The organism is Allobosea sp. GW822-FHT05A11 (assembly GCF_058800455.1).
Map to the genome: position 1 here is coordinate 113014 of NZ_JBXAMI010000005.1, position 225825 is coordinate 338838.

205 protein-coding genes, 2 tRNA genes and 5 pseudogenes (2 of these 212 cut by a window edge) are annotated in these 225825 nt (G+C 66.4%); 105 read left to right on the top strand and 107 right to left on the bottom strand.

Annotation, left to right across the window (positions count from 1 at the left end):
• Positions 1-280, top strand: the 3' portion of a protein-coding gene (locus AC1RLU_RS17555; RefSeq protein WP_061965765.1) for a hypothetical protein. It extends 77 nt beyond the left edge of the window; the window shows 280 of its 357 coding nt (coding positions 78-357); the start codon falls outside the window, past its left edge; the stop codon is at positions 278-280.
• Positions 281-286: 6 nt separating this feature from the next.
• Here AC1RLU_RS17555 and AC1RLU_RS17560 read toward each other — a convergent pair whose 3' ends face one another.
• The 10 genes from AC1RLU_RS17560 to AC1RLU_RS17605 form a co-directional block, all read right to left on the bottom strand.
• Positions 287-808 carry a hypothetical protein gene (locus AC1RLU_RS17560; RefSeq protein ID WP_492797109.1) on the bottom strand — a complete coding sequence of 174 codons (522 nt, stop codon included), beginning with the start codon at positions 806-808 and terminating at the stop codon, positions 287-289.
• Positions 809-819: 11 nt separating this feature from the next.
• A complete protein-coding gene (locus tag AC1RLU_RS17565; protein WP_492797111.1) occupies positions 820-1749 on the bottom strand; it encodes a nucleoside hydrolase in 930 nt (309 codons plus the stop codon).
• Position 1750: 1 nt separating this feature from the next.
• Entirely contained in the window at positions 1751-2515 is a 765-nt protein-coding gene (locus tag AC1RLU_RS17570) for an ATP-binding cassette domain-containing protein (RefSeq protein ID WP_492797113.1), read from the bottom strand.
• Positions 2516-2649: 134 nt separating this feature from the next.
• Complete coding sequence (locus AC1RLU_RS17575; RefSeq protein ID WP_454035574.1) at positions 2650-3594, bottom strand: sugar ABC transporter substrate-binding protein; 945 nt, start codon at positions 3592-3594, stop codon at positions 2650-2652.
• Between the two features lie 38 nt (positions 3595-3632).
• A complete protein-coding gene (locus AC1RLU_RS17580; RefSeq protein WP_492797115.1) occupies positions 3633-4589 on the bottom strand; it encodes an ABC transporter permease in 957 nt (318 codons plus the stop codon).
• Positions 4590-4658: 69 nt separating this feature from the next.
• The gene (locus AC1RLU_RS17585; RefSeq protein WP_492797117.1) at positions 4659-6185 is read right to left on the bottom strand and encodes a xylulokinase; all 1527 of its coding nucleotides are present in this window, start codon (positions 6183-6185) and stop codon (positions 4659-4661) included.
• Between the two features lie 178 nt (positions 6186-6363).
• Positions 6364-7374, bottom strand: a complete 1011-nt coding sequence (locus AC1RLU_RS17590) for a Gfo/Idh/MocA family protein (RefSeq protein ID WP_492797119.1) — start codon at positions 7372-7374, stop codon at positions 6364-6366.
• A 13-nt stretch (positions 7375-7387) separates the two neighbouring features.
• A complete protein-coding gene (locus tag AC1RLU_RS17595; RefSeq protein WP_492797121.1) occupies positions 7388-8404 on the bottom strand; it encodes a Gfo/Idh/MocA family protein in 1017 nt (338 codons plus the stop codon).
• Between the two features lie 2 nt (positions 8405-8406).
• Positions 8407-9582, bottom strand: coding sequence for an extracellular solute-binding protein (locus tag AC1RLU_RS17600; RefSeq protein ID WP_492797123.1), 1176 nt, complete (start codon positions 9580-9582; stop codon positions 8407-8409).
• A gap of 148 nt (positions 9583-9730) precedes the next feature.
• Entirely contained in the window at positions 9731-10915 is a 1185-nt protein-coding gene (locus AC1RLU_RS17605; protein WP_492797125.1) for an ROK family protein, read from the bottom strand.
• A gap of 116 nt (positions 10916-11031) precedes the next feature.
• Between AC1RLU_RS17605 and AC1RLU_RS17610 the strand changes: the two genes are divergently transcribed.
• The 3 genes from AC1RLU_RS17610 to AC1RLU_RS17620 are packed head-to-tail and all read left to right on the top strand — an operon-like array spanning position 11032 to position 14031.
• A complete protein-coding gene (locus tag AC1RLU_RS17610) occupies positions 11032-11778 on the top strand; it encodes a 6-phosphogluconolactonase (RefSeq protein WP_091861812.1) in 747 nt (248 codons plus the stop codon).
• A 2-nt stretch (positions 11779-11780) separates the two neighbouring features.
• Positions 11781-12803, top strand: a complete 1023-nt coding sequence (locus AC1RLU_RS17615; protein WP_492797127.1) for an N-acetylglucosamine-6-phosphate deacetylase — start codon at positions 11781-11783, stop codon at positions 12801-12803.
• A gap of 34 nt (positions 12804-12837) precedes the next feature.
• Positions 12838-14031, top strand: coding sequence for an extracellular solute-binding protein (locus tag AC1RLU_RS17620; protein WP_492797129.1), 1194 nt, complete (start codon positions 12838-12840; stop codon positions 14029-14031).
• A 210-nt stretch (positions 14032-14241) separates the two neighbouring features.
• Here the strand turns inward: AC1RLU_RS17620 and AC1RLU_RS17625 are convergent, their stop codons facing one another.
• Both AC1RLU_RS17625 and AC1RLU_RS17630 read right to left on the bottom strand, forming a co-directional pair.
• Positions 14242-15786, bottom strand: a complete 1545-nt coding sequence (locus AC1RLU_RS17625) for an ABC transporter substrate-binding protein (protein ID WP_492797131.1) — start codon at positions 15784-15786, stop codon at positions 14242-14244.
• Between the two features lie 144 nt (positions 15787-15930).
• Positions 15931-17070: a C45 family autoproteolytic acyltransferase/hydrolase gene (locus AC1RLU_RS17630; protein ID WP_492797133.1), complete on the bottom strand. Its 1140-nt coding sequence runs from the start codon at positions 17068-17070 to the stop codon at positions 15931-15933.
• A 57-nt stretch (positions 17071-17127) separates the two neighbouring features.
• On the opposite strand from AC1RLU_RS17630, the gene AC1RLU_RS17635 reads away from it, so the two are divergent.
• The gene (locus AC1RLU_RS17635; RefSeq protein WP_492797135.1) at positions 17128-18060 is read left to right on the top strand and encodes a GntR family transcriptional regulator; all 933 of its coding nucleotides are present in this window, start codon (positions 17128-17130) and stop codon (positions 18058-18060) included.
• Between the two features lie 105 nt (positions 18061-18165).
• Entirely contained in the window at positions 18166-18804 is a 639-nt protein-coding gene (locus AC1RLU_RS17640; RefSeq protein ID WP_492797137.1) for an SGNH/GDSL hydrolase family protein, read from the top strand.
• Positions 18805-18882: 78 nt separating this feature from the next.
• Here the strand turns inward: AC1RLU_RS17640 and acnA are convergent, their stop codons facing one another.
• The 5 genes from acnA to AC1RLU_RS17665 all read right to left on the bottom strand — a co-directional run bounded on the left by acnA (position 18883) and on the right by AC1RLU_RS17665 (position 25389).
• Entirely contained in the window at positions 18883-21513 is a 2631-nt protein-coding gene (acnA, locus tag AC1RLU_RS17645) for an aconitate hydratase AcnA (RefSeq protein ID WP_492797655.1), read from the bottom strand.
• 168 nt (positions 21514-21681) lie between these two features.
• Complete coding sequence (locus AC1RLU_RS17650) at positions 21682-22596, bottom strand: GntR family transcriptional regulator (RefSeq protein WP_492797139.1); 915 nt, start codon at positions 22594-22596, stop codon at positions 21682-21684.
• 143 nt (positions 22597-22739) lie between these two features.
• Positions 22740-23162 carry a cupin domain-containing protein gene (locus AC1RLU_RS17655; RefSeq protein WP_492797141.1) on the bottom strand — a complete coding sequence of 141 codons (423 nt, stop codon included), beginning with the start codon at positions 23160-23162 and terminating at the stop codon, positions 22740-22742.
• A 23-nt stretch (positions 23163-23185) separates the two neighbouring features.
• A complete protein-coding gene (locus tag AC1RLU_RS17660; protein WP_492797143.1) occupies positions 23186-24271 on the bottom strand; it encodes an isocitrate/isopropylmalate dehydrogenase family protein in 1086 nt (361 codons plus the stop codon).
• A gap of 299 nt (positions 24272-24570) precedes the next feature.
• Positions 24571-25389: an IclR family transcriptional regulator gene (locus tag AC1RLU_RS17665; RefSeq protein WP_492797145.1), complete on the bottom strand. Its 819-nt coding sequence runs from the start codon at positions 25387-25389 to the stop codon at positions 24571-24573.
• A 95-nt stretch (positions 25390-25484) separates the two neighbouring features.
• Here AC1RLU_RS17665 and AC1RLU_RS17670 point away from each other — a divergent pair, with 95 nt between their 5' ends.
• From AC1RLU_RS17670 to AC1RLU_RS17720, 11 genes are read left to right on the top strand one after another with little or no spacing between them, the layout of a single operon-like run.
• Positions 25485-26246, top strand: coding sequence for an SDR family NAD(P)-dependent oxidoreductase (locus AC1RLU_RS17670; protein ID WP_492797147.1), 762 nt, complete (start codon positions 25485-25487; stop codon positions 26244-26246).
• Between the two features lie 9 nt (positions 26247-26255).
• Positions 26256-27200 (top strand): polysaccharide deacetylase family protein, encoded by a 945-nt coding sequence (locus tag AC1RLU_RS17675; RefSeq protein WP_492797148.1) that lies wholly within the window; start codon positions 26256-26258, stop codon positions 27198-27200.
• 3 nt (positions 27201-27203) lie between these two features.
• Positions 27204-29249 (top strand): hydantoinase/oxoprolinase family protein, encoded by a 2046-nt coding sequence (locus AC1RLU_RS17680; RefSeq protein WP_492797150.1) that lies wholly within the window; start codon positions 27204-27206, stop codon positions 29247-29249.
• Positions 29249-31237, top strand: coding sequence for a hydantoinase B/oxoprolinase family protein (locus AC1RLU_RS17685; RefSeq protein WP_492797151.1), 1989 nt, complete (start codon positions 29249-29251; stop codon positions 31235-31237). Before AC1RLU_RS17680 ends, AC1RLU_RS17685 begins: the two co-directional genes overlap by 1 nt.
• On the top strand, positions 31234-31977 hold the full coding sequence (locus AC1RLU_RS17690) for an SDR family NAD(P)-dependent oxidoreductase (RefSeq protein WP_061965810.1): 744 nt from the start codon (positions 31234-31236) through the stop codon (positions 31975-31977). Before AC1RLU_RS17685 ends, AC1RLU_RS17690 begins: the two co-directional genes overlap by 4 nt.
• Before the next feature lie 25 nt (positions 31978-32002).
• A complete protein-coding gene (locus tag AC1RLU_RS17695; protein WP_492797154.1) occupies positions 32003-33571 on the top strand; it encodes an ABC transporter substrate-binding protein in 1569 nt (522 codons plus the stop codon).
• A gap of 49 nt (positions 33572-33620) precedes the next feature.
• A complete protein-coding gene (locus tag AC1RLU_RS17700; RefSeq protein WP_492797656.1) occupies positions 33621-34610 on the top strand; it encodes an ABC transporter permease in 990 nt (329 codons plus the stop codon).
• Entirely contained in the window at positions 34607-35449 is an 843-nt protein-coding gene (locus AC1RLU_RS17705) for an ABC transporter permease (RefSeq protein ID WP_061965816.1), read from the top strand. The genes AC1RLU_RS17700 and AC1RLU_RS17705 overlap by 4 nt, the downstream gene beginning before the upstream one ends.
• A complete protein-coding gene (locus tag AC1RLU_RS17710; RefSeq protein ID WP_492797155.1) occupies positions 35338-36456 on the top strand; it encodes an ABC transporter ATP-binding protein in 1119 nt (372 codons plus the stop codon). The genes AC1RLU_RS17705 and AC1RLU_RS17710 overlap by 112 nt, the downstream gene beginning before the upstream one ends.
• Positions 36449-37435 (top strand): ABC transporter ATP-binding protein, encoded by a 987-nt coding sequence (locus tag AC1RLU_RS17715; protein ID WP_061965817.1) that lies wholly within the window; start codon positions 36449-36451, stop codon positions 37433-37435. Before AC1RLU_RS17710 ends, AC1RLU_RS17715 begins: the two co-directional genes overlap by 8 nt.
• Before the next feature lie 11 nt (positions 37436-37446).
• Positions 37447-38661: an MFS transporter gene (locus tag AC1RLU_RS17720; RefSeq protein ID WP_492797157.1), complete on the top strand. Its 1215-nt coding sequence runs from the start codon at positions 37447-37449 to the stop codon at positions 38659-38661.
• Positions 38662-38778: 117 nt separating this feature from the next.
• Here the strand turns inward: AC1RLU_RS17720 and AC1RLU_RS17725 are convergent, their stop codons facing one another.
• The 5 genes from AC1RLU_RS17725 to AC1RLU_RS17745 all read right to left on the bottom strand — a co-directional run bounded on the left by AC1RLU_RS17725 (position 38779) and on the right by AC1RLU_RS17745 (position 44822).
• Complete coding sequence (locus tag AC1RLU_RS17725) at positions 38779-40440, bottom strand: ABC transporter ATP-binding protein (RefSeq protein WP_492797159.1); 1662 nt, start codon at positions 40438-40440, stop codon at positions 38779-38781.
• On the bottom strand, positions 40437-41255 hold the full coding sequence (locus AC1RLU_RS17730; protein ID WP_061966059.1) for an ABC transporter permease: 819 nt from the start codon (positions 41253-41255) through the stop codon (positions 40437-40439). The genes AC1RLU_RS17725 and AC1RLU_RS17730 overlap by 4 nt, the downstream gene beginning before the upstream one ends.
• Before the next feature lie 50 nt (positions 41256-41305).
• Positions 41306-42250: an ABC transporter permease gene (locus AC1RLU_RS17735; RefSeq protein WP_061965823.1), complete on the bottom strand. Its 945-nt coding sequence runs from the start codon at positions 42248-42250 to the stop codon at positions 41306-41308.
• Positions 42251-42366: 116 nt separating this feature from the next.
• A complete protein-coding gene (locus tag AC1RLU_RS17740) occupies positions 42367-43908 on the bottom strand; it encodes an ABC transporter substrate-binding protein (protein WP_492797161.1) in 1542 nt (513 codons plus the stop codon).
• Between the two features lie 29 nt (positions 43909-43937).
• Positions 43938-44822, bottom strand: a complete 885-nt coding sequence (locus AC1RLU_RS17745; RefSeq protein ID WP_492797163.1) for an alpha/beta hydrolase family protein — start codon at positions 44820-44822, stop codon at positions 43938-43940.
• A gap of 191 nt (positions 44823-45013) precedes the next feature.
• Between AC1RLU_RS17745 and AC1RLU_RS17750 the strand changes: the two genes are divergently transcribed.
• Positions 45014-45679 (top strand): GntR family transcriptional regulator, encoded by a 666-nt coding sequence (locus tag AC1RLU_RS17750; protein ID WP_492797165.1) that lies wholly within the window; start codon positions 45014-45016, stop codon positions 45677-45679.
• A 13-nt stretch (positions 45680-45692) separates the two neighbouring features.
• Here the strand turns inward: AC1RLU_RS17750 and AC1RLU_RS17755 are convergent, their stop codons facing one another.
• The 3 genes from AC1RLU_RS17755 to AC1RLU_RS17765 all read right to left on the bottom strand — a co-directional run bounded on the left by AC1RLU_RS17755 (position 45693) and on the right by AC1RLU_RS17765 (position 50061).
• Complete coding sequence (locus tag AC1RLU_RS17755) at positions 45693-47234, bottom strand: ABC transporter substrate-binding protein (protein ID WP_492797167.1); 1542 nt, start codon at positions 47232-47234, stop codon at positions 45693-45695.
• An 86-nt stretch (positions 47235-47320) separates the two neighbouring features.
• Positions 47321-48874 (bottom strand): ABC transporter substrate-binding protein, encoded by a 1554-nt coding sequence (locus AC1RLU_RS17760; RefSeq protein WP_492797169.1) that lies wholly within the window; start codon positions 48872-48874, stop codon positions 47321-47323.
• A gap of 44 nt (positions 48875-48918) precedes the next feature.
• Complete coding sequence (locus AC1RLU_RS17765; RefSeq protein ID WP_492797171.1) at positions 48919-50061, bottom strand: C45 family autoproteolytic acyltransferase/hydrolase; 1143 nt, start codon at positions 50059-50061, stop codon at positions 48919-48921.
• An 83-nt stretch (positions 50062-50144) separates the two neighbouring features.
• Between AC1RLU_RS17765 and AC1RLU_RS17770 the strand changes: the two genes are divergently transcribed.
• Together AC1RLU_RS17770 and AC1RLU_RS17775 are read left to right on the top strand one after the other, a co-directional pair.
• Positions 50145-51035: a GntR family transcriptional regulator gene (locus AC1RLU_RS17770; RefSeq protein ID WP_492797172.1), complete on the top strand. Its 891-nt coding sequence runs from the start codon at positions 50145-50147 to the stop codon at positions 51033-51035.
• Between the two features lie 108 nt (positions 51036-51143).
• Complete coding sequence (locus AC1RLU_RS17775; protein ID WP_492797174.1) at positions 51144-52409, top strand: aminopeptidase; 1266 nt, start codon at positions 51144-51146, stop codon at positions 52407-52409.
• Between the two features lie 15 nt (positions 52410-52424).
• On the opposite strand, the gene AC1RLU_RS17780 is transcribed toward AC1RLU_RS17775, so the two are convergent.
• Positions 52425-53462, bottom strand: a complete 1038-nt coding sequence (locus AC1RLU_RS17780; protein WP_492797175.1) for a DmpA family aminopeptidase — start codon at positions 53460-53462, stop codon at positions 52425-52427.
• Positions 53463-53489: 27 nt separating this feature from the next.
• Positions 53490-54458, bottom strand: a complete 969-nt coding sequence (locus AC1RLU_RS17785) for a hypothetical protein (RefSeq protein ID WP_492797177.1) — start codon at positions 54456-54458, stop codon at positions 53490-53492.
• Positions 54459-54661: 203 nt separating this feature from the next.
• On the opposite strand from AC1RLU_RS17785, the gene AC1RLU_RS17790 reads away from it, so the two are divergent.
• From AC1RLU_RS17790 to AC1RLU_RS17805, 4 genes are all read left to right on the top strand, one after another.
• Complete coding sequence (locus AC1RLU_RS17790) at positions 54662-55447, top strand: IclR family transcriptional regulator (RefSeq protein WP_061965842.1); 786 nt, start codon at positions 54662-54664, stop codon at positions 55445-55447.
• Positions 55444-59292, top strand: coding sequence for a hydantoinase B/oxoprolinase family protein (locus AC1RLU_RS17795; RefSeq protein ID WP_492797178.1), 3849 nt, complete (start codon positions 55444-55446; stop codon positions 59290-59292). The genes AC1RLU_RS17790 and AC1RLU_RS17795 overlap by 4 nt, the downstream gene beginning before the upstream one ends.
• A gap of 55 nt (positions 59293-59347) precedes the next feature.
• The gene (locus tag AC1RLU_RS17800; protein WP_492797180.1) at positions 59348-61018 is read left to right on the top strand and encodes an OPT/YSL family transporter; all 1671 of its coding nucleotides are present in this window, start codon (positions 59348-59350) and stop codon (positions 61016-61018) included.
• Positions 61019-61079: 61 nt separating this feature from the next.
• A complete protein-coding gene (locus AC1RLU_RS17805) occupies positions 61080-61751 on the top strand; it encodes an AroM family protein (RefSeq protein ID WP_492797182.1) in 672 nt (223 codons plus the stop codon).
• A 154-nt stretch (positions 61752-61905) separates the two neighbouring features.
• Here the strand turns inward: AC1RLU_RS17805 and AC1RLU_RS17810 are convergent, their stop codons facing one another.
• The 3 genes from AC1RLU_RS17810 to AC1RLU_RS17820 form a co-directional block, all read right to left on the bottom strand.
• Complete coding sequence (locus AC1RLU_RS17810; RefSeq protein ID WP_492797183.1) at positions 61906-63327, bottom strand: L,D-transpeptidase family protein; 1422 nt, start codon at positions 63325-63327, stop codon at positions 61906-61908.
• Positions 63328-63525: 198 nt separating this feature from the next.
• Positions 63526-64479 (bottom strand): acetyl-CoA carboxylase carboxyltransferase subunit alpha, encoded by a 954-nt coding sequence (locus AC1RLU_RS17815; RefSeq protein ID WP_113584152.1) that lies wholly within the window; start codon positions 64477-64479, stop codon positions 63526-63528.
• A gap of 103 nt (positions 64480-64582) precedes the next feature.
• Entirely contained in the window at positions 64583-65350 is a 768-nt protein-coding gene (locus tag AC1RLU_RS17820; protein WP_061966063.1) for a class I SAM-dependent methyltransferase, read from the bottom strand.
• 140 nt (positions 65351-65490) lie between these two features.
• Between AC1RLU_RS17820 and gloB the strand changes: the two genes are divergently transcribed.
• The 3 genes from gloB to AC1RLU_RS17835 are packed head-to-tail and all read left to right on the top strand — an operon-like array spanning position 65491 to position 67479.
• A complete protein-coding gene (gene gloB / locus AC1RLU_RS17825; protein WP_492797658.1) occupies positions 65491-66255 on the top strand; it encodes a hydroxyacylglutathione hydrolase in 765 nt (254 codons plus the stop codon).
• A gap of 8 nt (positions 66256-66263) precedes the next feature.
• Positions 66264-66719, top strand: coding sequence for a cupin domain-containing protein (locus AC1RLU_RS17830; protein ID WP_061966066.1), 456 nt, complete (start codon positions 66264-66266; stop codon positions 66717-66719).
• A 1-nt stretch (position 66720) separates the two neighbouring features.
• On the top strand, positions 66721-67479 hold the full coding sequence (locus AC1RLU_RS17835; RefSeq protein WP_492797185.1) for a GNAT family N-acetyltransferase: 759 nt from the start codon (positions 66721-66723) through the stop codon (positions 67477-67479).
• Between the two features lie 6 nt (positions 67480-67485).
• Here the strand turns inward: AC1RLU_RS17835 and AC1RLU_RS17840 are convergent, their stop codons facing one another.
• Positions 67486-67983, bottom strand: coding sequence for a DUF2938 domain-containing protein (locus AC1RLU_RS17840; RefSeq protein ID WP_492797187.1), 498 nt, complete (start codon positions 67981-67983; stop codon positions 67486-67488).
• 168 nt (positions 67984-68151) lie between these two features.
• Here AC1RLU_RS17840 and AC1RLU_RS17845 point away from each other — a divergent pair, with 168 nt between their 5' ends.
• The 5 genes from AC1RLU_RS17845 (at position 68152) to AC1RLU_RS17865 (ending at position 74765) form a co-directional block, all read left to right on the top strand.
• The gene (locus AC1RLU_RS17845; protein ID WP_492797188.1) at positions 68152-69246 is read left to right on the top strand and encodes an ROK family protein; all 1095 of its coding nucleotides are present in this window, start codon (positions 68152-68154) and stop codon (positions 69244-69246) included.
• Positions 69247-69545: 299 nt separating this feature from the next.
• Positions 69546-72059 carry a DUF3772 domain-containing protein gene (locus AC1RLU_RS17850; RefSeq protein ID WP_492797190.1) on the top strand — a complete coding sequence of 838 codons (2514 nt, stop codon included), beginning with the start codon at positions 69546-69548 and terminating at the stop codon, positions 72057-72059.
• A gap of 4 nt (positions 72060-72063) precedes the next feature.
• The gene (locus AC1RLU_RS17855; protein ID WP_244512125.1) at positions 72064-72588 is read left to right on the top strand and encodes a CAP domain-containing protein; all 525 of its coding nucleotides are present in this window, start codon (positions 72064-72066) and stop codon (positions 72586-72588) included.
• 164 nt (positions 72589-72752) lie between these two features.
• The gene (locus AC1RLU_RS17860; RefSeq protein ID WP_492797192.1) at positions 72753-73955 is read left to right on the top strand and encodes a winged helix-turn-helix domain-containing protein; all 1203 of its coding nucleotides are present in this window, start codon (positions 72753-72755) and stop codon (positions 73953-73955) included.
• Positions 73956-74054: 99 nt separating this feature from the next.
• Entirely contained in the window at positions 74055-74765 is a 711-nt protein-coding gene (locus AC1RLU_RS17865) for a DUF930 domain-containing protein (protein WP_492797194.1), read from the top strand.
• Positions 74766-74768: 3 nt separating this feature from the next.
• Here AC1RLU_RS17865 and mutT read toward each other — a convergent pair whose 3' ends face one another.
• The 4 genes from mutT to argJ are packed head-to-tail and all read right to left on the bottom strand — an operon-like array spanning position 74769 to position 77857.
• Positions 74769-75185 carry an 8-oxo-dGTP diphosphatase MutT gene (gene mutT, locus AC1RLU_RS17870; RefSeq protein ID WP_492797660.1) on the bottom strand — a complete coding sequence of 139 codons (417 nt, stop codon included), beginning with the start codon at positions 75183-75185 and terminating at the stop codon, positions 74769-74771.
• On the bottom strand, positions 75182-75700 hold the full coding sequence (locus AC1RLU_RS17875) for a peptidase associated/transthyretin-like domain-containing protein (RefSeq protein ID WP_492797196.1): 519 nt from the start codon (positions 75698-75700) through the stop codon (positions 75182-75184). The genes mutT and AC1RLU_RS17875 overlap by 4 nt, the downstream gene beginning before the upstream one ends.
• A complete protein-coding gene (locus tag AC1RLU_RS17880) occupies positions 75697-76626 on the bottom strand; it encodes a DMT family transporter (protein ID WP_162766121.1) in 930 nt (309 codons plus the stop codon). The genes AC1RLU_RS17875 and AC1RLU_RS17880 overlap by 4 nt, the downstream gene beginning before the upstream one ends.
• Positions 76607-77857 (bottom strand): bifunctional glutamate N-acetyltransferase/amino-acid acetyltransferase ArgJ, encoded by a 1251-nt coding sequence (argJ, locus tag AC1RLU_RS17885; protein WP_492797198.1) that lies wholly within the window; start codon positions 77855-77857, stop codon positions 76607-76609. The genes AC1RLU_RS17880 and argJ overlap by 20 nt, the downstream gene beginning before the upstream one ends.
• Positions 77858-77999: 142 nt before the next feature.
• Between argJ and AC1RLU_RS17890 the strand changes: the two genes are divergently transcribed.
• The gene (locus tag AC1RLU_RS17890; RefSeq protein ID WP_061965871.1) at positions 78000-78191 is read left to right on the top strand and encodes a hypothetical protein; all 192 of its coding nucleotides are present in this window, start codon (positions 78000-78002) and stop codon (positions 78189-78191) included.
• 45 nt (positions 78192-78236) lie between these two features.
• On the opposite strand, the gene AC1RLU_RS17895 is transcribed toward AC1RLU_RS17890, so the two are convergent.
• Positions 78237-79094, bottom strand: coding sequence for a peptidylprolyl isomerase (locus AC1RLU_RS17895; RefSeq protein WP_492797201.1), 858 nt, complete (start codon positions 79092-79094; stop codon positions 78237-78239).
• 361 nt (positions 79095-79455) lie between these two features.
• Here AC1RLU_RS17895 and secA point away from each other — a divergent pair.
• The 6 genes and pseudogenes from secA to serA form a co-directional block, all read left to right on the top strand.
• A pseudogene (gene secA / locus AC1RLU_RS17900) lies at positions 79456-82000 on the top strand (preprotein translocase subunit SecA); the annotation flags it as partial.
• 62 nt (positions 82001-82062) lie between these two features.
• Positions 82063-82230 (top strand): annotated as a pseudogene (locus AC1RLU_RS17905) (SEC-C metal-binding domain-containing protein); the annotation flags it as partial.
• A 235-nt stretch (positions 82231-82465) separates the two neighbouring features.
• Positions 82466-82981 carry an invasion associated locus B family protein gene (locus AC1RLU_RS17910; protein ID WP_492797203.1) on the top strand — a complete coding sequence of 172 codons (516 nt, stop codon included), beginning with the start codon at positions 82466-82468 and terminating at the stop codon, positions 82979-82981.
• A 127-nt stretch (positions 82982-83108) separates the two neighbouring features.
• Positions 83109-84092 carry an SPFH domain-containing protein gene (locus tag AC1RLU_RS17915; protein ID WP_492797205.1) on the top strand — a complete coding sequence of 328 codons (984 nt, stop codon included), beginning with the start codon at positions 83109-83111 and terminating at the stop codon, positions 84090-84092.
• A gap of 12 nt (positions 84093-84104) precedes the next feature.
• Positions 84105-84551 (top strand): NfeD family protein, encoded by a 447-nt coding sequence (locus tag AC1RLU_RS17920; RefSeq protein WP_061965881.1) that lies wholly within the window; start codon positions 84105-84107, stop codon positions 84549-84551.
• 118 nt (positions 84552-84669) lie between these two features.
• A complete protein-coding gene (gene serA, locus AC1RLU_RS17925) occupies positions 84670-85929 on the top strand; it encodes a phosphoglycerate dehydrogenase (protein WP_061965883.1) in 1260 nt (419 codons plus the stop codon).
• A 3-nt stretch (positions 85930-85932) separates the two neighbouring features.
• On the opposite strand, the gene AC1RLU_RS17930 is transcribed toward serA, so the two are convergent.
• The gene (locus tag AC1RLU_RS17930; RefSeq protein WP_091861670.1) at positions 85933-86139 is read right to left on the bottom strand and encodes a hypothetical protein; all 207 of its coding nucleotides are present in this window, start codon (positions 86137-86139) and stop codon (positions 85933-85935) included.
• A gap of 174 nt (positions 86140-86313) precedes the next feature.
• On the opposite strand from AC1RLU_RS17930, the gene AC1RLU_RS17935 reads away from it, so the two are divergent.
• Positions 86314-87306: an LLM class flavin-dependent oxidoreductase gene (locus AC1RLU_RS17935; RefSeq protein ID WP_492797208.1), complete on the top strand. Its 993-nt coding sequence runs from the start codon at positions 86314-86316 to the stop codon at positions 87304-87306.
• Between the two features lie 155 nt (positions 87307-87461).
• The gene (locus AC1RLU_RS17940; protein WP_142114032.1) at positions 87462-87917 is read left to right on the top strand and encodes a Fur family transcriptional regulator; all 456 of its coding nucleotides are present in this window, start codon (positions 87462-87464) and stop codon (positions 87915-87917) included.
• 9 nt (positions 87918-87926) lie between these two features.
• Here the strand turns inward: AC1RLU_RS17940 and AC1RLU_RS17945 are convergent, their stop codons facing one another.
• Together AC1RLU_RS17945 and AC1RLU_RS17950 are read right to left on the bottom strand one after the other, a co-directional pair.
• A complete protein-coding gene (locus tag AC1RLU_RS17945) occupies positions 87927-88199 on the bottom strand; it encodes a GNAT family N-acetyltransferase (RefSeq protein ID WP_091861659.1) in 273 nt (90 codons plus the stop codon).
• Positions 88200-88230: 31 nt separating this feature from the next.
• Positions 88231-89844, bottom strand: a complete 1614-nt coding sequence (locus AC1RLU_RS17950) for an OpgD/OpgG family glucan biosynthesis protein (RefSeq protein WP_492797209.1) — start codon at positions 89842-89844, stop codon at positions 88231-88233.
• A 274-nt stretch (positions 89845-90118) separates the two neighbouring features.
• On the opposite strand from AC1RLU_RS17950, the gene AC1RLU_RS17955 reads away from it, so the two are divergent.
• The 4 genes from AC1RLU_RS17955 (at position 90119) to AC1RLU_RS17970 (ending at position 94753) form a co-directional block, all read left to right on the top strand.
• The gene (locus tag AC1RLU_RS17955; protein WP_492797210.1) at positions 90119-90679 is read left to right on the top strand and encodes a glyoxalase superfamily protein; all 561 of its coding nucleotides are present in this window, start codon (positions 90119-90121) and stop codon (positions 90677-90679) included.
• 572 nt (positions 90680-91251) lie between these two features.
• A complete protein-coding gene (locus AC1RLU_RS17960; protein WP_492797212.1) occupies positions 91252-92397 on the top strand; it encodes a type III PLP-dependent enzyme in 1146 nt (381 codons plus the stop codon).
• Between the two features lie 229 nt (positions 92398-92626).
• On the top strand, positions 92627-93163 hold the full coding sequence (locus AC1RLU_RS17965; RefSeq protein WP_492797214.1) for a GNAT family N-acetyltransferase: 537 nt from the start codon (positions 92627-92629) through the stop codon (positions 93161-93163).
• Between the two features lie 153 nt (positions 93164-93316).
• Entirely contained in the window at positions 93317-94753 is a 1437-nt protein-coding gene (locus tag AC1RLU_RS17970; RefSeq protein ID WP_454654635.1) for a homospermidine synthase, read from the top strand.
• A 208-nt stretch (positions 94754-94961) separates the two neighbouring features.
• Here the strand turns inward: AC1RLU_RS17970 and AC1RLU_RS17975 are convergent, their stop codons facing one another.
• The 4 genes from AC1RLU_RS17975 to AC1RLU_RS17990 all read right to left on the bottom strand — a co-directional run bounded on the left by AC1RLU_RS17975 (position 94962) and on the right by AC1RLU_RS17990 (position 98619).
• Positions 94962-96356: an MFS transporter gene (locus AC1RLU_RS17975; RefSeq protein WP_492797216.1), complete on the bottom strand. Its 1395-nt coding sequence runs from the start codon at positions 96354-96356 to the stop codon at positions 94962-94964.
• On the bottom strand, positions 96353-97024 hold the full coding sequence (locus AC1RLU_RS17980) for an LON peptidase substrate-binding domain-containing protein (protein ID WP_492797218.1): 672 nt from the start codon (positions 97022-97024) through the stop codon (positions 96353-96355). Before AC1RLU_RS17980 ends, AC1RLU_RS17975 begins: the two co-directional genes overlap by 4 nt.
• A 23-nt stretch (positions 97025-97047) precedes the next feature.
• Complete coding sequence (gene trxA, locus AC1RLU_RS17985; RefSeq protein WP_492797219.1) at positions 97048-97947, bottom strand: thioredoxin; 900 nt, start codon at positions 97945-97947, stop codon at positions 97048-97050.
• 81 nt (positions 97948-98028) lie between these two features.
• Positions 98029-98619: a prolyl-tRNA synthetase associated domain-containing protein gene (locus tag AC1RLU_RS17990; RefSeq protein WP_492797220.1), complete on the bottom strand. Its 591-nt coding sequence runs from the start codon at positions 98617-98619 to the stop codon at positions 98029-98031.
• Positions 98620-98777: 158 nt separating this feature from the next.
• On the opposite strand from AC1RLU_RS17990, the gene AC1RLU_RS17995 reads away from it, so the two are divergent.
• A tRNA-Gly gene (locus AC1RLU_RS17995) sits at positions 98778-98852 on the top strand.
• A 141-nt stretch (positions 98853-98993) separates the two neighbouring features.
• On the opposite strand, the pseudogene AC1RLU_RS18000 reads toward AC1RLU_RS17995, so the two are convergent.
• From AC1RLU_RS18000 to AC1RLU_RS18030, 7 genes and pseudogenes are all read right to left on the bottom strand, one after another.
• A pseudogene (locus AC1RLU_RS18000) lies at positions 98994-99232 on the bottom strand (HNH endonuclease); the annotation flags it as partial.
• A gap of 213 nt (positions 99233-99445) precedes the next feature.
• Complete coding sequence (locus tag AC1RLU_RS18005) at positions 99446-101326, bottom strand: TRAP transporter large permease (protein WP_492797222.1); 1881 nt, start codon at positions 101324-101326, stop codon at positions 99446-99448.
• Between the two features lie 4 nt (positions 101327-101330).
• Complete coding sequence (locus tag AC1RLU_RS18010) at positions 101331-102332, bottom strand: TRAP transporter substrate-binding protein (protein WP_492797224.1); 1002 nt, start codon at positions 102330-102332, stop codon at positions 101331-101333.
• Positions 102333-102383: 51 nt separating this feature from the next.
• Complete coding sequence (locus AC1RLU_RS18015; protein ID WP_492797225.1) at positions 102384-103187, bottom strand: SDR family NAD(P)-dependent oxidoreductase; 804 nt, start codon at positions 103185-103187, stop codon at positions 102384-102386.
• Positions 103184-103615 (bottom strand): cupin domain-containing protein, encoded by a 432-nt coding sequence (locus tag AC1RLU_RS18020; protein WP_492797227.1) that lies wholly within the window; start codon positions 103613-103615, stop codon positions 103184-103186. The genes AC1RLU_RS18015 and AC1RLU_RS18020 overlap by 4 nt, the downstream gene beginning before the upstream one ends.
• 43 nt (positions 103616-103658) lie before the next feature.
• A complete protein-coding gene (locus AC1RLU_RS18025; RefSeq protein ID WP_492797228.1) occupies positions 103659-104711 on the bottom strand; it encodes an SDR family oxidoreductase in 1053 nt (350 codons plus the stop codon).
• Positions 104711-105430 (bottom strand): EthD family reductase, encoded by a 720-nt coding sequence (locus AC1RLU_RS18030; protein WP_492797229.1) that lies wholly within the window; start codon positions 105428-105430, stop codon positions 104711-104713. The genes AC1RLU_RS18025 and AC1RLU_RS18030 overlap by 1 nt, the downstream gene beginning before the upstream one ends.
• 210 nt (positions 105431-105640) lie before the next feature.
• On the opposite strand from AC1RLU_RS18030, the gene AC1RLU_RS18035 reads away from it, so the two are divergent.
• From AC1RLU_RS18035 to AC1RLU_RS18045, 3 genes are all read left to right on the top strand, one after another.
• Entirely contained in the window at positions 105641-106507 is an 867-nt protein-coding gene (locus tag AC1RLU_RS18035) for a LysR family transcriptional regulator (RefSeq protein ID WP_492797230.1), read from the top strand.
• A gap of 164 nt (positions 106508-106671) precedes the next feature.
• A complete protein-coding gene (locus AC1RLU_RS18040; protein WP_492797232.1) occupies positions 106672-107520 on the top strand; it encodes a transporter substrate-binding domain-containing protein in 849 nt (282 codons plus the stop codon).
• A gap of 121 nt (positions 107521-107641) precedes the next feature.
• Positions 107642-108475, top strand: coding sequence for an IclR family transcriptional regulator (locus AC1RLU_RS18045; RefSeq protein ID WP_492797234.1), 834 nt, complete (start codon positions 107642-107644; stop codon positions 108473-108475).
• A 12-nt stretch (positions 108476-108487) separates the two neighbouring features.
• Here AC1RLU_RS18045 and AC1RLU_RS18050 read toward each other — a convergent pair whose 3' ends face one another.
• From AC1RLU_RS18050 to AC1RLU_RS18090, 9 genes are read right to left on the bottom strand one after another with little or no spacing between them, the layout of a single operon-like run.
• A complete protein-coding gene (locus AC1RLU_RS18050; protein ID WP_492797235.1) occupies positions 108488-109273 on the bottom strand; it encodes an SDR family NAD(P)-dependent oxidoreductase in 786 nt (261 codons plus the stop codon).
• 22 nt (positions 109274-109295) lie between these two features.
• Positions 109296-110672, bottom strand: a complete 1377-nt coding sequence (locus AC1RLU_RS18055; protein ID WP_492797236.1) for an aspartate aminotransferase family protein — start codon at positions 110670-110672, stop codon at positions 109296-109298.
• A 23-nt stretch (positions 110673-110695) separates the two neighbouring features.
• Complete coding sequence (locus AC1RLU_RS18060) at positions 110696-111613, bottom strand: dihydrodipicolinate synthase family protein (protein ID WP_492797237.1); 918 nt, start codon at positions 111611-111613, stop codon at positions 110696-110698.
• A 30-nt stretch (positions 111614-111643) separates the two neighbouring features.
• Entirely contained in the window at positions 111644-112441 is a 798-nt protein-coding gene (locus AC1RLU_RS18065) for an amino acid ABC transporter ATP-binding protein (RefSeq protein WP_492797239.1), read from the bottom strand.
• Between the two features lie 9 nt (positions 112442-112450).
• Entirely contained in the window at positions 112451-113107 is a 657-nt protein-coding gene (locus AC1RLU_RS18070; protein ID WP_492797241.1) for an amino acid ABC transporter permease, read from the bottom strand.
• A gap of 15 nt (positions 113108-113122) precedes the next feature.
• A complete protein-coding gene (locus tag AC1RLU_RS18075; RefSeq protein WP_492797242.1) occupies positions 113123-114250 on the bottom strand; it encodes an NAD(P)/FAD-dependent oxidoreductase in 1128 nt (375 codons plus the stop codon).
• Positions 114247-115638: an FAD/NAD(P)-dependent oxidoreductase gene (locus AC1RLU_RS18080; RefSeq protein WP_492797244.1), complete on the bottom strand. Its 1392-nt coding sequence runs from the start codon at positions 115636-115638 to the stop codon at positions 114247-114249. The genes AC1RLU_RS18075 and AC1RLU_RS18080 overlap by 4 nt, the downstream gene beginning before the upstream one ends.
• A complete protein-coding gene (locus AC1RLU_RS18085) occupies positions 115635-115916 on the bottom strand; it encodes a 2Fe-2S iron-sulfur cluster-binding protein (protein WP_492797246.1) in 282 nt (93 codons plus the stop codon). The genes AC1RLU_RS18080 and AC1RLU_RS18085 overlap by 4 nt, the downstream gene beginning before the upstream one ends.
• A gap of 20 nt (positions 115917-115936) precedes the next feature.
• Complete coding sequence (locus AC1RLU_RS18090) at positions 115937-116845, bottom strand: dihydrodipicolinate synthase family protein (RefSeq protein WP_492797248.1); 909 nt, start codon at positions 116843-116845, stop codon at positions 115937-115939.
• A gap of 115 nt (positions 116846-116960) precedes the next feature.
• On the opposite strand from AC1RLU_RS18090, the gene AC1RLU_RS18095 reads away from it, so the two are divergent.
• Positions 116961-118295 carry an aspartate aminotransferase family protein gene (locus tag AC1RLU_RS18095; RefSeq protein ID WP_492797662.1) on the top strand — a complete coding sequence of 445 codons (1335 nt, stop codon included), beginning with the start codon at positions 116961-116963 and terminating at the stop codon, positions 118293-118295.
• Positions 118296-118313: 18 nt separating this feature from the next.
• A complete protein-coding gene (locus tag AC1RLU_RS18100) occupies positions 118314-119213 on the top strand; it encodes a beta-keto acid cleavage family enzyme (RefSeq protein WP_492797249.1) in 900 nt (299 codons plus the stop codon).
• Between the two features lie 270 nt (positions 119214-119483).
• On the opposite strand, the gene AC1RLU_RS18105 is transcribed toward AC1RLU_RS18100, so the two are convergent.
• Positions 119484-120716 (bottom strand): MFS transporter, encoded by a 1233-nt coding sequence (locus tag AC1RLU_RS18105; RefSeq protein ID WP_492797250.1) that lies wholly within the window; start codon positions 120714-120716, stop codon positions 119484-119486.
• A 373-nt stretch (positions 120717-121089) separates the two neighbouring features.
• On the opposite strand from AC1RLU_RS18105, the gene AC1RLU_RS18110 reads away from it, so the two are divergent.
• Both AC1RLU_RS18110 and AC1RLU_RS18115 read left to right on the top strand, forming a co-directional pair.
• A complete protein-coding gene (locus tag AC1RLU_RS18110) occupies positions 121090-121803 on the top strand; it encodes an orotate phosphoribosyltransferase (RefSeq protein WP_492797252.1) in 714 nt (237 codons plus the stop codon).
• 3 nt (positions 121804-121806) lie between these two features.
• Positions 121807-122445, top strand: coding sequence for a TIGR00725 family protein (locus AC1RLU_RS18115; protein WP_492797254.1), 639 nt, complete (start codon positions 121807-121809; stop codon positions 122443-122445).
• 12 nt (positions 122446-122457) lie between these two features.
• On the opposite strand, the gene AC1RLU_RS18120 is transcribed toward AC1RLU_RS18115, so the two are convergent.
• Positions 122458-122970: a MarR family winged helix-turn-helix transcriptional regulator gene (locus AC1RLU_RS18120; protein ID WP_492797256.1), complete on the bottom strand. Its 513-nt coding sequence runs from the start codon at positions 122968-122970 to the stop codon at positions 122458-122460.
• A 246-nt stretch (positions 122971-123216) separates the two neighbouring features.
• Between AC1RLU_RS18120 and AC1RLU_RS18125 the strand changes: the two genes are divergently transcribed.
• Positions 123217-123897, top strand: a complete 681-nt coding sequence (locus tag AC1RLU_RS18125; RefSeq protein ID WP_492797258.1) for an alpha/beta fold hydrolase — start codon at positions 123217-123219, stop codon at positions 123895-123897.
• A gap of 1 nt (position 123898) precedes the next feature.
• Here AC1RLU_RS18125 and hemH read toward each other — a convergent pair whose 3' ends face one another.
• Complete coding sequence (hemH, locus tag AC1RLU_RS18130) at positions 123899-124963, bottom strand: ferrochelatase (RefSeq protein WP_492797259.1); 1065 nt, start codon at positions 124961-124963, stop codon at positions 123899-123901.
• Positions 124964-125146: 183 nt separating this feature from the next.
• On the opposite strand from hemH, the gene AC1RLU_RS18135 reads away from it, so the two are divergent.
• Together AC1RLU_RS18135 and ung are read left to right on the top strand one after the other, a co-directional pair.
• Complete coding sequence (locus AC1RLU_RS18135; RefSeq protein WP_492797261.1) at positions 125147-126667, top strand: bifunctional metallophosphatase/5'-nucleotidase; 1521 nt, start codon at positions 125147-125149, stop codon at positions 126665-126667.
• Positions 126664-127362, top strand: a complete 699-nt coding sequence (gene ung, locus AC1RLU_RS18140; RefSeq protein ID WP_492797262.1) for a uracil-DNA glycosylase — start codon at positions 126664-126666, stop codon at positions 127360-127362. Before AC1RLU_RS18135 ends, ung begins: the two co-directional genes overlap by 4 nt.
• Before the next feature lie 9 nt (positions 127363-127371).
• Here the strand turns inward: ung and AC1RLU_RS18145 are convergent, their stop codons facing one another.
• The 7 genes from AC1RLU_RS18145 to AC1RLU_RS18175 all read right to left on the bottom strand — a co-directional run bounded on the left by AC1RLU_RS18145 (position 127372) and on the right by AC1RLU_RS18175 (position 135969).
• Positions 127372-128604 (bottom strand): phenylacetate--CoA ligase family protein, encoded by a 1233-nt coding sequence (locus tag AC1RLU_RS18145; protein ID WP_492797263.1) that lies wholly within the window; start codon positions 128602-128604, stop codon positions 127372-127374.
• 41 nt (positions 128605-128645) lie between these two features.
• Positions 128646-129491 carry an ABC transporter ATP-binding protein gene (locus AC1RLU_RS18150; RefSeq protein WP_061965924.1) on the bottom strand — a complete coding sequence of 282 codons (846 nt, stop codon included), beginning with the start codon at positions 129489-129491 and terminating at the stop codon, positions 128646-128648.
• Between the two features lie 69 nt (positions 129492-129560).
• Positions 129561-130889 carry an ABC transporter substrate-binding protein gene (locus AC1RLU_RS18155; protein ID WP_492797265.1) on the bottom strand — a complete coding sequence of 443 codons (1329 nt, stop codon included), beginning with the start codon at positions 130887-130889 and terminating at the stop codon, positions 129561-129563.
• 102 nt (positions 130890-130991) lie between these two features.
• Positions 130992-132071: a branched-chain amino acid ABC transporter permease gene (locus AC1RLU_RS18160; protein WP_492797267.1), complete on the bottom strand. Its 1080-nt coding sequence runs from the start codon at positions 132069-132071 to the stop codon at positions 130992-130994.
• A gap of 13 nt (positions 132072-132084) precedes the next feature.
• Positions 132085-132999, bottom strand: a complete 915-nt coding sequence (locus AC1RLU_RS18165; protein ID WP_061966074.1) for a branched-chain amino acid ABC transporter permease — start codon at positions 132997-132999, stop codon at positions 132085-132087.
• Positions 133000-133171: 172 nt separating this feature from the next.
• On the bottom strand, positions 133172-133987 hold the full coding sequence (locus AC1RLU_RS18170) for an ABC transporter ATP-binding protein (protein ID WP_061965930.1): 816 nt from the start codon (positions 133985-133987) through the stop codon (positions 133172-133174).
• Complete coding sequence (locus AC1RLU_RS18175) at positions 133984-135969, bottom strand: AMP-dependent synthetase/ligase (protein WP_061965932.1); 1986 nt, start codon at positions 135967-135969, stop codon at positions 133984-133986. Before AC1RLU_RS18175 ends, AC1RLU_RS18170 begins: the two co-directional genes overlap by 4 nt.
• A gap of 270 nt (positions 135970-136239) precedes the next feature.
• Here AC1RLU_RS18175 and AC1RLU_RS18180 point away from each other — a divergent pair, with 270 nt between their 5' ends.
• Positions 136240-136638 carry a VOC family protein gene (locus AC1RLU_RS18180; protein WP_492797269.1) on the top strand — a complete coding sequence of 133 codons (399 nt, stop codon included), beginning with the start codon at positions 136240-136242 and terminating at the stop codon, positions 136636-136638.
• Positions 136639-136726: 88 nt separating this feature from the next.
• On the opposite strand, the gene AC1RLU_RS18185 is transcribed toward AC1RLU_RS18180, so the two are convergent.
• The 3 genes from AC1RLU_RS18185 to AC1RLU_RS18195 form a co-directional block, all read right to left on the bottom strand.
• Positions 136727-136912 carry a hypothetical protein gene (locus AC1RLU_RS18185; protein ID WP_113586842.1) on the bottom strand — a complete coding sequence of 62 codons (186 nt, stop codon included), beginning with the start codon at positions 136910-136912 and terminating at the stop codon, positions 136727-136729.
• A gap of 78 nt (positions 136913-136990) precedes the next feature.
• Positions 136991-137665 carry a Crp/Fnr family transcriptional regulator gene (locus tag AC1RLU_RS18190; protein ID WP_061965938.1) on the bottom strand — a complete coding sequence of 225 codons (675 nt, stop codon included), beginning with the start codon at positions 137663-137665 and terminating at the stop codon, positions 136991-136993.
• A 92-nt stretch (positions 137666-137757) separates the two neighbouring features.
• Positions 137758-141315 (bottom strand): indolepyruvate ferredoxin oxidoreductase family protein, encoded by a 3558-nt coding sequence (locus tag AC1RLU_RS18195; RefSeq protein ID WP_492797271.1) that lies wholly within the window; start codon positions 141313-141315, stop codon positions 137758-137760.
• A 315-nt stretch (positions 141316-141630) separates the two neighbouring features.
• Between AC1RLU_RS18195 and AC1RLU_RS18200 the strand changes: the two genes are divergently transcribed.
• Together AC1RLU_RS18200 and AC1RLU_RS18205 are read left to right on the top strand one after the other, a co-directional pair.
• A complete protein-coding gene (locus tag AC1RLU_RS18200; protein WP_492797273.1) occupies positions 141631-142275 on the top strand; it encodes a DUF1007 family protein in 645 nt (214 codons plus the stop codon).
• Positions 142266-143288: a nickel/cobalt transporter gene (locus AC1RLU_RS18205; RefSeq protein WP_492797274.1), complete on the top strand. Its 1023-nt coding sequence runs from the start codon at positions 142266-142268 to the stop codon at positions 143286-143288. Before AC1RLU_RS18200 ends, AC1RLU_RS18205 begins: the two co-directional genes overlap by 10 nt.
• Positions 143289-143407: 119 nt before the next feature.
• Here the strand turns inward: AC1RLU_RS18205 and AC1RLU_RS18210 are convergent, their stop codons facing one another.
• The 5 genes from AC1RLU_RS18210 to AC1RLU_RS18230 are packed head-to-tail and all read right to left on the bottom strand — an operon-like array spanning position 143408 to position 147865.
• The gene (locus AC1RLU_RS18210) at positions 143408-143797 is read right to left on the bottom strand and encodes a nitrile hydratase accessory protein (RefSeq protein WP_492797275.1); all 390 of its coding nucleotides are present in this window, start codon (positions 143795-143797) and stop codon (positions 143408-143410) included.
• Positions 143784-144443, bottom strand: a complete 660-nt coding sequence (nthB, locus tag AC1RLU_RS18215) for a nitrile hydratase subunit beta (RefSeq protein ID WP_492797276.1) — start codon at positions 144441-144443, stop codon at positions 143784-143786. Before nthB ends, AC1RLU_RS18210 begins: the two co-directional genes overlap by 14 nt.
• Positions 144440-145063 (bottom strand): nitrile hydratase subunit alpha, encoded by a 624-nt coding sequence (gene nthA, locus AC1RLU_RS18220; protein WP_492797278.1) that lies wholly within the window; start codon positions 145061-145063, stop codon positions 144440-144442. Before nthA ends, nthB begins: the two co-directional genes overlap by 4 nt.
• Before the next feature lie 12 nt (positions 145064-145075).
• On the bottom strand, positions 145076-146272 hold the full coding sequence (locus AC1RLU_RS18225; protein ID WP_061965953.1) for an amidase: 1197 nt from the start codon (positions 146270-146272) through the stop codon (positions 145076-145078).
• Between the two features lie 3 nt (positions 146273-146275).
• Complete coding sequence (locus AC1RLU_RS18230) at positions 146276-147865, bottom strand: gamma-glutamyltransferase family protein (RefSeq protein ID WP_492797280.1); 1590 nt, start codon at positions 147863-147865, stop codon at positions 146276-146278.
• A gap of 130 nt (positions 147866-147995) precedes the next feature.
• Between AC1RLU_RS18230 and AC1RLU_RS18235 the strand changes: the two genes are divergently transcribed.
• On the top strand, positions 147996-148235 hold the full coding sequence (locus tag AC1RLU_RS18235) for a hypothetical protein (protein ID WP_061965956.1): 240 nt from the start codon (positions 147996-147998) through the stop codon (positions 148233-148235).
• Between the two features lie 18 nt (positions 148236-148253).
• Here the strand turns inward: AC1RLU_RS18235 and AC1RLU_RS18240 are convergent, their stop codons facing one another.
• The 3 genes from AC1RLU_RS18240 to AC1RLU_RS18250 all read right to left on the bottom strand — a co-directional run bounded on the left by AC1RLU_RS18240 (position 148254) and on the right by AC1RLU_RS18250 (position 151901).
• Positions 148254-148619, bottom strand: coding sequence for a DUF1850 domain-containing protein (locus tag AC1RLU_RS18240; protein ID WP_492797282.1), 366 nt, complete (start codon positions 148617-148619; stop codon positions 148254-148256).
• A complete protein-coding gene (locus AC1RLU_RS18245; RefSeq protein ID WP_492797283.1) occupies positions 148616-150760 on the bottom strand; it encodes a TRAP transporter permease in 2145 nt (714 codons plus the stop codon). Before AC1RLU_RS18245 ends, AC1RLU_RS18240 begins: the two co-directional genes overlap by 4 nt.
• Before the next feature lie 175 nt (positions 150761-150935).
• Positions 150936-151901: a TAXI family TRAP transporter solute-binding subunit gene (locus AC1RLU_RS18250; protein WP_113586852.1), complete on the bottom strand. Its 966-nt coding sequence runs from the start codon at positions 151899-151901 to the stop codon at positions 150936-150938.
• A gap of 207 nt (positions 151902-152108) precedes the next feature.
• Between AC1RLU_RS18250 and AC1RLU_RS18255 the strand changes: the two genes are divergently transcribed.
• The 8 genes from AC1RLU_RS18255 to AC1RLU_RS18290 are packed head-to-tail and all read left to right on the top strand — an operon-like array spanning position 152109 to position 158928.
• Entirely contained in the window at positions 152109-153758 is a 1650-nt protein-coding gene (locus tag AC1RLU_RS18255; RefSeq protein WP_492797286.1) for an OpgD/OpgG family glucan biosynthesis protein, read from the top strand.
• 60 nt (positions 153759-153818) lie between these two features.
• Positions 153819-153968 (top strand): hypothetical protein, encoded by a 150-nt coding sequence (locus AC1RLU_RS18260; RefSeq protein ID WP_492797288.1) that lies wholly within the window; start codon positions 153819-153821, stop codon positions 153966-153968.
• Between the two features lie 12 nt (positions 153969-153980).
• On the top strand, positions 153981-154715 hold the full coding sequence (gene aztA, locus AC1RLU_RS18265; protein WP_061965964.1) for a zinc ABC transporter ATP-binding protein AztA: 735 nt from the start codon (positions 153981-153983) through the stop codon (positions 154713-154715).
• A 22-nt stretch (positions 154716-154737) separates the two neighbouring features.
• The gene (locus tag AC1RLU_RS18270) at positions 154738-155613 is read left to right on the top strand and encodes a metal ABC transporter permease (protein WP_492797290.1); all 876 of its coding nucleotides are present in this window, start codon (positions 154738-154740) and stop codon (positions 155611-155613) included.
• A 34-nt stretch (positions 155614-155647) separates the two neighbouring features.
• On the top strand, positions 155648-156601 hold the full coding sequence (locus AC1RLU_RS18275) for a metal ABC transporter substrate-binding protein (protein WP_492797292.1): 954 nt from the start codon (positions 155648-155650) through the stop codon (positions 156599-156601).
• A gap of 46 nt (positions 156602-156647) precedes the next feature.
• The gene (locus AC1RLU_RS18280; protein WP_492797293.1) at positions 156648-157610 is read left to right on the top strand and encodes a CobW family GTP-binding protein; all 963 of its coding nucleotides are present in this window, start codon (positions 156648-156650) and stop codon (positions 157608-157610) included.
• 14 nt (positions 157611-157624) lie between these two features.
• Positions 157625-158635: a WD40 repeat domain-containing protein gene (locus AC1RLU_RS18285; RefSeq protein ID WP_492797295.1), complete on the top strand. Its 1011-nt coding sequence runs from the start codon at positions 157625-157627 to the stop codon at positions 158633-158635.
• Positions 158636-158640: 5 nt separating this feature from the next.
• Positions 158641-158928: a hypothetical protein gene (locus tag AC1RLU_RS18290; protein ID WP_492797297.1), complete on the top strand. Its 288-nt coding sequence runs from the start codon at positions 158641-158643 to the stop codon at positions 158926-158928.
• On the opposite strand, the gene AC1RLU_RS18295 is transcribed toward AC1RLU_RS18290, so the two are convergent.
• Both AC1RLU_RS18295 and AC1RLU_RS18300 read right to left on the bottom strand, forming a co-directional pair.
• Complete coding sequence (locus AC1RLU_RS18295; protein WP_061965976.1) at positions 158925-159749, bottom strand: OmpA/MotB family protein; 825 nt, start codon at positions 159747-159749, stop codon at positions 158925-158927. The two genes, AC1RLU_RS18290 and AC1RLU_RS18295, sit on opposite strands and share 4 nt — an antisense overlap.
• A gap of 15 nt (positions 159750-159764) precedes the next feature.
• On the bottom strand, positions 159765-160535 hold the full coding sequence (locus AC1RLU_RS18300) for a motility protein A (protein WP_454035465.1): 771 nt from the start codon (positions 160533-160535) through the stop codon (positions 159765-159767).
• 138 nt (positions 160536-160673) lie between these two features.
• Here AC1RLU_RS18300 and AC1RLU_RS18305 point away from each other — a divergent pair, with 138 nt between their 5' ends.
• The 3 genes from AC1RLU_RS18305 (at position 160674) to AC1RLU_RS18315 (ending at position 164021) form a co-directional block, all read left to right on the top strand.
• Positions 160674-162491 carry a glucan ABC transporter ATP-binding protein/ permease gene (locus AC1RLU_RS18305; protein ID WP_492797665.1) on the top strand — a complete coding sequence of 606 codons (1818 nt, stop codon included), beginning with the start codon at positions 160674-160676 and terminating at the stop codon, positions 162489-162491.
• Positions 162492-162547: 56 nt separating this feature from the next.
• Positions 162548-163528 (top strand): TRAP transporter substrate-binding protein, encoded by a 981-nt coding sequence (locus AC1RLU_RS18310; protein ID WP_492797298.1) that lies wholly within the window; start codon positions 162548-162550, stop codon positions 163526-163528.
• Between the two features lie 157 nt (positions 163529-163685).
• A complete protein-coding gene (locus AC1RLU_RS18315; protein ID WP_492797299.1) occupies positions 163686-164021 on the top strand; it encodes a DUF1330 domain-containing protein in 336 nt (111 codons plus the stop codon).
• A 6-nt stretch (positions 164022-164027) separates the two neighbouring features.
• Here the strand turns inward: AC1RLU_RS18315 and aroB are convergent, their stop codons facing one another.
• Both aroB and AC1RLU_RS18325 read right to left on the bottom strand, forming a co-directional pair.
• Positions 164028-165164, bottom strand: coding sequence for a 3-dehydroquinate synthase (aroB, locus tag AC1RLU_RS18320; RefSeq protein WP_492797301.1), 1137 nt, complete (start codon positions 165162-165164; stop codon positions 164028-164030).
• A complete protein-coding gene (locus AC1RLU_RS18325; RefSeq protein ID WP_492797667.1) occupies positions 165161-165763 on the bottom strand; it encodes a shikimate kinase in 603 nt (200 codons plus the stop codon). Before AC1RLU_RS18325 ends, aroB begins: the two co-directional genes overlap by 4 nt.
• A gap of 177 nt (positions 165764-165940) precedes the next feature.
• On the opposite strand from AC1RLU_RS18325, the gene AC1RLU_RS18330 reads away from it, so the two are divergent.
• Positions 165941-166087, top strand: coding sequence for a hypothetical protein (locus AC1RLU_RS18330; protein ID WP_061965984.1), 147 nt, complete (start codon positions 165941-165943; stop codon positions 166085-166087).
• Entirely contained in the window at positions 166084-167013 is a 930-nt protein-coding gene (locus AC1RLU_RS18335; protein ID WP_492797303.1) for a site-specific tyrosine recombinase XerD, read from the top strand. Before AC1RLU_RS18330 ends, AC1RLU_RS18335 begins: the two co-directional genes overlap by 4 nt.
• Before the next feature lie 6 nt (positions 167014-167019).
• Here the strand turns inward: AC1RLU_RS18335 and AC1RLU_RS18340 are convergent, their stop codons facing one another.
• The gene (locus AC1RLU_RS18340) at positions 167020-167718 is read right to left on the bottom strand and encodes a carbonic anhydrase (RefSeq protein WP_492797305.1); all 699 of its coding nucleotides are present in this window, start codon (positions 167716-167718) and stop codon (positions 167020-167022) included.
• Positions 167719-167968: 250 nt separating this feature from the next.
• On the opposite strand from AC1RLU_RS18340, the gene AC1RLU_RS18345 reads away from it, so the two are divergent.
• Positions 167969-169462, top strand: a complete 1494-nt coding sequence (locus AC1RLU_RS18345) for an amidase (protein ID WP_492797307.1) — start codon at positions 167969-167971, stop codon at positions 169460-169462.
• A gap of 45 nt (positions 169463-169507) precedes the next feature.
• Positions 169508-171091 (top strand): ABC transporter substrate-binding protein, encoded by a 1584-nt coding sequence (locus tag AC1RLU_RS18350; protein WP_492797308.1) that lies wholly within the window; start codon positions 169508-169510, stop codon positions 171089-171091.
• Between the two features lie 49 nt (positions 171092-171140).
• On the opposite strand, the gene AC1RLU_RS18355 is transcribed toward AC1RLU_RS18350, so the two are convergent.
• Both AC1RLU_RS18355 and AC1RLU_RS18360 read right to left on the bottom strand, forming a co-directional pair.
• Positions 171141-172736, bottom strand: a complete 1596-nt coding sequence (locus AC1RLU_RS18355; protein ID WP_492797310.1) for a gamma-glutamyltransferase — start codon at positions 172734-172736, stop codon at positions 171141-171143.
• A 210-nt stretch (positions 172737-172946) separates the two neighbouring features.
• Positions 172947-173237: a YggT family protein gene (locus tag AC1RLU_RS18360; protein WP_061965995.1), complete on the bottom strand. Its 291-nt coding sequence runs from the start codon at positions 173235-173237 to the stop codon at positions 172947-172949.
• Between the two features lie 117 nt (positions 173238-173354).
• On the opposite strand from AC1RLU_RS18360, the gene AC1RLU_RS18365 reads away from it, so the two are divergent.
• A tRNA-Ala gene (locus tag AC1RLU_RS18365) sits at positions 173355-173430 on the top strand.
• Positions 173431-173819: 389 nt separating this feature from the next.
• On the opposite strand, the gene AC1RLU_RS18370 is transcribed toward AC1RLU_RS18365, so the two are convergent.
• The 7 genes from AC1RLU_RS18370 to AC1RLU_RS18400 all read right to left on the bottom strand — a co-directional run bounded on the left by AC1RLU_RS18370 (position 173820) and on the right by AC1RLU_RS18400 (position 181629).
• Complete coding sequence (locus tag AC1RLU_RS18370) at positions 173820-174617, bottom strand: ABC transporter ATP-binding protein (protein ID WP_492797312.1); 798 nt, start codon at positions 174615-174617, stop codon at positions 173820-173822.
• Positions 174614-175645 (bottom strand): FecCD family ABC transporter permease, encoded by a 1032-nt coding sequence (locus AC1RLU_RS18375; RefSeq protein ID WP_492797314.1) that lies wholly within the window; start codon positions 175643-175645, stop codon positions 174614-174616. Before AC1RLU_RS18375 ends, AC1RLU_RS18370 begins: the two co-directional genes overlap by 4 nt.
• Entirely contained in the window at positions 175642-176628 is a 987-nt protein-coding gene (locus AC1RLU_RS18380) for a FecCD family ABC transporter permease (protein ID WP_492797315.1), read from the bottom strand. The genes AC1RLU_RS18375 and AC1RLU_RS18380 overlap by 4 nt, the downstream gene beginning before the upstream one ends.
• Positions 176625-177542: an ABC transporter substrate-binding protein gene (locus AC1RLU_RS18385; RefSeq protein ID WP_492797316.1), complete on the bottom strand. Its 918-nt coding sequence runs from the start codon at positions 177540-177542 to the stop codon at positions 176625-176627. Before AC1RLU_RS18385 ends, AC1RLU_RS18380 begins: the two co-directional genes overlap by 4 nt.
• A 20-nt stretch (positions 177543-177562) precedes the next feature.
• Positions 177563-179971, bottom strand: a complete 2409-nt coding sequence (locus AC1RLU_RS18390) for a TonB-dependent siderophore receptor (protein WP_492797318.1) — start codon at positions 179969-179971, stop codon at positions 177563-177565.
• Positions 179972-180109: 138 nt separating this feature from the next.
• The gene (locus AC1RLU_RS18395; protein ID WP_492797319.1) at positions 180110-181105 is read right to left on the bottom strand and encodes a FecR family protein; all 996 of its coding nucleotides are present in this window, start codon (positions 181103-181105) and stop codon (positions 180110-180112) included.
• Positions 181106-181137: 32 nt separating this feature from the next.
• The gene (locus tag AC1RLU_RS18400; RefSeq protein ID WP_492797321.1) at positions 181138-181629 is read right to left on the bottom strand and encodes an RNA polymerase sigma factor; all 492 of its coding nucleotides are present in this window, start codon (positions 181627-181629) and stop codon (positions 181138-181140) included.
• A gap of 167 nt (positions 181630-181796) precedes the next feature.
• Between AC1RLU_RS18400 and AC1RLU_RS18405 the strand changes: the two genes are divergently transcribed.
• Positions 181797-182561, top strand: a complete 765-nt coding sequence (locus AC1RLU_RS18405) for a siderophore-interacting protein (RefSeq protein ID WP_492797322.1) — start codon at positions 181797-181799, stop codon at positions 182559-182561.
• A 226-nt stretch (positions 182562-182787) separates the two neighbouring features.
• Here AC1RLU_RS18405 and AC1RLU_RS18410 read toward each other — a convergent pair whose 3' ends face one another.
• Complete coding sequence (locus tag AC1RLU_RS18410) at positions 182788-184194, bottom strand: amidase (RefSeq protein WP_492797324.1); 1407 nt, start codon at positions 184192-184194, stop codon at positions 182788-182790.
• Positions 184184-185215, bottom strand: coding sequence for a LacI family DNA-binding transcriptional regulator (locus tag AC1RLU_RS18415; protein ID WP_061966015.1), 1032 nt, complete (start codon positions 185213-185215; stop codon positions 184184-184186). The genes AC1RLU_RS18410 and AC1RLU_RS18415 overlap by 11 nt, the downstream gene beginning before the upstream one ends.
• A gap of 194 nt (positions 185216-185409) precedes the next feature.
• Between AC1RLU_RS18415 and AC1RLU_RS18420 the strand changes: the two genes are divergently transcribed.
• From AC1RLU_RS18420 to AC1RLU_RS18430, 3 genes are read left to right on the top strand one after another with little or no spacing between them, the layout of a single operon-like run.
• Positions 185410-186351: an ABC transporter permease gene (locus tag AC1RLU_RS18420; protein ID WP_061966017.1), complete on the top strand. Its 942-nt coding sequence runs from the start codon at positions 185410-185412 to the stop codon at positions 186349-186351.
• A 13-nt stretch (positions 186352-186364) separates the two neighbouring features.
• Complete coding sequence (locus AC1RLU_RS18425) at positions 186365-187243, top strand: ABC transporter permease (RefSeq protein ID WP_492797669.1); 879 nt, start codon at positions 186365-186367, stop codon at positions 187241-187243.
• Between the two features lie 49 nt (positions 187244-187292).
• Entirely contained in the window at positions 187293-188852 is a 1560-nt protein-coding gene (locus tag AC1RLU_RS18430) for an ABC transporter substrate-binding protein (RefSeq protein WP_492797326.1), read from the top strand.
• A gap of 176 nt (positions 188853-189028) precedes the next feature.
• On the opposite strand, the gene AC1RLU_RS18435 is transcribed toward AC1RLU_RS18430, so the two are convergent.
• Positions 189029-189922, bottom strand: coding sequence for a LysR substrate-binding domain-containing protein (locus AC1RLU_RS18435; RefSeq protein WP_061966019.1), 894 nt, complete (start codon positions 189920-189922; stop codon positions 189029-189031).
• Between the two features lie 106 nt (positions 189923-190028).
• On the opposite strand from AC1RLU_RS18435, the gene psrA reads away from it, so the two are divergent.
• From psrA to AC1RLU_RS18465, 6 genes and pseudogenes are all read left to right on the top strand, one after another.
• Complete coding sequence (gene psrA / locus AC1RLU_RS18440) at positions 190029-191117, top strand: iron-containing alcohol dehydrogenase PsrA (protein ID WP_113587336.1); 1089 nt, start codon at positions 190029-190031, stop codon at positions 191115-191117.
• Positions 191118-191197: 80 nt separating this feature from the next.
• Positions 191198-192073, top strand: coding sequence for a phosphonate ABC transporter substrate-binding protein (gene phnD / locus AC1RLU_RS18445; protein WP_492797329.1), 876 nt, complete (start codon positions 191198-191200; stop codon positions 192071-192073).
• A gap of 30 nt (positions 192074-192103) precedes the next feature.
• Positions 192104-192913: a phosphonate ABC transporter ATP-binding protein gene (gene phnC, locus AC1RLU_RS18450; protein WP_492797331.1), complete on the top strand. Its 810-nt coding sequence runs from the start codon at positions 192104-192106 to the stop codon at positions 192911-192913.
• A 14-nt stretch (positions 192914-192927) separates the two neighbouring features.
• Positions 192928-193731 carry a phosphonate ABC transporter, permease protein PhnE gene (phnE, locus tag AC1RLU_RS18455; protein WP_061966027.1) on the top strand — a complete coding sequence of 268 codons (804 nt, stop codon included), beginning with the start codon at positions 192928-192930 and terminating at the stop codon, positions 193729-193731.
• A gap of 112 nt (positions 193732-193843) precedes the next feature.
• Positions 193844-194059 (top strand): alkaline phosphatase family protein, encoded by a 216-nt coding sequence (locus AC1RLU_RS18460; RefSeq protein ID WP_492797670.1) that lies wholly within the window; start codon positions 193844-193846, stop codon positions 194057-194059.
• Positions 193990-194565, top strand: a pseudogene (locus AC1RLU_RS18465) (aldehyde dehydrogenase family protein); the annotation flags it as partial. The gene AC1RLU_RS18460 and the pseudogene AC1RLU_RS18465, both read left to right, overlap by 70 nt.
• A 161-nt stretch (positions 194566-194726) precedes the next feature.
• Here AC1RLU_RS18465 and AC1RLU_RS18470 read toward each other — a convergent pair.
• On the bottom strand, positions 194727-195578 hold the full coding sequence (locus AC1RLU_RS18470; RefSeq protein WP_492797333.1) for a LysR family transcriptional regulator: 852 nt from the start codon (positions 195576-195578) through the stop codon (positions 194727-194729).
• Between the two features lie 137 nt (positions 195579-195715).
• Here AC1RLU_RS18470 and phnA point away from each other — a divergent pair, with 137 nt between their 5' ends.
• The 7 genes from phnA (at position 195716) to AC1RLU_RS18505 (ending at position 205345) form a co-directional block, all read left to right on the top strand.
• On the top strand, positions 195716-196972 hold the full coding sequence (gene phnA, locus AC1RLU_RS18475; RefSeq protein WP_492797334.1) for a phosphonoacetate hydrolase: 1257 nt from the start codon (positions 195716-195718) through the stop codon (positions 196970-196972).
• Positions 196972-198276 (top strand): alkaline phosphatase family protein, encoded by a 1305-nt coding sequence (locus AC1RLU_RS18480; protein ID WP_113587535.1) that lies wholly within the window; start codon positions 196972-196974, stop codon positions 198274-198276. The genes phnA and AC1RLU_RS18480 overlap by 1 nt, the downstream gene beginning before the upstream one ends.
• A 20-nt stretch (positions 198277-198296) precedes the next feature.
• The gene (locus tag AC1RLU_RS18485) at positions 198297-199847 is read left to right on the top strand and encodes an ABC transporter substrate-binding protein (RefSeq protein WP_492797336.1); all 1551 of its coding nucleotides are present in this window, start codon (positions 198297-198299) and stop codon (positions 199845-199847) included.
• Between the two features lie 23 nt (positions 199848-199870).
• Positions 199871-200779 (top strand): ABC transporter permease, encoded by a 909-nt coding sequence (locus tag AC1RLU_RS18490; RefSeq protein ID WP_492797338.1) that lies wholly within the window; start codon positions 199871-199873, stop codon positions 200777-200779.
• 12 nt (positions 200780-200791) lie between these two features.
• Positions 200792-201700: an ABC transporter permease gene (locus tag AC1RLU_RS18495; protein ID WP_492797340.1), complete on the top strand. Its 909-nt coding sequence runs from the start codon at positions 200792-200794 to the stop codon at positions 201698-201700.
• Positions 201697-203283 (top strand): dipeptide ABC transporter ATP-binding protein, encoded by a 1587-nt coding sequence (locus AC1RLU_RS18500; protein WP_492797342.1) that lies wholly within the window; start codon positions 201697-201699, stop codon positions 203281-203283. The genes AC1RLU_RS18495 and AC1RLU_RS18500 overlap by 4 nt, the downstream gene beginning before the upstream one ends.
• Positions 203284-203932: 649 nt before the next feature.
• The gene (locus AC1RLU_RS18505; RefSeq protein WP_061966707.1) at positions 203933-205345 is read left to right on the top strand and encodes a M20 family metallopeptidase; all 1413 of its coding nucleotides are present in this window, start codon (positions 203933-203935) and stop codon (positions 205343-205345) included.
• A gap of 97 nt (positions 205346-205442) precedes the next feature.
• On the opposite strand, the pseudogene AC1RLU_RS18510 reads toward AC1RLU_RS18505, so the two are convergent.
• Positions 205443-205601: pseudogene (locus tag AC1RLU_RS18510) on the bottom strand (amino acid ABC transporter substrate-binding protein); the annotation flags it as partial.
• A 147-nt stretch (positions 205602-205748) separates the two neighbouring features.
• On the bottom strand, positions 205749-206432 hold the full coding sequence (locus AC1RLU_RS18515) for a GntR family transcriptional regulator (protein WP_492797345.1): 684 nt from the start codon (positions 206430-206432) through the stop codon (positions 205749-205751).
• Between the two features lie 320 nt (positions 206433-206752).
• Between AC1RLU_RS18515 and AC1RLU_RS18520 the strand changes: the two genes are divergently transcribed.
• The 11 genes from AC1RLU_RS18520 to AC1RLU_RS18570 are packed head-to-tail and all read left to right on the top strand — an operon-like array spanning position 206753 to position 218086.
• Positions 206753-208285, top strand: coding sequence for an ABC transporter substrate-binding protein (locus AC1RLU_RS18520; RefSeq protein ID WP_061966705.1), 1533 nt, complete (start codon positions 206753-206755; stop codon positions 208283-208285).
• Positions 208282-209238 (top strand): ABC transporter permease, encoded by a 957-nt coding sequence (locus tag AC1RLU_RS18525; protein ID WP_061966704.1) that lies wholly within the window; start codon positions 208282-208284, stop codon positions 209236-209238. The genes AC1RLU_RS18520 and AC1RLU_RS18525 overlap by 4 nt, the downstream gene beginning before the upstream one ends.
• Positions 209235-210053 (top strand): ABC transporter permease, encoded by an 819-nt coding sequence (locus AC1RLU_RS18530; protein WP_492797347.1) that lies wholly within the window; start codon positions 209235-209237, stop codon positions 210051-210053. Before AC1RLU_RS18525 ends, AC1RLU_RS18530 begins: the two co-directional genes overlap by 4 nt.
• Positions 210054-210086: 33 nt before the next feature.
• Positions 210087-210911, top strand: coding sequence for a creatininase family protein (locus AC1RLU_RS18535; RefSeq protein ID WP_061966702.1), 825 nt, complete (start codon positions 210087-210089; stop codon positions 210909-210911).
• Positions 210912-210965: 54 nt separating this feature from the next.
• Entirely contained in the window at positions 210966-212021 is a 1056-nt protein-coding gene (locus AC1RLU_RS18540) for an extracellular solute-binding protein (protein WP_091862873.1), read from the top strand.
• Positions 212022-212031: 10 nt separating this feature from the next.
• A complete protein-coding gene (locus AC1RLU_RS18545; protein WP_492797349.1) occupies positions 212032-213081 on the top strand; it encodes an ABC transporter ATP-binding protein in 1050 nt (349 codons plus the stop codon).
• Positions 213078-213920, top strand: coding sequence for an ABC transporter permease (locus AC1RLU_RS18550; protein ID WP_492797350.1), 843 nt, complete (start codon positions 213078-213080; stop codon positions 213918-213920). Before AC1RLU_RS18545 ends, AC1RLU_RS18550 begins: the two co-directional genes overlap by 4 nt.
• Positions 213917-214705: an ABC transporter permease gene (locus AC1RLU_RS18555; protein WP_492797352.1), complete on the top strand. Its 789-nt coding sequence runs from the start codon at positions 213917-213919 to the stop codon at positions 214703-214705. The genes AC1RLU_RS18550 and AC1RLU_RS18555 overlap by 4 nt, the downstream gene beginning before the upstream one ends.
• Positions 214706-214714: 9 nt before the next feature.
• Positions 214715-215395 carry an RraA family protein gene (locus AC1RLU_RS18560; protein ID WP_454035424.1) on the top strand — a complete coding sequence of 227 codons (681 nt, stop codon included), beginning with the start codon at positions 214715-214717 and terminating at the stop codon, positions 215393-215395.
• Between the two features lie 11 nt (positions 215396-215406).
• On the top strand, positions 215407-217083 hold the full coding sequence (locus tag AC1RLU_RS18565) for a cephalosporin acylase I (protein ID WP_492797354.1): 1677 nt from the start codon (positions 215407-215409) through the stop codon (positions 217081-217083).
• A gap of 37 nt (positions 217084-217120) precedes the next feature.
• Entirely contained in the window at positions 217121-218086 is a 966-nt protein-coding gene (locus AC1RLU_RS18570) for a 2-hydroxyacid dehydrogenase (RefSeq protein WP_492797355.1), read from the top strand.
• A 21-nt stretch (positions 218087-218107) separates the two neighbouring features.
• Here the strand turns inward: AC1RLU_RS18570 and AC1RLU_RS18575 are convergent, their stop codons facing one another.
• The 6 genes from AC1RLU_RS18575 to pobA form a co-directional block, all read right to left on the bottom strand.
• On the bottom strand, positions 218108-218824 hold the full coding sequence (locus AC1RLU_RS18575) for an ABC transporter ATP-binding protein (protein ID WP_492797356.1): 717 nt from the start codon (positions 218822-218824) through the stop codon (positions 218108-218110).
• On the bottom strand, positions 218811-219569 hold the full coding sequence (locus AC1RLU_RS18580) for an ABC transporter ATP-binding protein (protein WP_492797358.1): 759 nt from the start codon (positions 219567-219569) through the stop codon (positions 218811-218813). The genes AC1RLU_RS18575 and AC1RLU_RS18580 overlap by 14 nt, the downstream gene beginning before the upstream one ends.
• Entirely contained in the window at positions 219566-220567 is a 1002-nt protein-coding gene (locus AC1RLU_RS18585; RefSeq protein ID WP_492797360.1) for a branched-chain amino acid ABC transporter permease, read from the bottom strand. The genes AC1RLU_RS18580 and AC1RLU_RS18585 overlap by 4 nt, the downstream gene beginning before the upstream one ends.
• A gap of 1 nt (position 220568) precedes the next feature.
• The gene (locus AC1RLU_RS18590; RefSeq protein ID WP_091862903.1) at positions 220569-221432 is read right to left on the bottom strand and encodes a branched-chain amino acid ABC transporter permease; all 864 of its coding nucleotides are present in this window, start codon (positions 221430-221432) and stop codon (positions 220569-220571) included.
• Between the two features lie 72 nt (positions 221433-221504).
• Entirely contained in the window at positions 221505-222698 is a 1194-nt protein-coding gene (locus AC1RLU_RS18595) for an ABC transporter substrate-binding protein (RefSeq protein ID WP_492797362.1), read from the bottom strand.
• 122 nt (positions 222699-222820) lie between these two features.
• A complete protein-coding gene (pobA, locus tag AC1RLU_RS18600; protein ID WP_492797363.1) occupies positions 222821-223993 on the bottom strand; it encodes a 4-hydroxybenzoate 3-monooxygenase in 1173 nt (390 codons plus the stop codon).
• A 131-nt stretch (positions 223994-224124) separates the two neighbouring features.
• Between pobA and AC1RLU_RS18605 the strand changes: the two genes are divergently transcribed.
• Entirely contained in the window at positions 224125-225000 is an 876-nt protein-coding gene (locus tag AC1RLU_RS18605; RefSeq protein WP_091862910.1) for a helix-turn-helix domain-containing protein, read from the top strand.
• A gap of 6 nt (positions 225001-225006) precedes the next feature.
• Here AC1RLU_RS18605 and pcaDC read toward each other — a convergent pair whose 3' ends face one another.
• Positions 225007-225825, bottom strand: partial view of a bifunctional 3-oxoadipate enol-lactonase/4-carboxymuconolactone decarboxylase PcaDC gene (gene pcaDC / locus AC1RLU_RS18610; RefSeq protein ID WP_492797365.1) — the 3' portion only. The gene runs 363 nt beyond the window's last position; only the last 819 of its 1182 coding nucleotides appear in the window; its start codon lies off the right edge, out of view — the gene reads right to left on this strand; the stop codon is at positions 225007-225009.

The following is a 225825-nucleotide window of genomic DNA, read 5'->3' on the forward strand; positions in this document are numbered from 1 at the left end:
GGTGCACTCCCATGTGGTGAAGCCGCGTATGTCGGCTGAGGAATTGCTGGAGGTGGTCCAGGGCCTCGGTTTCACGACCGTCGAGGCCTTCGGCGACCAGATCGGGCTGGAGCGGCGGACTTCCGAAAGCTGGGCGCGCTACGGGCTGTCGCGCGATGCGGCGCAGTTGCTGCTGGCGCTGTTGAACTATCGCCAGCGCCTGCTCGACGCGATGGACGATTTCGAGAAGACGACCCAGATCCCGCTGGACGGGTTTTTCGAGAACCAGCAGCTGCCGTAAGCCGCGTCAGCGGCAGAAATCGGCGCAGCCAGCTTCCCAAAATGCTTTGCCGGATTCAAGCGCCGGCACGGAGGGGCGCGGCTTGCGGCCGGGCAGGTCGGCGGGAACCGGCTTCACCTGCTCCCACCAGCCATGGGCGCATTGCGAGCGGAAGGCCATCTGGTCGGAGATCGAGGTGCCCTCCTGCTCCAGGACCTTGTCGAGCGCCGCGCAGGTCTCGCGCAGGCGGGTGTCGTGGGCATCGCTCGGATCGTTGGCGTAGTCGTGGAAGGCTTCGGTGAAAGCCGCCATCTCGCGGGCGATATGCGGCCAGTCGGAGCGCCCGAGATTCCAGGCGTCCATCCATTCGCGCACGACCGTCTCGACCGCCTCGGCCTTCGGCCTGTCTTTGACCTTGCGGGCCGTGGTCAGCATGTGGCGCATCAGTTCGGCGCGGGCATGGGCATGGCGCGCGCGCAGGGCCGCCTCCTGCATCTGCGCGATGGCTTCCGCCGCTTCCTGCTGCAGCGCTTCGACGAAATGCGGCATGTCCGGGTCTTTCAAGGCAGCGTAGCGAGGCGTTCGATCATCCGCTCGAACAGGTCATGGGCCTTCACGGCCGAGACGACATGGGTGTTGGGCTCGCGCCTGAGTCGGCCGTTCCAGTCGATCGTGGTGCGACCGCGCAAGGGGCCGTCGCCGGTCTCGACCGTGACGAAGCAGTCGCGCCCGTCGAACAGGTCCGGCCAGAGCAGGAAGGCGATCACGGAGGGGTCGTGCATCGGGTGGCCGTTCGAGCCGAGCCCGCCGGGGCGCGGGCGGGTCAGCATGCCGTGAACGGCCTTGCCTGTGGCGTTGCCGAGCGCGCCGATGCGGGCGACCTGCTCATGGCTGGCGATGGCCTGAAGCGTGACGCCGAGGCCGAACATCACGATCGGCTGGCCGCAGCCGAACACGACCGCCGCAGCATGCGGGTCGACATAGGTGTTGAACTCGGCGGCCGGTGTGATGTTGCCGAGCCCGATGGCGCCGCCCATCAGCACGATGCGCCTGACCTTCGGCAGGATGTCGGGCGCCAGCCGGAAGGCGAGCGCGAGATTGGTCAGCGGTCCGAGCGGGCAGAGCGTGATGCCAGCGTCAGGAGCGGCGCGGCAGATGTCGATGATCGCCTGTATGGCATGGCCGGGCGCGGCGTCGCTCTTCGGCTGGGGCAGATCGGCACCGGCGAGCCCATCGGGGCCGCAGACGAATTCCGCGGTTTCGAGTGCGAAGACCAGCGGGCCCTCGGCGCCACGATACACGGGGACATCGCCCCGGCCGGCGAGATCGCAGATGCGCAGGGCATTCGCGGTGGTTTGCGCGACCGGGACATTGCCGGCGACGGTGGTGATTGCCTTGAGATCGACCCGCTCGCTGCTGGCGAAGGCGAGCAAGAGGGCGACGGCGTCGTCCTGGCCGGGATCGGTGTCGATAATGATGGCTTCGCGCATCTCAGGCCGCCTTGGCGTTACCGGCCATGATCATGTGGGCGATGTCGTCGGCAGTGAGATCGCCGAGCGGCCGGTCGACATATTTGCGGCCGGCGCCCATGATGACGACGCGGTCGGCCAGCGCGACCACGTCGCGCATGTTGTGGCTGATCAGGATGACGGTGCGCCCGTCGGCCTTGAGCTTGCGGATGAGGTCTAGGACGAGCGCACTTTCCTTGACGCCGAGCGCGGCGGTCGGCTCGTCCATGATGATGATCTCGGCGTTCCAGCGCAGCGCGCGCGAGATCGCGACCGCCTGGCGCTGGCCGCCGGAGAGGCGCTCGACGGGCCGGGTCATATCGGTGACGGCGGCGGAGAGCTGCGCGAGATAGCGCTGCGATTCCACGATCATCCTCTTCTTGTCGAGGATGCGCAGGAAGGGCAGCAGGACCGGTTTGGTCAATTCCGAGCCCATGAAGACGTTCTGGGCGATGGAGAGACGCGGCGCTAGCGCGAGGTCCTGGTAGATCGTCGCGACGCCGTTCTCCAGCGCGTCATGCGGCGAGGCGAAGCTGATCGGTTTGCCGCGCAGGCTGATCGTGCCGCTCGTCGCCTCCTCGGCGCCGGAGATTACCTTGATCAGGCTCGATTTGCCGGCGCCGTTATCGCCGCAGAGCGCCACGACCTCGCCCGGGAAGATGTCGAGATCGACATCGCGGACGGCGACGACCGGGCCATAGGCCTTGCCGATGCCGCGCAGCGAGAGGAGGGGGGTGGGATTGTTCATGGCGATCCAGAGAATTGCGAAGCGATTTGCCGTCATTCTCGGGCGGAGCGTAGCGGAGACCCGGGAATCTCACGACCAGAAGACGCTGGTTTCCGAGATGCTCGGGTCAAGCCCGAGCATGACGGCCTGCATCGTCACTTCTTCAGGAATTGCTGGACGTTGTTCTTGTCGACCAGCACGGCTTCCGTGAAGAGATAGGGGCCCGACGTGATGCTCTCCTTCGGCTTCTTGTCGACGACGATCGCCTGGATCGCATCGACCGCCTGCTTGCCCATCTCGTCGAAGGGCACGGCGACGGTCGCCATGAAGGTCGAATTCGGATCGGCGATGCGCTCGTAGCTTTCCTTGCCGCCATCGACCGAGACCAGCGGGATCTGGCCCTTCTTCACCCCTTGAGCCTGCAGCAGGTCGTCGATGATGTAGGCCTGGCCGTCGAAGGAGGCCCAGATGCCGTTGATCTTGCCCTGGTTCTGCAGCAGCAGCGCCTGCATGCCGGCGCGGACGTCGTCGCGCCAGCTCTGGGTGCGGGCCATCGAGAACTTGCCGAGCTCCTTCACCGCCTGGTTCTCGGCGAGCACGGCGTCGAGCAGACGCCCGCGGATGCGCGAGGCGACGTTGAGGTCAAAGCGGGCCGAGACGATGTTGCCCTGGTAGCCGAGCTGGCCGAGCAGGTAGAGCGCGGCATCGGCACCGACCTTGTACTCGTTGGTCTGGATGTCGAAGAGCGCATGCGGGCTTGAGCCCGACTGCACGGTGATGACCGGGATCTTGGCATCCTTCGCCGCCTTGAACTGGGCATCGGCCTCGACCGGCTTGCCCATGGCGATGATGATGGCGTCGACCTTCTTGGCGATCAGCGCGTCGAACTGCTCGGCATGCTTCGGCAGCGCGCCTTCCGAGTTCAGCAGCGTGACGTTCCAGCCTTTGGCCTTGGCGGCGGCGGCGGCCGCATTGGCGACGCGGGCATGTGTTTCCGAGGTAAACTGGAAGCCGATGATGCCGAGCTCGAAGGCGCTCGCGGACTGGCCAAGCGCGACGAGCGCGGCGGCGGCGACCAGCAATTTCCTGAAACCGAACATGAAACCCACTCCCCTCGTTCTGCTTGTCGTTGTCGAGATCAGACCTTGAACGCCGCCTTCTTCATCGCGCTGGCCGAGAAGGCGACCGAGCCGATGATGATCGCGCCGAGCACGATGTCCTGGATGTAATAGGGCGCGCCCATCAGCACCAAGCCGTTGCCGAGTACCTTGAGCACCAGCGCCGCAAAGACCGTGCCGGGGATGTTCGGCTTGCCGGGCTCGAACATGGTCATGCCGAGCAGCACGGCGGCGATGGCATAAAGCAGGTAGTCGCCCGCCATGTTCGGCGCTGCCGAGGACAGGTTGGCGGCGAGCAGCATGGCCATGAGCCCCGCGAAAACGCCGGAGAGCAAGAGGCCGATACGCTTCATCCGGGCGGTGGCGATGCCGGCGAGCCGCGCAGCCTCGTCGGCCTCGCCGGTCGCGACCATATGGGCGCCGGTCCGCGTCCATTTGACGAGCCCATAGGCGAAGAGCGTCGCACCGGCCATCCAGAGCACGAGATTGGGGATGCCGAAGGAGGAACCGCGAGCGAGACCGGTGAAGCCGATCGGCCAGCGCCCAACGAAGGCGACGCCCTGCGTGATCATGAAGGCGAAGCCCTTGGCGATCGCCGCGGTGCCCAGCGTCATGATCAGCGAGGGGATGCGCAGGACGGTGACGCCGTAGCCGTTGAGCGAGCCCAGCACGATGCCGACGCCAATCGCGGCGCTCACTGCGACGGCCGGAGGATATTGGGCATGGACCAGCCAGCCGCAGACGACAGCCGCGAGGCTCGCCATTTCCGCGACGGAGAGGTCGAGCTCGGCGACGGTGAAGGCGAGCGCGAATCCGAGCGCGAGGATGGCGAGGAAGCTCGTATCCTTCAGCACGTTGACGATGTTCATCGTGCTGGCGAAGTTCGGCGCGAAGATCAGGAAGAACAGGATCAGCGCGAGGCCGGCGAGCGCCGTGCCGTAGCGTCCGATCAGTTCGCGCGGGTCGATGCGGCCCAAGCTCAGCTTCCCTTCTTCGCGATCATGCGTGCCGGCGCCCTGCTTCGAATCGCCGGCATGAAGCGTCCTTTACGTGGCGCTTGTCGCGTTGGCGAGGCCGGGCAGCGCGGCCGTGTCCTGCGCCAGCGCGACGAGATCGGCCGAGATCGGGGCCAGCGCCGCCTCGCTCTGCCGATAGAGCGCATAGAGCGCGTTATAGGCCGGGCGGCGGGCCGGGTCGGGCGCATAGCAGCGGGCGATGGTCACGAGGGCATCCTGCGCGGCCTCCAGCGAGGCGAAGCGGCCGAGGCCGGTCCAGGCGATGATCGCCGCACCGAGCAGGCCGGGCTCTCGCGCCGTGCCGACCGCAATCGGGCGGCCGCAGATATCGGCCTTGACCTGCGCCCAGACCGGATTGGCGGCCGCGCCGCCGCCGAAGCGGATTTCCTCGACGCGGGTGCCGAGTGCCCCTTCCGCCCCTTCCGCCCGTTCCAGCACGAGCCGGTTCAGGCAGGCGACGCCTTCGAGCACGGCATAGGCGAGGTCGGTCGGGCCGTGTCGGCGGCCAAGCCCGATGAAAGCGCCGCGCAGGTTCGGGTCCCAATAAGGCACGCGCTCGCCCTGCAGATAGGGCAGGAAGAGCACCGGCTGCGGATGGCGCGGGCCGGCGAGAAGGCGCTCGATCGTCTCGCCGACAGGGCCTTGCCCACCGAGCAGGCCGGCGAGCCAGGCGGCTGTGTCGGCGCCGTTCTGGCTGGGGCCGCCGAGATGCCAGAGGCCACGCCAGTCGACGGAGATGAGCCCCTCGGCCTCCGCCTGATCGGGACCGAGCACGCCGAGCACTTCGGTGGTGCCGGAGATGTTGTAGGCATAGCCCGGCCGCAGCGCACCGAGCCCCGCGACGGCCGCCCAGGTATCGTTGCAGCCGCAGAAGACGGGGATGCCGGCGAGCCTGTCGAAGGGGGCGGGCAGGCCGGTGTTGACGGAGCCGACGATATCGATGGGTTCGAGGATCGCCGGAATGACGTTTGGCGAGAGACCCACTGCTTCAAATGCCGAGTGGCCATCGACGCTTTCAGTGCAAGCGATCAACCGCGCCAGCGAAACCGGGTCGCTCGCCTTCTGGCCGGTCAGTCGGAAATTCAGGTAGTCCTTGGGTTCCAGCACGCCGGCGAGCGCGCGGGCGTGCTCAGGCTCGTTCTCGACCAGCCAGGCGAGGCGCGCGAGCGGGTGAAAGGCGTTGATCCGTCCGGCTTCAGGATGATCGGGCAGCCTCTCGCGCAGGCGAGCGGCGATGTGGTCGGTGCGCGCGTCCTTCCAGGTCATGGCTGGGCGCAATTCCTGCCCTTGATGCCCGAGGAAGACCTGCGTCCGGGTCACGCCACAAATCGCGATGCCCTGGACACTTGCGAACAGATCTGGTGCTTGTTCGGCGAGCCTGGCGGCAGCCTCGAGCAGCTGTGTCCACCAGGCCGTAGCCCAGACTTCCGAGTGGTCGAGGCGGTCGTTCAAAGCGGGGCCGGGAACGGCATGCTCCGCTCTCGTCACACCATGCTCATCGATCAGCGCGGCGCGGAAGCTGCTGCCGCCGAGATCGCAGGCGAGGACGACGTTCATCGGGGGCATCTGGACAGCAACATAGGCGTCATTCCGGACAAGCCGCGAAGCGGCGCCGATCCGGAATCCATCATGGGGCTCCGCGCTCTACGATGGATTCCGGGTCAAGCCCGGAATGACGGCGTTTCATCACCGGCAAGACACTCCAAATCATCGGGAAGTCAAGAAACCGATGGGGTCAGGCACTGCGCCTGGCGGTCTTCAGGATGTCGTCGACCAGTCGCTGCGAGGCCAGCGCTTCCTCGCCGGTGACGATGGGGTCGCGGCCCTGAGCGATCGCATCGAGGAAATCGGCGATGACGGCGCGGTGGGCGTCATGGGGGAAATCCATGATGTTGGCGCCGCTGCCGGTCGAGCCCTCGGCCTCGACGATCTCCTCACGCCCGTCGAGAAAAGCGAGGCGCAGGCGCCCGCCGATGAGGGCGGCAAAACCCTTGGTGCCGGTGATCTCGATGCGCTCGGGATAGCCCGGATAGGCGGCCGTGGTCGTCACCAGCGTGGCGGGGGCGCCGTTGGCGGTTTCCAGCAGCGCGGAGACGTAATCCTCGGTCTCCATGCGGTGGAGGGCGGTCGTGCGGGCCTGCGCCGCGACCACTTTCGATACGCCGACAAGCGAGCGGAACAGGTCGAGCGAGTGGATCGCCTGGGTCAGCAGTACGCCGCCGCCGTCACGGCCGAGCGTGCCGCGGCCGGGCTCGTCATAGTAGCTCTGTGGGCGCCACCAGGGCACGGAAAGGAAGGCGGCTTCGATGGTGCCGAGCTCGCCCGATTGCAGGGCGGCCTTCAGGCGCAGGCTGGCCGGGCGGAAGCGGTGCTGGAGGGTCACGCCGAAGGTCCTGCCCGTCCGGCGGGCGGTGTCGACGAGGCGCTGGCCGCGTTCGCTTGTGAGTTCCAGCGGCTTCTCAACGAGAACATGTTTGCCGGCTTCAAGGCAGAGCGCGGAAACGTCGAGATGGCTCGATGGCGGCGTCAGCACGATGCAGGCATCGACCGTGGGATCGGCCAGCACGGCGTCGAGATCGGTCGTGGTCGGGAACGGGAATTGCCCGGCATAGGCCTTGGCCCGATCCGGCGTGCGGCTCACGGCCCAGCGCGTCTCGGCGCGATCTGCGAGGTCGAGCAGGCTTTTCGAATGCGGCTGGGAGGCGGGGCCGAGCCCGATCACGGCGATGCCGAGCTTGCGTGTCATGTCAGGTGCTTCCTCAAGCGCGGGGCTTTGCCGGCAGCCACGCCGCCTTGGCCTGCGCTTCCAGCGCGAGCCGGCAGACGGTGAAGACGTGGCGCTGGCTCATCGCGGTTTCGCTGCGCGCGCCGATATCGGCAATCAGGTTGCGGAAGTAGGTCAGCGGTTCGCTGGAGGCGTCGATATGGCGAGTGCCGGCCTTGTCGACGAGGAAGACATGGTCGGTGCCGGGGCGGCCGGCGATGTCGACATATTTGCGCAGCTCGATCGTGCCTTCGGTGCCGAGGATGGTCAGGCGGCCGTCGCCCCAGGTCGGCAGGCCGTCGGCGGTGAACCAGTCGACGCGGATATAGCCGCCGGCCCGGTCGCTGCGCAGCAGGACTTCGCCGAAATCCTCGAAATCGGGCAGGTCTGGCACGCCGAAATGGCCGGTGCCGGAAGCAATGATCTCCGCATCGTCCGAGCCGGTGAAATGCAGGAACTGATCGATCTGGTGCGAGGCGATGTCGGTGAGGATGCCGCCATAATGGCGCTTGTCGAAGAACCAGCCCGGCCGGATCGCGCGGTTGAGCCGGTGCGGGCCCATGCCGAGCGTCTGCACGACGCGACCGACCGCGCCGTCCGCGATCAATTTGCCGGCGATGAGCGTGGCTGGAACGGTGAAGCGCTCGGAGAAGCAGATCGAGAAGATGCGGCCGGTCTCCGCGACGGCCTGCTCGACGGCGGCGAGCTGGTCGAAGTCGGTGACGCCGGGCTTGTCGACCATCACGTCCTTGCCGGCCCGCATGGCGCGGACGGCCAGCGCGGCGCGCTCCGCCGGGATGCCGGCGCAGAGGATCAAGTCGATCGACGGGTCGTCGATCAGCCGGGCGGCCGTGCTCTCGGGCAGGTCGGGGAAGCGCTCGCGGAAGCCTGTGAGGACACGCTCGTCGCTGGTCGCGGGATCGAAGCCGACGCAGGTCGCGCCGGCTTCGAGGAGACCACCGACCATATGGTAGATATGGCGGTGGTCGAGGCCGATGGCGGCGAACTTCATCGCTATTGCGGCGCGCCGTGGCCGACGCCGACCTCCTGGTCCCAGCGCCGGAAGGCGGCGACGAGACGCTCAGGCGTCAACGGCGGGCGGGTCGGCAGGCTGGTGATCAGCCCGTCATATTCCGTCCGGCCGTACTCGGCGAGGATATCGCGGCTCTCCTGCGGCGCCATGGCGAGCGTCACGCCCTTGACCGCCGGACCGGGGTAGAAATAGCCCTTGTCGTAGGTCACGGCCTGCGCTTCCGGCTTGAGCATGTAGGCCATGAGCGCGACCAGCGCGGGCATCTTGTCGGCCGGGACGCCCTTGGGGATGCACATGAACTGGGTGTCGGGAATCCAGTGCGTGTTGGCGAGGACGAAGACCTTCGCCTCCTTCGGCACGATGCCGAGCACGCGCGGGTTGATGTCCCAGCCCAGCGTCGAGACGATGACGTCGCGGGTGCCTTCGCCGAGCTCCTTCATCGTCGCGGCAGTGCCGCCCGGATAGTAGTCGATGCCGGTGCCGAGCTCCTTGAGATAGGCCCAGCTCTTGTCCCAGCCCTTGATCGGATCGGTCGGGTCGGCATCGCCGAGGATGTAGGGCAGGCCCATGAGCCAGGTCCAGCCGGGGCCGGAATTGATGGGGCGGGCATAGGTGAATCGCTTCGGGTTCTGCTTGACATAGGCAAGCAGCTCCTCGGCCGTCTTCGGCACGGTCTTGAGGCGCTCGGGCGCGTATTCGAAGAGCGGGCCGGAGGGCGAATAGACGACGGCGACGCCCTCGTTCTGGCCGAAATTGCGCTGCATCATCAGCGCCTGCTCGTGATAGACCTCCTCGGGCTTCGGCAGGTCCTTGGCATGGGACTTCCAGACATCGACCCAGAGCCCCTGCTGGATGCCGTCCGACATGGCGCCGGGGCCGGTGAGCACGAGGTCGATATCGACGCGGTTGGCCGCCTGCTGCGCCTTGAGCTTCGCCGGCAGTTCCGGAGAGGGGGCGCGCGAGAAATTCAGGCGCGAGATCAGCTTCGGATTGTCCTTTGCGAATTTCTCGATGGCCGCCTGCGTGAGCTGAAGATTGCCGGCGACATCGATGATGTTGAGCGAGACGGGCGCGCTCTGCGCCAGTGCTCCGCCGGCTTTCAGCGCAGCGAGGCCGGCCGCTCCGGCCATGACGGTGCGGCGTGTCGGATGGTTCATGATCTCTCCCTGGGTTGCGGCTCTCTTTTGCGATGCCATCAGCGGCATCCGGAGCATTTGACTGGGATACTAGTGCACCACCGTTGGAGGCGCCAGCGGATTCGGCGGCATGGCTGGCACCGCGCCGGGACATGGCGAAGCGGGTCGATCAGGCCTGTTCGAGCAGCAGCGCCTCGGCCGCGCGGCTGAGCAGGGGGGCGGCGGCGCCGTGGATCTCGTAGAGATGGCTGGCGGGCACGCCGGCGAGATCGGGCACGGCGAAGCCGTCCATCGTGCCCTCCGCCCGGAACAGGGTGTTGAACCGGGCCCAGAGCTGCGGGTTGGCGGAGAAGGGGCCGCTGACCGCGATCCGGGCCGGGAAGAGCAGGCGGCAGGCATTGGCGAGCGCGCGGGCCAGCAGCGCTGCCGCCATCTCCAGTTCGGGCAGGGCCAGCAGGTCGAGCCCGGCGAGCTGCCGGGCGAGACGCACCTCGTCCTGGTCGAGATCGGGCCAATGCCGGCGCAGCGCGGGGAGCAGCGACCAGAGCGCGGCGCCGGTTTCGAGGCAGGCGGTGTTGCCGCAGCCGCAGCGGCGCTCCCCCAGCGCGGCGAGGCGCCAATGGCCGATCTCGCCGAAGGAGCCGGTCGGCGCGAAGGGCTCGCCGTCGACCGCGTAGGCGAGACCGACGCCCCAGCCCCAGTGCAGCAGGATCGTCCCGCCCGCGAAATTCTCGGGCTCGCGGGCAGCGCGGGCGCGCAGTTCGGCATCGAGATTGCGGCAGATCGTGACCGGGCCAGCCACGGGTTCGAGCACCGCGGCGATGTCGAGCCCGCGCATGCGCGGCCAGCGCGAGGCCAAGAGCCATTGCCCCTGCTTCAGGTCGATCAGGCCGGAGAGCGAGACGGCGGTGCCGGCATGGCTCATGCCCGGCGGCATCGCGTCGATGAGGTCCCGTGCCAGTTTGGCCATGGCCTCGGCGATGGCGGCGTTGTCGGCATCGGCGGCGATGGGGCGGCGGCGCTCGGCGACGAGATGGCCGTTGAGATCGACCAGCGCGCCCGACAGCGACTGGCTGGAGACATAGATCACGGAGGCGCCGATGCGGCGGGTATGGGCGACGAGGATCGCCGGTGGCCGCCCGCGCCCGCTCGTCTCGCCGGTGGCCTCGATGACGAGGCGGCGCGCGATGAGATCTCCGACAACGCGCGAGACGCTGGTCGAGCGCAATTGCAGGATACGTCCGATATCGGCGCGGGAATGGGCCTCGCCATTGAGGATCAGCCGGTAGATCCGGGCGCAATCCCGGTCATGGGCGAGGGCCAGGCGGGTTTCGTCGAGCGTCAGCAGGGACAAGGCGGACTCTATTCGGAACGGTTGCGTTCAAAATTAATCGTTGCGTTTCGGCCGAAGCTTCATAAGCTCGCTTTCAGAATATCGGAAATTTTCTGACGCAAAAGGTTCAAAATTCGATGATCGAGATGCATGTCGCTTCCGATAAGGAAGAGCTCGGCCGGCAGGCGGCGGCGGCTGGTGCGCAGGCGATCCGCGACGAGCTTGCCCGCCATGGCGAGGCGACGATCATCGTGGCGACCGGCGCCAGCCAGTTCGAAATGCTGAACCATCTCGTCGCGGCCGAGGGCATCGACTGGTCGAAGGTCACGGCCTTCCATCTCGACGAATATGTCGGCCTGCCCGAGAGCCACCCGGCGAGCTTCCGGCGCTATCTGCGCGAGCGCTTCATGGCGCCGCTGAAGAACGCGCCGACCTTCATCCCGGTCGAAGGCGAGGGCGATCCCGCTGCGGCGGTGAAGCAGCTCAACCAGCAGATCGCCGGCAAGCGCATTGCGGTCTGCTTCGCCGGGTTCGGCGAGAACTGCCATCTCGCCTTCAACGATCCGCCGGCCGATTTCGACACGGAAGAGCCGTATCTGGTCGTCAATCTCGACGATGCCTGCCGGCAGCAGCAGTTCGGCGAAGGCTGGTTCCCGAGCTTCGACGCCGTGCCGCAACAGGCGATCTCGATGAGCATCCGCCAGATCCTGAAGAGCGAACTGATCGTCCTTTCGGTCTCGGACACGCGCAAGGCCGCCGCCACGAAGGCGGCGCTGGAAGGCCCGGTCAGCAATCTCAGCCCCGCCTCGATCCTGCAGACGCACAAGCGGACCGTGCTGTTCATCGATCCGCCGGCTGCCTCGCTGCTGAGCCGGAAAGGCTGAGGATGCGCACGCCCGGCCTCGTCGACCTGCAGGTGAACGGCTTTGCCGGGGTGGATTTCAACTCCGGCACGATCACTGCGGCCGAGCTCGACCGGGCGCTGGAGGCGATGCTGGCGACGGGCGTCACGATCTGCCTGCCGACGATCATCACGGCGCATCCGCATGAGCTGGAACAGCGCTTCCGGGCGCTCGACGCGGCCGTGACAGGAAGCAGGCTCGGGCCGCTGATGTGCCCGGGCTATCATCTTGAAGGCCCGTTCCTGAACCCGTCGGCCGGCTATGCCGGCTGCCATCCGCCCGACGCGATGACGGCGGCGACCGCCGACCTCGTCGCACATCTCGAAACATTGCTGTCGCGGCCGATCCTGATGGTGACGCTGGCGCCGGAGGTCGAGGGCGGGGTCGCGCTCGCCGGCCAGCTGGCAGGGATGGGCAAGATCGTCGCGATCGGCCATTCGGCCGCCGATTTCGAGGCTGTCGAGGCCGCCGCTGCCGCGGGAGCAACGCTCTCGACCCATCTCGGAAACGGCCTGCCGCAGCAGATGCACAAGCTGGTCAATCCGCTCTTCGCGCAGCTCGCCGAGGATCGTTTGATGGCCGGCTTCATCGCGGATGGCATCCATATCCATCCGAAGGCGCTGAAGAGCCTGATCCGGGCCAAGGGCTTCGAACGTTCGATCCTCGTCACCGATGCCGTGGTCGCGGCGGGCGCGGTGCCCGGCCGCTACAGCTTCGCCGGCATGCCGGTCGATCTCGCCGCCGACGGCTCGGTGCGCCAGCCCGGGGGCGCCTCGCTGGCGGGTTCGGCACTGAAGCTCGACGATGCCGTCCGCAACGTCGTCGCCTGGGGCATCGCGACGCCCGACGAAGCGGTCGCGATGGCCTCGACCCATGCGCTCGCCTGCATCGCCGGCGCATTGGCCGGGGCCGGCATCAGCTTGCCGGAGAGTGCGATCGACTGGTCGCCGGAACTCCATGTCCGCAGCGCTCGCATCGGCAGCGAGCGCCGCGATTTTGCCGCCTGAAGACGTCACCAACCAAAGCAAGAAGGGGAGAATCATGAGCGAATTTCCGAAAGGCGTGGATCGCCGCACCGTCCTGGGCGGGCTGAGCGCGCTGACCCTGGGCGGAGGCAGTGCGCTGGCCGCCGTGCCGGCACTGCCTTCCGCGCCGGTCGGCATCAACATCATCGATGTCGGCGGCGCGCTGGCGCTGATGCAGCAGGCCTTCGACGACTATCGCACGAACAATCCGAAGCTGGTCTCGCGCATCACCTATGTGAAGGCGCCGGCGCCGGAACTGGCGAGCAAGATCAAGGCGCAGCAGGATGCGGGCCGCTCCGATCTCGACCTCATCCTGACGGGCTCGGACGGGCTCGCGGCCGGTCTGGAGCAGAATCTCTGGCTCAAGATCTTCCCGGATTTCGCCGAGAAGTTCCCCAATATCGAGCAGAACTACGAGCCGGCTGCGCTCAACCTGCACAAGGCGCAGGGCGCAGGCTTCGGCACGGTGGTGAACTACTATCCGTCCGGGCCGCTGCTCGAATACATGCCGGCGCGCGTCAAGCAGGTGCCGACCACCGCCGAGGAGCTGCTCGCCTGGGCCAAGGCCAACCCCAACAAGTTCATGTACGCCCGCCCGACCAATTCGGGGCCGGGCCGTACCTTCATGATGGGCTTGCCCTATCTCCTCGGCGACAAGGACCCGCAGGACCCGGTCAATGGCTGGGACAAGACCTGGGCCTATCTGCAGGCGATCGGCGAATATATCGAGTATTATCCGGCCGGCACCGGCGCCACGATGAAGGAGTTCGGCGACGGCTCGCGCGACATCATCATCTCGACCACGGGCTGGGACATCAATCCGCGCGCGCTCGGCATCGTGCCGAAGGAAGCGAAGATCCAGACGCTGAAGGGCTTCCACTGGGTCTCGGACGCCTTCTTCATGTGCGTGCCGAAGGGCATCCCGAACGATCGCCTCGCCGTCGTGCTCGACATCATGGCGCATGTGCTGACGCCCAAGATGCAGGCCTATTCCTATGACGAGGGCTATCTCTATCCCGGCCCCGCGGTGAAGAATGTGCCGCTGTCGCTCGCGCCGCAGCGCAGCCAGGACGTGATCGCGGAGTTCGGCCGGCCCGAATATGCCGACTTGATCGCCAATAACCCGATCGAACTGCCGCTGAAGCCCGACAAGATGGTCGTCGCCTTCCGCAAGTGGGACGAACTGGTCGGCGCCAAGCGCAAGCGCTGATCCATACCGCCATCTTTTCGCCCTGCCCTTGCGGTGGGGCGAAAGGAAAGGCCCGGAAGCCATCGCGGATGGATTCCGGGCCTTTTTCGTTTCGAAATCAGTAGGCGATTTCCTTGTCGTTTTCGGCTCTCCTCCAGAACACTCTGACGCCGCCTTCCGATGCGGCTTCGAGACCCGGGACGGCCGCCCTGGATGACGAGGCCGCGAGCCTTACCGCTTGATCGATACGCCCCAAGGGCGGGGCGTGCCGAGTGCCCAGCTCCTGTAACCTTCGATATTGCTCCTGGAAGCGCTGAGGCGCGTGCCGGAGAACAGCGTGATCATCGGAATGTCCGCGCGGTACATGTCCTCGAGCTTGTCGAAGATCGCCTGGCGCTGCGCCGGATCGGCGATCGCCATGCTGCGCGTGACGAGATCCGCCGCCGCCTTGCTGTCCCAGGCCTTGCGGGGCTGGGTGGCCTTGTCGCCGGTGAACATCTCGAAGGACAGCGACGGGTCGAGGCGCGCGGAGAAGGAGTGCGACATCATCTGGTAGTTGCCGGCCAGGTAGCGATCCTGCTGGACGCCCCAGTCGACGACCTCGACCTCGATATTGATGCCCGCCTCCCGGGCCATCGCCTGGACCAGGATCGCCTGGTCGAACATCTCCGGATAGCGCTTGTTCGCCAGCAGCTTGACGACCTGCCCGCGATATCCTGCCTCCATCAGCAGCTTTTTCGCCGCCGGGATATCCCGGTGGATCGGAGCGGCCTGCTTTGCCTTGTGATAGGCGCTCGAGCGCGGGATCGGCGAATGGCTCGCCTTGGATTGCGAACCGGTCACCTCGTCGGCGATGGTTTCCAGGTCCAGCGAGAGAAGGATGGCCTTGCGCATCCGGACGTCCGACAGCAACGGGTCCTTCGTCTGGATCGGAAGGTCGCTGATGCTCATCGTCGGGACGCTTTCGATGGCGATGTCCTTGCGCGAGCGGTATTCCTGGAGATCGCTCGTGGCGATATCCCAGTTGATGTCGATCCCGTTCGACAGCAACGCAGCCTTCGCCGTGGCCTCGTCGGGGATGACGAGATAGTCGACCTGCGCGACGAGAGGGGTCTTGTCGCCGGTGAGGCCGTCCCGCGGGCCGGGGCCGGACGTATAATGCTCGTTGGCGAGGAGGCGGATGAACTGGCCGCGCTTCCAATCGCCGAGCTTGTAGGGCCCGGTCGTCACCGGCTCGCGCCAGCTCCCGTCCGGGTTGAGCGAACTCGAATGGAAGATGCCTGTCCCGCCGCAATCGGGCCGGGCCAGGGTGGCGAGGAACAGCGCCGAGGGCTTTTCCAGCGTGAAGACGACCGTTCTGTCGTCCGGCGCCGTGATGCCCGTCACCTTGACCGCGCCGCGTCCGTCGACCTCGCTCAGGCAACGCCAGCCCGTCTTCGGGTCGGTATAGCGCTGCCAGGCGAAGAGGACGTCCTTGGTCGTCAGGGGGGCGCCGTTGCTGAACCTGACGCCGTCGCGCAGCACGAAGGTGTAGGTCTTGCCGTCCTCCGAGACGGCGACGGATTTGGCGAGCACCGGCCCGACCGAGCTGTCGTCCCTGAAGGCGATCAGCCCTTCGAACAGGTTGGTCTGGATGGCATCGGTGATCGCGTCGCGATTGGTGCCGGGATCGAGCGTGCGCGCATCGGCGCCCAGCCGAATCCGCAGCGCCGGCTGTTGAGCTGCCGCGGGAAGCGCGGCACCCAGGAGGCTCAAGACGATGACAAGTTTCTTCATGGCGCCCCTCACTGTTTTTGATTCAGATTCGCTGGGGCAGCAGATCGAAAGCGGCCTCGCTTGCCGGAACGATCTGATGCCAAAGGAGGAATCGGGCCGCCCCGCATCGCTCGGGATGCAGGGGGAGCCGGAGCCGCGCGATGCTCAGGCCGCCGACCTGGTGCTGCCTGCCACGCCCCTCGGAGCGAGGGTGTAGCGCGTGAAATTGCGATGGAGCGCGGGGAGCAGGGCCACGTCCATGACGCCTTTCGCCGGCTGCATGACGATCATCGCCACGGTCACGGACTGGTTGTTGCCGGAGAAGCTGGGCCGCGGCGGCCGGCAGACCGACCAGGGCGACTGATAATCGTCGAACAGCGCCGTCTTGACGTGATCGACCGTGATCTGCCCGACATGCGGCTCCAGGCTTTCGCGCACGCGGGTGTCGCGATAGAGCGAATCCGGCATGTTGGCGATACCGGTATCCGTCAGCTTCGACAGGGCGACGGGGCTCTGGAAGTGATTGGCGTGCACGATCAGGCCATCCTGCGGCTGGATCATGAAGGTCTCGTCCGGCACGCATTCGAAATCGATCGCGATTCCCTCGCTCTGCGTCACGATGATGTTGTTTGAGGCCGATTTGGGCGTCGTATAGACCGCGTGCATCGCCCGGCCGAGCAGGTCCTGCTCGAGAACCTTCCTGCGGATCAGTGCCAGCGGAACGCCGAGACGACGGTAGTCGCGTTCGCATTCGAGATAGTTGCCGGTAATGCTGATGCCGGCGGTGTTGAACCCGAAGCGCGCGAGCACGCCGGCTTCCGTGAAGGTGATGATGTCCGGCCCATCCTCATTCCTGATTTTCAGGACAACGGCCGTGTCGACGCACTCCGTCTTCCAGTCCCAGTTCTGGGCATGAATCAAGGCGCCCTCCTTGGAGGCCCTGGGCAGCACGACCAGACCGGTGCACTCATCATGAAGCTCGCGGCTTGCCTCGGTCCTGCCGGCGAGCTTGAGCAGTTCCGTCCTGGCGTTCAGCAACATGACGGAGGCGAAATTCACACCGGCGCCCTCAGCGATCCCGTGCATCTCCTCGACATAATTCGCGTCGAAAGCCGCCACCTGGCTTTCGAAGCCGAGCGCGGTCTCCTCGATGACCGCCTGGCTGACATTCTTCTTGCGGATCTGATCGGTATAATGCTGCACGCCCAGCCTGATGCGGGCGGCGGCCTGCTCACCGTACTGGCGACCCTGCTCGCGCGGCGCACCGGAAACCTCGATCGTCGGACATTCAACGGGAGCGGCCATGTTCGATTCCTTCGCCGGTGCGATTGCACTAGTGGTCGTCGACAGTCATGTAACAGAATGTTTTTCTGGAATCAAATGAACACAGACCGCGCCCTGACCAATCTGCAGCGCAGGCTGATCGACCGGATTCTCGAATTCGTCCGGCACGAAGGGTTGCGTCCCGGCGACCGCATCAACGAGCAGCAGATCGCCTTGCGGCTGGGGGTGTCGCGCACGCCGATCAGGACGGCTCTCGCGCTTCTCCAGGACGATGGCGTGGTGCTGCGGCGCCCGGGCACCGGCGTTGTGCTGGTCAACCTGCCCGATGACGGCGGCATCGGAATCGAGACCCGCGAGCTGGCCCCTTCAGCCGCCCGGGAGGAGGCGCTGGTTCTCCGGATCGCGACCGAGAGGGATCGGCAGGAGCTGGACGACGAGTTCTCTGTCGTCGAACTGGCTGAGCGATACGGCGTGGCCCGGGCCGCCCTCGTCCCGATCCTGGAACGTCTGGCGGGGCTCGGCATGATCGAAAAGAAGCCGGGCTATGGCTGGCGCTTCCTGACGGACTGGAACCTGACCATCGTCGATGAAAGCTATCGGTTCAGGATGGTGATCGAGCCCGCGGCCTTGCTGGAGCCCGACTTCAGCGTGTCTCGCAAGTGGCTCGACGACACGCGCGCCGCGCACGAGAGCTTTCTCAAGAAGGCCTGGACGGAAGACATGAGCGTGGCGCTGTTCGAGACGAATGCCGCTTTCCATGAGGATCTCGCAGCCGCTTCCGGAAATCGCTTCTATCGAGAAGCCGTTCGCCTCCAGAGCAGACTGCGCCGGTTCGCGATGTACAACTGGAGAAGCGGGCGTGTGCGCGTTGAAAAGAACTTCACCGAGCATATGGCGATCCTGGATGCGATCGAACGGGGTCGTCTCGACGAGGCTTCGGATCTGATGCGAGCCCATCTGCGGATCGCATGGGAATCGACGTCCCGGAGGTTCAGTCCGGCCGCCTCCTAGCGCATTTCCGGCGAACACAGGTTCGCTCGAGGGGCCCGGCAGATGGAGGCCAGCGTGCCGGCCGGCCCGGCATGGTCAGTCACATAGGCAGTTGTCGGGGTCGACATGATCGAGAAGAAGCAAGTTCTGGCATTCGGCGACAGCTTGACCTGGGGCCGAGACCCGGAGGCCAAAGCCAGGCATCGTCACGCGGATCGCTGGACCAGTGTCGTCGAGGCCGAACTTGCCGATGTGTGGGTCATCGCCGAAGGGCTGAGCGGTCGCACGACTTGCTTCGACGATCACGCCGGGCCGGCCGACCGCAATGGCACGCGCGCGCTCCCTGTTCTCATCGGCAGCCATGCTCCGCTCGATCTCGTGATCATCATGCTGGGCACCAACGATCTGAAGCCGCATGTCTGCGGCAGTGCGCTCGGGGCCTCGTTCGGGATGGCGCGTCTTGTGGAAATCGTGCGGACGTATCCGCATGGCCGCCAGCCGCCAGCGATCCTGTTGATGAGCCCGCCCCATTTCGGCGCAAGCCGGGCGCCGGACGGACAGCCCGGCGGCGGCCGCAGCATCGCGGAATCGCAAAAGCTGGCACCGCTTTATAAGGCTGTCGCCGAGCGCGCGGATTGCTCCTTCTTCGATGCGGCGTCCGTTTCCGTGGCCTCGAAGGTCGACGGGGTGCATCTGGATGCCGTCAATACCCGGGCGATCGGGACGGCCCTGGCTCCGGTCGTCGCGGCCATGCTGACGCGCTGATCGTCATCAGATCCGCGATCCGGCGGGCGCCGGGAACCCGACGACCGCGTTCCCGCGCATCGCGGGCTCCAGGAAGGATCACCGGATATTGGTTGGCGCCAGCCGGGCATCCTCCAGAAGGCCGCCGAGAACATGCGGGATCAGCCCGCCCGATTTCAGGAGGGTGATTTCGAGCGAGGTCTCGATCGCGGCCCGCAGGGCGATTGCGACGGTTTCGCCGGAGGGGCGAATGAGCGTCAGCGGAACCGTGCATCGCGGCATCAGATGATCCGGGCGAAGATCGACCGCAAAAAGATCGGCCGAGCCGATGGCGAGGGTGCCCGGAAAGACGCCTTCGGGCAGCAAGAGTGGCAGGATGCCCATCCCGATCAGGTTGGTGCGGTGGATGCGCTCGATGCTCGCAGCGATCACGGCGCGAACGCCGAGCAGCGCCACGGCCTTCGCAGCCCAGTCCCGCGAGGAGCCCATGCCGTAGCGCTCGCCCGCCACGAGTACGAGCGGGGTGCTCTCGCCTGCATAACGTTCGGCCGCTTCGGTCAGCGGCACGATCTCCCCGGACGGCTCGTGCCGCGTGAAGCCGGCCGGTGCATCCGCCGGCAGCAGGCGGTTGACCGCCATCCGGTTGGTGAATGCGCCCCGGACCATCACTTCGAAATTGCCGCGCCGCGAGGCGAAGACGTTGAGATCGGCGGGATCGCCACCGCCGGCGATGATGTGCTGCCCGGCGGGGCTGTCCGGGCGGATCTGGTTTGCCGGCGAAATATGGTCGGTGGTAACGTCGTCGCCCAGCACGATCAGCGGCCGGGCATGCCCTTCCGGCGCCGGCAACCCTTGCGGGCGGACGAAGGGCGGCTTGCGCAGATAGGTCGAGGCGGGGTCCCACGGGAATTGCGGTCCACTCGGCGCATCGAGATCGATCCAGAGCGGCCGGGTCGCGGCCTCCTGATAGGCCGCGTCGAAATCGGCCACGTCCCAGCCGCAAGCGACGGCCTCGTCGATCTCGGCGCCGGTCGGCCAGATCTCGCCGAGCATCACGGGCTTGCCGGCCCGGTCGAAGCCGAGCGGCTCCCGCGCGATGTCGATGTTGACGGTGCCGGCGAGCGCGAAGGCGATGACCAGCGGGGGCGAGGCCAGAAAGCCGTTCTCGAGATCGGGATGGACACGGCCGGGGAAATTACGGTTGCCGGACAGGACCGCGACCGGTCGGAAGCCCTCGCGGCCCAGCTCGTTCCTGACGACATCGAGCAAGGCTCCGGAATTGCCGATGCAGGTCGTGCAGCCATAGCCGACGATGCCGAAGCCGAGCCCTTCGAGATCGTCGAGCAGGCCGGCGCGACGCAGGAACCGTTCCGCCGTGGGCGATCCCGGCGCCAGAGAGGTCTTGACATGGGCCGGCGGCAACAACCCGCGCGCGCGAGCCTTGCCGGCGAGAATGCCCGCAGCCGCGAGCATGCTCGCATCGGATGTGTTGGTGCAGCTCGTGATCGCGGCGATCACGACCGCCCCATCGGGCAAAGCGCCTTCACGCGCGGGACGCAGAGCCGGGGTGAAGGCTGAACGGGTCGAGCCAGCGGCGAGCCGATCCTGCGGACGCCGCGGCCCGGCGACGCTGGCTTCGATCGCGTCGAGATCGATGGCGATGGTCCGCGTGAAACGCGGTTCGGCCCCGGCATCGAACCAGAGCCCGCTCGCCCTGGCATAGGCCTCGACCAGCGCGCAGTCTTCAGGCGGCCGGCCGATCCGTGCGAGATAGGCCAGCGCTTTGTCATCAATCGGGAAATACCCGGTCGATGCCCCGTATTCCGGCGCCATATTGGCGATCGCGGCGCGTTCGCCGACCGACAAGCTCCGCACGCCCGGCCCGAAGAACTCGACGAAATCGCCGGTGACGCCGATGGCGCGCAGCGCACGGGTCACTTCCAGCGCAAGGTCGGTCGCGAGCACGCCGTCGCGCAAGCGGCCCGTGAGCTTCACGCCGATGACGTCGGGAATCCGCAGCACGACAGGCACGCCGAACAAGGCGCCTTCCGCCTCCAGCCCGCCGACGCCCCAGCCGAGCACGCCGAGCCCATTGACGGTCGGCGTATGACTGTCGGTCCCGAGCAGGGCATCCGGGAAGGCCCGGCGCTCGCCCCGATGCGTCTCGCTGATGACCACTCTGGAAAGCCGCTCCAGATTGATCGTGTGCATGATACCCGATCCCGGCGGGTGCACCCGGACGCCCGGCATGGCCGCCGCCGCCCATTTCATCAGGCGATAGCGCTCTGCGTTGCGCGCGAATTCCTTTTCCAGGTTGCGCTGGAAGGCATCGGGCCGGGCGAAGACATCGACGCCGGAGGAATGGTCCGTCGAGACGTCGACGGGGATCCGCGGCATCAGCAGGTCGGGATCGCGACCGTTCTCGGCGAGCACATCGCGCATCGCCGCAATATCGACCAGCGCCGGGCCGCAGGTCGTGTCATGCATCATGATCCGGTTCGGCAGGAATGGAATCTCGACGAGACTTGAACCCTGAGCGAGCCAGTCACGAAAGGCCTGAGGCAGATGCGCCGTCTCTTCCGCGGGGGCCGAGCGCATCGCATTCTCGAACAGAATCCGCAGGACATGCGGCAGGCGCCGGAAATCCGCACCCAGCAACGACGCGACATCGAGGCGGTAGAACCGTTCGCCCGCCGCTTCGAAATCCGTCCACCGGGCCTTGTCGTTCAACGTCACGATCGCGTTCGGGCCTGAGCCCGCCTTATTGAAATGCCGGGTCGAAGGAAGACCGGAACGCCATGGCGGGAGCCTAATGACATTAATTGGCTTTATCAATCTATAAAACCAATGTTGGCGTGACGGATTTTCCCTGGAGTGCCGTTGGACTTGTCTGTGGAGCTAGGCCGTGCGCCCTGGGTCGCTGGAGTGCGGATGCACGACCGGCGATTTGGAGGCGAGCGCCCCGCTGAGATGCCGGCGCATCAGATGGGCCGCCTCCAGATTGTCGCCCCTCGCGAGGAGGTCGAGCATCTCCAGATGCTCGCGGCTCTGCACGGCAATGCGCTGCGGGTTCACCTTGAGCCGGTATTCCGCCAGCCGCCGCAACTGGTTGGCACGCTCCAGCGCGTAGAAGAACATCGGATTGCCGGACATCCTGATGATGCCCTCGTGGAACGCGGCGCCGGCCGCCGTCATCGCCGCAGGCGCCAGCTCGTCGAGGTCGCCCGAGGCCAGCCGCTCCTGCGTCCGGCGCAGGGATGCGGCGACCGTACGGTCGAACCGGAAGCTCGGCTCGAGCAGGGCGGCAGGCTCGATGACTGCGCGAAAACGGTAGATTTCTTCGAAAGCCTCGGCCGTCTTGGCGACCTGGCGCAATTTCCAGCCATAGCCGGGCTTCGGCTCGGCCCAGCCTTCGCGAGAGGCGCGAGACAGGAGGTCCTGCGCCTGCGCGCGCGTCAGGCTGTAGCGATCCCGGATGGCCTGCTCGGTCTGATCGGCGCCGATCCGGTCCTTGAGCCAGTCTTCCGCCAGTTCGTAATAGGGATCGCTTTCGCAAGGGCCGACAGGCTCCAGCCCCGTCTCTCCGGCTGTTCGCCCCGCGGCCGGCAGCACGAAGAAGCCGCGGTTCCGGCGGTTTTCGATGACGCCCCGGTCGCAGAGGATGGCCAGCGCCTCGCGCACCGGCGAACGCGAGACCTCGAAGCGCTTCGCCAGCACCTCCGTCGCCAGATGCGAGCCCGTGCCGAATTCGCCCATGCCGATGCGCGCGATGATGTCGTTGGCGATGCGAAGAGCGAGAGGGCTATGGGGCATGTCCGGCGCCATTGAAACGCGCGAGTGATCGCAGGTCATGGCGGCGATGGCAAATCGCGCGGGTCGCTCCGGCGTATATTTGGCTTTATATCATGAAATGGCCAATATCGGGCTTGGCTGAACCGCGAGCGGGAGCGGCATCCTCAGTTCGCGACCGGGGCCTTGTGCTCTTCGTCGATGGAGCGGGTATCTCCCGTTTCGATCAGCGTGCGGGTCGCATCGATCGACGCGTAGATCCAGAGAATCTTCATGCCTTCGCTGTCGGAGACGTTGCGGAAGCGATGCGGAAGATTCGCCGGGATGAAGGTGATGTCGCCGGCCTGGATCGGATATTCGACACCGTCGATCTCCGCGATTGCCGTGCCTTCGAGGAGCATGACGCTTTCCTCGCAATTGTGCCTGTGCATCGGGATCGCGGCACCCGGCTCGAAGATCGTGATGCCGTTGATGAAGCTGGTGGATCCGGTCCGCCGCGTGACCAGGGGAATGGTCCTGGCACCGCCGCCGCGCTGACGGGCCGGGATCTCGGACGGCCGCAGAACGGCCGGCTTGGCTCGTGTCGGCATGCCTCTTCCTTTCGCGTTTGAACTCAGAGGGCCGAGACGCGGGCGGCCATGGATGAGATCGCCGCGATCACGGCGCCGGCGAAGGCCTTTGTGCCAAGCGCCCCGCCAATGTCCCGCGTACGCGTTGCCGGATTGTCGAGGGTGTGTTCGACCGCCGCCTCGATCAGGCGAGCGGCGTCCAGAAGCTTCCGGTTTCCGTTGCGCTGACCGCGCCACTGCAGCAGCATTGCGGCCGACAGGATGAGCGATGTCGGGTTGGCGATATCCTGGCCGGCGATGTCAGGGGCCGAACCATGCTGGGCCTGGGCGACGCAGATCGTGTCGCCGGCATTGATCGAACCACCGAGGCCGAGGCTGCCCGACAGTTCGGATGCCTCGTCGGAGAGAATGTCTCCGAACATGTTGGTGGTGACCATGACGTCGAAACGATCGGGTGTCCGGATGAGGAGCGCGGCCGTCGCATCGACGATCAGCTCTTCGAGCTCGATGTCGGGATATTCGGCTGCGACCTTGCGGACTTCCCGCAGGAACAGGCCGTCCGAAAGCTTGAGCACATTCGCCTTGTGAACGGCGGTGACCTTCTTTCTGCGGAGGCTCGCCAGCTCGAACGCAGTGCGGGCGACGCGCTCGCAGGCCCTGGCGGTGATCTTGCGGACCGAGAGCGCCATGTCCGGATCGGGCATGAATTCCCCCGAGCCCGCGAACATGTTGCGGTCCGAGTAGAAGCCTTCCGTCGCCTCGCGGATGATGACGAGATCCATAGGCCTGCGCAGGATGCTCATCTCCGGACGCGACCGGCAGGGTCGAACATTCGAATAGAGCTGGAATTTGACGCGAAGCTCGCCCGAAGGGTTGATTCCGCCCTGGTCCCGCGAGGGGTACTCGTAATGGGAAACCGGCCCCAGGATCACGCCGTCGACCTGCGGGATGCGCTGCATCACTGCGTCGGGCAGGGTGGTGCCCTGTGCCTTCAGGCTGGCGAGACCGATTTCGTGCGGCTCGAATTCCAGCCCCAGCGACAAAGCCCGGTCGGCCGCCTCCAGAACCCGCAGCGTGGCCTCGGTGATCTCCGGCCCGATGCCGTCTCCGGGCAGTATGATGATCTTCATCGGAAGCCTTCTTGCCTTCGAAATGCGTGAACGGAATCCGTCACCGCGCCAGGCGCCGACGGCTTCGGATCTTTTCGCCTGCCGCCCGGCGCTGCAGCGGCACGGCTTCGCCTCAACTAACAAATTGTTTTTCTGACCGCAAATATGCATTTCTTTTTACGCGCCCGGGCTGGCGCGAGATGCTCGCATGCGCGTGCAGAGAACACGTCCCGGCCAAGGAACGTGCGGACGGCTGCGCCGGACGCCATCTCCGGCAGCCAAGGATGAAGGACCGCTCGTTTCTACGCTGGCAGCCCAGCCTAACCGTCGCTCAAGGCTCGCGGCGTCTTCGGCGCTGTCGTTAGGGTGGCCGGATTCGGGCTGCTTTTGTGGCCGAGCCGTTCGCTTATGCGACGCGCGCCATTCCTGAGAAGCTCTGCAAGCTCGTTCGCGCGGGCATGGTATCGCAGCGTCACGACACCAAGGTTGAGAGCGGCTATCACCTTGCCCTCTCTCCCCCAGATCGGCGCGGCAAGTCCCGTGGAGCCGGTGACGTGTTCCTCGTCGCTGACGGCAATGCCTTCCGCGCGGATCGTCTCGAACATTCCCCGTATCGTGCCGGGGTCGGTGACCGTCTTGGGTGTCCTGGGTACGAGATGCGCTCTCGCAAAGTACCCGTCAGTGAGAACCGGGTCCCAATGTGCAAGCAGGACGCGGCCGGTTGCCGAGCAATAGGAATCGGACAGGCCATCCAGTTCGATATCGTAGCGCACAGCTTGCCGGCTCACGCATTTGGCGATTCGTCGACAGTCTCCCCGCACGGTCAAAACCGCCAGCATGACGGTCTCGCCTGTTTCGTCGCGAAGCTGCTCCATGATCGGATGGGCCGCCGACAGCAGGCGGGCTTCGAGGGCCCGCGATGCCGATTGATGCCGACTCGCATGGACGAGCACGTAGCGCTCGGTTGCGTCCTGAATTGCATACCCGCGTGAGACCAGGGTCTGCGCCAGCGCATGAGCGCTGCTCTTCGGAAATCCTAGCGCGGCGACGATCTCCTTGAGCTTCACGGGCTCCGAGCAGCCGGCGAGATACTCCAGCAGGTCCAGCACACGGGCTGCGGATTTGACCTCAGTGTTCATGGACGTGAACCGAATCTCTCTTGGCGAACCAATTTGCCGGCGATAGGCTCACTCTTAATCAAGAGGAAATCAACACTCTTGAAAGAGGGCATGCCATGATTTCAAGCAACGCTGCGTCCGTGGCGATTGTCACGGGTGGCGCGCGAGGTATCGGACGCGCCTGCGCTCTGTCTCTTGCAAAATCTGGGCTGGATATTGCGCTCGTTGACCTGCTGCCTGACGAGCTATCTCGCACTGCTGAAGAGATAAAAGCGCTTGGTCGCCGCGCATTGACTTTCCAGTCGGACGTCATCTTCAAAGAAGAGGCGAGCCGTATTGTCACGGAAGTCGTCGGCCAATGGGGGCGCGTCGACGTCCTTGTGAACAATGCCGGGAAGGGGATGCCGAAGGGCATCTTCGAGATCACCGAAGCCGAGTTCGATCACACGATCGCTCTCAATCTGAAGAGCTGCTTCAATTACATCCAGGCTGTCGCGCCCATCATGCAGCGTCAGGGTCATGGTCGCATCGTCTCGATGTCGTCGCTGAACGCGCATTCGGGTGGCGTGACGGCTGCCGTCAGCCGGTTCGCCTACGCTGCCGCAAAGGCGGGGATCATCGGGATGACCCGGGCTCTCGCCAAGGAACTCGGCCCCGAGATCCTGATCAATGCCGTGTGCCCGGGCATCATCGAGACGGAAGTCGGCAACACGCTGACCCGGGCTCGCGGCCCCGCGATCGCCGATGCCGGCATCGCTCTGAAGCGAATGGGCAAGCCCGACGATGTGGCTGAGCTCGTCACGTTCCTCGCAACTTCGACCCCCTGCTTCATCACGGGCCAAGACATCGTGGTGGACGGGTTCCAGTTCAATCGCTGAGTGATCCCCATGAACGTCACGCTCCCCCCTGACACCAAGCCCTGGACATGGAGCGAGGAGACCTGGCGACAGGTCGTCAGTCATGTCCGGGCGGGGCGTTCGCTCAAGCCTGGAGTCTGGAAGGATGGCGCCCGCTTCGCAGTCGCCCTGTCCTTCGACTCCGATCACGAGACGAACGAGCTCCGGGAGGGCGGGCGCTCCTACTCGAAGCTCAGCCAGGGGCAATACGGCAATCGATCGGGCATTCCGCGCATCCTGGCGACGCTCGCCCGGCATTCCGTCCCAGCCAGCTTCTTCATGCCGGCCGTTGCGGCGCTTCTGCATGACCGGGAGGCCCGTTCGGTTGCGGATGCCGGGCACGAGGTCGCGATCCATAGCTGGATCCACGAGCTGAACTCGGTTCTCGACTACGACACCGAGCGCGATCTGGCGCTTCGTGCCCGCGACACCCTGACGAAGCTGACCGGGCGCGAGCCGAAAGGGATGCGCACCGCATCATGGGATTTCAGCCCGTGGACGTTGAAGATCGTGCGCGAAATGGGGTTGCTTTACGATTCCTCCCTGATGGCGGACGACGAGCCCTACGAGCTCCTCGACGAGGGGCAGCCGACCGGGATCGTCGAGCTGCCTGTCGAGTGGATCCGCGACGATGCCGTCTATTTCGGCATGGATCGCTTCAAGGGGCTGAGGCCTCACAGCGGCCCTCCGATGGTGCTCGATATCTTCCTGCGCGAGCTGGACGTGGCTGCAGAGGAAGGTGGTCTCTTCCAGCTGACGATGCATCCGCACATCACCGGGCACCGCTCGCGGATCTTCATTCTGGACGAGGTGATCAGGGCGGCGAAAGCGAAGGGCTCCGTCTGGTTCGCCACGCATGAGGAGATCTGCCGGTATTGTGCCTCCGAAGCGGGCCTTGGCGCGCCGGCCCCGTCAGTCGACAGCAGCCGGAGCTGAGCGATGGGCTATCGCATCGGCGTCGATATCGGCGGCACCTTCACCGATTTCAGCGTGCTGGACGAGGCGACGCTGAATCTGCGGACGCTCAAGGTTCTGTCTCGTCCCGATGCTCCTGGAGCCGAGGTGCTTCAGGGGCTGGACGAGATCGAGAAGCGCTTCGGCATCGCGCCTTCGCAGGTCAGCTACTTCACCCACGGCTCGACTGTCGGCGTGAACAGCATCATCCAGGGCAAGGGCGCCAAGCTCGGGCTCATCGTCACCGCGGGTTTCCGTGACGTGCTCGAATTGGCTCGCCTCAAGATACCCGATCCCTACGACCTGTTCTCGCGCCGGCCGGTTCCGCTCGTTCCGCGAGACCGGGTGGTTCCCTTGCTGGAACGCATCAACGCCGATGGCGTGGCGGAAACCGTTCCGGATCCGGCAGCGATCGCCGCGGCGCTCGAGCAGGCAGAAGCAAGGGGCGCCGAAGCGATCGTCATCGCCTTGCTTCACAGCTACAAGAACCCGGCTCACGAGCGATTGGTCAAAGCGGAGATCAATCGCCTGCGCCCCGACCTGCCGGTTTTCTGCTCCGCAGACGTCTGGCCGATCGTCAGGGAGTACGAGCGGACCATCACAGCCTGTATCCACGGCTCGGTACAGCCGCGGGTGTCCCATTATATCGGCCGCCTCGAGGATGCCCTGATCGAGCGGGGCGTCGTTCCGGCTCCGATGATCACCAAGTCGAATGGCGGCGTCATGACCGCAGCGGCCGGCAAGGTGCGCAGCATCGAGATGCTGCTATCCGGCACGGCTGCCGGCGTGATCGGTGCAGGCTTCACGGCCAAGCTGGCCGGCTTCTCGAGGGTCATGAGCCTCGACATCGGCGGCACGAGCGCCGACGTCGCCCTCCTGAAGGACGGTATGCCCGACTTCCGCTCCGGCGAGCTCGTCGGGGCGTATCCGATCTATCTTCCGACGGTCTCGGTGTCCTCGATCGGCGCCGGCGGGGGCTCGATTGCGTCGGTGGACGCGTTGGGCGTCCTGCGCGTCGGGCCCGAAAGCGCCGGCTCGACGCCGGGGCCGGCCTGTTACGGCCGAGGCGGCGAACGAGCGACGATCACCGATGCCTTCGCGACGATCGGCGTTCTGGGGGCCGGCGGGCTCGGATACGGAGCCGTCAATGTCGACCGCTCCCAGGCACTTGCTGCACTTGAGCCGATCGCCAGGGGCCTCGACCGCTCGGCGGAGCTCGCCGCCGAAGCCATCATCCAGCTGGCGGTCGCCAACATGTATCGCGAAACGAGCCGGCTGTTCTCCCAGGTTGGCGAAGAGCCGAGCGGTTACGCGCTGCTGGCCTTCGGCGGTGCTGGTCCGATGCTCGGCTGCCTGCTGGCCGATGCCATGGGGATGCAGTCGGTCATCATCCCCCAGACTCCCGGTGTTCTGGCCGCGCTGGGAGGCCTTCTGGCCGATCTGCGATCGGACTTCGTGCGCGTGGTCTTCCTCGATGTCGGCCCGAACTCAGCCGACGGCTTGCGTCGGGCGATGGACGATCTCACCAAGGAAGCGCGCGCCTGGCTGATCGAAGGCCAGGGCTATGCGGGCGAGGCCGCGCTGTCGATCACGGCAGACATGCGCTACCGCGGCCAGTCCTACGAGATCGAGACGCCCCTGGAACAGTCCTGGGTCGTCGATGGCGATCACGGCGCCATCGCCGCTGCCTTCCACAAGCGCCACGCCGAAATCTACGACCACTCGGACGACGCGGCGGATGTGCAGATCGTTGCAATCCGCGTCGTCATTGCTGGCGTCACGCCCAAGCCTCATTTCGCGGAACAGCGCGTGACGCAGCAGCAGGTCCAGCCCAGGAAGTTGATCCCGATCGCCCATCAGGGCTCCATCGTCGAGGCCGGACTCTTCGATCGCAACGACCTGTCCCCAGGCTCGTCCTTCGCCGGTCCGGCCGTGATCTTGCAGGACGATACGACGACCTGGGCTCCGCCCGGTTTCGAGGGCCATGTCGATGGCTTCGGCAATCTGATCTTGAAGCGGAGTGCGATCTGATGGCGGCGCTGGATCCGGTAACGCTGCAGATCCTGAAGAGCCATTTCGAGGCTGCGGCCGAGAGCATGGCGTTCACGCTTCTGCGCACGGCCCATTCCGCTTTCGTCAAGGAGACGGAGGATTTCACCAGCGGGTTGACGACGCCGTGCGGGCAAACCTTCGCCAGCCCGAAGGACCTCGGCGCGACCTGGTTCATCGGGCTCGACTACAAGGGCGCGATCGACGCCGTCGCGGATTACAAGCCTGGCGACATCTGCATCACCAACGACCCGTATTCCGGCTACGTCTGCACTCACGCCCCCGACATCCACCTGTGGATGCCCGTCTTCCATGAGGACAGGCTGATCTGCTTCGCGGTCGGCCATATCCACAACACCGATATGGGCGGCGCCGTGCCGGCCTCGCTGTCCCGCGCGCTCACGGAGGTGCAGCAGGAAGGAATCCGGATTCCACCCATGAAGCTGGTTGAAGCCGGGGTGATGGATGAAAGCGTGTTGCGCATCATGCTGCGCAACGTCCGCATGCCGGATCAGAACTGGGGCGACCTGAAAGCCCAGATCGCCTCGCTCAAGACCGGTGAACGCAAGATCCGCGAGGCCGTCGCACGCTTCGGCGTCGATACCGTCTGCGCCGCGACCTACGGCGTGCTCGACCTGGCGGAGAAACAGGCGCGTCAACTCTTCGCGTCGATGCAGGACGGGGATTACGATTTCACCGACTATATCGACGAGGACAGCCCCGGCGGCATCCCCTGCCGCCTGAAGCTGTCCGTCAAGGTGCGCGGCGACGAAGCGGTCTTCGACTTCACGGGCAGCGACCCGCAGCTCCAATCGGCGCTGAACATGCCGACCGGCGGTCTGCCGCGCCATATCCTGCCGCTCGTCGGCTACAATTACGTCGTCTACTCGCTCGATCGAACGGTCGCCCTCAACATGGGGCTTCTGCGACCGGTTCAGTGCATTCTGCCGGAAGGGTCCGTTGTCAATCCGGTCTACCCGGCTGCCACGGGCATGCGCAGCCTGACCTGCGCACGCATTCAAGGCATGGTCATCGGTGCCTTCTCGCGTGCGATGCCCGATCGCCTGCCTGCCGGTCCCGCGGGCGGCGGCGGCATCCTGAACGTGCGCACCACGGACAGTCGTACGGGGCGCCTGGCCATGGCCTCGATCAATCCCATCACCGGCGGCGGTGGCGGGAGTTCGTTCGAGGATGGCCAGGACGGTTCGAACTCCTTCCTGAAGAACACGCCCGTCGAGATCACCGAGGCCGAGGTGCCTATCCGCGTCAGGAGCTATGAGCTCGTGCCGGATTCCGGCGGTCCTGGTCGCTATCGCGGCGGCCTTGCGGCTCAGATGACCTTCCAGATGTTCACGCCGAACTCGGTCGTGACCGCCCGGAACCGCGACCGTGTGCGCTTCTCCTGCTGGGGGCTCGAAGGCGGACTGCCGGGCTCGACCTGCAGCTTCCAGCGCGCCAACGGCAACACGAAGCCGGAAGACCTGGGGAATACCGACGTGGTTCGTTGCGGTCCGGGCGACGTGCTGACCATTTCGGCCGCGGGAGCAGGCGGCTGGGGCGATCCGTTCGAGCGCCCGCTTCAGGAAGTCCTGCAGGATGTCCTCGGGGGCAAGGTCACCGAGGGCGGCGCCAGGGCTTATGGCGTGGTGGTCAAGGACGGTGTCGTCGACGAGGCCGCCACCAAGGCCCTGCGGTCGGCTCCGCGGGAACGTATCAAAGGCATGACCTTCGACCCCGAGAGGCTGAGCTTCGAGCGCATCTGGTCGGATGCGGTTTGGGACCGGCTGTCGCAGCAGTTGTTCGCCCTTCCGGTCGAGTGGCGCTTCTTCGTCAAACACGAGCTCTTTGCGGCGGTGAATGCGGATGGCGCCGCTGACAGGGATCCGGTCGCGGCTTTGGAACGGGCCTTCGTCAATGTTCTGGCGCAGTACCCGCAGATCCTGCCTCGTCAGCTGGAGGATGCGGCGTGAATATCGAGTTCGCCAATCAGACGGTGCTCGTGGCTGGAGCTGCTCGCGGGATCGGCCGCGGCATCGTCGAGGAATTCGCAGCGAGGGGCGCCCAGGTTTTCGCGGCCGACCGGCTCAAGGAAGAGATGGCTGGCCTGCCAGCGCACCCGACGCAGCTCGACCTGCTCGACAAGGCGGCGGTCAACGGTTGGGTTGCGGAGGCCGAAAGGATCAGCGGGCGAGCGCCTGATGTCCTTGTCTATGTGGCCGGCGGGGTTCTCGGGCAAAGCGCGAAGCCGCTCGAGGACGTCGAAGAGGCGGACTGGCGCGCCGTGCTCGACGTCAATCTGACCGGCGCCTTTTTGGCGTCCCAGGCGGTTTGCGCCGGCATGAAGGCCCGCGGCAAGGGACGGATCGTGCTGATCGCCAGCGGTGCGGGCTTGCGCACCTCGCTGACGGGCATCCAAGCTTACGCTTCCGCCAAGGCGGGCGAGATCGGGCTGGCGCGCCAGCTCGGGCAGGAGCTCGGGCCATTCGGGATCACGGTCAACGCGGTTGCCCCGGGGTTCCAGCGCACGAGCCCGGACTATGAGCGGCAATGGCAATCATACTCGGCCGAGCGGCAGGAAAACATGATCGCCAACACGGCACGCCGCCGTCCGGGGACACCGCAGGACATTGCCTACACGGTGATGTTCCTTGCTTCCGACTATGCGGACTTCATCACAGGCCAGGTCGTTTCGGTGACCGGCAGTCCTTGAAACACGATAACAATGGAGGGACGGCATGACGACGACACGGAGAGACGCACTTAAAGCGGTTGCGGGATCGGTCGCCCTGGCATCGCTCTCGATCGAGGGAGTTCTGGCACAGGCCGGCGGCAAGTTCGTCTACGCGAACAACAGCCCGTACGACAATCTCGACCCGCACACCATTTTCGACACGGCCCGCGCCGCCTCGCGCTTCAATCTCTATGACGGGCTCTATCGCTGGGTCGACAATCCTCCCAAGATGATCCCATGGCTCGCGGAAAGCCATACCGTCTCGGATGACGGCAAGGTCTACACGTTCAAGCTGCGGCAGAATGCCAAGTTCCACGACGGCAAGCCGCTGACATCTGCCGACGTCGTCTATTCGATCGAGCGCATCCTCGCCCTCAAGAAGGGCCCGGCCAGCCTCTACCTCGCCAGCATCAAGCCCGGATCGACACAGGCGCCCGACCCGCACGCGGTCGTCTTCAACCTGAATGCCCCATCGGCGATCTTTCTCACGACCGTGCCCGACATCCTCGTGGTCAACAGTGCGCTGGTGAAGGCCAATGAGAAGGATGGCGACTGGGGCGAGGCTTGGCTCGCCAGGAATGAGGCCGGTTCCGGATCCTATGCCCTGCGCCGGCACGATCCGGCCGTAGGCTTCACCGCACGCCGCTTCGCCGATCATTTCGCGGGCTGGACCGGTCAGCCTTTCGACGATCTGGAATTCCGCACGGTTCTCGAGACGAACACGCGCGTGCTCGGCCTGATCCGCGGCGATTTCCAGGGCGCCGACGGCTACCTTCCCTACGATCAGATCCAGCGGCTCCGGCAGTCGAGCAACGTGCAGATCATCGAGCAGGAATCGATGCGCGTGTTCATCCTGGCGCTGAACTGCACCAAGCCGCCGATGAACAACCCGAACTTCCGCCGCGCGCTGGCCTACGCCTTCGACTATGACGGCTTCATCAAGAGCATCATGAAGGATTCGGTTTCGCGCAATCCTGGGCCGAACCCGAACAATATCTGGGGCACGCCGCCCGGCCTCAAAGGCTACAGCTACAACCTCGACAAGGCCCGCGAGGAGCTGAAGAAGGTGACGGAGCCGCTGCGGCCGATCACCATCAACGCCCTTGCCGGCTTCAGCGAGTCGGAGCAGGCGGCCACGCTCTTCCAGAGCACCCTGCGCCAGATCGGGGTCGAGGTCGTGGTCGAGGTCTCGCCCTGGTCGCTCGTCTCCACCCGCATGCGCAAGGCCGACACGCAGGCGGATATCGTGCCGCTATGGAAGAGCACCTACTACGTCGATCCGAATAACTGGGTCGGCGAGCTCTATGGCACGCGTTATCACGGCACGCGCACCTTCTCGTATTACAGCAATCCCGAATTCGACAAACGGCTCGATCGTGCGCTCGTCTCCGCAGACCAGGATGAACGGCGCAAGCTCTACGAGGAGATGACCCAGATGGTGAACGACGATGCCGCGGGCATCTTCGTCTACAACACCCGCTGGTACGGACCCTATTCGAGCAAGGTCGAGGGCATCCGCTTCTCACCGGTCAGCAATGGCCAGGATATTCGCTGGGCGTCCCTGAAGCGCTGAGCGGTCCTCGACTTCTCCAATCGGAGGCATCGCCATGAACTGGCTGTCAATGGTGGCGAACCGATTGCTTTGGTTCGTGCCGACGCTCGTGGGGCTGCTCGCGATCGTGTTCGTGCTGTCGCGCGTGATTCCCGTCGACCCCGCGGTTTTGGCCGCGGGGGAGAATTCCTCGCCCGAGCAGGTGCAGCAGGTGCGCGAGCGGTTCGGGTTCGACAAGCCATTGCCGGTGCAGTTCGTGAATTACCTGCGCGACATCGCGCAGGGCAATCTCGGTGTTAGCCTCTTCACCCAGCAGCCCATCGTCGACGACCTGAAATCGCGCCTGCCCGCCACGCTGGAGCTGACCATCTTCGCGGTCCTGATCGCGGGCTTCATCGGCATCCCCCTCGGAGTCCTTTGCGGCCTGCACCGCAACTCGTGGATCGATCATGTGCTTCGTATCGTGACGGTGTCCGGCCTGGCGGTGGCATCCTTCTGGCTGGCGATGCAGTTCCAGTTCCTGTTCTCGATGAAGCTCGGGTGGCTGCCGCTTTCCGGTCGCATCGAGGGATTTCCGCCGGAGACGGTGACGGGCCTCATGCTGGTCGACGCGATGATCGAGGGCGACCGCGAGATGATCGGCTCCGCATTCCGGCACATCGTCCTGCCGACGCTCACCCTGGCCCTGCCCGCGGCGGCCACGGTCGTCCGCTTTACCCGAAACGGAGTCATCGGCGTGATCGGCTCGCCCTCCGTAGCCTACCAGACGGCGATGGGGCTGCCGCGCCGCCTGATCGTCTGGAAATACGTGCTGCGCATGGCATTGACCGCCACCGTCACGCAGCTCGGCCTCATCTTCGGCATCCTCCTGGCAGGCGCGGTCGTGGTCGAGACCGTCTTCGACTGGCCGGGTCTCGGTGCCTATGCCGTGCGCTCGATCCTGCAGTCCGACTATAACGCGGTGATGGGCTTTACCCTCTGCACGGGAGCCTTGTTCGTCCTCATCAACCTGCTGGTGGACATGCTGCAGGCCGCGATCGATCCGCGGGGGGCGGCATGATGGATCTCCTCAAGCGCCTCACCAGGGACAAGGCCGCTTTCATCGGGTTGAGCTTGTTGAGCCTTCTGGTGCTGGCTGCGCTGTTTGCGCCGCTGCTGGCTCCCTTTCCCAACGATGTCTTCGATTTCCACATCGGGAACCGACTTCAACCGCCCTCGGCCACCGCTCTTTTCGGCACCGACCGTATGGGCAGCGACATCTTCAGCCGCATGCTGTTCGGCGCCAGGATCACGTTGATGCTGGCCGGGATCGCGATCGGCTCGGCACTGGTCATCGGCGTGCCGATCGGCCTCATCGCCGGCTACTACCAGAACTGGGTCAGCGATGCGCTGATGCGGATTGCCGAAATCTTCCTGGCCGTGCCCCAGATCGTCCTGGCCATCGCCATCGCGCAGACGCTCGGGCCATCGATCGAGAACGTCATCCTGGCGCTCTCGCTGACCTACTGGCCGTTCTGGGCGCGGTTGGTCTATGCCGAGACGCGGTCGATGCGAAACGAGGTCTTCGTGGAGTCCGCGGTTGCGCTCGGGGCATCGCCTTGGCGCGTCATCGTCCTGCACATCCTGCCCAACATCGCCTCGCCGATCATCGTCCGGACGTCGATCGGCATGGGCGCGACGATTCTCACCGCGGCAACGCTGGGCTTTCTCGGCCTTGGCGCGCCGCCGCCCACGCCCGAATGGGGCCGGATGATTGCCGAGAGCCGTGAGTTCCTTCCCGAAGCCTGGTGGTACGCACTCGCTCCGGGCATCGCGATCTTCCTGACGGTGCTGGGCTTCAATCTCTTTGGCGACGGCCTGCGCGACATCCTCGACCCGCGCACGCGGCGCAGCGTCTGATCATGAGCAATCTTCTCGACATCCGGGCCCTGTCCCTGGGCTTCCGAACCGAAAAGGGCATCGCCAAGGTGCTCGACCGGATCGATATCAGCGTGAAGCCGGGAGAGATTGTCGGCCTGGTCGGAGAATCCGGCTGCGGCAAGTCAACGCTTGCCCGTGCGATTCTCGGGACGCTTCCCGAAGGCCAGACGGAGATCAACAGCGGACATATCCGGCTCGACGGTGTCGATATGCTCTCGGGTGGCAAGGCGGCCGAACATCTGCGCGGCCGGGTCGTGACCTTCGTCCCGCAGGATCCCTTTGCGAGCTTCAATCCGCTGTTCCGGATCGGTACCCAGATCCAGGACCTGATGCGCTTCAAGGCCCCGCGGGATGGAGCGGGCAGTTTTGGCCGCGCGCGGAAGGCCGACGAGGCCAGCGCGATCGCCATGCTCGACGCGGTTCAGCTGCCGCAGCCGAAAGCGATCCTGGCGAAATATCCTCATCAGCTCTCCGGCGGCCAGCGGCAGCGCGTGATGATCGCCATGGCACTGCTCCCCCAGCCCCGGATGATCATCGCCGACGAGCCGACGACGGCTTTGGATGTGACGGTTCAGGCGCAGATCCTCGGGCTGTTGCGCCGGCTGGCAGTCGAACGCGGCGTATCCGTCCTGTTCACGACCCATGACCTCGGTGCCGCCTGGGAAATCTGCGACCGGATCGTGGTGATGTATGCCGGGCAGACAGCGGAGATCGCTCCGCGCGAGCAGTTCTTCGGCGATCCCCGCCACCCGTATACCCGCATGCTGCTCGACAGCCTCCCGTCCCCTGGGCGCGATCCCGTCGGAATTCCCGGCGGTGTCCCCAGCCCGCTCAAGGCTCCCGACGGTTGCCGCTTCAATCCCCGCTGCCCCCGCGCAACGGACATCTGTCACGAGAGCAGGCCGGCGCTGACGACAGGTTCCGATGGCCACGCGGTTGCGTGTCATCATCCCTGGTTGGCCAAGGCGGAGGGTGCGCATGTCTGAGCGCGATAATCCCGCGATCCTGGAAGTCGACAACCTGGCCCGGCACTTTCCGGTCCGGGGTTTCCTCAACCGGCAGGTCGGCAGCTTGCGCGCGCTGGACAATGTCTCCTTCGCGGTCGAGCCGGGCGAGATCCTGGGCATTGTCGGGGAATCCGGCTGTGGCAAGTCTACACTCGGCAAGACGCTCATGGGCATTCACGAACCCAGCGAGGGCGAAGTCCGGATGCTGGGCGAGAGGATCGCCTCGCCGGGCCAGAAGCGCGCTGCGCGAATCCGGGCGCGGCTGCAATATGTCTACCAGGACCCCGGCGCTTCCCTCGACCCGCGCTGGACGCTGCGTCGTTCGCTCCACGAGCCGCTGATCATCCACACGGACTGGCCGAAAGAGAAGCGGGAGGAAAAGGTCAGGGAGATCGTGAAGGCGGTGGGATTGCCCGTCGAGCATCTTGACCTTTACCCCCACGAGATCAGCGGCGGCCAGCAGCGACGGGTCGGTTTGGCCCGGATCCTGGTTCTCGGACCGGAACTGGTCATTTTCGACGAACCCACATCGGGGCTCGACGTTTCCGTCCAGGCGACCGTGCTGAGGCTGTTCCGCGACCTGAAGTCAGAGTTCGATCTGACCTACCTCTTCATCAGCCATGACCTCGCCGTCGTGCAGTCGATCTGCGACCGTGTGATCGTCATGTATCTCGGGAGGATCGTCGAGATCGGGCGGACCGCCGAGGTTTTTGCCGCACCACGCCACCCCTACACGCAGGCTTTGCTGTCGGCTGCCCCTGTGATCGGCGGGCCCCGCGTCACTGAAAACTTTTCCCTGCAAGGTGAGCCGCCTGATCCGTCCAATGTTCCGAGTGGGTGTCGCTTCCGTACGCGCTGCCAATACGCGACATCGGAATGCGCCGACATCGACCCGGAGCTGGATGATGAAGCCGGTCACGGCGTTGCCTGCTTGCGCTGGCGCGAGTTGAGCGTGTGAAACCTGGGCATTTGGAGACCGGGTCCGCTCCATCATGGCAGCTCGCTCTCGCCACCATGGTTGCGGTACAGATGGCTACGGCCTTCCTCAGCCGCATCCCTCCCACGATAGCGCCGATCCTTGCCGCCGAGCGGGGCTGGTCGGATTCAGTGGTGGGTTATCTTGCCAGCCTGAACACGCTGGGGTCGATTCTCTTCCTCGCCCTGGGCGCGCCCTATCTGAGAGCTCTCGGCTCCGTACGGGCGCTCCAGGCCGGGTTGATGATCGGAATCCTGGGGCTGGCGCTTTTTCTTCCGAGCTGGACGATAGCAGCATGTATGGCCTCGCTCCTGATCGGAGTTGGCTACGGGCCGTCTTCGCCCGCGGGTAACGATGTGCTTCATCGGACGGCACCTCATGGCCGTCGCAGCATGATCTTCTCGATCAAGCAGGCTGGAGTGCCCCTCGGCGGGGTCATCGCGGGGCTCGCCCTGCCACCTCTCGCAGCAGCCTACGGCTGGCGCGTCGCCCTCCTGGCATCGGCAGTCTTCGTGCTTGCCATCATCGCCAGTGTCCAGCCGATGCGAGAGGCGCTCGATCGTGATCGGGAGAGGGGCCTGAAATTTGGGCTCGGAGCCATCCTCTCCGTCTCCAATCTGGTGACGCCGATCAGGACGCTGACAGCGTCCTCGATGTTGTTTCGCCTGGCGGCAGCCGGCGCCTGTCTGGCCATAGGGCAGGGGATCTGGTTCGCCTATCTCATGACCTATGCGGTCTCGCAGCTCGGCTACAGCCTTGAGACCGCCGGCGCGCTCTACGCGTTGATGCAAGCTACGAGCGTCGCGGGCCGTGTCTTTCTCGGTTGGCTATCCGATCACCTGGGAGCTCCGCGGCTCCTGTTGCGCCTGATCGGATTGGCGTCGGGCGCGACTTCACTGACTTTAGCCCTCGCGACGCCGGAGTGGTCCTTCCCCATATACTGCGTCATCGCAGCGATCGCCGGCGTTACCGTATCCAGCTGGAACGGCGTCCAATTGTCCGAAATTGCGCGTGCTTGCCCGCCAAGCCTGGTTCGGGAGGCGTCTGCCGCCGCGACGCTGGTCATCTTCCTCGGCTACGTCGTGGCCCCATCGGCCTTTGCGATGGTGCTGAGCTTCACCAGCCGCTTCGACCTCGGCTTGTTCGCCTGTGCGCTGTCGGGCGTGATCTGCTTCTTCATCGTGCCTCTGGACAAGCGCGGCGCGTAATGTCGTGAAGGCAGCCGCTCCGGCCGCTTTTGTTTCGGGTTTGGATCGTCCCGATTTTACGCCGTCATGCCGGGCTTGACCCGGAATGACGGCGCGGTTCTTTCAGGCGAGAGGCGTTCACCCGACGATTTCCTTGTCGTTCTCCGCCCGCCTCCAGAAGAGCCTGACGCCGCCTTCGTCGGTGGCTTCGAGACCTGGGACGGCTGCGAGGAGCTTCTGGGTATAGGGGTGTCTCGGATTGTCGAAGATGTCGTCGCGGGGGCCTTCCTCGACGATGCGGCCGTCCTGCATGACGATGACGCGGTCCGCGACCTGCTCGACCACGCCGAGATCGTGGCTGATGAACAGGCAGGAGAAACCGTGCTTCTTCTGGAGCTCGTCGAAGAGCTCCAGCACCTGCGCACGCACGGTGACGTCGAGCGCCGAGACCGGCTCGTCGGCGATGACGAAACTCGGTCGGCGCACGATCGCGCGGGCGATCGCGATGCGCTGGCGCTGGCCGCCGGAGAGCTCGTGCGGATAGCGCTCGGCGAAGCCGTTGCCCAGGCCGACCTCGGTCAGCACCTCCGCGACGCGGGCCTTGCGGTCGGCCGGGCTCATGTCGGGGACCAGCCTGAGCGGCTCGGCGACGAGCTGCCGGATCGTCATGCGCGGATCGAGCGAGGAGTAGGGGTCCTGGAAGACCATCTGGCAGTTCAGCCGATAATCCCAGTAGGCGGCGTCGCTCTTCTCGATCGGCTTGCCGTTGAAGCGGATCTCGCCGCCGGCCGGCCTGACCAGGCCGGCGATCGATTGGCCGAGGGTGGTCTTGCCCGAGCCCGAGCCGCCGACCACCGCGACGACCTCGCCGGGCTGCACGTCGATGCTGATGCCGTGCAGTGCGCGCTTGGCCTCACTCTTGCGGAAGAAACCCTGCCGGCCGGGATATTCGACGACGAGGTCGCGGACCGCGACGATCGGCGTCTTGGCCTCCGGCAGCGGGCGCGCCGGCGAGCGGTGCGGCATCGCCGAGAGCAGCTTGCGGGTATAGGGGTGCTGCGGCCGGGCCAGGATGTCCTCGGCCTTGCCCTGTTCGACCACGTCGCCCTGGGACATCACGACGATGCGGCTGCAATAGCGCGCGACCATGCCGAGATCATGCGAGATCAGCAGCACGGCGGTGTGGTTGGCCTTCGTCAGCTCGACCATCAGCTCCATCACGTCGCGCTGGACGACGGCGTCGAGCGCGGTGGTCGGCTCGTCGGCCAGCAGCAGCGCGGGCTTCAAGAGCATCACCGAGGCCAGCATGATGCGCTGGCGCATGCCACCGGAGAACTGATGCGGATAGGCGGTGAGCGCGCCTTCCGGATCGCGCAGGCCGACGCTCCTGAGCATGTCGAGGATCAGCGCCCGGCGGGCGGGGGCGTCGAGCTTGCGGTGCAGGGCCAGCCCCTCGTCGAGCTGGCGCCCGATCAACATCGAGGGGTTGAGCGAGGTCATCGGCTCCTGGAAGACCATGCCGACCTTGGAGCCGCGCATGGCGCGCAGGTCCTTCGGGCTCATCGCCATGACGTCCTGGCCGTCGAAGCGGATCATGCCGCCTTCGAGCCGCACCGCCGGCGGGATGAAGCCCATCACCGCGCGAGCGGCGAGCGTCTTGCCCGAACCGGATTCGCCGACGATGCCGACGATCTCGCCGGGGAAGACCTGGAAGGAGACGTCGTTGACGACGGTGCGGCCGGAGCCGCCGATCTTCAAGGTGAGGCCGGCGACGTCGAGGAGTGGAGCTGTCGTGTTCATCGCGAGCCCCTCATCCGCGGGTCGAGCCGGTCGCGCACGGCGTCGCCGAGCAGGTTGATGCCGAGCAGGGTCAGCGAGATCGCAAGGCCCGGGAAGATGCCGAGCCAGACGGCCTGGCCGATATAGGGCCTGGAACCGGCGAGCATGTTGCCCCAGGTCGGGGCCGGCGGCGGCACGCCGAGGCCGAGGAAGGAGAGCGCGCTCTCGGCCAGCAGGACATAGCCGAACATCGAGGTCGCCAGCACGGTGAGCGGCGCGATGCAGTTCGGCAGGATGTGGCGGGCCATGGTGAAGGCCTCGGCATTGCCCATCACGCGCGAGGCCGCGATGAACTCGCGCTCCCGCAGCGAGAGCACGGTGCCGCGCACGACGCGGGCGACCGACGGCGTATAGGCGATGCCGAGCGCGACGATGATGCCGTATTTGTTGGCGCCGACCACCGCAAGCAGGCCGAGCGCCAGCAGGATGCCGGGGAAGGCGAGCAAGGCGTCGTTGAAGGCCATGATGATGCGGTCGGTCCAGCCGCGCATATAGCCGGAGAACAGGCCGATCAGCGTGCCGAAGACGACGGCCAGAGTCACGGTCAGGATCGAGATCCAGACCGAAGTCGCAGCCCCCGCCATCAGGCGCGAGAGCACGTCGCGGCCGAACTCGTCGGTACCGAGCCAATGCAGCGCGCTCGGTGCGGCCAGCTTCTCGCGGAAGGAGAGCTTGAGCGGATCATAGGGCGTCCAGAGCGCGCCGGTGCCGGCGGCGATGAGCAGGATGCCGATCAGCGTGCCGCCGACGATCGCATTGGGAGCGGGGAGCTTCATGCGGCGGGGCTTCTTCATGGAGGCGCCACCCGTCGTTGTGCTGTCGGTGCTCATTGCGCCGTCACCCTTGGATCGAAGACCGGGTAGCAGAGGTCGATGACGAGGTTCACCAGCACATAGGTGAAGGCGACGAAGAGCATGCAGCCCTGGATCACCGGATAGTCGCGGGCGAAGATCGCATCGACCAGCAGGCGCCCGAGACCGGGGATGGTGAAGACCGTCTCGACCACGGCGATGCCGCCGAGCAGGTTGCCGAGCACGAGGCCGATCAGGGTCCAGGTCGGGCCGAAGGCGTTCTTGAAGGCGTGGCGCCAGAGCACGGCGCGCTCCGAGAGGCCCTTGGCGCGGGCATGGGTGATGTAGTCGAGCCGGAGCACTTCCAGCGTCGAGGCCCGCGCCATGCGCAGGATCACGCCGATCTCGTGCAGGAACAGCGTCATGATCGGCATGACCAGATAGAGGATGCCGGCCCACGGGTTCTCGGCGATCGAGACATAGCCGACCACCGGCAGCCATTCGAGCTTGAGCCCGAAGAACAGCAAGAGCAGGAGACCCAGCCAGAAGGTCGGAATCGAGAGCAGCAGCGTCGCGGTCGCGACGAGGCCGAGATCGAGCGCGGAATCCTGCTTCCAGGCGGCGATGACGCCGGCGGGCACCGCGACACAGCTCGCCAGCAGCACCGCGACGAGCACGATCTGGGCGGAGATCCAGAAGCGCTGCAGGATCAGCGGCAGCACCGCCTGCTGCGACGAGATCGACTGGCCGAAATCGCCGGTCAGGACATTGCCGATCCAGATGCCGAACTGCACCGGCAAAGACTGGTCGAGCCCGAGCCGGGCCCTGAGGTCGGCCAGGCTTGCAGGCGTCGCAAGATCACCCAGCATCAACTGGGCCGGATCGCCCGGGATCAGACGGATCAGCACGAAGACCGACACCGCCACGATCAGCAGCGTCGGCAAAGCCATCCCTATCCGTGTCAGCGCAAATCGAAACATCAAAGGCCCTCCCAAGCCTCAGAGCATTCCCGCATCTTCTTCTATGCGAACCGGGGCTCGCTTCGCTCGAAAATGCTCAAGGCCGGCTCCACCGGATGGCGGAGCCGGCAATCGCCTCACTTCGCGACGCTGACTTCCCAGAGGCGCAACTGGGACGCCCAGGGCGTCACGCCGCTCACCTTCTTGGAATGGGCGATGATGTCGAGGTCGTTATGGGTGAAGATGGTCGGGACCTCGTCGATGAAGCGCTTGTGCAGGTCGTCGAAGATCTTCTGGCGCTCAGTGGTATCGGTCACCACCATCGACTTCTGGATCAGGGCGAGCGCCTCCGGCTCCTCCCAGATCTTGCGCGGCTGCTTGTCCTTCGGGCCGGCGATCTGCTCGAATCCGAGCGCGGGGTCGAAGCGGCTCGAATAGGAGAAGGACTGCATCTGGTAGTTGCCCTTGTTGTAGCGATCGAGCTGCGTCGCCCATTCCAGCACCTCGATCTCGGCATTGATACCGACCGCCTGCATCATCGCTTGGGCGATGACGGCGGTGTTGAAGCTCGGCACCGAGGAGCGCTTGTTGGCGAGGATTACGATCTTCTCGCCCTTGTAGCCGGCCTTCTGCAGCAGGGCCTTGGCGGCGGCGGGATCGTATTTGAAGCCCTGCTTCTCGACGTCGCCGTAATATTTCGAGGTCGTGTAGACCGGCGAGTTGTTGGGCTTGCCGAGGCCGTTAGAGACATTGGCGACGAGCTCGGGGAAATCGATCGCGGCGGCGATCGCCTGGCGCAGGGCCTGGTTCTTCATGACGGGATCGCGCGTCTGGATGATCAGGCTGTGGCGCACCGGGTTCGGCGCGATCGCGAGCGTGAGGTTCGGCGCGTTCTTGAGATCGGGAACGTCCGATTCCGGCATCAGCGCCATGTCGAGCGAGCCTGAGAGCAGGCCCGCCTTCACCGTCGCCGCGTCGGGAATGACCATGAAGCGGGCTTCCTTCACCAGCGGGCGCTTCGAGCCGATATAGCCGTCGCGCTTGTCGCCCTTGGGCGAGACATACTGGTCGAAGGCGAGAAGCTGGACCGATTGGCCGCGCTTCCAGTCGCCCAGCATGAACGGGCCGGTGCCGATCGGCTTGTCCCAGCTGCCATCGGCCTTGACCGAATCCTTGTGGATCACGGCGGTGCCGCCGCAATCGGCGCGGGCGAGCGAGTCGAGGAAGAGGCCGTTCGGCTCGTTGATCTCCATCATGACGGTGTCGGCATCCGGAGCCGAGATCTTCTCGACCTTGAGGCCGTTGCGCCCGTCGAAATCCGAGATGCAGCGCCAGTCGGTCTTCGGGTCCATGTAGCGGTTCCAGCTCCACAGCACGTCGGCCGAGGTCATGGTCGCGCCGTTATGGAACTTCACGCCCTTGCGCAGGCGGAAGGTGTAGGTCTTGCCATCAGGCGAGATCTCGACCTTCTCGGCGAGCAGCGGGCCGACCGAGCCGTCCTCGGCATAGCCGACGAGGCCCTCGATCATGTGAAGCACGACGGAATCGGTATTGCCGTCGCGGTTCACGCCGGGATTGGTCGAGCGGATATCGGCGTTGAGCACGGCCGTCAGCGTCTGGGCCTGGAGGGCGCCGGCCGAGAGGGCGAGCGCGGCGGCGGAGACAAGGAAGCGCTTCATGATGTTTCCCCTGTTGTTCTTATGATCGTTCAGCCGGCCTTGCGGGCGGTGCGGATCCGGCGAAGCTCGCCGGCGAAGAAGTCCTCGACCATCGGCACGACCTTGACGCCGTCATGCGGCGTGTTCGGCACGAGGTCGAAGCGTGCCTTGATGCCGTTCTCGGCGAAGTTGTCGCGCAGGCTGGCCAGCCGCTCCGGCCGGTTGGTGCCGGCATGGTTGGCGTCCGGCATCCAGTTGCGGCCGCCTGGCTTGTGGGTGATCTCCCAGGTCTCGAGATCGGCGGCGCCGACGATCATCTGCACTGCGACCTGCTTCATCGCGGGGATGTCGAGCTCCTGGCCGAAGAGCGCGGCGAAGTTGCGCGTGCCGACCCACCAGTCGCGGCTGGGATCGAGCAGGGTGACCGAGCCCGGTGCGCCGATCGAGACGCCCCAGAGCTTGTTTGGCTGCAGCATCAGGAGGCGATGGGCGAAATGGCCGCCGCCGGAATAGCCGAACAGGCCGAAACGATCGAAGGCGACGCCATAACGCCGAGAGACCTCCTCGACGATGGCGAGCAGGACATGGTCGTAACGGAGGTTGCCCTCGCGCATGTACTTGAAGCCGTCCTTGTTGTCGTCGCCCATCACGCCGATCGGGAAGAGCGGCGCCAGGATGATGCAGTTGTTCCAGCGGGCAAAGGCCGAGAAGGCGTCGCGATAGCCGGTGAAGCCGCGGCCGGTGCCGTGCATCGCCACGATCAGCTCGGGCTTCTCACCACCCTGGCCCAGCGTCGGCGGGACATAGAGGCAATAGGCGAAGCGCGGATCATGCTTCGAGGCATAGATCGGGGTCGGGCCGTAATCGTAGAGCGCCTTCGCGCGCGCGGCCGCCTCGACATCGGGTTTGGCGGTCTGTTCAGCCACGGCGTTCACGGCGTTTCTCCTCTGGCGAAATTATTGGCGCCAATTATGTTGCATGGTATGGTCCGCTTCGCAACCAACTTCTTCCAGCCTGCGCGAATCCTGCTAGAGCATTGTTTTGTCGCATGTTCGCTGGCGCGGGCCTTCGGTTTTCCACGCGAACCGATGTCCACTCCGCTCGAAAATGCTTTAGAGAGCCTGCCATGACGTCCGAGCGGAAACGCAAGAACACCAGCACGCGGCGGGCGATGCTCGCCAACGAAATCGCGCAGGCGATCCGCTTGCGCGCGTTCAGGCCAGGCGAATGGCTGCGTCAGATCGATCTCGAGGAGCGCTTCGAGGCGACGCGCTTCGACGTGCGCAGCGCGCTGGACGAGCTCGCGGTGCGCAAGACGATCGAACATGTCCCGAACCGGGGCTATCGCGTCGCCGAGGTCGACATGAAGACCTATGAGGAGATCCTCGCGGCGCGGATCATCCTGGAGAAAGCGACGGCGGACGGCATCGTCGCGCGGATCGACGCCGCCGCGATCGCGCGGCTGGACGGGCTCGCGGCGCAATTCTCCGCCGCGGTCCTGACCGGGAGCCGCACCGAGCAGAGCGAGATCAACCGCGCCTTTCATCAATTCATGTACTCCTTTTGCGGCAATGCCGTGCTGGAGGAGATGATCTGGGCCCTGCGGGACCGCGGACGCGGCTCGCAGATCACGGTCTGGAGCTCGCATGAACTGCTCCAGAAGAGCGACCGCGAGCATTACGAGATGATGGCGGCCCTGAAGGCGCACGATGCGGGGCGGCTGGCGGCCCTGATCGCGACCCATATCGTCAAGGGCGCGCCCGTCGGCCCGGTCCCGATCGAGCCGGGCTGAACGACCGCCCCCCTTACTTGGCGACGGCGACTTCCCAGAGGCGCGGCTTCGAGGCGACCCAGGGCGCGAAGCCCTGCAGCCGCTTCGAGACGACGGCCGTGTCGACCTGATTATACAGGAAGATCAAGGGCGCATCGGCCAGCATCATCACATGGAGCTGGTCGAAGATCTTCCGGCGCTCGGCCTCGTCGCTGACCAGCGTCGCCTTCTCGATCAGCGCATCGGCCTCGCGATTGTCCCAGACCTTGGAGGGCAATTTGTCCTTCGGGCCGGAGAACTGGTTGTAGCTCTGGGCGGGGTCGATGCGGGCGGAGTAGCTGAAGGACATCATCTGGTAGTTGCCTTTCGAGAAGCGATCGAGCTGCGTCGCCCATTCCAGGATCTCGATATCGGCCTTGATGCCGGCGGCCTGGAGCATCGCCTGCGCCATGATGGCGATCGGATAGCTCGGCACGGTCGAGCGCTTGTTGGCGATCAGCTTGATCGTCTCGCCCTTGTAGCCGGCTTCGGCGAGCAGCTTCTTCACGCGAGCGGGGTCGTGCGTGTAGCGCTTCTTCTGGACCTCGTCATAGTAGGGCGAGGTGACGTAGACCGCCGAGTTGTTGGTCTTGCCGAGACCGTTAGAGACGGCGCCGACGATTTCGTCATGGTCGAGCGCCGCCATGATCGCCTGGCGCATGCGGACATCGCTGAGCAGCGGGTCGCGGCTCTGAAGCAGGATGCCGTGCTTGGTGGCGCTGGGTGCGGTCAGCACCTGCAGGCCGCTCTTCTTCATTTCCGGCACGTCCTCGTCCGGCACGTCGGCGACGTCGAGCGCGCCCGAGATCAGACCGGCCTTGACGGTCGCGCCATCGGCGATGGCGAGGAACTTGACCTCGGCCGCGAGCGGGCGCTTGGAGCCGACATAGCCGTCGCGCTTGTCGCCGGCCGGCGAGACATAGCCATCGAAGCGCTTCAGCAGCACGAATTCGCCGCGGCGCCAGTCGGCGAGTTGAAACGGGCCGGTGCCGACCGGCTTGTCCCAGCTACCGTCGGGCTTGAGCGAGTCCTTGTGCAGGATCGCGACCATGGCGCAGTCGGTGCGGGCCATGGTGTCGAGGAAGAGCGCGCTCGGCTTCTCCAGCTTCATCACGAAGGTCGATGCGTCGGGAGCGCTCGCTTCCGTGACCTTCAGCCCGATGCGGCCGTCGAATTCCGGCTTGCAGCGCCAGTCGGTCTTCGCGTCCATGTAGCGGTTCCAGCTCCACAGCACGTCGGCCGAGCTCATCTCGGCGCCGTTATGGAACGTCACGCCCTTGCGCAGGTGGAAGGTATAGGTCAGCCCGTCCGGCGAGATGTCGATCTTTTCCGCGAGCAGGGGCGCGACCGCACCGTTCTCGCGATAGCCGACGAGGCCCTCGACCATGTGCAGCACCACGGCATCGGTATTGTCGTCGCGATTGACGCCCGGATTTGTCGAGCGGATGTCGGCATTGAGCGCGACATTGATGGTCTGCGCCTGAACTGCGCCGCCAAGCAGCGCGAGCGCCAGCGCAGAGGCCGAAAAGCGGATCATTCCCGTTCCCTCGTTGTCTTGTCGTTCGGGCATGCCCCGTGGGCATGCCGTGCTGTCGGGGGTCGCGAAGGCGAGGTGGTGGCGGCTTACTGGCCGGTGCTGACTTCCCAGGCGCGGGGCAGCGAGCTCAGCGTCGAGACATAGCCCTTGGTCTTGCTGCTGATCGCGCCGCCGACGATGCCGTTATAGAGCATCACCATCGGGACATCGTTGATGAAGCGCTTGTGCAATTCGTCGAAGATCTTCTGGCGCTCGGCCTTGTCGTTCACGACCATGGACTTGTCGAGCAGGGCCTGCACCTCCGGATTGTCCCAGAGCTTGCGCGGCTGCTTGTCCTTCGGGCCGGTCATCGACTCGTAGCTCAGGGCGGGGTCCATGCGACCCGAATAGGGGAAGGCCTGGATCGTGTAGTTGCCCTTGCTGTAGCGGTCGAGCTGCGTCGCCCATTCCAGCACCTCGATCTCGATGTTGAAGCCGACGGCCTGCAGCATCTGCTGGGCGACGACGGCGGCGTCGAAGCTTTCGGGATAGCGCTTGTTGGCGAGCATCACGATCTTCTCGCCCTTGTAGCCGGCCTCTGCCAGGAGCTTCTTGGCGGCGGCAGGGTCGTATTTCCAGCCCTGCTTCTGGACCGGGCCGTAATAGGCGGAGAGCGCCGGCACGATCGAGTTGTTGGGCGAGCCGATGCCGTCGGTGACGGCGCCAACCAGCTCCTTGGAGTCGATCGCAGCGGCCATGGCCTGGCGCAGCTTGACGTTCTGCAGCAGCGGATCGCGCGTCTGGATGATCAGGCCGACGAGGCCCATGCTGGAGACGACTGACGTCTTGACCTTGTCGTTCTTCTTGAGCTCGGCGATATCGGTATTGGCGATGTCCGGAACGATATCGATATCGCCCTTCAGCAGCGCGGCCTTGGCGGTCGAGTTGTCGGGAATGACCAGGAAGCGGACCTCGTCGACCAGCGGCTTCTTGGCGCCGGTCAAGCCGTCGATCTTGCCGGGCAGCGAGGCGTAATCGGCGAAGCGCTCCAGCCGAATGTACTCGCCGCGCTTCCACTCGGCGAACTTGAACGGGCCGGTGCCGATCGGCTTGTCGAAGGAGCCGTCGGCCTTGAGCGAATCCTTGTGCAGGATGCCGGTCATGGCGCAGTCGGTGCGAGCAAGCGCGGCAAGGAAGAGCGCGCTCGGCTTGTCCAGGTCGAAGACGACGGTCTTGTCGTCGGGTGCCGAGATCTTCTCGACCTTGACCTGGCCGCGGCCGTCGAATTCCGAAAGGCAGCGCCAATCGGTCTTCGGGTCCATGTAGCGATTCCAGCTCCATAGCACGTCGGCCGAGGTCAGGGCGGCTCCGTTATGGAACTTCACGCCCTGGCGCAGCGTGAAGGTATAAGTCTTCCCGTCCGGGGAGATGTCGACCTTCTCGGCCAGCAATGGCTTCGGCAGGGCGTCCTCGCCATAGGCGACGAGGCCCTCGACCATCTGCACGACGACGCCGTCGGTATTGGCGTCGCGATTGACGCCCGGATTGATCGAGCGGATGTCGGCACGCAACTGGATCTTGAGCGTGCTCGCCCCGGCGGCCGGGACGAGGCCGCCACACAAAAGTGCAGCGGCGAGGACGGTCTTGGTGGTTCGGCGCATCCTATTCCCCTGTTGTTTTTCGGTTGTGACGCGGTGTTGCCGGCTTATTCCGCCGCTTCGGCGAGCAGCACGGGCTCCTCGGTCAGGCTGTAGCGCGTGAAGACGCGGTTCTGGGCGGGCAGCGGCGCGACCTCCATGATCCCCTTCGCCGGCTGCATGATCACCATGGCGACGGTGGCCGAGAGGTTGCCGGCCTCGTTCGGACGCACCGGGCGGCAGACCGAATGAGGCGCCAGGAAATCGTCGAAGAAGGCCTGCTTGAGGTCGTCGACGGTCAGCTTGCGGCCGGCCTCGTCGAGCAGCTTGCGGACGCGCCAGTCGCGATAGAAGCTCTCCGGCACGCGCGGGATGCCGGTGTCCTTGATCTTGGTCAGCGCGATCTGGCCGACCCAGTGATTGGCGTGCACGATCATGCCGTCCTGCGGATAGATCGGGAAGGCCTCGTCCGGGGCGCATTCGAAGTCGATGCCGAAACCCTTCACGGTCGAGAGCATCATGTTGTTCGAGCAGGCCTTCGGCGTCGTGGCCACGGCCTTGATTGCGAAGGCGAGGTGCTCCTGCTCCAGCACCTTGCGGCGGATCAGGGCGAGCGGCACGCCGGCCTGGGTGAAATCACGCTCGGATTCGAGATAGTTCGCGGTGATCGAGATGCCGGCCGCGTTCATGCCGCAGCGGGCGAGGCCGCCGGCCTCGACGAAGGTCAGGAAGTCCGGCCCGTCGTCGCGGCGCACGCGCAGCACGATCGCGGTCTCCGCGCATTCGGCCTTCCAGTCCCAGTTCTGGCCGTGGATCAATTCGCCCGAGGCGCTGCGCTCCGGCAGAATGATCGCGCCGGTGCAGCCGTCGTCGAGCTCTTCCTGGGCCTCGATCGGCTTGTTCTTGACGAGGCGGGCCTTGGCGATGACCTCGGTGCGGGCATTGACCATGACGATGTCTTCGAGCGCGACGCCGGCACCGTCGGCGATGCCGCGCATCTCCTCGATGTAATGCGCGCCGAAATGCTCGATCTCCCTGGCGAATTCGGCGATCAGCGCCGATTTCGCCGCAGTGTCGTAACCGAGCTCGCCGAGCTGGCCGCCATAGAGCTCGATCGAGCGCTTGACGCGCTGCGGGACGGCTGCGCCATGCTGGCGGCCGCGCTCATAGGGCGTGCCCGACACGTCGACGAAGGGGCAGGGCTGGACCATGGCGCACATCTTTCCGGTATGCTGGCGAGAAATCGTGCTGTAGTGTATTTCATCCCGAACTAAAACAATCAAGGTCTTTTCCGATGGCGGCGCCGACCCGGCTGCAACAGGAGATCGCCGACCGCATCCTGCAGCTCGTGCGTGACGATGCGCTGGCGGCCGGTGCCTGGCTCAACGAGAACGCGACAGCGAAGCGGCTCGGGGTGTCACGCACGCCCGTACGTGCCGCGCTGGACCACCTCGCCGAGCAGGGCGTGGTGCGCCGGCATCTCAACAAGGGCATCGAGCTGATCCAGCTGCCAGCGGCGAGCGACAGCGCCCGCCCGCCGGAGATGATAGACATCGCCATGGTCAGGTTGGCCCGAGAGCGCGAGAATGGGCTCCTGCCGGACGAGGTTTCGGAGCTTGAGGTGATGCGGCGCTACGAGCTCGGCCGGCCCGAGGCGCAGAAGCTGCTCGCGCGTCTCGCCGATCTCGACATGGTCGAGCGCAAGCCGGGCTATGGCTGGCGCTTCCTGCACGAGCCGCGCGACCAGCGCCTGCGCGACGAGAGCTATCGCTTCCGCCTGCTGATCGAGCCGATGGCGATGCTGGAGCCCGATTTCCAGCTCGATCCCGGCTGGATCACCGAGATGCGGGCGCGGCATGTCGAGTCGCTCAAGCGGCCCTGGCGGGAATCGTCGAGCATCGCCTTCTACGAGATGAATGCCGATTTCCACGAGGGGCTGGCCGCCGCTACCGGCAACCGCTTCTTCCATTCGGCGATGCGGCGCCAGAACCAGCTCCGGCGCCTGTCGAATTACGATTGGGACCAGGGCATGGAGCGCGTGCGGGTGAACTGCACCGAGCATATGGCCATGCTCGACCATCTGGAGGCGGGTGAGAACGAGGTCGCCTCGGCGCTGATGCGCAGCCACCTGCTGCGGGCGAGCAAGCTCAGGCGGATGGTCCGGGTGGACGACGCCGAGGGCTGAAACGCCATCGCACGGTCAGCAGATGGCGGCCTTGCCGCTGCAGTGGTTGACCCGGCGACGATTTGGGCCAGCAATGGCGGCAACCCCGAATCTGACAGGTCGAGTGCCATGACTGTTCACCAGCGCCCGCAAGATCAGCGCCCCTCTGCCATCGATCCCGCCAAGCTCGACAAGCTGGCCGAGGTCGCTATCCGCGTCGGCCTCAATCTACAGCCGGGGCAGGACCTGTTCCTGACCGCGCCGGTCGCGGCGTTGCCGCTGGTGCGTCGCATCGCCGAACACGCCTACAAGGCCGGCGCCGGCATCGTCACGCCGATGCTGGCCGACGAGGAGGTCACGCTGGCGCGCTATCGCCATGCGCCGGATGCGAGCTTCGACAAGGCGCCGGCCTGGCTCTACAAGGGCGTTGCCGAGGCGTTTTCCGCCAATACCGCGCGGCTCGCCATCGTCGGCGACAACCCGATGCTGCTGGCGAACGAGGATCCGGCCAAGGTCGGCCGCGCCAGCAAGGCGAATTCGCTGGCCTATCAGCCGGCGCTGGAGAAGATCGCCGGCTTCGACATCAACTGGAACATCCTCGCCTATCCGAGTGCGGCCTGGGCCAGGCAGGTGTTTCCGGATGATGCCGAGGAGGTCGCGGTCGGCAAGCTGGCGGAGGCGATCTTCTCCGCCTCGCGCATCGATCAGGCTGATCCCGTCGCGGCTTGGGCTGCGCATAACGCGGCGCTGCGGACGCGGCGAGACTGGCTCAATGGCCAGCGCTTCGCCTCGCTGCACTTCACCGGGCCGGGCACCGATCTGACCGTGGGGCTCGCCGACGGCCATGACTGGCAGGGCGGCGCCTCCCCGGCCAAGAACGGCATCGTCTGCAACCCCAACATCCCGACCGAGGAGGTCTTCACCACGCCGCATGCGCGCCGGGTCGAGGGCCACGTTTCCAGTACCAAGCCGCTGTCCTATCAGGGCTCGCTGATCGACCAGATCCGGGTGCGCTTCGAGGGCGGGCGGATCGTCGAGGCCAAGGCCTCGCGCGGCGAGGCCGTACTGAACAAGGTGCTCGACACCGATGACGGCTCGCGCCGACTCGGCGAAGTCGCGCTGGTGCCGAATTCCTCGCCGATCTCGAAGAGCGGCATCCTGTTCTACAACACGCTCTTCGACGAGAATGCGTCCTGCCATATCGCGCTCGGGCAGTGCTATTCGAAATGCTTCGTCGACGGCGCGAACCTGACGCCGGAGCAGATCGCGGCGCAGGGCGGCAACAAGAGCCTGATCCATATCGACTGGATGATCGGCTCGGGCGAAGTCGATATCGACGGCGTCCACGCGGACGGCCGCCGCGTGCCGGTGTTCCGCAAGGGCGAGTGGGTCTGAGCGGCCCGCACCGTTTCAGTCCGCGTTCGCTCGCAGCCAATCTCCCAGCGACGGGCGGTGGTGCCCGTCGCGCCCGGTCGTGGCGGGCGCGGTGACCATCGCATTGAGCACGGCTTCCTGCGTCGCCTCCGCGGCAGCGCGGAAGAGCGTATCGATGCGGTTCTCGTTGAGGGCGCGCAGCGGCACGAGATCGTTGGGCTGATCGTGGTCGATCGGATCGGCGGTGGTGAAGGCGACGGCGATGTCGCCGCTGCCATTGCCCCAGAAGGCGCCGAGCCGGGCGAGGCCGGCGCCGCCGCGCCGCGCGACACGATGCAACTGCCGCGATTCCAGCGGCACGTCGGTCGCGATGATGAGGATCACCGAGCCGCGCTCGGCCTGGGGCTTCACCTCGGGCGGAACGGGACGGCGACCATCGGGCAGGACGAGATCGCCGGCGTTGCCGAAATTGGCTAGAGCCAGCAGGCCGAGCGTGTGATCGGCGCCGTCGAGGACGAAGCGGCGCGATGCCGTGCCGATGCCGCCCTTGAAGCCGAAGGCGCTCATGCCGGTGCCGGCACCGATTGCGCCTTCCGTGACCGGGCCTGTCTCGGCTGAGTCGAGCGCGGCGAAGGCATGTTCCTGCGTCAGCGCGCGGGCGCGGATGTCGGAGAGATAGCCGTCATTGCATTCGAGCACGACCGGATTGACCGTCCCGGTCTGCCGGCCGATGTCGGGATTGTCGGCGAGCGCGCGCGTCGCCAGCGCGTCGAAGCCGGCGCCAACGGCGAGCGTGTTGCCGAGCAGGAGCGGCGTCTCGATCTGGCCGAGCTCGGCGAGCTGCATCAGCCCGGCGCTCTTGCCGAAACCGTTGATGACATCGACCGCGGCGCGCACCTTCCGGCGAAACAGGTTGCCGTCATGCGGCAGCAGGGCCGTGAAACCGGTGCGGAGATCGCCTTCGTTCAAAGTGAAATGACCGAGCTTGACGCCGGGCACGTCGGTGATCGCATTGAGCGGGCCGGGCTCCATGATGCCGCAGGTGAGGCCGAAATCGCGAAGGCGCTGGGTCATGGCGGGGTCCGGTGAAGTTGGGCGGGATCAGCGCGGCAGGGTGGTGCCGCGCCCCTGCGCGCGGGCCTTCTCGACGACGAGATGGGCGAACGCGAGATCGGCCAGCGCGACGCCGCGGAAGCAGAAGAAGGAACGGCTCGCCGATGCCGTCGGATGCGGAGCGCCCGCAAGCTCCGTCATGTCATGGCCGAAGCTGACGGTCGTCACCGGATTGCCGGCGGCATCATAAGGCGCGCGCGACTGTTCGAGGCTGTCGGTGGCGAGCACGTCGAAGGCTGGCAGCGTCTCCGGCAGCCAGCTCCGGCCGGTATCGACCGCCGCGGCGAAGGCGACGGGCTTCAGGCGCCGCGCGTCGAGGAAGGGCGTCATGCCGGGGCCGCCCGGCACCATCGAGATCACGATGTCACTCTCGCTCAGCAGCGCGTCGGCGTCGTCCAGCACCCGCGTCGCGAGACCGCTCGCGCGTGCGGCTTCCATGAGGCGCTCGGCTGAAGCGCGGCTGCGGCTCATGGCCAGCGCCGTCGTCAGGCCCGGATAGAGCGCGCGGAAGGCAGCGAGATGGGCATGGGCCTGAAGACCGCAGCCGACGAAACCGATGGTGCGCGGCGTCGCTGGGGCGAGGCGCGAGGCGGCGGCTGCGGTGATCGCCGCGGTGCGGATCAGAGTGATCTCGTCGCCGTCGAGGATCGCGCGCGGCATGCCCGTCGCATAGTCGTTCACGCAGATCAGCGCGCTGACGGCGGGCAAGGGCGAGCCCGCCTCGACCGGGGCCATCGCCACCCATTTCACCGTGGCGATCTGCTGGGCCGACGAGGCTGCCGTCATCGCCTGGAAGCCGTGGCCCGGCCCGAGCGTCAGCGCCGTCTTCGGCAGGCTCCGGTTCAGACCGGCGGCATAGTCGCGAAAACCCTGTAGCACGGCCTCGCGCGCTTCATCGGGCGAGATCGCCAGCGCGCGGACATCGTCGCGCGAGAGATAGAGCAGGTTGTCGCTCATCCGGTGATCTCCATGACGGCAGGCTCCGATGCCCGAGGCGGTCAGGAGGCCGGGATACAGCCAAGCCGGATCGGCGTCGAGGCGCCCGAATCCCGCTGCGGAAGGAAAGCGGCGGTCACAGGATTGACATCTTCCCTAACTCACGTATTTTTCCTATTATTGCAACTTCAGTTCCATTTAATGGAACTTAAAGGGTTAGCGCGATGTCCATCCTGTCGTCGGCTGTGGATGTGCTTCGCTGTTTTTCCAGCACGCGCCACGACGTCACGGTGACGGATCTCGTCACGCTCCTGGGCATGCCGAAGAGCAATGCCTCGCGCCTGCTCCGGGCGATGCGCGACGAGGGGCTGCTGGAGACGGTCGGGGAGAGCAAACGTTACCGGCCCTCGCTCCTGCTCAACCAGGTCGGCCATCTCTATCGTTTCGCCGCGTCGCTGATCGACCGGGCCGATGCGATCGTGGGGCGGGTTTCCGACCAGATCGGCCATACCGGCTATATCAGCGTGCGCCGTGGCAACGAGATCGTCGGCGTCACCGCCCATCCCGGCCGTCATGCGCTCAGGGTCGTCACCTCGATCGGCGACCGCATCCCGGCCTTCGCCTCGAGCACCGGCCGTGCCCTGCTGGCCCGCCTCTCCGACGAAGAGGTTCGCGCGCTCTATCCCGCCGGCTTCACGCCGCCCTCGGCGACCGCGCCGCAGGATATGGACGAGCTGCTGGCGCGTCTCGCCATCGTGCGCCGCGCCGGCTTCGCCGAATCCCATGACGAGGCGGTGCACGGCGTGCGCGCCATCTCCGTTGCCGTCGGGGATCCCACCACCGGTGACGAGGTCGCGCTCTGCCTGTCCTTCCCGGCCGCCACGGTCGAGCCGGCCGAGCGCCTCGCCATCATCCGTTCGCTGGGTCAGGGCGCCGCCGAGATCGCGGCCCTGATCCAGGACAAGCGTTTCATACCCCTGAACCTCTCAATCGCGGAGACCGCTCCATGAGCAATCGTTGGCGTATCGGCTTCGATATCGGCGGCACCTTCACCGACTTCATCCTGTACGATTCGCAGGAGCGTTCGGTCCGGCTGCACAAGCGCCTGACCACCCCGCATGACCCGTCTGAAGCGGCGCTGATCGGCCTCGGCGAGCTCACCGAGATGGCCGGCATCACGCTCGCCGATGTCGGCGACATCGTCCATGGCACGACGCTGGTCACCAATGCCGTGATCGAGCGCAAAGGCTCGAAGCTCGGCCTGATCACCACCAGGGGTTTTCGCGACATCCTCGAAATGGGGACGGAGCAGCGCTACGACATCTACGACCTGTTCCTGACCTTCCCCGATCCGCTGGTCTCGCGGGAACACCGCCTCGAAGTGGCCGAGCGCATCGACCGCGACGGCCAGGTCGTCACCACGCTCGATGCGGAAGCGGTGCGCAAGGCCGCCCGCGAACTTGAAGCCGCCGGCTGCGAGGCGATCGCGGTCTGCTTCCTGAACAGCTACCGCAACCCGGCGCATGAGCAGGAAGCGGGCAAAATCGTTCGCGAGACTTGCCCGGAACTGACCGTTTCGCTGTCGAGCGAGGTCGTCGCCGAGATCTGGGAATACCAGCGCTTCGTCACCACGGCGGCCAATGCCTATGTGCAGCCGCTGATGCGCCGCTATCTGCAGCGGCTTGAGCGCGAGCTCGCGGCCCGCTCCTTCCGCGGTTCGCTGACGCTGATGCATTCGGCCGGCGGCCTCGTCTCGCCCGAGACGGCGCGCACCTTCCCGATCCGCCTGCTGGAGAGCGGCCCGGCCGGTGGCGGCCTCGCCACGGCCCTGTTCGGCGAGCTTGCCGGCCATAAGGACGTGATCTCCTTCGACATGGGCGGCACCACGGCCAAGGCCTGCATGATCGAGGATGGCCGCGCCGAGATCGCGCCGATGCTCGAAGCCGGCCGCGTCAACCGCTTCGCCAAGGGCTCCGGCCTGCCGATCAAGGCGCCCGTCATCGATATGATCGAGATCGGCGCCGGCGGCGGCTCGATCGCTGCGATCGACGAGGTCGGCCTGCTCAAGGTCGGCCCGCATTCGGCCGGCTCCGATCCTGGCCCGGCCTGCTACGGCATGGGCGGCGTGAAGCCGACCGTGACCGACGCCAATCTCGTGCTCGGCTATTACGATCCCGGCTTCTTCCTCGGCGGGCGCATGGCACTCGACCTGGAGGCGGCGCGCAAGGCCGTCTCGACCGTCGCCGCGCCACTCGGCCTCTCGATCGAGGAAGCCGCCTGGGGCATCCACAAGGTCGTGGTCGAGAGCATGGGCGCGGCCGCCCGCGTCCATCTCGTCGAGAAGGGCAAGGATCCCCGCCACTACGCCATGGTCGGCTTCGGCGGCGCCGGTCCTGCGCACGCCGTCGACGTCGCCCGCGTGCTCGGCGTCAAGCAGGTGATCATCCCGCCGGCCTCGGGCGCGGCTTCCGCGCTCGGCTTCCTTGCCGCGCCGCTCTCCTTCGACATGGTGCGCTCGCTGCCGGTCGAGTTCTCCGAGGGCTTCGACGCCGCTGCCGTCAACGCCATGCTCGGCCAGCTCGAGACGGAAGGCCGCAAGCACCTGACCGAGGCCGGCGTGAAGCCCGCCGACGTCACGGTCGAGCGCACGGCCGATATGCGCCTCGTCGGCCAGATGCACGACATCTCCGTGCCGCTGCCATCAGGCACCATCGATGCGGCGAGCCTCGATGCCATCCGCGCGGCGTTCAGCAAGGCTTATTCCGCCCGCTACACCTCGGTCTATGAGGGCGCCCGGCTGGAGGCGATCAATTTCCGCGTCCGCTGCGCCGGCCCGGTCCCGACGCTCTCGCTGTCCGGCGCGGCCGGCGGCGGTGACGCCACGAACAAGATCAAGGGCACCCGCAAGGCCTGGTTCGAGGGCGGCTGGAGCGAGGCGACGGTCTATGACCGCTACGCCCTGCGTTCCGGCGACACCGTCAAGGGGCCGGCGATCATCGAGGAGCGCGAGGCGACCACGATCGTCCCGCCCGGCGACAGCGTCGCCATCGACGATGTCCTGAATCTCATCATCCATGTCGGCCAGGCCAATGCGGCCGAGACGACGATCACCGCCGACATGCCGCTGGCCGAAGCCGCGCGCCGGATCGAGGCCGATCCGATCTCGCTGGAGATCATGTGGAGCCGGATGATCAACGTCGTCGAGGAGATGTGGCTGACGGTCTGCCGCACCGCCTTCTCGCTGGTGATCTCGGAAGCGCAGGACTTCGCCTGCGAACTGCTCGACCCCGAAGGCGAGACGCTGGCGCATTCGCCCCGTGCGATGCCGGTGTTCAACCTGACGCTGCCGCGCGCGGTCAAGGCGCTGCTGGAGCGTTATCCGGCCGAGACGCTGAAGCCCGGCGACGTGCTCATCACCAACGATCCCTGGCTCTGCGCCGGCCATCTCTTCGACATCGCGATCGTCACGCCGGTCTTCCTCGGCAATCGCGTCGTCGGCCTGATGGGCACGGTCGGCCATGTCTCGGATATCGGCGGCACCAAGGATTCGCTGCGGGCCCGCGAGATCTACGAGGAAGGCTTCCAGATCCCGCCGATGAAGCTCTACGAGGCCGGCCGGATCAACGAGACGCTGGTGCGGCTGCTCGGCGAGAACGTGCGCAATTCCGAGCAGGTTCTCGGCGATCTGCACTCCTTCGTTGCCGCGAATGCGATCGGCGCCGAGCGGCTGCAGTCCTTCCTCACCGATTACGGCATGCAGGACCTGCGCGCGCTTGCCCATGTCGTGCAGAGCCGCTCCGAGAAGGCGATGCGCGAGGCGATCCGCGCGCTGCCTGATGGAACCTATCACGGCACGGTCTCGAACAACCCGCTGGGCACGCCGATGACCTATCCGTTGGCGCTGACGGTGAAGGGTGACACCATCCATCTCGACTTCACCGGCGCGCCGCCGCAATTGCCGCAGGGCGGGCTGAACTGCACGCTCAACTACACGATGGCGCATGCGACCTATCCGCTGAAATGCATGCTGACGCCGTCGGTGCGCGGCAATGCCGGCTGCTACCGCGCCTTCTCGGTCGATGCGCCCAAGGGCTCGATCCTGAACTGCGACAAGCCGCTGGCGGTGAACCTGCGCACCCGCACCGGCTGGTACCTGGCGCCGAACATCTTCCGCGCCTTGTCGGAAGCGGCGCCGAAGCAGGTCCAGGCCTTCACCGGCCTGCCCGTGGCGGCGAGCGTCTATGGCCGCGATGCGGCCGGCGACACCTATTCCGACATGCTCTTCTGCGGCGGCGGCCAGGGCGGCTCGGCCCAGGGCGACGGCAAGTCCGGCCTGCTCTACCCGACCTCGGCGGCGAATACCTCGATCGAGACTTTCGAATCGCGGGTGCCGGTGCTGGTGGTCGAAAAGGCCTATCTCACCGACTCCGGTGGCGCAGGGCAGCATCGCGGCGGCCTCGGCCAGCGCGTGCGGCTGCGCAAGCTCGCCGATGACGGTTTGCCGACGCTGGTCTCGCTCTATCCGGAAGGGGTCAACAACCCGATCCCGGGGCTGTTCGGGGGCAAGGCCGGCGGCGGAGCCTCCGGCCGGGTGATCGACGAGCAGGGCCATGTGCTCAGGGATGTCGGCACCGGCGAACTGGTCCAGGTGCGACAGCCGCATGAGATCGTCGAGCTCGTGCTCGCCGGTGGCGCCGGCTACGGCCCGGCCTCCGAGCGCTCGCGCGAGGCTATCGCCCGCGACATCGCGCTCGGGCTGGTCTCTCCGGATGCGGCCAAGCGCGATTACGGCGTGCAGGGCGCGCATGCCACGCAGGATGTCGGCGAGGCCAAGGCCGGCATCCTGATTGCTTGATATCCAGGGACGAAACGCCAACAGCCCGACAAGGGCATCACATGGGGACCGAGGCATGACCAATCCGACTGAAGGGGTGCCTCGGCGGCACCCCAGCCTGTTCGAGCCGGCGACGCTGCTGCTCATCGCCGTGCTCTGCGTCTTCGGCGCGATCATCGGCATGCAGCTTCTGGTGTCGCTCGGCATCACCGCCAACACCTCGTTGATCGGCGCGCTCGCCGCCATGGCGCTGGCGCGCGTGCCGCTCGCCATGTTCGCGCGCTACCGCTCGATCCATGTCCAGAACCTGGCCCAGAGCGCGATCTCCTCGGCCACGTTCGGCGCGGCGAACAGCCTGCTCCTGCCGGTCGGCATTCCCTGGCTGCTCGGCCGGCCGGATCTGGTGCTGCCGATGCTGGCGGGCGCCTTCTTCGCGATGCTGCTCGACGCCTATCTGCTCTACCGGATGTTCGATTCCCGCGTCTTCCCGGCGCAGGGTGCCTGGCCTCCGGGCGTCGCCGCTGCCGAGGCGATCAAGGCCGGCGACGAGGGCGGCCGCAAGGCGGTGCTGATGGGCATCGGCTTCGGCACCGGCGTTGCCGCCTCCTTCATCAAGATCCCGCTGGCCTGGATCGGCTTCGCCGGCTCGACCGCGGTTTCGGGGATTCCGATGTCGGCTTTCGGCGTCGCCTTCATCGGCAATGTCTGGGCGCTCACGATGTTCGGCATCGGCCTCTTGCTGCGCGGCTATTCCGGCCAGATCTTCGGCGGGCCACTGTTCGAGACCCTGATCCCCAAGGGCGACCTGATGGCGGCTTACATCCCGCACGGCTTCATGATCGGTGCCGGCCTCGTCGCGCTGTTCCAGGTCGCGATTCTGCTGTTCCGCCGCAGCGAGGCCAAGGCGGGCGAAGCGACCGCGGGTGTCTCGGATACCGAGGTGAAGCGCGCGCTCGGGCTGGGCACCGTCGGCTATCTCGCGATTGCGGTGTTCATCGCCGTCGTCGGCGGGCTGATGAGCGACATGTCGATCGGCATGCTGATCCTGTTCGTGCTCTACGCCGCCTTCGCGGCCTATGTGCATGAGTTGATCGTCGGCCTCGCCGCGATGCACTCCGGCTGGTTCCCGGCCTTCGCGGTGGCGCTGATCACGCTGATCATCGGCATGCTCATCGGCTTCCCGATGCCGGCTCTGGCGCTGCTCGTCGGCTTCTCGGCCGCGACCGGCCCGGCCTTCGCCGATATGGGCTATGACCTCAAGGCCGGCTACCTGCTGCGCGGCAACGGCGCCGACCCCGCCTTCGAGCTGGAAGGCCGCCGCCAGCAGCTCTTCGCCGCGATGTTCGCCTTCGTCGTGGCGGGCGCAGTCGTGTTGGTCTCCTACCAGTCCTTCTTCGACCAGAACCTCGTCGCCCCCGTGAACAAGGTCTATGCCGCGACGATCAAGGCCGGCGTGGCTGATGGCGTGGCCTGGCAGCTCTTCCTCTGGGCGATCCCCGGCGCGATCCTGCAGTTCATCGGCGGGCCGAAGCGGCAGATCGGCGTGCTCTTCGCCACCGGCCTCCTGATCAACTTCCCGATGGCGGGCTGGGCGGTGCTGGCCGGCATCCTCTGCCGGTTGATCTGGGAGAAGCGGCGCGGCGCGAGCGGCGAGGGCGACATGGAGGTCTTCGCGGCGGGCGTGATCGCGGGCGACGCGATCTTCTCCTTCTTCGACTCGGTCGCGAAGAACTTCTGGAAGCGCTGAACGAGACAGGCCCCGAGGCGACCGCGCCCCGGGGCCTTTCCATTCCTGAGGAGGCATCGCCATGAGCAAGCTGGGAACCCTGACGATCGGCCAGGCGCCGCGCGCCGACATCACGCCGATCCTCGACGAGGTGCTGGATGCGCGGCTGGCACGGTGCCATGCTGGCGTGCTCGACGGCCTGAGCCGCGCCGAGATCGAGCGTGGCTTCGTGGCGGAAGCCGGCAAGCCCGTGCTGATCACCAAATTGCTCGACGGCAGCGCAGTCGTCATCGACCGGGCCCGTACGGAGGCGGCGGCGCAGGACAAGCTCGCGATGCTGGAGGCCGAGGGCTGCTCGACGATCCTGATGCTCTGCACAGGCCATTTCGCGAGCCTGAGGACGCAGGCGGCGCGCCTGATCGAGCCCGATCGCATCCTGCCGCCGACCGTGGCGGCGCTGGTGCAGGGCGCTGAGCTCGGCATCATCGTGCCGCTAGCCGAGCAGATCGCGTCCGAGGCCGGGAAATGGGTGCCGCTCGGCCGCGCGCCGCTCTATGCCGCCGCCTCGCCCTATGGCGGGGAAGGTGCGTCGGTCGCGGAGGCCGCTCGTGAGCTTGCGGGGCGCGGTGCCGAAATCCTGCTGATGGACTGCATGGGCTTCGTCGAGCGGCATCGCCGCGAGGCGGCTGAAGCCGGCTTGCCGGTCATCCTCTCCAACAGCCTGATCGCCAAACTGGTCTCCGAGATCGCCTGACGCAAGCAAGCTTGGCGTGGCTCTGCCGGCTGCACGCGGCCAAAAAAGAAAGGCCCCCGAAACGGGGGCCTTCGCGTTTGCGAAAAAGGCTGTTCGTATTTATCCGCGGCCCTGTGGCAATTGCGTCACGATTTCAGGCCTGCTTGCCGCGGCTTCAGCGCTGCGCCGGCTGGCTGGCATAAGCCGCTGTCGACCGATCCAGGCTGGACGTCCTGAGGCCATTGGCGCGACGTGGCGGCAGCGGGGCGCTGGTGGTGGTCGGCGATGCCGGAACCACCGACACGACCGGCGCGGAGGCGGTGGCGACGCCCTGGTCGGCCGTGCCGCCGAAGACCGGCATGAAGCTGAGCGCGCGCTGCAGGAACGGCTTGTCCTCAGCCGGAGCGGCGGGGACGACCGGGGTGGACGAGGCGCTCGCCAGCACCGGCCCCTGCTGGGGATTGCCCGGAACGACCTTGGCGAGCTGCGTGGCGGCGGTGGCCGCAGCCGGGCGCGGGGCCAGGGCGGGCTTGGCTTCAACGGGCTTGGCGGGCTCCTCGACCGGCGCGGACGCGACGGCGGCGAGGATTGCGTCGTTCTCGGCTGAGGCGGCGCGCACGGTCGCCTTGGCCTTGCCGCTGTTGTCGAGCACGACGACGCGCGGACCGGAGGCGAGTGCATCCTCGCGGCTGATGCCGACATCCTTCGACCCCCAGGAGGCCGAGCGGTTCAAGGCATCGGCGCCATTGGAGGCGAGCGCGCGCTTGAATGAGGCGTGCTGGTCGCCATCGTCATAGATCAGCTTGATCGCGGGCGTGCCCTTGGCGACGAGCGAGGCGACCTGAACCTCGTCCTCGCGGCGCTTCTCGGCGACGGCGGCCGGGGCCTGGCCGCCGTTGAAGACATAGCGGCCACCGGCGACGGACACGGCCGGTTCGTCCTTGGTGACCTCGAAATAGTCGGAGCCTTCTTTCAGGTTCCTCCAGAAGGCGATGTTTGGGTCGAGCCGGTGCTTGGCCAGGTTCTGCGCCGTCATCCGGAAGGGATAGGCCTGCATCTGCACGGCGCGCTGGCCGGCATTCTGGGCCTCGCGGACCAGCGCATAGATCTCGCCGATCTGGTCGTCCGTCATCGAATAGCAGCCGGCCGAGGAGCAGGCGCCGTGCACCATCAGATGCGCGCCGGTGCGGCCATAGGAGCGGTCATAGGCGTTGGGATAGCCCATGTTGAACGAGACGTAATAGGACGAATTCGGGTTCATCTGCTGGGGCGCGATGGCATAGAAACCCTCCGGCGCCATGCGATCGCCCTCGCGGACCTTCGGGCCGAGCTGGCCGGACCAGCGGCACATCGGATAGGTCTTCAGCAGGGCGTATTGCCCGTCTGCCTTGCGCTTCCAGACTTCGAGCTCCGATTCCTTCTTGAAGGAGCGGATGATGATCGGCTGGTCCTTGCTCATGCCCTTCTCGGACATCAGCGCATAGGTCGCGCTCGGAATCGGGATGTTATGGCGCGCGGAGCCGCGATAGCGGTCTTCCTCGCAGGCAGCTAGCGTCAATGCAACAAAAGCCACGAGCGCGAGTTGCTTGATTGCCACGTCGTCAATCCCATCGAACGGCAGGCCGGGGCGCGACCTGTGACTTCGCATGACGGCCAAATTGTGCCCGTCGACTCGTTTTAGATGCGTTAGCCTTGAGGGTTCCTTACCATAGGCTCCCCGAGTCTGGCCACATGGTCAACGCGGGGTAAAGAACCCTGGCTTTCGCGGGTGCGAGATGCTCGCTCCCGAGAGCGCTCAGAGATTGCGGCCGATCGCCAGGAACTTGTCGGCGCGCTGCGCGACGATGTCCTCGCCGGAAAGGCCGGCGAGATCGCCGAGCGCGGCGGCGATGGCGTCGCCCGCGCGGTTGATCGCGGCCTGCCCGTCACGATGGGCGCCGCCGGTCGGTTCCTGGACGATCCTGTCGATGATGCCGAATTTCAGCAGGTCCTGCGCCGTGATCTTCATGCCGGTGGCGGCGTCCTGGGCGCGGGCGGTGTCACGCCAGAGGATCGAGGCCGCGCCTTCCGGCGAGATCACCGAATAGATCGCATGCTCCATCATCATGACGCGGCTGGCGGCGGCGATCGCGATCGCTCCGCCCGAGCCGCCCTCGCCGATGACCAGCGCGACGCTGGGGGTCCGCAGGCCGAGCCAGGCCTCGGTCGAGCGGGCGATGGCCTCGGCTTGGCCGCGCTCCTCCGCCTCGATGCCGGGATAGGCGCCGGCCGTGTCGACGAAGCTCAGGACCGGCAGGCCGAAGCGGTCGGCCAGTTCGGTCAGGCGCACGGCCTTGCGGTAGCCCTCGGGCTTGGGCATGCCGAAATTGTGCCGGATGCGGGTCTCGGTCGAATCGCCCTTCTCCTGGCCGATGACGCAGACCGGCTCGCCCCGGAAGCGGCCGAAGCCGCCGACGATGGCCTCGTCCTCGCCGAAGGCGCGGTCACCGGCCAGCGGGGTGAATTCGGTGATCAGTCCGGCGCAGTAATCCTTGAAATGCGGGCGCTGCGGATGGCGCGCGACCAGCGTCTTCTGCCAGGGCGTCAGCGCGGCGTAGAGGTCCTTGAGCACCTGGTTGGCGCGGGCGTCGAGCTTGCCGATCTCCTCCGACAGGGAGATGCCGTCGCCGCGTGCCTCCAAGGCCCGCAGCTCGTCCGCCTTCGCCTCCAGCTCGGCGACCGGTTTCTCGAAATCCAGATAGCTACGCATCGTGATCCAGTTCAGATTCCGCGCCAAAAGCGGGCGGAGCGGCGGTTTTACAGCAAACCGGGCTTGAAAAGCGGCGGACCTTGGCCGCGACCCGGCGAAATTGTCAACCCGTTCCTGGCCTCGCAGGCGGGTTTGCCGCACGCGGCGTCGGCGAGGCCTGCGGCAGGAGGACGGGTCTCAGCGCGAAACTGCGCCGCGTCGCGCGCAGGGGTGCGCGCCGGTAGAACTGCTTGGTGGCGTCGATGATATGGACGCCGGCGAAGGGCAGCGACAAGCCCGCACCGATCTGCTCCCACGCCCGGGCCGATCGCATCAGCAGCCGCTTTTGCAGTGGCGGGACATAGAGCGCCTCGGTCCAATGCTCCGGCGAGAATTCGGCGCCGCGCATCAGGGCGGAGAGCTGGCGACGGCTGAACGGGCGACCCTGGCCGAAGGGCGTGCCGTCCATGCGGGCCCAGAGCCCGCGCCGGTTGGGCACGACGAGAATCATCCGCCCGCCGGGGTTGAGCACGCGCGAGACCTCTTCCAGCAGGTCGTCGGGGCTTTCGGTCTCCTCCAGCGCATGGACCAGCACGACCCGGTCGATCGAGGCGGTCGGCAAGGGCAGGAGCGTCGGTTCGACCAGCGCGGAGGCTGAAAGGCCGGGCGAAGGCCAGTTCACCACGCCCTGGGCTGCCGGCATGAAGGCGATGGTCCGCTCGGCCTGCATGCCGAGCACGGAGAGATAAGGCGTCGAATAGCCGAGGCCGAGCAGGCGCTGGCGCGCGCAATCCGGCCAGAATCGCAGCATCGCCCGGCCGATGAAGCGCCGGGCCACGTGGCCAAGCGGGCTCGCATAGAAGGCGCGCAGGTCGACGACGTCGAGAGGCATGGCGCCTGACATGGAACGCATGAGGCCCGAGCGCAAGGGCTGCCCCGAGACGATGCCGGGTTGATCGGCGGCCGGGCATGGCCCATGCAGGGCGCATGACCGCTCGCCGTTCCGGTGGGCCGACCCTGCCGGAGGAAGCCATGCCGCTCGACCTTCACGTCTTCCGCACGCTCAGCGACAATGCGGGCGCGCTGCTTCATGACCCCGCCAGCGGTGCCTGCGCCGCCATCGACGTGCCCGAGGCGAGCGAGACGCTTGCCGCCGCGAAGGCGAAGGGCTGGACGATCAGCGACATCTTCATCACCCATGCCCATCACGATCACACGCAAGGCGTCGCCGAGGTGAAGCAGGCAACCGGCGCGAATGTCGTCGGCCCGGCGGATGCGCGGACCAGCGCGCCGCTCGACCGGGTCGTCGGCGAAGGCGATAGCGTGGCTTTCGGCGGCGAAAATTTCGAAATCTGGCACACGCCGGGCCATTCAGACGGGCATCTCAGCTTCGTCGGGCGCGGCGCGAAACTGGCGCTGGTCGGCGACGTCGTCTTCGTGATGGGCTGCGGGCGCGTTCAGCCCGGCCAGATGGAGCGGATGTGGACTTCGCTCTCGCGCCTGATGGCTTTGCCCGGCGATACCCGCCTGCTCGGCGGGCATGACTACACCCTTGCGAACGCCCGCTTCGCCCGGTCGGTCGATCCGGCGAACGAGGCGCTCAAGGCGCGCTTCGCCGAGGCCGAGAAGGCCAAGGCCGAAGGCCGGTTCTGGGCGTTGACCACGGTCGCCGAGGAAAAGGCGACCAATCCGTTCTTCCGGGCCGGCGAGCCGGCGCTGGCCGCGGCCGTCGGGTTGGCCGGCGCTGCGCCGGGCGCGGTCTTCGCGGCGCTGCGTGACGCCAAGAACCGGTTCTGATCATGGCGATGCAGCTCGACGGACTGACGGCGGCGGAGGTCATTCGACTGCTCGACCTCAAGCCCCATCCCGAAGGCGGGCATTATCGCGAGACCTTTCGCGATCCGGCCGGGCCGGAGGGGCGGGGGTTCTCGACCGCGATCTATTATCTGCTCGATACCGGCGAGACCTCGGAATGGCACCGGGTCGATGCCGCCGAGATCTGGCACCATTATGCCGGGGCGCCACTGGTGATCACGGTCTCGCCCAACGGCCATGACGCTTCGGCTCATCATCTCGGTACCGAGCTTGCTGCCGGCCAGCGCCCGCAATTCGTGGTGCCGGCCGGCTGGTGGCAGAGCGCGACCTCGCTCGGCGCTTGGACGCTGGTCGGCTGCACGGTCGCGCCGGGCTTTGAATTCAAGGGCTTCGAGATGGCGCCGCCGGGCTGGCGGCCGACACCGCGCAAGCCATCCGGGGGGTGAGATGCTGACCAAGACGGACAACAGCGAATTCGTGCTCGGCTGCGAGCGGCGCATCATCAATGCCTGGCCGGCGCTGTCGACGCTCGTCGTCGGCGACTGGGTGCTGCGCTTCGCCAATGGCTATTCGGGCAGGGCCAATTCGGCGACGCCCCTGAGCTATGGCGCGGAACTCGACGGCGCGATGCTCGATCTGATCGAGGAGCTTTATCGTGCGGACGGGCTGACCCCCGCCATCCGCCTGACGCCGCTGGTGGCGGACGCGACGCGTGCGGCGGTGCTGGAGCGCGGCTACCGGGTCAAGGACAAGTCCTTCGGCCAGATCGCGCCGCTCGCCGGCTTTACGGCTTCGGAGGAGGCGGAATTGCAGATCGAGGCGCGGCCGAGCCAGGAATGGACGGCCGGCGCTGCTGCGCTGCAGAGCGGCAACAAGACCCATGCCGGCAATCTCGCGGCCGTCATCGAGCGGGTGAAGATGCCGGCCGCCTTCGGAACCTGGCTGGTCGAGGGCGAGGCGGTCGCCTTCGGCATGAGCGTCGCCGAGCGTGGCATGGCCGAGGTCGGCCTGATCTGCGTCCATCCCGACCATCGCGGCCATGGCTATGGCCGCAGGATCGTGCAGGGGCTGATGGGCTGGGCCGGGGCGATGGGCTGCCACAGCGCCTATCTGCAGGTCGAACAGAGCAATGCGGTCGCGATCAGCCTCTATGGCAGTCTCGGCTTCCGCACGCTCTACCAGTATGAGACGCGCATTCTCGATTGAAGCGCTTCAACGCGTCAGCAGCGCCGTGCCGTAGAGCCCGAGGCCGAAGATGGTGTGGCTGACGAAGTTCAGCAGCCGGATCTGGCCGGCATTCGGCTTCTTCGAGGCGGCGACGCCCATGCCCATTCCCGGCTGCAGGATGAACCAGCCGCAGCCGATCGTGACCCAGCCGACGATCAGCGCCGGCAGCAGGGTCGGGTTGCGAGCCCAATCGGCACCGGCGATTGCCAATACGATGCCGGCGAAGGCGATGCCGACGAGGTAATGGCAGATCCAGCCGATCGCGAGCTCGCCGGCAACGGGCTCCGACCTCGCGATGTCGTCGTGCCGGATGCGGCCGCGTGGCAGATGCGCGAACCAGCGGCCGGGCATCGCCCAGTTCGGCTTGGGGAAACCGAAGAGGCGCAGGAATTGAGCCCAGATATCGGTGAGCGCGGTCGCGCCGATGCCGATGATCACCATCCGTAAAATCAGATCCGACACGTTCCATCCCCCAGGCCGCATCGAGGCAGCTTCCCTCCTGTTGGAGCGGCGTTCGCGGCGGCGGTCAACCGCCGGGGCGAGCCGGCTGCGCGCAGGCGGGCTGCATGCGGCGCATCGCCCCGTCGGCGGAACCCCGGCAGGCTCCGGCGGGTTGCCTCCGCTGATCCGCATCGACCGAGGGGGAAAGACATGGCCACGGCGACCGCCGAGACGTCACGCAATGCGGCCAAGGCCGCCACAGGGCCGCATGGCGCGAGCGAGCTGCCTTCGGTGGTGGTCACCAGCTATAATCTGGAGGTGCGCGACGATGACGGCTTCGTCGGCGACAAGGCGAGCCGCGGCGCCTTCATCGAGCATCTCGACGCGCTGCGCAGTCATCTCAAGCGCAACGGCGACGATCCGCTCGAGGGCAAGACGGCCGAGATCAGCAAGAAGGAACTCGACGCCCTGATCAAGGAGGGCGATGCGAAAGAGGCTGCACTGGTGCTCAGTGCCGTCGAAGGCTTTGCCCAGTCGCTCGCCTTTGTCATTCGCCGCTTCGCGCGGCTGAAGAGCTGGGCGGATATCGAGCGTATCGTGGTGGGCGGAGGTTTCCGCGAGAGCCGCGTCGGCGAGCTCGCCATCGCGCGTGCCGCCATCATCCTGCGGACCGACGGGCGCGATCTCGATCTCGTCCCGGTCAGCCATCATCCCGACGAGGCCGGGCTGGTCGGCAGCGCCCATCTCGCGCCGAAATGGATATTCGAGGCCTATGACAGCCTCGTCGCCGTCGATATCGGCGGTTCGAACATCCGCGCCGGGATCGTCGAGCTCAGGCAGAAGAAGGCGCCCGACCTGAGCAAGGCGCGGGTCTGGAAATCGGACCTCTGGCGCCATGCCGATGAGGAACCGAGCCGCGACGAGGCGATCCAGCGGCTGGGCGAGATGCTGCGCGAGCAGATCGGCAACGCCGAGAAGGAGGGGTTGCGGGTCGCACCGTTCATCGGCGTCGGCTGCCCCGGCCTGATCCAGCCGGACGGCGCGATCGATCGCGGTGCGCAGAACCTGCCCGGCAACTGGGAAAGCAGCCGCTTCAATCTCGTCGACAGCATCCGCGCGCTTGTTCCGGAGATCGGCGAGCATGAGACCGAGGTCGTCATGCACAACGACGCGGTGATCCAGGGACTGAGCGAGATGCCGGCGATGCAGGATGTCGAGAACTGGGCCGTGCTGACGATCGGCACCGGCCTCGGCAATGCGAGCTACCACAATCGCGTCAAGGCGAAGGGCAAGGGACGCGACTGAGGGGCAAGCCGACAAAAGCGCTGCTTTCGCCATCTTCAGGTCGTGTTTTGCGGCGATGAGGCGGCGGGGTCCGTCTCCCCACCCCGTTCCATCCGCAAGCTCGGAAGTCCTTCGTGCCGGTCGAATTCCGCTCTTCATCTTGCCTTGCGCGCATGGCTGTGCCGAGGGTCGAGTCGGAGCCGAATCATTCGGCCGGACAGGGCCTCACCACCATGGCAGCGCATAGGGCGCACGCATCGTTCAGGGGTCTGCAAGGCCTGCTGACGGCTTGCCTCGTTCTTCTGGTCTTGACGCTCTCTGTGGCGGGCCCGTCCTTCGCGCAGGCGCCGGCGGAGCCGGGCAGCCTTCGCGCCCGGCTGGACATCGTTCGCGCGGATCTCGCCCAGATCGAGACGACGCTGGCCTCGCCCGATCCGAGCGACGCCGAATTGCAGCGGCAGCGTCTGCGGCTGCAACCCTCGCTCGACCAGCTGCGCCTGATCGTCGACGAGCAGACGCCGAAGGTCGACCAGGCCAAGCTCAGGCTCGACCAGCTCGGTCCCAAGCCGGAGGCGAGTGCACCGGCCGAGAGCGCGGAGATCGTCCGGGACCGCGAGGCGCGCGCCAAGGCCTATGCCGACGCCGACGAGACGCTGAAGATCGCCAGGGCCTCGCTGCTCCAGGCCGAGCAATTGCAGAGCAGCATCGGCGACAAGCGCCGGGACATCTTCGCAAAGCAGCTGTTCGCCGCCGGCCCTTCCGTGGCGAACCCCGAGGTCTGGGGCAACGCGATCGCGACGGCGCCGGAAGACCTGCGCGCCTCCGGCTATATCTTCGGCGGCTGGCTGGAGGGCGTGAGCGATGCCTTTTCCGGCACGCGCGGCACCGTGGTCGCGCTCGCCCTGATGGGCGCTCTCCTGCTCTATCTGGCGCGGGCACGCTATCTGCCGCGCTTCAAGGCGCGCTTCAGCAACACGCAGGACACCGGCAACCTGCACTGCCTCTATATCGCGCTCGCCCATATCATCGCCGGCGCGGCGCCGCCGGTGCTGGCGAGCTGGCTGATCTACAAGGCCCTGAACACGACCGGGCTTTTGCCGCCCCGCATCCAGCCGGTGATCTGGGCGGTCGTCGTCGGCCTGGCCTTCTTCGCCTTCGTGCAGGCGCTGGCCGACGCGCTGTTCGCGCCGTCGAGCCCGCAGCGGCGCCTCGTCAAGGTGATGGATACGACGGCGCGCAGCGTCGTCTGGATCGCCGGTTCGCTTGCGGCCGTCATGTCCATCGGCAAGGTCTTCGAGGCCTGGCTGCAGGCCATCGCCGCCGGTCTCGCCGTCTCGATCATCGTCAAGGCCTTCTTCGCCATCCTGTTCGCGCTCGCCCTGATTGCCGGGCTCTACCGGATTCGCGACGATGACGACGTCGAGCAGGAAGCCTGCCTCGGTCCTTACGTCCCGGTCGACGGCGCGAGCCTGGGGCCGGTACGCATCCTCGGCTGGATCATCGGCTTCGGCATCATCGCGGCGGCGCTCGGCGGCTATGTCGTCTTCGCCGCCTTCCTGGCCGAGCAGGCGCTCTGGATCGGCATCGTCGCCTGCCTGTTCCTGCTGGTCTTCCAGTTCATCGACCTCGGCATTCCGCGCCTGCTCAGCGGCAAGGGCCGCTTCGCCCTGACGCTGAAGGCGGGTATGGGCCTGCGCGCCGCCACGCTCGACAAGATCTCGGTCGTCAGCGTCGGCGTGCTGAAGCTCTTGCTGATCGCGGTGACGCTGCTGCTCATCCTCGCGCCCTGGGGGCTGGAATCGAACGACTTCCTCGTCTCGCTGCGAGCAGCCTTCTTCGGCTTCCAGGTCGGCGGCGTCACGGTCTCGCTTTCGACGATCGTCGTCGGCGCGATTGTGTTCGCGATGGGAATCGGTGCGACGCGGGCGATGCAGCGCTGGCTCGATAACCAGTTCCTCCCGACGACGGCGCTCGATCCGGGCCTGCGCAACTCGATCACCACGGCGGCCGGCTATGTCGGCTATATCGCGGCGGCGGCGATCACCGTCACGGCGGTGGGCCTGAGCCTGGAGCGCCTGACGCTGGTGGCGTCGGCACTCTCGGTCGGTATCGGTTTCGGCCTGCAATCGGTGGTGTCGAACTTCGTCTCGGGGCTGATCCTGCTCTGGGAGCGGCCGATCCGGGTCGGAGACCAGGTGCTGGTCGGCGACATCGAGGGCATCGTCAAGCGCATCAATGTCCGCTCGACGGAGATCGCGACCTTCGACCGGGCGACCGTGATCGTCCCGAACTCGAACCTGATCTCCGGCGTGGTGCGCAACCGCGTCCGCAACGACCGGACTGGGCGCGTGCTGATCGCGCTCACCGTGCCGCGCTCGCTGGATGCCGGCCAGGTGCGGGCGATGCTGTCCGAGGTCGCCTCGAACCATGGCGATGTCATGCAGAAGCCGCCGCCGGCCGTGATGTTCAAGAAGTTGGGCACCACGACGATGGATTTCGAGCTGATCTGCGTGGTCGGCGATGTCGAGATCACCGGCCGGGTCAACAGCGACCTGAACTTCGCGATCCACAAGCGCCTTGCCGAGATGGAGCCGGCCGCCTCCGTGCCCGAATTGATGGTGCGCGGCCTTGAGGGCGTCGAGCACTCGCTTGGCAGCATCGCCGCGGCGGTCGGCCGGGGAGATGGTCCGCGCAGCCGCGCGAAACGGGAAGCGCCCGCTCCGGTACGCCGCTCGCGTAAGCCGGTAGTGGCGGAGGAGCCCGAGGACGAGGAGGCCGAGGCCGCCACGCCTGCTCCCGCGCCCGAGCCCGCCAAGGACGACAGCAAGGAATGATCGGATGCCCAGCTTTCTGCGCCACATCGCGGCTTCGCGCGCGATGACCTGCCCGGCGGCGCTTGCCGGCGCGCTCGCTCTCCTCGGCGTCGCCGGCTGCGCCGAGCCGCAGCGCCAGGGCCAGCCGGCCTTCTATCGCGATCTCGGCTCGGCCTCGGCCCGTGTCGATACCGAGCAGGCGCGGGCGATGATCTCGGCCTACCGCCTCAATGCGGGCCTCGGCGCGCTGACGCTCGACCCGGCTCTCGTCGAGGCCGCCCAGCGCGAAGCGACCGTCATGGCCGGATCGGACAAGCCGGCCCAGGCCGATGCGGTCAAGGCGCGCCTCGCGCGGGAAGGCCAGGCCGGAGCCGAAGCCAATCTCTCGGCCGGCTACCGCCGTCTCGCCGAGGCCTTCTCGGGCTGGCGGGATTCGCCCCAGCATGATCGCGTCATGAAGGACGCGAAGGCCAAGCGCATGGGGATCGCCACGGCCTATGCGCCCGGCTCGAAATATCAGGTCTACTGGGCGCTGATCGTCGCGCCATAGCCGGCAGCAGCTCTGGCGGCGTCCGCCTTTGCCTGAGCAGCAAGCCTATGGACCGAGCGCGTATCAAGCCCGCAGCTTCATCCGCGACGCTCCCGCCAATGGCTGTCAGCTGCGAAGCCCTCGGGCCCTTACCGAATGGTGCGGGTGCGGCTAGCCTGCTTCCCATGCCTCCGCGATCCCGCAAGCCGATCTCCCTTCCTGTCGAACAGGCCCGCCGCCTCTGGCTTCATGCCCAGCGGCTCGACCGGCGCGACCCTTTCGGGGCGGGGCCGGACGCCGCGCGCGCCGCGATCGAGCATCTCGGCTATGTCCAGATCGACACGATCAACGTGATCGAGCGCTGCCACCATCACATCCTCTATGCCCGCATCCCCGCCTACCGCCGGGCCGATCTCGCCCATCTGCAATCGGTCGGAAAGAGCGTCTTCGAGTACTGGACGCATGCGCTGGCCTACGTGCCCACCCGTGACATCCGCTATTTCCTGCCGGCGATGAAGGCGCATCGCGAGGAGCCGAAGCGCTGGTCGGCGGTCGGCGCCCGCGAGGAGACGCGCAAGCTGCTCCGCCGCATCCGCAAGGACGGCGCGCTGTCGATCCGCGATATCGAGGAGGAACTGATCGAGAAGGCGCATCTCTGGGCCAGCAAGAAGCCGTCCAAGGGGCTGCTGGAACGGGCCTTCTACGATGGCGAGCTCGCGATTTCGGCGCGGGCCGGCATGGTCAAGACCTATGAACTGTTCGACCGGCATTTCCAGTGGGAGAAGAAACCGACCCCGGCGAGCGAGCGGCAGATCACGGCCTATCTGCTCGACCGGGCGCTTCGGGCGCAGGGGCTGGTCAGCCTCGATTCGATCTGCCATCTCGACGCGCCCTCGAAGAAGGCCGTGGCCGAACTGATCGCCGCCCGCGTCAAGCGCCGGGACCTCGTTCCGGTTGCCGTGGAAGGTGCCGGCAAGACGCAGCACTGGGCCGCTCCGGCCGCGCTGGAACCGCTTGCTGCGCCAGGCGAGACGCTGATCCATATCCTCTCGCCCTTCGATCCGTTGATGATCCAGCGCAAGCGAGCGAAGCTCCTCCTCGACTATGCCCATGTCTTCGAGGCCTATCTGCCGAAGGAGAAGCGCGCCTATGGCTATTTCGGCCTGCCGGTCCTGGCGGGGGAACGGGTCGTCGCGGTGCTCGACCTGAAGACCGACCGGGCGGCCGGCACGCTCCTGATGCAGCAATGGACCTGGCTCGAAGGCTGCGAGGCGCCGGCGCTGAAGATGGCGATCGAGGAAGAACTGCAGCGTTTCGAGCGCTTCCAGCTCGGGCAGAACGAGGCCGTGGCCGAGCCATTGCCCGAGATCACAAAAATGCCGGCTTGATCGTCGCTGTTGCCCGACAGGGGAGCAGAGGCACAAGGCCGGATGACGAGGATAGCGCGATCGGCGGTGCCTGCCCGCGACAGGGCCGCGGCCTGAACCATGGCGGTCGCGCTCCCGGCACGGCCCTCGATGCCCGCTCCGGGCCTGCCAATCGCCGTGATCCTGCATGCGGCGCTCCTCGCGTGGCTGGCTGCTTTCGCGGTCCAGAGCTTCGATCTGGCGCCGGTCACCGAGCAAAGCATCGAGGTCGAGTTGCAGACTCCCGAGGAGTTCGAAGCGCTGACCCGGCCCAGGCGGCCGCCGGTCGTTGCCATTCCCGCCCCGGCAGCACCGGTGCTGCCGGACGCTCTCCCGAAGCCGGATGAGCCTGCTCCAAATGCCTTGCCCGCTCCAGGTGCCTCGCCTGCTCCGGTCGAAGCAGATGGCATGATCCATCCGCCGCGCATGCTGTCGCAGCGGGTTCTGGCCGATCCGCGCAGCCGCGAGACCGTCGCGCTGCTGCTGCGGCTCGCGCCGGACGAGCGCGTCGAACAGCTCTGCGGCCTGGAAGCGATGGGCCAGATCCATGACTGGCAGCGCAGCTTCGAGCCGGATCGCGTCACCGCCTATGCGCAGGCGAGCACGAAGCTCTCAGGCCGGGTCCTGACGGCGGAGGGCGCGGCCTTTCGCAGCAAGCGGAGCTGGTACGGCCTGCGCTTCGCCTGCACCGTCTCGGCCGACCTGAAGCGTGTCACCGCCTTCGCCTTCCATGTCGGTGAGCCGATCCCGAGGGAAAGCTGGGAGGCGCTCGGCCTGCCGGCCGTGCATTAAGCTTCAGGCGCCGAGCAGGTCGATCAGCGGCGGGATCAATGGCTCGTCGGCCGGCGGCATGGCGAGATCGCGCAACTTGCCGGGGCGGACCCATTTCAGCGCCTGGCCTTCGCGGGACATGGCCGTACCCTCCCAGCGCCGGCAGATATAGAGCGGCATCAGCAGATGGAATTCGGGATAGGCATAGCTCGCGAAGGTCAGCGGTGCGAGGCAGTTCTCCTTCACGGTGATGCCGAGTTCCTCGGAGAGCTCGCGGATCAGGGCCGGTTCCGGCCGCTCGCCGGGCTCCAGCTTGCCGCCGGGAAACTCCCACAAGCCCGCCAGGGCCTTGCCTTCGGGCCGCTGGGTGACGAGCACACGGTTATCGGCATCGATCAGGGCGCAGGCGACGACGAGGAGCAGCTTCACGGGGAGACTCAGTTGCCGGAGAGGATGACCTGGACGGGCTCGGTTTCCTTGCCCGTCAGCGTGACGCTGTCATAGACCGAGCCGCCCTCGCGCGAAAAGGCGGCCTCGTCTCCCCAGATCACCTGCGTGGTGAGGAAGTAGGTTCCCGGCGCGACCTTCTCGAAGACGAAGCGGCCGTTGGACTCCGCCTTGGTCGTGCGGGTGTACCGCGCATAGGCCGGGTCGACCTCGTCGTCGCGCGGATAGGCGCTGTGAGGGATGTATTTCCGCTTGCCGTAGAGATTGGCGAAGCGCTCGCGCGTGAAAGCCGTGGCCGGGATCAGGCGGACGACTTCGCCGGCCGCATTGACCACTGCCCCGCTCGGCTTGGTGCGGAAGGCGTGGCCGGTGATGACGCCGTTACCCGGCTTGTTGATGAAGGCCGCTTCCTCTGCCGAAAAGGCCATCGTCGCCGGTTGGCGCGTGGCCTGGCAGCCTGCCATGACGGCGCCGGCCAGGGCGGCCGCCGCGAAAGTCCCGATCTTCATGACGTCCCCACCCTGCGTGGCGCCGTCGTGACGAGGAAGACGCCGGCCAGGATGATGCCGCCGCCGAGGACCTGCCGCAACTCCAGCGCCTCGTGCAGGACGACGACGCCGAGGATCACCGCCACGGTCGGGACGAGATAGCCGGTCATCGCCGCCCGGGTCGGGCCCGCGGCCCGGATCAGCCGCATGAACACCGTCACCGGAATGGCCGTGGCTACGACCCCGAGCATCAGCATCGCCGGCAGGTGGTTGCCGAGCGGCAGAAAGGCCGCCGGCCCGAGGATCGCGAGCGTCAGCGTCGTCGCGATCGCGCCGGAGAGCATCTGCTGGCCCAGCGCCAGCCGGGCCGGATCGCCGGTCGCGGAGGGAACCGTCCGGACATAGATGTTGGCGGATGCATAGCTCAGCGTCGCCCCGATCATCGCCAAGACGCTGAGCGCGGTGCCGCCGCCCTCGAACAGGCGCGGCCCGATCAGCAGAGCGACGCCGGCCATACCGAGCAGGATGCCGCCGAGCCGACGCCGGCTCAGCCTCTCCTCCGAGAAGGCAAAATGAGCGATGAGCGCGACGACGAGAGGTCCCGCCGCCTGGATCATCGCTGCCGGACCGCTGGCGAGCTGCGTCAGCGCATAGGCGACCAGTACGTTCGGCAGCCAGCCATTGGTGGTGCCGAGGAAGATCCAAGGCAGGATCTCCGCCTTGCGCGGCAGCGGATTGCGCCCGCGCCACAGGCTCCAGAGCGACAGCGAGACCGCGCCGAGGATGCCGCGGCTGGCTGCGATGGTGAGAGCCGAGACGTCCCCGCTCATCAGCTTGATGAACAGATAGCTCGACCCCCACAGCAGGGAGCAGGTCAGCAGGTTGAAGGCGATGAAGCCGCGCCCGGGCTCCTGAGCCGGCGCAGCCTCAGGAGCGGTAGTCGCCATTGATCTCGACATAGGCCTTGGTGAGGTCGCAGGTCCAGACCGTGGCCTTGCCGCGCCCGATGCCGAGATCGGCGGTGATGACGATATTGTCGCCCTTCATATACTCGGATACCGCGTGCTCATCATAAGAAGCAGCACGCGCGCCCTGCCTGGCCACGACGATATCGCCGAAGCCGATATCGAGCCTGTCGCGGTCGGCCGGTTCGCCGGCCTTGCCGACGGCCATGACGACGCGGCCCCAATTGGCGTCCTCGCCGGCGATGGCGGTCTTGACCAGCGGCGAATTGGCGATCGAGAGCGCGACGCGCTTGGCCGAGCGGGCCGAGGTCGCGCCGCTGACGCGCACCTCGACGAATTTCCGCGCACCTTCGCCGTCCTTGCAGACGAGATGAGAGAGTTCGAGCAGGATCGAATTCAGCGCGCGCTTGAAGCCGGAGAGCCTGTTGTCGTTGATCTCGGTGATCGCCGGCACGCCGCGCGCGGCCGCCTTGCCGGTGGCGAACAGCATCAGCGTGTCCGATGTCGAGGTATCGCTGTCGACGGTGACCGCGTTGAACGAGCCCTTCACGCCCTTGGAGAGCAGGGCCTGCAGCACGGGTGCGGCGATCGGCGCGTCGGTGAAGACGAAGGAGAGCATCGTCGCCATGTCCGGCGCGATCATCCCGGCGCCCTTGGCGATGCCGGCGATGACCACGTCCTTGCCGTCGATCTTGGCCTTGCGGGTCAGCGCCTTCGGGAAGGTGTCGGTGGTCATGATCGCGCGGGCGGCATCGATCCAGGGCCCGTCGGTGGCGCGCTTGGCGCAGTCGTCGAGCACGCCCTTGAATTTGGTCGCGTCGAGCGGCTCGCCGATCACGCCGGTGGAGGCGATGAAGACCTCTTCAGGCTTGCAGCCGGCGGCCTTGGCGGCGATCTCGGCGGTGAGCTTGACGGCATCACGGCCCCTCACGCCGGTGAAGGCGTTGGCGTTGCCGGAGTTGACGACGACGGCGCGTGCCGAGCCCTGTTTCAGGTTCTCGCGGCACCAGTCGACCGGGGCGGAGGGGCATTTCGAGCGGGTGAAGACGCCGGCGACCTGCGTGCCCTGGTCGAGCAGCGCGAACCAGACGTCCTGGCGACCCTTGTAGCGGATGCCGGCCTCGGCGGTGGCGAAGCGCACGCCCGGCACGGCTGGAACCTTGGGCTGGCGCTTCGGCGCGAGCGGGGAAACGGGGACATCCTTGCCGGCCATCGGGCTTCCTCCAAATGAGGAGGCTGATCTGCCGTAGAGATCGTCAGAAAACAAGAGCGGCAGGCGAATCAAATAGCAGTTGCAACCTTCTTATTAATATTGCAACTTTAAGTTGCATGAAGGGCATGCTTAGGGAGGCGACATGTCGGATACTTTGCTGACGCCCGAGATCGCACGAGTACAGAAGAAACTGGAGGAAGCCATCGGCCACGCCGTCGGCGTTCTCGGCAAAGAGAACAAGGACGTTCTGCCGAAGGGGTGCACCTGGCAATGCTGGGTCGAAATCGGGCCAGATGGCAGGCCCGTCGTCAAATGCGGCATCAAATGCGGCTGAATGCTTAAAGACCATGCCGGCCGCGTAGCGGCCGGCATGGGCAAATCAGTTCTTCTTCGGCTCGGCCGGCTTGGCGGCGTCCGGAGCAGGGGTCGCCGGCGCCGCCGGCTCGTCGAGGCGCTCGACCTTGGCCTTCTCGCGCATGGCGAGGACGAGATCCTGCTGGGCCTTGCGCTCGAGATACTGGTCGATCTGCGGCTTCACGGCGGCGAAATCCGGCAGCGGCTTGGAGCGCTTGTCCTCGAGCTTGATGACATGCCAGCCGAACTGGCTCTTCACCGGCTCGGAAATCTCGCCCTTCTTCAGCTTGAAGGCGGCTTCGGCGAATTCCGGCACCATGCGATCCTTGGTGAACCAGCCGAGATCGCCGCCCTCCTTGCCGGAGCCGGGATCCTTGGAAAGCTCGGCCGCGACCTTGGCGAAATCCTCGCCCTTCTTCAGCCGCTCGACCGCAGCCTTGGCCTGCGCCTCGTCCTCGACGAGGATGTGGCGGGCATGGGCCTCCTCCTCGGGGGTCATGGCCTTGGTGGTGTCGTCGAAGAGCTTCTTCGCGGCATCGGCCGTGACGGCCTTCTTGCCTTCGCGCGTCAGATACTCGTCGAGCAGCACCTTCTCGCGGTAATAGGCGAGGCGGGCGGCGAAATCCGGGGTATCCCCGATCTTGGCCTCGGCCGCGGCCCTGGCGCCGAGCTTGAGGTCGACGAGATAGTTCACGACCTCGTCGCGCTTGCGCTCCTCGGGGAGCTGGGCGAGGCGCTCGCCGAGATCCTCGGTGGCGAGCTGGACGTCCTTCTCGGTGATCGCGATGCCGTCGACCTTGGCGACGACCTTGTCCGCCTGGGCGAAGGCCGGTGCCGCCAGCAGCGTGAAACCGAGGACGGCGATGAAACGGGCTGAGTTCATGAATGACGGCCTTTCGTCGGAAACCCGAGACGCTTTGGCGGCTGCACTGCCCGATGAACGCGGCAAAGGCAAGGCGGTTCAAGCGATTGCGCCGGCCGATCACGCAGCTTTGCGCTGCCCCCGATGCCGCAGCGGCGGATGATCTGAAGTGCGGGCTCTTGGAAGCGGAGCGAAAAAACCCCACATCCGGAGCCGAATTCACTTGCCGTTTCGCTGCCAATAGGACGAAACGCACGCTGGACCCTGCCCGCGCTCGCGTCTAAACACGCGGTCGCAATTCGAGAATACCCGAGCTTTCGGTTCGCGCGCGACAACGCTACGCGCCGAGCGGAAGCTTGAAGCATCACCTGAAAGGCCCAACATGCTTGGCGCGCTCGCAAAGAAACTCTTCGGCTCGTCGAACGACCGCCGCGTCAAGGGCTACCAGCCCCGCGTCGCCGCGATCAACGCGCTCGAGACTGAGGTCGCCGCGCTGAGCGACGAGGCGCTCAAGGCGCGCACCGAGGAGTTCAAGCAGCAGATCGCCGCCGGCAAGAAGCTCGACGATCTGCTGGTGCCCGCCTTCGCCACGGTGCGCGAGGCAGCCAAGCGCGTGCTCGGCCAGCGGCCCTACGACGTCCAGCTCGTCGGCGGCATGGTGCTGCACGAGGGCGCCATCGCCGAGATGAAGACCGGCGAAGGCAAGACGCTGGTCGCGACCCTGCCGACCTATCTCAACGCGCTCGAAGGCAAGGGCGTCCACGTCGTCACCGTCAACGACTACCTCGCCCGGCGCGATGCCGAGTGGATGGCGAAGCTCTACAACTTCCTCGGCCTGACCGTTGGCATCATCGTGCACGGCCTCGATGACGAGGAGCGCCAGCGCGCCTATGCCTGCGACATCACCTACGGCACGAACAACGAGTTCGGCTTCGACTACCTGCGCGACAACATGAAATACGACGTCGCGCAGATGAGCCAGCGCGGCCACCATTTCGCGATCGTCGACGAGGTCGATTCGATCCTGGTCGACGAAGCCCGCACGCCGCTGATCATCTCCGGCCCGCTCGACGACAAGTCGGACCTCTATGTCTCGATCGACAAGGTCCTGCCGAGTCTCGTCCCGGCCGATTACGAGGTCGACGAGAAGCAGCGCACGGTGGCGCTGACCGAGGCCGGCAACGATCATATCGAGGAGCTGCTGCGCGAGGTCGGCATCCTGACCGAGGGCGATCTCTACGACGCGCATAACGTCACGCTGGTCCATCACGTCAACCAGGCGCTGCGCGCGCATTCGCTGTTCACACGCGACAAGGACTATATCGTCCGCAACGACGAGGTCGTGATCATCGACGAGTTCACCGGCCGCATGATGCCGGGCCGGCGCTATTCGGAAGGCCTGCACCAGGCGCTGGAAGCCAAGGAGCACGTCACCGTCCAGCCCGAGAACGCGACGCTGGCCTCGATCACCTTCCAGAACTATTTCCGCCTCTACGCCAAGCTCGCCGGCATGACCGGCACGGCGGCGACCGAGGCCGACGAATTCTTCCAGATCTACAAGCTCGAGGTCGTCGAGATCCCGACCAACGTCCCGATCTCCCGCAAGGACGAGGACGACGAGGTCTACCGCACCTTCGAGGAGAAGGTGCGCGGCGTCATCCGCGAGATCCAGGCCGCGCAGGCCAACGGCCAGCCGCTGCTGGTCGGCACGACCTCGATCGAGCGCTCGGAGCTGATCGCCGAGATGCTGGAGAAGGAGGGCTACAAGCTTCTCGACTTCACCGATCCGACGGCGCTGGAGCCGGTCTATGCCGCGGCTCGCGAAGGCAAGACGGTCAAGGCCTTCGCCGTGCTGAACGCCCGTTTCCACGAGCAGGAAGCCTATATCGTCGCGCAGGCCGGCGTGCCCGGCGCGATCACCATCGCCACCAACATGGCCGGCCGCGGCACCGACATCCAGCTCGGCGGCAATGCCGAGATGCGGATCTCCCATGATCTCGCCGGCCTGGAGGAAGGCCCGGAGCGCGACGCGAAGGCCGCCGCCATCCGCGCCGAGGTCGCCGAATTCAAGCAGCGCGTGCTCAAGTCGGGCGGGCTCTACATCGTCGGCACCGAGCGCCACGAGAGCCGGCGCATCGACAACCAGCTGCGCGGCCGCGCCGGCCGCCAGGGCGACCCCGGCCGCTCCAAGTTCTTCCTGTCGCTGCAGGACGACCTGATGCGCATCTTCGGTTCAGACCGGATGGACGGCATGCTGACCAAGCTCGGCCTCAAGGAAGACGAGGCGATCGTCCATCCCTGGATCAACAAGGCGGTCGAGAAGGCCCAGGGCAAGGTCGAGGCGCGCAACTTCGACATCCGCAAGAACATCCTGAAATACGACGACGTCATGAACGACCAGCGCAAGGTCGTGTTCGAGCAGCGCCGCGACTTCATGCGCCAGGCGAGCGTGCGCGAGACGATCGACGACATGCGCCATGGCGTCGTCGAGGATGTCGTCGCCCGCCATATCCCGGAGGAGGCCTATCCCGAGCAGTGGGACAGCGCCGGCCTCAAGCAGGAGGTGATCCAGCACCTCAACCTCGATCTCCCGATCGAGGACTGGACCAAGGAAGAGGGCATCGCCGACAGCGAGATCCGCGAGCGCATCCGCAAGCTCGCCGACGAGGATTATGCCGGCCGCATCGAGCGCAACACCGAAGAGGTCATGACCTATGTCGAGAAGCAGGTGCTGCTGCAGTCGCTCGACCATCTCTGGCGTGAGCATCTGGTCACGCTCGACCACCTGCGCCAGGTGATCGGCTGGCGTGGTCTTGCCCAGCGCGACCCGCTGCAGGAATACAAGCAGGAGGCCTTCGAGCTGTTCGACGGGCTGATCGGGCATCTGCGCCAGCAGGTCACCGGCCATCTCTCGCGCATCGAGGTGCGTTTCGACCAGCCCGAGGATCAGGCGCCGGGCCAGGTGCAGGACGGCGCCGGCTCGGGCTTCGGGGATTATAGTGGCGGTGGCGTGCAGTTTGCCGCGACGGATGCCGATGTCGCGGTGCTCGACCGCAACCCGGATGATCCCGAAAGCTGGGGCAAGGTCGGCCGCAACGAGCCCTGTCCCTGCGGCTCGGGCAAGAAGTTCAAGCACTGCCACGGCCAGTTCGCCTGAGGCATTACCGCCCTGATACCTCCTGATGCCCGGCCCCGCGCCGGGCATCGTCGTTTTGGGGTTCGCAACGAGGCGTCGAATGCCTCACCCGGTCGCAGATTCCGGTTTCTTCGCTATGCGAAGCCCGGAATGGCAATCGTCCTGCGCCGGATCGACGCACGGATTGTTAGGGTCATGTTTACGCCTCGGTAACACTCTTCTTTCCAATTGGGTCGCGATGAGAGGAGATGAGACCATGTTCAAGACAGCGCTTTCGGCCGCCTGCCTCGCCATTCTGGCGAGCACGGGCGTAGAGGCGGCGAGCCCGAAATCCTTGGGCCAGTTCGGCGACTGGAACGCAGCCACTTACGCGAAGGGCGATCTGGCGCGCTGCTTCATCATGAGCAAGCCTTCGTCCGAAGAGCCATCCAATTTGCGTCACGGCGACGTTTTCTTCTTCGTGCAGACCGGCGAAAAGGCTACCGATACGGAATCGAGCTTCCAGACGGGTTACGACTTCGCCCGCAATTCGGTGGTCACCGTCACGATCGGCGATGACAGCTTCCGCATGCTGACCGAGGGCAGCAATGCCTGGCTCGAACGGCTGGAGCGCGAGCCGGCGCTGCTCGCGGCGATGCGGGGCGGGAGCAGCATGACGCTCGAAGCGCGCTCGCTGCGCGGCAACGTCACCAGCTATACCTTCTCGCTTACGGGCGTGACCGCGGCCTCGCGCATGCTGGCGCGCTGCGATACCGACGCGACGCAGAGCTGACGCGAATTTCGACGGTGAGGCGCCATGGGCGTCTCACCGTTGCCGACGCGGCTTGCATCCGGCTGCCGCAACCGCCAGTTTGACGCCTGCATAGCAGGATGGCGCATCGGCGTCGCTGGGGGACGAGATGGAACTGTCGGGCTTCAACATCGCCGTGATCGTCATCGTGGCGCTGGTCATCCTGACGATCGCGCGCGGCGTCCGCACCGTTCCGCAAGGCTACAACTACACCGTCGAGCGTTTCGGGCGCTATTCGCGGACGCTGAGCGCGGGCCTCGGGCTGATCGTGCCCTATATCGATCGCATCGGCCACAAGGTGAATGTCATGGAGCAGGTGCTCGACATTCCCTCGCAGGAGGCGATCACCAAGGACAATGCCGGCGTGCGCATCGACGCGGCCGCCTTCTACCAGGTGCTCGACGCCGCCAAGGCCTGCTACGAGGTGTCGTCGCTCAACGACGCGCTGATGGTCCTGACCATGACCAATATCCGCACCGTCGTCGGCTCGATGGACCTCGACCAGTTGCTGTCGCATCGCGACGAGATCAACGAGCGGCTGCTGCGGGTGATGGATGCCGCCGCCTCGCCCTGGGGCGTCAAGGTCACGCGCATCGAGATCCGGGACATCCTGCCGCCGGCCGATATCGCCGGCGCGATGAACCGGCAGATGAAGGCCGAGCGCGAGAAGCGGGCGGCGATCCTCGAAGCGGAAGGCCTGCGCCAGGCCGAGATCCTCAAGGCCGAGGGTCAGAAGCAGTCGCAGATCCTCGCCGCCGAGGGCCGCAAGGAATCGGCGCTGCGCGACGCCGAGGCGCGCGAAAGGCTGGCGCAGGCCGAGGCAACCGCGACGGCCATGGTTTCGGAGGCGATCAGCAAGGGCGACATCCAGGCCGCCAACTTCCTGATCGCGGAGCGCTATACCGACGCGCTGAAATCGATCGCGTCGAGCCCTAACAGCAAGGTCGTGATCGTGCCGATCGAGGCCGCCTCGCTGGCTGGCACGGTCGGCGGCATCGCACAACTCACCAAGGCGGTGTTCGGCGAGGATGCGGCTGCGCAGCGCCGTAATGGAGCTGGCTCGGTGCCATCCTCCGGCCGTCCGGGCGCCTGACCGGAGGCTGCCATGCTCGACTGGTTCGTGAATCTGGGCGGCTGGAGCTGGGCCATTCTCGGGCTCGTGCTGGTCGGTGGAGAGATGCTGGCGCCCGGCATCTTCCTGATCTGGCTGGGTCTTGCCGCCCTTCTCACCGGCGTGATCGTCGGGCTGTTCGGCATCGGCTGGCAGGCGGCGATGCTGGCCTTCGCCGTGCTCGCCGCGGCAAGCGTGCTCGCGGGGCGCCTGCTGACGCGCCGGAAGGGCGAGGAGCCGGACGCGGCGACCGGGCTCAACGACCGCGGCCGCCAGCTGATCGGCCGGGTTTTCCGGCTTGAGGCCACGATGACCGGCGGCGAGGGACGGGTGCGCGTCGGCGATTCGTCCTGGCGGATCGTCGGTCCGGAATTGCTGGCGGGAACCGAGATCAAGGTGGTGCGGGTCGAGGGCTCGACGCTCGTCGTCGAGAAGGCTTGACGCGCGCCATGAGGTTTTTGCATCCGTCGCGACGTTTTTCGCGATAGCGTTGCGTCCAGGGCGTTGGCCTCTGACGCTGCGGGGACTATAGCAACCGCTCCTCCAAGAGCGTGCCGTCATGACCAGCCCCAGCGAACGCCTTTCCCTTCCGAAGGACCGCATCAAGGTCCTGCTGCTGGAAGGTATCAATGATTCCGCCGTCGAACTGCTGCAGCAGGCCGGCTACAGCAATCTGGAACGGCTGCCGAAGGCGCTCGACCGCGAGGGCCTGCTCAAGGCGATCCAGGGCGTCCACGTCCTCGGTATCCGCTCGCGCACCCAGCTCACGCCGGAGATCTTCGCCGGGGCCGACCGGCTCTTCGCCGTCGGCTGCTTCTCGGTGGGGACGAACCAGGTCCATCTCGACGCGGCGCGGCTGCGCGGCGTGCCGGTCTTCAATGCGCCCTTCTCGAACACGCGCAGCGTCGCCGAACTCACCATCGGCGAGATCGTCATGCTGTTGCGCCGGATCCCCGACCGCTCCCGCTCCGCCCATGACGGCGGCTGGGACAAGTCGGCCAACGGCTCCTTCGAGGTGCGCGGCAAGACGCTCGGCATCATCGGCTACGGCAATATCGGCAGCCAGCTTTCGACGCTGGCCGAGGCGATGGGCATGCGTGTGATCTATCATGATCACACCGACCGGCTGCGGCACGGCAACACCGAGCCGACGAAGAGCCTGAACGCCCTGCTCGGCGCTGCCGACATCGTCTCGCTGCACGTGCCGGAGACGCCGCAGACCGCGGGCATGATCGGCGCGGCGCAGGTCGCCAAGATGAAGAAGGGCGCCTATCTCATCAACAATTCGCGCGGCACCGTCGTCGATCTGGATGCGGTCGCGGCGGCGCTGAAGAGCGGCCATCTGGCAGGCGCTGCGGTCGACGTCTTCCCGGTCGAGCCAGCTTCCAATGCCGAGCGCTTCGTCACGCCATTGCAGGGGCTCTCCAACGTGATCCTGACGCCGCATATCGGCGGATCGACCGAGGAGGCGCAGGAGCGCATCGGCGCCGAGGTTGCGCGCAAGCTCGTCGATTATTCCGATGTCGGCTCGACGGTGGGCGCGGTCAATTTCCCGCAGGTCCAGTTGCCGGCCCGCGCCATCGGCACGCGCTTCATCCATGTCCAGCGCAACGTGCCGGGCATGCTGCGGCGGCTCAACGACGTCTTCGCCAGCCGGCAGGTCAACATCGCCGCCCAGAACTACCAGACCGACGGCGAGGTCGGCTATGTCGTAATGGAGGCGGACGGCGTCTCGAGCGCCGTGGCGCGGGACATCCTCAAGGATATCCGCGCGCTCGACGGCACGATTCGCGCCCGCCTGCTCCACCAGCGCGATTGAGCCTCAGGCCGGTTTCTTCGCCTTGGCGCCGGGCTTGATCGGCGTCTGGGCCGCGACGGGGTCGCTGGCCGGGAAGGTGTCCTTCAGCGCGCGATTGAGCTCGGCGTCCTTGCCGTGCTCGCGCGCGGCCCGGCGCTGCTCCTTCTGCTCCTTGCGCAGGCTTTCCTTGGCAGGATTGGCGGTGGCGGTCATGGTCGCTCCCTTCGGCATGGCTGGTTCCTGCGATCAACGCGGCAGGGCCGAGCCCGTTCCGCCAGAACGTCAGCGCAGGCGCGCCATGACGAAGCGGGCCGCCCTCTGGACCGGGCGACCCAGCCTTCCCATCTGGTGAAGCCCAAGCCTTCCCCGCCGGCCTCCTTCCGGCGCCAGCCAGCAGGGGCCGTCATGGTCGCGATCTCCGTCCTCGATCTCGTTCCCGTCGTCGAAGGGGAGGGGCCGCGCGAGGCGCTCAAGAAATCCATCGACCTGATCCGCCATGCCGAGCGGCTCGGCTACACCCGCTACTGGGTGGCCGAGCATCACAACATGGTCGGCATCGCCAGCGCCGCGACCTCGGTCGTCATCGGCCAGCTCGCGGCGGCGACCAGCACGATCCGGGTGGGCGCCGGCGGCATCATGCTGCCGAACCATTCTCCGCTCGTCATCGCCGAGCAGTTCGGCACGCTGGAAGCTCTGTTTCCGGGGCGCATCGATCTCGGCCTCGGCCGCGCGCCGGGCACCGACCAGCTCACGCTCCGGGCGCTGCGCCGCAGCCCGATGTCATCGGACAGCTTCCCGCAGGATGTGCTCGAATTGCAGGCGCTGTTCGCGCCGGCCGGACCGAACCAGGCGATCCGCGCCGTGCCGGGCGAAGGGCTCGAGGTTCCGCTCTGGATTCTCGGATCGAGCCTGTTCGGGGCGCAGCTCGCCGCCGAGCTCGGGCTGCCCTACAGCTTCGCCTCGCATTTCGCACCGGATGCGCTGATGCAGGCGCTCGCGGTCTATCGCGAGCGTTTCAAGCCGTCCGAGCAGCTCGCGACGCCCCATGCGATGCCGGGCATCAATGTCGTGGCGGCGGAGACGGACGAGGAGGCACGCCATCTCGCGACCTCGCTGCAGCAGCGCTTCGTCGGCATGGTCCGGGGTGCGCGCGGCAAGCTCCAGCCGCCGATCAAGGATATCGAACAGTACTGGTCGCCGGCCGAGAAGGCGCATGTCTCCGGGATGCTGCGCTATGCCTTCATCGGCTCGCCGGAAACGCTGAAGCGTTCGCTCGGGGCCTTCGTGCGCCAGGCTGGAGCCGATGAGATCATGATCACGGCGCCGATCTTCGATCACGAGAAGCGCAAGCGCTCCTATGAGCTCGTCGCGGAGATTGCAGCCGACCTGAAGAGATAGCGGGGACTGCTGCCCACCAACTGCGTGAGGGAGTGGAACGGTCGGCAGCAAGGGAGTCTATTACTATTGAAACTCATTTGCATGATTAATGCAAATGAGAATGATTTTCTTCTTGTCGGTTTTGCAATTGGCGGTCGGCATTGCTATGGCAAGGCATGAGCGAAACCGACCGGCGCATTGCCGTTTTCGAGAGCCAGTTGAAGGGGGCCGGGCTGCGCATGACGCAGCAGCGGCGGCTGATCCTGCGCGTGCTGGCGGAAGCCGACGACCATCCCGATGCGAAGGGGATATTCACCCGCGCTTTCGCGCATGACCCGACCCTGTCGCTCTCGACCGTCTATCGGACGATGAAGGTGCTGGAATCGCAGGGCGCGATCGAGCGCCATGCCTTCGAGGACGGCATCTCACGCTACGAGCATGCCGACCAGGAGCATCACGACCACCTGATCGATGTCGATTCGGGCGAGGTGATCGAGTTCTCCTCGGATGCGATCGAGGAATTGCAGCGGCGGATCGCGGCCGAGCTCGGCTATGAGCTCGTGCGCCATCGGCTGGAGCTCTACGGACGCAAGAAGCAGCCGGCCCGCCGAGGCGGCCGCAAGGCTTCTTGATCCGTCGGCTCAGCCGTCGACGACGTCGTTATATTCGGGGTGCTTCGCGATCCAGCCCTTGAGGAATTCGCAGCGGACCACGGCCTTGCGCTTGCTCGCCCGCAGCAGTTCGAAGACGCCTTTCGCCAGCTTCGAGCCGACACCCTGCCCGGCGAACTGCTCGGGCACTTCGGTGTGGATCAGCACAAGCCGCTCGCCGTCGCGGCGATAGGCGACGAGCGCGGTGCCGCCGTCGAGCGATAGTTCAAAGCGGTTCTGTTCAACGTTCTCGACGACGTCCATCAGTTGGTTCCTTCAGGCTATCCCAGTTCAGCTAACCCTGCGCTTCGGCGCGCCAGGGATAGCTCCAGGTTTCGGTGAGCGCCTTGCCACCGCTGCGCAGGAAGGCGCGCATCTCGGCGAGCTGGCCGGGCTCGACCACGACGTCGATGAAGGCGCGGAAGCCCTCGGTCTTGCGGTTCGGCACGATGAAGGCGCGGTCGATCCGGCCATAGGCGATCGAGGGCACAATCTCGACCTTCTCGGGCTGCTTGAGATGGTAGTCGAGATCGCCGCCGGCGAAGTCGATGATGAAGCGGCGCGAGCCGTCGGTGACCGGCTCGCCGGAGCCCAGCGCCTTGGGCTTGGCCTGGTAGGTGTTGACGACACGCCCGCCCGGATGCAGGTCGCTGGAATCGAGCATCGAGATCAGCTTGTAGCCGAAGGAGAACTCCTTGCAGGGCTCCAGCGGCGTCTTCGGCGCCCAGAGCGCGACGATATTGTCGTTGGTCTCGTCGGTCGTCGGCATCTCGATCAGTTCGACGACGCCCTCGCCCCAGTCGCCCTGAGGCTCGATCCAGTAGGACGGCCTCAACTCATAGGAGAGGTCGAGGTCCTGGTAGTGCTCGAAGGTGCGGTCGCGCTGCATCAGGCCGAAGCCGCGCAGGTTGCGCTCGACGAAGGAGGAGACGGCCTGCTGCTTCGGGTTGCGCAGCGGGCGCCAGATCCATTCGCCGCTGCTGGAATGGATCATCAGCCCGTCTGAATCGTGCAGCTCGCTGCGGAAATCGTCGAAGAAACGGCGGTCGTTCTCGCCGGTGAAGAACATCGAGGTCAGCGGCGCGAGGCCGAGCTTCTCGATGGGCGCGCGCGGATAGAGGGTCGCCGCGACCTCCATGACGGTATCGAGATCGGGATAGATGGTGAAGCGATAGGCGCCGGTCACGGCCGGCGAATCGAGCAGGGTATGGATGATGATGCGCTCGGCATTGGCTGCCGGCTGCTCGATCCAGAACTCGCGAAAAACCGGGAATTCCTCGGCTGTCGTGCCGGCGCCGATCGCCAGGCCGCGCGCCGAGAGGCCGTAACGCTGGCCGCGGCCGAGCACCCGGAAATAGCTCGCGCCGATGAAGGAGATCAGCTCGTCGAAGACGCGGGGATCGTTGAGCGGATAATGCAGGCGGAAGCCGGCGAAGCCGAGATTGACCGGCAGCGGCTTGTCGAACTTGACCCGGCCGTAGTCGAACAGGTTTGCCGCATAGGGCACCGGCATCGGCACGCCGTCGCGCACGACGTTGACCGTGACCGGCCGGGTGAAGAGGAAGCCCGGATGGAACATCTGCATGCGGAAGGGCGAGCCGTTCTGCGCCAGCAGGGCCCGTTCCGGCCGGAAGCGGATGTCGCGCCAGGAATCGTAGTCGAGCTTGGCGAGCGCCTCCGGCAGCGGCGCGATCGGCTCGTAGGGAACGGCGGCGACCTCGCGGGCACGGCGCTGCACGTCCTCGAAGCCGAAGCGGGGCTGCGGCGCGGCGTTCTGCGGAGCCGGCGGTGGCTGCGGGCCCTGCTGCTGAGGCTGGGGCTGCTGGGCCATGAGGACGGAGGGCGCCACCGAGAGGCAGAGCGCGGCTGAAAGTCCGCCCAGGACGCGGCGGCGATCTGTCGTGGTCATAAGTGGTCCGTGTTCCCTCGCGCGGCTCGCGAAACATCTGCGGCAGCCGAGACTTAAGGCCATCAAATGGGGCCGGTCTAGGGCATCCGCCATTGACAGGAGATGAACATCCCGCAACCTTTGCGGCCGGCCGGATGCGGCCAGCCGCTCGCGCCCCGAAAGGGCTAGGTGAACGCATCCAGATGAGGCCCATCCTGATCCCGATCGACTCGTGGACGGATATCGGCAAGGCGAGCCCCGATCACGACCGTCCGCAGCGAGAAGGATCACGACGATGCGTAGCTTTCGCGATGCGAAGCTGATGGCCAGGAGCCTGCGCGACACCATGGCCGCCCGGCAGGTGCCGCTTTCCCACGCCGAGACCCTCGAGATCGTGGCGCGCCAGTTCGGCTATGACGATTGGAACGTGCTCGCGGCGAAGATCGGCGAGGGCGCGCCCGCAGCACCGCCAGAGAAGCCGGCGGAGGCGGTTCGCCTCCAGATGGGGATTCCGATCCTCCGGATCTTCGACGAGGCCAAGGCGAAGGAGTTCTATCTCGGCTTCCTCGGCTTCGCGATGGACTGGGACCACCGCTTCGGGCCGAACATGCCGCTCTATATGCAGGTGTCGCGCTCCGGCCTGCAGCTCCATCTCTCCGAACATCATGGCGATGCCAGCCCGGGCTCGACCGTCTTCGTCTGGATGGAGGGCGTCGATGCCTATCGCGCCGAGCTGATCGGGAAGCGCTACACCTACTCCAAACCCGGCATCCAGGAGGAGGGACCGGGTGGCCGGACGCTCGAAGTGCCCGACCCGTTCGGCAACAGAATCCGCTTCTGCGAGAAGCGCGACTAACTCATAGCCGGCGAAGGGCTTTTTCCGGTTAACCCGTCCCCGAATGGACGCGGATCGGCCTTGCAAAAAAATGCGGCTCCGGGCCCACAAAACACTTGTGGTCCGGGGCAAGCGTCCGTATATCGCGTTCACCCAATTCGCACGTGCCTGTGGCCGCGTGCTGGTCGGTGGGCATCCGGACAAGAGGCCGGACAGCCGCCAGGGGTTGGAGGACGGATGGAGGGGATGGACATCCCTCAAATCACGCCTCCCAGTCTCCGCAAGGAGATTGTTCCCCGACACAGACCGGCAGCCGGAGGCAAAACCGGCGAACCCCGAATCTCCACGGGGGACGCAGCTTAAAGCAACGACGGAGCGGGCTTTTTTGGTCTCGCCGGCTTTCCACAGGCCGGCACCGAAGAGGCTTGTCCTTCATTGCCGGCCGTGCGGGGTCTTCCCCAATCGAACGGTGTTTCGGGTCCGGACGGCTCGTCCGTTGTAGCAGGCGTCTCCACAGCGCCGCGCGACAGCGACGATTCACTCCGGCGATACATCGCATCGACGCCGCTTGCGTCGTAGGGGAGTCGCGTCTCATGACCGACCGCATCCGTGAATTCCTGCGTACCCGCCGTGAGGACGGGCCCTGCGTCGTCATCGACACCGATGTCGTGCGCGAGAACTATCATGCCTTCGCCCGTGCGCTGCCCGACACCCGCGTCTTCTACGCGGTGAAGGCCAACCCGGCGCCGGAAGTGCTCGCGCTGCTGGCCCGCCTCGGCTCCTGCTTCGACTGCGCCTCGGTCGTCGAGATCGAGCTCGCGCTCGCCGCCGGCGCCACGGCTGACCGCATCTCCTTCGGCAACACGATCAAGAAGGAGCGCGACGTCGTGCGCGCCATGGAGCTCGGCGTGCGCCTGTTCGCCGTCGACTGCACGGCCGAGGTCGAGAAGGTCGCCCGTTCCGCCGAGAAGACCGGCACCAAGGACGCGCGCATCTTCTGCCGCATCCTCTGCGACGGTGCCGGCGCCGACTGGCCGCTCTCGCGCAAGTTCGGCTGCGTGCCCGAAATGGCCGCGGACGTGCTCGAGCACGGCCATCGCATGGGCCTCCTGGCCTATGGCATCTCGTTCCATGTCGGCTCGCAGCAGGCGAACGTGAACGCCTGGGATTCCGCCCTGGCCTCGGCCTCGGCAATCTTCAAGGAATGCGCCACCCGCGGCATTGGCCTGTCGATGGTCAATCTCGGCGGCGGTTTCCCGGCGCGCTACCTGAAGCCGATTCCGGGCGTGCCGTCCTATGGCGACGCGATCTTCCGGGCGCTGTCGAAGCATTTCGGCAACCAGCTGCCCGAGACGATCATCGAGCCGGGCCGCGGCATGGTCGGCGAAGCCGGCCTGATCGAGGCCGAGGTCGTGCTGATCTCGAAGAAGGCCGAGTCGGATGAAGTCCGCTGGGTTTATCTCGATATCGGCAAGTTCAACGGTCTCGCCGAGACCATGGACGAGGCGATCCGCTACCCCATCCGCACCGTGCGCGATGGTGATGCGACCGTCCCGTGCGTGCTCGCCGGCCCGACCTGCGACTCGGTCGACGTCATGTACGAGAGGACCCCGTACATGCTGCCCTTCTCGCTGGAGATCGGCGACAAGGTGCTGATCGAGGGCACGGGCGCCTATACGACGACCTATTCGGCCGTCGCCTTCAACGGCTTCCCGCCGCTGAAGCAGTACGTCATCTGACGTCGGAGGGAACGCGAGTTCCCTCCTGATCCAATCGGGTCCGGCGAAGCGCCCTGCCGCAAGGCAGGCTGTCCGACGCTAAGTCGGGTGGAGCGTTCGTATCTCCAGAACGGAGGTGCGGGCGTGGCTCCCGCCGGACCCCTCTTCCCCACATCGTTCCATTGTGGCTGCGCGCAAGCGTGGCGCCGGGTAGGTCCATGAGGATGGGCGCTCCGGCCGGAGGTGCGTCATGATCACGATCCGCGACGAGGTCGCCAACGACATTCCCGCCCGCGAGGCGCTGCTCGACCGTTGCTTGGGCGAGCGCCGCACCGCCAAGTCGAGCGAACGCCTGCGCGAGGGCCGTTTGCCGGCGCAGGGCCTGGCCCTGACGGCCGAGCATGACGGCGAACTGCTCGCGACGGTCCGCCTTTGGCACGTGGAAGCCAATGGCGTGCCGGCGCTGCTGCTCGGCCCGCTCGCGGTGAAGCCGGAGCTGCAGGGCGAAGGGCTCGGCAAGGCGATGATGCGCGAGGCGCTCTGGCGCGCGGCCTGCCGTGGGCATGGCGCCGTCATCCTCGTCGGCGACGCGCCCTATTACGCCCGCTTCGGCTTCGACCCGGCGCTGACACGTGAGCTTGCCATGCCCGGCCCGGTCGAGCGCGAGCGCTTCCTGGCGATCGAACTGCGCGAGGGCGCACTCGATGGGGCAAGCGGTGTGCTGGTTGCGAGCGGCGTTGCCATCCCCGCAGCCTTCGAAGCGAACGAGGTGGCGCGGGCCGCCTGACCCTTCCGACCCATCGTCATCGCGCCGTCATCGCCCGGCGCTTTCCATGCGTTTCACCCGCATGGGAGGCGTCCCCGGCGATTGACGGCGCGATTTTGCGCCCATACGACCCTTTTGAGCTTTTTTACCCCCAGAACCCAGGAGTTACAGAGAATGACGAATTGGCCCGTCTACGGCGAGATCACCGGCCCGATCGTGATGATCGGTTTCGGCTCGATCGGCCGCGGTACGCTGCCGCTGCTCGAACGGCACTTCAAGTTCGACAAGAGCCGCTTCGTCGTCATTGCTCCCGATGATTCCAATCGCCACCTGCTCGACGAGCGCGGCATCCGCTTCATCCAGGAAGCCGTCACCATCGAGAACTACAAGACCATGCTGGAGCCGCTGCTGACCGCCGGCGGCGGGCAGGGCTTCTGCGTCAATCTCTCCTGCGACACCGGCTCGCGCGACATCATGGAGTTCTGCTCCAGTCTCGGCGCGCTTTATATCGACACGGTCAACGAGCCCTGGCTCGGCTTCTATTTCGACGAGAGCAAGGGCCCGGCCGAGCGCTCGAACTATGCGCTGCGCGAGATGACGCTCGCTGCCAAGCGGGCACGCCCGGCCGGCACGCCGACGGCCGTCTCCTGCTGCGGCGCCAATCCCGGCATGGTCTCCTCGCTGGTCAAGCGGGCGCTGACCAACCTCGCCGCCGATATGCGTCTCAATGCGACGCAGCCGAACACCCGCGAGGAATGGGCGGCGCTGATGCAGCGCGTCGGCGTCAAGGGCATCCATATCGCCGAGCGCGACACGCAGCGTTCGAAGAACCCCAAGCCGCCGGGCGTCTTCGTCAACACCTGGTCGGTCGAAGGCTTCATCGCGGAAGCCGTGCAGCCGGCCGAACTCGGCTGGGGCACGCATGAGAAATGGATGCCGGCGAACGCTCATGGCCACGAGACCGGCTCGCAGGCGGCGATCTACCTGATGCAGGCCGGCGCCGAGACCAAGGTTCGGAGCTGGTGCCCGACGCCGGGCGCGCAGTACGGCTTCCTCGTGACGCATAACGAGTCGATCTCGATCGCGGACTATTTCACCGTGCGCGACGAGGCCGGCAAGGCCGTCTTCCGGCCGACCTGCCACTACGCCTATCACCCGGCGAACGATGCCGTGCTCTCGCTGCACGAGATGTTCGGCAATGCCGGCCGCCCGCAGGAGGAGCACCATATCCTCGAGGAGAAGGAGGTCGTCGACGGCATCGACGAACTCGGCGTGCTGCTCTACGGCCACGAGAAGGGCGCTTACTGGTTCGGCTCGCAGCTCTCGACCGAGGAGGCGCGCTCGCTCGCGCCCTACCAGACCGCGACCGGTCTGCAGGTGACCTCTTCCGTGCTCGCCGGCATGGTCTGGGCGCTGGAGAACCCGCGCGCGGGGATCGTCGAGGTCGAGGAGCTCGATTTCAATCGCTGCCTCGAGATCCAGCGGCCCTATCTCGGGCCGGTGAAGGGGTACTACACCGACTGGACACCGCTCGACGGCCGCCCGGGGCTGTTCCCGGAGGATATCGACACCAGCGATCCCTGGCAGTTCCGGAACATCCTGGTTCGGTGACGGCCGTTACTTGAAGGGCACCTTTTGAAGGGTGTCATCCCGTGCGCGCTGCGGCACGCAGTGCTGCTGCGCAGACACGGGACCGTTTTCCGGTAAGGGCGCCTTCTCATGCAGGGGGCGCCCTTTGCTTTGAGGGGCGCCTTCTCGTCGCGCGGTCCCGCATCTGCGCAGCAGCACTGACGTGCCGCAGCGCGTGCGGGATGACACTCTACGACCGGCGAACCTTCACGCCCGCCAGCAGCCACGCCCCGCCTACGAAGAACACGATCAGCACGGCCAAGCCTGCCCGCTGACTGGCGAAGATCGTCGTCGCCAGCGCGACCAGCGTCGGACCCATGAAGGACGTGACCTTCCCCGACAGGGCGAAGAGCCCGAAGAACTCGCCGATCCGTCCCTCGGGCGCGAGCCGCGCCATCAGGCTGCGGGAGGCTGCCTGCATCGGCCCGGCGACGAGGCCGATCAGCAGGCCGAGGCCGAGATAGACCTGCTCGGGCAGCGAGGCGAACAGGCCGTCGCCGGCCACCGGCGGCGCAGCGGGGATCACGAACAGAATATGGTCGGAACTCAACGAGAGGATGCCAATACAGGCGAAGAGCAGGCAGGCGATCGAACCAAGCACGACCGGCTTGCCGCCGATGCGATCGTCGAGCTTGCCGCCGAGCCAGGCTCCGAGCGTGCCGGTGACGGTGAGCAGGATGCCGAAGATGCCGAGCTCTATGGTCTGCCAGCCGAAGACGCCGGCCGCATAGATGCCGCCGAAGGCGAAGAGCGCGACCAGCGCGTCCTGGTAGATCATGTTGGCGAGGAGGAAACGGCCGAGCGAAGGCAGTTTCGGCAACTCGGCGAGCGTATCCCTGAGCCGGCCGACGCCGCCCTTGGCGGCCTCTGAGAGGCTCAGGCCCGTCTTGCTGGAATCCGGGGTCAGCAGGAACATCGGCGTGACGAAGACGACGAACCAGAGAGCGGTCAGCGGGCCGGAGAAGCGATCGCCCTCGCGGGCGGCGGCATCGAGCCCGAGGATCGGCGCGATGCCGATGAGCGTCTTGCCGGTCTGCGGATCGGCGGCGAGCAGCCCGAGCGTGATCGCAAGCGACAGAAGGCCGCCGAGATAGCCGATCGCCCAGCCGGTGCCGGAGAGCCAGCCGAGGCGCTCCGGGGGCACCAGCCGCGTCATCATCGCATTGTTGAAGGTGGTGGCGAATTCGGCTCCAACAGTCGCGATGACGAAGCCGGCGAGCGCGATCGGCACCGCGGTCGGTGACCCCGGCACGGCGAACCAGAGCATTCCCGCGCCGATGACCAGGAGCGCGCCGAAGGCGGCGATCCAGGGCTTGCGCGGCCCGGTCCGGTCCGCGATGCCGCCGAGCAGGGGCGAGAGCAGGGCGATGCACAGCCCGGCGAAGCCCGTCGCATAGCCCCAGAGCGCCTGCCCGTCGGCGGCGTCCTTCGCCAGCGCCGAGGCGAAGAAGGGCGCGAAGACGAACGTGGTGATCAGCGTGAAGAAGGGCTGGGCCGACCAGTCGAAGAACAGCCAGGCGGTGACCGCGCGGCGCGACGGCCAGACGGTGGGCGGTGCTTCGGCAGGCGGCGTCGCCGGTGTCACTGCAGGGTCGTGTCCGGATCGCCGCCGCCGCGGGCGAGCTCGATCTCGGTGATCGCGACCAGCACCTCGGCGCGGTCCTTCAGCGTCTGCGCCTCCAGCAAGGCCTGCTTCTCGCGCGGTCCGAACGGGCACATCATCGAGAGCGCGTTGACCAGGGCCTCGTTGGGCGCCTCGTTGACGCCCTTCCAGTCGATCTTGAGGTCGTTGGCCTTGGCGAAGTCGCGGAGCGCCTTGAGCAGGCCCTTGCGGTCCACCTCCTCCTCGCCCGCTCGGGCGAGGAAATCGGCGGCGAAGGCGTCATAGCCGACGCGGCCCTGGCGATAGGGCGTGGTGACCGACAATTCGTCGAGCAGCCGGAAGCGGCTGATGCCGGTCAGGGCGATGATGTAGCGGCCGTCGCCGGTCTCGGAGAACTGAGTGATGCGGCCGAGGCAGCCGACCTTCAGCAGCGGCGGGATCTCGGGCTGCCGCCCGGTTTCCGGCTCGGGCTGGATGATGCCGATGACGCGCTCGCCCTTCAGCGCATCGTCGATCATGGCGAGATAGCGCGGTTCGAAGATGTTGAGCGGCATCTGGCCGCGCGGCAGGAGCAAGGCGCCACCCAGGGGAAAAAGCGGGATCGCCGTCGGGCAATCCTTGGCTCCCTCGTAGACGGCGTTCATGCCCATGCGCGCCTTGTCCTTATCGCCGGTCAGGAGAACAGCAGGGTCGAAAGCTTGCGGCGCCCGGTGACGCTCGCCTCGTCCATCGGGCCCCAGGCCTCGAAGAACTGAAGGAGCTGCTTGCGCGCGCCGTCATCGTTCCACTTCCTGTCGGCCTTGATGATGGCGACGAGATGGTCGACCGCCTCCTCCCGCTTGTCACGGGCATTGAGCGCCAGCGCGAGATCGAAGCGCGCCTGATGATCCTTCGGGTTGGCCGCAACCTTGGCTTCGAGCTCGGCGGTGTCGCCGAGCGAGGCGGCCTGCTCGGCAAGCTCGATCGCGGCGCGCACGGCCGTGATCGCCGGATCGGCGGCCTTGTCCTGCGGCGCCGTGCCGAGGATGCCCTTGGCGCCCTCGATATCGCCGCTGTCGAGATGCAGCCGCGCCAGCCCTGCGATGGCGGCGAGATTGTCGGGCTCGATCTCGAGCACGCCGGCATAGAGCTCGCTCGCACCGGCGGGGTCACCGGCCGCGATGGCGGCCACGGCGGCCTCGATCAGCTCGGCCGTCTCGCCCGGACCCATCGGGCCCACAAGACGCTCGATGAAGACCTTGATCTGGCTCTCGGGCTGGGCGCCCATGAAGCCGTCGATGGGCTGGCCCTGCTTGAAGGCGATGACGGCGGGAATCGACTGGATGCCGAGCTGGCCGGGGATCTGCGGATGCTCGTCGATATTCATCTTGACGAGCTTGACCTTGCCGCCGGCGGCCTTGACCACCTTCTCGATGACGGGCGTGAGCTGCTTGCAAGGCCCGCACCAGGGCGCCCAGAAATCGATCAGAACCGGCTGGTTCATCGATTCGGCGATGACGTCCTCGCGGAAGCCCTGGGTCGTGGTGTCCTTGATCAGGCCGGGTTGCCCGGCCGCCTCGCCATTGACCAGCATGGGTCGTCCTTCGTGATGTTTCGTAGAGGCGCAGGCGTGCCGATGTGGCCGCCCGCGCGGTCGCCCCATAGATGGGGTGCTTCAGCCGTTCTGTCCATCAGGCGGGACGGGCAAATCGACGATCAGCGGCTCGTGGCCCGTGCTTCGGAAGAAGGCCAGCAGATCGTCGCGGCCGACCCGCAGCGTCGCCGTGTTGATTAGCGGATGGAAATTGACGTCCTCGCCGGTCGTCAGAACGGCGTCCAGCACCATGGTCACCTCGCCCGCGCGATCATTGATCACGGCGAAGGCGGTGACGGAGCCCGGCGTGACGCCGAGCTTCTCCATCAGGAGCTCGGCCGAGCCGAAGGAGAGCCGCCCGCTGGCGCCGATCCGCTCGTGCAGGCGCTTGAGATCGATGCGCGCATGCGCTTCGGCCGAGACGAGGAAGATCCGCCCCTTCTTGTCCTTGAGGAACAGGTTCTTGGTGTGATGACCGGTCATCGCGTCGCGATGCGGCGCGGTCTCGGCGACGGTGAACACGGCCGGGTGGTCCGTGCGGTGGAAGGCAATGCCTTTCTCGGTGAGATAGGCGCAGAGCTGGTCGGGCGTGACGGGCGCGGTCATGGCTGGGCGATCGGCGGGGTTCGGGATCAAAACGTCATGCTTGCCGGAGCGGCTGGCACGGGCCATGGATGCCTAGCCTTGCAGGGCGCCGGCAGCAAGGCGGGATGGGATAATCCCGGATTTCGGGGAAGGCGGCAAAAAAACTTTCGCCGGGTGCTTGCGCTTCGCGGCGCTTTGGGGCAATAACCCGGCCGCGCCGCCAACACGGCGCGACTGTCTCGGATGCGGGTGTAGCTCAGGGGTAGAGCACAACCTTGCCAAGGTTGGGGTCGAGGGTTCGAATCCCTTCGCCCGCTCCAGACAATCTCAGGACTTGAGAAGCATGCAAGCGTCGGATCTTCCGGCGCTTTTTGCTTTTTGAGCCTGAGGGATTCGAGGCCGTTTCCGAAGGGCTCCGAAAAGCCCGTGGTTACACTGCGGTTACAAGTAGGCGTCGGCGCCAATCCGCGATCGAACATCCAATGGGCGGTCCCTGACAAGGCGATGCCGTTGTTGACGATGTCCAGCCCCGCGGCCTCGACAGGGCGGATGTGAGCTGCCGCGACCTCGGCGCGGCCGCCGCCGTTGATCAGTTTGAGCCGGTTATCACACAGCGTTCATCGTAAGCGCGAAGCGCGGCTCGGCGGAAAACTCGATCGCGGACGACCCGCGAAGCGAGGGTGGTTACCCGCTCGCGCTCCCCTATAGGGCACACGGCGTGAGCTGTGAGGCGCCGTCACAGGCGGCAGCCTAGCGGTAGGCTGCGCCAGAGAGGGGTCGGGCGCGCCCGCGCGCCGCGCGTAGCTGCCCGCTTGTGGAGCGTTCCGGTACGCGCGCCTGGGGCGTCACGGAGCTGTGACGGCAGTACGGCTTGAGCCGCTAAAAGGCCAACAGATATCCTGCCCTTACTGGCTCAAAGAAAACCGATGCTTAACCAGGGGAAAGCGGCGATCAAGACGATGGCAGCAAACAGAGCTGCGAGATAGGGCACCATGTTCCACATCGCGTCATCGGGGGAGACCTTCGCAATAGCGCAGGCGGTGTAATAGCCGTAGCCGAAGGGCGGCGAGAACAGCCCCAGCCCCATGGAGAGCAGGACTACCATCGCGTACTGGACCGGGTGGACCCCGAGCGACTGCGCCACGGGCACCAGCAGCGGCCCGAACAGGACGATCGCCGGGATTCCCTCGAGAATGCTCCCGAAGATGATAAAGGCCACGATCGAAACCGCCAGGAAGGTGAACTTGCCACCGGGCAGGCCCGTCATCAGCGAGACCAGCGTGTCGGCGAAGCCGGATTGCGTCAGCGCCCACGACATTGCCCCGGCGAGCGCGATGATGATCATGATTGTGCCCGTCAGCGCGACGGTCTCGACCAGAATCTCGCTCATCCGCACTAGCGAGAAGCTCCGCATCATGATGCTGCCGACGATCGCGCAATAGACGATGCCGATGACCGCGACCTCGGTCGCCGTCGCGACGCCTTCGAGCACCGCCGCCCGGATGATCAGCGGCAGCGCGAGCGCGGGGATGGCGATGACGAAGGTCTTCACGATCAGTTTCATGTCGCGCTTGTCGGTGCCGCGGCGCTCGTTTCGGGAGCGCAACCAGACTGCGACGGACAAGGCCAGCATGCAGACCACTGCGGGGACGAGGCCGCCGATAAAGAGGGCTGCGATCGATATGCCGGTGACCGAGCCCATGATGATCAGAACGAGGCTTGGCGGAATGGTTTCCGCCGCCGCGGCGGATACCGCCAGCAGCGCGGCGATGTCGCCTTCCTTGACGCCGCGATCCTTCATGGCGGGGGCGAGGATCGGGCCGATCGCCGCCATGTCGGCCGCTTTCGCGCCGGAGATGCCTGACACGAGATACATCGCGCACAGCATGACGTAGCTCAGCCCGCCGCGTGCCGAGCCGATCAGCGCCACCACGAAATTGATCATGGCGCGCGCCATGCCGGTGTACTGGATCTGGATGCCCAGGAAGATGAAGAGCGGGATCGTCAGCAGGATGAAATGCGACATGCCTTCGTTGATGCGGCCGACGATCACGGTCAGCGGGAGATCGCTGGTCAGCGTGAAATAGCCCACGGTCGCCGCGCCGAAGGCGAAGGCGATCGGCACGCCGATTATGATCAGGGCCATCACCCCGACGCCGAAGAACAGCAGTAGGTTGAGGTTGCCGAGATCGGCCAGCAGCGGCGGGGTCAATTCGAGCCCGATCGCGATCAACGCTGCGATCAAAACCTGTGCGAGGACGGTCCGGGTCGACGAAGCACGCCACATCTGGATCAGCAGGAACACGGCCATCAGGACGATGGCGACAAGGCTCGCCAGGACCGGGACCGAGCCGGGAATCGAGAGGTTCGGGGTCGTGACGATGTGGTTCAGCTCGACGAGCTGGATCGTCGGGACGACGAGCTTGAGGAGGAAGACCAGGAGCACGACATGCGCAATGCGCTCCACCCCGGCCCGCCGCTCGGGCTGGAGCTTCGACAGCACGAAGGTGAGGCGCAGGTGGATCTTGCGCCGGAGCGCACTGGCGACGCCGAGCATGCCGAACCAGAGGAAGACAAGCATCGCCACCTCCTCGATCCAGGTGACGGGAACGTTGAGGAGATAGCGCGCCGTGACCGCCCAGCCGAGCAGGGCGATATCGATGAGAAGGAGAGCGGCTGCGACGATATCGACAAGCCGGCCGAGGCCCGATTCCAACCTGTCGAGCAGGCTGGAGCTCGTGTGTCCAGTGACGGGGCTGGCGGCGCCGGCCGCTTTCAGATCTGTCGCAGCCATCGTCTCAACCCAGCTTGCCGGTGTAGCGCTCGAGCGTGCTCCAGGCCTCGGCGCCGAACTTTTCCTTCCAGTCCTTGTAGAAGGTCGACGCGGCCAGCGCCTCGCGGAAGGCCTGGCGATTGGGCTCGATGATCTGCATTCCTGCACCGCTGAGCTTCGCGCGCAGGCTTTCGTCGAGCTTGACCAGGTCGGCGCGCTCCGCGACGGCGGCCGCGGTGAAGTGCTTGGTGATCACGTCCTTGATCGGCTGCGGCTGGCGCTTCCAGAACGGGCCATTGGCCAGCATCCAGAGCCCGTCCCACATGTGGTTGGTCAGGCTCACATATTTCTGAACCTCGTAGAACTTGCCGCTGTCGACGAGCGGCAGCGGGTTTTCCTGGGCGTCCACCAGCTTGGTCTGGAGCGCAGTATAGACCTCGCCGAAGCTGATCGATTGCGGCGCGGCCCCAAAGGTCTTGAACAGCGAGGTCGACAGCGGGCTCGGCGGGACGCGGATATGGACGCCGGCAAGGTCAGACGGCTTCTCGATCGGTTTCGAGCCGCTGGTGATCTGGCGGAAACCATTATCGAACATCTTGTCGAAGGCATGCAGGCCCGTCTTCTCGAGGCCCTGGCGCACCAATCCGCCGACATCGCCGTCCATCGCCTTCCAGACGTCGTCGAGACTGTTGAAGGCGAAGCCGACGCCATTGAGCGAGGAGGCGGGGGCGAGGTTCGAGAGCTGCGCGCCGGCCAGCGGGTAGAACTGGATCGCTCCTTGCCGCAACTGAGACAGCACCTCGAGATCGCCGCCAAGCTGGCTGTTCGGGAAGGTCCGGATGTCGATCTCGCCGTTGGTGTCGGCCTTGATGTTTCGGGCGGCTTCCTCGATCCGGGTGATCATCGGATGACCGGCTGGCATGTTGGTGGCCAGTTTGAAGGTCGCAGCCTGAGCCGGGCGAGTGATCGCGAAGGTGGTTGCTGCGGCAGCACCAGACGCGACGAAAGATCTGCGTGTGAGCTTCATGTTTCCCTCCGATTTGTTTTTTGTGGTTAGTTGTCCCGATCATTCGGGTTCTCAGGCGAGGATCAGGCCTCCGGACACGTCGAGGATCGCGCCCGTCATGTAGCGGGATGCGTCGGAAGCCATGAACAAAACGACGTCCACGATGTCCGCGGGCTCGGCCAGGCGCCCGATCGGGATTTGGCCGTTGAGCGCCTGCCCCTCATCGTCATTTCGAAGCAGACCGCTGACGCGCTCGCCGGCGACCGGGCCGGGCGCGATCGTGTTCACGAGAATGCTGTGGCGGGCATATTCCCGCGAGAGATGGCGGGTCATGCCGATCACGGCGGTCTTGGCCGCGGTATAGGAGCAGCCCAGCAAGGGACTGACCGATCGCCCCGCGTTCGAGGCGAAGTTGATGATGCGGCCGCCGCCGGCCTCGATCATGTGCGGTAGCACCGTCTTGGCGCACAGGAAGCTGCCGCGCACATTCGAGGCGAAGACCGAATCCCATTCGTCGACAGGCGTCTCATGCGTGATGCGGTAGGCCGCGCCATAGCTGCCGGCCATGTTGACGAGGACATCGATCCTGCCCCAGCGAGCCAGGACGATTTCCACCGCGGCCCGGACCTCTTCCTCCTTCGAGACGTCGGCGACCAGCGGCAGGGCCTCGCCCTCGGCGGATTCGATAATGCGGGCCGTTTCCAGGGCGCGCTCCTCGACGAGATCACAGATGGCGACGCGGGCGCCCAATCCGGCTAGCCGCTCGGCCAGAAGCTTGCCAATCCCGCGTCCGGCGCCGGTCACCAAAAAAACCCGGCCGGCGAAGATGTCGGGCGCAAAAGCCTCGCGCGCGGCCACTGGCAAAATCTGGTTCATGGCTGATCCTGTGCATCCGCGATGCCGCGCGGCGTGACGCCGGCCGGTAATGGCAATGGCGGGTTGGCGCTTTCGAGATGCTCGACGGTGACAAAGACGAGCGGGGTATCGCCGACATTGTGGAGGTCGTGGACCATGAACTCGCCCGCAGCGAAGCTCATATGGCTGGTCTGACCGGCGAAATAGGACGACGCTTTCGCTGCGCCGCCGTTGACATGGGATATGGCGCGACCGGCGCTGAGTGCGGTCCAGAAATAGTCGAGCACATGGCGATGGAAGCCGATGCGCTCGCCCGGCTCCAGGCGCATGTACCAGACGCGCGCACGCGCGCTTTCCGAAAGCAGGATCTGACCGACGCAAGGGTTGAATGCGTTGCGCGCTAATTCGGCCTGCAGTGCCGGATCGAGAGGAGACGGCCGAGCGCTCATCGCGCTGTCCTTGCTAGCGGGCAGGTCATGGATGGCTCCTGGCTCAGGGAACGATCTTGTTGCGCTTCAGATCGCGGAAGAGGTCGAGGAACATCTCCTCGCTGTCGAGAAATTCGAGGAAACCGTAGCGCCGGCACTTCGTCGTGTCGGACATCACGTCCCAGTCGTTCGAGAAGGCGTAGTTCGCGAAATTCCAGTTCACGAGCTGCGACAGCGGGTGCTTCTGCAGGCCCTCGCGCGCCACGATCTTCTCCCAGAGCGCGTCGGCGCCTGCCATGCGGGTCGGCATGTCGACGGTTTCGACACCGCCGGGCTCCAGCCCGAAGAAGCGCGCGAAGACCGGCCACAGGTTCTGGTAGCGGAAGAAGTCGCCGTTGGTGACGTTGAAGGCCTGATCGGCGCAAGCGGGGTTGGTCGACATCCAGACCATGGCGCGTGCCAGCAGCCCCGCATCGGTCGCCTGATAGACGGAGGTGAAGGCGCCCGGCTTGCCTGGGAAGGTGAAGGCCTGGCCCATCTCCTTCAGCAGCGTCGCATAGGTCGCGATCGTTGTGATGATGTTGAGCGGGTTGCCGAGCGCAAAGCCGCAGATCACATGCGGCCGCGCCGCCGACCACGACCAGCCCTTGCCGGCGCTGGCGGTCTCGGCCAAGTCCTGCTGGTCATAGTAGAAATGCGGCACGTCGATGCGCGGATCAGTTTCCTTGGCCGGGGTCTTGAAGGGACCGAGATACTGCCCGTAGTACTTGGTGCCCTGAAGCAGGCAGACATGCTGCAGGTTCGGCGCGGCGGCCTCGATCACCGGCAGGACATTGGCGAACATCTTCGCGTTCGGCGCGCGCGTCTCGGCAATAATCCGGCTGTCTAGATAGGCGCAGTAGAAGACATGCGTGACCTCGCTCAGGCCGCCGAGATTGTCCTTGCAGCTCTGCGGGTCCATCAGGTCGGCATGGACGAAGCGCGCCTTCGACTGGAAATAGGGCGGCTTGCGCGAGACGCCGATCACGTTCCAGTCCGGTTGCTGGTCGAGGTGCTCGATCAGCGCGCGCCCGGAAACGCCAGTCGCGCCGATGACAAGGGCGGTCTTCTTCTGCATCAAATCTGTCCTTCCTCAACGCCGAAGGCGGGCGGAGGCGGCATCACCACCACATGTTCGCGCAGCAGCGCGTCCTCCCACCGGGCGATTTCGTCATGCCCGAAAACCTGGTCCTTCCAGGCCCGCAGCCGCTCGCGGCCTTGGGCAGCCGCATCCCGTTCGGTGAACCAGAGTTCGACGAGCGCGTCATAGGGCGCCTCGCCCGTCACCAGCGTCAGGTCGCCTGCAACCTTGGAATTCAACAGCTGCCCGGCTTCGTCGAGGCTCAGCCGCGCCTGGGGCGCGCCCGTGATCGTGCAGATTGCGGGCGTGGCGAGCGTGCCGAGCTTGTCGAGGAAGGCCGTGCGCGATTGATCTGCCTGCCGCTTCAGGCACAGCAGCAGCTTGAACGGCGTCGACGACAAAGCGCCGCTTCGCCTCAGCCAGCGTTCGCTGGCAAGCAAGTGCTCGCGCCGTGCCAGCCAGGCGGAGGCATCCTTCGAGCCATTGCGGCCGATCTCGGAGGCGTAGGACGCCTGGCAGGCCTCGCGCGTGTCGAACCAGAGCTGCGCGACGCCATCGGCCAGCGGCTCGCCTTCATCCAGCGAGAATCCGAGCATGTAGCCGCGCAAGCCGGGGAAGGCCGCGGCGATCGGTCCATGGATCGTTTCCCAGCGTTGCTCGAAGGCTGGCCGCGTCAACTGCGCGACGCGCTTCTGGAAGGTCACGAGCTTGATCATCGGCGGCGCGCTATGCCCGCCACACGTCCGGCACTGGTATCTGTAATCACTGGTTCCTCCGACATCCGGCCGTCTTGTTTGCGTCGCGGCCTTTAACGTCAGATCAGGCTATGCTCACAGGGGCTTGGCTTGGAACCACCGTTGATGGACACATACTGTTGAGTCAAACGCAACGACGGGTTCGAGATGAATAGCGGCAATGAGCTTCAGGTGTTCGCCCATGTCGTGGACTGCGGGAGCTTCGCAGGCGCAGCAAGAGTGTTGAACGTGACCCGCTCGGCCGTCTGCCGCAGGGTGGACGGTCTCGAGCGTCGTCTCGGCGTGCGGCTTCTGGATCGGACAACTCGTCGCCTTTCGCTCACCGAAGCCGGAGAGACCCTGTACCGGCGCGCGCAAACCATCCTCGCGCAGATCGCCGAAGCCGAACTGGTCGTCAGCGAATACGGGGGAGAGCCACGCGGCACCCTTCGGATCACGAGCCCGATCATGATCGGATTGCACCGCTTGATCCCGCTTCTTCCCGAATTCCTGGCGCTTCACCCGAACATCAAGGCCCATCTCGATCTCTCGGACGACGTCGTGGATCCGGCCCTTGCTGATCACGATGTCGGTCTGCGCTGGGGCGCGCCGAAGGATTCCGCTGCGATCATCACGAAAGTGGCGGCGAGCCGGCAGATCATCTGCGCTGCACCGGCCTATCTCGAGCGTCACGGGACGCCGGAGACGCCGCAGGATCTCCTGCGCCACAACTGCCTGCTGATGAGCCGGCTGGGCTTGTCCAGCAACGAGTGGAGCTTCGTGGTCGACGGCCGGCCGCTCAAGCTCAAGGTGCAGGGAAACTACGTGGTCAACGGCGGCCACGGAAACTATGAGGCGGTCGTCTCCGGCCTCGGCATCGGCCGTGTCACCGATCTGCGCGTGGCGGACGATATCCGCATTGGGCGCTTGCGACCCCTTCTCGAAGCTTACGAACCCGAGGATGCCATGCCGATCTTCGCGGCCTACAGGGCCGGCGCTTTGGTGCCGCCGAAAGTCAGGATCTTCCTCGATTTTCTCAGGCGCCGGATGCGCGGTTGATGGCCAGGGTCGAAACAGCGAGCCATCTCGATAGGCTCCCGCGGCGTTTTGACGGCGGACGCATTGCAACATCGTGCGCCGCCTCTTGACATCCGCGCACGCTAGATTGTTTAGTATATAAAACGCAAGTTGATATCCAAACATAACAGAGGCGGAGATTGTTCATGTCACCCTTGGGGCAGCTTTACCGAATCCTGTGTGCGGCCTTCGTAATAGCGGTTGTTTCGCTGTCTTCGGCCCCCTCGCATGCTGCGAGCACTTGGGACGCCATTGTGCAGCGCGGCGTCCTGCGTGTCGGCGTCATTCCGGCCCGGCCGCCCTATTTCTGGCAGGAAGACGGCAAATGGGTCGGGTTCTCCGCCGAAATGGGAGAAGATTTGGCGAAAGCCCTCACCAAGAAGGTGGGCAAAGAGATCAAGGTTGAGTTCGTCGTCACGTCCTGGACCTCGGTCATCCTTGATATCCAAGCCGACAAGTTGGATGCGTTCTTCGGGCTGAGCTTCTCGGAGGAGCGCAAGAAGGCGGTGCACCTCGCCGGACCGCTCTACTCGCTGCCGAGCGTCGTGCTGAAGGCCAAGGGGTTGGAAATGCCCGACACCTGGGAGGCCTTCAACAAGCCGGACGTCAAGATCGCCGTCGTGATGGGGACCACTGACGAGCAAGTAGCGCGGAAGATGCTGCCGAATGCGCAAATTCGCGGGCTCAAGGGCATGGGCGAGGCCGTGCTCGACATCCAGTCGCGCAACGCTAGTGCGATGATCACGACTGTGCTGACCGGACTGGGTGCACTCAAGGCGAACAAGAGCCTCGGTAGCATGGCCGTTCTCCAGCCGGCCAATACTGCTCCGTCCTACGGCGGTACGCGCCGCGACGGTGATGACCGGTTTGCCACGTTCCTGCAGGACTGGGCTCTGGCCTATCGCGCTGATGGCAGCGCCAAGAAGGTCATCTTCTCGGCCATGGAGAAATTCGGCCTGGATACGTCGCAGCTCCCTGCCGACGTACAGTTTTGATGTAATAGATAGCGGGCGGGCGAGCCGTGACCGGCTGCCCCCGCCCGGCGTTCATCGGCTAAGGCCGCGCTTGCTTTTGTCGGTGCCGCAGCCAACAACAAGGCCTGAGCCTGGAGGAAGAATGTCGGTTGCCGAGTCCGGGATTCCCGGCGTCGAACTTCACAAGAATCACGACGTCTATTTCGTCCCGGGCCTGCGTCGCGGGCTGCTTCTGCTCGAAACGCTTGCCGATGCCCGCAAGCCGCTGAACGTCTCCGAGATCGCCAAGCGCATGGGTCTGACGCGGTCGGCCGTCTTCCGCCTGACCTATACGCTTCGCTACATGGGCTTCCTCGAAGAGATCCCGGCGAGCAAGAGCTTTGCCCTCGGCCCACGCATTCTCAATATCGGCTACGCTTTCCTCGCCTCAAAGGACATCATCGAGGTATCGCGTGGCGATTTGGAGCTGCTACGCGACAGCACCAATGTCTCGGCGCATCTCGCGATCCGAGACCGCACCGAAGTTCTCTATCTCAGCTGCGTGCAGACCCGCTCTGGTTTTCTTAGCAACCTGAATGTCGGCACGCGCCTGCCGATCTACGCGACGCCGATGGGTTGGCTGCTCCTGTCCGAGTTGTCGGCGCGCGAAATTACCGAGCTTGTCGGCGCACAGGACATGGAGCCGCTGACCGAACTGACTCCGCGCAGCATCCAGCAGCTTGTCCAGCGCGTCGGCGAAGCTGCGACCAGCGGCCATGCGATCAGCCGTGGTGTCGTCGAGCCCGGGGGAAGCACGATCGCCGCGCCCGTGCTGGATCGCGACGGCCATGTCGTGGCGGCCATCGACATATCGGGGCCGGATACGGCCTTCAACGTGGCCGAGATCGATACGCGTTATGTCAGCGAGGTCATGGCCGCGGCCGAGCGCATCTCGACCCGTCTGGGCTATCAGCCGCGCCGGAGCGCGGCTGTCTGATACGCCCTCGTCCTACATCCGGCCGGCATCGACCTTGATGCGCTCGGAGGTGATGGGAGACGAGGCGTCGCTGGCCAGGAAGAGAGCGGCCTTGGCGACTTCCTCAGGTTCCACCCAGCGGCGCAGGGCAGCCTTGTCGGTGTAGTTCGCCCGGATGATCTCCTCGGCCGGACGATTTTCCTTGGCGACACGCGCGGCGATGACGCGCTGCATCAGCTCGCCGTTGACCGCTCCCGGGCAGAGCGCGTTGACGCGGATGCCGTGGATGCCGACCTCCTGCGAAACCGCCTCGGTGATGCCGATCACGGCGAATTTAGTCGCCGTATAAGCACTGCGCATCGGATAGCCCCGCAGCCCCATAAGCGACGACATGTTGATGATCGAGCCGCCGCCGCGGGCGCGCATCAGCGGCACGCAGTGCTTGATGCACAGGATCGTGCCGCGGATGTTGATCGCCATCGTCTCGTCCCATTGGGCGATGTCGAGGTCTTCAGCATTCGCGACCTGGCCAGTCACGCCGGCGTTGTTGACGAGGATGTCGACGCCGCCGAATTTTTCGGCCGTGGTCTGCGCGAGCTTCCGGGCCTCGTCCTCCTTGGAAACGTCCGCGGCGATGGCGTGAGCGCCGATCGTGGCTGCGACCTTTTCCAGCGCCGCTTGCGAGCGCCCGGCGATCACGACCTGCGCGCCCTCCTCGGCGAACATCTTCGCGATGGCGAGGCCGATGCCGGTCCCGCCGCCGGTGACAATGGCGATCTTGCCGGACAAAGCGGACGAGGCGGTGAACTGGGTCGACATGAGCGGAAACTTTCGGAGAGCTTCAGAGGGAAACGATGCGTTCGAACGAGGCCAGGAACGCATCGATCTGCGCCGGTGTCGTCACGGTGGAAATGGTGCCGGCCAGCGACGAGGTGAGCAGGAAGCCGTCGCTCAGCAGAGCGAGCGACGCGAGCGTTTCCCAGCCCTTGTCGCTGGTTGCGCTGTCGCGATAGTCGCGGATGGTCCTGCTCGTCGCCGTGATCTTGAAGAGCGAGCCCTCGCCCGTGACCTGCAGGGGCAGCCCGTCACAGATCGCAGCGAGCCGCTGCCGGATCATCGCGCCGGTATCGGCAAGCGCTTCGAAAGCCGCCGGGGTGAGTTCGGACATCGTCGCGAAACCCGCGACCGTGACCATCGGGTTGGCGTTGAACGTGCCGGCATGCGTCACCCGTTCCTTGCGGGCGGGCGACGACAGATCGAGGATATCGGCACGGCCGGCGATGGCGCCGACCGGGAAGCCGCCGCCAATGATCTTGCCGAGCGTGGTCAGGTCCGGGGTGACGCCAGCCAGGCCCTGCGCGCCGTTGTAGCCGACGCGGAAAGCGATCACCTCGTCGAAGATCAGGACGATGCCGTACCGATCGCACAAGGCACGCGCCTCCGCGAGGAAGGCGCGATCGGGCATCAGCAGGCCGATGCGATTGGCCATCGGCTCGATCAGCAGCACGCCGATCTGCGCGTGATGCGCCTCGACGAAGCTGCGCAGCACGCTCGCATCGTTGAAGGGCAGCACGGCGACGCGGCCGTCGCGCCCGGCAAGGCCGATGCTCTCGGCGATCGGCGTCGGCGCGGAGGCGTCGCCAGCCTGCGCCGGCGGCGGGTTCACCGACCAGCTCACGTCGTCATAGGACCCATGATAGCTGCCCTCGAATTTGACGATCAGCGGCCGGTTGGCGAAGGCGCGGCCGAAGCGCACCGCCATCATCACCGCCTCGCTCCCCGAGTTGGCGAAGCGGATCCGTTCCGCCGAGGGCACGCGCTCGATCAGAAGCTCGGCCAGAACCAATTCGGATTCCGTTGGGCCGAAATAGGCGGTGCCCTTGCGCAGCTGCTTCTCGGCGGCGGCGACGACGACCGGATGGGCGTGGCCCAGCGGCAGGGACGTGGCGTTGAACCAGAAATCGTTAAGGGAGCGCCCGTCGGCATCGGTGATGCGGCTGCCCTCGCCGGCGGCGATGAAGCTCGCATAGGGCTTGCGCATCACCGCGTCGCGCGTGAATCCGCCCGGGAAGACGGTCCCGGCCCGGCCGAACAGCTCGCCGGATCTTGGCGTGAGCGAGCGATAGCGCGCCTCGATCGCTTCCGCATGGGCATGCAGCGCCCCGTAGAAATCATTGCCTGCAGGATTGAGGGCCTGCGCGGTGGCCTGGCTGGACATCACAATCTCCCTGATGTTCCGGCTCAGCGAGCCGCTGCGCGCGCGCGTTCAAGGAAGCCGGTGCTTTCCATCACCCGGCGCAATTCATCGCGCTGGGCCGCCGTCAGCGGGCGGATCGGATCGCGGGTGCGGCCGCCGGGGCGCCCGATCAGGTCGAGCGAGGCCTTGACGCTGGCCGGGAACGTGCCGAGGCCGAAGAAGGAGGAGAGCATGCCGGCCATTTCGGTCTGAATCCGCCGGGCCGTTTCGAGATCGCCCGAGATCGCCGCGCGATAGAATTCGGGCGAGGTCGAGCCGAAGACGGGCGTGCCGGAATCCATGTAGCCGACGGCGCCTTCCGACAGGGCGGCCAGGCCGAAGAAGCTCGCATAGCCCGCAAAGACGCTGATCCGATCACCGGTGGTGCGGATCACCTCGGAGAGGGTGCCCCAGTCCTTGGAGCTCTCCTTGATGGCGATGACCTTGTCCTCGTCGGCGAGACGATTGATCAGCTTCAAGCTCAGGTTCACGCCGGTGCGGCGCGGGATGTTGTAGAGCAGGATCGGTAGCGGCGATTGCGCGATCACCTTGCGGAAATGGTCTTCGATTTCGAGTTCGCCGACCATCACGTACCAGGGCGCGGAGACCATCACGACATCGCAGCCGGCATCCGCGGCTTGATGCGTCTTCTTGATCACTTCATCGGCGAAGATCGCGCTGCAGCCGGCAACGACGGGCACGCGTCCGTTGGACGCCTTCACGGCGGTGTGGAACACGGTGGCGCGCTCGTCCTCGCTCAAGGCCCAGCTCTCGCCGGTGCAGCCGTTCACGAGAAGGCCGTTGACGCCATCGTCGATCACCGTTTCCGCGAGCTGCTGGAACGCTTCCGGATCGAGCGAGCAATCGTCGCGGAAGGGCGTGGTCAGTGCAGGAATGACACCGCGAAAGGATGGGTTCTTCATCGAAGTTCTCTCTTGTCGACGGTCGCGCGCTCAGGCGCCGGCCTGCATGTGGAAGCGGGACAGGAAGGACTGGGTGCGGGGGTTGGAGGGCCGGGCGAAAATGTCGGAGGCGTTGCCTTCCTCCACGATCAACCCTGCATCCATGAAGGTCACGCGGTCGGCGACATCGCGCGCAAAGCCCATCTCGTGGGTGACGATCACCATCGTCTTCCCCTCCTTGGCGAGGCTGGCCATGACCTTGAGCACTTCGTCGACGAGTTCGGGATCCAGCGCGGAGGTTGCCTCGTCGAATAGGATCACCTGCGGTTGCATCGCCAGGGCGCGGGCGATCGCCACGCGCTGCGATTGCCCGCCGGAAAGGTTGCGTGGCAGCACGTCCGCTTTCTCGGCGAGGCCGACCTTGGCGAGCAGGCTCATCGCCAGGGCGCGGGCTTCCTTCTCGGGCGTTCCGAGCACGATGCGCGGTCCCGACATCACATTCTGCACGGCCGTCATGTGCGGAAACAGGTCGAACTGCTGGAAGACCATGCCGAGATGGCTGCGGAAGCGTTCGAGATTCCGCGCGGCCGGCATCTTGCCGCCCGGCGTGAAGGAGAAGTTGTCGGCGCCGACCCTCACGGTGCCGGAGGTCGGCTGCTCGAGCAGGTTGATGCAACGCAGTAGGGTCGACTTGCCGCAACCGCTAGGGCCGATCAGGACATGAACCTTGCCCTGTTCGACCTGGAGCGAGATGCCTTTCAGCGCCTCGTGGTCGCCATAGAACTTGCGGATGCCGGTGAGCTCGATCATCGCGCGCTGTGATGGGGAGGTTGAAATCTGGTCTGCCATGTGAGGTCCTCAGCGGTCGGCGCGAGCTTCGAGCCGCTTGGCTATCTTGGTCAGCGGGTAAAGGATGATGAAGTAGATGGCGGCGACAACCGTATAGGTCTCGAGCGGCCTGAACGTCGCAGAGGCGAGCTCGTAGGATTTGTACATGAGGTCCGGCACCGCCACGACGTAGAGCAGCGACGTGTTCTTGAGCTGGAGCACCGACTGGTTGACGAAGGGCGGCACCATGCGTCGCGCGGCCTGCGGCAGGATGATGTGGCGCATCATCTTCGCGTCGCTCATGCCGAGCGCGCGCGCCGCGTTCCACTGGCCCTTGTCGATGGAGATCACGCCGGCGCGAAAGATTTCCGCGCAGAAGGCGCCCATATAGAGCGTGAGCCCGAGGCCGCCGGCGATCCAGGCCGGGATCGAGAAGCCCGCCAACATAGGCAGCGCGTAGTAGAACCAGACGATCTGGACCATCAGCGGCGTGCAGCGGAACAGCTGGACATAGCCGCCGGCAGGTGCGCTCAGCCACCAGCGCTTCGACAACATGCCGATGCCGACGAAGACGCCGATCAGCATGCCGCCCAGGATCGTAAAGACCGCATAGCTCAGCGTGACGGAAAGGGCTTGGGCCCAGACCTTCCAATCGAGCGCTGCGCTCCAGTCGAATTCATAACCCATGTCTTGGTCCGGTTCTCACGAGGCTGCTGCGATGTGCGGGGTCGGCAGGAAGCGGGCAGGATCGAAAAGCGGCATCTCCGGCTCGCGCCCGAGGATCAGGTCGCCGATTAGGCGACCTATGTAAGGGCCGATCGTGTATCCACCCCTGACGCAAGCCAGGATGAAGGCGTCGGGCAATCCCGGCAGAGCACCCGCAAGCGGATAGAAATCGGGCACATTGGCCTCGAAGCCGGTCCAGACCCGCATCAGCCGGGCCGAGGCGAGGGCCGGAACCGCGAACTGGGCCAGGCGCAGATTGGTGAGCAGCGTTTCCGGCACGACATGGCCGCGCCCTTCGGCGGGCGTTCCCTTGCCTTGCCAGCCTCCTCCGATCAGAACGGTGCCGTTGTCCTTCTGCTTGAGAGTCAGCAGGCCGGTCGCGTGCCCGATCGCCGAACTGACCAGACGCGGCTGTCGTTCGGTGACGGAGACAGTGTTGATGCGCACCCGGATCGGCAGATCCAGTCCGAGCATCGCAGCGGCCGGCTTCGTCCAGGCGCCGCACGCCAGCAGAAGTCGCGTGGCCGAGATCGTGCCGCCCGGCGTGACGAGCCGATAGCCGTGGGCTTGTCGCTCGATGCTTTCGACCGGCTGGCGCTCGTGCACGGCGATGCCGGCCTCCGCCAGTAAGCTCCTGTAATAGGAGCCGGTGAGGCTGGAATTCGCATAGCCATCCGCAGCGCAGTAGCTGGCCAGGACGACCGCGCGATTGAGGCCGGGCTCGAGCTGGCGGATTTCGTCCGGGCTCTTCATCACGATTGGGGCGCCTGCTTCACGCTTCAGCGCCATGTTGGTCGTCAGCCGCTCAGCCTCGGCCTCGCTGAAGGCCAATGTCAGACCGCCGGTCTCATGAAACCCGACCCGATTACCCGCCGCCTTCCAGATCTCGTGGCCGCGGATCGCGTAGGGCATCAGCTTGATGCGCTTGATCTGCAGTGACAGCGTGCCGGCGTTGACGCTCGATGCGCCCGAGCCGAGATCGGACTGCTCGATCAGCACGACGCGCATCCCGCCGGCCGCAGCCTGCAGCGCCGCGGCGCAGCCCATCAGGCCGCCTCCCATGACGGCAAGATCCCATTCCGGTGTCGATGCGAGCGCCGTCATTGCGGTGCGGGCTCCGGCATGGGCAGGGCGAAATAGTCGAACTCGCCGGCAATCGCCGCAAGCGGGACCGGCCGCAGCGGAGGGCGGGGTGAGCCCTGTCCGATCTCCTTGCGGGACAGTCCTGTCGCGGCACCGATCAAGGCGGCAGCGGTATCCTCGCAGATGCGGCCGCCACAGGGCCCCATGCCGCAGCGTGTGGCTGCCTTGAGGCCGTTGATCGTCCGCGCACCGCCGGCAATGGCCTGATCGAGGGTCACCCGCGTCAGGTTCTCGCAGCGGCAGACGATGGTGTCCGGCGTGATCGCGTTCAATGTTTCGGCTGGCGGCGCAGCCAGCCGCGTCATCGCGGCACCGAAGCGGCCGGCCTGCTTCGCCTGGCGGCGCATGGCTGCCGAGGCCGAGGCATCTCCTCCTCCAGCCCTCGCCACGGCTCGCCCTGTGAGCGTGCCCTGACGTGTAGCGGCTGCGGCGCCGAGCACGCCGGCTCCATCGCCGCAGATGAAGAGATTCTCGACGGCCGTCGTGCCGTCTTCGCCAACGCGCGGAAACCAGCCGCCGAGCGCCGCATCATAATCGTGGGGAACGCCGAGGAGGCGCGCCATCTCCGTCGCCGGCATCAGGCCAAAGCCGTAACAGACGCTGTCGCATGCGAAGCGCGTCTCGACGCTTTCTGTTGCAAACAGCGGCGCCGCCTGGGCTCCCTCGACGTGGTGCGTACCTTCGATCGCACGCAATGCGTGGCCGTGCAGGATCGGCACGCCGGCACGCAGCAGTGACAAGTACCAACTCGCCCCGCGCAGGAGTAGGTCGGGGCGGCTTGCCATGGCAGGCAGGGCTGCAAACCAGCGGGGCCGGGAGGAGGCATCGATTATTCCAGCCACGGTGCCGCCAGCTTTCAGGATCGTCGAGGCGACCAGAAGGAGCAGCGGCCCAGCGCCGGCTACAAGAACGCGATGCCCCGGCAATATGCCTTGCGCTTTCAAGAGATTTGTCGCACCGGCCAGCCCGATCACACCAGGCAAGGTCCAGCCCGGCACAGGACGGTGGCGCTCCTGGGCGCCGCCGGAGAGGATCAGGAAACGTGCGCGCCATTCGGCCGCGCGATCGGCTTCGACCGCGCAGATGCGGAAGCCGGGTTCGACGAACCAGACGCGATGGCCGAATCGGCACTCCACGCCACTCGTCGATAGCTGCGCCCGCAATGCGTCGCCGATCTCGCCGTCCGGTCCGCCTGCGCCCGGTGCCGGGGTGCGATAGACCTGGCCGCCCGCTGCGGCATTTTCATCGACCAGCAGCACGCGCAGCCCTGCCGCCGCCGCTTCCATGGCAGCGGTTGCGCCTGCCGGGCCGGCGCCGATCACCACGAGGTCGTAAGAATCGGCCGTCATGGCAGGGAACTCACGGCCAATCCGGCCTGCACGGGCATCCTGCAGGCCTCAACGACGCGGCCGTCGATCAGGACGGCACATTCCTGGCAGAGGCCCATCGTGCAGAACAGCCCGCGCCCGCCGCCGCCCAGGTTTTGCCCGAGTTCGCGAATGCCGGATGCAAGCAGCGCGGAGGCGACCATGTCTCCTTCATAGGCGTCGATCATGCGGCCGTTGAAGACGAAGCGGAGTGCCTTTCGTCCCACCGTGCTTCCTGCGATGCGCCGATCATCTGCCATTGTCAGGCCCTTCGCGCGTATCAGGCCGGGAGAAGCCCGAGCTCGTCCATCGTGCGGCGCAGCTTGTCGAGATCGGCACCTGCCAGTGGCATGACGGGATCGCGCGGTGCGCCCGAGGGCTGCCCGATCAGGGCCAGCGCCGCCTTGAGCGAGGACGGCCAAGTGCCGATGCCCATCAGGGCCTGATAAATGACAGTCAGCCTATAATGGAGCTGGCGCATCTCGGCGCCGGGCGCCTGCTGCGCCAGAGCGGTGAGGCGCCCGGCATCCTTGCCGAGCAGCTCCGGCCCCGTCGCGATGAAGCCCTTCGCCCCCAGCGCGATGCCGGGGAAGATGTAATGGCAAGGCCCGACCAGAATGGCGATCTTCTCGCGCAGCCGCTCCAGGAGATGGGTATGGTGGAAGAAGTCCCGGTTGGATTCCTTGATCGCGACGATGGGCGCGACATCGAGCAACGCCTCGACATCGGCCGGTGACAGGTCGATCCCGGTGCGTCGCGGGGAATTATACAGGATGATCGGCGTATCGACCGCCTTCGCCACAGCATCGAACCGCCGCAACAGCTCTTCGCGCGTGGTCTTGAGAACATAAGTCTGCGGCATGGCGAGCACGCCGCTCGCGCCCGCTTCCATCACCGCCCGGGCATAGCGGATGGTTTGCGCGGCGCTCGGGGCACTGACGCCGGTAACGACGGGCACACGACCCGCGGCGGTGTCGACGGCGATTTGGGTCAGCCTGGCGCGTTCGGCGGCGTCAAGGCTCCAGCTTTCACCATTGTCGCCGGCGACGGCGATGGCGGTCGCGCCGCAGTCGATCAGCCAGGCGACGATCGCGGCAAAATCGTCCTCGACGATCCGGCCTTCCGTATCGAAGGGCGTCACGACCGCCGGAATGAAGCCGCCGATCGTCGCTGCTGAAATTCGGCTCATGCCGGAACCCCTTAGTTTCTCGAAAATCGGTCTTGCGTGCCGATCGTGTAAGTTTCATATACGAGTATGTGTTTTGTATATCAACACTTGTTTTCGAGATCGAGAGGGCTTTGACGTGAGCTCCGTCCTGCACCGCAATCTCACCATGGACCTGCCGCTCGCCGTCCGGGGCGAGGGGGTTTATCTCTATGACGCGTCCGGCAAGCGCTACATCGATGCGTCGGGCGGCGCGGCCGTCTCCTGCCTCGGGCATTCGGCTTCTGCCGTTGCAGCGGCCATCAAGGCACAGGTCGACGCCCATGCCTATGCGCACACGTCCTTCTTCACCAGCGAACCGGCGGAGCGTCTGGCCGCGTATCTCATGGAGCGTGCGCCGGAAGGTTTCGGCCGCGGCCGCGTCGCCTTCGTCGGCAGCGGGTCGGAAGCGATGGAAGTCGCGCTGAAGCTTGCCCGCCAGATCGGGGGAGAGCGCGGAGAGCCGGAGCGTCATCATCTCATCGGCCGGCGGATGAGCTATCACGGCAATACGCTGGGCGCGCTTTCGGTCGGCGGCCATATGGCGCGGCGCAAGCTGTACGAGCCGCTGCTGCTGCCGTCCGTGTCGCATATCGACGCCTGCCATGCCTATCGGCTGAAGCGCGAGGACGAGACCGAGGCGGAATATGGCGAACGGGCCGCCAACTTGCTCGAAGCCGAAATCCTGCGAATTGGCGCGGACAAGGTGCTGGCCTTCGTGGCCGAGCCGGTCTCAGGTGCGACGCTGGGCTGCGTGCCCCCCGCTCCGGGTTATTTCAAGCGGATCCGCGAGATTTGCGACCGTTATGGCGTGATCTTCATCGCTGACGAGGTCATGTGTGGGATGGGGCGCACCGGCAGCCTCTTCGCCATCGAGCAGGAGGGCGTCTGCCCCGACATCATCACGGTGGCCAAAGGCCTGGGCGCCGGATACCAGCCGATCGCCGCGGTGCTGGTGCGCGAGACCCTGATCGAAGCGATCGAGAACGGCACGGGGGCACTGGCCAACGGACATACCTATATGGGCCACCCGGTGGCCTGCGCCGCGGCGCTCGCCGTCGTGGAAACGATCGAGAAGGGCGGATTGCTCGACGCTGTCCGTCAGCGCGGCCAGCAATTGCGCTCCGAGCTGGAGCGGCGGCTCGGCCAGCACCCCCATGTCGGTGACATCCGCGGGCGAGGACTGTTCCAGGCGATCGAGCTGGTCGAGAACCGGGCAGACAAAACCCCGTTCTCGCGCGACCGTCGCCTTGCCGAAACGCTGAAGACCTCGCTGCAGCAGCAGGGGCTGATCGCCTATCCGTCCAGCGGCACGGCCGATGGCGTCGCGGGCGATCATCTGCTGCTTGCGCCGCCCTACATCGTGTCATCCGACGACGTCGAGACGATCGCGAGCGGTGTCGAGCGCGCCATTTCCCAACTACTTCCAGCCTGAACACGGACGAACATCGCCATGGGACGCAAGACAATCCTCACCTGCGCAGTGACCGGCAACCTGACGACGCGGGAGCAGCATCCCGGTCTGCCGATTACGCCGGAAGAGATCGCCCGCGCCGCGATCGAGGCCGGGCGGGCGGGCGCGGCCGTCGCGCATATCCATGCGCGCGACGTGAAGACCGGAAAGGGAAGCATGGATACCGAGGCCTTCCGTGAGATCATGGCGCGGATCAAGAATGCCGGCTCCGACATCATCATCAATCTCTCGACCGGCGAGGGCGGGCGATACATGCCGTCCGAGGCCGATCCGGCGGTGGCCGGGCCCGGCACGACGTTGACGACGCCCGAGCGGCGCGTGGCCCATGTCGAGGCGCTCAAGCCGGAGATCTGCACGCTCGACTTCAACACCATGTTCTCGGGCTCGGCGGTCGTGATCAACACGCCGCGCAATCTAGAGATCATGGCCAGCCGGATCTATGCGGCGGGAGTCCTGCCCGAGGTCGAACTGTTCGATACCGGCGATCTGCATCTCTGCAAGATCTTCATCGAGCGCGGCCTGATCAAGACGCCGACGCTTTTTCAGATCGTCATGGGCATCCGCTATTCCGCCGTCGCGAACCCGGAAACGCTGATGTATTTCCGTTCCCAGCTGCCGCCAGATGCGATCTGGGCGGCGTTCGGCATCGGGCGCCACGAATTCCCCATGCTCGCGCAGGCCTGGCTGCTCGGCGGGCATGTCCGCGTCGGCCTCGAGGACAACGTCTACATCTCCAAGGGCAAGCTGGCGAGAGACAATGCCGAGCTTGTCGAGAAGAGCGTGTCGCTGATCGAGAATCTCGGTGGCAGCATCGCGACGCCCGCGGAAGCCCGGGCGATCCTAGGCCTGAACGGCTCACGCTGCATGAGCTCGCTGTAGTCGAAGGAGGCACTTATAAGGGGCCGCGGTTACCTCGCGGTGGCAGTCTCGCGGATGCGCGCTATTCTGCGGGCGCCCGCCGACGCCATACCAGTCGATCCAATGTAACTTGGAGCGAGGGATCCGCGTCAGAAACATGCAAGCGTCGGATCTTCCGGCGCTTTTTGCTTTTTGGGCTGTAACCCTTCGATTTGCCGGAAACCGCCAGGCTTCAAACGCAAGAGGGCGCCGTCTGGCGCCCTCTGCAGGTGTTTTCGAAGCTCTACGCGTTCACGTCAATTCCGCGCCGCGCTTCTCAGGGATGAGGAGCCACATGGCGAGGAGGTCGAGGATGTAGAGTGCGGCGAGCAGGGCGATGGCGGTCTGGAAGCCATAAGCCGCCGCGATCGCGCCGACCACGACCGGGCCGAAGCCGCCGACGCCGCGGCCGATGTTGAACAGCACGTTCTGGGCGGTGGCGCGCGCCGCCGTCGGGAAGAGCTCGCTGATCAGCGCGCCATAGCCGCCGAGCATGCCGTTGACGAAGAAGCCCATCACCGCGCCGGCGACGAGCAATTGCATCGGATCGGTCAGGCGCGAATAGACCACGACCATCACGGCGGCGCCGATCATGTAGCCGAAGAAGGCCGGGCGGCGCCCGATCCGGTCGGCGATATGGCCGAAGGCGAAGATGCCGAGCGCCATGCCGCCGATGGTCACCGCCGTCCACACCGCCGATTGGGTCAGCGCGAAGCCGAACCGCGTGGCGAGGTAGTTCGGCAGCCAGATCATCACGCCGTAATAGCCGAAGTTCTGGACCGAGCAGAGGATGACCATGCCGAGGCTGAGCTTGGCGGTCTCGCGGTCCTTGACCAGCAGGCGCAGGGCCGATTCCTTCGGCCGGTCCTTGGAGCGGGCGACGAAGACCTCGGGCTCGTGCAGGGAGTGGCGGATGAAATAGGCCGCGACCGCTGGCAGGATGCCGATGGCGAACATGCCGCGCCAGCCGATCGTGGGCAGCAGGATCGGGGTGGCTATTGCCGCGGCGAGCACGCCGACCTGCCAGCCGAGGCCGACATAGGAGGAGGCGCGCGCCCGCTTCGAGGCCGGCCAGGCCTCGGCGACCAGCGCCATGCCGATGCCGAACTCGCCGCCGAGCCCGAGGCCGGCGATGGTGCGGTAGATCAGCAGGTCCCAGTAGCCCTGCGCCAAGGCGCACATGCCGGTGAAGACGGCGAAGAGGACGATGGTCCAGGTCAGCACCCGGACGCGGCCGATACGGTCCGAGAGCATGCCGAAGCCGATGCCGCCGAGCACGGCGCCGACCAGCGTCGCGGTGACCAGCGAGGCGGCCTGGGCCTGGCTGAGCTGGAGGTCGGCCGAGATCGCCCGCAGCATGAAGCCGAGGATCAGGAGGTCGAACCCGTCCATCGCATAGCCGATCGCTGCACCCCACAAGGCCTTGCGCGCCTTGCTGTCCACTTCCGTTGGTGCGGCGGCGGCTGCCGCTTGAAGATCGCTCATGATGAAAGCCCCTTGTCTGCTCCGGCCAAGCCCAGCGGAGCGGCGATGCGGCATGGCGTCGCCCATATTCAGATCGTTTGGCATCTCATGCGGCCTGGGTCGGCGCAATGAGCGTCCGCGCCCCAGCCTGTGGATGTCGTGGGAAACCCTGTCATGAGCGTTTTTCGGGAACGCCGGGGTCATCCTGCGGTCCGGCTGGCGGCTGGAGGGAGATGCAGCGGAGCAGGGTTGCAGATCGCGGTGAAAATCGCCGGGCAGAGGGATTGACCTGCCGGGCCGAGGCGATCAGAAGAGGCCGTTTGCCAATTCGACCAGCCCTTGCGCCCTTGCCGTTCCCGGCGAGCGGCGTCGCTCAGCCCGGAGAGACCGCGCCATGTCCCACCTGTTCACCCCCACCGACAGGACCGTGATCGCGCGCGAAGCGGCCAAGATGCTGCTCGAAATCAAGGCTGTCCACTTTTACAGCGACAAGCCCTTCTTCTTCACCTCGGGCTGGGCCAGCCCGGTCTATATCGACTGCCGCAAGATCATCTCCTATCCGCGCCTGCGCTCGACGCTGATCGATTTCGCGGCGACGACGATCGTGCGCGATATCGGCTACGAGTCGCTCGACATCATCGCCGGCGGCGAAACAGCGGGCATTCCCTTCGCCGCCTGGATCTCCGATCGTCTTTCGCTGCCGATGCAGTATGTCCGCAAGAAGCCGAAGGGTTTTGGCCGCAACGCCCAGATCGAGGGCTCCGTCGTCGAGGGCGCGCGCACCCTGTTGGTCGAGGATCTCGCCACCGACGGCCGCAGCAAGGTCAATTTCGCCGAGGCGCTGCGCAATGCCGGCGCCGACGTGCAGCACTGCTTCGTGCTGTTCTACTACGACATCTTCCCGAAGAGCCGCGAGCTGATGGCCGAGATCGGCGTCAACTTGCATTATCTCACCACCTGGTGGGACGTGCTGGCCGTGGCCAAGGAGAGCGGCCATTTCGAGCCGCGTATCCTGGCCGAGGTCGAGAGCTTCCTGAATGACCCGGCGAGCTGGTCGGCCAAGCATGGCGGCATCTCCGCCTTCGGCGAGGAGAAGAAGCCGGCCTGAGCCATGGCGCGCGAGCTGCAGCTGCGATTCGATCGCGAGAACGCGCAACTACTCGACGGGCGCGGCCGGATCTTCGATCCGGCGACCCGGCGTTGGAGCGAGGCGACCGCAATGGCGGGGCGGGGAGAACCCGTCTCTCTGGCCCGCGCTCTTCGCTGGCTCCAGCGCGACAGCGGGATGCCGCTGCGGACGCCCGTCGCCGTGATCGGGACGCGCACGCCGACCGTCGCGCAGGAAGCCGCCGCCGTTGCGATGGGGCGACGGCTCGCGGAGCATGGCGTCACCGTTCTGTGCGGCGGCCGTTCCGGGGTGATGGAAGAGGTCTGCCGCGGCGTGGCGGAAGCCGGCGGCCTGTCGATCGGTCTCCTGCCCGATGACGAGCCCGAGGCAGCCAATCCCTATGTGACCGTCCCGCTGGCGACCGGGATCGGCGTCGCCCGCAACGCGCTGATCGCCCGGGCCGCCTGCTGCCTCGTCGCGATCGGTGGCGGTTATGGCACCTTGTCCGAGATCGCTTTCGCCTTGCAGTTCAAGCGCCCGGTCTTCCTGCTGGAAGGCGCTCCCGTGGTGGATGGTGCGCAGGCCTGCACTGACGCGGACGCCGCGCTCGACGCGGTGGCGGGGGTGATCCTGGCGCTCTGAGCGCGCCGGAATTTACGGCTTTTCGGGGCGGCTCGTTGCCGCGCCGCCACGCGCTTCGAGAGCCTTACCGACGCGGCGCATCGCCTCGCCGGCGGCGTTGCATTCTTCGTCACTCAAGACCTGCATCATCGCCTCGATCTCGGCGACATGGACCGCCATCGCCTTGCGGGTCAGCGCTTCTCCGGCAGGCGTGAGCCAGAGGCGGCGCAGGCGCTTGTCGGCCTCGTCATTACGGCGCTCGATCAGGCCGCGCTTCTCCAGCACGGGCAGCAGCATGCTCATCGCGCTGCGCCCGACCAGGAGCTTCTCGGCCAAGGCCTGCTGGGAGAGGCCGGGGACATGGAAGATATTGGCGAGCACGTCGTAATGCGCGAGCTGGATGTCGAGCGGCGCCAGGGCCTCGGTGAAGACCTTCTCCCAGAGGCTGTGCGCGCGGGCGACGGCGATCCAGTTGCGGAAACGCGGCAATTCCCAGGGCAGGACCTGCGCTTCAGGCGAAGCAGAAGGGGCTTGTATTTTGTTCATGACTGAACATAATGGTTCAGCGCTGAACAAGATCGGGTCTTCGCCATGACCACTGCCACCCTTCGCTACATGCGCCCGCTGGTCCGGGCCGCGAGCTTCATAGCTCCGCGCACAGCCGGCCGGCTGGCCTTCCGCCTCTTCTGTACCCCGCCGAGGCCGTCGACGCGAAACGGAAACGGCAAGATGGGGCAGCCGCCGCGGCTGCGACAAGCGAGCTTGCGCGCGATACCGTTTCCGTGCGGGAGCGTGCAGGCCTATGTCTTCGAGCCTGAGGAGCAGGCGCCGACCCGGACGGTGCTGCTGGTCCATGGCTGGACCGGCGATGCGGCCTCGATGACGGGCTTCGTCGAGCCGCTCCTGGCGGCTGGCTTCCGGGTCGTCGCCTTCGACCTGCCTGGCCATGGCGCCTCGACGGGGCGGGAGCTCAATATTCCGCTCGGCGTCGCGAGCCTTGCGGCGGTCGCGCGGGTGTTCGGGCCATTCCACGCGATCGTCACCCATTCCTTCGGCGGCGCGATCACGCTGGCCGCACTGGCGGGCTCGGTCAGGGGACAGCCGGTGGTCAGCGCGGATCGGCTCGTGCTGATCTCGGCGCCGTCCTCGATCACTCGGATCACCCGGCAATTCGGCCATGCGATCGGTCTCGGCCGGCGCGGGCAGGCGGCGCTGGAGCAGCGCATCCATGTCGTCGCCGGCAATCCGGTCGAGGCTTTTGAGGCGCCGCTCCAGCTCAAGGCGATCGGCCTGCCGACGCTGGTGATCCATGATCGGCAGGATCGCGAACTGGGCTTCGCGCATGCCGAGGCGTTGGAGCAGGCCGGCCCGTTCGTCCGGCTGGAAGCGACGGACGGGCTCGGCCACCGCCGCATCCTGAAGGTGCGCCCGGTCGCCGAGAGCGTGGCGCGCTTCGTCGCCGGCGAGGGCTAGCTCAGAGCCAGCCCATCAATTCGCGCTGCACGACCTCGGCGATGACGTCGATGCCTTCGGGGGAATCGTTGAGGCAGGGCAGGTAGGCGAATTTCTCGCCGCCATTATGCAGGAAGATCTCGCGGTTCTCGCCGTCGAGTTCTTCCAGCGTCTCCAGGCAATCGGCCGAGAAGCCCGGCGCGACGATCGCCATCGATTTCTTCCCGGCCTGGGCCAGGGCCTTCACCGTTTCGTCGGTATAGGGTTGGAGCCACTCGTCCGGACCGAATCGCGACTGGAAGGTCAGCGGGAACTGCTCCTCGGAGAGGCCGAGCTCGGCGCGCAGCAGGCGCCAGGTCTTCACGCACTGGCAATAATAGGGGTCGCCCTTCAACAGATACTCCTTCGGCATGCCGTGGAAGGAGCAGAGGATGACCTCCGGCGCGAAATCGAGCTTCGCCAGCGAGGCACGCATCGAGCGGGCGAGCGCGCCGATATAGACGGGGTCGTCGTGATAGGGCGGGGCGACGCGCACCGAAGGCTGCCAGCGCATCTGCATCAGCGCGCGAAAAGCCTGGTCGCAGGCGGTCGCCGAAGTCGGCGCGGCATATTGCGGATAGAGCGGCACCAGCAGGATACGATCGCAACCCTGGTCGAGCAGGGCCTTCAGCCGGCTCTGCACATCGGGGAAGCCGTAGCGCATGGCCCAGTCGAAGACGACGCGCTCTCCGGCCAACGGCTTCAGGCGCTCGGCCAACTGCTCGGTTTGCGAGCGGGTGATGGTCTTGAGCGGGCCCTCGTCACGCTCCTTGTTCCAGATCGAGGCGTAGTCCTTGCCCTTCCGGCCCGGCCGGGTCGAGAGGATGATCAGGTTGAGGATCGGCCACCATTTCCAGCGGGGCTCCTCGATGACGCGGCGATCGGAGAGGAATTCCTTGAGATAGGCGCGCATCGGCCAATAGCCGGTGCCCTCGGGCGTGCCGAGATTCATCAAGAGCACGCCGATGCGGCCGTACTGTACCTTCGGATGGTCGGGTGGCAGGGAAGCGGCCTCGCGGGCCGGCACTGCGGCGATGTCAGCGGTCATGAACGCGTGCACTCCTTGGCGTCGTGATTTAGACGAGTTCGCGCTTTCGTCCAGCCTTGAAGCTGCTCGAATGGCAGGGGTGCGACACTGCTTCCCGCCGTCGGGCGGCCCGAAACCCCTCTGGTCAGCGCCTCGCTCCTCTTGCTAGTCTGGAGCGGTTCTCAGGACATAGGGGCGCTTGCCATGACGAAGCTCACCCGCCGCAAGGCTCTCGGTGTCCTGGCGGCGCCAGTGACGCTCGCTGCGACCGCGCCCGTGGCGATGGCCCAGCAGCCGGCACCGAGCTTCACGCTGCTGCTGCTCAACGACATCTACAAGATGAGCGACGACAAGGGCCGCGGCGGTTTCGCGCGCGCGGCTGGCATCGCCAAGGCCGAGCGTGCCAAGGGCGTGCCGGTGCTGTTCTGCCATGCCGGCGACTGTTACTCGCCCTCGCTGATGTCGGGCTTCGACCAGGGCGCGCATATCGTTGCGATGCAGAACAAGATGGGCATCGACGTCTTCGTGCCCGGCAACCACGAATTCGATTTCGGCAAGGAGAACTACCTCAAGCTGACGGCAGCGCAGAGCTACCCGACCTTCGCCGCAAACCTGCGTGACGCTGCCGGCAGCATCCTGCCGCATCACAGGGATTCGCAGATCTTCGAGCTCGGCGGCATCAAGGTCGGCGTCATCGGCGCCGCCTTCGACCCGACCCCGCAGGTATCCTTCCCCGGTGACCTGAAATTCTCCTCGACCATGGAGGCGCTGCGCCGCGAGGCCAAGGTTTTGAAGGGCGAGGGCGCCGATATTCTCGTCGCCGTCGTCCATGCCGACCGGAAGACGGATTACGAGATCGTGCGCTCGCGCGTGGTCGATATCGTGCTCACCGGCCACGACCACGATCTCGCCATTGCCTATGACGGCAAGGTGGTGATGGTCGAGTCGAACGAGGAGGGCAATTACGTCACCGCGATCGACATCGCCGTCAGCGTCAAGGGCGAGGGGGCGGCGCGGCAGGTCTCGTGGACGCCGACCTTCCGCGTCAACGATTCCCGCGCAGCGACGCCGGACGCGGATGTCGCCGCCATCATCAAGGGCTACGAGAGCGAGCTGTCGAAGGAGCTCGACGTCGACATCGCGACGCTGGCCGCGCCGCTCGATTCCCGCACCGGCGTCATCCGCACGCAGGAGACCGCGATCGGCAACCTGATCGCCGATGCGATCCGCTCCGCGACCGGCGCGCAGCTCGCCATCACCAATGCCGGCGGCATCCGCGCCAACAAGCAATACGCGGCCGGGCAGAAGCTGACGCGCCGTGACGTATTGAGCGAACTGCCCTTCGGAAACGCCACCGTGATGGTCGAGATCACCGGCAAGGACGTGAAGGACGCGATCGAGAACGGCCTGCGCGATGCGCCGCAGGGCGCCGGGCGCTTCCCGGTGGTGTCCGGCCTGACATTCGAGGCCGATCTCAAGCAGCCGCAGGGCTCGCGCGTGGGTGCCGTCACTGTCGACGGCAAGCCGATCGATCCGGCCGGCAAATACACCGTCGCCTCCAATAACTTCATGCTGGAAGGCGGTGACGGCTACACGGCGCTGAGCCGCGGCAGGACGCTGATCGGCCTCACCGACGGCAAGCTGATGGCTAATGAGGTGATGGTCTATGTCCGCAAGCTCGGCACAGTCGATGCCAGGGTCGAAGGCCGGGCGGTCCTGAAGTGAAATGTACTGAAGCGCTCGCAGCCTTCCTGGCGAGCGGGAATTCAGCCGGCTGGCGCGAGCTGCCGGTCTTCGCGGCCGATGGGGCTGCTGCGCGCGCCTGCGCGGCGGTCGATGCCGAGCGGTCGGCCGGGCATGTGGTGGCTCCGGCACCGGAACGGGTCTTCGCCGCGCTGGCGCTGACGCCGCTCGATGCGGTCCGGGCCGTGATCCTGGGCCAAGACCCCTATCCGACGCCGGGCCATGCCAACGGGCTCGCCTTTTCCTATGTCGGCCCGCCGCCGCTGCCGCGCTCGCTCGTCAATATCTACAAGGAGCGAGCTGAAGACCTGGGAGAGCCCGCGCCCTCGGACGGCGACCTGACGCGCTGGGCGAAGCAGGGCGTCTTGCTGCTCAACACGGCGCTGACGGTGCGGGAAGGGGCGAGCAAGGCCGGCTCGCATCTCTCGCTCGGCTGGGGGGCGGTAACGGATGCGGTGATCGCGGCTGTCTCGCGCCAGCGGCCGCATGTGGTCTTCCTGCTCTGGGGCAATCCAGCGCAGACGAAGCGGCCCCTGATCGACGAGAGCCGACATCTGGTCATCGCCAGCGCGCATCCCTCGCCGCTGTCGGCGCGGCGAGGGTTCTTCGGCTCGAAGCCGTTCAGCCGAGCGAATGCGTGGCTGGACGAGCAGGGGGAGAAGCCGATCGCGTGGTGACGCGCGGCGTCACCCCACGGGGCGTTCGTCGGCGATGACCTTGCCGTCGTTCGGCAGCGCGCCGAGCGGGAGGATTTCGACCGCACCCTTCAGCTTCGTCACTTGCTGCAAGGTCGAGGACACCGCGTCGATCAGGCCGGCGGCCTCGGCGTAGATCTCGGCCTTCAACGTCATCGTGTCGGTCTCGTTGGCACGGCCGACGACGAGGCGGAGTTTTGCGATCTCGGCATGGCGCCTGGCGATCTCGGCGACCTGCTCGGGCCGCACGAACATGCCCTTGATCTTGGCAGTCTGGTCGGCGCGGCCCATCCAGCCCTTGATCCGGGTGTTGCTGCGACCGCAGGCGCTCACGCCCGGCAGGATGGCGGTGAGGTCGCCGACCGCGAGCCTGATCTGGGGATGATGCGGGTCTAGATTGGTGATCACGACCTCGCCAACCTCGCCCTCTGGAACGGGGTCGCCGGTGCCAGGCCGGACGATCTCGACGATCAGGTTCTCATTCAGCACCATGCCTTCGCGGGCTGCCGTCTCATAGGCGATGACGCCGACATCGGCGGTGGCATAGAGCTGGTAGGCATCGATGCCGCGCTCCCTGACCCAGGCCTGCAGCGAGGGCGGGAAGGCGGCGCCGGAGACCACCGCGCGCTTGATCGAGGAGATGTCGACGCCGCGCGTCTCGGCCGCCTCGATCAGGATCTTCAGGAAGTCGGGCGTGCCGGCATAGGCGCTCGGGCGGTAGGCGGAGATCACCTCCATCTGCTGCTCGGTATTGCCGGGACCTGCCGGGATCACGGTGCAGCCCACCGCGCGTGCGGCGGAATCCATGATGAAGCCGCCAGGCGTCAGGTGATAGCTCAGCGTGTTCAATACGATATCGCCCGGCCGGAAGCCGGCGGCGTAGAGGCCGCGTGCGGCGCCCCAGGCGTCGGCAGCGGTGCCTTCAGGCTCGAAGATCGGACCGGGAGACGTAAAGAGCCGACCGAAGGAGTTAGCTGCCTCCGAGACGAAGCCGCCGAAGGGCAGGGCCGCCTTCTGAAGCGCCGGGAGTTCCGCCTTGCGCAGGATGGGCAGGCCGGTCAGTGACTTGCGGTCAGTGATCGCATCGGGGTCGATGCCGGCGAGCCGTTCGGCATAGGCCGGCGCTTTCAGGGCTGCTGCCAGCACCGCCGGCAGCCTTGCGAAGAGGTCGGCCTCGCGCGCGGCAGGCGAACGGGTTTCGAGCGCGTCGTGGTGCTCTGTCATGGCGGGGTCTCGTCTGTCGGGTGCGGTGCCGGATCGTGCGTTCACGACAGCCAGCGCTTGCGGCGCTTGTAGCTCTTCACTTCACGAAAGGACTTCTTGTTGCCCTCGGCGACGCCGAGATAGAATTCCTTCACGTCCTCATTCTCGCGCAGCATCTTGGCTTCGCCGTCCATGACGACGCGGCCGGTCTCCATGATGTAGCCATAGGTCGCGTAGCGCAGCGCCATATTGGTGTTCTGCTCAGCGACGAGGAAGGAGACGCCCTCGTCGGCATTGAGCCCGCGGACGATCTCGAAGATCTCCTCGACGATCTGCGGGGCGAGGCCCATCGAGGGCTCGTCGAGCAGGATCATCTTGGGGTTCGACATCATGGCGCGGCCGATGGCGCACATCTGTTGCTCGCCGCCGGAGGTGTAGCCGGCCTGCGATGAGCGGCGCTGCTTCAGGCGCGGAAACAGGGTGTAGATCTTCTCGAGGTCGCGCTTGATCGCGGCATTGCCGTCGCGGCGGGTGAAGGCGCCGGTCAGCAGGTTCTCCTCGATCGAGAGATGGCCGAAGCAGTGCCGGCCTTCCATGACCTGAATGCAGCCGCGCCGGACGAGCTCGTTCGGGGACATCCTGTCGACGCGCTCGCCGTCGAAGACGATCGAGCCCTTGGTGACCTCGCCGCGCTCGGCCTTGAGCAGGTTGGAGATCGCCTTCAGCGTCGTGGTCTTGCCGGCGCCGTTGGCACCGAGGATCGCGACGATGCCCTGGCGCGGCACGGTGAGCGAGACGCCCTTCAGCACCAGCACGACATGGTCGTAGATGACCTCGATGTTGTTGAGCGACAGGATGGTGTCGCTCGCGGTCGCGGCGGCCTGCTTTTCGAGGGTGGCGGTCGACATCGGCCTCTCCCGGACAATCGGTATCGATGGGGTGCCGGCGGCGGAGAGCCGCCGCCGGCTGCCGTCAGATCAGGACGACTTTTCGCAGGGCTCGGTGCGCTTCGGCCAGTTGCCGGCCTTCTCGATATAGTCCTTGGCGTTGGCCTCGATCAGCGGCCGGACCTCGTCCTTCAGAGGCTCGACCCAGTCGCCCTTCTTGGTCCACTTGGTGCCGTCCCATTCCGAGACGAACATCTTGCTGTGGCCGGAATGGTCGGCGCAGGAGATCGTGGTCGGCGTGACGAAGCCGCCAAGCCCGATCTCCTTGAGGCGCGCCTCGGTGAGATTGAGGGATTCCAGGCCGCGGCGCATGTCCTCGGCGGTGATCACCTTCTTGCCGGTCAGCTTCTGCGCGTTGCGCACGGCCTCGACGACGAGCATCGCGTTGTAGACGCCGCGGTTGTAGAGCGCTTCGCCGACCTTCTCCTTCGGCGTCGTGCTCTTGCCCTTGTCGACCACGTATTTGAGGATGTCCTGCATGGCGGGCGCCTCGGTGCCGGCGAGCGTCCAGCTCAGCGACTTGTAGCCCTTGGCCTGGTCGCCGCCAGCGCGGGCGTCGTCATCGCCACCGGCCCACCAGACGCCGACCAGCTTGTTCATCGGGAAATTGTTCTTGGCCGCTTCCTTGACCGCGGTCGGGTTCATCGCACCCCAGCCCTGGTTATAGAGGAAGTCCGGCCGGTCGCGGCGGATCGAGAGCCAGAGCGAGCCCTGGTTCTGCATGTCGGCGGCGGCCACCGGATAGAGCTTGAGCTCGAAGCCGTATTTCTTGGCGAGGTTCTCGAGGACCGGGATCGGCTCCTTGCCGAAGGGCGCGTCGAGATGGATCAGGCCGAGCTTCTTGCCCTTGAGCTTGTCCATGCCGCCGAGCTCGGCCGCCATGTGCTTCACCATGACGGAGGCGCCGTCCCAGTAGGTGAAGGGCGGGATGAAGACCCACGGGAAATTCGTGCCGTCGGCCGAGGAGGACAGGCCGTAGGCCATCGACAGGATCGGGATCTTGTCGACATGAGCGCGCGGGATCGCGGCCAGCGTCGCGCCGGTCGACCAGGGCGAGTAGACGATGGTGTTCTTCGACTTGGCCTGCTCGTAGCACTCGATCGACTTCTTGGTGTCGTAGCCGGTCTCGCATTCCTCGTAGATGACCTTGACGCCGTTCACGCCGCCGTCGCGCTCGTTGATCATCGTGATGTAGTCGCGCATGCCGTCGCCGATCGGGATGCCCGAGCCCGAGAACGGGCCGGTGCGATAGGCGTTGTTGGCGAAGTAGACGCTGTCCTGCGCCATGGCCGGGGCAAGCGCGCCGGCGGCGAACAGGGCCCCGAGGGCTGCACCCTTCAACAGATTGCTGGTCTTCATGGACTTCCTCCGTTCGTTTCCTCCGGGCCGGTTCCAGCCGGTCCCGTCTTGTTTTCGCCGGCGCTTCTGTCGTGCCGGTCGTTTCTTGGGCTCTCTCCCGCGTCAGTACGGGAAGGGCCACGTCCGCAATTTCTGCTTCCCGATCTGCCAGAGCCTCGCGAGGCCGTGCGGCTCGACGATCAGGAAGATGATGATCAGCGCGCCGACCAGCATGAAGGTGACATGTTCGGCCGCCGCGCCCTGGATCGGGATGCCGAGCGCCGGCAGGCCGAATTTCAGCGCCGTCGGCAGGATCGACAGGAAGGCCGCGCCGAAGAAGGAGCCGATCAGGGAGCCGAGGCCGCCGATGATGACCATGAACAGGATGTTGAAGGAGAGGCGGATCGAGAACACGTCCGCAGCCTCGCCGCCGCCGTACCAGAGGAAGATCATCATCGCGCCGGCGACGCCGCAGAAATAGGAGGAGACGGCGAAGGCGGCGAGCTTGGCATTGAGCAGCTTGATACCCATCAGCTCGGCGGCGATATCCATGTCGCGCACCGCCATCCAGGAACGGCCGAGCTTGCCGTGGACGATGTTGGAGGCGAACCAGGTCAGCACCACGACGAGGCCGAGGCAGACGAAATAGCGGGTCTCCGGGGTCGCGGACGCACCCGTCAGGGGGATGTCGAAGAGCGTGCGCTGCGGCACCTCGATCGCGCCCGAGGCGTTGTAGTTGAACAGCCAGGGCACGCGCACGAAAGCCCATTGCAGGAAGAACTGCGCGGCGAGCGTCGCGACCGCCAGGTAGAAGCCCTTGATGCGCAGCGAGGGCAGGCCGAAAAGCACGCCGATGCCGGCCGAGAACAACCCCGAGAGCAGGATCAGGACGATGATGTTCACGCCCGGGAAGATCGTGGTCAGCTTGTAGCAGCTATAGGCGCCGACACCCATGAAGGCGGCGGTGCCGAGCGAGATCAGCCCGGTATAGCCGGTGAGGATGTTGAGCCCGACCGCCGCCAGCGAGAAGATCAGGAATGGGATCATCACCGAGGCGATGAAGAAGTCGCTGCCCAGGAAGGGGATGGCGACCAGCGCGACGCCTAAGATGACGGCGATGCCGATCCGGTCCTCCCTGAGGGGGAAGACCGCCATGTCGGCGGAATAGGTGGATTTGTATTGGCCGGCCTCGCGGTAGAGCATGTCGTCCGGCTCCTCAGATACGTTCGATGATCTTGTCGCCGAACAGGCCCTGCGGCCGGAACAGCAGGAAGCCGAGGGCGATGAAATAGGCGAGCCAGCTCTCGATGCCGCCGCCGATCAGCGGGCCCCAGTAGAACTCGCCGAGCTTCTCGCCGATTCCGATGATCAGGCCGCCGACGATGGCGCCGGGGATCGAGGTGAAGCCGCCGAGGATCAGCACCGGCAGGGCCTTGAGCGCCACGATCTCCAGCGCGAAGGACACGTCCGAGCGGGCGCCCCACATGATGCCGGTGATCAGCGCGACGATGCCGGCGGTGAACCAGACGATCACCCAGATCTGGTTGAGCGAGATGCCGACCGAGAGCGCCGCCTTGTGGCTGTCGGCCACCGCTCGCAAGGCTCTTCCGATGCGGGTGTACTGGAAGAAGGCGGCGAGCGCGGCAATCATCAGCGAGGCGATGAGGGCGGCGGCGATATCGATCTTCTGGAGCGAGACCAGCCCGCCGAGGATCTGCAGGTCGACCGCGCCTTTCGGCAGGTAGAGCTGCTCGGCGATCATCTGCTTGGGATTGCCGCCGAAGAGCGCTTCGCCGAAGCCGATCAGGAAATAGGTGATGCCGAAGGTCGCCATGAACAGGATGATGTCGGGCTGGTTGACCAGCGGGCGCAGCACCACGCGCTCGATGGTGACGGCGAGCGCGAACATCACGCCGAGCGTCAGGATGACCGCGAGGAAGGCCGGCACGCCCTTCTCGTAGAGGCCGACCAGGGTCAGCGCCGCGAACACCACCATGATGCCCTGGGCGAAGTTGAACACGCCCGAGGCCTTGAAGATCAGCACGAAGCCGAGCGCGATGAGCGCATAGAGCACCCCGGAGACGAGCCCTTCCCAGACCGTCTGCACCAGCAGGTCCGGCGCCTGCGCCATCTGCTGGAACGGGTCGACGAAGATCGCGTAGAGCGTGTTGGTGGAATCGAGCCGGACTCCGATCGCGAGTGCCGCAATCACGGCCGCAACGATCAGGCCGGCCTTGACCAGCGGGTTGGCGAGAAGGTTCGGGGCGGGGCGGGTGGCGATGTCGCTCATGTCTCCACGCTCCTCAATGCGCCACGCCGAGATAGGCGTCGATGACCTTCTGGTTCGCCTTGACCTCGTCAGGCGTGCCGTCGGCGATCTTGCGGCCGTATTCGAGCACGACGACCCGGTCGGAGAGGTCCATCACCACGCCCATGTCGTGCTCGATCAACGCAATGGTGGTGCCGAACTGGTTGTTCACGTCGAGGATGAAGCGGCACATGTCTTCCTTCTCCTCGAGGTTCATGCCGGCCATCGGCTCGTCGAGCAGCAGCAGCTCCGGCTCCATCGCGAGCGCGCGGCCAAGCTCGACGCGCTTCTGCAGGCCGTAGGGCAGCTTGCCGACAGGCAATTTGCGGATGTGCTCGATCTGCAGGAAGTCGATGATGTCCTCGACGACGCGGCGATGCGCGATCTCCTCCTGCATCGCCGGGCCGTGGCGCAGGGCCTGCCAGAAGAAGCCCTTCTTCATCTTGAGCGTGCGGCCGGTCATGATGTTGTCGAGCGTCGACATGCCCTTGAACAGCGCGACGTTCTGGAAGGTGCGGGCGATGCCGCCGGCGGCGGCGCGATGCGGGCGCATCTTGGCGCGGCGCTCGCCCTTGAAGACGATCTGGCCTTCCTGCGGCTGGTAGAAGCCGTTGATGCAGTTCAGCATCGAGGTCTTGCCGGCGCCGTTGGGGCCGATGATGGCGCGGATCTCGCCCTTGCGGATGTCGAAGGAGACGTCGGTGATCGCCTTCACGCCGCCGAAGCGCAGCGAGATGTTCTCGACCGAGAGCAGGACCTCGCCCTTGTCGCGGACGGGCACGCCGGTCACGTTGATCGGTTCCGCGTTCATGCCGCCTTCGCCGCGGACGGCGCCCCCTCGACCGTGACGGGATAGAGCCTGGCGTCGCGCACCTTGACGCGGGCCGAGATCACCCCCTTGCGGCCATCCTCGAAGGTGACTTCCGTCGAGATGTCGGCGGCGTCCGAGCCGTCATAGAGTGCGGTGACCAGCGGGGCGTAGCGCTCGGCGATGAAGCCGCGGCGGACCTTCTGGGTGCGGGTGAGCTCGCCGTCGTCGGCATCGAGCTCCTTGTGCAGGATCAGGAAGCGCTTGATCTGGGCGCCGCCCATCATCGGCTCGGAGGCGAGCGAGCGGTTCACCTCGTCGACATGCTTGGCGATCATGTCGTAGACGAGATCGTGGCCGGCGAGCTCCTGATAGGAGGCGTAGACCACATTGTTGCGCTCGGCCCAGTTGCCGACGGCGATGAGGTCGATATTGAGCGCGACGGTGGCATAGTCGCGGCCCTGGCCGAAAGCCACGACCTCCTTGATGTTGGGATAGAACTTGAGCTTGTTCTCGATGTATTTCGGCGGGAAGAGGTCGCCGCTGTTGAGCTTTCCCACATCCTTGGCGCGGTCGATGATCTTGAGGTGGCCGCCGTCGTCGAAGAAGCCGGCATCGCCGGAGCGGACATAGCCGTCGGCGGTCATCGTCTCCGCGGTCTTGTCGGGGTCCTTGTAATAGCCGCCGAAGATCGAGGGCGAGCGGTAGAGCACCTCGCCATTGTCGTCGATGCGGATATCGACCATCGGCGCGGGCTTGCCGACGGTGTCGGCCTTGATCTCGCCGTTCGGCTGCATGGTGATGTAGACCCCGGCCTCGGTCTGGCCGTAGAGCTGCTTCAGGTTGATGCCGATCGAGCGGTAGAAGCGGAAGAGCTCGGGGCCGATCGCCTCGCCGGCGGTGTAGCCGACCTTGATATTGGTCAGGCCGAAGCGGTTGCGCAGGGGGCCGTAGACCAGCATGTCGCCGAGCTTGTAGAGCAGGCGGCCCTTCAGCGGCACGCTCTCGCCGTTCAGGATCTGCTCGCCATAGCGCTTCGCGACGTCGAGGAAATAGTGGAACATCTTCCGCTTGAGCGCGCCGGCATCCTCCATGCGCACCATGGTCACGGTCAGCATGTTCTCGAAGACGCGCGGCGGGGCGAAGGCATAGGTGGTGCCGACCTCGCGGCGGTCGTCGATCACCGTGTCCGGGCTTTCCGGGCAATTGACGCAGAAGCCCGCCAGCATCGCCTGCGCATAGGAAAACACATGGTCGCCGACCCAGGCGATCGGCAGATAGGCGATGACCTCGTCGGTCTCGTTCAGCCCGTCGAAGCCGCAGCCGATCTCGGCGGCGATCAGGACGTTGAAATGGCTGAGCATCACGCCCTTGGGCCGTCCGGTCGTGCCGGAGGTATAGAGGATGATGCCGAGATCGGAGCCCTGGCCCTGTTCCATCTCGCGGGCCAGCGCGGCCTCGATCTGCGGGTCCTTCAGCGCCTTGGCGCCGGCCTCGATCACCGTCTCGATGGCGTGGAGCTTGCTGTGGTCGTAGTCGCGCAGGCCCCGGGGCTCGTCATAGAGCATGTGCCGGAGATGCGGCAGGCGCTCGGTGATCGAGAGCAGCTTGTCGACCTGCTCCTGGTCCTGCACCACGGCGATGACCGCCTCGGCATGGTCGAGGACATAGGCCATCTCCTCGGCGACGCCATCGGCATAGACAGGCACGGGAATCGCACCGAGCCACTGCGCCGCGCACATCGACCAGTAGAGCTTCGGCCGGTTCTGGCCGATGATCGCGACCTTCTCGCCGCGCTTCAGGCCGAGCTGCCGCAAGCCCTCGGCGAAATCGCGGACATGGGTCGCGACCTCGGCCCAGTTCCAGGACTGCCAGATGCCCAGGTCCTTGTGGCGGAAGGCCACGCGCGAGGCGCGCTCCCTTGCATTGCGCAACAGCAATTTCGGAAAGGTATCCGCCTCGCCGGCGGTGCCGCTTGCCACGATTGCGTTCTCCCTGTCGAGCCGCCATGCGTCGTGGCGACTTCCGCGGGCCGGTTTCCGGCCTCGTTCTCATGCAAGACTTGCAGGCGGCCATCATCTTCGCAAGGACCCGCTTGACAGACAATTCGCCTTTTGGTGATTATCGTCCCGCCGAAGTTTGCTTCTCACGCAGATGTGTTGCGTGCGCTTTTGCTTCGGCCCTGATTTTCCTCACGAATTCGGCCGATTGAATCGGCGGGCGGAACCGTGCCTGCGACGGTGGCGGACAGACTCATGCTTCATCATCTGTCTTTCGGCGTTGCCGGTATCGAGCGTGCCTGCGCCTTCTACGACGCGGTGCTGGCGCCGCTCGGCTATGTCCGGGTCTGGTCGGACCTGCGGCCCGGCGAGACCGGGCAGGCGGTCGGCTACGGCTGGCCGGGCGGAGGCGACAAGCTGGCGCTGAAGCTCAAGCCGGAGGGTCAGCGGCCGCCGGGGCCGGGCTTCCACCTCGCCTTTGCCGCGCCCGATCGCGCAGCGGTCGACAGATTCCATGAGGCAGCGCTTTGGCATGGCGGGCGCGACAATGGCGCACCCGGACTGCGTCCTCACTACGGGCCGCATTACTACGCCGCCTTCGTGATCGATCCCGACGGCTACGCGATCGAGGCGGTGTTCAACGAGCCCGCGTAATACGCCCTGACGGCGAGAATCGTCATGGCGAAAGCCCGCCATCCGGGGAATGGCGGGCTGTTCGAGATGCGATGGCGGTCATCCGAAACTAGCGGCGCCCACCAGCTCGCGGATCGGTGCTTCGCCGGTCATTGCGGATTTTCACCGGCTGGCATGCCTGGAACGGATCGAGCCAATTGCCCCAGAGGCGACGGGCGATATCCGACTGGACGGCGGCATATTCGGTGAGCTGATCGGTGACCCGTTTCGAGAACAGGTCGAGGAGGCCAAACATTGCAGCGGTTCCTTTCTCAGCCATTGGCTGTTCGGGATAAGCAACGCGCGAAAGGCGATTTGGTGCCGTAGCGGCCCTTCACCCTTCGTAGCGCGAAAGCCGATCGAGGTCGCGGATGGTGATGCTGCCATGCCCGAGCTCGATCAGGCCGAGATCGGCGAGCTTGGCCAGACCCTGGTTCGCCATCTGCCGGGAAATGCCGGCGAGCATGCCGAGCTCCTCCTGCGAGATCGCCAGCGTGCGTCCGAGATCGGGATAGAGGATGGGATTGAACAGCCAGGCGAGGTTGCGGGCCAGCCGGCCGGTGGAATCCAGCGTACGCTCGGTCTCGGCGAGCGAGATGAACTGGGCGAGGCGCTCGTTGAACTGGTGGACGAGGAAGCGGTTGAAGGCGGCCGAATGCTCGAACAGCCAGAGGAAGGTCGAGCGGCGCATCAGGGCGATCCGGGATTCGCGCAGCGCCACCAGCTCGTAGCGGCGTGCCTCGGCCTTGATCACGGTGCCTTCTCCGAACCAGGCGCCGGAGCGCAGGCCGGCGAGCGTCGCCGTCTTGCCGGATTTCGAGGTCGTCGCCATCTTGACCAGTCCGTCGGCGACGCCGGTCCAGGATTCCAGCCGGTCGCCGACATGGCAGATCGAGGCGCCCTTGCCATAGCTCTTGAAGGAGATGCCGCGCCGCGCCTCCTCGAATTCCGCCTCGGAAAGATCATGGGACCAGGAGGCGATGGCGCGCAGTTCCTCGGGGGTGATCACAAGCAATCCTTGAAGCCGGCTGTCGGCTCAATATGGCGTGCGGTGGCAATCGGACTCAAGTTGAACCAAAGAGGCGCCGAAAGCTCCTTGCCTCATTCGGCAGCCTGCGGCAGTGCGGCGTCAGAGCCACCCTCGCGCAACTGCCCAAGCAGCATCGCCTCCTCAGCCTTCGCCGCCTTGAGATGCCGCTCCTTGACGTGACCGAAGCCGCGGATTTTCTCCGGAATCGCGGCCAATGCCACGCAAAACGCATGGTTCTCGGGCGTGAGCCGGGTCAGCAATTCGTTCAGCAGCACTTCGTAATCCGCGATCAGCCGGCGCTCGGTACGGCGTTCGGCGGTATAGCCGAAGAGGTCGAGAGCCGTGCCGCGCAGGCCCTTGAGCTTCGCCAGCACCGAGAAGGCGCCCATCATCCAGGGGCCGAAGCTCAGCTTGCGGGGCAAGCCTGTATTCGGATCGCGCCGGGCCAGCAACGGCGGGGCGAGGTGGAACTCATAGCGCAGCGGCTTCCCCTCGCTGCCCTCGGCCTCGAAAGTCGCGGCGACCTGCTTGCGGAAGGCGCCGTCGCTGTAGAGCCGGGCAACCTCGTACTCGTCCTTGTAGGCCATCAGCTTGAACAGGTTGCGGGCGACGGCCTCGCTCAGCGCGCTCTGGCCGGGCATGACCGCCGCTTCCCGCGTTTGCGCACGGGCGACGAGATGGCGATAACGCGCCGCATAGGCCGCATTCTGATAGGCGGTGAGAAAGGCGACGCGGCGCTCGATGATCTCTTCCAGCGTCTGCGAGAGCTGGCGTGCGGGCGTTGCCGCCTTGCTTTGCGACAGGAGGCCGGCGAGCGCTTCGGGGGCATGCGCGGCGCGGCGGCCGAGCTCGAACGCCTGCTTGTTCATGGCGACGGCCTCGCCATTGAGCTCGATCGCCCTGAGCAGGGCCTCGCGGGAGAGCGGCACGGCGCCAAGTTGCCAAGCATGGCCGAGCATGAACATGTTGGCGGCGATGGCATTGCCGAGGAAGGCGACCGCTGCTGCCGTCGCGTCTAGGAAGTGCGTCTGCTCGCGGCCGGCGGCCGAGAGGATCGCGCGTTTCAGGCGCTCGGTCGGCAGCGAGAAATCGGCGTTGCGGGTGAAATCGCCCGGCAGGCTCTCGGCCGTGTTGACGATGACCGTGCCGCGCTCCGGCCGGATCGCGCCGAGCACCTTCTTCGAGCCGGTGACGGTGAGGTCGCAGCCCAGCACGAGATCGGCCTGCCCGGCGGTGACGCGGATGGCGTGGATATCGTCCGGATGCGGCGCGAGTTTCACATGGCTGAAGACGGCGCCGCCCTTCTGGGCGAGGCCGGCCATGTCGATCATGCCGCAACCCTTGCCTTCGAGATGCGCGGCCATGCCGAGAATGGCGCCGATGGTGACGACGCCGGTGCCGCCGACGCCGGTGACGATCACCGCGAAGCTGCGGTCGAGCGCCGGCACGAACGGCTCCGGCAGCTCGCTTTCGCCGAGCGCCGCGGCATCGAGCCGGAGCGGATCGGCCTTCTTCGGCTTCGCGCCGTGGACCGTGACGAGGGACGGGCAGAAGCCCTTCACGCAGGAAAAATCCTTGTTGCAGTTCGACTGGTCGATCTGGCGCTTGCGGCCGAATTCGGTTTCCAGCGGCTGCACCGAGACGCAGTTCGATTGCACGCCGCAATCGCCGCAGCCCTCGCAGACCAGCTCGTTGACGATCACGCGCTTGTCCGGGTCGGGATAGGCCCCACGCTTGCGGCGCCTGCGCTTCTCGGTGGCACAGGTCTGGTCGTAGAGCAGCAACGAGACGCCGGAGGTTCCGGCGAGCTCGCGCTGGACGGCGTCGAGCTCGTCGCGATGATGCAGGGTGGTGCCGGCCGGCCACTGCGTGCCGGGCGGATATTTGCCGGGGTCGTCGCTGACGACGGCGATGCGCTGCACCCCTTCGGCTGCGACCTGCCTTGCCATCTGGTCGGGCGAGAGATGGCCTTCGGCCTGCTGGCCGCCGGTCATGGCCACCGCATCGTTGTAGAGCAGCTTGTAGGTGAGGGTGACGCCGCTCGCGACGGCCCAGCGAATCGCGAGCGAACCGGAATGGGTATAGGTGCCGTCGCCGAGATTCTGGAAGACATGGCCGCGCTTCGAGAACGGCGCCTCGCCGACCCAGTTGGCGCCTTCGCCGCCCATCTGGGTGAAGCCCGCCGTGTCGCGGTCCATCCACTGCACCATGTAGTGGCAGCCGATGCCGGCATAGGCGCGCGACCCCTCGGGCACGATTGTCGAGGAATTATGCGGGCAGCCCGAGCAGAAATAGGGCGTGCGCCTCGCGATTTCCTGCGCCTCGGCGAGGCGTCCCTGCGCCGCGGCGATCTCCTCCAGCCGGGCGCGCAAGGCAGGGTCGTCGCGGTATTGCAGCAGGCGGCCGCCCAATGCGATCGCGATATCGTTGGGGTCGAGTGCGCCATGGACCGGGAAGAGCCAGTCGCCGGTCTCATCCTTCTTGCCGATGACCATCGGCTGGTGCGCGGCGCCGTAAAGCTCCTCGCGAACCTGCACCTCGATCAGCGAGCGCTTCTCCTCGACGACCATGATCAGGTCTAGTCCATCAGCGAAGGCCTTCAGCTCGGCCGGGTCGATCGGCCAGGGGCAGGCGAGCTTGAACAGGCGGATGCCGAGATCATTGGCGCGGACCTCGTCGATGCCGAGATCGGCCAGTGCCTGCTGCACGTCGAGATAGGATTTGCCGACGGTTGCGATGCCGATGCGCGGCGTCTTGCCGCCCTGGGTAACGATGCGGTTCAGTTTGTTGGCGCGCAGATAGGCCAGCATCGCATCGCGCTTGTAGAGATGCATCCGGCGTTCCTGCTCGACGAAATCGAGCTCTCGGCGGATCGCGAGGCCGCCGGGCGGCGGGGTGTAATCGGTGGGCGTGACGATGGCGACGCGGTCGAGCGAGCCATCGATCGATGCGGTCGATTCGATGTTGTCCTTGACGCATTTGATGCCGACCCAGACCGAGGCGAAGCGCGAGAGCGCGATGCCGTGCAGGCCGTAATCGATGATCTCCTGCACGCCGGCCGGGTTGAGGATCGGCATCATCCGGTCGACCAGCACGAATTCGGTCTGGTGGGCGTTGGTCGAGGATTCCGCGGTGTGGTCGTCGCCCATCAGGCAGATCACGCCGCCCTTGGGATCGGTGCCGGCCATGTTGCCGTGGCGGAAGACGTCGCCGGAGCGATCGACGCCCGGGCCCTTGCCGTACCAGAGCGCGAAGACGCCGTCGTGCTTGCCCTCGCCGCTCAGGCCCGCCTGCTGCGTGCCCCAGATCGCGGTCGCGGCGAGGTCCTCGTTGAGGCCCGGCTGGAAGACGATGTTCGCGGCCTTGAGGGGCTTGGACGCCCGCATCAATTGCTGGTCGAGGCCGCCGAGCGGGGAGCCGCGATAGCCGGAGACGAAGCCCGCCGTATCGAGCCCGGCCTGCCGGTCGCGCTCGCGCTGCATCAGCAGCATGCGGGCGACGGCTTGTGTGCCGGTGAGGAAGACCTCGCGCTTGTCGAGATCGTATTTGTCGTCGAGCGCGACCTCGCGCAGTCCGGCTTGGCGCAGCGCGCCCGCCTCGGTGTCGGATTTCCGTGGTGTCTCGGCCATGTTCGGCCTCCCGGATCGTCGTTCCCGCCGACGGGCCGGTAGTCCCGGCCTCATGCTTTGCCGTCTCCGCGGCGAATATGTCAGCAAGGCTGACATATCGACCGGGGGCGGTCAATTGATCTGGTATCATTCCAGTTTTCGAGGCGGGGTCCAGCGGTTTGCGGGAACGGCCGCTGTGCGCCACGGGAGGAGCGCCGCGATTTGGCCCCGTTTGGCAGGGATGGCTGTCGCAGCGATCAGGCGTGACGAAGCGCCCGTTGACGATCGCTTAACCATGATCCACGCAGACCCACGGGGATCACGGAGGGTTCGCCTTTGACGCGACGCGCGCATCTTACGGCCCTTTTCGGGCTCCTGCTGGCAGCCATCGCGGCCGGGCCGGCGGCAGCGCATCCGCATGTCTTCGTCAATGCCAAGGCGGAAATCGTCTTCACGGCCGATGGATCGGTGCAGGCGATCCGGCACCATTGGAGCTTCGATGAGGCCTATTCGGCCTATATCACGCAAGGCCTCGACAAGAACGGCGACGGCAAGCTGACCTCGGACGAGCTGGCCGAACTCGCCAAGATCAATGTCGAATCGCTGCCCGATGTCGAGTTCTTCACCGCCGCCAAGCTCAACGGCCGCAAGCAGGAATTCGGCACGCCCGGCGAGCAGGTCATGTCCTACGCCGACAAGGTGCTGACGCTGGTCTTCACGCTGCCGCTGAAGAGCCCGGCGAAGGCGCGCTCCTTCGGCATCGAGATCGGCGACCCCACCTATTTCGTCGCCTTCGACATCGTCGACGCGCCCGATGCGGTAGTCACCAAGGGTGCGCCGCAGGGCTGCGTGGTGCGGGTCAATCGTCCACCCAAGCTCGATGACGCCACCCAGAAGCGCCTCGCCGAGGCCGATATCACCGCGACGCCCGATGTCAGTGGGCTCGAGGTGACGACACGGGCGCTGGTGGCATGTCCGTGACATCGGCCGAGACAGCGCATCCGGCCGCTGCCACGCTGTCGCGGCGCCTGATCGCCTTTGCGCTGGCGCTGTTGCTGGTCGGGGGCGTGGTTGCGCTGCTCGCCCTGCTGATCGCGAGCATCAGCCCGCCGCCTCCGCCCCCGCCGCGCAATCCCTTCGGCACGGCCTTGCCGCGCGAGGCCTTGCCCTCCACCACCGGTTTCGGCGCGGTGCTGATCGCCTGGCAGTCGAGTTTCTATCGCGAATTGACGGCGACGCTGAAGGCGATCGCGACCGCGCCGGCCGCGCTCTGGGGGCTGCTCGGGCTCTCCTTCGGCTATGGCGTCTTCCATGCGGCCGGGCCCGGTCACGGCAAGGCGGTGATCTCCGGCTATATCGTCGCCGACAACCGCAGCCTGAAGCGAGGCTTGGCCTTAAGCTTTGCTGCCGCACTCCTGCAGGCCTTGGTCGCGATCGCGATCGTGAGCGTGGCGACGCTGCTGCTGCGGGTGACCGCGATGCAGATGAACGCCGCGACGACCGTGATCGAGCAGGGCAGCTTCCTGCTGGTCGCACTGGTGGGGCTCTTGATGCTCTGGCGCAAGGCGGGTGCGCTGGTCCGGCTGGAAGCGGGCGGGGCGCATGATCCGGCGGCTTGCGACCATGTCCATATGCCCGATGCCGAGCAGGTCTCGCGGCTCGCCGGCTGGCGCGACATGGCCGGCGTCGTCGTCGCGGCCGGTGCAAGGCCTTGCGCGGGGGCGCTGATCATCCTCGTCTTCGCCAATGCGCAGGGGCTGTTCTGGGCCGGCATCGCCGCGACCTTCGCGATGGCTTTGGGCACGGCGCTCACCACCGGGGCGCTGGCGGCCTTCGCCGTCTTCTTCAAGTTCGCCGCACTGAAATTCGCCGGCGGTGGCAGCCTGCGCTCGGCCCGCCTGATCGCCGGGCTCGAATTGCTGGCAGCCGCCTTCGTCGCCGTGCTCGGCGCGGCGCTGTTCACCGGTCTCTGGATCGGCGGCGCGGGGAGCTGATCCTGTCATTGCGAGCGTAGCGAAGCAATCCAGGAGGACTGGGTCGAAGCGTTTCACCCGGTCTCCCTGGATTGCTTCGTCGCTTCGCTCTTCGCAATGACGACGAGGGTGAACCCGGCTTATGCGGTACGTAGCGGGTCGTTCTCCAGCAGGATCGGCTTGCCATGCGGCGTCGCTTCGGCGGCGCGGGCCCATGAGGCGGCGAGCGCGTCGACGCCGTCATGGGAGGTGAGCCCCTTCGCGATCAGCAGGTGCTCCAGCGCCTCGCACCAGCGCTCGTAATAGTCAGAGCCGTCCTTGCAGCCGCCAGCCGCGAGCGCTTCGCGGATTTCGGCACCGAGCGCCTGCGCCCATTCCTCGGCGGTGAAGACGCCCTTGTTCTGGAGTTCGACGACCAGCGCGAATGCCTGGGCCTGCCAGGGTTCGGCGAAGATCGGTCCCTCGGCATCGCGCGGGATCGGGGTGTCGGCGGCCAATGCCGCCGACAGATCGGTCTCAGGCCGGCTCAAGATAGCTCTCCCAGGCCTCGATGCTGACGGTTGATTTCAGATCGGCGTCGCGGCCCCAGAGCTCGCGGCCGTCGAAGACCACCGTGTAGAGCCATTGCGCCGTCTCGGGCTGCCCCTGCGCACCCGTGTCGGGGAAGACATGGCAGCCGATGATGCGCTCGACCACGCCGGTCTTGCCGCGGGCATAGCGCGGCAGGCGGGTATGGTGCTGCGGATGCATCACGATGGTGCGGACCCTGTCGCCGACCGCAAAGCGGGCCGGCGCCTCGGCCTTGCGCTCATAGGGGAAGCCGCGCCGCAGGACACCGGCGACCTCCTCGCCCTTGAGCACGCGCTTGGGCTCGCGGCGTTCGGGGACCGGCCTGCCGTTGGCGAGTTCGTCCGTGCTCAGGAAGCCGTGCTTGACCAGAACCTTGTCGAGGGCGGCGAGCCAGATCTCGTAATAGGTCGAGGAGAGATACTGCGCCGGCGGCAGGCTCTCGCGGGCATGGCGGATCTCGTCGATCGACCAGGCACCCATCGCGCCGGCCGCAACATTGATCGCGAGCACGCGCTTTTCCCAGTCGCCATGGAAGACCGGCTCGTTCGGCTCGGGAACGACCGGCCCGAAACCCATCTGGCCGCCGAGATCATGGGCGCTGTTCATGCGGCGTCCTCCACGCGAGGAAGGCCGGTGCCGATCATGGAATCGCGGGAGACGATGCTGGCGAGCTTCTCCTCGCTCCAGCCCTCGGTGCCGGCGGGCCGCATCGGGATGACGATGAAGCGGGTCTCGGCGGTCGAGTCCCAGACGCGGACGCGCTGGTTCTCCGGCAGCGTCACGCCGAAATCGGCGATGGTGCCGCGCGGGTCGATCACCGCCTTGGCGCGATAGGGCGGGGATTTGTACCAAACCGGCGGCAGTCCGAGCACCGGCCACGGATAGCAGGAGCAGAGGGTGCAGACGATGAGGTTGTGCTGCTCGGGCGTGTTGAAGCAAGCGACGATATGCTCGCCGCCGCGTCCGCCATAGCCGAGTTCGCCGACCGCCGCCGTGCCGTCCGCTTTCAGGCGCTCGGCGAAGGCCGGATCGGTCCAGGCCCTGGCGACGATGCGGGCGCCGTCGCGCGGGCCGATCCTGGTCTCGTAGGTGTCGATGATCGCGTCGAGCGCAGCCGGATCGACATAGCCCTTCTGGACCATCAGCGTTTCCAGAGCCTTCACCCGCGCTTCGATGGCGGTGAAGTGGTTGTCGTGGTCGTGATCGTGGTGGTGATGTCCGCTCATGGCGGTCTCCTCTCAGGCGATCCGGATGCGGGCGGCGCGCTCATAGCGCACCGCGAAGGCGACGAGCGAGCGGTCGGAGCCCTTCGGTCCGATCAGCGACAGGCCGAGCGGGGCGCCCTCGCGCTGCGCCACGGGAATCGTGATCTGCGGGAAGCCGGACAAGCCCGCAAGACAGAGCAGGCGCAGCGCCCGGTTGCGGAAATCCTCCAGCTCGGGCTCCTTCGCCGCGATCAGCGGCGCGATATCCGGCATGGTCGGCAGGATCAGCACGCCATCCTGGCCGAGCAGGCGCGAAAGCCTGGTGCGGACGGATTTCCGGGTGGATTCGCCCTTGGCATATTCGGAGTCGGTCACCGCCTTCGAGAAGGCGAAGCGCTCCTTCACGCCGGGCCCGAGCGGGGGGCTGAAGCGTTCGATCATCGGGCCGTCCGAAGCCCAAGCTTCGCGGCCCTGGATCCAGCGGAAGGCCCAGTAGAGCGGGTCGAGATCGCGGACGAGCTTGATGCCCTCGGGTTGGCCGAGCGCCGGAACCGTGCGCTGCACGACATTGCGCAGGATCGTCTCCGCCTCGGGCACGGCCTGGGCGAACATGTCGTCGGCCATCAGGAGGCGCGGCGCCTCCGGGAGTTCCGTCTTGTCGGGGCCGAACAGGACATTGGCGACGCGGGCGAAGGTCTCGCCGTCGCGAGCGAACCAGCCGGGCGTGTCGAGGCTTGCCGCGAGCGGCCAGGTGCGCTTCAGCGAGAGCCGGCCGTGGCTCGGCCGGATGCCGAAGAGGCCGCCATAGCTCGCCGGCGCGCGGACCGAGCCGCCGGTGTCCGATCCGAGAGCGATATCCGCGAGGCGCCCGGCGACCGCTGCCATCGAACCGCAGGAGGAGCCGCCGGTGATCCGGTCGGGCGCCGCCGGATTGATCGGCGAGCCGAAATGGGCGTTCTGGCCGTTCAGCGAGAAGGCGAGTTCGTCGGTATGGGTCTTGCCGACGAAGCGGGCGCCGGCCTTGAGCAGGTCCTTCACGATCGGGGCCGTCTTGGCTTTGATGCCGGACTGCGCCAGCACCAGCGGCGAGCCCGCCCCGGTCGGGTAGCCCTTGATGTCGAAGAGATCCTTCACCGCCAGCGTCAGCCCGGCGAGCGGGCCAGCGACGGCATGCTTCACCTCGGCGTCGGGGTAGGGAAGGAAGCAGCGGAACGGATCGTCGAAAGTCATGCGTCAGAGCCCCCTCGCATCGCCATCGGAACGCGGATCATGCACAGCTTCGACCTGGCCCCTGGCGTGCTTCACGAGCATGCCGGCATGGCCGAAGCCCTCGGAATAGGCGAGGCCGCTTTCCTCGACCGGATGGCCGGCGGCATCGAGCTGCTCCAGCAGCGACGGGTCGAATCGATCCTCGAACTTGAGGCTGGTCGAGCCCGCACCCCAGGTCTTGCCGAAGAGCCAGCGCGGTGCATCGACGGCCGTGGCGAGGTTCTGGCCGGCGCGGTAGCGCGTCAGGATCTGCGCCTGGAACTGCGGCTGGCCGTCGCCACCCATCGCGCCATAGGGCAGGACGCGCCCGTCATCGAAGCGGGCAAGCGCCGGGTTCAGCGTGTGGAAGGGTTTGCGGCCCGGAACCAGCGGATTGGTGGCGTTCTTGTCGAGCGAGAAGGAGACGCCGCGATTCTGCCAGTGGATGCCGGTCGCCGGCAGCACGCAGCCGGAGCCGTATTCCCAGTAGATCGACTGGATATAGGAGACTGCGAGGCCCTTGCCGTCGATGGCGCCCATCCAGACCGTGTCGCCGTCGCCATGGCGCAGCGGCAGCTTTGCAGCCCGCTTCATATCGATGGCGGCAGCCTCTCGGGCCAGCGCGGCCTCGGTCAGGAATTCGGTGGGCGGGTGGTCGAGCTCGGCCGGGTCGGTGACGTAGCGGTCTCGGATCGCGAAGGCGCGCTTCGTCGCCTCGATCAGGCCGTGATGATGCTCGAACGAGTCGAGCTTCCAGGGGCCGAGCCGCTCGAAGATGCCGAGGATCATCAGCGAGGCCAACCCTTGCGTCGGCGGCGGCAGGTTGGCGACGGTCAGACCGGGCAGCTTCAGCGAGAGGGGTGCGACGGAGCGTGCGTGATAGCGTTCGAGGTCGGTGCGCGTGACGGGGGCGCCGATGCGCTCCAGATCGGCGGCGATCTCGCGGCCGACATCGCCGCGGTAGAAATCGTCGAGGCCGGCATCGGCGAGCTGCTGCAGGGCGGCGCCGAGCGCCTCCGGCTTGCGGCGGGCGCCGGGCCCGGGCGGGGCGCCATCGATCCAGAAGCCGGAGAGGAAGCCGGGAGCGGCCTTCAGGGCCTCCAGTTCGTTCGGCTTGTTGCCCAATTCGGAATCCGAGACCGCATAGCCCTCGCGGCAATGCGCGATCGCATCGATCAGCAATTCCCGCAGCGGCATGCGGCCGCCGAGCGCGCGGGAGAGATCGAGGGCGAGCTGCCAGCCGCCGACGGCGCCGGCGACGGTCAGGGCCGCTTCCGGCCCGCGCGCAGGCAGGACGTCACAGCCCTTGCCGCGATAGCGCTCGATCGTGGCGAGCGAGCCGGCCGGGCCGCAGGCCTCGATGCCGTGCATCTTCCCGCCGGGCTCATGCACCAGCCAGAAGCCGTCGCCGCCGATGGCGTTCATATGCGGATAGACCACGGCGATCGTCGCGGCCATCGCGACCATGGCCTCGATGGCGTTGCCGCCTTCGGCCAGAACAGCCCGGCCCGCTTCGGAGGCGAGGCGGTGAGGGGCCGCCACGGCGGCGGAAGCGAAGACAGGCGTATCCAGCATCAGGACTTTTCAAGCGCGCAGATCGTGCCCATCTGGGCAAGGGGCGCGAATTTGTTGCATGGGGCGGCAAGCTCCGCTAGGTGCGTGGGGCGCATGACCGCTTGAGGTGCTCGCGCGAAGGAAGGACAGCATGGCCGGACGGCATACCAACTGGCGCAACCTGATCATGGTCACCTCGTTCGGGATTCTGATCGCGGTCGAGCTCCTCGGCGTGGCGCTGGCGGCTGGCTGGGCGCTGGCGGGCCTGTTCGAGCTCGGCACCATCTTCGAATACATCATGATGGCGATCTTCTCGGTCTTCGCGGCCTACGGCATCGTCAACCTGATGCGCCGCATGCTCAAGATCGAGCATCTGACCGAGGTCGATTGAGGCCTTCGGCCTTTCCTATCAATCGCAGACCTTCAGCGTGACCGGATCGGCATCCGCCGGGAGATAATCTCCCATGGGGCGGCAGCCCGATGACATGCAGATGCGCCAGTCGGCCGTTGCGCCCGAGCGGCGCATCACCACGTCCTTCAGCGGCGGCAGCGCCGGATGCCAGCGCCAGAAGCCACCCACGAGCTTCGCGCCATCGGGCGGATCCATGCCGGCGCCCGAGCCTTCGATCCGGGCCTCGACGATCTCCAGGCCGGCGGGCGTTTCCCGCCAGACCTCCTCCCAGAGCGTCTTCTGCACCGAATGGCGCCAGCCCAGCGTGATCTCGCCCGTGCCGAGCGCTACCACGAGCGCTCCGGCCGCGAGGCACAGGCTCATGCGACGGCCGTCTCTGCCTTGCGCGCGGCCAGCCAGTGCCGCCCGACGATGGCGATAGCCAGCGCATAGCCGAGCGGGTCGCTATAGGCGAACTCGCCGAAGAGCAGCACGGCGGCGCCGAAGCAGAGCACGCGCTCGATCACGGTCAGGCGCCCGAACAGCCAGCCGATCGCGACCATGCCGAAGAGGCCGATGGCGATGGTCGCCTTGAAGGTGGCGTAGACCACGGCCGGCCAGAAGCCGATGACGTTCGCCATCGGATCACCCTGCTGCAGCATCAGCGCCGGCGAATAGACGGCGATGAAGGGGATGACATAGCCCGCGAGCGCGACGCGCATCGCCTCCCAGCCGATCTTGTCCGGGTTCTCCTTGGCGATCGGTGCGGCGGCGAGCGCTGCCAGCGCTACCGGCGGCGAGAGGTCGGCCATGATGCCGTAGTAGAAGGCGAACATGTGGCTGACGATCAGCGGCACGCCGAGCTTTTCCAGTGCCGGGGCGGCCAGCGCGGCGACGATGATATAGGTCGGGATCGTCGGGATGCCGGTGCCGAGCAGGATCGACAGGATCATCGTCAGGATCAGGGCCAGGAACAGGCTGTGCTGGCCGAGCCCGATGATCCAGGCGCCGAAGGTGGTGCCGATGCCGGTCTGCGTCATCAGGCCGATAATGGTGCCGACGATGGCGCAGGCGATGCCGACGGGCAGCGCCGTCTTGGCGCTGTCGGCCAGCGCGTCGCGGCTGATCGCCAGCGTCGTGCGCCCGCCGAGCGTGAAGGCGTTGGCGAGGACCAGGACCGCGATCAACCCGGCGACGATGCGGATATCCATGCCCTCGCGGAAGAGCGCGGCGGCGATGAGCCCGAGCCCGACCCAGAAGATGATCCGCAGCGTGTGCGTGCTGAAGCCGGCCGTGATGCCGGCGCCAAGCAGGAGCCCGACGGTCAATGCCAGGCCCATCGTGCCGGCGAAGAGCGGCGTGAAGCCGTGGAACAGCATGAAGACCAGCACGGCGAGCGGCAGCGCCAGATACCAGCGCTCGCGCAGGGCCTTGAGCGGGCTCGGCAGCATGGAGCGCTCGATGCCCTTGAGGCCGTATTTGCCCGCTTCCAGATGCACCATCCAGAAGGCCGAGGCGAAATAGAGCACGGCAGGGATCGCAGCCGCCTTGACGATTTCGGCATAGGGCACGCCCAGCGTCTCGGCCATGATGAAGGCGACGGCGCCCATCACCGGCGGCATGATCTGGCCGCCCATCGAGGCCGTGGCCTCGACGCCGGCGGCGAAGGCGCGCCGATAGCCGAACTTGATCATCAGCGGAATGGTGAACTGGCCGACGGTGACGACATTGGCGACGCCGGAGCCGGAGATCATGCCCATCATGCCCGACGAGACCACGGCGACCTTGGCCGGGCCGCCGCGCGCGCCGCCGAAGAGGCCAAGCGAGACATCGTTGAAGAGGTGGATCATCCCCGCCTTTTCGAGGAAGGAACCGAAGACGATGAACAGGAAGATATAGGTCGCGGAGACGTAGATCGGCGTGCCGTAGAAGCCTTCCGTGCCGAAGGAGAGGTGGCCGATGATCTGGTCGAAGCCGTAGCCGCGATGGTTGAAGGGCGCGGGCAGATACTGGCCGAAGAACCAGTAGAGCAGGCAGACGCCGCACATGATCGGCAGGGCGTTGCCCATCAAACGGCGGGCCGCCTCGAAGATCAGCACGATCAGGAGCGTGCCGACGACGAGATCGAGCGTCGAGGGATCGCCGTCGCGCAGGATCAGGTCGGCGTAGAAAATCCACTGATAGAGGCCGATGCCGAAGCCGAGGATGCCGAGCGCCCAGCCAAGCAGGCGGCCGGGCGTGTCCTTGGCCCTGAAATTGGCGATGAGGCCGAAGGAGAGCAGCAGCAGGAAGCCGACATGGACGCCGCGCGCCGCCTGGCTCGGCAGGAAGTTCCAGGCGGAGACCGCAATCTGGAAGGCGGCGAAGGCGAGCGCCAGCGCATAGGCGAACAGGCCCCAGCCGCCGGGGCCGAAGCCGGGCGGGAAGCCATGCTCGAAATTATCCAGATCGGCGTGCTCGACCTCGCCCGGCTTCGCACCGGAGAGGGTTTCCAACTGGTCGGTTTCGGCGGCGGTGGTGGTCATCGTCCAGATCCTGCCGGTGCTCATATGTCATCCCGCACGCGCCGCGGCATGGAATGCCGCTGCGCAGATGCGGGATCGTTCTCAGGAGAAGGCGCCTTCTCGTCGTGAGGTCCCGTGTCTGCGCAGCAGCGTTTCACGCTGCGGCGCGCACGGGATGACACGCTTCATGCAGACGTCAGGACCCGACCTTCAGGCCCTTTTCCTTGAGATAGCGCGCGGCGCCCGGATGCAGCGGGACCGGCATGCCGTCGAGCGCCTTCTCCAGCTTGATCTCCTTGCCGGCTGCATGCGAGGCGGCGAGCTCGCCGAGATTCTCGAAGATCGCCTTCGTCATCTGGTAGACCAGCTCCTCCTTAACGCCCTCATGGGTGACGAGGTAGTTGACCACGGCAGCCGTGTTCACCGCCGCGCTCTGGCCGGTATAGGTATTGGCCGGGATCGGGGCGCTGATGAAGGGCGGGCCGGCCTTGTCGATGACGGCCTTCGGCACCTCGACGACATTGATCTCGACCGAGGTCGAGAGATCGCGCAGCGAGGCGACGCCGAGGCCGGCCGATTGCAGGGTCGCATCGAGCTGGCGGTTCTTCATCAGCTCGACCGACTCGGCGAAGGGCAGATACTCGATCTTGCCGAGGTCCTTGTAGGTGATGCCGGCGGCGGCGAGGATGGCGCGGGCGTTGAGCTCGGTGCCGGATTTCGGCGCGCCGACCGAGAGGCGCTTGCCCTTGAGATCGGCCAGCGTCTTGATGCCGCTCTCCTTCGAGGCGACGATCTGGACGTAGTTCGGGTAGATCGCGGTGACGCCGCGCAGCTTCTTCAGCGGCGCCTTGAAGCCGGCTTCCTCGTCGCCCTTCCAGGCGGCGTCGAGCGAATCGCCCAGCGTGAAGGCGATCTCGCCGCGGCCCTGCTGCAGCAGCACGAGATTCTCGACCGAGGCCTTGGTCGCCTGCACGGTCGGCCGGACGTTCTGGATCTTCTCGCCATAGATCTTCGAGAGCGCGACGCCCATCGGATAATAAACGCCGGAGGTGCCGCCGGTCAGGATGTTGATGAACTCCTGGGCGCTGGCGGTGACCGGCGCGGCGACCAGCGCAACGGCGGCGGCAAAGCCGGCAAGACGGCTGCGGAACTGTGCTTTCATGACATCTCCCTGAGGGTCGCTCCGGCTCATGCGGCCAGTTGTCGCGTTTTTAGAGCATGCTGAACCGGAAAGGGAAAGCGTTCGACAACAGGTGGCAGTCCGCCTTTAGCCCAAGGGCCGGACTGGTTTCGCCATGATCGGCTGCCTATCTCCGGTTTCGCACGGTCACTTCGCCATGGGCGGGCTGGCTGCGCTTCCGAGCAACGAATGACCAGGAACAACATGCAGGACCGCGCCGAGCAGGGTAGCAGCCAGGGGCTTCGCCTCGACCGACGGACTCTTCTCGCCGGCGCGGGCGCGACAGCGACGCTTGCCGCGCTCGGCTTTGCGCCGGAAGCCCTGGCGCAGCAGGGGCTCAAGCTCGGCGAAGCCAGGGATTTCAGCTTCGAAGCCCTGAAGGCGCGGGCGAAGGAGATGGCGGCCAAGCCCTATGAGGCGCCGCCGAATCCGCGGCCCGAGGTGATGCGGCGGATCGATTACGAGGCCCATGGCAAGATCCGGTTCAAGCCGGAGGCGGCGCTCTGGGCGAATGGTCCCTCGCCCTGGCCGGTGACCTTCTTCCATCTCGGCCGCTTCTTCCAGAAGCCGGTCAGGATGCATGTCGTCGATGACGGCACGGCGCGCGAGATCGTCTACGACGCCAGCTATTTCGAGATGCCCGTCAGCTCGCCGGCGCGCGAACTCCCCGCCGGAGCGGGCTTCGCCGGCTTCCGCCTCCAGGAAAGCCGCAGCGGCCATCCCGGACGCAACGGCGAGGCGCTCGACTGGAAGACGAACGATTGGGTCGCCTTTCTCGGTGCCTCCTATTTTCGCGCCATCGGCGAACTCTACCAGTACGGCCTGTCGGCGCGCGGCGTCGCGATCGACCCGGCGGTCTCCGGCAAGGCCGAGGAATTCCCCGATTTCACCCATATCTGGCTGGAAACCCCGCAGGCGGGCGCCGAACATGTCGTGGTCCATGCGCTGCTTTCAGGGCCGAGCCTGGCCGGCGCCTATCGCTTCCGCATGCATCGCGGCAAGGGCGTCACCATGGAGATCGAGACCGCGCTCAATCTGCGCAAGGACGTCTCGCGGCTCGGTATCGCGCCGCTGACCTCGATGTTCTGGTATTCCGAGACGGTCAAGCAGACGGCGGTCGACTGGCGCCCCGAGGTGCATGATTCCGACGGGCTCGGGCTCTGGACCGGTTCGGGCGAGCGCGCCTGGCGCTCCCTGAACAATCCCCCGCACACCATGGCCTCGTCCTTCGTCGACAGCGACCCGCGCGGTTTCGGGCTGATGCAGCGCGACCGCGAGACCGGGCATTATCTCGACGGCGTGCATTACGAGCGCCGCCCGAGCCTCTGGGTCGAGACGGACGGGCAGTGGGGCAGGGGCTCGGTGCAACTCATCGAGATCCCGACCGACGATGAGATCCACGACAATATCGTGGCGATGTGGGTGCCGGAGGCGCCAGCCAAGGCCGGCAACGCCTATAATTTCCGCTACACGCTGCATTGGCTCTCCGACGAGCCCTTCCCGACGAAGCTCGGGCGGGTCGTCGCGATGCGGCTCGGCAATGGCGGCCAGCCGGGGACGGCGCGGCCGCGGGGCGTGCGCAAGTTCATGGTCGAGTTCCTCGGCTCGGCGCTGGAGGCGATCCCCTTCGGCACGAAGCCGGAGGTGGTGCTCTCGACCTCGCGCGGCAGCTTCTCCTATGTCTTCACCGAAGCGGTTCCGGACGACGTCTCCGGCCATTGGCGCGCCCAGTTCGACCTCACCGTCGCCGGCAGCGAACCGGTCGAGATGCGCTGCTATCTCAAGGCGGGCGATACCGTGCTGACCGAGACCTGGCTCTACCAGTACCTGCCGTTCTGAGCGGGGACGGGCGCGGAATCGTGCTTGCTCCGGCGTGGGCGTAACATTATATCATTTCTTATGGCTCACGCGCACGCTCCTCACACGCATCGCGTCGCCTCGGAAGCTCCGGGGTGGTCGCTGCTGCGTCTGTCGGCGGGAACGCGCGTGGGATTGGCCGCTGTCGTCGTCGCCTTGCTCTGGCTGGCGACCCTGGCCGTGATCCTGTGATCGAGTAGCATCATGTCCGCCATCCGCCTGACCGACCTGACGCTGGGCTATGACCGCCATCCGGCGGTGCATCATCTCTCCGGCGAGATCGAGACCGGCAGTTTGACCGCCATCGTCGGGCCGAACGGCGCCGGCAAGTCGACCTTGCTCAAGGGCATTGCCGGGGCACTCGCGCCACTCTCGGGCGGCGTTGCGCTCGCCAGGGGCAAGCGGCTCGCCTATCTCCCGCAATCGGCCGATCTCGACCGCTCCTTCCCGATCCATGTCTACGATCTCGTCGCCATGGGCCTGTGGAACCGCGCCGGCATCTTCGGCCGGATCGGTGCGGGGGCCGCTCACAAGATCGAGCACGCCATCGCGGCCGTGGGACTCACAGGCTTCGAGCGCCGGCCGATCGGCACGCTCTCCGGCGGCCAGATGCAGCGGGCGCTTTTCGCGCGACTCCTGCTGCAGGATGCCGACGTGATCCTGCTCGACGAGCCCTTCACCGCGATCGATGCCCGCACCACCGCCGATCTGCTGGAGCTGGTGCGGCGCTGGCATGGCGAGAGCCGCACGGTCGTGGCCGTGCTGCACGATATCGAGACGGTCAGGCAGGCCTTCCCGCAGACGCTGCTGCTGGCGCGCGAGGCCGTGGCCTGGGGCGAGACCGCGACTGTGCTGACGCCCGAGAACCTGCTGAAGGCGCGACGCATGGTCGAGGCCTTCGACAGCCACGCCGTTCCCTGCCAGCGCGACGCCGCCTGATCCGCTCAAACAGGCCAAGCCGATGTTCTACGACCTTCTCATCGGCCCCTTCGCCGAATTCGACTTCATGCGCCGCGCGCTCGTCGGCGTGGTCGCGCTTTCCGTCTCGGGCGCGCCGATCGGCGTCTTCCTGATGCTCAGGCGCATGAGCCTGACGGGCGATGCCATGGCGCATGCCATCCTGCCCGGCGCGGCTCTGGGCTATCTCGTTGCGGGATTCTCGCTGCCGGCGATGACGATCGGCGGGCTCGCGGCCGGCTTCGCGGTGGCGCTGGCGGCAGGCGCGGTGGCGCGCGCGACCGTCCTCAAGGAAGACGCCTCGCTCGCCGCCTTCTACCTGATCTCGCTGGCGCTCGGCGTCACCATCGTCTCGCTCCGGGGCTCGGCGATCGACCTGCTGCATGTGCTCTTCGGCAATGTGCTGGCGCTCGACGACCAGGTGCTGATCCTGCTCGCCGGCGTCGCGACCGTGTCGCTCTTGTCGCTGGCGGCGCTCTATCGGCCATTGGTGCTGGAATGCGTCGACCCCGGCTTCCTGCGTTCGGTCAGCCGCTCGGGTGGCGTCGTACATCTCGCCTTCCTCGCGCTCGTCGTGCTCAATCTCGTCGCCGGTTTCCATGCGCTGGGGACCTTGCTCGCCGTTGGCATGATGATGCTGCCGGCGGCCGCCGCACGCTTCTGGACCGCCGATATCACGCGGCTCCTCTTGCTCGCGGCCGGCTTCGGCATGGTGTCCGGCTATGCCGGGCTTGTCGTGTCCTATGCGGCGGGGTCGAGCCTGCCGGCGGGGCCGTCGGTCATTCTGGCCGCCGGCGCGATCTATCTGGGCTCGCTCCTGTTCGGCTCGCAGGGCGGGCTTGCGCGACGCCTCTTGCCACGAGCCCATCTCCAGAGATAGATATGTTATATCGTTACATATTCTGGAGTCGCCCATGCCCACCCGTCGCGCTTTCGTCGCTGGCCTCGCTTTCGGGCTTGCCGCAGTCGCCACGCCGTTCGGCGCCTTTGCGCAGGAGAGCGCACAAGGGAAGCTGCCGGTGGTGGCGAGCTTCTCGATCCTCGGCGATTTCGTCCGGCAGGTCGGGGGCGAGCGCGTCAGCGTGACCACGCTGGTCGGCCCGGACGGTGACGCGCATGTCTATTCGCCGACACCGGCCGATGCGAAGGCGATGGCCTCGGCCAGGCTTGTCCTGGTCAACGGCCTGCATTTCGAGGGCTGGCTGCCACGCCTCGTGAAATCCTCCGGCACCAAGGCTGTGCTGGCCGAGGCGACCAATGGCATCACGCCGCTGGAGGCCGATGACGACCACGACGACAAGGCCAAGGGCGGCCACGCGCATGCCCATGGTCATGACGACCCTCATGCCTGGCAGAGCATCGCCAATGCGAAGATCTATGTCGCCAATGTCAGGGATGCGCTGAGCGCGGCCGACCCCGCCGGCAAGGCAAGCTACGAGGCCAATGCCACGGCCTATCTCGCCGAGCTCGACACGCTCGAAGGCGAGGTGAAAGCCGCCATCGCCCGCATCCCGGCCGAGCGACGCAAGGCGATCACCACCCATGATGCCTTCGGCTATTTCGTGAAGGCCTATGGCATCGCCTTCGTCGCGCCGCAGGGCGTTTCGACCGAGGCCGAGGCTTCCGCCAGGGATGTCGCCCGCATCATCCGGCAGGTGAAGGCGCAGAAGATTCCGGCGGTCTTTCTCGAGAACGTCACCAATCCGCGCCTTGTCGAGCAGATCGCGCGTGAGAGCGGCGCCAAGGTCGGCGGCCGGCTCTATTCGGATGCGCTCTCGGCCGAGAGCGGGCCGGCGGGGACTTACATCCGGATGATGAAGCACAATATAAGCGAAATCGAAAAGGCGCTCGCCGCCGGCCCGGCCTGACCGGGCGGTGTCATCCTCGTCGCGTCGCAGTCATTCAGGTCAAGCCATGTCCGAGAAAATCCCCGTCACGGTGCTCACCGGCTATCTGGGCGCCGGCAAGACCACGCTCCTCAACCGCATCCTGACCGAGGACCACGGCAAGAAGTTCGCCGTGATCGTCAACGAGTTCGGCGAGGCCGGCATCGACGGTGACCTCATCGTCGGCGCCGACGAGGAAATCTTCGAGATGAATAACGGCTGCATCTGCTGCACCGTACGCGGCGACCTGATCCGCATTCTCGACGGCCTGATGAAGCGCAAGGGCAAGTTCGACGCGATCATCGTCGAGACCACCGGTCTCGCCGATCCCGCGCCGGTCGCCCAGACCTTCTTCGTCGACCAGGATGTCGGCGATGCCACCCGTCTCGACGCGGTCGTGACCGTGACCGACGCCAAGTGGCTGAAGGACCGGCTGAAGGATGCGCCGGAAGCCAAGAACCAGATCGCCTTCGCCGACGTCATCGTGCTCAACAAGACCGATCTGGTGACGGCGGACGAGCTGGCGGATGTCGAGGCCGCGATCCGCGCCATCAACCCCTATGCCAAGCTGCACAAGGCCGAGCGCGCCAATGTCGATATCGCCGCGCTGCTCGACCGCAACGCTTTCGATCTCGACCGCATCCTCGATATCGAGCCGGATTTCCTCGAATCCGGGCATCATCATCACCATGCCGAGGATGTGCGCTCGATCTCGCTGACCGTGCCGGGCGATGTCGATCCTGAAAAATTCATGCCGTGGATCAACGACCTCACCCAGATTCAGGGGCCGAACATCCTGCGTTCCAAGGGCATTCTGGCCTTCAAGAACGAGCCGCGCCGCTTCGTCTTCCAGGGCGTGCACATGATCCTGGACGGCGACCTGCAGCGCGACTGGAAGGATGGCGAGACGCGCGAGAGCCGCCTCGTCTTCATCGGGCGCGATCTCAACGAGAACGAATTGCGTAAGGGGTTTGAAGCCTGCGCGGCCTGAGCTAAAGCCGCGTCATGACGACGATGACCCCACCCGTCTCGCTACGCGAGCATGTCACCCCGATCACTGCCGAGACGCATGTCGTCGCGGCCCACTGGCTGAAGCAGGGGCTCGTGCTCGCACTGGCCGACGGGCGCGTGCTGCGCTGGCGCGACGGCGCCATCGTGGACAGCGTCGAAGCCCATGCCGGCGGCATTCTCTGTGCCACGGGCGATGGCGAGCGCCTGGTCTCCGGCGGCGATGACGGGCGCGTCGTCGCCACCCGTTTCGAGGGTGAGCCGGAGGAGTTGGCGAAGGACCAGAAGCGCCGCTGGATCGATGCGATCACGCTGTCGCCCTCGGGCAACCTCGCCTGGAATATCGGCAAGACCGTGCAGGCCCGCGACGAGAAAGGCCGCATCCGCACGTTGGATGCCGCGAGCACGCCGCAGGGCCTCGTCTTCGCGCCGAAGGGCTATCGCCTCGCCATCGCCCAGATGAACGGCGTTTCGCTCTGGTATCCGAACACCGAGGCGAAGCCGGAATTCCTGGAATGGAAGGGCTCGCATATCGACGTCGTCTGGTCGCCCGACGGGCGTTTCGTGGTTTCCTCGATGCAGGAGAACGCGCTGCATGGCTGGAAGCTCGGCGACAAGCCCGGCCATATGCGGATGACCGGTTATCCGGCCAAGCCGCGCTCGCTGTCCTGGTCGCATGACGGGCTCTGGCTCGCCTCCAGCGGCGCGGACGGCGCGATCGTCTGGCCGTTCCAGGGCGACGGCCCGCAAGGCAAGGCGCCCCGCGAATGCGGTGTGCGCCATGCCCGCGTCACGCGGGTCGCCTTCCATCCGGGCGCACTGGTGCTGGCGATCGGCTATGATGACGGTTGCATCCTGATGGTCCGGCTGACCGACGGTTCCGAATTGCTGGTGCGGCCGGCCCTGCGCGGCAGCGGGATCAGCGCCTTCGCCTGGGACAAGGCCGGCAAGCGGCTCGCCTTCGGCGCCGAGGATGGCGCGGCCGGCGTGCTCCTGCTGCCGAGCTGAGCGCCATGCGCTTCGGTCTCTTCGGCAAGGCTGAGACCCGCAAGAGCGGCGACGCGAAGGCCGAAGCCAAGGCTGCGGCCGAACGGTTGAAGGTGCAGGTCAGGGAGCATCTCGGCCTGCCCGAGACGGCGGCGATCGCCGTCAACGAGATCATCTGCGCCGATCCTGCCTGCCCGGGCAGCGAGACGGTGATCCTGGTGATGAAGCCTGGCGAAAAGACCCGCGCCTACAAGTTGCAGATGGCGATGGCCGCGGTCACGGCGGAGGCGCTGGCCGACGCTTTGCGTGCTTAAGGCCTGAAGCCGTTCGGCAGAGCGGGCGCCTCGGCCTTGAGCACGATCCCGACCCGGCGATTATAGGGCAGATAGGGATTGTCCTTGATCAGCGGCTCGGTGTCGCCGCGGCCGGTAACGGAGAGGAAGCGCTCGTTCGGGACGCCGGCATTGGCGAGTATCTCGCGCACGGCACTGGCGCGGGCGATGGAGAGGCCCCAGAGGTCGCCCTCGGGTGCTTCTCCTGGTCTCGGCGTGGCGCTGTGGCCGGAGATGGCGATCTTGTTGGGCATCTGGCGCAGCGTCGGGGCGACGGCGGCCAGCACCTTGCGCATGCGCTCGTTCGGCTGGGCCGAGCCCTCCGCGAACATCGAGCGGCCTTCCTGGTCGACGAGCTGGATGTCGATGCCGGCTTCCGAGACTTCGACCAGCACGTTGCGCGAGATCTCGGCGATCTCCGGCATGTCGCGCAGGGCCTGCCTGAGCGAGGCGGCGGCGAGCGCGAAGCCGCGGTCGAAGGTCGCCGACATCAGCCCGTCGTCCTTCTGGTTGTGCTGGCTCGGGCCGGGCGTGTCGGTCGCGTCTTCCAGCGGGCGGATATGGGCGTTCTTGATGTGGCTCTTGGTCGGGATGCCGTCGCGCTCGACGATGCCGGCGAGGCGGACGTCCGTCTGCGTACCGAAGGCTTCGCGCATCGAGCCGGCGACGATCTGGAGCTTCTGCTTGTCCTGGCTCGAATAGGCGGCGACCATGACGAAGAACGCCATCAGCAGCGCCATCAGGTCGGCGAAGGTCACGAACCAGCCGTGACCGCCGTGTCCCCCGCGTTTTTTCTTGGCCATGGCCCTAGGCCCCGATCATGCCGCTTCGGCCATTTCGGCGCGGTGATGGTCGGGCAGATAGGCGAGCAGCATCTCACGAACCAGCGTCGGGCTCTTGGCGTCGCGCATCTGCAATACGCCGTCGATGATCAAGGTGCGGGAGATTTCCTCCTCCTCGAGCTTGATATGCAGCTTGTCGGCGATCGGCAGCGTGAACATGTTGGCGACCATCGCGCCGTAGAGCGTCGCCAGCAGGGCTGTCGCCATGGCCGGGCCGAGCCTCGATGGGTCCGACATGTTGGCGAACATCGTCACCATGCCAAGGATCGTGCCGATCATGCCCCAGGCCGGGGCGCAGTCGCCGATGGCGCGATAGACCTTGGAGCCTTCGTCTAGCCGCTGCAGGAAATTGTCGCGGTCGCGCTCCATCGTGTCGCGGATGAAATCCTTGTCGTAGCCGTCAGCAATATAGCGCAGGCCCTGGGCCAGGAACGGGTCGGAGACCTCTACGCTCTCGAGGGCGACGGGGCCGCTCTTGCGGGCGATCTCGGCGACGCGGGTGATCTCGTCGATCAGCTCGCGCGGATGGATCGAACGCATCGTGAAGGCGAAGCGGACACCCATCGGCAGGCCATGCGCGATCACCGAGAAGGGAAAACGCAGCATCGTGGCCGCGCTCGCGCCGCCGAAGATGATGATCGCCGCGTGCTTGTCCCAATAGGCGGCAAAATTGCCGCCATCGATCATGATCAGCGCGACGATCGTCGCGATGCCACCCAGAATACCTGCGCCGGTGGCGAGATCCATGACAACATCCTGATCCACGCGATGCTCCGGAGCGCGGGCCGGGCTTTCGCAGTGCGTAAACCATAAGAGGTGTGGGTTGAACGAAGCGTTAAGGTTGACCGCTTGCCCGGCGCGCCGGTTTCGCTAAAGCTCGGCGCGATGTCTCTGCTCTCGCTCTATGCCCGCGTCCTCGGCGAGCTCGGCCCGGAAAAGCGGCTGGGTATCATCCTGGCGCTTGCCAATATCGTGCTGGCGGCGGTCGCCTTCGCCGAGCCGATGCTGTTCGGCGCGCTGATCGACCGGTTGACCACGATCCAGGTTTCGGGCGGGACCCTGACATGGGCCAGCATCAACCTGCTGATCGTCGCCTGGGTCGGCTTCGGCCTCGCCAATATCGCGCTCGGCGTCTTCGTCGCGCTGCATGCCGACAGGCTCGCCCACCGCGCGCGCCTGACGGTGATGGCCGAATATTTCGAGCATGCACTGACCCTGCCGCTCGCCTACCATACCCAGACCCATTCTGGTCGCGTGCTCAAGGTGATGCTCGACGGCACCAACGCGATGTGGGGGCTGTGGCTGTCCTTCTTCCGCGAGCATTGCGCCTCGGCCGTCGCGCTGTTCGTGCTCCTGCCCTTCACGATCTGGAAGAACTGGCAGCTCGGGCTGCTGCTGGTCGCGCTCGTCGTGCTGTTCGGTTCGCTCACCGCCTTCGTGCTGCGCAAGACCGATCGCTTGCAGAGCAATGTCGAGGCCTATCATTCGAATCTGGCGGAACGGGCCTCGGACGCGCTCGGCAACGTACCGGTGATCCAGAGCTTCACCCGCATCGAGGCGGAGGTGCGCGGCCTGCGCTCGACCATCGCCAATGTGCTGGCCGCGCAATTGCCGGTGCTGTCCTGGTGGGCGGTGGCCAATGTCGCGACGCGCGCCTCGGCGACGCTGACCGTGCTCCTGATCTTCATCGTCGGCACCTGGCTTCTGATGCACGGCCAGACCACGGTCGGCGAGATCGTCACCTTCATGGGCTTCGCCACGATGCTGGTCGGGCGCCTCGAACAGATCGTCGGCTTCGTGAACTTCATCTTCATGCAGGCGCCGAAGATGCGGGAGTTCTTCGAGGTGCTCGACACGCTGCCGAGCGTGCGCGACCTGCCCAATGCCAAGGACCCCGGCCGGCTCGAGGGCGCCGTCGCCTTCGAGGACGTCTCGTTCTCCTATGACGGCAAGCGCGCCGCGGTGCGCGACGTCTCCTTCACCGTGAAGCCCGGCGAGACGATCGCCGTCGTCGGCTCGACCGGCTCGGGCAAGTCGACGACGCTGGGCCTGCTGCACCGCGCCTTCGATCCGCAATCAGGCCGGATCACCGTTGACGGCATGGATATCCGCGAGATCTCGCTGCTCTCGCTCCGGCGCAATATCGGCGTCGTCTTCCAGGAGCCGATGCTGTTCGCCCGCTCGATCCGCGAGAACCTGCTGGTTGGCAAGCCGGATGCGACCGATGCCGAGATGATGCAGGCGCTGGAACGTGCCCAGGCGGCCGAAGTGATGGCGCGCCAGGTCGACGGGCTCGACACGCTGGTCGGCGAGCGTGGCCGCACGCTCTCCGGCGGCGAGCGCCAGCGTTTCTCGATCGCGCGCGCGCTGCTCAAGAACCCGCCGGTGCTGATCCTCGACGAAGCCACCTCCGCGCTCGACGCGGCGACCGAGGTCAAGCTGCAGAAGGCGCTGGAGGAGGTGATGAAGAACCGCACGACCTTCGTCATCGCGCACCGCCTCGCGACGATCCGCAACGCCGACCGCATCCTCGTCTTCGAGCAGGGACAGGTCGAGGAGATGGGCACCTTCGACGAGCTTGTCGCCAAGGGCGGGCGCTTCGCGGCGCTGGCGCGGGCGCAGTATCTCGTGGCGGACAAGCCGGTCTCCGAGCCGGCCGCGGAGGCCGCAAGCCCGCTGGCGCAGAAATTGCGGGCGGATTGACGAGGGCCCGCCCCTCTTGCTGGAATGCTCCGGCAAAGCACCAGAGGGGAATTGTCATGCGATGGCTGGCCGCCGGTTTCGTCGTCACGGGTCTCGTCTTCAGCGCTGGCGCCGCGTTGGCGCAGACGAGCTGGGAGATGCCGACAGAGTATCCGGAGACGGCGATTCCCGGAGAAGGGGTCGCGAGCTTCGCCAGACTGGTCAACGAACGGTCCGGAGGGCGCCTGACGATCAAGCCGAGCTTCGACGCCAAGCGCGGCATCAAGTCGGCGCAGATGATCGCAGCCGTGCAGAAAGGCGAGGTTGCAGCCGGCGATGCCTTCGCCGGTGCGCTCGGCGCGGTCGATCCGCTGTTCGGCCTGTCCTCGCTGCCCTTCCTCGCGACCTCGATCGCCGACGCCCGCCGCCTGACCGATCTGGCGCGGCCCGCCTACGCGAAGAAGCTTGCAGGATTCGGGCAGAAGATCCTCTACACGACGCCCTGGCCGGCCTCCGGCATCTGGTCGAAGGCGCCGCTCGATTCATCCGCCGCCCTGACGGGCCTGTCGATCCGGACCTATGACGCGACCTCGACCGCCGTGATGAACGCGGCCGGCGCCAAGGCGGCCAACCTCTCCTTCGCCGATGCCATGCCCAAGGTGAAGGATGGCTCGGTCGTCGCCGTGCTCTCCTCCGGCGATGGCGGGGCAGGGCGCAATCTCTGGGATTTTCTGCCGAATTTCACCGAGGTGAACTACGCGATGCCGATCTCGCTCGCGACGGTCAATCTCGCGGCTTACGAGGCGCTGCCGGCCGATCTCCGACAGATCGTGGATGCGGCGGCGAAGGAGACGGAAGCGCGGCAATGGACGGCGATCCGCACGCGGCTCGATGAAAATTACGCACGGATGCGGGCAAACAAGGTCGCGATCCGCGCCGAGGTACCGCCGGACGTGGCCCAGGCACTGGCCAAGGCCGGGCGCGGCGCCGTGGAGGACTGGCGGCACCGGGCCGGATCGGACGGGGCGGCCCTGCTCGACCAGTACGAGAAAAAATAGGGCGCGATCGGGGGGCGGTCGCCGCAACCGAGGGGGTCTGTCGAGGCAAGTCCCCGGAGCTGCACGATTACCCCGGTGGTAATCGACCTCATGCGCCGGAGCCGCCATGGTCCTCCGCAACGAACGGCCTCTCGGCCGCCAGATGCAGGAGAGAACCATGACCGCCTATGCCATCGCCCATCTGCAGGATGTCCGCCTCGGCGCCGAGATCATCGACTACATCGCGCGCATCGACGGGACGCTCGCACCCTATGACGGGCACTTCCTGATCCATGGCGCAACGCCGGAGATCGTCGAGGGGCCGTGGCCCGGCGATCTCGTGATCATCGCCTTCCCCGACATGGAGCGGGCGCGCGCCTGGTACGATTCGCCGGCCTATCGCGCGATCCTGCCGCTGCGGACGGAAAATTCGCGCGGTGTGACGATGCTCGTGAAGGGCGTAGAGCCCGGTTATCGCGCTGCCGACTTCCTGGCGAAGATCGGTCTCGCCTGAACCGGCTCAGGCGAGTTCCGCCTCGACGAAGGCACGCACCTCATCGGCCGCGACGCCCGGCGCGATGAAGCTCTTGCCGATGCCACGGGCGAGGATGAAGGTCAGCACGCCGCGCTTGACCTTCTTGTCCTGCGCCATGGCGTTGACGATCTCCTCGGCGCTGCCGGCTCCGCCCGGCACCTGCTGCAACCGGCTGGGCAGGCCGACATGGTCGAGATGGCGCGAGACGCGGCCGGAATCCTGTCCCGAGCACAGGCCGAGACGCTGCGAGAAGCGGAAAGCCAATGCCAGGCCGATGGCGACGGCCTCGCCATGGACGAGGCGCGCGGAATCGTAATTCGTCAGCCGCTCCAGCGCATGGGCGAAGGTGTGGCCGAGATTGAGCAGGGCGCGGTCGCCTTCCTCGCGTTCGTCGCGGGCGACGATGGCGGCCTTGGCGCGGCAGGAGACGGCGACGGCGTGATCGCGTTCCGGGCCGCCGGCGATGACGCGGCTCCAGTTCACCTCGCACCAGTCGAAGAAGGTGGGATCGTCGATCAGCCCGTATTTCACCACCTCGGCATAGCCGGCCTTGAACTCGCGCTCGCTCAGCGTGTCCAGCAGGGCGGTATCGGCGATGACCAAAGCCGGCTGATGGAAGGCACCGATCAGGTTCTTGCCGTGCGGCGAGTTGATGCCGGTCTTGCCGCCGACCGAGGAATCGACCTGGGAGAGCAGGGTGGTGGGCACCTGCACGAAGCGCACGCCGCGCCGCAGAACCGCCGCGGCGAAGCCGGTGAGATCGCCGACGACGCCGCCGCCGAAGGCGATGACGAGGTCGTTGCGCTCGATCTTCGCCGCCAGCAGCGCATCGCAGAGTGCAACGAACTGGGGATAGGATTTCGACGCCTCTCCCGGCGGGATGGTGATGCGGGTCGCGGCGATGCCTTCCTGCTGCAGGCAGGTCTCGAAAGCCGCGCCATGCAGGGCGGCGACGCTCTCGTCGGTGACGATGGCGGCCTTGGCGCCGGGCGCGAAGGCGGCGATCAGGGCGGCCGCCTCGCAGAGCTGGTGGCGACCGATATGGATATCGTAGCCACGGCCTTCGAGCGCGACGGGGACGACGATGCGGGCACCGGTCTTGTCGGACATGGTGGCGTTCATGATGCTGTCGCTCCGGCTGCCGGCCCGAGATAGTCGCCCAATGCGACGATGGTTTCGCCGACCACGACTTCGTGAGGCTCGTCGCTCGACAGGATGGTGATGTCGGCGAGCGCATAGACCGGCTCGCGCTCGGCCAGCATCCGGCGCAAGGTCGCTTCCGGGTCGGCGGTCTGGAGCAAGGGCCGGTTCGAGCGCTTGCGGACGCGGCGCATCAGCACGTCGGGCTCGGCCTTGAGCCAGACCGAGATGCCGAGTTCCTTCACGCGCTCGCGCGTCTCGGCATTCATGAAGGCGCCGCCGCCGGTCGCCAGCACGAGCGGGGCGCGGGTGGTCAGGACGCGGCTGATGACCCGGCGTTCGCCCTCGCGGAACTCGGCCTCGCCGCGCTGCGCGAAGATCTCCGGGATCGTCATATGCGCGGCCGTCTCGATCTCGGTATCGGCATCGACGAAGGGCAGGCCGAGGCGCGCCGCCAGCCGGCGGCCGACGGAGCTCTTGCCGGACCCCATCATGCCGACGAGCACGATGGCCCGCGCGCCGAGAATGGCGCGGAGATCGGTCGTTTCGGAGGCAGCGATGGAAGCGGCGGCGGTCATGATACCTTTCAATCCTCGGCACGGCTGTAGCACCGGCCGGCCGCTGCGTCATGCCCCTGTCACGCGCTTTGCACGAGGCTGTGGCCCGCCGGCCCTTGCGCGGCGCAGTTGCGATCGAGGATAATCAAATCGGGTGCCGGGATCGCGCGCGCCCCAAGCGATTGCGAGAGTCCGCCCGACGTGCCGACGCTGTTCCGTTTCCTGGCTTTCATCGCGATCATCGCCGGGCTGATCTTCGGGGGCATGGTCGCGCTCGTCACCTTCGTTCAGCCGGTTCAGCGCGAGATGGTCGAGATCGTACCGCCTGCCAAACTGCAGCCGAAATGAGCCGGCTGGCGCGCCAGCGGCTGAATGCCTTCCTCGACATGCTGGCGGCCGAGCGCGGCGCGGCGCGCAACACGCTCGACGCCTATGAGCGCGACATTACAGATTATCTCGAATTCCTCGGCGGCAAGGCGCCGGGCGACGCCCTGCCTGGGGATATCCGCGGCTGGCTTGCCGATCTCGCGGCGCGCGGACTCAAGGCTTCCTCCGCGGCACGCCGGCTTTCGGCCGTGCGTCAGTTCCATCGCTTCCTCTATACGGAGGGGCTGGCCGGCACCGACCCCTCGGCCGCGATCGCCGGGCCGCGACTCGGCCGCCCCCTGCCCAAAGTGGTGACGGTCGCGGATGTCGACCGCCTGCTGGAAGCGGCGCGGGCCGCTTGCGAGCGGGAGGGGATAACGAAGGCCGCGCGGCTCAAGGCCCTGCGCATGCGCTGCCTAGTCGAGATGCTTTATGCCACGGGCTTGCGCGTCTCGGAACTGATTGCGCTGCCCTTGTCGGCCGCGACGACGCGTGAGCGCTTCCTGATCGTGCGCGGCAAGGGCGACAAGGAGCGGCTGGTGCCGCTGAACGACGCGGCGCGACAGGCTGCGCGTGACTGGCTGGCTGCCTTGAAAGAGGCCGAAGAGGCGGATGGGCGCTGGCTCTTCCCCTCGGACGGCGAGAGTGGGCATCTGACCCGTCAGGTCTTCGCCAGGGATCTCAAATCGCTGGCCGGGGCGGCCGGGCTTTCGGCGGCGGCGTTGAGCCCGCATGTGCTGCGCCACGCCTTTGCCAGCCATCTCCTGCAGAACGGCGCCGATCTCAGGGTCGTCCAGGAATTGCTGGGGCATGCCGACATCGCGACGACACAGATCTACACCCATGTCCTCGACGAGCGGCTGAAGAGCATGGTCCGCGATCTCCATCCCCTCGCGGATGGAGAGTGAGGCGCCTCAGACCTCGGAACAGCGGATCTGCTGGACGCGCTTGGGCATCTCGCCGACGGCCGGGATGAACTGGCCGGTCGCGGGGTCGAGGATCATCAGCACACCGGTGGCGACGGCGAAATAAGCGCCGTGCAGGTGCAGTCGGCCCTTGCTCTCGAGGATCTGCACGCAAGGGAAGGTGCGGAGATTGGCGAGCGATTGCTGGACAGAGGCCAGCTCCAGCCGCTGCAGATAGTCGTCGAAGCTCTCATGGCGACCACGTCCGCCGGTGCGCTCGGCCGCCGGGCCGATCATGGTGATCCATTTTCCGATGAAGTCGCCCGGCGAGAGCGCCTGCTGGCTGTCATCGGCGAAGGCGCGGATACCGCCGCAGCGGCCATGGCCGAGCACGACGATGTGCTGCACCTTGAGCGCCTGGATGGCGTATTCGAGCGCGGCGGAGGTGCCGTGGAGCTGGTCGTCCGGCTGGAAGGGCGGAACGAGATTGGCGATGTTGCGCGCGACGAACATCTCGCCGGGGCGCGCATCGAAGATCACTTCCGGCGAAACGCGCGAGTCGCAGCAGCCGATCAGCATGATCTGCGGCGTCTGGCCGTGTTCGCCGAGCTCCTGATACCGGCTCTGCTCGCGGATGAAACGATCGTCGAGGAAAGCGCGATAGCCTTCCGTCAGGCGCTGCGGGAATGGCTCTGCAGGCTTTTCCATGGATCCTGTGGAACAGGAAACGGACGGCTTCGTCAAGCATATGTTGCGGTGCGGTATCGCCCAGCCCGCCTGCCGGCCTTCGCTCAATCGCCCTTCCGGGCCAACTGTAGACGGCATGGAACCCGCGCGGAGGGAGGGGGCTGCATGCGCGATCGGGACATGGACATCTCGGCCTCGTCGCCTAGTCTGCTCGGACTGCCCCGCGCGGCACAGCGCTTGCGCGGGGCTGAGCGCAACGGAGACACCTGCCTTGACCGAACCCTGCGACCTCAGCGCCGTTGCCGCGCGTGCCCTGATCGGCGCCAAGAAACTCTCGGCCCGCGAACTGCTCGACAGCTGCATCCGCCGCATGGATGCGATCGACCCCGCCGTGAACGCGATGGTCGCGCGCGACGACGACAAGGCCCGCAAGGATGCGGCAAAGGCGGATGAGGCGACCGCGCGGGGCGATGCGCTCGGTCCGCTGCACGGCCTGCCGATCGGTATCAAGGACCTGGAGAACGTTGCCGGCCTGCGCACCACCTATGGCAGCGCGCTCTATCGCGATTTCGTGCCGAAGGAAGACCAGCTCATCGTCTCATCGGTTCGCAAGGCCGGTGCGATCATCGCCGGCAAGACCAACACGCCCGAATGGGGCGCCGGCGCCAATACCCGCAACGCCGTCTATGGCGCGACCGGCAATCCGTTCGATCCCGCGAAGAGCGCGGCCGGCTCCTCGGGCGGCTCGGGCGTCGTGCTGGCGACGAACATGGTGCCGCTCGCGACGGGCTCCGATACCGGCGGCTCGCTGCGCAATCCCGCCGCCTTCAACGGCATCGTCGGCTTCCGCCCGACGCCCGGCCTCGTGCCGAGCGAGAAACGCCAGCTCGGCTGGTCTCCGCTGCCGGTGCTCGGCCCGATGGCGCGCAACCTGCCGGATCTCTGCCTGCTGCTCTCGACCATGGTCTCCGATGCCGCTGCCGATCCGCTCGCGACGACGATCCATGGCAAGACCGTGCGGCGGCCGGAGGATTTCGCCCGCCCCGATGCGATCGATCTCGCCTCGCTCAAGGTGGCTCTGACCCCGGATTTCGGTTTTGCGCCGACCGAACGCCTGATCCGCGATACTTTCTCCGACAAGACCAAGGCCTTCAGCCATCTCTTCAGGGCGGCGGAGGAAGCGACGCCGGATTGCGAGGGCACGGACGAGGTCTTCGAGATCCTGCGTGCCAGCAATTTCCTCGCGGCGCATCTCGACAAGGTCCGCGATACGCCCGACATGGTCGGGCCGAACGTCCGCGCCAATGTCGAGGAAGGACTGGGCTATTCGGCGCTCGACGTCACCCGCGCCATGAAGCAGCAGACGGTGAGCTACCAGCGCTGGCAGCGCTTCTTCGAGGATTACGACGTCATCCTGTCGCCGGCTGTGACGCTGAGCCCGCGGCCCTGGACCGAGCTCTTCCCGTCCGAGATCGACGGCAAGCCGACCCGGACCTATTTCCACTGGCTCGCGGCAGCCTATGCCGTCACCATCGTCGGCCATCCCGCGATTTCGCTGCCGGTCGGGCTCGACCGCAACGGCATGCCCTTCGGCCTGCAGATCGTCGGGCCGCGCGGCGGCGACGCCAAGGTGCTGGCGGTGGCGGCGGCGCTGGAGGCGGCGCTCGCGGGCGATCCGCTGACGGCCCGTCCGGTTCCGGACCTCGCCAAGCTCGCCAAGGCGCGGCCGATCAGCGAAAGCCCGAATTTCATCGGCTTCGCCTGAGGCCTGATTCGCGTTCCATACCAATCATAAACGGGGAGAGTATGAATGAAGCGTCGTGATTTTCTGATGGGGACGGCCGCGCTCGGCCTCGCCGGCCCGGCCCTGCCGCGGCCGGCCGCAGCGCAAGGCAGCGCAACGCTGATGAAGTTCGTGCCGCAGGCCAATCTCTCGGCGCTGGACCCGGTCTGGACCACCGCGACCGTGACCAACAATCACGGCTATTACGTCTTCGACATGCTCTACGGGGCGGACGAGAACCTGAAGCCGCAGCCACAGATGGCGGAGGGGCACGAGATCTCGGCCGACGGCAAGACCTGGCGCATCAAGCTGCGCGAAGGCCTGACTTTCCATGACGGAACACCGGTCAAGGCCGTCGACTGCGCCGCGAGCCTCAAGCGCTGGACGCAGCGCGACCCCTACGGCCAGTTGCTCGGCCGGGCGGTCGAGGAATGGGGCGCGCCCGACGATCGCATCGTCGAGATCAAACTCAAGCGCCCCTTCCCCATGATGCTGGACTGCCTGTCGAAATCCGACCAGCCGCCGATCATCATGCCGGAGCGCCTGGCCAAGATCGATGCGAACACGCAGGTCACCGAGATGACGGGTTCGGGGCCCTACAAGTTCGTCGCTTCGGGCTATGTCTCGGGCAGCAAGGTCGTCTACGAGAAGTTCGAGGGCTACAAGCCGCGCAGCGAACCGCCCAGCCGCAATGCCGGCGGCAAGGTCGCGCATTTCAAGCGGATCGAGTGGAACATCCTGCCCGATCCCGCGACATCGGCCGCGGCGCTGACCACCGGCGAGGTTGACTGGTGGGAGCGCCCGCTCACCGATCTCCAGCCGATGCTGGCTGGCAACAAGGACATCAAGCAGGAGATCATCGACAAGGCCGGGCGCGGCGCGATCATCCGCCTCAACCACCTGCAGGCCCCGTTCAACAATCCGAAGGTGCGCGCCGCCGTGCGCATGGCGGTGAAGCAGGAAGACTATATGCGCGCCGCCCAGGGCGACGACACCACGCTCTGGCAGACCTGTCGCAGCCTGTGGTGGCGCGGCACGCCCTATTACGACGGCGAGCAGGAAGACCTGATGCCGCAGAGCCTGGAGAAGGCGAAGGCGGCCCTCAAGGAATCCGGCTACAACGGCGAGAAGGTCGTGATCATCAACCCGACCGACTTCCCCGATATCGGGCCGCTCGGCGAGGTGACCTTCGAATTGCTCAAGCAGCTCGGCATGAATGTCGAGATGGCGGCAAGCGACTGGGGCACCGTCGTGCAGCGCCGCGGCAGCCGGGAATCGACCGAGAAGGGCGGCTGGAGCATCTTCCACACCACGGGATCGGCGACGAGCTGGGGCAACCCGGCGATGTCCTCGCTGGTCCGCGGGCAGGGCGAGAAGGGCTGGTTCGGCTGGTGGAAGAGCGATGCGGCCGAGGCTCTGGCCGAGGAATGGCTCTACGCCCCCGACGAAGCCGCGCAGAAGAAGAGCGCCAAGGCGCTGGCCCGATTGGCGCTGGAGGAGGTCGCGACCATCCCGCTCGGCCAGTTCGTCAGCCGCACGGCCTATCGCAACGACATGACCGGGATGCTCGCCGGCTCGGCGCCCTATCCGTGGGGTCTCAAAAGAGGTTGATCGTCGTACTCATGCAGAAGGGCGGCCGTAACGGCCGCCCTTTTTCATTTCAGCGCGTCGCAGCCACCGCCGCCGACCAGGGCGAGGCGGCGTCGCTCGACCCTTCCGCGCCGTCCTTGTCGACGCGGACGAAGTTCGGACAGGCGAAGTTGATCGGCAGCACGCTATGCTCGACGATCGCGGTCGGCCCCGCTGCTTCGAGTGCGGCAAGCGTCTCGGCCGGCAGGCGCAGATCGGCGCTGGCCGAATCCGGGCCGGAGACGTCGATGCGCGGCTGATGCGCTGTCTCCTCGGTGCCCATGCCGAAATCGAGCTGCCAGGCCAGCGTCTGGTAGATGCTGGCGAGGATGCGCCGCCCGCCGGAGGAGCCCATCGCCTGGCGCGGCCAGCCGCCATCCTTCGGCGTGACCACGACCGGGCACATGTTGCAGAGCGGGCGGGCACCCGGTGCGATCGCATTGGCGCTGCCGGGGCGCGGATCGAACCACATCATGCCGTTGTTCATCAGCACGCCGGTCGCGGGCAGCACGACGCGGCTGCCCATCGAGGAGAGCAGCGTCGTGGTGACCGTGACGAGATTGCCCTCGCCATCGACCACGGTGAGATGGGTCGTACAGGTGTCGCCCGGTTCCTTGGCCGCAACCGCGGCGCCGAGGCCGGCCAGTCTCTCCCGATAGGCCTGGCGCATCACGCTGGAGAGCTGCGCGAACCAGGCGGCGGAGGGGCCGTCGCCCTCGATCGGGGCATCGGCCATCCCGGCGACGACGCGTTCCAGCGTCGGCGCGGCGGTGAGGCCGCCGGCGGTGTGGAGGAGGTGAGTGCCGCGCCAGTCGATGGTCGGCGCCTCCCGCAATCCGGCCTTGCAGCCGGCCAGATCCTGGGCATCGACGACGCCGCCGGCCGCAGCGATATCCGCCACGAGCTGGTTCGCGACATCGCCGCGGTAGAAATCGTCGAGCCCCGCCTGCGCCAGCCGCTCGATCGTGTCGCCGAGCTTGCCCAGCTTCATGAAGCCCGGAATGCCCTGATAGGGCGGCACCGGCGGCAAGCCGCCAGGCAGATAGATGCGGGCACTTTCCTCGTAGAGCCTGAGCACCGAAGCCGAGGAGGCGATCTTCAGCGTCGTGTACCAGTCGGCCGGCAGGCCGCGCCGGGCGAGCGCGATGGCCGGCGCGAGAATGTCGGCGAGCGGGAGCTTCGAGCCGAAGGTCTCCTTGAGCTTGGCATAACCGGCGACGGAGGAGGGCGTGACGAAGGAGAGGGGGCCGTGGATGTTGCGGTCGTCCACCACCTCCGGCCAGGTGAAGAGGTCCTTCTTCATCTCGCCGGTCAGGGGATAATCGGCAGGATCGGCACGGCGCGGCGCGACCGGCCCGAAATCGACGACCTGCGCGCGGGCCTGGCCCGCCTTGAGCACGACGGCGAAGCCGATGCCGCCGAGCCCGCTGTTCCAGGGTTCGACTGCCGCAAGCGCGAAGCAGGCGGCGACGGCGGCGTCGGCGGCATTGCCGCCCTGTTCGAGGATCGCTGCTCCGGCCTCCGCCGACTCGCGGCTCTGCGAGACGACGATGCCGTGCCTGCCGCGCGCGGCAGGTTTGGTCAGAGCCCAATTCTGGCTGCGATAGGGAAGGGCGGCAGCGGCCATGCGGAAACCTCGAAGCGTTGGCGAGGCGGCCATACTGCATGCCGGTCGCTACGACGTCGAATGCGTCGTGGCGGATTGCGAGCCGCGCCCGGCGCAGGGCGCGAATGGATCACCGTGCGCCCTATCGCGCGCAAAGCGGCGATCCATCCCTTGGCTTTGGCATCGGATCTTTCCGAAAAGTGCATTCCACTTTTCGGTCCGATGCCAGGATCAGAACACGTTGGGGTAGATGTAGCGGGTGATCACGCTCTGGATGAAATAGATGATCAGCAGCAGGATGATCGGCGAGATGTCGAGCCCGCCGAGATTGGGCAGGCGCTCGCGAATCGGCCGCAATACGGGTTCGGTGATGCGGTAGAGCATGTCCCAGACCGTGGAGACGAACTGGTTGCGGGTGTTGATGACGTTGAAGGCGATCAGCCAGCTGAGCACTGCCGAGGCGATCAGAACCCAGATATAGAGGTTCAGCGCGATCATGATCACGTCGAGAACGGCACGCATCGGGCTTCCTTTTAGGCCTGTCTGGAAAGGTGACGCGGAATATCCCGGCTCGCGCCAAATCAGATGGCGGAAGTGATTGACATCCACGCGACGCACAGCCTAGAAGGCCAGCGCCTTGGGGCTGTAGCTCAGATGGGAGAGCGCTGCAATCGCACTGCAGAGGTCAGGGGTTCGAATCCCCTCAGCTCCACCAAGGCTTAAGTCATTGAGAATGCTAACCTTTTAGCTCTCAATCACCTGTCTAAAACTCGGTGATTCCCGCTGCTTGGTCCCACGCTGGCGCCACTGAGCGAAATCATGGCTCCATCCGCAAGCATCGCGACAAGGTCCAAGTCCGAATCCCCGCAGAGATTCGTGTCCGTTATCCGGTCATCCGCTACCTATGCCGATGCAAAGGAATGGGGAACCTGGGGCCCCCCAGCCAATATGCAGGTGCACGTTGCTGAACCTCCGTTGGGGCAGCGCTGGTGCAAGTCCGGCGCCCATGCGGCGCAGGTGGCCCAGATATGGCGAGGCTTCATCGGTGCTGGCGGTCGAGAATTGACGTAAGCGGCGGCTTTCCGGACCGGCCCCGGCTTTGCGTCAGTTCGCGAGAGCCGCCCGCTTCGGTACGATCAACGGCTTTCCGGTCAACGGATCGGCGATGACGATGCAGGGGACGTGAAAGACCTCGTCGATGAAGCCGGGCGTCAGAAGATCTTCCGGCAGACCCTGCGCCAGGATCTCTCCCGCGCGCATCACCACCAGCCGGGATGCATAGCGGGCAGCCTGGTTGAGATCGTGCAGCACCGCGACGATCGTCTTCCCGGCACGGTTCAGGGCGGAGCAGAGTTCGAGCACATCGATCTGATGGGAGAGGTCGAGGAATGTCGTGGGCTCGTCCAGCAGCAGGATATCCGCGCCCTGTGCCAGTGCCATCGCGATCCAGACCTTCTGACGCTGGCCTCCGGAGAGGCTTTCGAGCGTGCGCTCGGCGAGCTGGGAAACGCCCGCCGCTTCCATGGCGGCCTCCATGGCGCTCTGATCGGCAGCAGTCCAGGGTTGAAACAGGCTGCGGTGAGGATGCCGCCCCCGTGCAACGAGATCCGCGACGATGATCCCCTCCGGCGCCTCCGCTCCCTGGGGCAGGACAGCAAGCAGCCGGGCGCGATCGCGTGGGCGATATTGTGCGATCGGGTGTCCATCGAGCAGGACGCTGCCGCCGGAAGACGGGTGCAGCTGCGCGAGGCTTCTCAGCAAGGTCGACTTGCCGCAGGCATTGGGGCCGACGATCACGGTGAAACTGCCGGCCGGCAACGCAATATCGATCCCCTTGAGGATCTCGTGCGGGCCGTGATGTGCGCGCAGGGCCTGCGCTTCCAGCCTTGATTTGGTGCTCATCGGAGAGGCTCCCTGCGGCGGACCCAGGAGCCGAACAGCAAAATGAGATAGGCTCCGCCCAGACAGGCCGTCACGGCGCCGACGGGCAGCGCGCGCGGCGCCAGCGCGATGCGCGCGACCGCATCGCTGGCCAGCAGGAAAACCGCGCCGAACAGAGCGGAGGCCGCCAGCGGCAAACCGGCCGAGCCCGTGAGCTTGCGCGCCGCCTGCGGCGCGATGAGCGCGACGAATCCGATCGGCCCGGCGATGAAGGTCGCCGTCGCTGTCAGGCCAAGCCCTATGAGGCCGAGCCGGAGCCGGGTGCTCGCGGCCGGAACGCCGAGGGATTGCGCCTTGTCGTCTCCGAGTTCGAGAGCCTGCACGGAGCGGGCGCAGGCTAGGCCGAGGGGCAGCAGCAGGCCGAGCATCCCCGCGCCGATCGCCAGCCGCTGCATATCGACCCCGGCGAGCGCTCCCTGCTTCCAGTTCGCGGCGACCAGCGCGATATCGAGGGGCGCGACGAAGATCATCCAGTCGCCGAAGGCCGTGAAGGCGGCCCCGACCGCGATGCCGATGAGGATCAGCCGCGCGCGATCGGCGCGCAGTCCCCCGGCCGCTATATAGACCATGAGGCCTGCACCAAGCCCACCGCCGAAGGCTGCCAGCGCGACCAGCGCGGGCGCCAGGCCGGCAAGAAGCGCCAGCAAGGCCCCGCCGAACGCACCGGCGTCGAAGCCGATGATGTCGGGGCTTCCGAGCGGATTGCGCAGCAGCGTCTGGAACAAGGCGCCCGACAGGCCCAGCGCGGCGCCGGCTGCGAGCGCCGCGCCAATGCGAGGCAGGCGCCACTCGACGAGCAGTTGCAGCGCCGGACTCTCGTGGCCAGCAAGTGCGTGAAACACCTGCACCGGCGTGAGCCTGACCGTGCCCAGCGTCAGGGACGTCAGCACGAGCGCCAGACCGCCGAGCCACAGCCCGAGATGGCATAGTGCCGGACGGCTCATCGCGCCGTTCATGATGGTTCCGCTCTGTACGGTGAGACCCTTCATGCGGCAGCGTTCCTGCGGCGGGCGAGCAGGATCAGGGCAGGCGCGCCGAGCAGCCCGGCGACGATGCCGACCGGCACCTCGGCGGGCGGCATCGCGATGCGGCCGAGCGTGTCGGCGATCACGACGAGAGCGGCGCCGATCAGGCCGGAGAGAGGCAGATGCGCCGCCGCGCCGATACCGCCGAGGCGGCGGGCGATATGCGGGCTGGCGAGGCCGATGAAAGCGATCGGGCCCGCCGCCGCGACGGCGCTGCCGGCGAGCAGGACGACGGCGATGAGCGAGCCAAGTCGCACCGGCCGGACTGCGACGCCGAGCGAGGCCGCGCGGTCGTCTCCAAGCGCGAGCAGGTCGAGGCGTGGAGCGAGCGCGAACGCCAGCAGCGTTCCGACAAGCCATGCCAGCGTCACGCTTGGAAGGATCGCCCCAGTGGCTCCCGAGAGTGAGCCGACGCGCCAGTTCCTGACCAGATCGAAGCGCTCGGGATCTGACAACGCGACCGCCTGGCCGATGCCGATGCACAGCGCCGTGACCGCGACGCCGGCAAGCGTGAGGCGGATTGGGTTCGAGCTGCTGCGGGCGCCCGCCAGCGCCTGGACTGCGAGCACCGCGCCAAGGGCACCGCAGGCGGCAAGCCAGGTCGCGGCCTCCGCGCCGGCGAGACCGATGAGGCCGGTGCCCAGGATCAGCGCGAGGCTCGCCCCTGCATTGATCCCGAGCAGGCCCGGATCGCCCAGCGGGTTTCGCGTCGCGAGCTGGATGACCGCGCCGGCAAGCCCGAGCGCCGCGCCGACCATCGCCCCGAGCAGGACACGCGGCAGACGCAGCCCCAGCACGATCTCGGCGGCTTCGTTGCCGCGGCCTTCGCGAAGGATGGCGAGCCATTCGCCGGCCGCGATCGGGCGCGCGCCCAGCGTCAATGCGATGAGCGAGGCAGCAAGCAGCACCAATGCGCCGATGACGATAGCCAATGGGGTCCGTGTCACGAGGCCATCCGGGTCAGCAACGCATCCCAGGCGCCTGCGAGATGGTGCGCGGTGTAGACCGATCCGAAGATGCTGTTGCCCGGCGAAACATGTACATGCCCAGCACGGACGGCCGGCAGCCGCTGCCAGAGCGGTTCGCGTGCGAGCGTCAGCGGGGCGCGGTCGCCGAGATCGATCAGCAGGATGCCATCGACCGGCCCGAGGACATTCCCGAGGGATTCGAGCGCGACCTCGCCATAAGGGCCGAGCCGCCCGGCTTCGACGGCCCGGCCGCCGAGATCGGCAAGGACCTGGGCCGGCATCACGAAGCCGTAGCCCGTGCCGTCGCTGCGCACCATCAGCCGCCGCTTGAGCGGGTCGTAGGTCGCTGCCGCCAGCAGGCTCCGCCGGAGCAGGCGGTCATGGCGCTGGCGCAGCCCGGCAATCTGCTCGGCATAGGCCGTGATGGTCCGTTCGGCGGCTTCGGTGCGCTGGAGCCAGCCGGCCAGGCTATCGAGATTGCCGCGCCAATGCGTGCGGTGGTTGCTCGGCAGGACCGGCGCGATCCGGCTCAGCCGGGCGAGGGGCCACCACTCCGAGTAAGCGGAGGTGTCCGGGCAAAGGATCAGATCGGGTTCCAGCATCAGGATCTGTTCGAGATCGGGCGGCGCCGCCAGGAACGGCACGGAGGCCGGTACGGGCACCCAGGGCCGCGCGCGGCTGTGGCTGTAGCCGACAAGAGGCAGGGCGAGCGCCAGCGCCATCTCGAGGCTGATGCGCGAGTCGATCGCGACCACCCTGTGTGGCTCGGACGGCAGCTCGACGGGACCGAGCGGCGTGTTCACCACCCGGCGTCCGGATGCGGCAAAGGCGGAGCCGGCCAGGATGGCCCCCCCGCCTGCCGCGAAGCTGCGTCGAGACAGGAATGTCGCCACGCGGTTCCCTGCCTTCGGCCCTAGAATTCGAAGGTCGAGGAGAGCGAGACCATCCGCGCCTCGCTCGGATAGAGCAGGTTGAAGCCCGGATAGGTCGTCCAATACGCCTTGTTGAACAGGTTCGTGACGTTCGCCTGCAGGATGATCGGCTTGGCGCCATCCCGCTCGATCTTGTAGCGGGCGCCGATATCGAAGGTCGTCCAGGCCTTCAGCTTCTGCAGGTTGGCGGCATCGGCATAGCTCGAGCCGGTATAGATCATCCGGCCGAAAAGCGTCAGGTTGCGGACGAAGCCCGGGTCCCATTCGAGACCGAGATTGGCCTGCACGCGCGGCGTGCCTTGCGCTTCGTTGCCGTCGAAGGTGCCGTTGGCTGTGCGCACGAGCTTGGAATCGAGGAAGGTGATGCCACCCAGCGCCCGGACACCTTCCACAACTTCGCCGGCTACGCTCAGCTCGACGCCGCGATAGCGGGTCTCGCCATTGTCGCTGAAGGTGTTGGTGACGGTGTTCGCGATGCCGGAAGCCTGTTCCGACTGGAAGACGGCGACCGAGGTCATCAGCCTGCCCCAGTCGATCTTGGCGCCGGCTTCGTACTGCTTGGTGACGAAGGGCGGTAGGACCTGGCCGGCATTGACGAAGGTGTTGCCGACGACCGAACCCGCGGTCAGGCCCTCGATATAGCTGGCGTAGAGCGAGACGTTCTCAAGCGGCTTCACGACGAGGCCGATGACCGGCGTCACCGCATCGCTCTTGTTTTTGGAAGAGAGCAGGCCGGTTTGCAGCGTGTAGTTGTTGATGTCGACGAACTGCTTGCGTACGCCGAGCGTCAGTTGCAGGCGCTTGTCGAAGGCCGAGATCGTGTCCGAGATCGAATAGCTGGTGAAGCTGTTGTCGTTCTGGCGGTAGCGCCGGGCCGCCGGCATCACCGGATTGGGCGAGAAGGTCGGATTGTAGATATTCGACGGCGTCACCGAGAGCGTCGCCGGCAGGCCGGAGGCGCGCGCCTGATAGAAGCTGTTGGCGGAAATGACGACCTCGTGGTCGAGCGGGCCGGTCTGGAAGCGTCCGCGCACGCCCGCTTCGCCCGAATAGCGGTTGATGTCGATCTGATAGCGGGAGCCCGTGCTGGTGAAGTTGCCGTTGCGCCTGAGGCCCGAGCCGGCTTCCACCGCCTGGTCCCAGTCCATGTGGCTGACACCGGCCTTGCCGTAGACGGTGATGTTGGAGGTCACATCGTACTCGGCCTGGACCATGCCGTAGCTGTCCGCGAACTTGCTGTAGTTCCAGGGCGAGACATAGCTCTTGTTCGGCTTGATCGGCCGCGGGACCAGCTCGGTCGCCAATGGCGTCACCGTGTTGTTCATCCGGTCGGTGTTGAGCACCTGATAGCCGGCATCGAGCGAGATGCGGAACGCGTCGCTGCGATAGTCGAGCCCGATCGTGCCGTTGACCAGATTCTGCGACTGCTGGCTGATGGGGGTGCCGCCGTCGCGATAGAGCAGGTTGGCGCGCACGCCGAACTGCTTCTGATCGCCGAAGCGGCGGCCGAGATCGAGATGGCCGCCGAGCTGGGAGTTGCTGATCCAGGTCGCGGTGAAACGGGTCAGCGGCTCGTCCGCGGCACGTTTCGGCACGAGATTGATGATGCCGCCGACGCCGCTCGGCGACAGGCCGCCGAGGAAGGCACCGGGGCCCTTCAGGACCTCGACGCGTTCGATTCCGGCCAGTGTCGATTGCGCGTTGGGCGCGATGCCGAAGAGGCCGCCGAAAGCGACGGCGGCATTGCCGACCTGGATGCCGCGGATGACGAAGTAATTGGCATTGCCGACATTGGTCGGCTCGACGTTGCGGATCGAGGAATCGTTCTTGACGACATCGGCGATGGACTGGGCTCGCTGGTCCTCGATCAGCTTGGACGTGTAGTTCGTCACCGAGAAGGGCGTATCCATCACGGAGCGCTGCCCGAGCACGCCGAGGCCGCCGCCGACCGCGACCTGACCGCCGGCATAGGCCGGGGGCAGCCCGGGCACGCCGCTGCCGACGACCTCGATGGTATCGAGGGCGATCGCGCCTTCGACGGCGCCGCCAGACGCGACGGGTCGGGCCGGATCGTAAATCTGGACGGTGGTGGCGTTGCTGAAGCGGAAAGCGAGGCCCGTGCCGTTGAGCAGGGCTGCGACGGCCTGTGCCGTGCTCAGCGAGCCCTTCACCGCATTGCCGCGACGCGAGGCGGCGGGCGTCTCGGCGAAGACCACATCGACGCCGGTGACGCGGACGATATCGTTCATCGCGGCGCGGACGGGCTTGGCCGGGATGTCGAAACTGTGCAGCGTCTGCGCCTGCGCCGTCGCAACGGGAATGGCGAGGCTGGCACCCAGCGAGCTGAGAAATGTCGCTGCGAGGAGAACTTCCTTCGCCGTCAACCGCATCGAACGCATCCACCGACCCTTTTCGTACAGGATGGTGCGAGGCTTTCAGCCTCGCCCTCTATCTCCTTGTCGAACGAGCCGGCCGGTGACCCTCACGCATCGCGTGATTTTTTTGGAGTTGCCGACCCGGCAGTCGCGTCAGGGCGAGACGAAGGTGACCGGCCCGACGGTGGTGACCGAAAAGCCGACCGAGGATTGCAGGGCCGCCAGCGCGGCTGCGCTGTCGCGCAAGGTGACATTGCCGGTGACATGGCGCCCGCCGAGCGTGGAGCCGAGCAGGACGATGCGGCCGCGGTGGTGGCGCTCGATCCGGGCCAGGACCTGCGCCAGCGGCATATCGTCGAAGATGAAGCGCCCGGCGCGCCAGGCCGTGACCTCCGCGACATCCACGGCCTCGGCCTTGCCGAGCCCATGCCCGCCATAGGCGACCCGCTCGCCCGGGTTGAGGACCACGGCCTCGCGCGATTGCGGCAGCTCGACCGAGACGCTGCCGCTGGCGAGCGTGACGGTCACACTTCCCTCATCGTCTGTGGCCACCTCGAAGCCCGTCCCGAGCACGCGGGCCTCGCCCTGGCCGGCGCTGACCACGAAAGGCACTTCGGAGCGCTTGACCTCGAAGAAGGCCGTTCCCCTGAGCAGGCGAACGCGACGCAACCCCGCGGAAAAATCGACGGCGAGCGCGCTGTCCGAATCGAGCTGCGCCGTCGAGCCATCCGCCAGCACGATCATGCGCTGCTCGCCGCGCGCCGTGACCTGATCGGCGCGCCAATTCTCGAACAGATGCGGCCGGTCGAGCCAGATCCAGCCAAGGCACAGGGCGAGCACGAGGCCGAGCACGGCCCCGGCGGCCGCTCGTCCGCGACCACGCTCGCGGCGTAGCGCCCGGATGCGCTCCAGCGGCGCGGCCAGCGCTTCGGTCTCGGAGGCACCGAGAGCGGCGGACAGCGGGCCCATATTGGACCAGAGCGCCGCGACCTTGCCATAGTGGCGGGCATGATCGCTCGACGCCGCCAGCCAGGCTTCGAAATCCCTGCGATCCGCAGGCGAGGGGCGGCCGTTCATGCGGGTGAACCACGCGATCGCCTGCTTTTCCAGCAGGAGCTCATCGGTTCGGGGGCTGTCGTCGGTGTCCATGGCGCCTGAGTTACGGCTTGGGCCCGGAGGCGTTATCGCAATGTGTCCCGGCATGCCAGCAGGGCGCGGGCGATCTCGCGCTCGACCGTGCTGTAGGAGAGGCCGAGCGCGGCTGCGATCTCATCGTAGCTGCAAGCATGCACGCGGTTCAGCAGGAAGATCTGGCGCGTGCGCTCAGGCAAGGCCGCGACGGTCCGCACCACACGCTCCAGGTCCTGCCGGGCTGCCGCGACTTGATCGGGCAGGGCGACTGGCGCGGCGTATTGCGCTTCGGTGATCTGCAGCGGCAGGCTGGCACGCCGGCGTTCGGCGCGCTGATGGCTGATCGCGGCATAGTCGATCGCGCGGCTCAGATAAGAAGCTTGGCAGCCGATATGGTCCCGGGCGCGCGACCAGAAGGCGACGAAGACGTCCTGCACGACATCGGCGGCGTTGGCGACGCCGACGCGACGCGCAGCCCGCCGTTCCAGCCGGCGATGTTCCCGCGCGTAGAGTGTGCCGACATCGTCGAGGCTGCTCGACATGGTTCCGCTGGCTCCGGATATCCCAAAGCCCAACGCCATAGCAGCCGCATTCCGGCCGCTCAATCGCGATGTTTTAGAAATACTCTAAGTAAATCAAAGGCTAAGGCTGTTGCCTCGACGTCGTTCGCATGAAACAAGCGCGGCGCTAGACGAGGTCGATCGGCACGATGGAAGCCAGCCCCAACCCGTTTCATGAAGCTGCCGTCGTGAGGCGCCGCTATCTCACGCCCGGAATGATCCGGCTGACGCTCGGGGGAGGCGGCATCGCCGGCTTCCGCTCGACCGGGATCGCCGACGAATATATCCGCCTGTTCTTTCCCGATCCCGAGACGGGCGAACTCGTCCTGCCGGAGATCGGCGCGGACGGGCGCTGGACATTTCCCGAGGATCGCCACCGCGTCCGCTATTCGACCTATACAGTGCGCCGCCACGATGCCGTTTCCTGCGAACTCGACATCGACATGGTCGTTCATGCCGGTGGCCGCGCCAGCGACTGGGCCTGCGCCACCAGCGAGGGCGACCGGGTCGTCATCAACAATCCGCGCGGGCTCTACAAGCCGCCGGCGGATTGCCGCCGGCAGATCCTCCTTGGCGACGCGACCGGCCTTCCGGCCATCGCCCGCATTCTCGAGAACGCGCCTCCCGACATGGAAAGCCGTGTTGTCATCGAGGTTCGCGACGCAGGCGAGCAGCAGCCCTTGCCGGAGCATCCCGGAGGGGATGTCACCTGGCTCACCGGCAGCGGGAACGGGGTTGGCGAAAGCCGGCTGGGCTCGCTCCTGGCCGACATGCCCATGGGGGCCGATCCCGGCTATCTCTGGGTTGCCGCGGAGCGTGCGGCCGTGCGTGCCCTGCGGGCTCAAGCGGATGCGCTGGGCTGCTTCGCCGATGATGGAAGGAAGCTCGTGGCCTATTGGGGGGCCCGGTCGTGATGCCTTTGCCCCGTTCGGCGCAGCCGCTCGATGTCTTTCCGGGCGATCACGGTCCTGACGTCCGGTTCGAAGGGTGGCAGGTGTGCCCGGCCCTTCGCTCTGGAAGCGCCCAAGGACGGCGGGCGCTTGCGCGCGTCACGGACCAGCTCAGCGCCGGCTGAGCCGACACGGTCGCCAACCCTACGGCAGGAGCAAGAGCGAGCCGCCAGTTTCGCTCGCATGCAGCCTACCGGGGATCGATAGGCCCAATCGGCAAGGCCAATTCACGCTCGATCCAAGCCGCCAACCGGAAGAGATCAGCCTCCCGCCGGGCGTGCGACAGGATCTGGACGCCGACCGGCAGGCCTTCCCGCGAGAAACCGATGGGAATGGCGATGGCTGGCAAGCCTGTGAGCGACCAGATCGCGGTGATTGAGATCCAGTCGAGATAGTCCTGCATCGGCTGCCCCGCGACCGTCTCGGGGAATAATGTTTCGACGGAAAAGGGCATGACCTGCGTTGCCGGGCAGATCAGGAAATCGTGCTCGTCGAGGACATCCACAGTCCGGCGGTACAGTTCGCTTCGGATCCGATTGGCGGAGACGATGGCATGGCCCGGCTGGTCGCGGCCACGCAGGAGATCGGCGAGGACAGGTGCCGGAAACGCGTGGCGGTGCGTCTCGAAGAGAGGCTCGAACGTCGCGTAGAACCCCTCGCCGCGCAGCACGCGGAATGCGTCCATCGCCCCGGCAACATCCGGCGAGTTGTGAGCGACTGCGACGCCTGCCCGGTTCAGCATCTCAGCGAGCCGATCGAGGGCAGCCCGGATCGGCTCCTCGATCGGCAGCATGCCAAGATCTGCCGAGACTGCGACCCGCGCGGGCTTGCGCGGCGTCAGCGCTGCTTCGAGGAACGGCGGCTCGCTGGTTGGCGCGGTCAGGATATCCCCGGAATCATAGCCGGTCATCGCATCGAAGAAGAGGGCGAGGTCCGCAACGTCGCGCGCCATTGGCCCCTCCACGGCAATCGTGTCGAACGGATCGGCCAATCGCTTGCGCGGCACCCGGCCCGGCGTCGGCCGCAGGCCCGTCACATTGCAGAACGCTGCGGGAATGCGCAGGCTGCCGCCATAGTCGTTGCCGTGGGCGAGCCAGGCCTCGCCGGTCGCAAGCGCGACTGCTGCGCCGCCGGAGGAGCCGCCACAAGTCAGGCGCCTATCATAAGGGTTCCGTGTCGCGCCATGGACGCTATTGGTGGTCTGTGCTCCGCCGAGTTCGGACAGGTTCGACTTGCCGAGCGTGATCGCACCGTTTGCTTCCATCAGCGCCACGGTCCGGTCGGACTCGGTCGATATGCGGTCGCGGAAGATCGAGGTCCCTCCGGTATTGCGGACTCCTTCGACGTCGCTGTTGTCCTTGACGACGATGGGAAGCCCGCCGAGGAGGCTTGAGCGCCCGGCTCGACGCGCGACATCGGCTGCACGAGCCTGCTCCCGCGCCCGGTCCAGGCAGAGCGTCGGCACGGCATTCATCTGCGGCTCGACAACGGCAAGACGCGCCGCGGCCGCCTCGACCAGCTCGACGGAACTGATCTCCCCGGCCGCGAGGAGATCGCGGACGACAAGTGCGCTGAGCTTCGTCAATTCAGTCGACATGGGCGGGCTTTCCGGAGGCAGGCGCGCCGCATGAGCGGCGAATGACGAGGCGTGGCGCCATCACAGTGGTCGTGCCGGGGCCATTCAGCGTGCCGGCAAGCCGCCGGATCAGGAGCTCGAGCGCGGCTTCGCCCATGGCGCGGACGGGCTGAGCAATGGCGCTGAGCCGGGGCGAGACCGCATCGGCCCAGGGAAGGTCATCGATGCCGATGACGGAAACATCCTGCGGCGAGGAAAGACCGCGGTCCGCCAGCGCCTTTATGACCCCGATTGTCATCAGGTTATTGGTTGCGAAGACGGCGCTCGGCGGCTCCGCCAGCGCCATGAGCTCGGCCATCGCCTGCTCGGCAGGCTGCTTGCGGAACCCGGCATCGCGGACGAGAGCCGGATCGAAGGAAAGGCCTGCCGCCAACAAGGCTTCGCGATAGCCGGCGAGGCGCTCCGCAGCCGTGCGGAACACTTCAGGTCCGTTGACGAGGCCGATCCGCCTGTGGCCGCAGGCGATCAGATGCTGCGTCGCCTCGAAGCCCGCGCACCGGTTGTCGAGGACGACCGCGTCGTAGCCTAGCCCTTCCATCGCCCGGTCGACGAGCACGACCGGGACCTCGAGCTGCGCCAGCAGCGAGGCTCTGTTCATCGAGACGGCTCCGGTCGGCGCCAGGATGAGCCCGTCGATCCGTTGCGTGCGAAGCATGCGCAGATGCGCCTCCTCGCGCTCGCTGCGCTCGTTCGAATTGCACAGCAGCACCAGATAGCCGCAGGCAGCGGCGGCATCCTCCACCGCCTCGAACAGATCGGAGAAGAACGGATTGGTGATGTCGCCGACGACGAGACCAATCAGCCCGCTCGATCGCTTGCGCAGCGAGCGCGCGCCTGCATGGGGCGTATAGCTCAGCTTCTCCATGGCGGCACGTACCCGCGCCGAGAGCTCGGGGCTGACGCGATCTGCACTATTGAGCACGTTCGATACGGTAGCCACCGACACATCGGCGAGCCGCGCCACATCCCGAATCGTCGCCATTCAATCCCCAATGAAACGGTTCAAACCTGCTTTCAGATTTGCGGATCGAAATGCATTTCGCAAGCGCAAAACCTCAATTAAACGCCTCTTGCGGGGAAGCTTGCTCTGTGAGAGCTTGATTGAAACGTTACAAAAATTATGAGGAGCCGGATCGTGGGGGAGCGATTGTCCGTAACAGAAGGCTCGGCGGGGCCATGATGTCCTATGTCCTGCGCCGGATCGCCGCGACCGTTCCTGTCCTCGCCTTCGTCGGCCTCTTCGTCTTCTTCCTGCTGCGGTTGACGCCGGGCGATCCGGCGATCCTCATCGCCGGCGATCAGGCCACGACCCAGCAGATCGCTTCGATCAGAGCCCAGCTCGGCCTCGACAAGCCGCTGACAGAACAGCTCCTCGCCTGGGCAACCCAGCTTGCGCAGGGCAATCTTGGCCGCTCCGTCTTCTCCGACATGGCAGTTACGCGGCTGATCGGGATGCGGATCGAGCCGACGGCAATGCTGACGCTCGTTGCGATCCTGATGGCACTAGCGATCGCGCTTCCGCTCGGGATCCTGAGCGCGCTCAAGGCCGGCAGCCGGACGGACCGGGCGGTCATGGCCTTCGCGATGGTCGGCTTCTCCTCGCCGGTCTTCGTCGTTGCTTTCCTGCTGGTCTATGTCTTCGCGCTGTCGCTCGGCTGGTTCCCGACGCAGGGCTATGTGCCGCTGTCGCAAGGGCTGCTGCCCTGCCTGAACAGCCTTGTCCTGCCGGGGCTGGCGCTCGCCATGCTCTATGCGGCGCTACTCGCTCGCGTCATGCGCGCGAGCCTGCTCGAGGTGCTGTCGGAGGACTATGTCCGTACCGCCCATGCCAAGGGCATGAAGCCCCGCCGCGTCGTGCTGCGCCATGCCTTGAAGAACGCCGCGATCCCGGTCGTGACGGTCGTCGGCGTGGGCATCGCCGCCTTGCTCGGCGGCGTGGTGGTGACCGAGACCGTGTTCAACATCCCGGGCCTGGGAAGATTGACGACAGATGCCATCCTGCGGCGGGACTATCCCGTGGTGCAGGGTCTCATCCTCGTCTTCTCGCTGGTCTACGTTACCGTCAACCTGCTGGTCGATCTAAGCTACGTGCTGTTCGATCCGCGTATCCGCTATTGAGGGCGCCGTGACGATGACCGTGACCGGCACCGTCGTGCGGAAGGCACCTGGCCACTTTCAGAACCTCGGCGGCTTCCTGCGCACCAATCCCACGATCCTGATCGGCCTCGCGGTTCTGGCGGCCTTCACCTGCGTCGCGGTGATCGCGCCTTATATCCTGCCTGACCCTGTACGGGTGAATCCGATCCAGCGTTTGCGACTGCCCGGCGCCGATCATTGGTTCGGCACCGACCAACTCGGCCGCTCCACCCTGTCGCGCACGCTGAACGGCACCCGTATATCGTTGACGATCGGCGCGTTCGTCACAGTGCTGACGGTAACCCTGGGCCTCTTGATCGGGCTTGTCGCAGGCTTCGTCCGATGGCTGGACGGGATCTTGATGCGGATCATGGACGGCCTCATGGCCATCCCCGGCATCCTCCTGGCCATCGCGCTGATGTCGCTGTTCGGATCCAGCGTCCAGAACGTGGTGATCGCGATCAGCATCGCCGAAATCCCGCGGATGGCCCGCGTCATCCGCTCCTCCGTGCTGGTGTTGCGCGAGCAGACCTATGTCGAGGCCGCGATCACCAACGGCACGGGCCTGCCGCGCATGCTGTTGCGGCACATCCTGCCCAATGCGGCTGCGCCCGTGATCGTACAGGCGACCTATGTCTTCGCCTCGGCGATGATCGTGGAGTCGGTCCTATCCTTCCTTGGCGCCGGCACGCCGCCGACGATCCCGAGCTGGGGCAACATGCTGGCCGAGGCCCGCCCCTTCATGCAGCGCGCGCCCTGGATGATCGCCTTTCCGGGGGTGGCTCTGGCGCTGCTCGTTTTGACCGTCAACGTTCTCGGCGACGCCCTGCGCGACGCCATTGATCCTCGCCTCGCCCGCAAACTCAGGGTTTGAGGCCGGCCATAAGAACAAGAAACCGGGACAATCCATTGGGAGGAAAGCGATGAAAAGCCTGACGAGACGAATGGCGTTGGCCGGCGGCCTCGCCCTGTCACTGGCGGCACTGCCTGCTGCCGCGCAGACCGTATTGAAAGTGCGCCCTTTCGGTGATCTGCGCACGCTCGATCCGATGACGACCTCGGACTACATGGTCCGCAACCACGCCTACATGGTCTACGACACGCTCTTCGCACAGGACGCCAAGGGCCTGATCAAGCCGCAGATGGTGGAGAACTTCACGACCTCTTCCGACGGCCTGACCTGGACCTTCGTTCTCCGCGACGGATTGAAATTCCATGACAACACGTCGGTCGCGAGCACCGACGTCGTCGCCTCGCTGAAGCGCTGGGGAGAGCGCGACGGTCTCGGCCAGCAGCTCATGGCGCATACCGCCTCGCTGGCGGCGACCGATCCCAAGACGGTCACGCTCGTGCTCAAGGATCGCTGGGGCCTCGTGCTCGACGCACTCGGCAAACCGAGCTCGATGCTGCCGGTGATCATGCCGGCGCGCATCGCCGCCACGCCCTCGAACCAGAACATTACCGACGCGACCGGCTCCGGCCCCTTCATGCTGGTCAAGGAGCAGTGGTCCCCGGGTTCGAAGATCGTCTACGCCAAGGCGCCGACCTACCAGCCGCGAAAGGAAGCGCCGGACGGGCTCTCCGGCGGCAAGGTGGCAAATGTCGACCGCGTCGAATGGCAGATCATGCCCGATGCCCAGACCGCCTTGAACGCGCTGCAGGCGGGTGAAATCGACATCTTCGAGGAGATGCCGCCGGACATGATCCCGCTCGTGAAGGGTAACGCGAAGATCACCGTCTCGAAGCTCGCAGCGCTGCAGGGCGTCTTCCGGATGAACCAGTCGCAGCCGCCCTTCAACAACCCCAAGCTGCGCCAGGCGATCCTGCGTCTCGTCGACCAGGAGCTGGCGGTCCGCGCCTATGTCGACGACAAGGCGCTCTACACTGTTTGCCCGTCCTTCTACATGTGCGACTCGCCCTATTTCACCGATGCGGCCTGGCCAAAGCCGGATGTGGCGGCAGCCAAGAAGCTGATCGCTGAAAGCGGCTACAAGGGCGAGAAGATCGTCGTGCTCGATGCCACGGAGACCGCGCTCAGCCCGCAAACCCTTGTCGTCTCGCAGCTGATGCGTGATGCTGGTCTCAACGTCGACTATCAGGCGATGGATTGGGGCACGCTGTCGAGCCGGCGCACCAGCAAGAGCCCGGTCGACCAGGGCGGCTGGTCAACCTTCGCTTCCGGCCCCGCCGCGCCCGACATGACCGAGCCCGTAGGCCATCTGGCCCTGCGCTCCAACTGCGAGAATTCGTGGTTCGGCTGGCCCTGCGACGAGGCCATCGAGAAGCTGCGCGCCGAGTTCACGATGGCGCCTGATCTCGACACCCGCAAGGCGATCGCCCGCAAGATCCAGGAGCGCGCCGTCGAGACGGTGCCCTATGTTCCCGTCGGCCAATTCTGGCTCGTGCGCGGTCAGCAGGCCAGCCTCCAGGGCCTGCTCTCCCCTGGCGTCCCGGTCTATTGGAACGTCTCGAAGAACCATTGACGCTGACATCGACACCGCGCTTCCCCGGAGCCAACACCTGACCCTCAAGCGTGCGGCGCAGGAATTGGCATGAGGGAAGCGCGGTGCGTCGCGAGCGGGTTCCGCTCAGGTTCTGCTTCTGTAGCCGCTTCCGAAGAGAACCCTCTCTTGCGGAGAAGATCCGGGAAGCCAAGCCACTACGATCTGCCGGCTCGGTCGTCGAAAGCATCGCGTGTCCCGTGCACAACATCGAGAAACGCCTTGATGATCCGGCTCGACTCGCGCTGCTTCAGCACGACGACATGGGCATAGGTGTAAACCTCGGCTCCCTCGATCCGGACCAACTTGAGGTTCTCATCCGGCACGAATTCGGCATCGGAGACATAGCTGATGCCGAGACCATGGATCACCGCCTCGCGAATGGCCTCGCGGCTGCCGATCTCCATCACCAGGCGCGGCTTCGTTCCGGTCCTGGCCAGCGCATTCTCGAAAGCGCGCCGCGTGGTTGAGCCCTGCTCGCGCACGATCATCGGCTCGCCTTCCAGCTCCGCCAGCCGGATGCTGTCGCGTGCGGCGAAGCGGTGGTCGCGCCGCACGAACACCGCGACCGGATGGCGCCTGTAAGGGATGGTCAGCAACCGGTCATCCTCGTCGATATAGGCGAGCACGGCGACGTCGCACCGGTAGCTGGCGAGATCGTCGAGGACTTCGGCGGAATTTCCGAGCTTCACGGCGAGCTCGATCTCCGGATAGGCCTGGTTGAAGGCGGCCAGCATTTCCGTGACGTGGAACGGCCCCACGGCGCTGATCGACAAACGGCCGGTGCGCAATTCCCGCGTTTCCGACAGGAAGGCGAGCACCTCGGCTTCCTCGGCAAAGAGACGGGTGGTGATGGCGAGAAGCTGGCGCCCGGTGTCGCTGAGCTCGCGTCGTCGGCCGCGCTTGACGAAGAGCTCGACGCCGAACTCCTCCTCCAGCGCACCGACCTGTGCCGTCAGGGTCGGCTGGCTGATGTTGAAGGCATCGGCGGCGGCGTTGAAGCCGCCAGAGCCGGCCACGAGATGGAACGATCTGATCTGGGTATAACGCATAGCAAAAATCTATCTAATCACATCAAAAAATCAATTTGTTATAATATGCAGCTTCAGGGAGCATCCTCGCAACAGGCCGGCAAGGCGCATTGCGAGGATGAACCGCATGAACTGGGCGTATTGGAATCCCGTCAGGATCCGCTTCGGGGCCGGCCTGCTCGACGAGGTCGCGGGATTGATCGGCAACCGCCGCTGGGCGCTCGTCACCTATGACCAGCCGATCTTCCGTGAGCTGTCCGCCCGGCTGACCGCTGTCGCCGGGGCACCGGTCGTGTCGATCACCAATATCGAGACCAATCCGGACTGCGCCGATCTCGCCTTGTCCTGCCGCCAGTTCGGCGCGGCCGAGCCGGCCGAAGTCCTCGTCGCGCTCGGCGGCGGCTCGATGATCGATGCCGCCAAGGTGCTGGCGGCCAGCGGCGGCGATTTCGAGAATGTGCGCCGCCATCTCGTCGAGAAGAAGCCGCTGGATGAGGCCGCGATCATCCCGATCATCGCGGTGCCGACCACGGCCGGCACCGGCAGCGAAGTCACCTCCTGGGCCACGGTCTGGGACGCCGCCAATGGCAGCAAATACTCGCTCGCCCACCCCCGGCTCTATCCGGAAACTTCGGTGCTCGACCCCGCGCTGACAGTCGGCGCGCCGCGCGGCCTCACGCTGGCGACCGGGCTCGACGCCCTGTCCCATGCGCTGGAAAGCATCTGGAACGTCAACGGCAATCCGGTCTCGGCGAACTATGCGGTCGAGGCTGCCAAAGAGATCATCGACACCTTGCCCCGCCTGCTGGAGCGCCTCGACGATGTCGAGCTCCGCGCCCGGCAGATGCGCGCCAGTCTGCTCGCCGGCATGGCCTTCTCCAACACCAAGACCGCGCTCGCCCATAACATCTCCTACGACATCACGCTGAAGAGCGGCACGATCCACGGCATCGCCTGCTCCTTCTCGCTGCCGATCGTGATGCGCTGGGCGATGGGCGCGCAGCCGCAATGCGATGCGGCGCTGCGCTGCGTCTTCGGCCCCGACCTCGAAGCAGGGGCGGAACGCCTCGGCGCCTTCCTGCGCAATCTCGGCGTCTCGACCGACCCCACCGCCTACGGCGTCTCGGGCGTCGAGTGGAACCGCCTCGTCGGCAAGGCGCTCGAAGGCGAACGCGGCCGCAACTTCATTGGAAGGCAGGCGGCCATGGCCGCCTGAGATCAAGTAACGGGCAACGACGCCCACAACGGTTCCGCCGGCAGATCACAACGATCGCCGGATCATCTTGGGAGGATGACATGACCATCACGCGTCGGACGATTCTGAAGAACTCACTGTGTGCGGGAACGGTGCTGGCGATGCCGGCGCTGGTCCAGGCCCAGCCGAAACAGATCCGCGTCGGGCTGATCCCGTCCGAGGATTCGCGGGCGATGCTGGAATCGAGCCAGCAGCTCCTCGATGCGCTGGAGAAGAATCTCGGCATCAAGGTCCAGGGCTTCGTCGCCTCGGATTATAACGGCGTGATCGAGGCGATGCGCTCGAGCCATGTCGATGTCGCCTATCTCGGCCCGTTCTCCTATGTGCTCGGCACGACGGTGGCGCCGATCGAGGCCTTCGCGACGGCGGAGACCGCCAAGTCGAGCCGCAGCTTCTACCGGAGCCAGATCATCGCGCGGAAGGATAGCGGTATCCGCGATTGGAAGGACCTGAAAGGGCGCACCTTCGCTTTCGTCGACCCGTCTTCGACCTCGGGCCACCTCTTCCCTAAGGCCGGACTGATAAAGCTCGGGTTCGACCCGGAGAAGGATTTCGGTCGCGTCCTGTTCACCGGCTCGCATGACGCCAACGCGCTCGCGGTCGCCAACAAGCGCGTCGACGCCGCGACGATCGCCGACCGCATCTTCGATGCCGCCGTGCAGAAGAAGCTGGTCGACCGGGCCGACATCCACGTCGTCTGGGAGTCGGATCCGATCCCGGAATCGCCGACCTGCTGGCGCAAGAACCTGCCCGACGACCTGAAGAAGCAGATCAAATCGGCCTTCCTGAACATCCGGGACATCACCTGGGCCGACCAGGGCAAGCTCAACCGCTTCGTCGAGACCAACGACCAAGCCTACGACATCATCCGCGAGACGGCGAAGGTGCTGAATCTCGATCTGACCAAGATGAAGTAGTCGCGACACGCGACCGGCGGAGGAAGCGACATGATCACGATCGAAGGCCTGAAGAAATCCTATGCCGGTCGCCCTGTCCTGCAGGGCATCGACCTCAGCGTCAAAGCCGGCGAGTTCCTCGTGGTGCTCGGCCCCAGCGGCGCCGGCAAGTCGACGCTGCTGCGCTGCATCAACGGGCTGGCCCAGCCCGATGCCGGCCGCACCGTCATCGACGGCACCGTGTTCGACACGAAACGCGCGGCCGCCGGAAAGCGGCCGGTCGCGATGATCTTCCAGCACCACAACCTGGTGAAGCGCCTTTCGGTGCTGAAGAACGTGCTCGTCGGCCGGATGGCCGGCCTGTCCTCCTTCCTGAGCATGCTGCAGCTCTTCCCGCGGCAGGACGTCGCCATCGCCATGGACTGCCTGGCGCGGGTCGAGCTTGCCCACAAGGCGAACTCGCGCGGCGACCAGCTCTCGGGCGGCGAGCAGCAGCGCGTCGGCATTGCCCGCGCGCTGGCGCAGCAGCCGGCGGTGATCCTCTGCGACGAGCCGGTGGCGAGCCTCGATCCCAAGACCTCGCGCGTCGTACTCGGCTACCTCAAGGCGATCTGCAAGGCGGAGGGGATCGCGGTGATCTGCAACCTCCACCAGGTCGATTACGCCGTCGAATTCGGCGAGCGCATCGTCGGCCTGAGCGGCGGCCGGGTGATCTTCGACGATACGCCCGATCACCTGACCTCCGAGATCGTCCACCAGATCTATCCAGGTCTCGAGGACCCCGGCATCAGCCGCGTGCTCAAGCCCCGCCCGGCGAGCCAGCCCGTGCTGGCACCGCTGATCGCCCCTGCAATCGCCTGACGGGAGGCAACCCCATGTCCTTCGGAACGCTGCAACTTGTCATCCGTCCGCCGCAGAACCGCTTCGGCTGGTGGGGCGTCGGCACGATCGCGCTCGCTATCCTCGTCTTCCTGTGGTGGGCCGCGCTCGGCGCCCAGATCAACGCCAGCAATCTCTGGAACGGCATCCCCTATATGTGGGATTTCCTCGTCCGGATGGTGCCGCCCAATCCGGAATTCCTCGAACGGCTGTGGAAGCCGGCGCTGGAGAGCCTGCAGGTCGCGGTCTGGGGCACCCTGCTCGGCGTCGTCATCTCCCTGCCGATCTGCTTCTTCGCGGCGCGCAATCTCAGCCCGAGCCCGGCCGTCTTCCACGCGACGCGGCAATTGCTCAACTGCATGCGCGGCATCAACGAGATCATCCTGGCGCTGATCTTCGTCGCTGCGATCGGTCTCGGCCCCTTCGCCGGCGTGCTGGCGCTCGCCATCCACGGCGCCGGCATGCTCGGCAAATTCTTCGCCGAGGCGATGGAGGATATCGACGAAGGGCCGCTTGAGGCTTTCCGCTCGGCCGGCGTCGGTCCGTTCAAGACCTTCTTCTTCGGCGTGCTGCCGCAGGTCCTGCCGACCTGGCTCGGGACGATCTTCTACCGGCTGGAGACCAATGTCCGGCAGTCGACGGTGCTCGGCATGGTCGGCGCAGGCGGCATCGGCTTCGAGCTGGTCTCATCGATGAAGCTCTTCAAGTACCAGGACACCGCCACCTGCATCCTCGTCATCCTCGCGATGGTCTTGGTGGCCGACCTCGTCTCGTCACGCGTCAGGGCGCTGATCCGCTGAGCGGCGCCGGCGCAAGGAGTTGGTCATGAACGCACATTCCAAGATCGGCTCGGATGTCGTTGCGAACGGTCGCGAATATGCGCGGCCGCAGCGCCCGACGGTGGTGATCTGCATGGACGGCTCGGAGCCGGCCTATATCGAAGCGGCCAGCGCCAAGGGCCTGACGCCGAACCTCGACCGGATCATGAAGACCGGCGCCAGCACCCACGCCTATTCGGTGATCCCGAGCTTCACCAACCCGAACAATCTCTCGATCATCGCATCCTGGTGGTCGAGAGCGTCGCCGACGCCTTCTCCAGGCTGGTCGTCGAGAAGGCCAGGAAGTTGAAATGCGGCGATCCGATGGACCCCGCCACCGATGTCGGCTGCGTCATCAACGCCCGCTCGGCCGCGCTCTTCCAGGCGCGCGTCGACGACGCGGTGAGCAAGGGCGCCGAGGTTCTCCATGGCAAGCGGGCGGAAGGGGCGCTGTTCCATCCGACCGTGGTCGACCGCATCCCCTATGATTGCGAGCTGGTCCATGAGGAGACCTTCGGCCCGGTGATCCCGATCATCCGCGTGCCCGACGACATCGCCGAGGTGATCCGGATCTCGAACTCCACCGCCTATGGTCTCTCTTCCGGCATCTGCACGAACCGCTACGATTACATCCAGCGCTTTGTGGCCGATCTGGAGGTCGGCACGGTCAATCTCTGGGAGGTCCCGGGCTACCGGATCGAGATGTCCCACTTCGGCGGCATCAAGGATTCCGGCCTTGGTTACAAGGAGGGTGTCGTCGAGGCCATGAAATCCTTCACAAACGTCAAGACGTGGTCGATGCCCTGGACCGCGTGAAACAAGAAAAGCCAACGCAGGCGGAGCGATCCGCCTGCGGCCTCGGCTAACTCTGAAGCATGGACCCAGCGCGATAACGTCGACGCGGACGGCCCGTGGAGCACTCTCGTCTCAGGCTTCAGCGCCGCTCCGCAACGGCTGCATGGTGCTTGCGCGCGGCTCTAGCCGAAATCGGCGAACAGGAAAGTCAGCAAGCGATCTGCCGTTTTGCGCCGGCAAACCTGGGGGTCGAACACCGCCGTGAGGAGAGATCCGTCTGATTTGAGATGTGGGAACGGCAGCTCCAGGCGCTTCTGCCGGATCAGGTCGGCCAGCACGCCAGGCGGCCCGATCACGCACCCTTGATCCGCGACGGCAGCCTCGACGGCAATATAGAAATGCGGTGTCGAGCGCGTCGCAACTGGCGCGTCGATGCCGGCTACGGCCAGCCAATCCTCGAGCTCGCCGGCCCGCGTCCGGGCGACCAAAAAAGTCTCCTGGGCAATCACCGCAACGCCCTCTTGCCGGAGCCGCTGCGCGCGTTCCGGCGTGGCCAGCACCGTCAGGCGCTCGATTCCGATCGGCCGTCGTTCCAACCCGCCGGTATCGTCGGCCTGCCGCACGATCGCGATGTCGAAAGGCAGGCGCCGCCACTCGTCGGTGGTGTGCATCTGGCTGACCCGGACCGGACGTCCGCCCATTTTCGCTTCCGCGTCGACGAGCCGGGGCAGGATCCAGTGCATCGACAGGGTGGCGTTGGCGGCGATCGTGATGACCCGCGTGTCCGACACCTGGGTCGCCGACATCCACGCCTCCTCGATATGCCGCAATGCGGTGCCGACCGCCTGGGCCAGCTCGGTTGCCAAGGGGGTCGGCTTCAGTCGGTGGCCGCTTTCGAACAGCGGCGCCTCGATCTCATGCTGCAGCTGAACGAGCTGCTTGCTCACCGCGCCCGGTGTCACACGAAGGTCATCGGCGGCCGCCACGACGTTGCCGGTGCGAACGACGGCTTCCAGAACGGACAACGCGCGCAAGGACGGGAGGTGCATATCGATGTGAATTTGAGAAAACCTCACATTGGCATGACCATAATTCGCTTTCGTAAATCCGTAAAGTGAAGAAGTCTCAAGAACTGCCCGAGTTGTCTAAAAGTAAAATGGTGCGGTGCACAATGTCTATCGAAGTGAATGGCCGTGTTTACGCTCGCCCTGCGCGCCCGAGCGTCGTGATCTGTTATGACGGTTGTGATCCGGCTTATGTGGCGGATGCGGTCATCCGCGGTGTCTCGCCGCGTTTGAAACGGATGCTGGCGGACGGGTTCTACGCCAATGCCCTGTCGGCGATGCCGAGTTTCACCAACCCCAACAATGTCTCGATCATTTGCGGCGCGCCGCCGAGGGTTCACGGCATCTCGGGCAATTACTGGTATGACCGCGCCACGAAAACCGAAGTGATGATGACCGACGCGGGGCCGCTGAGCGCCCCAACGGTGCTGGCCAGCCTGTCCCAGGCCGGCGTCAAGGTGGCGGCGGTGACCGCAAAGGACAAATTGCGCAAGGCGCTGGCAGTGGGCTTGGCCGGTCCCGGCGCGAGCGGCATCGCCTTCTCGGCCGAGAAGGCCAGGAGCTGCACCGTCGAGGAGCACGGTATCGACAGCGCCGAGGCGCAAGGCGATGCGCCCGTGCCCGACCAATACTCGCCGGAGCTTTCACTGTTTGTGCTCGACGCCGGCGTGCGCCTGCTCAAGGCCGCGCGCGCCGAGCTGCTTTATCTCTCGCTGTCGGATTTCGTGCAGCACGCTTACGCGCCGGGCGCACCGCAATCCGATGCCTTCATGAAGGCGGTCGACGACCGCATCGGGGCCCTGCTCGATCTCGGCGCCGTCGTCGGCGTCGTGGCCGACCATGGCATGACCGACCTGTCGCTTGCCGATGGAACGCCGAACATCCTCTATCTCGGCGACGTGCTCGATGCCCGCTTCGGTCCGGGCTGCCTCAAAGTGATCTGTCCGATCACCGATCCTTTCGTGCGCCATCACGGGGCCCTTGGCGGCTTCGTGCGCGTCCATGTCGTCGGCGAAGCCGATCATGTCGAGGTTCGCGATTTCATCGCCGGGCTGCCGGGCATCCAGCACGCCCTGATCCGCGAGGACGCCTGCCGCATGTTCGAGCTGCCGATGGAGCGGGAGGGCGATGTTACGGTGGTGGCCAGCAAGGGCGTCGCGCTCGGGACCAGCAAGGGCGCCCACAAGCTCGAAGAGCTCGCCGGCGCCAGATTGCGCTCGCATGGCAGCCTCGCCGAGCGCGACGTGCCCTTCGCGGTCTCCAGTCCGCTGAACGCCGAGTACCGGCAGAAGGCACGGAGCGGCCAGCTCTACAATTACGATATCTTCGACTATGTCCTCAACGGCACGCAGGAGGCTCGGTGATGGCCGCCGGTTCGCAGATCAACAGCGGCCGTCGCGCGGTCGCGCTGATCCTCGACGGTCTGCGGCGCGATTTCGTGACGCCGGAGCATACGCCGAACCTCGTCGCCCTGAAGGCGCGGGCCACCTGGTGCGACAGCCACCGCTCGGTGTTCCCGTCGGTGACGCGCGTCGTCTCCTCGTCCTTCGCCACCGGGTACCGGCCATCAGGACATGGCCTGGCCGGCAATACTGTTGCGTTGCTGAACGGCGACGATCTCGAGCTCTATGATGTCGGCAAGCCCGAATTCCTTGGCCACAAGGAGCGCCTGACAGGGCATGTCCTGCGTCAGCCGACCCTGACTGAGCGGCTCGCCGAGACCGGCGGTGCCGTGATTTTCAACAATGTCTCGCCGGGTGCCGCCTACATGCACGACCCGCGCGGCCACGGCCATGTCTATCATCGCGCCGGCTCTTATGGCCCCGGCCGCAAACCGATCGAAGGGAGCGACGCGCTGAGCGTCGCCGGTGACATCGCCGGAGATAGGGCGGTGCTCGACCGCTTCATCGCCGAGGTCGTGAACACGCGGAAGCCTGCCTTCGCGCTGGCCTGGCTCGGCCACCCCGACACGACCCAGCATGAGGTCGCGCTCGGCTCGCCGCGTCATCTGGAAGCCCTCAAGATCGTCGACGGCCATGCCAAGCTCTTGATCGAAGCGGTCGATGCGGCGCGCGCTGCAGGCGAGGACATCCTCCTGCTGATCGGCTCCGACCACGGTCACCAGACTGTCACGGGGATCGTCGATATAGCCGGCGAACTTGTCGCCGCCGGGCTGAAGGATTCAGCCCAGTCCGGCGACGTCGTCGTCGCTCCCAACGGTACCGCCGCCTTGATCTATGTCGACCGCCGCAATGCCGACCGCATCCCCGCGCTTGGCCGTTTCCTCGCCGAGCAAGGCTGGGCGGGGCACGTGATGGGACCGGATGCCTTCGCCGCCGCCGGCATTCCCGAAGGCGGTGGCCTGGCGTTCGCTGTGGCGCTGAAGGCCGATGACGAAGGCGTCAATGAGTTCGGCGTTCCCGGCCTCAGCCTTGCGGCCAAGCCCATCGAGGGCAAGGCCGACCGGCTCGGCTGCGGCCAGCATGGCGGTCTTGGCCGTTACGAGCAATCGCCCTTTCTGATCCTCGACGGCCCGGGTTTCGCGAGGGGCCACGAGATCTCGGCCGAGACCTCGGCGATCGATATCGCGCCCAGCATTCTGACCTTTCTCGACCAGCCGGCAGACGGGCTCGACGGACGGGCCCTTCAGAATCGGCAATTCGCCTGAACCCCTCAAAGGAGGCTCGCATGACAGACCGCATAACCGATCTCGCGATCAGCCGCCGCGCCCTGCTGGCGGGTACGGCCGCCATGACGGCCGGCGTCCTCGGCGTTCCCGGCCTGCCGCAGGCCCAGGCCGCTCGCAAAGGCGTGCTGAAATACGCCACGCTCGGCCTCGACACCGCGGATCCGCACCGCCACACCGGTTCGATCGCGGTGCAGCAGGCCTATGTCGAGACGCTGACCTCGATCGCGTCGGACGGCGCCGTCGAGCCGTTCCTGGCCGAGAGTTTTCAGGTCTCGCCGGATGGCAAGACCTACACCTTCAAGCTCCGCCAGAACGTCAAGTTCCACAATGGCGATACGCTGAAGAGCGCCGATGTCGCGGCCAATCTCGAGCGGGTGAAGAACAAGGTGAAGGGCGGCTGGCTCGTCACCGCGATCAAGCTCGTCAGCAAGCTCGAGACACCCGACGACAACACGCTCGTGGTCACGCTCGACGCGCCCTATTCGCCTTTCCTCAACCTGCTCTCCGAATTGTGGATCCTGTCGCCGAAATCGGAAGGCTGGGACGAGACGATCAAGACGCCGATCGGCACCGGCCCCTTCACGTTCGGCACCTGGCAACCCAAGGTGAAGCTCGTCGCGCCTGCCTTCCCCGGCTACTGGAAGAGCGGCTTGCCGAAGGTCGAGCGGGTCGAGTTCGACCTGCGCGACGGTGTCGACAAGAGCCTCGCGCTGCGGGCCGGCGACCTGCACATCATCCAGCTCGACCGCGAGCCGGCCGAAACGCTGAAGAAGGTGGGCGCCGCCGACATTCTCGGTCTCAAGGACACCAGCTGGTTTTCGATCGCCTTCAACAACCGCAAGCCGCGCAAGCCGTTTGACGACATCCGCGTGCGCCAGGCGCTGGCGCTCGCCGTCGACAAGCCGGCTTTCATGAACTTCATGGGCGGCGAGCAGGGCATCGTCACCAACCAGATCGTGGCCCCGGGCAATGCGTATTTCGACCAAGCCTGGCACGATGCCGATCCGTTTCGGAAGCCCGATCTCGACAAGGCCAAAAAGCTGCTGGCCGATGCCGGCGTGAAGCCGGCCGACCATACGATCGAGTTCGTGTCCTGGCAGGAATCATATGCACAGGTCGTGGTGCAGATGGTCCGGAAGCTCGGCTTCAAGGTCAACCATGTCGCGCTCGATGATGTCGGCGCGCAGAAGCGGCTTGGCCAATACGACTGGGACATGAATGTGATGTCGTCGGGGCCGCGCGCCGACATCTTCCTGCGCTATGTCCGGCTGATGAGCGACGGCCCCAACCCGACGCTGTGGGGTGGCATTCAGGATCCCGAGCTCGACAGGATGATCAATGCCGGCGTGCAGGAGCCGGACCAGGCCAAGCGCAAGGCGAACTATCTGACCGCGTCCAAGCACATCGACGACAAGGCCTATTTCTATGTCATCGGCCATTCGCCGAGCCTGATTGCGGTCAAAAAGGGCGTCAAAGGCTACGAGTCCGGCTTCACCTGGGCGTGTCACTGGGCGAGCGGCGGCGTCGCCCACACGACGATCGACAGCTGAGCGCGGATGGAAGGATTCGCGCCATGTCCGCTCCACCCATCGCCATGAGTGCGCCGCGCAGTGCTGGCCGGCGCTGGCCTGTCGGCGTGCTGCTTGCGACTGTTGCCGTGGCCATCGTCGCGCTGGCTGGCCTCGTGGCGCCGTGGCTGACAGCCAATTCGCCGCTGGAGCAGGATCTGCTCGCGATCAACAAGGGGCCGAGCGCGGATTACTGGCTCGGGACCGACCATCTCGGCCGCGATATCTGGGCGCGCCTGCTCTATGGCGCACGCTTCACCTTCGGTATCTCGATTGCCGGCACGGCCATCGCCTTTGCGATCGGCGCCGGTCTCGGTCTCTTCGCGCTGGCGCTCGGGCGCTGGAGCGAAGCGATCCTCTACGCCGGCATCGACCTGATCCGCGCGCTGCCGGGAACGTTGCTGGCGCTGCTGCTGATCGTCGGCCTCGGCAGCGGCACCGGCCCCCTGATCGTGGCGCTCGGCATCTCGTTCGCCCCGCTCGTGGCCTATGTCGCGCGCGCCGCGTTCCATCGCGAGGCGGTACGGGACTACGTGCATGCCGCCACCAGTTTCAGCGGCGGGCGCATGCACGTCCTGGTGCGGCACATCCTGCCCAACATCGTCGGAGCGCTCGTCACCCAGGCCGCGATCATCCTGCCGCGCTGCATCGTGACGGAATCGGTCTTGAGCTTTCTCGGAGTCGGCTCCTCGCCCGATGCTCCGACCTGGGGGCGGATGATCGCCGATTCCAGCCGCTTCATCGAGCGCGCGCCGCACGCCATCGTCATACCGGTCCTGGCGCTGGTGGTTCTGACGCTCAGCCTCTCGGTGCTTGGCAACGACCTGCGACGCTGGCTCGACCCGGTCCGCGAGAACGCCGGGGAGGCGGCCGAGCCGGCCGAGATCGACCCGCAACTCGCAATGCCGCGCTGAGGAGGCACAAGCATGGATCGTCTCGCTTCCGTCCTCTTCGCCGTGCTGCGCGGGCTCGTCCAGGCCGCCTGCATCGTCGCACTGACCTTCTTCCTCTGCCGCGTGATGCCCGGCGACGTCGTCGACGTGCTCGGTCTCGAGGGTGGGCTGACCGCTGACCAGCAGGTCGAGATGCGCCGCGCGCTCGGCCTCGACCAGCCGCTGCTGTCACAGTTCGTGACCTGGGTCTCGCACGCGCTGCAGGGCGATTTTGGCCGGTCGCTGCGCTTCGATCAGCCTGTTTCGGACATGCTGGCGAACGCGCTGCCGGTGACGCTGAGATTCGCCATCCTCAGCTTTGCCTTCGGGGTCGGGCTGGCGCTGCTGCTGGCCATCGCTGCCACGGCTTTCCGCTCGCGCTGGCTCGACGGGCTGATCGACGGCATCAACATCTGGTCGATCGCGGTGCCGACCTTCTGCGCCGGTTTCGCCGCGATCCTGATCTTTTCGATCTGGCTCGGCTGGCTGCCGGTGATCGGCGGCCTGCTGATGCCGGTGATCATCATCGGGCTCGACAACGCCGGGCAGATCGTCAAGTCGCTGCGCGAGGAGTTGAAGGAGGCGGTCATGCTGCCCCATGTCCGCACGGCGCGCGCCAAGGGGCTCTCGCCCTGGCGCATCGCCATCGCCCATGTCCTGCCGGCGGCCGCGCCGATCATGCTGGCGCTGTCGGGCCTCGCGCTTGGCGGGCTCGTCGCGGGGTCGCTGACCATGGAGGTGCTGTTTGCGCTGCCCGGCATCGGCAGCCTGACGCTGAACGCCATTCACGGCCGCGACTATCCGATCATCCTCGCTGCCGTAACCGTCATCGCAGTGGCTCTGGTGCTGATCAACACTGTGATCGACATCCTCCACCGCCTGATCGATCCGAGGCTTGCATGATCGGCAAACTGCTCGAAATCCGCGACCTCGACGTCATCATCCACGGTCGAAAACTGGTCGACTCGATCTCCTTTGCGCTGGCACCGGGCGAGACTGTGGCGCTGATCGGCGAATCCGGTTCCGGAAAATCGATGACGGCCTCAGCGATCATGGGTCTGCTGCCGCCCGGGATCACGATGGCATCGCGCTCTGCGATCGTCTTCGACGGCAAGCCGCTCGATCCAGCGGACGAGGCCGCGATGCGGCCGTTGCGCGGCCGCGACATCTCGGTCGTCTTTCAGGACCCGATGAGCTGCCTCAATCCCTTCATGACGGCAGGCGCGCAAATCGACGAGGCGTTGCGCCGACTCGGGCACGGCAACGGCACCAAGCGCCGCGCGCGGATCCTCGAGTTGCTTCAGCTCGTCGAGATGTCGGATCCGGCCACGATCGCCAGCCGCTATCCGCATGAATTGTCCGGCGGTCAGCAGCAGCGCGTCATGACGGCGATGGCGCTTGCTGCCGAACCGAAATTGCTGATCGCCGACGAGCCGACCAGCGCACTCGACGCCACCGTGCAGGCGGAGATCCTGGCCCTGCTCAGGCGCCTGCAGGGCCGGCTCGGCAACGCGATGCTGTTCATCACCCATGATCTCGCCGCGGCAAGCCAACTCGCCGACCAGATCGTGGTCATGCACAAGGGGCGCTGCGTCGAGCAGGGTCCCACGGCCGAGGTGCTGCGCTCACCGAAGGACCCGTATACGCGGATGCTGGTCTCCACGCGCACCATGCTCGCCGAATTGCCTGTAGCCGCGCCGCGTTCGAGCGCCGAACCCCTGCTCGCGATCAGCGGCCTCCAATACGAATATCCGGCCAAGCGTCTGTTCTCGAAGCCGTTCCGGGCGGTGGACGATATTTCGATCGCGATCGCGCCGGGCGAAACGCTCGGCATTCTCGGAGAATCCGGTTCGGGCAAGTCAACCCTGGCCAAGCTGATCATCGGGCTGGCCCGGCCGGGCGGCGGCGACATCGCCTTGTTCGGTGAATCGCTGGCGGCGCGGAATTTCCGCCTGACACCTGCCATGCGCAAGCGCTGCCAGATCATCTTCCAGAATCCGTATGGTGCGCTCAACCCGCGGCTCACCATCGAGAAGGCGATGCGCGAGCCGCTCGAACTGCTCGGTCTCAGCGGCCCTGACGATCGTGCCAAGCTCGGCAATGCACTCGCCGATGTGAACCTGACGCCTGACTATCTCGGACGCTATCCGCACCAGCTTTCGGGCGGGCAGCGCCAGCGTGTCTGCATCGCCCGCGCGCTTCTTTCCGAGCCGAGCCTTTTGATCTGCGACGAGATCGTTTCCGCGCTCGACGCGACCGTGCAGATGCAGGTGTTGCGCACACTCAAGGCGCTACAGCAGAAGCGCGGCTTCGCCATGCTGTTCATCGGCCACGACATCGAGATCGTGCGCTGGGTCTCCGACCGGATCGCAGTGATGCATCGCGGCAAGGTCGTCGAGCAGGGCGAGGCCGGAGCGCTCGTCACGCACCCGGTCGAGGCTTATACGCGCAAGCTGGTCGCCGCGATGCCTCGCCCTATCGCCTAGTAAGTCTAAAGGTAAATCGGGTTCGACCAGGCGATTTTGCCTGCTTCGTCGATGACGACGAGGCGGCACCAGTCGCCCTCGAACTTACGCCAGGGCAGGCGTGCCGCTCGCGCGCGCCATCACCAAGCCGGATGTTCTTCTGTGCGATGAGGTGACCTCGGCCCTGGATGTTTCGGCTCAGGCCAACATTCTGGAAACTTTGGTGAGATTGGTCAAAGAGTGCAATTTGTTCGCGACCCATGATCTCGGTGTCGTTCGGGCGATCGGTGACAGGTCGTGGTGCTAAAGCGCGGAAGCATCGTCGAGGAGGACCCGTCCGAGACATATTCGCTTCGCCATCGCACCCATATACCCGCTAGCTTCTAGAGGCGGTTCCCGTGCTGCCTGCGCGCGCGGTGTGCAAATGCAGCAGATCATGCTGGCCGTATCGTGCCGTCCGCTGCTTCGAAGACCGCACCAGCCCATCACCTCCTTCGCGAACGGCACGCCCTTGCCCGCAACAATCGCCGATTCTTTGGCGTAAAATTCAGCCGTTCTGTCGCCGGCCCTGTAGTAGCCTCGCCTGGTTTGGGCCGCTGACCGCCGAACCGTTGCGATGATGGCGGCCTTCAGTGGCCCATGTGGGCGCCATGCATCGCGGGAGAAGGCAGTGCAGAATACCGACAAGATTTGGACGATCGTCGATGCAAAGCAGGCTGATTACATCGAACTGAGCGATCGCGTCTTCGAAATGCCCGAGCTCAACTATCGCGAGGTCAAGTCGGCCGCGGCCCATGCCGAGCAGCTTCGGCGCGAGGGGTTTCGCGTGGAGACGGGCATCGCCGGATTGCCGACCGCGGTCATGGGCGAGGCGGGGGAAGACGGCCCGGTGATCGCCATTCTCGGCGAATACGATGCGCTGCCGGAGCTGTCGCAGACGCCGGGCCTGTCCGAGCATCAGCCGCTTCCGAACCAGCCGGCCGGCCATGGCTGCGGCCATAACCTGCTCGGCGCCGGCGCCATGCTGGCTGCCGCCGCGGTCAAGGATTTCCTCGCGGAACGCGGGCTCAAGGGCCGCGTCCGCTATTATGGCTGCCCGGCCGAGGAAGGCGGCGCCGGCAAGGCGTTCATGGTCAAGGAGGGTGCCTTCAAGGATGTCGACATCGCGATTTCCTGGCATCCGGCGGATTTCGCCGCGGTGACGGCGGCCATCTCGCTCGCCAACACGACGATCGATTTCGAGTTCACCGGCCGCGCCTCGCATGCCGCCGCCGCGCCGCATCTCGGCCGGTCGGCGCTCGATGCGGCCGAGTTGATGAATGTCGGCGTCAACTACATGCGCGAGCACATGCCGAGCGATGCGCGTATCCATTATGCCTATCTGGACGCCGGCGGCATCGCGCCGAACGTCGTGCAGGCCAAGGCCAGGCTGCGCTATGTCGTGCGTGCGACGATGGTCTCACAGGTCCACGAGCTCCTCGCCCGCGTCCGGAAGATCGCCGATGGCGCCGCGTTGATGACGGAGACCACCGTCACCAGCGAAGTCGTCAGCGCGATGAGCAGCCTGCTGGCGAACACACCGCTGGAAGACGCCATGCAGCGCAATTTCGACCGGCTCGGCCCGCCGCCCTTCGATGCGGAGGACGTCGCCTTCGCCAGGCGCATGCAGAAGACCGTGACGCCCGCGCATATCGAAAGCGCCTTTCGCCGTTCGGGATTGCCGGCGACGGATTTCCCGCTGTGCAACGCGATCGCGCCCAAGGAGGCACCGGGACCGCGGATGATGGGCTCGACCGATGTCGGCGACGTCTCATGGGCCGTGCCGACGGTCCAGGCACGGGGCGCGACCTATACGATCGGCACGCCCGGCCATTCCTGGCAATTGACGGCTCATGGGCAGTCGCCGCTGGCGCACAAGGGCATGGTTCACGTCGCCAAGATCATGGCGGGCGTCGCCACGGACGTGCTCGTCGAGCCGGGCTTGCTGGAACAGGCCAAGGCCGATTTTGCGGAGCGCCTGACCCGGACGCCCTACAAGCCGCTCCTGCCCGATGATGCCAAGCCGCCGTTCCACATGTTCTGAAGCGGCTTGTCGATCACCGTGATGCAAGGACGCCCGGCTCCATGGCCGGGCGTCCTCGCGAGATTTCGGCCTGACCGGGCGAGCGCGAGACCGGTGCTCAGCGCTCCGGCGGAGCGTGTTGCAGGCCGCCCTGGGTCCAGAGCCTGTTGAGTCCTCTGCTGATGCCGAGCTTCGAGCCCGAGCCGATATCGCGCTCGTAGACCTCGCCGCAATTGCCGACCTGCTTGACGATCTGCAGCGCCCAGTCAGGCTTCAGCCGCGCGGTCACCAACAAGCTTCATGCGCGAGTGCGGGAGGCGGGTCCCTTCGCGGCGGGTGACCGCGTGCCCCTCTCGATCCGCTGCTGCGGCATCCCGGGGACCGCTGCGGCGTGATCCGGGGCCTGCCGACCTGGGTTGGCGCGTCAGGCTTCGGCTGCCTGCTCCGGCAGCCGCGAGATCACGCCGACGATCGGGCGCAGGTGCTGCTCGAGGATCGCCAGCGCCTTCTCCTCATCCCATTCGGAGAGGGCGGCGATCAGGGCGTGATGTTCCCTGCTGATCCGCGCGACGCGGGTCGGGTCGGTGCTGATCGCCGTCATCGCGACGCGCTGCTGGCGGGCGCCCAGCGACTGGTAGAGGTCCGACAAGACGACATTGCCGACCGCGGCGATCATGACGAAGTGAAACTCGCGGTTCAGCTCGACCCGATTGAAATAGTCGCCCTGCGGCAGGTGCTCCAGCTCTGCGAGGATCGCGTGCATGTCGGCAGGAAGCGGCAATTCCTCACGGCAGATGCGGCGGATCGCATGGCTTTCGATCATGCGCCGGGCCTCGTAGAGGTCGAGCAGCTCCTGCACCGTGACCTGCCGGACGAGGGCGCCGCGGCGCGGCAGCAAATCGATGAAACGTTCCGCCTCCAGGCGATGGAAGGCCTCGCGGACGGGCGTTCGCGACACCCCGAGCGCCGAGGAGATTTCCTCCTCCTCGATGAAGCAGCCGCCGAGGAAGCGGCCGCGCAGGATCTGCTCGCGCACATAGAGATAGACCCGTTCCCGGGTCGGCTTGCCCCGCAAGGCAGCCATCTCGTCCTGTTCGATCATGGCCATCGACAACGCGCCCCCTTCGGTCTTTTCTAGGGCTGTCGAGAGTAGACAGCAAAAAATCCGCCACGTATACATGACGCATCAAGAGCGCGGCTCGCCTATTCGTCTATAGCGAAGCCGTGCCGGGGAACCGCATGACCGTGCACGCCACCTTCGCGACAGGAAGCTGCAGACCGGGCCGATCGGCCCGGCACAGGCGGCTTTGTCGGATCGCTGGCGCGGTTATTGCTCGCATCAGCCCGGCTCCGCCCTTCCCGCCATCGACGGGAACCGACAGGGCTTAAGCCCGCGGACAGCCGGACCCAGCAGCAGAGGATCAGCCCATGACCATCTCTCGCCGTTCCGTCCTTGGTGCCGGCCTTGCCGGCCCGCTGCTGGCCTCGCCTTTCCTGATCCGCCCCGCGAGCGCACAGCGCGCCGCCGGCATCATCCGCTACGGCCTGTCGGCCTTTCCGCCGAACCTCCAGCCATGGGTCTCGACGGGGGCGTCGGCCGGCACCGTCAAGATGCTGATCAACCGCAGCCTCGTCTCCTACGATTCCAAGGGTGAGCTGCGCGGCGAACTCGCTGAATCCTGGTCGCGCGATCCCGAGGGCGCCTGGGTCTTCAAGCTGCGCAAGGGCTGCGTCTTCCACAATGGCGAGCCGGTCACCGCCGATGACGTGAAATGGTCGATCGAACAGATCGCCGGCGAAAAATCGACCGCCTATATGCGCACGCAGTTCCAGCTGATCGAGAAGGTCGAGATTCCCGATCCGCAGACGGTCCGCTTGGTCACCAAGGGGCCGCAGGCGACGCTGCCGAGCTGGTTCGCCAACTACAACACCTTCGTCATCTGGCGGAAATCGAGCCCGAACGAGCCGATCGGCGCAGGTCCCTTCCGCCTCGTCGGGCAGGAGCGCGGCACCTCGGTGGAGCTTGCGGCCTTCGACAAGTTCTACAGGCCGGGCATCCCGAAGGCGAAGGGCATCAAGTTCATCGTCTATGCCGACGAGAACCTGCGCAACGCCGCGCTGATCTCGGGCGATGTCGACATGATCGAATATGTGCCCTGGCAGTCGATGGCGACGGTCGAAGCCGATCCACGCCTCAAGCTCGACAACCAGGAGGGGCCGTTCATGGACGTGCTCTTCAACGGCACGAAACCTCCGTTCAACGATCCGCGCGTGCGCCGCGCCGTCGCGCATGCGGTGAAGCGCGAGGACATCGTCAAGGTCGCCTTCTTCGGGCGCGGCAAGCCGCTCGAAGGCGTGCCGATCGTCGAGGGCACGCCCTGGTACGACAAGGAGCTGGCGCATGGCTGGAACTACGATCCGGCCCGGGCCAAGGCGCTGCTGGCGGAAGCCGGCCATGCCAACGGCTTCCAGACGACGCTGCTCGCCACCGCCCAGTTCGGCATGCACAAGGACACTGCCGAGATCGTCCAGCAATATCTCGCGGCGATCGGCATCCAGGCGGAGCTGCAATTGCCGGACTGGTCGACGCGGGTGAGCCGCGGCTCGCGCGGCCAGTACGACATGGCGATCCACGGGGTGTCCTCGGACAACAACGATCCGGACGGATTGACCGTGGTGCTCGACACCTCGCTCTCGCCGACGCATGGCCGCTCCTTCAAGGTCGATGCGCCGCGCACCATCGCCGCGCTCGCCAAGGGCCGGGCCGAGTTCGACCAGGACAAGCGCGTCGAGATCTACAAGGAGATGCAGCGCGCCGCGCTCGAGGAGGTGCCGCTCGTCGGCCTCGCCTGGCGCCAGCAGGGCTATGGCATGGACAAGGGCATCCAAGGCTTCACCAACCTGCCCGGCGCGCTCTCGACATCCTCCGGCAACCAGCTCGAGGAGACCTATTTCGGATGAGCGCGGCCTGGCTCGGACGGCGGCTGGCTCTGACCCTGGCGATGGCCTGGGTCGTGGCGACGATCGTGTTCCTGGCGCTGCATATGGTGCCCGGAGACCCGGCCGAGCTGCTCCTGTCGACCTCGGGCGCCATGCCTGATCCGGCGACCGTGCAGGAACTGCGCGAGAAGCTCGGGCTCGATCAGCCGCTCCTGGTCCAGTACGGCCATTTCCTGGCGGGGCTGGCGCGAGGCGATCTCGGCACGTCACTGATCGACGACTATCCCGTCATCCAGGAGATCGCGCTCAGGCTGCCGCGCACGCTGGAGCTGATCCTGACGGGAACCCTGATCGCGCTCGTGATCGGCGTGCCATCGGGCGTCTATGCCGCGGTCCATCGCGGCGGCGCCTTCGACCGCGTCGCCTCCTGGATCACCGCGCTGTTGCTGGCGGTGCCGGTCTTCGTCGTCGGCACCCTGCTGGTGCTCCTGCTGGCACAGACGCTACGATTGATGCCGGCGGGCGGCTTCGTTCCGCTCACGCAGGACCCGGCCCAGCATTTCAAGCTCCTGACGCTGCCGGCGGTGGCGATCGCCAAGGGGCTGGCGGCCGTGCTGTTCCGGATGACGCGCGCCGCGACACTCGACGCGCTCGCCCATGATTATGTCCGGACCGCGCAGGCCAAGGGGCTTTCGCCGCGACGGGTCCTCGTCGTGCATGTGCTGCGCAATGCGCTGAACCCGGTCGTCACCGTGCTGGGTCTCCAGATGGGAACCTTGCTCGGTGGGACCGTGCTGGTCGAATACGTCTTCAACTGGCCGGGCCTGTCGACGCCGCTGCTGCGTGCCGTCGAGGGACGCGACTATCCGATGGTGGTCGGCATCATCCTGACGATCTCGGTGCTGTTCCTGCTGATCAATCTCCTCGTCGAACTGCTGCACGCGGCGATCGACCCACGGGTGCAGCACGCATGAGGCTGCGCGGATTCACACGGCTTCTGGTGCCCGGCGGCGTGGTCGCCGTGATCCTGCTGATGGCTCTGACGGCACCCCTGCTGCCGCTGCCCGATCCCGTCAAGCAGGATGTGGCGCAGCGCCTGGCCGGGCCGATGGCGGGGTCCTGGCTCGGGCGCGACGAGTTCGGCCGCGACGTGCTCTCGCGACTGGTCTGGGGCGCACGCACCAGCTTGTCCGTCGCCTTCGTCTCGGCGCTGTTTGCCGGGCTCGTCGGCATCACGCTCGGGCTGATCGGCGGCTGGGCGCGGAGCTGGGGCGCTTTTCTCACCGTGCGCAGCGTCGAGATCATCATGTGCTTCCCGCCGGTGCTCCTGGCGCTGCTGGTGGTGACGCTGCTCGGCCCCGGCGCCGGAACGCTGATCCTCGTGCTCTCGGTGCTCTATTTGCCCGGCTTTGCGCGGGTGACCTATGCCGAGGTGATCGCGGTCAAGGGGCGCGACTATGTCGAGGCGACGCGGGCGCTCGGCGCCACGCAGTCGCATCTGCTGTTCCGCACCGTGCTGCCCAATATCGCGGGGCCGCTGCTGGTGCAGTTCTCGCTGGCGGTCGCCGCCGCCGTGGTGATCGAGAGCGGGCTGTCCTTCCTGGGGCTGGGCGTCGTGCCGCCGGCACCGTCCTGGGGGCTGATGATCCGCGGGGCGCGCTCGACCATGGAGCAGGCGCCGCTGCTGCTGCTCTGGCCCTGTGCCGTGCTGACCCTGACGATCCTCGCCATGAACCTGCTCTGCGACGCGCTGCGCGACATCCTCGACCCGCGCACCAGCGAGCGCTGACGAACCAAGCATTTCCCAAGGAAGGACCACGCCATGGCTACCAAGACAGATCCTCTCGTCCATATGGGCACCATCACGGGCGGGGAGGCGCGCGAGCTGCTCCAGTCCAACCCGGTGATCCTGCTGCCGATGGGCAGCCACGAGGACCAGGGTCCGCATGCGCCGATGGGCGACTACCTGCTGGCCGAAAAGATCGCCGAGCTTGCCGCGCTGCAGGCGAGCAAGGCCGGCACGCGCACGCTGGTCGCGCCGGTGCTGCCCTATGGCGGGGCGGACTGGTTCGGCCCGATGATCGGCGGCATCGCCATCTCGCAGAGCACGCTGACGGCCGTGATCGCCGAGATGGTCGACTCGCTGCATCGCAACGGCCTGACCCGGATCATCGTGATCAACGGTCATGGCGGCAATGTCGGCCCGATCTCCGAGGTCGCGCGCGAGCTCTACCAGCGCGAGCGCATCGTGCTGCCGAGCCTCTATCTCTGGCGCATCGCCTACGGCATGCTGCCGGGCATCGTCGGCGCCGAGACGTCGGCGAAGGTCTCCGGCCATGGCGCCGACCCGCTGACCAGCCTCGGCCTGCACCTCTTCCCCGAGTTGATCCGCAAGGACCTCATCCCGGCCGGCAAGCCGATGAAGCGCGATCCCATCCTCGACCTGCCCTTCACGGGCCTGGGCACCGCGAGCTTCGACGGCGCCGAAGTGGGGGTGCCGCACGAATACGACGAGGTCTATCATGACGGCGTCGGCAAGGGCGATCCGACGCTCTGCTCGGCCGAGACGGGGGCGAAGCTGGCGGAGAAGCTGAGCGATGTCGTCGCGCGCTTCGTGGCCCATTTCGCCGCCAAGATCCCGGCCTGAGCTGACGACTCGCCAATCAGCCGCCCGAGGCGGCGTCACAGCAGGAGTTTCCCCATGCTCACCCGCCGCCTCGTCATCCAGTCCGGCCTCGCCACGATCGCGATGCCGGCCGTTCTCCGGGCGCAGACGCTCTCGGGGCAGATCACGCTGATGTCCTATGCGGGCATCTTCCAGGACAATTACACCAAGGCGGTGATCGAGCCGTTCCAGCAGGCGCATCCGGGCGTGAAGGTGAACTTCGTGCCCGGCGGCTCCTCGGCCCAGATGGTCGGCAGCGTGCGAGCGCAGAAGGCCGATCCGCAGACCGACGTGGTGATCATGGACGTCACCACCTCGAGCATCGGCAATCTCGAGGGCCTGTTCGAGAAGCTGACGCCCGCCGATTTCCCGGTGCTGAACGAGCTCCTGCCGGAGGCGCGCGCGGCCGGCGGTGAATTCGGCCCGGCGGTGACCTTCGACCATCTCGTGATCGTCCAGGATGCGGCGCTCAGCCCCCAGATCGCCAAGCTCGCAGATCTCTGGCGCCCGGATCTCAAGGGCCATATCGCGCTGGCCGCGCCGCCGAACATCCAGGGCCTGGCGCTGACGGCAATGACCGAGAAGATGGAGGGCGGCGACTACCGCAAGTCGATCGACGCCGCGATGAAGAAGCTGAAGGAGCTGGCGCCGGGCGTGAAGACCTTCGACCCCAACCCGGACGGCTATTCGCTGATCCTGAACGGCGTGGCGAAGGTCGCGACCGGCTGGAATGCGCGGGCCCAGCTCTATTCCGACCAGACCGGCGGCAAGATCAATGCGCTGCTGCCGCCCGAGGGCTCGGTCTTCCAGGTCAACACCATCAACTTGACGGCTGGCTCGAAGAACCGCGCTGCAGCGGCGGCTTTCGTGGCGCATGCGCTGTCGCAGGGCCCGCAGAAGGCCTTCACCGAGCGGATGTTCTATGCGCCGACCAATGCCAAGGCCGATATCGACGCCAAGGCGCTGGCGCGCACCGCCGCCTCGCCGGAGAACCGCGCCCGCATGATCCCGGTCGATTGGAACGAGGTCCTGAAGGTGCGCGACCAGTGGAACAACCGCTGGCGGCGCGAGGTCATCGCGGCGGCACGCTGAGCGGCAGGCGATGAGCTATCTCGAACTCGCCGGGCTGCAGAAGCGCTACGGCAACGCGGTCGCGGTCGACGACGTCTCGCTCTCGGTGGAGCAGGGCGAATCCGTCGCGCTGCTCGGCCCCTCAGGCTGCGGCAAGACCACGACCCTGCGCATGCTCGCCGGGTTGATCGAACCGAACCGCGGCACGATGACGCTCGACGGCAGCGAGATCACCAGGCTGCCGGCCCATAAGCGCAACATGGGCTATGTCTTCCAGTCCTATGCGCTGTTCCCGCATCTCTCGGTCGGCCGCAACATCGCCTTCGGCCTGGAGGAGCGCGGCGCCTCCCGCGCCGAGATCGAGAAGCGCGTCCAGGAAGGGCTGGCGCTGGTCCGACTCGGTGGCCTGGAGCAGCGCCGTCCAAAGGAACTCTCGGGTGGCCAACAGCAGCGCGTCGCGCTGGCCCGCGCGCTGGTGATCCAGCCCTCCGTGCTGCTGCTCGACGAATCCCTGTCCAATCTCGACGCCAAGCTGCGCGACGCGATGCGCCACGAGATCCGCTCGATCCAGCGCACGCTCGGCATCACCACGCTCTTCGTCACGCATGACCAGGTCGAGGCGCTGACGATGTGCGACCGGATCGCGGTGATGCATCGCGGCCGCATCGCCCAGATCGGCAGCGCCGAGGATATCTACGACCGGCCGGCGACGCGCTTCGTGGCCGAGTTCGTCGGGCGCGCCAATGTGCTGCCGCTGGCGCGCGACGCACAGGGCCGCGCGACCGTCTGGGAGCAGCCCGTGCCGGTCGAGGCTGCGGAGAATGCGGATCTCTTCGTCCGGCCGCAGCGCATGCGCATCGTGCCGGTTTCCGAGCCGGCCAGCGGCGACACCGCGCGCCTGACGGGCCGCGTGCTGCGCAGCGTCTTCGTCGGCGACCATGTCGAGGTGCTGGTCGAGGGTACAGGCGGGCAGCTTACGGTCGAGATGCCGTCGGGCTCGGCGGCGCCGACTGAGGGCAGCGAGGTCGCGATCGTCTGGCCGCGGGCGGAAAGCCGTGTCTTCGCGCGCGAGGCGTCATGACTGCCTCGCGCCGCCTGCCGCTGCTGCTGATCCCGGCGACGCTGTTCCTGCTCGTCATCTATGTCTGGCCGTCTCTGGGGCTGTTCCGCAACGCCTTCAACGAGGTCGGGCCGACCGGCGCGATGGTCGAGGCCTGGTCGCTGGAGACCGCGCGCGCCACCTTCCATGACAGCTTCACCTTCGAGCTGACGCTGAATTCGCTCTGGCTCTCGACGGTCTCGACACTGATCGCGCTGTGCCTCGCCTATCCCGTCTCGCTCTTCCTGTTCCGTACCGATTCCCGCTTCCGCGGGCTGCTCGCGGTGGTCGCGATCATGCCGATGCTGGTTTCCGGCGTGGTGCGCGTTTTCGGCTGGCTCGCCATCCTCGGCGATCGCGGGCTGGTCAACACGACGCTGCAATCGCTCGGCCTGATCTCGACGCCGCTGAAGCTCGTCTTCAACTGGACCGGCGTTACCATCGGCCTCGCCGAAAGCATCATGCCCTATATGATCCTGGCGTTGCTCGCCGGCTTCGGCCGGCTCGACCGCACGCTGGAGGAAGCCGCGCGTTCGCTCGGCGCTTCGCCGTTCCGGACCTTCCGGCGGGTTACCCTGCCGCTCAGCCTGCCGGCGATCGCATTGGCTGCGGGCTTGGGCTTCGTCCTCTCGATGTCGGCCTATATCACGCCCAAGCTCTTGGGCGGCGGGCGCGTCTTCGTGCTGGCGACCGAGATCTTCGAGCAGGCGACGACCAATACCAACTGGCCGGTCGCAGCGGTGCTGGCGATCTACACGCTCGTCCTGTTGCTCGCCCTGCTGGTCGTCTCCAATCTGGCGGCGCGGAGGCTGCAGCGATGACCGGGGCGGGGCGCGTTCTCTCCAGCTTCGCGGCGCTGGTCTATGTGCTGATCCTGGCGCCGATCGTCGTCGTCGTCATGCTGGCCTTCTCGGCTGATAATTTCATCCTGTTTCCGCCCTCGGGCTACTCACTGCGCTGGTTCAATCAGCTCGCCAGCAACGGGCCGCTGCTGGCGGCGCTCTGGCTCAGCGTGCGGATCGCGGCCGTGGTGACCTTGCTGTCGCTGGTGGTTGGTGTGCCCGCTGCGCTCGCGCTGGCGAAAGGCCAGTTCCCGGGGAAGGCGGCACTGACCGGCTTCTTCCTGGCGCCGCTGCTGCTGCCCACGCTGATCACCGGTCTCGCATTACTGCTGTTCTTCTCTCCGCTCCGGCTGACCGCGACGCTGCCCGGCCTCGTGCTCGGCCATATGACGGTGACCGTGCCCTTCGTGATCCGGATGATGACGACGGCGCTGGCCAACCTGCCTGACGATATCGAGGCGGCCGCCGCCACGCTCGGCGCGACACCGTGGCGGGTCGTGCGCCGCGTGACGTTGCCTTTGGCGACGCCGGGGCTGATCGCCTGCGCCTGCCTGTCCTTCCTGTTGTCCTTCGACGAGACGGTGATCTCCTTGTTCATCGCCGGCCCGCGTGCCTCGACCCTGCCGGTCGAGATGGTGCGCTATGTCGAAGGGCGCACCGATCCGCTCATCGCGGCCCTGTCCGTGGTGCTCATCGTCGCGACGCTCGCTGTCGTTCTCGTGGTCGAACGCCTGGTCGGCGTCGCCCGTGCCGTAGGGAAATAGGAGACGCCCATGCCCGATTACCGCATCGAAGCCATGCCCGAGCAGCTGCCGGCGGCGCTGGTCGAGAAGCTGCAGAAGGTCGAGACTGCGACCATCGGCCATTCCCAGCACTGGGGCTTCATGGATCGCGGCATCCAGCCGCTGCTGCGCGGCAAGCGCATCGCCGCGGCGGCCGTGACGCTGGCGATCCCCGGCCAGGATTCGACCCTGCTGCACCACACGCTCGGCCTGCTGCGCCCCGGCGACATCCTCGTCGTCGACCGTCTCGGCGACGACAAGCATGCCTGCTGGGGCGGCGGTGTCACGGTCGCCGCGAAGGCGGCCGGCGCGGTCGGCGGCATCGTCGACGGGCCCTGCACCGATCTTGCTGAGATCGAGGATTCCGACTTCCCGATGTGGTGTCGCGGCATGTCGCCAATCACCACGCGGCTTTACAATCTCGGTGGCACGCTGAACCTGCCGATCTCCTGCGGCAACGTCCCGGTCAAGGCCGGCGACGTCATCCTCGCCGACGAATCCGGCGTGCTGGTGCTGCCGCGCGCCGAGGCCGAGGCGCTTGCCGACGCCGCCATCGCCCGGCAGGAGCGCGGCGAGCGTAGCCAGGCCCGGGTGAAGGCGGGCGAGAAGCTCGGCGACATCTCCGGCGCGACCAAGATGGTGCTCGACGCCATCGCTGCGGCAAAGGGCTGAAGAGGCCGATCATGAACGCTCCCGTCCCCGTCCCGCGCGTCGCCGATTTCACCTGCGAGAAGAAGCCGGCGAGCGGCTCGCGCGGCATGGTCGTCACCAATCATCCGCTCGCTTCGGCGGCGGGCGCGCAGATCCTGCTCGCCGGCGGCAACGCCATCGATGCGGCCGTCGCCTCGCTCTTCGCGCTGACGGTGGCCGAGCCGATGATGGTCGGCATCCTCGGCGGCGGCCTGAGCCATATCCGCCTCGCCGACGGGCGCCATGTCGTGATCGACAATCTCTCGACCGCGCCGGGCAAGGCGACGGCCGACATGTATGACTGCCTGTCTGACGAGATCGGCAAGCAGCGCGACACGCGCGACCGCGAGAACGTGGTCGGCGCCAAGGCGGTCGCGGTTCCCGGTGCGCTCAAGGGCTGGTGCGAGGCGCTCGCCCTCTTCGGCACGCTGACGCTCGCCGATGTTCTCCAGCCGGCGATCGGACTGGCGGAGCGCGGCTTCGTCGTCACGCCCTATCTCTCGAACTGCATCACCGACAATGCCGCCGATCTCGCCCGCGATACCGGCCTCGCGGCGATGCTGCTGCCGGGCGGCAAGCCGCTTCAGCCGGGCATGCGGCTCGTCCAGTCCGACTATGCCACGAGCCTGAAGCTGATCGCGGCGGAGGGGCCTGAGGCGCTCTATGGCGGGAAGCTCGGGCGGGCGCTGACCGATTACATGGCGGGCCATGGCGGGCTGATCGACCAGGCCGATCTCGCGAACTATAAGATCGAATTGCGCGAGCCGATCCGCGGCTCCTATCGCGGCTACGAGATCATCGGGCCGCCGCCGCCCTCGTCCTCGGGCGTGCATATCACGCAGATGCTCAACATCCTCGAAGGCTACGATATCGGCGCGCTCGGCTTCGGCTCGGCTGACGCCGTGCATCTGCTCGCCGAGGCCCTGAAGATCGCCTTTGCCGACCGTGCCGTGGCGACCGCCGATCCTGCCTTCGTCAAGGTTCCCGTCGCGCAGTTGATCGACAAGGCCTATGCCGACGAGCGGCGCGCGCTGATCGCGATGGGGCAGGCGAAGAGCTGGACGGCGGGGCTCTCCGGCGGCGAATCCGCCGACACCACCCATGTCACCGTCGCCGATGCCATGGGCAATGTCGTCAGCGCGACGCAGACGATCAACGGGCTGTTCGGCGCCTGCGTGCAGATCCCCGGCACGGGGATGATCGCCAACAACTACATGTTCAATTTCGATCCCCATCCCGGCCGCGCGCTCTCGATTGCGCCGGGCAAGCGGGTCTTCACCTCGATGGCGCCGATGATGGCGTTGAAGGACGGCCGGATCGCCTTTGCGCTCGGCCTGCCCGGCGCCTTGCGCATCTTCCCCTCGGCGCTGCAGGCGATCGTCAACCTGATCGACCACCGCATGAGCCTGCAGGAAGCCGTCGAGGCGCCGCGCGTCTGGACCGAGGGCGACGTGCTCGAACTCGAGGAGGCCATCCCCGAGGCCGTGGCGCAGGCATTGATCGCGCGCGGCCACAAGGTGGTGCGCTCGCCGCGCGTCGCCGGCGGCATGAACGCCATCGCCTTCAACCCGGACGGCACCTTGACCGGTGCCGCCTGCTGGCGCGCCGACGGCACGCCCGTCGCCATCTCCGGCGGGCTCGCCCGCGCCGGTGCCCGCTTCACCATCTGACCCGATATCTTCACCGATCCTGCGACTGGACCATCCCATGCCCGAGACCATCTGCCTCCTCGACATGACCACGCCCGAACGGGCCGACCGCCTGCGCGAATTCCTGCCTGATGGCTTCGTGCTGACCCATGGCACCGCCCGCGGCGACGAGCACATGAAGGAGATCATTGCCGAGGCCGATTATGCGATCTCCGGCCAGGTCGGCGTCTCCGGCGACGTGCTGCGGGCCGCGAAGAAGCTGAAGCTGCTGCATAAATGGGGCGTCGGCTACGACAATATCGACATCGCAACGGCCAAGGAGCTCGGCATCAAGGTCGCGCGCACGACCGGCTCCAATGCGGTCGCCGTCTCCGAATTCGCACTCGGCCTGACGATCTCGACGCTCCGCCTGATCGCCTATGGCAATGCCGAACTGAAGAAGGGCAACTGGCGCACGGGCCAATTGCCGTCCGACACCTATACGCTTTCCGGCAAGACGGTCGGCGTTGTCGGCTTCGGCGCGATCGGCAAGAATTTCGCCAAGCTCTTGAAGGGTTTCGGCTGCACGATCCTCTACAGCAAGCGTACGCCGCTCGATGCCGCCGAGGAAGCGGCGCTCGGCGTCAAGCATGCGTCGATCGACGAGATCCTGACCCAGGCCGACGTCGTCTCGCTGCATTGCCCGCTCACGCCCGAGACCAAGGACCTGATCGACCTCGCGGCGCTCAAAAAGATGAAGAAGACGGCGGTGCTGATCAATTGCGCGCGTGGCGGCGTCGTCAACGAGACCGATCTCGTCACGGCGCTGCGGGCGAAGGAGATCGCGGGGGCGGCGATGGATGTCTACGAGATCGAGCCGCTGCCGGCGGACAGCCAGTTGCTCACGCTGGACAACCTCGTGACGACACCGCATCTCGCCGCCATGGCGTCCGACAATTTCGCGCCAGTGGTGAAGCGGATGTTCGCCAACATGCAGCATGTTTCGCGCGGCGAGCCGGTGCCACCGCTCGATCTGGTGGTGTGAGGTAATGCCGGCGTCGGCGGCTCAGTGCAGCCCGCCGACGCCGATATAGCGTTCGAGCACGTCGGCATCCGCCCGCAGCGCGCTGGGCTTGCCCGACCAGACGATCCGGCCGCGTTCGAGGATGATGACGTCATCGGCGAAGGCGAGCGCGCTTTCCAGCCGCTGTTCGACGAAGAGGATGGTCATCGCGCCGCTCGCGGCGAGGCGGCCGAAAGCCTCCATCAGCATGTCGCAGATCACCGGTGCCAGACCCTCAAGCGGCTCGTCGAGCAGCAGGACAGAGGGCTGGCCGAGGATGGTGCGCGCCGTTGCCAGCATCTGCTGCTCGCCGCCGGAGAGCTGTGACCCGAGATTGCGGCGACGCTCGCCGAGGCGCGGGAAGAGCGCATAGGCTTCTTCGATCGCGCTGCGCGGGCGGCCCTTCAATCCGGCGAAGAGGTTTTCCTCGACCGTCAGGCCCTTGAAGATCTCGCGGGTCTGCGGAACGAGGCCGATGCCGCCATGGGCGCGGGCCGCCGTGCCGAGCGTCGTGACATCCTGCCCACCGAGGCTGATGCTGCCGGCATAGCGGCGGGTCAGCCCCATTAGGCTCGCCATCAGCGTGGTCTTGCCCATGCCGTTGCGGCCGAGAATGGAGAGGCGCCCGCCTGCCGGCACCGCGAAGGAGACCTCCTCCAGCACATGGGTCTGGCCGTAGCCGGCGCTGAGGTTGCGGACATCGAGCTCAGCCGCCGGCATGGGCATAGCTCCCGAGATAGGCTTCGCGGACCTTGGGGTCCTTGGCGACTTCGGCCGGCAGGCCCTGAAAGATTACCTCGCCCGCGGCGAGGACCACGACGCGCCTGGCGAAGCGGAAGACGAGGTCCATGTCGTGCTCGATCATCAGCACGGCGAGCGAGGCGGGCAGGCGGGCCAAGGCTTCCTCGATGCGCGGCGTGTCGCTGGACGGCACGCCGGCAGCGGGCTCGTCGAGCAAGAGCACCTTGGGGCGCTGTGCCAGGGCGATCGCGATCTCCAGCAGGCGCTGCTGGCCATAGGCGATCGTCGCGACCTTGCGGCGGGCGACCTCGGTCAGGCCCAGCGTGGCGAGGATTTCGGCGGCTTCGTCCGTCGCTGCGGAATCCCCGTGGAAGCGGGCGAGGATGCGCGTCGCGCGGCCGAGCCGCTGCAGGATGGTCATGACGACATGCTCTTCCGGCGTCATGTCCGGGAAGAGGCGCGTGACCTGGAAGGTGCGGACGAGGCCGCGGCGCACCCGCTTCACAGCGCCAAGCCCCGTGATGTCCTCGCCGGCGAGGGTGACGCTGCCCGCGCTCGGCGGGATGCGGCCGGTGACGAGATTGACGAAGGTGGTCTTGCCGGCGCCGTTCGGGCCGATCAGGGCGAGGCGCTCGCCCTCGTTCATCGCCAGCGAGATGTTGCTGTTAACCTTCAGCCCGCCGAACGCCTTGGAGAGACCAGAAACTTCGAAGACCGCGCTCATCGGCCGGCCCTCCAGCGGTCGCGCGTCAGCAGCCGGGCGAGTTCATCGAGCGTGCCGGAAAGCCCGCGCGGGGCGAAGAGCACGATGGCGATCAGCACGGCACCGACCAGCGTCATCCAGTGGAACGGGTTGATCGCCGCGACGATATGCTCGAGCGCCATGAAGATTACCGTGCCGATCAGCGCGCCATAGAGATGGCCGATGCCGCCGAGCACCAGCATGACGAGCGCATTGGCGGAAACCTCGAAACTCACGCTGTCGAGGCCGACGACCTGCGTCGCGATAGCCGCGAGCGCGCCGCCCATGCCGGCCACAGTGCCGGAGATGACGAACATCTTGAGCAGAACCGGGAAGGCGTAGATGCCGAGGGCGCTGATCCTGAGCGGGTCTTCCTTCAGGCCGCGGCAGACCATGCCGAAGGGCGAACGCGTGATGAAGCGCAGCCCGGCGAAGACGATGAGCAGCAGGCCGAGGCCGAAGAGATATGCGCTGCGACCCCAGAGATCGAATTCGAAGATGCCGAAGAGCGGGGCCGGGCTCATGCCGGAGAGGCCATCGCTGCCGCCGGTGATCGAGGAGGCCTTGTTCGCGGCCTCGTGCAGAAGCTGGACGATGGCGATCGAGAGCACGAGCTGCGGCAGGCCGTGGGCGCGCAGCATGATCGCACCCATCAGGAGCCCCATGACCCCGCCCGCTGCAGCGCCGATCAGGATGAGCAGGACGGGGTCGGTGATGCCATGCACGCAGGCGATGCCGGCGGCATAGGCGCCTGCGCCATAGAGCGCGCCCTGGCCGAGCGAGGCGATGCCGCAATAGCCGACGATCAGGTCGAGCGAGAGGACGAGCAGCGCGACCGAGATGACGCGGGTCAGGAAGGCGAGGTTGTCGGGAAAGAGCCAGTAGCCGGCGGGGCCGACGAGCGCGATCAGGGCGAGGCCGAGAAGGTCGCGACCGAGCGTGCGGCCTGTGGATGCGGGCACGGGCGTTGCGGTCGCCATGCTACTGCGCCCGTCCCATCAGGCCGCGTGGGAAGGCGCAGACCACCAGGATCACCGCGAGATAGAAGAAGAAATTGCCGAAATCCGGCACGAGGTAGCGCGCGGTGACATCGATGGCGCCGAGCAGCAGGCAGGCCGCCAGCGCGCCGGCAATCGAGCCCGCGCCGCCGACCGAGACGACGACGAGGAAGGTCACCATGTAGCGCAGCGCGTAATAGGGCTCGATCGGCAGGAACTCGGCGCCGACCACGCCGCCGAAGGCCGCAAGCCCGATGGCCAGCGCGAAGCTCGCCGCATAGATGATCTCGGTGCGGATGCCGAGCGTCCGGGCCATCGGCGCGTTCTCGACGGCGGCGCGCAGATGGATGCCGAAGCCGGTGCGCTCGATCAGGAACCACAGGCCCCCGGCGACGACGAGGCCGCTCGCGATGACGAAAAGCCGGTGGCCGGCGATGCTGCGGAAGCCGAGGTCGACCGAGCGGGCGAGCTCTGCCGGCAGGGGAATGGTTTTCAGCGTCGGGCCGAAGAAATAGTTGGTGATGCCGATGACGCAGAAGGTGATGCCGATCGTCATCAGCACCTGAGAGAGCTCGCTACGATCATAGATGCGGCGATAGAGCAGCCGCTCCAGCGGCACGGCGATAATGACCGTGCCGATCATGGCGAGCACGATCGCGAAGGCATAGCCGAGGCCGAGATCGCGCGCCGCATAGGAGGCGATATAGCCACCGATCATGGCGAAGGCGCCATGGGCGAGGTTCACCACCCGCATCAGGCCCATGGTCAGCGACAGGCCGATGCAGATGATGAACAGCGCCATGCCATAGGCCAGCGCGTCCATGGCGATGCTCAGCGCGGTCTGCATGCTGCGGGCCTCGTCGAACGGGAGCGGGGGGCGGGAGCTCGCATGCTCCCGCCGCGTTTCAGGCTGAGGGTATTACTTCGCCAGGCCGGGGTCCTTCTGCTCCGGCACGCTGGCGATCTCCTTGTTGATCCAGCGGCCCTGCGCATCCTTCGCGACTTCGCGCAGATAGATCGTCTGGGTGATGTGGCGGGTCTCCGGATCGATCTTGACCGGGCCGCGCGGGCTTTCCCAGCCGAGCCCCTTCACCGCCTCGACCGCCTTCTCGGCATCTTGCTTGCCGGCAGTGGCCGCGATCATCTTGGAGATCACGAACATCCCGTCATAGGCGCCAACCGCGGGGAAGGAGAGCAGATCGGGCGCGCCGATCGCCTTTTCGCCCGCGGCGACGAAGCGCTTGTTGATCTCCGATTCATGCGAGACCGCATAGTGGAACGAGGTGATCAGGCCGGCTGCCGCCTCGCCCAGGGCCGGCAGGTCGGATTCCTGGGTCAGGTCGCCCGGCGCGAAGAGCTTGACGCCCGCCTTCTTCAGGCCGGTGTCGCTGAAAGCCTTGACGAAGCCGAGCGTCGGCGGGCCCGACGGCAGGAAGGCGAAGACGCCCTCGGCCCCGGCATCGCGAATGCGCTGCATGATCGGGCTGAACTCGGTGGTGTTGAGGGGGATGCGGATCGCTTCCTTGACCTCGCCGCCGGCCGCCTCGATCGCCTTCTTGAAGGCACCCTCGGCATCGACGCCCGGACCGTAATCGCTGACGATCGAGACGAATTTCTTGACGCCGCGCTCCACTGCCGCCTTGCCGAGCGGCGTCGTGGTCTGCCCCAGGGTGAAGGAGGTACGCACGACCAGCGGCGAGGAATTCATGATCGCCGAGGTCGCGGCGTTGAAGATCACCAGCGGGACATTGCCCTGCTTCAGCAGCGGGGTGATCGCCATCGCGTCCGGCGTGAAGTAGACGCCGCCGAGATACTGCACCTTGTCGCGGACGATCAGCTCCTGCGCCAGCGCGCGGGCCTGCTGCGGATTGGCGGTCGGCAGGTCGCGATAGACCAGCTCGATATCGTGACCGGCGACGGTCTTGCCGTTCTGGGCCAGCCAGGCCTCGGCACCGGCCTGGAAATTCTTGCCCTGCAGGGCGAAGGGGCCGGAGAACGGCCCGATGATGCCGACCTTGATCGTATCGGCCCAGGCGGAAGCACTGAGCGTGAGCGCTCCGGCCAGCGCCAGCGCTCCCGCGGGCAGCAATCTGTTCAGGAAACCCTTGGTCATTTCATCTCCTCCCGATCCTGCCTGACTCGGCACTGCTTTAGCTCTTCGGGCCGGTCGCCGCCATGGCGCCAAGCCTCTTGTCGTCACCAACGCAATTTTCTGCCGCAAGGGCAAGACGGCCTTCAGTAGGGCAGGCCGACATAGTTCTCGGCGACGGCCGTCGCCGCCGCGCGCGAATGCACGAGATAATCGAACTCGGCCTGCTGGATGCGCTGGTCGAAGCCGTCACGCTCCGGGAAGCGATGCAGCAGGTTGGTCATCCACCAGGAGAAGCGCTCGGCCTTCCAGACGCGGGCGAGCGCGCGCGCTGAATAGCCGTCGAGCCCGGCATTCGAGCCCTCGCGATAATGCTCGCGAAAGGCGTCGAAGAGATAGCGGATGTCGCTGGCGGCGAGATTGAGGCCCTTGGCGCCGGTCGGCGGCACGATATGGGCGGCGTCGCCCGCCAGGAAGAGCCGGCCGAAACGCATCGGCTCGGCGACGAAACTGCGCAACGGCGCGATGCTCTTCTCCAACGAGGGGCCGGTTATCACCGCTTCGGCGACCTCGGCCGGCAGGCGGCGGCGCAGTTCGTCGAAGAAGGCGTCGTCGGACCAGTTGCTCACCTTCTCTTCGAGCGGGACCTGCACATAGTAGCGGCTGCGCTCGGCCGAGCGCATCGAGCAGAGCGCGAAGCCGCGTTCGTGATTGGCGTAGACCAGCTCATGAGCAGCCGGAGGTCTGTCGACCAGCAGGCCGAGCCAGCCGAAGGGATAGACCCGCTCGAAGGTTTGCAGGGAGCGCGCCGGAACCGAGGCGCGGGAGACGCCGTGATAGCCGTCGCAGCCGGCGATGAAATCGCAGTGCAGCTCCTGCTGCTCCCCGTTCGCCTGGAAGGTCAGGCGCGGCGCGGCGCCGTCGAAATCATGGAGCGCGACGTTCTCGGCCTCGTAGACCGTGGGGCGGCCGAGCGCCTGTCGGGCTTCGATCAGGTCGCGCGTGACCTCGGTCTGGCCGTAGACGGTGACCGTCCTGCCGCCGCTCAGGTCTTTCAGATCGAGGCGATGGAGCGCGCCGCCGAAGGCGAGCGAGAAGCCGTCATGGACGAGGCCTTCGTGATCGAGCCGCTCGCCGACGCCAGCCTCGTGCAGGAGGTCGACCATGCCCTGTTCGAGCACGCCGGCGCGGATGCGCGACAGCACGTAATCGGCGCTGCGCCGTTCGAGGATGACGTTGTCGATGTCGGCGCGCGACAGGAGCTGCCCGAGCAGCAATCCCGCGGGCCCCGCGCCGATGATGGCGACCTGCGTCCGCATTGTTCTTTTTTCCTCCCGCGAAGCGATCGGCTTGCACCGTTCGATCCGCGCGAAGAGGCTAAGCCCTGACGGGCAGTTGACGGAATGGAGGAAACGCGCAGTGTCTTGGACAAATCGATCCTGAGCTCGGCATGCCCGCAACCATCGTCCCTGCTTATTGGCTCTATGGCGAGCGTCTGGCGGAACGCTTTCCTGACGCGCTCCATATCGAGCCGATCGTGGCGCGCAGCTCGCTCCATGGCTGGACGATCCAGCCGCATCTGCATCACGACCTCTTCCAGTTCTTCCTGGTCACGCAGGGCGGGGGGCGGACGCGCGTGGACGGGCGCGATCATCGGCTGGCGCCGGGCGCGGCCCTCCTGCTGCCACCCTCGACCATCCATGAATTCGCGTTTCTGGAAGATACGGACGGTTTCGTCGCCAGCGCGGCCGCGACCTCGCTGAGGCGGCTGTTCGAGAGCGAGCCGGAGGCGCGTTCGCTGCTCGGGGCGCCGGCCGTGCTGTCGGTGGCTGCGTCAGGCGCGCAGGCGACAATGCTCGAATCCCTGATGCAGCTTGCCATGCGCGAGTTTGCCGCCAACCTGCCGGCGCGCGAGTTTTCGCTCGGGGCCTATGCCGATCTCATCGCTTCCTGGTTCGTGCGGGCGATGCGCGGCGCGAAGGCCAGTGGCGAGCCGGCCAAGGACCCGCGCGCCGGGCTCGTGCGCCGTTTCGTCGAGCGCGTCGAGATGCGGTTCCAGCACCATGATTCACTCGACGATCACGCGCGCGAACTCGGCGTCTCCGTGCCGCATCTGTCGCGTTCCTGCCGGGAGCTGCTCGGCCGTTCCGCCGCGCGGGTCATCCAGGACCGGTTGATGATCGAGGCGCGGCGCGACCTCGTCTATACCGCGATGTCGATCTCGCAGATCTCGTTCCGGCTCGGGTTCACCGATCCCGCCTATTTCTCGCGGTTCTTCGCCAAGCGGGCGGGCGTGTCGCCTTCGGATTACCGAGCGAAGGCCTGAGACGACTTACCCTGCAGCCTCGATTTCCTTCATCACCGCGGCGGCCTCGGCGAAGGCGGTGTTGCCGGCGGGGACGCCGGCATAGATCGCCGTCTGCATCAGCACCTCCTTGAGGTCGTCGCGGGTAAAGCCGCCGCGCGTCAGGCCGGCGCGGACATGCAGGCGGAACTCCTCCCAGCGGCCGAGGCTCGCGGTGATGGCAAGGACGAGCAGGCGGCGCGTGCGGTCGTCGAGGCCGGGCCGGCTCCAGATCTCCTGCCAGGCGATGCGGGTGATCATCGCCTGGAAATCGGCATTGAACGGCGTGCGGTTGGCGAGCGATCGGTCGACCCAGTCGTCGCCGAGCACGCGGCGGCGGTTCTTGAGGCCGGCTTCGAACAGGGCTTCCGCCGCATCCGCGGTGCCAGGGCCGGGCGAGAGGAAGGCGCGCAGGGCGCCGGCAAGCGCGGCGGGGGCTTCGAGCGGCGCGAGATGGCCGCAATCGAGCCGCTCAAGCGTCGCGCCAGGGATGGCGGCGAGAAGGTTCTCGCCATGGCCGGGGAAGGGCGTGGAAGCATCGCGCTCGCCGACGACCACGAGAGTCGGACAGGTGAGGCTGGGGATACGGTCGATCAGCTCCATGTCGCGAATCGCGGCGCCGGCTCCGGCATAGCCCTCGCTGTTCATGGCGACGAGGTTGCGCCGGACGCTCTCCGTGATGGCCGGCTGGCCGGCGGAGAAGGCGGGCGAGAGGAAGCGCTGCATGGCGAGATCGGCGATCACCGCAGTGCCCCCGGTGCGGACCTTGGTGATCCGGTCCTGCCAGGCTGCCTTGTCCATGGTGGC

Bases quoted from the DNA above. Each gene is read 5' to 3' on its own strand.
- AC1RLU_RS17785 (WP_492797177.1), bottom strand. From the start codon at position 54,458: ATGAGCGACAACCTGCTCTATCTCTCGCGCGACGATGTCCGCGCGCTG.
- AC1RLU_RS17610 (WP_091861812.1), top strand. From the start codon at position 11,032: ATGATCGAGATGCATGTCGCTTCCGATAAGGAAGAGCTCGGCCGGCAG.
- AC1RLU_RS18160 (WP_492797267.1), bottom strand. From the start codon at position 132,071: ATGCTCTACCGCGAGGCCGGCCAATACAAATCCACCTATTCCGCCGAC.
- AC1RLU_RS18310 (WP_492797298.1), top strand. From the start codon at position 162,548: ATGCGATGGCTGGCCGCCGGTTTCGTCGTCACGGGTCTCGTCTTCAGC.
- AC1RLU_RS18535 (WP_061966702.1), top strand. From the start codon at position 210,087: ATGGCTACCAAGACAGATCCTCTCGTCCATATGGGCACCATCACGGGC.
- AC1RLU_RS18590 (WP_091862903.1), bottom strand. From the start codon at position 221,432: ATGCAGACCGCGCTGAGCATCGCCATGGACGCGCTGGCCTATGGCATG.
- AC1RLU_RS17675 (WP_492797148.1), top strand. From the start codon at position 26,256: ATGAACGTCACGCTCCCCCCTGACACCAAGCCCTGGACATGGAGCGAG.
- AC1RLU_RS18030 (WP_492797229.1), bottom strand. From the start codon at position 105,430: ATGATCAAGCTCGTGACCTTCCAGAAGCGCGTCGCGCAGTTGACGCGG.
- AC1RLU_RS17635 (WP_492797135.1), top strand. From the start codon at position 17,128: ATGTTTTTCTGGAATCAAATGAACACAGACCGCGCCCTGACCAATCTG.
- AC1RLU_RS18350 (WP_492797308.1), top strand. From the start codon at position 169,508: ATGAAGCGTCGTGATTTTCTGATGGGGACGGCCGCGCTCGGCCTCGCC.
- AC1RLU_RS18120 (WP_492797256.1), bottom strand. From the start codon at position 122,970: ATGAACAAAATACAAGCCCCTTCTGCTTCGCCTGAAGCGCAGGTCCTG.
- AC1RLU_RS17940 (WP_142114032.1), top strand. From the start codon at position 87,462: ATGAGCGAAACCGACCGGCGCATTGCCGTTTTCGAGAGCCAGTTGAAG.
- AC1RLU_RS18010 (WP_492797224.1), bottom strand. From the start codon at position 102,332: ATGAAGCTCACACGCAGATCTTTCGTCGCGTCTGGTGCTGCCGCAGCA.
- AC1RLU_RS17730 (WP_061966059.1), bottom strand. From the start codon at position 41,255: ATGAAGCTCCCCGCTCCCAATGCGATCGTCGGCGGCACGCTGATCGGC.
- AC1RLU_RS17725 (WP_492797159.1), bottom strand. From the start codon at position 40,440: ATGAACACGACAGCTCCACTCCTCGACGTCGCCGGCCTCACCTTGAAG.
- AC1RLU_RS17970 (WP_454654635.1), top strand. From the start codon at position 93,317: ATGACGAATTGGCCCGTCTACGGCGAGATCACCGGCCCGATCGTGATG.
- AC1RLU_RS18260 (WP_492797288.1), top strand. From the start codon at position 153,819: ATGGCTCACGCGCACGCTCCTCACACGCATCGCGTCGCCTCGGAAGCT.
- AC1RLU_RS17570 (WP_492797113.1), bottom strand. From the start codon at position 2,515: ATGAACAATCCCACCCCCCTCCTCTCGCTGCGCGGCATCGGCAAGGCC.
- AC1RLU_RS17575 (WP_454035574.1), bottom strand. From the start codon at position 3,594: ATGTTCGGTTTCAGGAAATTGCTGGTCGCCGCCGCCGCGCTCGTCGCG.
- AC1RLU_RS18105 (WP_492797250.1), bottom strand. From the start codon at position 120,716: ATGAGCGATCTTCAAGCGGCAGCCGCCGCCGCACCAACGGAAGTGGAC.
- AC1RLU_RS17655 (WP_492797141.1), bottom strand. From the start codon at position 23,162: ATGCCGACACGAGCCAAGCCGGCCGTTCTGCGGCCGTCCGAGATCCCG.
- AC1RLU_RS18085 (WP_492797246.1), bottom strand. From the start codon at position 115,916: ATGGCAGATGATCGGCGCATCGCAGGAAGCACGGTGGGACGAAAGGCA.
- AC1RLU_RS18395 (WP_492797319.1), bottom strand. From the start codon at position 181,105: ATGGACACCGACGACAGCCCCCGAACCGATGAGCTCCTGCTGGAAAAG.
- AC1RLU_RS17755 (WP_492797167.1), bottom strand. From the start codon at position 47,234: ATGATCCGCTTTTCGGCCTCTGCGCTGGCGCTCGCGCTGCTTGGCGGC.
- AC1RLU_RS18145 (WP_492797263.1), bottom strand. From the start codon at position 128,604: ATGACAGAGCACCACGACGCGCTCGAAACCCGTTCGCCTGCCGCGCGC.
- AC1RLU_RS17595 (WP_492797121.1), bottom strand. From the start codon at position 8,404: ATGAAGTTCGCCGCCATCGGCCTCGACCACCGCCATATCTACCATATG.
- AC1RLU_RS18255 (WP_492797286.1), top strand. From the start codon at position 152,109: ATGACCAGGAACAACATGCAGGACCGCGCCGAGCAGGGTAGCAGCCAG.
- AC1RLU_RS17990 (WP_492797220.1), bottom strand. From the start codon at position 98,619: ATGGCCCGTGCCAGCCGCTCCGGCAAGCATGACGTTTTGATCCCGAAC.
- AC1RLU_RS17585 (WP_492797117.1), bottom strand. From the start codon at position 6,185: ATGAACGTCGTCCTCGCCTGCGATCTCGGCGGCAGCAGCTTCCGCGCC.
- AC1RLU_RS18060 (WP_492797237.1), bottom strand. From the start codon at position 111,613: ATGAAGAACCCATCCTTTCGCGGTGTCATTCCTGCACTGACCACGCCC.
- phnE (WP_061966027.1), top strand. From the start codon at position 192,928: ATGTCCTTCGGAACGCTGCAACTTGTCATCCGTCCGCCGCAGAACCGC.
- AC1RLU_RS17860 (WP_492797192.1), top strand. From the start codon at position 72,753: ATGCCTCCGCGATCCCGCAAGCCGATCTCCCTTCCTGTCGAACAGGCC.
- AC1RLU_RS17560 (WP_492797109.1), bottom strand. From the start codon at position 808: ATGCCGCATTTCGTCGAAGCGCTGCAGCAGGAAGCGGCGGAAGCCATC.
- AC1RLU_RS18495 (WP_492797340.1), top strand. From the start codon at position 200,792: ATGGATCGTCTCGCTTCCGTCCTCTTCGCCGTGCTGCGCGGGCTCGTC.
- AC1RLU_RS18065 (WP_492797239.1), bottom strand. From the start codon at position 112,441: ATGGCAGACCAGATTTCAACCTCCCCATCACAGCGCGCGATGATCGAG.
- AC1RLU_RS18480 (WP_113587535.1), top strand. From the start codon at position 196,972: ATGGCCGCCGGTTCGCAGATCAACAGCGGCCGTCGCGCGGTCGCGCTG.
- AC1RLU_RS17980 (WP_492797218.1), bottom strand. From the start codon at position 97,024: ATGGGCATGAACGCCGTCTACGAGGGAGCCAAGGATTGCCCGACGGCG.
- AC1RLU_RS17630 (WP_492797133.1), bottom strand. From the start codon at position 17,070: ATGGCCGCTCCCGTTGAATGTCCGACGATCGAGGTTTCCGGTGCGCCG.
- AC1RLU_RS18195 (WP_492797271.1), bottom strand. From the start codon at position 141,315: ATGGCCGAGACACCACGGAAATCCGACACCGAGGCGGGCGCGCTGCGC.
- AC1RLU_RS17830 (WP_061966066.1), top strand. From the start codon at position 66,264: ATGCAGCTCGACGGACTGACGGCGGCGGAGGTCATTCGACTGCTCGAC.
- AC1RLU_RS18055 (WP_492797236.1), bottom strand. From the start codon at position 110,672: ATGTCCAGCCAGGCCACCGCGCAGGCCCTCAATCCTGCAGGCAATGAT.
- AC1RLU_RS18230 (WP_492797280.1), bottom strand. From the start codon at position 147,865: ATGCTGGATACGCCTGTCTTCGCTTCCGCCGCCGTGGCGGCCCCTCAC.
- AC1RLU_RS18605 (WP_091862910.1), top strand. From the start codon at position 224,125: ATGCCCGCAACCATCGTCCCTGCTTATTGGCTCTATGGCGAGCGTCTG.
- AC1RLU_RS18015 (WP_492797225.1), bottom strand. From the start codon at position 103,187: ATGAACCAGATTTTGCCAGTGGCCGCGCGCGAGGCTTTTGCGCCCGAC.
- AC1RLU_RS18075 (WP_492797242.1), bottom strand. From the start codon at position 114,250: ATGACGGCGCTCGCATCGACACCGGAATGGGATCTTGCCGTCATGGGA.
- AC1RLU_RS17855 (WP_244512125.1), top strand. From the start codon at position 72,064: ATGCCCAGCTTTCTGCGCCACATCGCGGCTTCGCGCGCGATGACCTGC.
- AC1RLU_RS17780 (WP_492797175.1), bottom strand. From the start codon at position 53,462: ATGACCCAGCGCCTTCGCGATTTCGGCCTCACCTGCGGCATCATGGAG.
- AC1RLU_RS17620 (WP_492797129.1), top strand. From the start codon at position 12,838: ATGAGCGAATTTCCGAAAGGCGTGGATCGCCGCACCGTCCTGGGCGGG.
- AC1RLU_RS18500 (WP_492797342.1), top strand. From the start codon at position 201,697: ATGATCGGCAAACTGCTCGAAATCCGCGACCTCGACGTCATCATCCAC.
- AC1RLU_RS18020 (WP_492797227.1), bottom strand. From the start codon at position 103,615: ATGAGCGCTCGGCCGTCTCCTCTCGATCCGGCACTGCAGGCCGAATTA.
- argJ (WP_492797198.1), bottom strand. From the start codon at position 77,857: ATGGCCGGCAAGGATGTCCCCGTTTCCCCGCTCGCGCCGAAGCGCCAG.
- gloB (WP_492797658.1), top strand. From the start codon at position 65,491: ATGCCGCTCGACCTTCACGTCTTCCGCACGCTCAGCGACAATGCGGGC.
- AC1RLU_RS18045 (WP_492797234.1), top strand. From the start codon at position 107,642: ATGTCGGTTGCCGAGTCCGGGATTCCCGGCGTCGAACTTCACAAGAAT.
- phnC (WP_492797331.1), top strand. From the start codon at position 192,104: ATGATCACGATCGAAGGCCTGAAGAAATCCTATGCCGGTCGCCCTGTC.
- AC1RLU_RS17920 (WP_061965881.1), top strand. From the start codon at position 84,105: ATGCTCGACTGGTTCGTGAATCTGGGCGGCTGGAGCTGGGCCATTCTC.
- aztA (WP_061965964.1), top strand. From the start codon at position 153,981: ATGTCCGCCATCCGCCTGACCGACCTGACGCTGGGCTATGACCGCCAT.
- serA (WP_061965883.1), top strand. From the start codon at position 84,670: ATGACCAGCCCCAGCGAACGCCTTTCCCTTCCGAAGGACCGCATCAAG.
- AC1RLU_RS18245 (WP_492797283.1), bottom strand. From the start codon at position 150,760: ATGACCACCACCGCCGCCGAAACCGACCAGTTGGAAACCCTCTCCGGT.
- psrA (WP_113587336.1), top strand. From the start codon at position 190,029: ATGAACTGGGCGTATTGGAATCCCGTCAGGATCCGCTTCGGGGCCGGC.
- AC1RLU_RS18285 (WP_492797295.1), top strand. From the start codon at position 157,625: ATGACGACGATGACCCCACCCGTCTCGCTACGCGAGCATGTCACCCCG.
- AC1RLU_RS18040 (WP_492797232.1), top strand. From the start codon at position 106,672: ATGTCACCCTTGGGGCAGCTTTACCGAATCCTGTGTGCGGCCTTCGTA.
- AC1RLU_RS17865 (WP_492797194.1), top strand. From the start codon at position 74,055: ATGGCGGTCGCGCTCCCGGCACGGCCCTCGATGCCCGCTCCGGGCCTG.
- AC1RLU_RS18005 (WP_492797222.1), bottom strand. From the start codon at position 101,326: ATGGCTGCGACAGATCTGAAAGCGGCCGGCGCCGCCAGCCCCGTCACT.
- AC1RLU_RS17680 (WP_492797150.1), top strand. From the start codon at position 27,204: ATGGGCTATCGCATCGGCGTCGATATCGGCGGCACCTTCACCGATTTC.
- AC1RLU_RS17765 (WP_492797171.1), bottom strand. From the start codon at position 50,061: ATGGTCCAGCCCTGCCCCTTCGTCGACGTGTCGGGCACGCCCTATGAG.
- AC1RLU_RS17770 (WP_492797172.1), top strand. From the start codon at position 50,145: ATGGCGGCGCCGACCCGGCTGCAACAGGAGATCGCCGACCGCATCCTG.
- AC1RLU_RS18585 (WP_492797360.1), bottom strand. From the start codon at position 220,567: ATGGCGACCGCAACGCCCGTGCCCGCATCCACAGGCCGCACGCTCGGT.
- AC1RLU_RS17735 (WP_061965823.1), bottom strand. From the start codon at position 42,250: ATGTTTCGATTTGCGCTGACACGGATAGGGATGGCTTTGCCGACGCTG.
- AC1RLU_RS18185 (WP_113586842.1), bottom strand. From the start codon at position 136,912: ATGTTTGGCCTCCTCGACCTGTTCTCGAAACGGGTCACCGATCAGCTC.
- AC1RLU_RS17715 (WP_061965817.1), top strand. From the start codon at position 36,449: ATGTCTGAGCGCGATAATCCCGCGATCCTGGAAGTCGACAACCTGGCC.
- AC1RLU_RS18355 (WP_492797310.1), bottom strand. From the start codon at position 172,736: ATGGCCGCTGCCGCCCTTCCCTATCGCAGCCAGAATTGGGCTCTGACC.
- AC1RLU_RS18400 (WP_492797321.1), bottom strand. From the start codon at position 181,629: ATGTCGAGCAGCCTCGACGATGTCGGCACACTCTACGCGCGGGAACAT.
- AC1RLU_RS18315 (WP_492797299.1), top strand. From the start codon at position 163,686: ATGACCGCCTATGCCATCGCCCATCTGCAGGATGTCCGCCTCGGCGCC.
- hemH (WP_492797259.1), bottom strand. From the start codon at position 124,963: ATGACCGCTGACATCGCCGCAGTGCCGGCCCGCGAGGCCGCTTCCCTG.
- AC1RLU_RS17660 (WP_492797143.1), bottom strand. From the start codon at position 24,271: ATGAAGATCATCATACTGCCCGGAGACGGCATCGGGCCGGAGATCACC.
- AC1RLU_RS18485 (WP_492797336.1), top strand. From the start codon at position 198,297: ATGACAGACCGCATAACCGATCTCGCGATCAGCCGCCGCGCCCTGCTG.
- AC1RLU_RS18180 (WP_492797269.1), top strand. From the start codon at position 136,240: ATGCTTCATCATCTGTCTTTCGGCGTTGCCGGTATCGAGCGTGCCTGC.
- AC1RLU_RS18390 (WP_492797318.1), bottom strand. From the start codon at position 179,971: ATGCGGTTGACGGCGAAGGAAGTTCTCCTCGCAGCGACATTTCTCAGC.
- AC1RLU_RS17600 (WP_492797123.1), bottom strand. From the start codon at position 9,582: ATGAACCATCCGACACGCCGCACCGTCATGGCCGGAGCGGCCGGCCTC.
- nthA (WP_492797278.1), bottom strand. From the start codon at position 145,063: ATGAGCGGACATCACCACCACGATCACGACCACGACAACCACTTCACC.
- AC1RLU_RS18530 (WP_492797347.1), top strand. From the start codon at position 209,235: ATGAGGCTGCGCGGATTCACACGGCTTCTGGTGCCCGGCGGCGTGGTC.
- AC1RLU_RS18305 (WP_492797665.1), top strand. From the start codon at position 160,674: ATGTCTCTGCTCTCGCTCTATGCCCGCGTCCTCGGCGAGCTCGGCCCG.
- AC1RLU_RS18545 (WP_492797349.1), top strand. From the start codon at position 212,032: ATGAGCTATCTCGAACTCGCCGGGCTGCAGAAGCGCTACGGCAACGCG.
- AC1RLU_RS18540 (WP_091862873.1), top strand. From the start codon at position 210,966: ATGCTCACCCGCCGCCTCGTCATCCAGTCCGGCCTCGCCACGATCGCG.
- AC1RLU_RS18115 (WP_492797254.1), top strand. From the start codon at position 121,807: ATGGCGCGCGAGCTGCAGCTGCGATTCGATCGCGAGAACGCGCAACTA.
- AC1RLU_RS18170 (WP_061965930.1), bottom strand. From the start codon at position 133,987: ATGAACGCGGAACCGATCAACGTGACCGGCGTGCCCGTCCGCGACAAG.
- AC1RLU_RS17805 (WP_492797182.1), top strand. From the start codon at position 61,080: ATGAGCAAGCTGGGAACCCTGACGATCGGCCAGGCGCCGCGCGCCGAC.
- AC1RLU_RS17880 (WP_162766121.1), bottom strand. From the start codon at position 76,626: ATGGCGACTACCGCTCCTGAGGCTGCGCCGGCTCAGGAGCCCGGGCGC.
- AC1RLU_RS18565 (WP_492797354.1), top strand. From the start codon at position 215,407: ATGAACGCTCCCGTCCCCGTCCCGCGCGTCGCCGATTTCACCTGCGAG.
- AC1RLU_RS17590 (WP_492797119.1), bottom strand. From the start codon at position 7,374: ATGACACGCAAGCTCGGCATCGCCGTGATCGGGCTCGGCCCCGCCTCC.
- AC1RLU_RS18555 (WP_492797352.1), top strand. From the start codon at position 213,917: ATGACCGGGGCGGGGCGCGTTCTCTCCAGCTTCGCGGCGCTGGTCTAT.
- AC1RLU_RS17750 (WP_492797165.1), top strand. From the start codon at position 45,014: ATGACGTCCGAGCGGAAACGCAAGAACACCAGCACGCGGCGGGCGATG.
- AC1RLU_RS17875 (WP_492797196.1), bottom strand. From the start codon at position 75,700: ATGAAGATCGGGACTTTCGCGGCGGCCGCCCTGGCCGGCGCCGTCATG.
- AC1RLU_RS17795 (WP_492797178.1), top strand. From the start codon at position 55,444: ATGAGCAATCGTTGGCGTATCGGCTTCGATATCGGCGGCACCTTCACC.
- AC1RLU_RS17950 (WP_492797209.1), bottom strand. From the start codon at position 89,844: ATGACCACGACAGATCGCCGCCGCGTCCTGGGCGGACTTTCAGCCGCG.
- AC1RLU_RS17800 (WP_492797180.1), top strand. From the start codon at position 59,348: ATGACCAATCCGACTGAAGGGGTGCCTCGGCGGCACCCCAGCCTGTTC.
- AC1RLU_RS18410 (WP_492797324.1), bottom strand. From the start codon at position 184,194: ATGTCGACTGAATTGACGAAGCTCAGCGCACTTGTCGTCCGCGATCTC.
- AC1RLU_RS18250 (WP_113586852.1), bottom strand. From the start codon at position 151,901: ATGAAAGCACAGTTCCGCAGCCGTCTTGCCGGCTTTGCCGCCGCCGTT.
- AC1RLU_RS17935 (WP_492797208.1), top strand. From the start codon at position 86,314: ATGGTCGCGATCTCCGTCCTCGATCTCGTTCCCGTCGTCGAAGGGGAG.
- AC1RLU_RS17760 (WP_492797169.1), bottom strand. From the start codon at position 48,874: ATGCGCCGAACCACCAAGACCGTCCTCGCCGCTGCACTTTTGTGTGGC.
- AC1RLU_RS17740 (WP_492797161.1), bottom strand. From the start codon at position 43,908: ATGAAGCGCTTCCTTGTCTCCGCCGCCGCGCTCGCCCTCTCGGCCGGC.
- AC1RLU_RS18460 (WP_492797670.1), top strand. From the start codon at position 193,844: ATGGACGGCTCGGAGCCGGCCTATATCGAAGCGGCCAGCGCCAAGGGC.
- AC1RLU_RS18430 (WP_492797326.1), top strand. From the start codon at position 187,293: ATGAAAAGCCTGACGAGACGAATGGCGTTGGCCGGCGGCCTCGCCCTG.
- AC1RLU_RS18270 (WP_492797290.1), top strand. From the start codon at position 154,738: ATGTTCTACGACCTTCTCATCGGCCCCTTCGCCGAATTCGACTTCATG.
- AC1RLU_RS18580 (WP_492797358.1), bottom strand. From the start codon at position 219,569: ATGAGCGCGGTCTTCGAAGTTTCTGGTCTCTCCAAGGCGTTCGGCGGG.
- AC1RLU_RS18575 (WP_492797356.1), bottom strand. From the start codon at position 218,824: ATGCCGGCGGCTGAGCTCGATGTCCGCAACCTCAGCGCCGGCTACGGC.
- AC1RLU_RS17650 (WP_492797139.1), bottom strand. From the start codon at position 22,596: ATGCCCCATAGCCCTCTCGCTCTTCGCATCGCCAACGACATCATCGCG.
- AC1RLU_RS18205 (WP_492797274.1), top strand. From the start codon at position 142,266: ATGTCCGTGACATCGGCCGAGACAGCGCATCCGGCCGCTGCCACGCTG.
- AC1RLU_RS18415 (WP_061966015.1), bottom strand. From the start codon at position 185,215: ATGGCGACGATTCGGGATGTGGCGCGGCTCGCCGATGTGTCGGTGGCT.
- AC1RLU_RS18595 (WP_492797362.1), bottom strand. From the start codon at position 222,698: ATGACCAAGGGTTTCCTGAACAGATTGCTGCCCGCGGGAGCGCTGGCG.
- AC1RLU_RS17790 (WP_061965842.1), top strand. From the start codon at position 54,662: ATGTCCATCCTGTCGTCGGCTGTGGATGTGCTTCGCTGTTTTTCCAGC.
- AC1RLU_RS18090 (WP_492797248.1), bottom strand. From the start codon at position 116,845: ATGAGCCGAATTTCAGCAGCGACGATCGGCGGCTTCATTCCGGCGGTC.
- AC1RLU_RS17775 (WP_492797174.1), top strand. From the start codon at position 51,144: ATGACTGTTCACCAGCGCCCGCAAGATCAGCGCCCCTCTGCCATCGAT.
- AC1RLU_RS18570 (WP_492797355.1), top strand. From the start codon at position 217,121: ATGCCCGAGACCATCTGCCTCCTCGACATGACCACGCCCGAACGGGCC.
- AC1RLU_RS18560 (WP_454035424.1), top strand. From the start codon at position 214,715: ATGCCCGATTACCGCATCGAAGCCATGCCCGAGCAGCTGCCGGCGGCG.
- AC1RLU_RS18110 (WP_492797252.1), top strand. From the start codon at position 121,090: ATGTCCCACCTGTTCACCCCCACCGACAGGACCGTGATCGCGCGCGAA.
- AC1RLU_RS17895 (WP_492797201.1), bottom strand. From the start codon at position 79,094: ATGAACTCAGCCCGTTTCATCGCCGTCCTCGGTTTCACGCTGCTGGCG.
- AC1RLU_RS18165 (WP_061966074.1), bottom strand. From the start codon at position 132,999: ATGGCGCAGGCGCCGGACCTGCTGGTGCAGACGGTCTGGGAAGGGCTC.
- AC1RLU_RS18425 (WP_492797669.1), top strand. From the start codon at position 186,365: ATGACCGTGACCGGCACCGTCGTGCGGAAGGCACCTGGCCACTTTCAG.
- AC1RLU_RS18490 (WP_492797338.1), top strand. From the start codon at position 199,871: ATGTCCGCTCCACCCATCGCCATGAGTGCGCCGCGCAGTGCTGGCCGG.
- AC1RLU_RS18420 (WP_061966017.1), top strand. From the start codon at position 185,410: ATGATGTCCTATGTCCTGCGCCGGATCGCCGCGACCGTTCCTGTCCTC.
- AC1RLU_RS18405 (WP_492797322.1), top strand. From the start codon at position 181,797: ATGGAAGCCAGCCCCAACCCGTTTCATGAAGCTGCCGTCGTGAGGCGC.
- AC1RLU_RS18525 (WP_061966704.1), top strand. From the start codon at position 208,282: ATGAGCGCGGCCTGGCTCGGACGGCGGCTGGCTCTGACCCTGGCGATG.
- AC1RLU_RS17890 (WP_061965871.1), top strand. From the start codon at position 78,000: ATGTCGGATACTTTGCTGACGCCCGAGATCGCACGAGTACAGAAGAAA.
- trxA (WP_492797219.1), bottom strand. From the start codon at position 97,947: ATGCTGGTCAATGGCGAGGCGGCCGGGCAACCCGGCCTGATCAAGGAC.
- aroB (WP_492797301.1), bottom strand. From the start codon at position 165,164: ATGAACGCCACCATGTCCGACAAGACCGGTGCCCGCATCGTCGTCCCC.
- AC1RLU_RS17665 (WP_492797145.1), bottom strand. From the start codon at position 25,389: ATGAACACTGAGGTCAAATCCGCAGCCCGTGTGCTGGACCTGCTGGAG.
- pobA (WP_492797363.1), bottom strand. From the start codon at position 223,993: ATGCGGACGCAGGTCGCCATCATCGGCGCGGGGCCCGCGGGATTGCTG.
- AC1RLU_RS18360 (WP_061965995.1), bottom strand. From the start codon at position 173,237: ATGCGTGCCGTTCTCGACGTGATCATGATCGCGCTGAACCTCTATATC.
- phnD (WP_492797329.1), top strand. From the start codon at position 191,198: ATGACCATCACGCGTCGGACGATTCTGAAGAACTCACTGTGTGCGGGA.
- phnA (WP_492797334.1), top strand. From the start codon at position 195,716: ATGTCTATCGAAGTGAATGGCCGTGTTTACGCTCGCCCTGCGCGCCCG.
- AC1RLU_RS18340 (WP_492797305.1), bottom strand. From the start codon at position 167,718: ATGGAAAAGCCTGCAGAGCCATTCCCGCAGCGCCTGACGGAAGGCTAT.
- AC1RLU_RS17840 (WP_492797187.1), bottom strand. From the start codon at position 67,983: ATGCGGCCTGGGGGATGGAACGTGTCGGATCTGATTTTACGGATGGTG.
- AC1RLU_RS18370 (WP_492797312.1), bottom strand. From the start codon at position 174,617: ATGAGCACCAAATCAAGGCTGGAAGCGCAGGCCCTGCGCGCACATCAC.
- AC1RLU_RS18300 (WP_454035465.1), bottom strand. From the start codon at position 160,535: ATGGATCTCGCCACCGGCGCAGGTATTCTGGGTGGCATCGCGACGATC.
- AC1RLU_RS18280 (WP_492797293.1), top strand. From the start codon at position 156,648: ATGTCCGAGAAAATCCCCGTCACGGTGCTCACCGGCTATCTGGGCGCC.
- AC1RLU_RS18335 (WP_492797303.1), top strand. From the start codon at position 166,084: ATGAGCCGGCTGGCGCGCCAGCGGCTGAATGCCTTCCTCGACATGCTG.
- AC1RLU_RS17670 (WP_492797147.1), top strand. From the start codon at position 25,485: ATGATTTCAAGCAACGCTGCGTCCGTGGCGATTGTCACGGGTGGCGCG.
- AC1RLU_RS18135 (WP_492797261.1), top strand. From the start codon at position 125,147: ATGACGAAGCTCACCCGCCGCAAGGCTCTCGGTGTCCTGGCGGCGCCA.
- AC1RLU_RS17945 (WP_091861659.1), bottom strand. From the start codon at position 88,199: ATGGACGTCGTCGAGAACGTTGAACAGAACCGCTTTGAACTATCGCTC.
- AC1RLU_RS17640 (WP_492797137.1), top strand. From the start codon at position 18,166: ATGATCGAGAAGAAGCAAGTTCTGGCATTCGGCGACAGCTTGACCTGG.
- AC1RLU_RS17835 (WP_492797185.1), top strand. From the start codon at position 66,721: ATGCTGACCAAGACGGACAACAGCGAATTCGTGCTCGGCTGCGAGCGG.
- AC1RLU_RS18375 (WP_492797314.1), bottom strand. From the start codon at position 175,645: ATGAAGGGTCTCACCGTACAGAGCGGAACCATCATGAACGGCGCGATG.
- AC1RLU_RS18025 (WP_492797228.1), bottom strand. From the start codon at position 104,711: ATGCAGAAGAAGACCGCCCTTGTCATCGGCGCGACTGGCGTTTCCGGG.
- AC1RLU_RS18225 (WP_061965953.1), bottom strand. From the start codon at position 146,272: ATGACTTTCGACGATCCGTTCCGCTGCTTCCTTCCCTACCCCGACGCC.
- nthB (WP_492797276.1), bottom strand. From the start codon at position 144,443: ATGAACAGCGCCCATGATCTCGGCGGCCAGATGGGTTTCGGGCCGGTC.
- AC1RLU_RS17625 (WP_492797131.1), bottom strand. From the start codon at position 15,786: ATGAAGAAACTTGTCATCGTCTTGAGCCTCCTGGGTGCCGCGCTTCCC.
- AC1RLU_RS18290 (WP_492797297.1), top strand. From the start codon at position 158,641: ATGCGCTTCGGTCTCTTCGGCAAGGCTGAGACCCGCAAGAGCGGCGAC.
- AC1RLU_RS17705 (WP_061965816.1), top strand. From the start codon at position 34,607: ATGATGGATCTCCTCAAGCGCCTCACCAGGGACAAGGCCGCTTTCATC.
- AC1RLU_RS17565 (WP_492797111.1), bottom strand. From the start codon at position 1,749: ATGCGCGAAGCCATCATTATCGACACCGATCCCGGCCAGGACGACGCC.
- AC1RLU_RS18295 (WP_061965976.1), bottom strand. From the start codon at position 159,749: ATGGCCAAGAAAAAACGCGGGGGACACGGCGGTCACGGCTGGTTCGTG.
- AC1RLU_RS17615 (WP_492797127.1), top strand. From the start codon at position 11,781: ATGCGCACGCCCGGCCTCGTCGACCTGCAGGTGAACGGCTTTGCCGGG.
- AC1RLU_RS17845 (WP_492797188.1), top strand. From the start codon at position 68,152: ATGGCCACGGCGACCGCCGAGACGTCACGCAATGCGGCCAAGGCCGCC.
- AC1RLU_RS18070 (WP_492797241.1), bottom strand. From the start codon at position 113,107: ATGGGTTATGAATTCGACTGGAGCGCAGCGCTCGATTGGAAGGTCTGG.
- AC1RLU_RS18080 (WP_492797244.1), bottom strand. From the start codon at position 115,638: ATGACGGCCGATTCTTACGACCTCGTGGTGATCGGCGCCGGCCCGGCA.
- AC1RLU_RS17815 (WP_113584152.1), bottom strand. From the start codon at position 64,479: ATGCGTAGCTATCTGGATTTCGAGAAACCGGTCGCCGAGCTGGAGGCG.
- AC1RLU_RS18550 (WP_492797350.1), top strand. From the start codon at position 213,078: ATGACTGCCTCGCGCCGCCTGCCGCTGCTGCTGATCCCGGCGACGCTG.
- AC1RLU_RS18155 (WP_492797265.1), bottom strand. From the start codon at position 130,889: ATGAAGACCAGCAATCTGTTGAAGGGTGCAGCCCTCGGGGCCCTGTTC.
- AC1RLU_RS17700 (WP_492797656.1), top strand. From the start codon at position 33,621: ATGGTGGCGAACCGATTGCTTTGGTTCGTGCCGACGCTCGTGGGGCTG.
- AC1RLU_RS18275 (WP_492797292.1), top strand. From the start codon at position 155,648: ATGCCCACCCGTCGCGCTTTCGTCGCTGGCCTCGCTTTCGGGCTTGCC.
- AC1RLU_RS17960 (WP_492797212.1), top strand. From the start codon at position 91,252: ATGACCGACCGCATCCGTGAATTCCTGCGTACCCGCCGTGAGGACGGG.
- AC1RLU_RS18240 (WP_492797282.1), bottom strand. From the start codon at position 148,619: ATGAGCCTGTGCCTCGCGGCCGGAGCGCTCGTGGTAGCGCTCGGCACG.
- AC1RLU_RS17965 (WP_492797214.1), top strand. From the start codon at position 92,627: ATGATCACGATCCGCGACGAGGTCGCCAACGACATTCCCGCCCGCGAG.
- AC1RLU_RS17910 (WP_492797203.1), top strand. From the start codon at position 82,466: ATGTTCAAGACAGCGCTTTCGGCCGCCTGCCTCGCCATTCTGGCGAGC.
- AC1RLU_RS17915 (WP_492797205.1), top strand. From the start codon at position 83,109: ATGGAACTGTCGGGCTTCAACATCGCCGTGATCGTCATCGTGGCGCTG.
- AC1RLU_RS18100 (WP_492797249.1), top strand. From the start codon at position 118,314: ATGGGACGCAAGACAATCCTCACCTGCGCAGTGACCGGCAACCTGACG.
- AC1RLU_RS17930 (WP_091861670.1), bottom strand. From the start codon at position 86,139: ATGCCGAAGGGAGCGACCATGACCGCCACCGCCAATCCTGCCAAGGAA.
- AC1RLU_RS18515 (WP_492797345.1), bottom strand. From the start codon at position 206,432: ATGGCCATGATCGAACAGGACGAGATGGCTGCCTTGCGGGGCAAGCCG.
- AC1RLU_RS18435 (WP_061966019.1), bottom strand. From the start codon at position 189,922: ATGCGTTATACCCAGATCAGATCGTTCCATCTCGTGGCCGGCTCTGGC.
- AC1RLU_RS17695 (WP_492797154.1), top strand. From the start codon at position 32,003: ATGACGACGACACGGAGAGACGCACTTAAAGCGGTTGCGGGATCGGTC.
- AC1RLU_RS17685 (WP_492797151.1), top strand. From the start codon at position 29,249: ATGGCGGCGCTGGATCCGGTAACGCTGCAGATCCTGAAGAGCCATTTC.
- AC1RLU_RS17955 (WP_492797210.1), top strand. From the start codon at position 90,119: ATGCGTAGCTTTCGCGATGCGAAGCTGATGGCCAGGAGCCTGCGCGAC.
- AC1RLU_RS17820 (WP_061966063.1), bottom strand. From the start codon at position 65,350: ATGCCTCTCGACGTCGTCGACCTGCGCGCCTTCTATGCGAGCCCGCTT.
- AC1RLU_RS18235 (WP_061965956.1), top strand. From the start codon at position 147,996: ATGGCCGGACGGCATACCAACTGGCGCAACCTGATCATGGTCACCTCG.
- AC1RLU_RS18520 (WP_061966705.1), top strand. From the start codon at position 206,753: ATGACCATCTCTCGCCGTTCCGTCCTTGGTGCCGGCCTTGCCGGCCCG.
- AC1RLU_RS18050 (WP_492797235.1), bottom strand. From the start codon at position 109,273: ATGTCGACCCAGTTCACCGCCTCGTCCGCTTTGTCCGGCAAGATCGCC.
- AC1RLU_RS18150 (WP_061965924.1), bottom strand. From the start codon at position 129,491: ATGTCGACCGCCACCCTCGAAAAGCAGGCCGCCGCGACCGCGAGCGAC.